Consider the following 222,450-nt stretch of genomic DNA (forward strand, 5'->3'; position numbering starts at 1 on the left):
TTGCGTCTGCTCAATATTTGGGAAACACGCTCAATTTCCTTTTCTCTACCCACTACGGGGTCCAATTTGTTTTCCTCGGCCAAACGTGTAAGGTCCCGTCCAAAGTTGTCCAAAACAGGGGTCTTGGACTTTTTGCTTCCTTTTTGTGAAGCACCGGAGCCGAAGGAACTTTCTTTGCTATCTCCCATATCATCTGTATCCCCTGGGAAAGATTCCGCTTGGGGTGTATCTATATAATCATCATCGCTGGTAATCATGGATTTGAACTGTTCCTTGACATTGTCGTAATCCACTTTCAGTTTATGCAACAGCTTGGTTGTTGGATCGTTCTCGTTCCTAAGGATACAGAGCAACAAATGCGCTGTATTAATGGAAGAACTTTGGAAAAGCTTCGCTTCCAAAAAGGTGGTCTTCAATGCCCGTTCCGCTTGGCGGGTCAGGTGAAGATTCTTTTTGTCCTTCTGCATCGTTCCTGTATTAGGATTGGCAGGACTCAGTATTTCCACCTTTCTGCGCAGGTGGTCCAAGTCCACATCGAGTGCGTCCAATATATTTATGGCTTTGCCATTTCCGTCTCTTAAAAGACCAAGCATCAGGTGTTCTGTGCCAATAAAATCATGGCCCAGTCTGAGAGCTTCCTCTTTGCTGTATGCTATAACGTCCTTTACGCGGGGGGAAAAATTATCGTCCATACGTTTCTCTTTCAGCAATTAAAATTAATAAAAGTATTGTTATGGTGGTCAAATACCATACCCTTATTCGATAAAGTAATGGTAAATGTCGGAATAATTAATGTTTTTTGGCGATTTAACAAACCTTTATTATGGCATTGTCCACAATAGCCCAACTGTTGATAATTTTTTTAATAAAGTATTCGCAAAGGGTTATAAAGGCTGCTATTTTCTGTATATTGCCATGATAATTTAACCACAAAATAACAATACAAAATAAGGATGGCGGAAGGAGAAAAGTTAATTCCTATCAACATTGAGGATGAGATGAAATCTGCCTACATTGATTATTCAATGTCGGTCATTGTGTCACGTGCCCTGCCAGATGTTCGTGATGGTTTAAAGCCGGTCCACCGAAGAGTGCTCTACGGAATGCACGACCTAGGGGTGAGGGCCAATAGTTCGCACAAAAAATCGGCCCGTATCGTGGGTGAGGTTTTAGGTAAGTATCACCCACACGGTGATTCTTCCGTTTATGATACCATGGTCCGTATGGCCCAGGAATGGAGCCTTAGGTACATGTTGGTCGATGGTCAAGGTAACTTTGGGTCTGTGGACGGTGACAGTCCTGCGGCCATGCGTTACACCGAGGCCAAAATGCGTAAGATCGCTGAGGAGATGTTGGCCGATATCGATAAGGATACCGTAGACCATCAGCTCAATTTTGATGATACCATCGAGGAGCCAACCGTATTGCCTACCCGTATCCCAAACCTTTTGGTGAACGGGGCATCGGGTATTGCCGTAGGTATGGCCACCAACATGCCTCCACACAATTTGTCGGAAGTGGTGGATGGTACCATTGCCTATATAGACAATAATGATATAGAAATCGATGAGCTAATTACGCACATCAAAGCACCGGATTTTCCAACAGGGGGAATCATTTACGGATATGATGGCGTAAAAGAGGCGTTCCATACAGGTCGAGGCCGTGTAGTAATGCGCGCCAAGGCTACTATTGAAGAAGTGCAAGGGAAGGAATGTATCGTTGTTACCGAAATTCCATATCAGGTCAACAAGGCGGACATGATCAAAAAGACCGCCGACTTGGTCAATGAAAAGAAAATAGAAGGTATATCCAATATTCGTGATGAGTCCGATAGAAACGGAATGCGCATCGTTTATATTCTTAAGCGTGATGCCATTCCGAATATTGTTCTCAATATGCTGTATAAGTATACGGCGCTTCAATCTTCGTTCAGTGTCAATAATATCGCGCTTGTAAAAGGTAGGCCGGAATTGTTGAACCTGAAGGACATCATCTACCATTTTGTAGAGCACAGGCATGAAGTTGTAGTGCGTCGTACTAGGTTTGAGCTGAAAAAGGCAGAGGACCGGGCACATATCTTGGAAGGTCTTATTATTGCCTCCGATAATATCGATGAGGTGATTGCCATTATCCGAGGGTCGGCCAATGTTGAAGAAGCCCGAAACAGTCTGATGGAACGCTTCAAATTGACCGAGGTCCAAGCCAAGGCCATCGTTGAAATGCGTTTGCGCCAATTGACAGGTCTGGAACAGGACAAGTTGCGTGAAGAGCATGCCGAACTGTTAAAAACTATCGAAGACCTTAAGGACATTCTGGAGAAAAAGGAACGCAGAATGCAGATCATCAAAGATGAACTTCTGGAGATCAAGGAGAAATACGGTGATGATAGAAGATCTGAAATCAATTATGCCGGTGGGGATTTGAGCATTGAGGATATGATTCCCGATGAACAAGTGGTCATTACCATTTCCCATGCAGGTTACATCAAAAGAACTCCGCTTTCCGAATACAAGACCCAAAATAGGGGAGGAGTCGGTCAAAAGGCCTCTTCTACCCGTAACGAGGATTTCTTGGAGCACCTCTTTGTGGGAACCAACCACCAGTATATGCTGTTCTTTACCCAAAAAGGGAAATGCTTCTGGATGCGTGTGTTCGAAATTCCGGAAGGAAGCAGGACTTCCAAGGGTAGGGCTATCCAAAACTTGATAAACATTGAGCAGGATGACAAGGTGAAAGCCTTTATCTGTACTCAAGACCTTAAGGATGAGGAATATGTGAACAGTCATTTTGTGATTATGGCCACCAAGAAGGGTACGGTTAAAAAGACTTCTTTGGAGCAATATTCCAGACCGCGACAAAATGGTATCAACGCCATTACCATTCGCGAGGATGATGAGCTTTTAGAAGCCAAACTCACCACGGGTACCAGCCAGATATTCCTGGGACTTAAGTCTGGAAAAGCCATACGTTTTGAGGAATCCAAGACAAGGCCTATGGGAAGAAACGCTTCGGGAGTTAGGGGTATTACCTTGGCCGATGACAAAGATGAGGTCGTAGGAATGGTTTCCGTACATAATTTTGAGGATGATATCTTGGTAGTCTCCGAAAGGGGCTACGGAAAGCGTTCCAACATTGAGGATTACCGTATCACCAACCGTGGCGGAAAAGGAGTGAAGACCATCTCCATTACCGAGAAAACAGGCGGTTTGGTCGCGATCAAGAACGTAACCGATACGGATGACCTCATGATCATCAATAAGTCGGGCATTGCCATACGAATGGGGGTCGAAGATTTAAGAGTGATGGGTAGAGCTACACAAGGGGTACGCTTGATCAATCTTAGAGACAATGATTCCATTGCAGCAGTGGCCAAGGTCGTTAAAGAAGACGATGATGTCGATGAGGTGGACATCCGTGATATCGAGGTTAAAGGAGAAGATGGCACGGCTATTGATGAAAATAGGGACGAATAACAATAATTTGTATATTAAGGAATAATCAGTAAACACTAAATAATTTCAATTTTAAACATGAAAACAAGATTATTAATACTAACAGCCATAGGAGTATCCGCAATGGGTTTTGCCCAAAAGGATGAGATGAAGACGGCGGAAAAGGCTTTAAAGGACGGTGATGCCGCAGCAGCAAAGGCTGCTTTGGTAAGTGCCGCGTCTACCATTGATTCGGCCAAGGAAAAAGATCAGGCCGAGTATTATGCACTTTTGGGAAACGCCAACTACGAATTGGCCAAAAAAGGTGATGTAGCCTCTTTTCAATCCGCTTTGGATGCTTATAACAAGGTAATTGCCGTGGAAGAAGCCAGTGGAAAGGAAAAATATACTTCCGTTGCCAGAGAAAAAATGGGGCAAATGACAGCTGATTTGGTGAATGCCGCAGTAGAGGACAACAACAACCAAAAGTTCGCTGAAGCCGCTGAGAAACTTTACATGGGCTATAAATTAAGCCCACGGGACACAGTTTACTTGTATTATGCTGCGAGTAGTGCCGTAAATGGCCAAAATTATGATGAGGCCCTAAAGTATTACAAAGAGCTTAAGGATCTAGGTTATAATGGTGAATCTGTAACCTACACAGCTGTGAATGTGGAAACTGGAGAAACAGAGACCATGGACAAGGCTACCCGCGACCTTTACGTAAAAGCAGGAACGCACAAAGATCCACAAGAGGAAGTAAGTCCGTCCAAAAAGCCGGAAATCGTTAAGAACATTGCGTTGATATACCAGCAAATGGGTGAGAACGAAAAGGCGATTGCCGCGTATGCCGATGCTAGGGCAGAAAACCCAGACGATGTTAACTTGGTATTGGGTGAGGCCAACCTTCACTACACTATGGGCGATAAGGAAAAGTTCAAGGAGTTGATGGGACAGGCATCTGCCATGGCCCCTGATAATCCAGATTTGCTTTACAACATTGGTGTAATCAATATGGAGCAGGGCAATTTGGAAGATGCAAGGGATGCCTATAAAAAAGCATTGGCCATTGATCCTGGATACATCAATGCTCTTTTGAACCTTTCCACAACCTACGTAAACGAAGGTAATGGTCTTATCGATGAAATGAACGCATTGGGTACTTCAAAAGCTGAAATCGCAAAGTACGATGAGCTTAAGGATAAGAAAGACAGTCTATTTAGGGAAGGTGCTACCGTTTTGGAAGATGCACTACAATCCAATCCAGATAATGAGAGTATCCTTACTCAATTGAAGAATATCTATGGCGCTTTGGGCGACAACGAAAACTTCATGAGAATTAAAAAGCTATTGGGAGAGTAATCAACCATCCCGCGATTCAAAAAAAGAAAGCCCCATATTTTGGGGCTTTTTTTTATATCACTTTTTTAATGACCCGGAGTTGATGGGTGTATAATTTTTCCTCCGTATTGAATATGCCAGTATGGTCTATTCTGTCGATGCGGACATGACCATTCACGTGGATGATGTGGTTGTCCTGCAAAATGATGCCCACATGGTCTATAATACCTTCATTGTCATCAAAAAACGCCAAGTCCCCGGGTTCGCTCTCTTCTATAAAACTCAAGGCTTCGCCTTGCTTGGACTGTTCCATGGCCGTTCTGGCCAATACATATCCATTTATTTTATAGACCATTTGCGTGAAACCAGAGCAATCTATGCCAAAAGGCGTCTTGCCTCCCGCCAAAAATGGCGCTTTGAGGTATAAAATGGCCGTGTTGATCAGACTCTCTTTAGGTTTATGTCCGTGGCAGACGTTTCCTTCGAAGGAATGTTCCAACAAAGCAGGCGCATTGACCATGGAGCCCATCAGAATGGGCAGTAACATACCGTCATGGGTGCAGATATGGGAAATAAGGTCAGCGCATATTTTTTGCGTCTCCAAGGTCTCCAATTCATGATAGATCGGCTCGGAAATGAACGTAAGCTGATTGTTGGCTATCCAACCTTCAAATTTGTCATAAGCAGTTCGTATCCTGCTCCATTTTTTTCTGCTTTCCAAGACTTTGAAATGTTCCCCATACAATAATTGGGATGACATTTCGGCACAATCGTCCGGATTTGTTCTAATGGGAACAATACTCAGAGGACAAATTCCATATTGCATTTACGGTACGGATTGAATCACTAATTTCTTTCCAGAACAATGGACGATGCCCCACCGCCACCATTGCAAATGGCTGCGGCACCCAATTTGGCATTGTTCTGTTCCAATATATTCAACAAGGTAATGGTAATACGGGCGCCAGAGCATCCAAGTGGGTGACCGAGGGATACCGCACCACCGTTTACATTGACATTGGAATCGTTGAGGCCAAGAATTTTCATATTGGCCAATCCCACTACCGAGAAAGCTTCGTTGAACTCAAAATAATCAATATCCTCAATGGAAACTCCCGCACGGTCCAGCGCTTTTGGCAATGCCTTTGCAGGGGCCGTGGTAAACCATTCCGGTTCGTGTGCCGCATCGGCATAACCCTTTATGGTGGCCAATGGGGTAAGTCCCAGCTCCTTGGCTTTATCTTCGCTCATCAGCACCACTGCCGCTGCTCCATCGTTGATGGTGGACGCATTTGCTGCAGTAACGGTCCCATCCTTGGTAAAGGCAGGCCTTAATGCCGGTACTTTTTCCAACTTGATATTTTTGAACTCCTCATCCTCACTGACCACTATGGGCTCTCCTCTGCGTTGGGGCACCTCAACGGGTACTACTTCATTGTTGAACTTTCCAGCTTTCCAAGCTTCAGCAGACCTTTTGTAGGATTGGATGGCATAGGCATCCTGGTCTTCCCTGCTGAATTTATATGTTGTAGCGCAGGCATCGGCGCAGACCCCCATGGCGTTTTGGTCGTAGGCGTCCACAAGGCCGTCTTTTTGCATCCCGTCCACCAAAGTGGTAGGTCCAAATTTGGTTCCGGTCCTCATATAGGCATAGTGCGGTATCAAGCTCATATTTTCCATCCCGCCGGCCACAACAATGGAATTTTCACCCAAAGCAATGGATTGCGCGCCTTGCATGATCGATTTCATTCCTGAGGAACACACCTTGTTCACTGTAGTACAGGGAACTGTGTTGGGAATACCGGCAAAAATAGCGGCCTGTCGCGCAGGTGCCTGTCCAGTGCCGGCCTGTACTACGTTCCCCATCAATACTTCTTCAACCAGTTCTGGATTAAGGCCTATTTTATCCAAAGCCCCTTTTATGGCCACAGCACCCAATTTGGGAGCGGGAACGGTAGACAATGCTCCCATAAAGCTTCCGATTGGGGTTCGTGCGGCGGATACGATTACTACTTTTTTCATATGTGCATTTTTACTCCTGCGAAAATACTAAATTTAAATGCAAACCGTAAGGAGGCATGGCGACCTACTTGTAACATATATTTTCTATTTTTGAAATCAACAGCATAAGGAATGGGAAAAACATTGGATAACGTCTATAAGCACCAATCACTGGTCTACAAGTATTTCCTATATGTGGTTTCGGTGGCTCTGATCGTGTTCTTTTTCCCAAAGGGCGGAAAGTTCAAATACGATTTTCAAAGAGGAAAGCCTTGGCAATATGAAAATTTGTATGCCCCTATCGACTTTTCTATTCAAAAGACCCCCGAAGAAATAGAGGCAGAGAAGTCTGCCATCCGAAAGAACAAAACGGATTACTTTACATATAACACGGCAACCGTATCCGATGTGCAAAGGGAGGTGGCCCAAGAATTGAATGTACTTTTTCAATCGGAATCGTTCAGTTCATCGCAGCGCCAAGCACTCAGAAATCTTGCTGAGGAACTCATCGATGAAATTTACGTCAACGGTGTATTTCAAAACTTACCCGAATCCGAACTTGCCGTAGTGGTGAAGAATAATGAGGCCCAGCCCATGTCGCCAAGTGATTACCTCAATGTGGAAGAGGCCAAAAAGGAGATTTCCCAACGCTTGGTAGATGCGAATATTTCAGGAGCAGCCTCACTACAGGCAATCATAAAGAACAATCTTAGGGCCAATCTGTTCTACGACGAAGTGCTTACCGATAGCGCATTAAACGATGAACTTTCCAAGGTTTCCTATACCAGAGGAGAAGTAGATCAGGGAAAATTGATCATTGCCAAAGGCGAAATCGTGGAACCAGAGGATTTCAAAGTATTGAACTCTCTCAAAAGTGAGTACGAGTCCGAACTTTGGTTGGGAAGCAACTACTATTTCATTTTATTGGGCTATACTATTTTGGTTGCCCTGGTACTGATCATGTTATTTCTTTTCTTGAAAAGATATCGGAACGACATATTTGAAAATAATAACAAGGTAACCTTTATTTTCTTCAACATTCTGTTGATGGTGCTGGCCACGACCCTAATGGTGAAGCATTATGAGAACTATATATACATGGTTCCGCTCTGTATTCTGCCATTGGTCCTCAAAAACTTTTTTGATGCCAGGTTGGGGCTGTTCGTTCATGTATTGACGGTGCTTATTCTTGGTTTTGTGGTCCCGAATAGTTTTGAATACATCTTTTTGCAGATTATTGCGGGAATTGTAACCATTTTGACAGCTTCAGAACTCTATAAAAGAGCCAACCTGTTCATTTCCGTAGGACAGATTACACTGATTTATATCATCGGATACTTTGCATTCCACGCCATCCATGAAGGGAATTTGGAGAACATTGAATGGATACTGTTCGGGGTGTTTGTCCTGAACGGACTGTTGACCCTATTTGCACAGCCCTTGATTTATATGTTCGAAAAGCTCTTCGGACTGGTTTCCGATGTATCCCTTTTGGAACTGTCCGATACCAATTCCAAGCTGCTCAAGGAGTTGTCGGACAAGGCACCCGGTACATTTCACCATTCCTTACAGGTGGCCAATCTAGCCGAGGCAGCAGCCAACGAAATAGGGGCCAATGCGATGTTGGTTAGGGTAGGTGCCCTTTACCACGATATCGGTAAGATGGAGCAGCCTACGTACTTTACGGAAAACCAAATTACCAATGTTAACCCGCATGATGACCTGCCCCCCAAAGAGAGCGCAAAGATTATTATAGATCACGTAATCAATGGAATTGAGATAGCCAGAAAAAATAACCTCCCCGACCGAATTATAGATTTTATCCGTACCCACCATGGGACCACGGTGGTCTATTATTTTTATAAGAAACAGCAAGAATTGGAAAAAGAGGTGGATATGGAGAGTTTTCAATATCCCGGACCCATCCCATTTTCCAAGGAGACGGCCATTTTGATGATGTCTGACGCTGTGGAGGCAGCATCGAAGAGCCTTAAGAACCCCACCTTTGCCATCATCGATGAGTTTGTAGAAAAAATTGTGAAAGGGCAGATGCAGGCCGACCAATACTTGAACGCCAATATTACACTAAAGGAAATCGAGATGGTAAAGAAAGTTCTGAAGCAAAAGCTTACGAATATCTATCATTTGCGGGTGGAATATCCTGAATAGCAGGGCAGTTGTAAAAGTTCCGTCAAAAAAATGGAAAAATAGTTGCGATCTTGTAACTGAAAAGGTACATTTGCATCCGCATTTTCAGAATGCACGTTCATAATAATACAAAGGAGAGGTGCCGGAGTGGTAACGGAGCAGATTGCTAATCTGTCAGCGCGTAAGTGCTGCCTGGGTTCGAGTCCCAGTCTCTCCGCTTTTTCCAAAATACTTCGGGGTGTAGCGTAGCCCGGTTATCGCGCCTGCTTTGGGAGCAGGAGGTCGCAGGTTCGAATCCTGCCACCCCGACAGACATGGTTTTTTTAACAACAAACTAAACCATAAATAATTGAAAACCAGAAAATTAATTTTTTCTGGTTTTTTTTGTTTTGGTCTGAAATCAAGGGTGAGGATGTCCTATATGATGTCCTATTTTTGTCGGGGGAAATTCCTTATCTTGTATTTCCCGATTTGATATTTCGTGTGATTTGACTTTCGCTCAACGGATTGTTCCACTTAAGGCGAAAACACATGAATAGCTCTAATTCATTCAGTATCAGCTTTTGGCTAAAAAAAACGGCCAAAAAAAAAGATGGCCGGATTCCCATTTATGCCCGTATAAGATTTGAGGGCCGCTATTCCGACCTCAGTGTCCATAGATCAACTTTTGAAGAACGATGGTGTCCTATTTTGGGCAAAATCGATCATCGTGCCAATGAAGCGAACAGCATCAACCGATATCTAGACGATGTTCACGCCAAACTCTTGGAGTGCCATCGGCAGTTAATAGGGGAGGGAGCGGTGATCAACGCAAAGATCATCAAATTGCGCTACCTTGGAAAGGACAAGGTGGTCAGGACATTAAAGGATATCATCGAATTCCATCGCACCCATGAAATGCCAAAATTGGCAAAGGGCACGATCAAGAACTACTCGGCCACGGAAACCTACCTAAAACGGTTCGTAAAGAAAAAGTTCAACTCACAGGACATAAGATTGTCCTTTATAGATTATGCCTTTTTGGTCGAATTCGAGAGCTTCCTTAGAAATTGCCCTCCGATCAATAAGGCCCAGCCATTGACCAATAATGGCATCATGAAGCACATGGAGCGGTTCAAGAAATTGGTGGGCATAGCCTTCAAGTTCAGGTGCATCCCCCAAAACCCCTTCAACCAGTACAACATGAAGTTCGAGGATTACGACAGTGATTTTTTGGAAGAGGCCGAAATACAACGCTTGATTTCCACTAAAATCAAGGATAGCGGCAAGGCCATTGTAAAGGATATATTTCTTTTTGCCTGTTATACAGGCCTAAGCTATATTGAGGTCAAGCTCTTAAAGAGAAGTGATATTGTAACAGGAATAGATGGAGAAGAGTGGATCAATGTCAAACGGAAAAAGACCAAGACACCTGTAAGGATTCCCCTGCTGTATCATGCCAAGGCCATATTGGACAAGTATTCCGGTCATGCCAATGTCGATAATGACCATACGTTATTGCCTGTATATTCCAATCAAAAAGTAAACAAATACCTAAAGGTGATTGCCACCAAGGCACAAATCGATAAGCACCTGACCTTTCATGTGGCCAGGCACACTTTTGCGACCACTATTACCCTAATGAACAATGTTCCCTTGGAAACGGTATCCAAGCTATTGGGGCACACCAAACTATCGACCACCCAAAAATATGCAAGGGTGGTGGAGAAAAAGATCAGCAAGGATATGGCCCAGTTGAAAGCGGTTCTCGAAAAAAGTCCCGAAAAGGAAGTAGTGAATGGCCAGAAACCTGGGGCCAACCTGCGGATCATAAGATAAAATTTAATAGCTTAACCAATATCATCGAAAGCTAAGCCCGCAAAAGTTTGTCGGACAAGGGACGGCATAAAGCCGCTCCTTTGTCCCTTTTTATTCCGTTTCCTTGCCGCTCCAAAATTTTGTCTACCACTTGTTACATGCTCAAATATTGTTTAATTAAAAATTCATTTAACATGGAAACAAAAACAAAAGAGACCGGAACCAAGAAAACGGTAACAAGACAAAAAGCATCCAACAAGGATGTCAAAGACCAACTGACCAAGGAGGCTACTGGTAACGCCAATGGTACTGAAAAGACCAAAGAAGCCAAGGCACCGGTGGTGGTTCCCAAAATCAGCATCGACAGCCGGATCCAGAAGTTTGAAAAGTTGAGAGGCTTGGCGACCAACAGGGAACGCCTGAACCAGACCCTTGGAGAACTCACCAAGTTCAACTACAACCAGGACGGTTCCAGTTCATTTTACATCAGGGATTCCCATGGATTGGAATTCAAGACAACCAACAGCAATCTCATCAATTTGGTGACCACACAATTGCAGAATACCTTGGAGGAACGAAAGTCGGAGTTTGAGCAGGAGATTCTTGCATTCGAACTATAATAGATCAAAAAATCTCAAAACCCATTCGATAATTCGGATGGGTTATTTTTTTGTCAATCCAAAACTGCAAATGCAATTTTATTGACAAATAAAAATCGTCCAATAAATAGCCCGACAAAAGGGAGGGTTACACATATAACAACAGCTTTTGTTTTTCAAGGTTTTTTTGCGACATAAAACATTCCCTTATAAAACTTTTCATCGATTGATTGCCTTAAACTTAACTTAAAGTAATGCGGTTAATTCCAAAATTTTGTAATTTTGCAACGATGAAAGAGGTTTTCCATAAAATATTATCTATTTCGATGGCTTTTGTAGTGATGTTCTCTACAATGTCATTTACTGTGGATATGCATTATTGTGGGGACAATTTGGTCGATTTTAGTTTATTCTCAAAAGCTGAAGGTTGTGGAATGGAAAAAGCACAACCAGTTAAAAGTTGTGAGAATCCTAAAATGACTGAGAAATCTTGTTGTTCTGACGAGCAAATTGTAAAGGAAGGCAAAGACGACCTTAAAATATCTTTTGACACGCTTTCTTTTGAGCAGCAAACGTTCATCGCTGCTTTTACATACTCTTATATAAACCTATTTGAAGGAACCGAATCTGAAGAAGTTCCTTTTGAAGATTACCCGCGACCCTTTGTCAAACGGGATGTGCAAGTGCTGCACCAGACTTTCTTAATTTGATTTGTTAGATTTTTTGAATGAAGCCCAATAGCTATGCTGTAGTGGGCTAAAACTCGTGTTTGCCATATTCTGCAACACGTAATTCCAATTATCTAATAATCAAATGCTATGCTGAATAAGAGCATTAAATTTCTCATAGAAAACAAACTTGTTGCCGTTCTACTACTTGCCCTATTCGTGGGTTGGGGCGTGGTCAACGCACCCTTTAATTGGGAAACGGGCTTTTTACCTACAGACCCAGTTGCCGTTGATGCCATACCTGATATTGGCGAGAACCAGCAAATTGTTTTTACCAAGTGGCAAGGGCGCTCGCCACAGGACATTGAAGACCAAATCACATATCCTCTTACCACTTCGCTTCTCGGTATTCCAGGCGTGAAAACCATCCGTAGTTCTTCTATGTTTGGATTTTCAAGCATCTATATCATTTTTGAAGAAGACATCGAGTTCTACTGGTCACGCAGTCGCATACTTGAAAAACTGAACTCACTTCCTGCAAACCTATTACCTGATGGTGTCAATCCATCATTAGGGCCAGATGCCACAGGTCTTGGACAGATATTTTGGTACACGCTGGAAGGTCGTGATAAAGATGGCAACGTTACTGGCGGTTGGGATTTACAGGAATTGCGTAGTATTCAGGATTACTATGTGAAATATGGGTTATCATCTGCAAGCGGTGTTTCTGAAGTGGCTTCCATAGGTGGGTATGTTCAGGAATACCAAGTGGATATTGACCCAGAAAAAATGCGCCAGTACAATGTAAGTATGGGCGATGTGGTCAAGGCTGTAAAGCAGAGCAATCAGGACATAGGCGCACAAACCCTCGAAATCAATCAAGCTGAATATCTCGTGCGCGGATTGGGTTATGTAAAATCTATCGCAGATATCGAAAATGCCGTGGTTGATTCAGAAAACTTTACTTCTATTCGTATCAAGGACGTGGCAAATGTTCATTTGGGACCTGCTACCAGACGTGGAATTCTCGACAAGGAAGGTGCCGAAGTCGTAGGTGGTGTCGTAGTTGCTCGCTACGGTGCAAATCCGCTGGAAGTCATTAACAATGTTAAGGCACAAATTGCTGAAATAAGCGCTGGACTTCCCACAAAAACATTGAAAGATGGTCGCACTTCACAAGTAACCATCGTACCGTTTTATGACCGTACCGAACTCATACAAGAAACGTTGGGCACGCTCAACGAAGCCTTGACTTTGGAAATCTTGATTACCATTTTGGTCATTATCATAATGGTGTTCAACCTACGTGCATCCATCCTTATTTCAGGATTGTTGCCCGTAGCCGTCTTGATGGTTTTTATCACGATGAAGCTCTTTAATGTAGATGCAAACATCGTCGCCCTTTCGGGTATTGCCATTGCCATCGGTACAATGGTGGACGTAGGCGTGATACTCGCCGAAAATATGATTCGGCACTTGGAAGATAAAAAGTTACGCCTTAATGAAAACGGTAACGAGTACACAACGAACGAAATCATCTACAACGCAACGGCTGAAGTTTCTGGTGCTATTCTAACAGCTGTTTTAACGACTATTATTAGTTTCCTGCCTGTATTCACGATGATTGGTGCCGAAGGAAAACTGTTCCGCCCGCTTGCATTTACTAAAACAATGGCACTCACGGCATCCCTTATCATTGCGCTGTTTATAATTCCACCCATTGCGGCATTCCTTTTCCGTAAGACGAATGTGCGTGAACGGACACAGCATGCCATCAATGGCTTACTTGTTTTATTGGGAATTCTCGCCATCGTTTACGGCTTTTGGTTGGGGCTAATTCTTATCGCTTTTGCTGCAACATCATTTTTAAAAATGCGCGATACGCTTTCGCGAAAGCGTAAAAACCTTCTGTACATCATCATTTCATCGGTCGCCATCGTATTCCTACTCGCTACCTATTGGCGACCATTAGGCTTTGACCGAAGTATTGTGATGAACTTGATATTTGTGTCCATTATCTGTTTTGGACTACTTGGTGTGTTCTCGATTTTCAGGATATACTATGAGCGTATTTTGCGATGGGCACTTCAAAACCGATATCTATTCTTAATCGTTCCGGCTACGGTGCTCACGTTGGGTATCATTATTATGCGAAACACAGGCAAAGAGTTTATGCCAGCGCTGAATGAAGGTTCATTCTTGCTGATGCCTACATCCTTACCACACGCAGGCGTTGAAGAAAACAAACGTGTTCTACAACAACTTGATATGGCTGTGGCGAGCATCCCTGAAATCGAAACCGTAGTAGGAAAAGCGGGAAGAACGGAAAGCGCACTCGACCCAGCACCGCTCTCGATGTATGAGAATGTCATTCAGTATAAATCGGAATATATGCGGAATAGTTATGGCGAGCGACAACGCTACAAGGTCAATGACGATGGATTATTTGTACTGAAGAATAACAAATTCATTATCAACCCAAACAATGAGATAGATGAAGGCGTCAACTATGCCGAAACATCGCTAAAAACGACTGCTACACGCGAAGACTTGATTGAAGATGACGATGGCGAGTACTACCGAAACTGGCGACCGGACATTGAAAGTCCAGATGATATTTGGAACGAGATAGTTCGAGTAACCAAATTACCAGGCGTTACATCGGCACCCAAGCTGCAACCTATCGAAACACGACTGGTAATGCTACAAACAGGTATGCGCGCACCTATGGGCATCAAGGTAAAAGGTCCCGATTTAAAGTCTATTGAAAGTTTTGGACTGGAATTGGAAGATATCCTAAAACAAGCCGAAGGCGTTAAGGAACAAGCTGTTTTTGCAGACCGAATCGTGGGCAAACCCTACTTGCTCATAGATATTAAGCGAGACCAATTGGCTCGATATGGTGTGTCCATAATGGAAGTTCAGGAAATCCTTCAAGTGGCCGTGGGCGGAATGCCACTCACGCAAACTGTTGAAGGTCGTGAGCGTTATGCGGTGCGTGTGCGTTATCCACGAGAGTTACGGGCAGACCCAGACGACCTTAAAAATATCTATGTTCCAGTGGAAAAAGGTAGCCCTGTACCGTTGGGCGAATTGGTAGATATACGCTACGAACAAGGTCCACAAGTCATTAAAAGTGAAGACACTTTTCTAATTGGCTACGTGCTGTTTGATAAACTCGACGGCTTTGCCGAAGTGGATGTGGTAGAAAATGCCCAAGCGCTGATTCAACAAAATATTGATAAGGGTTCGCTGGTCGTACCACAGGGCGTGAGCTATCGTTTTACGGGAACATATGAAAATCAGTTACGGGCAGAAAAAACGCTATCGGTTGTCGTACCGCTTTGTTTGCTCGTCATTTTCTTGATTTTGTATTTCCAGTTCAGGTCCGTCTCTACGTCTCTTATGGTGTTTACTGCAATCGCCGTGGCCTTTGCAGGTGGCTTTATAATGATATGGCTGTACGGGCAAGATTGGTTTTTCAACTTCGGCTTTTTTGGCGAAAATCTGCGGGACTTGTTCAATATGAAAACCATCAATTTAAGTGTGGCCGTTTGGGTAGGTTTTATTGCCCTCTTCGGTATTGCTACGGATGATGGTGTGGTAATGGCCACCTATTTAGACCAATCTTTCAAAAGCAACGAACCAGACAATAAAAAGGGCATTCGTCTCGCCACTTTGGAAGCCGCAGGTAAACGCATTCGTCCATGTTTAATGACTACTGTAACTACGGTGTTGGCACTACTTCCCGTACTCACATCCACAGGAAAGGGAAGCGATATAATGATACCGATGGCAATTCCCATTTTTGGCGGAATGATAATCGATGTCACGTCCTATTTCCTATTGCCAGTCCTGTACAGCTGGAAAAAGGAATACCAACTTAAAAAAGCAAACAGATGAAAAAATTAAAATATATACTGGTGTTCTTGTTTGTTACTGCTTTCGCGAAAGCGCAACAATTACAATCCTACATTCAGGAAGCTGAAGCCAACAATCCAGAAATTCAAGCCTTTGAATTGCGATACAACATCGCCGAAGAAAAGGTAAACGAAGCCAACTGGATTCCAAATACCGAAGTAAGTGCCGGCTACTTTGTGAGCGAGCCTGAAACAAGAGTGGGTGCGCAACGTGCACGAATAGGCGTAAAACAGATGTTGCCGTGGTTCGGTACTATTACAGCTCGTGAAAATTATGCCACCGCAATGGCAGATGCCGAATATGTGGACATTACGATTGCAAAGCGTAAGCTGGCACTTTCGGTCGCACAATCCTATTATCGTCTATTTGCCATAAGAGCCAAGCAAGCCGTACTGGATGAAAATATACAGCTACTGGAAACCTACGAACGACTTGCACTCACATCTGTAGAAGTGGGCAAAGCGAGTGCCGTAGATGTGTTGCGACTTCAGATTAGACAAAATGAATTACAACAACAAAAGGAAGTGCTGGAAGAAGAATTTACAGCAGAACAAACGACTTTTAACAATTTGCTCAACCGTGATGCAATGATGACGGTTGACGTTGTTCCAGAAATGGAAATTCCACAGGAAGACCCATTTTATACTAATGAAGCGCTATCACTCAATCCCGAACTGCTCAAATATGACAAACTCTATGAATCGGTAGCACAATCTGAACTGCTCAACCAGCGCGAGAGTTTGCCTATGATTGGTTTTGGTTTAGACTACCTGCCCGTAACGGAACGCAGCGATGTCAATTTCAGCGATAATGGGAAAGATGTATTGATGCCGATGGTGTCGGTTTCCATCCCCATTTTCAACAATCGCTACAAATCCATTTCAAGGCAAAATGAACTGCGACAGCAAGAAATAGAAACCCAACGGGAACAGCGATTGAATGTGCTGGAATCCGCTTTCGCGAAAGCGCAATCACAACGTAACCAAGCACGCATAGCATACAACACACAAGCTCGTAACCTGAAACAAGCCAAAGATGCCGAAGAAATTCTGGTAAAGAACTATGAGACCGTCACTATCGATTTTAATGATGTGCTGGACATTCAGGAATTGCAATTAAAGTTTCAAATAAACCAAATAGAATCTGTGAAGACCTACTATGTGCAAAGTACAATCATTAATTATTTAATTAAGTAAACAATGAAAACACTTAACACAATACTTCTCTTATTCTTAACTTCAATTACATTCGCCCAAGTTGGGACAAATGGTGAAGATAGAAAAGAAGAAGGTCGAAACATAAAAGAATATAACCTTACTATCGAAGAAAATGAAATAACCCTTGCAGGTGTAACCGCAAACGGAATGACAATTAATGGTGGCATTCCAGGTCCTACATTAGAATTTAATGAAGGTGACCTTGCCATTATTAACGTAACCAATAAAATGGATGAAGAAACCTCTGTACATTGGCACGGTTTAATACTTCCTAATTTTTATGATGGTGTGCCTTATTTAACTACGCCACCTATAAAACCAAATACTACATTTCAATATAGAATACCTATAAACCAATCTGGTACATATTGGTATCATTCCCATACGATGTTACAAGAGCAAAAAGGAGTTTATGGCTCAATCGTCATTCATCCTAAAGAAAAGACTTTGGACTACGACAAAGATTTGGTTGTAGTGTTATCTGACTGGACCAACGAAAAACCAATGAATGTGTTGCGAAACCTTAAACGAGGAAACGAATGGTATCAGGTTAAAAAAGGGACAGCAGTACCATTAAGTAGAGTGATTAAAGAAGGTGCACTGGGAGCACAATTTAATTTTTGGCGTGATAGAATGGAAGGTGCAGATATTGCAGACATCTACTATCCTGCGTTCTTGTCCAATGGTAAAAAACTTGCAGAATATCCAGAGTTTAAAACAGGTGAAAAAGTACGACTACGTTTTATCAATGCATCTGCTTCATCTTATTATTGGGTGGATTTTGGTGGTGGTAACCCGATGATAGTTGCGAGTGATGGTGTGGATGTAACACCAGAATATAAAAACCGATTTCTTTTTGCAATTGCCGAAACCTATGATGTCATTGTAACCATTCCAGAAGGCACTTTAGAAATTACTGCCACAGCGCAAGATGGTTCTGGTAGTACATCCATTCACTTGGGTAGCGGAAAATTGTATCCAGCAACTGTAATAGACAGACCAGATAAAGTGGCTATGATGAAGCAAATGGCAAAAATGGATATGAAGATGGGTGCACCTGCTTTAGTGGGAAATAAAAATAGAAATACACCCGAAGCCCTAATGCAGAAATATGGAATGAAGATGAATATGGATATGAAAGACGGACAGATGAAGATGGAGAATGAAATGAATATGGAAATGAAAAAGGATGCGACGCCAATGAATCATAAGATGTCTACGATGCAAAAGGACACCGCTTCATTTAATTATGATACACGTAAAACTTATTTCAATTATGATTTTTTAAAGGCAAAGGAAAACACCACTTTTAAGACTGATGTGCCAGTAAATGAAATTTTACTGAATCTAACAGGTAATATGCAGCGCTATGTTTGGAGTATGAATGGCGTACCACTTTCGGAAACAGACAAAATTAAAATTAAAAGTGATGAGGTTACAAGGATTACCTTAAATAATCTGACAATGATGCACCACCCAATGCACTTGCACGGTCATTATTTTAGGGTGATTAATGAAAATGGAGAGCGTTCACCATTAAAGCACACGGTTAACGTACCACCAATGCAAAAAGTGGTCATCGAATTTTATAACGAAGAATATGGTGATTGGTTCTTTCATTGTCACGTACTATATCATATGATGGGTGGTATGGCAAGAGTATTTAGCTATGATACACCACGAGATGAAAGGATGAAACCTTATCCAGTACAAAACCTAATTGACGAGACAGACCATTACTATTCGTGGGGAATGCTTCGTGGAGGTTCAAACTTTAATGAACTTTTATTGATGTCGAGCAACATCCGCAACGAATTTGGACTACGTGCCGAGTTTGATTATAACCAAAATGCCGAGATAGAAGTGAATTATAATAGATATCTCAATGATTGGGTACGCGTGTACGCAGGCGTAAATACTGAAACTTCAACACCAGATTCTTATGATACATTCAATACTGTGGGATTGGTTGGAGTTAAATATTTCACGCCTTATAGGTTTAATGTGGATGTGAGTATTGACCATCAACTTCGCCCAAGAATACGTCTGGACAGGGAGTTGTTGATTTTTCCAAGAATTTTCTTGGAAGGTGAATATGAGTACAGAGCAGATTTTGGATGGGTCAATGAGTTAGAAAATAACAAATCTTATGAAGGTGAAACTCAATGGTTAATTGGAGCTTCATATATCTTATCCCGCAACTTTTCAATACAAGGAAATTATAATAACAGATATGGCTGGGGTGGCGGTCTTTTAGCCCGATTTTAAAAAAAACGATTAATAACTTTTAAACAAACAAAAAATGAGCAAATTAAAATTAGTATTAGGAGTGGTTGCAATAGCATTTGTAACCTTAACAGTAGTGTCTTGTAAAGATGCTAAAACAGAAAGCAGTACCAATTCTGAAACGAGTACTGAGGAAGACCATTCAAAAATGAACCACGATAATTCCGATGGGCATCATGATAGCGAGAAAAAGGAAATGGCAATGAACGGAGATGGGAATGCACAAGCGGTTCTTAATGACTATTTCAGTCTTAAAGATGCCCTCGTAGGCGATGATAATGATAAAGCAAAGGAAATGGGAGGCACATTGGTTAAATCTCTTAAATCTTTTGATGCATCAAAATATTCTGAAAGTGAAAAATCAGAATTGAATGACATTATCGAAGATGCTACGGAACACGCAGAGCATATTTCAGAAAGTGACATCAAACATCAGCGTGAGCATTTCAAAGTATTGAGTAAAGATGTTACAGATATGGTTGCCATTACGGGAACAGGGATGAAGCTTTATGAGCAATTCTGCCCAATGTATGATAACAATAAAGGTGGTGCTTGGCTTAGTATGAACGAAGAAATTAGAAACCCCTATTTCGGTGATAAAATGTTGAAATGCGGTAAAGTACAGCGAGAAATCAACTAATTGAAGTTTTTAAAAATCATAGCGTGGCTTGCCCTTGTGGCATTGGTAGTGATTCAGTTCTTTCCAATAATCCTGAACGAGAGCGATTATGTACCGCAAAGTGATTTTATGGTCGAAAATCAAGTGCCTGCAACGATAAAAAATCGGTTGCAGGTTTCTTGCTACGATTGCCACAGTAATAATACAGATTATCCGTGGTATAGTAAGATACAGCCTGCGGCTTGGTTTCTGGAAGATCACATACAAGAAGGTAAGGACGAACTTAATTTTAATGAATGGGCAACATATTCAGACCGGCGAAAGAATAGTAAACTTCGGTCTATCATAAGCCAAATCGAAGAAGATAAAATGCCCTTGGATTCTTATACACTCATTCATAAAGATGCAATTCTTTCAGATGAAGATAAGAGGATGATAATAGATTATATGACAGCGTTAAAAGACAGTTTGGAATAAAGTCCTGATATGGGAAGGGAAAGTTGATGGTTGGTTAGTTAGTAGCCCTTCCCTTGTCAGGCACAATAAAAAATATTAGAAAGATGAATAATGATATAAATGAATTTGAGTAAAAATTCTTAAAAATAAACAGGATGAATGCACTTAGAAAAACTACAATATTCGCATTAATTATAATAGCAACAAGCCAAGTGTTCGGACAAGATACAAACACAGAAAAGCAAGCCGTGCTTAAAGTAATGAAAACCTACAAAGATGCGCTACAAAACTTGACAACCGAAGGTACTTTTGACTTATTTACAGAAGATTCCGAGGTTTTTGAATCTGGTGGTGTTGAAGGCACCTATGCCCACTATATAGAACATCATTTGGGTCCAGAATTGGGGCATTTCAAGAAGTTTGAATTTTCAGATTATGAAATTGATGCAGAAGTAGATTTGCCCTATGCGTTTACTACCGAAACTTATGTCTACACCATAGTTCTCAATCCCGATGATAAAGCCAATACTCGAACCATAAAGAAAAAAGGGGTGGCGACTTCTATCCTTAAGAAGATAGATGAAAAATGGCAGATAGTAAAAACACATTCATCATCAAGAAATGTTAAATAATTTTTAGCCAATCATAAAATGAAACACACCTACCACATACACGGAATGACCTGCAATGGTTGTCGAAGTCACGTAGAGGAAACGCTGTCTAAAGTGGATGGTGTTTCAAAAGTAACAGTTGATTTAGAAAAAGCCGAAGCGACCATAGAAATGGAATCCCATATTCCAATAGAGAAATTTCAAGAGGCGCTTAAAGCCGATGGTGGGCAATACAGTATCCATCAAAATGGCGAACATCAGCATACCCACGATAAGAAGAAAGTTGAGAAACCCAAAGGTCAAGGAACGGGAACATTTTACTGTCCGATGCATTGCGAGGGCGACAAGACTTACGACAAACCAGGCGACTGTCCTGTTTGCGGAATGGATTTGGTTGAAGAAGTTAACCTAACGGCTACTTCCGACACCCAATATACCTGTCCGATGCATCCCGAAATTATTAAGGATGAACCGGGAAGCTGTCCAATTTGTGGGATGGATTTAGTGCCTATGGAACCCGATTTATCCGCAGAGGAAAAGACCTATAAAAAACTTCTTAAAAAGTTCTGGATAGCGGTCGCTTTCACATTGCCCATTTTTATCATTGCAATGTCCGAAATGCTGCCCAACAACCCCTTATATGATGTTTTAGAATTAAAATATTGGAACTGGATTCAATTTGCGCTTTCTATTCCTGTGGTATTCTACGCTACTTGGATGTTCTTTGAACGTGCCTACCGCAGTATAAAGACTTGGAACTTAAATATGTTTACGCTTATCGGTATCGGTGCTGGCGTTGCTTGGCTCTTCAGCGTGTTCGGGATGCTCGTACCCGATTTTTTCCCTGACCAATTCAAGACCGAAGCCGGTACGGTTCACGTCTATTTTGAGGCTGCTACGGTGATTCTAACTTTGGTTCTACTTGGTCAAGTCCTCGAAGCTCGTGCGCATAGCAAGACCAATTCCGCAGTCAAGGAACTTTTAAAATTGGCACCTAACAAGGCTATAAAGGTAGTTGATGGGGAAGAACAGGAAGTGGCCATCGATGAAATTGAATTGGGCGATATCCTACGTGTGAAGCCGGGCGATAAGATTCCTGTGGATGGCGTTATTACCGAAGGCGAAACTTCCATCGATGAATCGATGATTACAGGCGAACCCATTCCTGTAAACAAATCAGTAGATGATAAAGTAAGTAGCGGAACTATCAACGGCAATCAGTCCTTCTTGATGAAAGCTGAAAAGGTTGGGTCTGACACCCTGTTATCACAGATTATACAGATGGTCAATGATGCCAGTCGAAGCCGTGCACCCATCCAAAAGTTGGCCGATACCGTTTCGGGATATTTCGTGCCAATCGTGGTCATCATCGCTGCTGTGACATTCGGCGTTTGGGCGATTTGGGGCCCAGAGCCAGCCTATGTTTATGCTTTGGTCAATGCGATTGCCGTATTAATTATCGCCTGTCCGTGTGCTTTGGGGCTTGCGACACCTATGTCCGTAATGGTCGGTGTTGGTAAAGGCGCACAAAATGGGGTGCTTATCAAGAATGCTGAAGCCCTTGAGAAAATGGATAAGGTAGATACTCTCATTGTCGATAAGACCGGAACGATAACCGAAGGAAAACCTACAGTTGAGAAAGTGGGTTCTTTTGAGAAGGGTTTTACCGAAACCGAAGTACTACAATACATTGTTTCCTTGAACAGCCAAAGTGAACATCCGCTGGCGGAAGCCACCGTAAAATATGGAAAAGAACAAAACGCAGAGTTTTTAAAAGCAGATGGATTTAACGCAGTTACTGGAAAAGGCGTTGAAGGTAAAGTGAACAATAAAAAAGTAGCCTTGGGTAATGCTAAAATGATGGAACAGGGCAATGCCACACTTACCGAAGCTATGGAAAACGAGGCACAATCCTACCAAAAACAAGGGAAAACGGTTTCCTATCTCGCTGTAGAAGGTCAAGTTGTAGGCTACGTGGTCATAGGTGATAAAATCAAGGAAACGAGTGCAAAAGCTATCAAGGATTTGCAGAATAAGGGAATTGCGGTCATTATGCTTACTGGTGATAATCACGATACAGCCAAAGCTGTCGCAGATGAACTTAACCTTGCCGATTTTCAAGCAAGTATGCTACCGGAAAACAAATTACAAGAAGTCGAGAAATTACAAGGACAGGGTAAAGTGGTTGCAATGGCAGGCGACGGAATAAACGATGCACCTGCACTCGCTAAAAGTGATGTAGGTATCGCAATGGGAACAGGAACGGACGTTGCCATTGAAAGTGCAGCCATTTCCTTGGTGAAAGGCGATTTACACGGTATCGTAAAGGCAAGAAACCTAAGTGATGCAGTAATGCGCAATATCAAACAAAACCTCTTTTTTGCAATGATTTATAACACGCTGGGTATCCCTATTGCAGCAGGACTACTGTACCCGTTTTTCGGAATACTCTTATCGCCAATGATTGCGGCCTTGGCAATGAGCTTTAGTTCGGTTTCGGTAATTGCCAACTCATTACGTCTAAAAAGTAAAAACATATAATCCAACTAATTGAATACTTATGAAATATAAAATTTTGATAATCCTATTGGTAGTTGTTGTCATCGGTTGTAAAAACGAAGAAAAGAACAATCCCAAAATAGAGACAGAACACGATCATACCCAGAGTGAACCTAAATCTGAGAACAAAAAAACCCTAAGTCCACATACATCGGCAATGGCGATGATAGGTGATGCTCATATCCATATAGATTATTCGTCGCCAGGCGTAAGGGATAGAATTATTTTCGGTGGACTGTTGGCGTACGACCAAGTCTGGCAGGCTGGTGCCCATATGGCTACTTGGTTGGAAACAAATAAGGATTTAGAAATTGACGGCAAGGTATTGAAAGCCGGGAAATATGGATTTTTTGTAATTCCGAATGAAGAAGAATGGACTGTCATTTTCAACAGGAATTGGAACCAACACGGTAAGGACGACTATACTGAAAATGATGATGTATTACGATTTAAAGTAACACCTAAAATTTCCGAAAAAATCAAGGAACATTTAGAGTATAAAGTAAACAAAACAACAGAGACTTCAGGAAAAATCTCAATGGGTTGGGAAAAAGTCACGATTGGATTTCCTTTTGAAATAAAGTAAAATGGTGAACAGAAAAACAGCGAAATGGATTAGAAAAGCACACCGCTATTTGGGTGTTTTTTTAGGTGTTCAGTTTTTGATGTGGACAATTAGCGGGATGTATTTCAGCTGGACGGACATTGACGAGATACACGGCGACCATTTTAAGAAAGCGGCACCTGTGCAGACCTCTTTTGATAATTTGCTCGGCACATCCCAACTGGCCATAAAAGAACCCGTCCAATCTTTGGAACTACTGGAAATAGCAAATGAACCTTACTATTGGATTAATGAAGCACGGCTTTATAATGCAAAAACGGGGCAAAGGAAAAATGGAATTTCTAAAAAAGAGGCACAACAAGTTGCAAGTAGGTATATGTTGAACGATTTGGAAATAGTACAAATTCAATTAGTCGATTCTGTAGGGCCACATCACGAATATCGCGGTCGCCCACTTCCAGCTTATGAAATCTCGTATGAGACACCACAAAATTTAAAAGCCTATGTGGCGGTTGAAAATGGCGCTTTTCAAACGGTGAGACACAGGGATTGGCGCTGGTTTGATTTTCTTTGGATGACCCATACAATGGATTATCAGGGAAGGGATAATTTCAACACATTGTTGTTAAGGGCATTTTCACTTTTGGGATTGATAACCGTCTTAAGCGGTTTCGTTTTATGGTATATCAGTTCCCCATCAATCAGAAAACTGAAAAAGAAAATTAAATAATTGGTAACAAATAAAACCAAAAATTATGGATGCAAACGAACACACAAATTCAGGAAAATCAAAAAATCATTACACACGTTTTGTAGCGATGCTCGCTTGCTCTTTTGTAGCAATGTATATTACAATGTATTTAAACACCTATGAATGGGACCATGTATGGTTCAGCCTTACGCGTTTCTATATGGTCTGTCTCGGTATCGCTGCCATGGCCATTATAATGTTTGTAGCAATGCGCGGTATGTATCAAAACAAAAAAAAGAATATTGCCATAGTCTTGGGAAGTATCGTTCTCTTTGTAGGTGCATTGGGACTGGTACGCGACCAAAAATCCACCGTGGGCGATGTACTTTGGATGAAAGCAATGATACCACACCATTCCATTGCAATTTTAACAAGTGAACGAGCAGATATTGAAGACCCTGAAGTCAAAAAATTGGCTGAAGAAATCATTAAAGCGCAACGTAGGGAAATTGCTGAAATGAAGGCGATGATTGAGCGTTTAGAAAACGAGTAAAACAAAGTGGATAAATCAATATTCAAAATAGTGAGAATGGATTGTCCTTCTGAGGAATCTATGATTCGGATGAAGTTGGATTCAGTTGGTCGAATTTCAAAATTGGATTTCGATATTCCCAACAGAAAACTTACGGTTTTCCATAATGGCAACTTGGAAGAAATTCAGGAAGCCATTGCAGACCTGAAGTTTAATGAAGAATTGATTTCCTCAGAACCAACCGATGAAGTAATTGCGGAAGAAGCAAGCAACCAGAGTAGGCTACTGTGGTCAGTTTTGATTATCAATTTTATGTTTTTTGTCATTGAAATGACTACAGGATTGATTTCAAAATCAATGGGGCTTGTTGCAGACAGTCTGGATATGCTGGCAGATTCATTTGTATATGGTTTAAGTCTTTTTGCAGTAGGCGGTTCCCAACTACTTAAAAAAAGAATAGCGACCACTGCCGGTTATTTTCAGATACTTCTTGCGGTTATAGGAATTGTAGAAATAGTGAGAAGGTTTATAAATCCAACCGAAGTTCCGGATTTTAAAACAATGATTATAGTCTCAATATTGGCGCTATTGGCCAACGGGCTATGTCTATTTCTTCTTCAAAAATCTAAAAGTAAGGAAGCCCATATGCAGGCCAGTATGATTTTCACATCAAATGATGTTATCATTAACTCCGGGGTTATTGTTGCTGGGGTTTTGGTACTATGGACTGGCTCACGATTGCCTGATTTGATTGTAGGCGCAATCGTTTTTATAGTAGTTGTCCGTGGCGCTCTTAATATTTTGAAATTAGGAAAATAAAATTATGAATATGAAAAAGAACATTTTATATATAGTAATAGCCGTTATCATAGGTTTGGGCGCAGGCTGGCTCATTTTTGGAAATAGCTCAGACAATGCAGCAAATAAGGATACGTCTGATATGTCCGACCACGACCACTCTGGCGAGAGCGCAGAACAGATGTGGACGTGCTCTATGCACCCACAGATTATGCAACCCGAAGCTGGTGATTGCCCAATATGTGGAATGGACTTAATCCCTGCTGAAGCTGGTGCAGATGGTCTCGCTGCAAACGAGATAAAAATGACTGAAAACGCAATGGCGTTAGCAAATATCCAGACTACTATTGTAGGAAATGCAAAAGCTGGCGATGATGATGGGATGATATCCCTTTCGGGAAAAATAGCGGCAAACGAAGAAAACAATACCGTACAATCCAGCTATTTCAAAGGTAGGATAGAACAACTCAACGTTAACTATGAAGGTCAGCAAGTAAACCGTGGTCAGCTATTGGCAACCATTTACGCACCAGACCTTGTAGCGGCACAGCAGGAACTGATTACCGCAGCATCACTTAAGGAATCGCAACCAGCTTTATACAAAGCTGTTCGCAGCAAGCTCAAAAACTGGAAACTATCAGATACGCAAATCAATGCCATAGAAGAAAGTGGAACGGTACGTGAGAATTTCCGGATTTATGCAACGGTTTCCGGAACGGTTTCAGAAGTAATGGCAGCACAGGGCGATTATGTAAATCAAGGACAGCCTATTTTAAAGTTGAGCAACCTCAATTCGGTTTGGGCAGAATTTGATGCCTATGAAAATCAAATAGCACAATTCAACGTTGGGCAAAAAATCAATATCACGACTAACGCCTTTCCAAACAAAGAATTTGAGGGAACAATTTCATTTATTGACCCAATTTTAAATAATGCGACACGAACGGTAACGGTGCGGGCAACGCTTCAAAATAGAGAAGACCTATTTAAGCCAGGAATGTTTGTTACAGGTAAGGTTGAAGGGGCAACACAAACTATGGAAAATACACTTTCTGTTCCTGCAAGTGCTGTACTATGGACGGGCGAGCGCTCATTGGTATATGTAAAAACCAATCCTAACGAGCCTGTATTTGAAATGCGCGAAGTAACCTTGGGCAATCGCTCTGGCGAAACTTACCAATTATCGGCTGGATTAGATAACGGCGATGAAATTGTTACCAATGGAACGTTTACGGTAGATGCAGCAGCACAATTACAGGGTAAAAAATCAATGATGAATCAGCAGATGATGCAGGATGAATCGGCTATGATGGGTGATATGGAAATGAGTTTCAGTAATGCGTTTAGTTCTGATTTCGACAAAGCATTACCATCATATCTCAAAATGAAAGATGCCCTTGTAGCAAGCGATGCAAGTCAAGTTTCCGCTTTCGCGAAAGCGACATCAGAAAAATTAAAAGCAATATCGACTGATGATTTAGGTACGATGGAAAAACAACATTTAACCAAAAGTATTGAGATGCTGGATGCCATTGCAAACAATGATAATCTGGAAAACCAGCGCGCTCACTTCGTCATTCTAAACGAGAATATCGTGCCTATTGCAATGAGCATAGAAAACTCGACAAATTATTACATTCAGAAATGCCCTATGGCAAATAACAATAAAGGTGCGGTATGGTTAAGTATGGAAGAAGAAATAAGAAATCCATACTATGGCGATGCAATGTTGACTTGCGGAAGTGTGATTGATTCGTTGTAAAAATCATTTGCAACACAGTTGCACCAAAATATTTTTATCTTTGCATTGTGAAAGTTGTAGCAATCGTAGCAATCATTTTATCGTTTTATTTCTTGGCACTCAATGTAGTGCCTTGTAGCGATGCGACAAATAGTGCCGATGATACCCAAGTTGTTACAGTAATTGATATTGATGGCGACCACGACCAAGACTGTGAGTTATGCTCGCCTTTCTGTCAATGTCATTGTTGTCACGTTCACACGATAAATTTTGGGCTTGTTGCATTTCAACCGCTACAGCCTGCTATTCCTCAAGAATTCTTTGCCCATTTCGATGACCTTGGCAAAGATATTCCCCATTCCCTTTTTCAGCCACCTCGGGCATAATTCAGTTTTCATAGGATAACTATATCCTTTTTTGAAGTTTTCCTAATGGGAATGCTCAACTATGTTTTTGCTACGCGAAAACGCAAACTCGTTTTTTAACTGAATTAATACATTAATCTATGATTAACAGAATCATTGATTTTTCAATCAATAACAAATTCATCATTGGTCTGTTCACGTTGACTCTTATAGGAGTTGGCATTTGGTCAATGGCAACAGTAAACCTTGGGTCTGTCCCAGATATTACCAATAATCAGGTGCAGGTCATCACGCAATCGCCCAATCTGGGAACGGAAGATATTGAACAGTTCGTAACCTATCCCGTAGAACTATCTATGGGTAATTTACCAGGCGTTACAGAAATAAGATCTATCTCACGCTTTGGCCTTTCCGTAGTTACTATCGTTTTTGAAGACGATATGGGAACCTATCTTCCTCGACAGCTGGTACAGGAAAAACTAAACGAACTGGGCGAATCTATCCCTGAAAAATTTGGAAGTCCATCTATGGGTCCCATCTCTACTGGTTTAGGTCAAATCTATGAATACACTATAAAGCCAGAGGAGGGTTTTGAAAACAAGTATTCGCCTATGGAACTGCGCACCGTGCAAGATTGGGTTATCAAACGACAACTCACATTACTGGAAGGCGTGGTAGAGGTCAACTCTTATGGAGGCAGTATTAAACAGTACGAGGTCGCTGTCAACCCAGATAAGTTGAATAGTTTGGGTATTAGTATTTCACAAGTGTATGAGGCTCTCGCTCGGAACAATGTGAATACAGGCGGTGCTTACATAGAAAAAAATAAAATGTCAAATTTCATAAGAGGTGAAGGTCTTATTCGCTCTTTGGAAGACATTAAAGATATTTCGATTATTAACGAGGGCAACATTCCCGTAACTATTGGAGATGTTGCAACACGCGTCCATTTTGGGAATCAGGTACGTTATGGTGCTTTTACGCAAGACGGTAAGGAAGCCGTGGGAGGAATAATAATGATGCTAAAAGGTTCAAACCCTAATGCGGTTATTCAAAATGTTAAGAATCGTATGGCAGAAATTGAAAAATCCCTGCCAGAAGGTCTCACTATCGCCCCTATCATTGATCGTAGTGAGCTAATTGCCAGAACGACCGATACCGTTAAAACCAATTTACTGGAAGGCGCCCTAATCGTGATATTTGCCCTTGTTTTATTGTTGGGTAGTTTAAGAGGTGGCATCATAACGGCCACGACCATACCGTTGTCCTTGCTTTTTGCCTTTATATTAATGAAGCAATTTAATGTATGGGCAAACTTAATGAGCTTGGGAGCTATAGACTTTGGGATTATTATAGATGGTGCCGTGATTATTATAGAAGGAACGGTGTATGAGATCCAAAAACGGATTAGGTCTGGAAAGCTAAAATTCAATCAAGGCGTAATGGATAAAGTAGCCTATGATGCCGGAACCACGATGATGGGTTCTGCTTTTTTCGGGCAGATCATTATCCTTATAGTTTTTACACCTATACTTTTCCTTACAGGTGTAGAAGGTAAAATGTTCAAACCGATGGCATACACCTTTGGTTTTGCTATGATAGGTGCAATTATTCTGTGTCTTACCTATGTCCCAATGATGTCTGCGCTTTTTATGAAACCAGTTCAAAACACCAAAAGCTGGTTTGGCAAATTTGAGCGTTGGCTTGAAAAGATAAGTGATAAAATTATTGGTGCTATACATAGTGCTTATAAGCCATTATTAAAAGGTGCACTGCGGCTTAAGCTTATCGTGTTATCATCTTCTGCTGTTCTACTTATTATTGCTGGTTTTATATTTTCTAATATGGGTGGAGAATTTGTGCCGCAGCTCGATGAAGGAGATATAGCAATGCAGGCGTTTATAAGACCAGGAAGCTCGCTCACAGAATCCATTGAAGTTTCAAAGAAAATAGAAACTATCCTATTAGAAAATTTTCCTGAAATTAAAACGGTAACAGCACGTATAGGTGTGGCAGATATACCTACAGATCCTATGCCTATGGATATTGCAGATATGTACATCATTCTCAATAAGGATATGGACGAGTGGACAACTGCTTCTACTAAAGAAGGTTTGATTGAAGCCATAAGGGATAAACTGGATGATGAACTCGTCGGGGTTAATTTATCATTTACCCAACCGGTCGAATTAAGATTTAATGAGCTTTTAGAAGGCGTAAGAGAGGATATTGCAGTAAAGCTATATGGCGAAGATTTAGAGGTGTTATCAGACAAGGTTCAGGAAATGGCAGCTATTATAAAGACCGTTCCTGGCGCGGGCGATGTGAGTGCAGAACGTACAGCTGGACTACCACAAATGACCGTAAAGTTCAGACGAGATAAAATGGCGCAATATGGACTGGATATTCAAAAAGTAAATGATTACATAAGTACTGCTTTTGCAGGTGGTACCGCTGGCGTCATTTTTGAAGGCGAGAAACGATTTGATCTGGTGGTACGATTTGATGAAAGCCATAGAAAAAGTATTGATGACCTGCGCACGATGTACATCGATCTTAAGGATGGAAGCCAGGTACCCATTATTGAAATAGCAGAGATTGAATACGTGCCTGGACCTATGCAAATCTCACGTGACAATACGTATAGAAGAACCTATGTAGGTGTAAATGCACGAGGCAGAGATGTGGAGTCTGTTGTAAAAGATATACAACAAAAGTTAGATGAAGAACTGGACTTGCCATCAGGATATTATATTACCTATGGTGGAGAGTTTGAAAACCTACAAAGCGCTAAGGATCGTTTAACAATTGTTGTGCCCATCGCCCTGTTCTTGATATTTGTACTGTTATACTTTGCCTTAAAATCCTTTTCACAATCGCTAATGATTTACATCGCGATACCCTTGGCGGCCATTGGTGGTGTGTTTGCTTTATGGCTTCGAGATATGCCATTTAGTATTTCGGCAGGTGTAGGATTTATTGTGCTATTTGGTGTCGCAGTTCTTAACGGGCTGGTACTTATTAACCGATTTAATTCTTTAAAGGAAGAAGGTGTTACAAGCATAAAGGATAGAATATTTCAAGGGACTAAAGAACGTATTCGCCCCATTATGCTCACGGCTACCACAGATATTTTTGGGTTTTTACCTATGGCATTTTCCACATCAGCCGGTGCAGAGGTGCAACAACCGCTCGCTACGGTAGTTATTGGTGGGATGCTTACGGCCACCCTACTCACGTTGATAGTACTTCCTGTACTCTATATCTTTATAGAAAAGCGACGTGAGCGCAAAGACCAGAACAAGATTGGTTCGTTTAATCCGCAAGCATTGACCACGATTTTAATACTTGGTTTTATGTTAGGTGGTACCGCTTTGGCGAAAGCGCAACAAACACAAGCACCTGTGCCAGACCTCATTGTTCAGGATAGCATTACACCCATTACCTTATCTCGGGCTGTAGAAATTGCCAAAGAGAATTATCCAGCACTCAAGACGAGCCAACTCGAAATAGAAAGACAGAGCGCACTCACGGGCAATGCCTATGACTTCGGTAATACTAAAGTATTTACAGGTGGCGAAGAAGTGGCAGATGGTCAGGGCATTTATACCTTGATAGGTATCGGTCAACAAAATATTGATCTATTGGGAATAGGTGCCAAAAAACGCTTGCAACAACAACGCATCCAGTTAGCCGAAACAGCTTTTGACCTATCTGAAATCCAGATAGAACTGGAAGTCAAAAAAGCCTGGTCAGAAGCTTTTCAGGCAAAGAAGAAATTTGTTCTTTATCGAGAACTGGACAGCATTTATGGTCAATTTGCACAATCTGTAGAACTCAATTTTGAAGTCGAAGCCATTTCGAGACTGGAATATGCTGCTGCGCGCAATCAAGCGTTACAGATAACCAACAGGTTTCAGCAGGCAGAAACAGATTATTTAATCGCATTACAAAAACTCAATCTTTGGTTGACACCAGATACGATGTACACCGTAGCTGATGAATTTGAAGCTACCGAAATTTCGGTGTTAGAGACTGATGATACATTGGATGAACATCCCGAGTTATCGCTTTCGCGAAAGCGTATAGACGAAGCACAAGCAAGCTATGATGCAGCAAGGGCAAGCTTACTGCCCCAGTTTAATCTGCAAGGTGGCCTGCAACGTGTAAATGGCGATAGTGGTTTCTACACCTATCAGGCAGGGATTTCCATACCGCTGTTTTCTGGCCCAGACCGCAGCCGCGCAAAAGCTGCTAAACTGGATGCACAGATTGCAGAAACCAATGCCGCATTCAAACAACGCGAGCTGCAATCCCAATATACACAAGCACAGCAAAATTATACACGATGGCGAGATACTTGGTTTTTCTATAAAACCGAAGCTCTGCCACTTGCCATAGACCAGCGCAAAGGCGCATTGCTCGCCTACAAAGAAGGTGCGCTTGATTATGCAGCATTCACGCAAATTATACGTGATGCCATACAGACCGAAATGGATGCACTGGACGCACTCGATAATTATTTAGAAGCCTTGTTTAAACTACAATATTTCCAAAACTAAAAAAAGATGAAAAAATTAAAATATATACCGATTACCACAATGCTTATGGCATTGACATTATTCAGCTGTGGCGAGTCAAAAACTGAAGATGGCCACGATGAAGCCACCCATTCTGAAACAGAAGAAAATCACTCTGAAGGGGAAGATGAAGAAGATAATATGGAAGGCGAAGCTAAGGAAGTAATGCTCACGGCACAGCAGTTTGAAGCCTTACAGATGGAAATTGACACGCTCTCACAACGTTATATGAGCGGTTATGTAGAAACAAATGGCACGCTGGAAGTACCACCCCAAAACGAAGCATCCATTACCGCCATAACAGGAGCAAATGTGGCATCCATAGAAGTAATAGAAGGTGATGAAGTGAAAAAAAATCAAGCGGTTGCCTATCTCTCACATCCCAGCATCATACAGATACAGAGCGATTACTTAAATGCACACAGCAACAGTCGGTTTTTAAAACAAGAATACGAACGTCAAAAAAGGCTTTATGAAGCTGGTGTGGCATCTGGTATGAATTTCCAAAAGGCAACGGCAGACTATCAGTCATCTACCGCAATGGTAAACGGGCTGGAAGCACAATTGCGACAGTACAACATCAATGTGAATGGCGTGCGCAATGGCACTATCTACCAGCGTGTTGCATTGCGCAGTCCCATTGCAGGGGTTGTAGAAAAAGTTTTTATAAAAACTGGACAATATGTGGAGCCACAGACCAACCTAATGGAAATAGTAGATACAGACCACGTACACGCAGATTTAATGGTTTTCGAAAAAGATGTTGATAGGGTAAAAAAAGGTCAACAAGTACGATTTAGCGTTCAATCAAGACCAGGAACGGAACTCGTTGCCGAAATTTATTCAGTAGGAAAAACCTTCGAGCAAGATCCTAAAGCGGTGCACGTACACGCAGAAATTGAGAACAAAGGTGGTGGTCTTATCTCAGGAATGTACATTAAAGGTAGGATTGAAGTTGATAACGATGAAACCGCTGAAACCGCATTACCAGAAAGTGCCATTATTACAGAAGGTGGTAGGGATTATGTGTTTAAAGCGCAAAGGGAAGGCAACACTTGGAGTTTTATACCAGTAGAAGTCACTACGGGCGAGAAGGATGGTGACTGGATAGCCATACGTTTTTTTGAAACCCCAGACCCAAATACTCATTTTGCCTTTAATAATGCCTATTACCTTATGGGAGAGATGAAAAAAGGGGAACTTGGTGACGATGATTAAAATGGAATGAAAGAAAAAAGAAAGAAAAACTTAAAAGTAGCAAGAACCTTACAGATTTGGAACGTCATCTACGATGTTATTGAAGTTGCGGTCTCGCTTATTGCTGGATTTACGGCAAATAGTTCGGCTCTGATAGGTTGGGGATTGGACAGCACGATTGAAGTGGTTAGTGCGGGAACATTAGGCTGGCGACTACACGGCGAGATTAAAGGTATCGATGAAGAAAAAGTAAAACGAAGACAAAAAATCACGTTAAACGTAATTGCAGTTTCCTTTACGCTCATCTGTATTTTCATTTCCTACGATTCCATTACAAAGCTTATAAATAAAGAAACCGCAAACTGGAGCACGATGGGACTGATTATATTATTGGTTTCCCTGGTTGTAAATCCTATCCTGATCTATTTCAAAAGAAAGTATGGAAAGAAATTAGACAGTCCAGCCTTGCTGGCTGATGCTAAAGACACCTTTATTTGCTTATACCAAACCGTGGTCGTACTTATAGGATTGCTATTGGTCAACTGGTTAGGCTGGTGGTGGGCAGATCCTGTGGCGGCATTACTTATCGTTCCGTACGCTGCAAAAGAAGGCTATGAAGCCTACAATAAAGCTAAAAATATCAATTATAACACCGCACAAAATGACTGAAATTGAAAAAACATTAAATGACCATAACGTGCGTCCCACCGCAATGCGCATCTTGATTTATAAGTATATGGCCGATAGGGATGCCGCCATCGCCCTGACTGATATTGAGAATGCTTTCGCAAAAGCGGATAGAACCACATTGTACCGAACCCTAAAAACGTTTGAAGAAAAAAACGTGGTGCATCACATAGATGACGGAACTGGAATCTCTAAATACGCACTTTGTGAAGAAGGCTGTAATTGTGAAATAGAACAGGATTTGCATTTACATTTTCATTGCACTAACTGTGACGAAACAGTTTGTTTAACGGAACAAAAAATCCCGCATATCAATTTGCCAGATGGATATTTGGCAGAGGATGTTAATCTCGTGGTTACGGGAATATGCGAAAAATGCAGCAGTAATTTACTTTAATAAACAAACGAACAAATTAGATTGATTTTGAAAAAAAGCACTTTTATAATAACTAAAATGGACTGCCCTTCAGAAGAGCAGATGATTCGGATGAAGTTAGAGTCTTATGCTCAAGTAAAACACTTGGATTTTGATATTCCAAACAGAAAATTGGAAGTATATCACGTGGACGACGTCAAGGCGATAAAAACGTCTATAGCCAGCTTAAAACTTGGGGATTCCTTAGAAGGAACCACAGAAGCCGAACCACCCGTAATGGAAGACCAATCCAAACAAAAAAGAATCCTATGGTGGGTCTTGGGCATCAACTTTGGCTTTTTCGTTATCGAAATGACCACCGGTTGGATTTCTTCTTCGATGGGTCTTGTGGCAGACTCATTAGATATGCTGGCAGATTCCATCGTATATGCATTAAGCCTATTTGCGGTAGGCGGTGCCATTTCAAGAAAAAAGAAGGTTGCGAAATACAGCGGATACTTTCAGATGGCATTGGCAACACTTGGGTTTGCAGAGGTCTTGAGAAGGTTTTTTAGCAATACCGAAACACCCTTGTTTCAATGGATGATTATCGTTTCAATTTTCGCATTGGCAGGTAATTTGATATCGCTCTGGCTCATCAACAAGGCAAAGAGTCAAGAGGCTCATATGAAGGCAAGTGCCATTTTTACATCCAATGATATTATTGTTAATGGTGGTGTTATAGTAGCTGGGGTGCTGGTTTATTTTCTGAATAGTAAATGGCCCGATTTAGTGATTGGCGGCATCGTTTTCACTTTTGTAATGCGCGGTGCATTGAGAATATTGAAATTATCGAAGTAGTTTTTAAAATGATATCAAACTTGATTAGAACATATGAAAAAGAAAAAAATAAACTTACGTGACTTAGAACCAAAAAAACAACAAGGCGAGCACAGTCACGACGATGGCCATAACCATAGCAGCCCTGAAGAAATTTCAAATTTTAGAACCTATCTACCGGCTATTTTCAGCTTTGTGATGTTGATAGCCGGAATCGCTATTGATTACTTTGATGCGTTTCCTTTCTTCAAAGGATGGATTCGCATAGTATGGTACACGGTAGCCTATATCCCTGTTGGTTTTCCGGTGATAAGAGAAGGCTGGAAAAGTATTAAAAATGGTGATTTCTTTACCGAATTTTTCTTGATGTCCATAGCCACTTTAGGGGCGTTCGCTATCGGCGAATATCCAGAAGGCGTAGCCGTAATGTTATTTTATGCTGTGGGCGAACTGTTCCAGAATGCGGCCGTTAACCGTGCGAAGGGAAATATAAAAGCCTTACTCGATGTAAGACCAAATGAGGCTTTGGTTTATCGTGATGGTGATTTTGTTTCAGTAAATCCCGAGACTGTTGAAATCGGTGAAAAGATACAGGTACGTGTAGGCGAAAAAGTTCCTCTTGATGGCATTATACTTTCTGAAAAGGGTTCTTTTAATACTGCTGCCTTGACAGGCGAAAGCAAACCTGATACAATTGCTAAAGGCGATACCGTTTTTGCTGGAAGCATCAACCTTGATGGTGTAATCGAAATCGAGACGACCAAGGAATTCAAGGATAGTTCCATTGCACGAATTCTGGATATGGTACAGAATGCAACTGCCAGAAAATCAAAGACCGAACTGTTCATCAGAAAATTTGCTCGGATTTATACGCCAATCGTTGTATTCCTTGCCATCGGACTGACGTTTCTACCTTACTTTTTTGTAGATGATTATGTTTTTAGGGATTGGCTCTATCGAGCATTAATATTCCTTGTGATATCCTGTCCTTGTGCTTTAGTCATCTCTATACCGCTGGGCTATTTTGGCGGTTTGGGTGCGGCATCCCGCAACGGTATTCTTTTTAAAGGTGCATCCTTTTTAGATGCAATGACCCAAGTAAACACGGTCGTAATGGACAAAACAGGAACCGTTACCAAAGGGGTTTTTAAAATCAAAGAAATCAATTCCATCACATTTGAGGAAGCCGAATTTATGAAGTACTTGATGGCAATGGAAGAGCAATCTACCCATCCTATTGCAAAAGCGATTCTCGAATATAAAGCAGACGGTTCGGATTACGAGGCGACCGATGTTTCAGAAGTTGCAGGAAAAGGTTTAAAAGGAACGGTCAATGGGAAAACGGTATTGGTAGGTAATAAAGCTTTGATGACCTCAAATGGCATAGAAGTCCCTTCGGAAACAGATGGTATTGTAGAATCCATCGTTATGGTGTCCATAGATGGAACATTCGCAGGTTATGTAACCATTGCAGATGAACTGAAGGATGATGCGCACCAAGCCATTAAACAAATTCGAGATTCGGGAATTTCAAAGATTATAATGCTATCAGGCGACAAAGACTCAATTACACAACAGGTTGCAAAAGAGTTAAATATCGATTGGGCAAAAGGTGGTTTGTTACCTGAAGATAAACTCAATGAGGTTGAAGAGCTCAAAAAGCAACCCGAAACCAAAGTAGCCTTTATCGGTGATGGTATTAATGATGCACCCGTTTTAGCAGCAAGTGATGTAGGTATTGCGATGGGTGGTTTAGGAAGTGATGTCGCCATCGAAACAGCCGATGTTATCATTCAGACCGATCAACCGAGTAAGATTGCAAGAGCAATAAAAATTGGTCGTTCAACGCGAAGAATCGTATGGCAGAATATTGGGCTTGCATTTGGGGTCAAGGTCATTGTCCTCATTCTCGGTGCTGGTGGCTTGGCCACGATGTGGGAAGCCGTATTTGCTGATGTAGGTGTTGCGCTGCTTGCTATCCTCAATGCCGTTAGATTGCAGAAAATGAAGTGGCAATAGGTCTTTTAATAAAGGGACTTATAGAAATACAGCCCCATAAATTAAACATTTTATGAAACGCAACGAATCCAGAAAAGAGATACTTAAAAAGACCAAATAAACAGAATGTTTGCGAACACCTACAATTTTAAGTGGTTGGATTTTGTATGCGATGTTTGTGCTCATTATTTTTTAAGTTTTCTTTACAAATATAGACCGTGGAGTATAGTCAACGGTCAAGCGAAATGTAGACTTTATTTTTAAGGTATATGCAAATGGGCCAGTTGTCCAAGAAAACAAGGTTTTCCGGTGATACCATATGCTTTTATAAAAGAAGGGTTTGATGCCGATGTCTCAAAGGAAGATGAATGCAACAGTTATAGGAATTACTCCGATGGAACTTTGGAAAAACTTCTTGTCAATGATGAAATGAAAGGCTTTGGGGTTACCTTAAATGAGATTTCAGATTTTTTGGGGCTATTGGAATTCAATACAGCTGCGTGTGAGAATGTATCACAAAAAATGCTTGAAAAGGTAAGGTTGATCGATAAGAAAATAAAAGAGTTGAAAGAAATGAAGAGCCTGATTATTGGAAGCTTGGATTCCTGAGCGTCCCAAGAAAGCAAATCGGAAAATTGCCCCTTGATTTCAGTAAATTTTTAGTTGAACGCTCAATTTTTCAGAGTAGCACATAACTTCTAACGGAACTCCATTCGGTATATATCCTCTATTTGGTGGTGCAAGATTTGATAATCCTTTAGCCTATCAAACCGATTAAAGGTGCCCTGCAATAATATTTTTTAGAAAGAATAGACCAAATATTTTCATAAAAAGATGCTATTGTTACGTAAAGTATTTTTTTAAGGAACCAGTGATACATTACTATCTTAAAGACCAGATTAAAATTGAGTTTTCCTTAAAATTTGTGATGTAAAGTTTGTTCCTGTCGAACAGAACATCAGTTGGATATACGATGTTTTCTGTCAATATCTGAAGCAGTTGGCCCTGATGGTCAAAAATTAATACCCGACTATTTTCTTGGTCGGTGATGGCCAATTCATTGACGTTTAAAGCAATTCCTGAAGCCACGTTTATTTTCTCATTTTGTCCGATGGTGGCAATATGGTTGCCTTCAAAATCAAAAATCTGGATCCTGTGGTTATAGGCATCAGCCACGTAAACCTTGCCGTTTTTCATCTTTACATCTATAGGATAGTATAGTTTCCCATCCTTATGTCCCTGTTTACCGATGGTAAAACTTTTATTAGGGGTCTCCACAATAATACGATGGTTATAAAAATCAGCGACCAAAATGGTGTCCCCATATACGGAAACACCTGCCGGTGCCTGTGGAGTCTTATTTATTTTCATGGGGCTTAACCTGCTATTTTTATATTTCCAAATGGAATCGGTCAAAAACTCTGGAATATAAAGTGTACCCTTTTCAAAATGGATGTTCATCGGTCGTTGGATGCCCGTGATGGAATCCAATACTTTTCCGTTCAGGTCTATTTTATACAGCCGGAAATAATCGGGGTCCGTAAACCAGATGACATCCCTATCCTTTGCCAACGCCAAGGGACGGGATTCTTCGGGAAGCGTAATCTTTCGTTCAAGCTGCCACTGTTTTTTGTGCCTCTCACAACCGGATATGAAAAGAACCAAGAAAACAATTGAGAGGACACTAACTAGTTTAGAATTCATATAAGTAGTTTAAGACGATAAAAATCAGGACCAGCGAGGTAACCGTCCATAAAGACCATGAATTGATACTGCATTTGCCAACGGTATTTTCGCACGGTTTCCCTTTGTTGCACTTTCTTGAACCTTTGAAATTTTTGTAGTGGGCGATCCCAAGAACAACTACCGAAAAGGTGCTCAGATAGGATTGTGCGGGATGCAGCCATTCAAAGTTTCCGGCCAAAACTCCCAATCCTGCCCCGAACGATAAAAATGCGGGCACAAGACAGCACATCAGGGGTAGAAAAGAGGTAAGCAAGCTTGTGCTCAACATCAATTTTAAAGTGGTCCTCATTGAATCCGTTCCATTTTTGATATCGTAAGTATCCATTGGCTTGGAAGATTGTCATCTTCCACATCGTCCACCGTGCCACTCACCGTGACGTTGCCCTCCGTCATTTTTTCAAGATATTCTGTAGAAGTGGCCTGCGACACCAAAAATTGTTCCCGGGGGGTGGCTACCAACCATTGGCCATTTTCTTTACTTAGTTTGCCCGAAACGGTCACCGCTGCTTTTTTAGCGGAAAACCCGTTCTTTTTCACTTCCTCTTGAATGGCCCCCAAAGTGAGTTCGTTCTCAGCGGCCAGGTCAAGATAGGCCCTTCCATCATTGAGACTGACACGGACCTTCTGAAGACCGTCCATCTTTTTCAGTCCCCGTTCCAGGCCATAGGCACAAGGGGCACAATCCATCCCGTACACTTCCTGGTCCACGTAGGTTATCTGGGCGTTTAGAGTGCCCACAACCAACAAGACCATTATTATCACCAATACACTATTTTTCATCATACTCAACTTTTTAAAAATTTATCGCTATCTATAACCAATAGCTCAGATTTATCGCTACTCGGTATTTTTCCCTTACAGCTCCTGGAGTCAGGTTCTGTACCGCCGGGAACATAGCGCCAAAGGATATGCCCCATGCACCGTACAGTCCCAAAAAAGATGGGCCGACCAGAACCTTCGTGCTTCTCGTGCCAGAATCGTTCAGGTTTCCCTCATAGATGGCCTCACCGGGAAACTCGGCCAACGATTCAATGAAAATGCGCCAATCGGGTTTTGGATAATCACCCATAAAAATATTGGGGCGATACCCCACAACGGCAGAGGCATAGGGCAAATCCCCCAATTGTTCGCCGTTTTTCCCGAAATAATAGTGGTATCCTCCCCCGAGCCATCCATACCAGGTCCGTGAAGCATAGCCAGTTGAAATGGCGGCGTGTACGGATTGGCCGACGTTGACCTGTCCGCGTACATCATCGGTAGGTGTGGAAACACCAAAAACAGCGGTTGACTCAAAGCGCTTGCCCACACCAAAGGCATTGGAAAAAAAACGGTACCAAAGAGAAGCCTCGATATCTCCGTTTGCGGGCATATTGCTGTTGCCCCGGGTCCTCGGTGCGTTATCCAAACGCCCGATCATTGTCGGTGTGGTCAAATTGACCTGCAAATCTTCGGTAATTCCATAGGAAAATAGATAACGCAACATATACAAGGTTTCATCTTCCGTGCTTAGGGTCATACCAGCCACATTCAGATCCACTCCGCCCTTGGCAAGGGTCGGGGTCTGTAGACCATACAAGGGGCCGTGGCCTTGAGCCACCGCTACCCCCGTGAAAGCCAATTGGAATATCAATACCAGATAGTTGATTCTTGCCGGTAACTTCGTGATTTTTTTGACAATCATTTTTAGCTGGTTTTTATGAGATCTGTCCAATGCCCGCCTCCGTCAACCTTTCTTTGGTAATGGACGAGTCCTTACAACAATCCAACAATTTTCCGTTGACCGCAACCGCCGGTATTTTATGTACTCCGTATTCATTCATCTTAGCGAGACAGGTCTTATCGCTGAATTGCTCAACCAAATCGTATGTGGTTACTTCACATTCATCACAAGCCAGTTCCCGAACCATTTCGACGACAGGGTCACAGATCGGACAATTGGCGGTAAAAACTTCTACTTGACGTTTCATCTTTCTGTTTTTGAATTGTTTATTTCTTCTTTCCATTGTCATCGGATCCAAACAACGAATCAAATGTAGGAAGGAGGGTAGGGTGGTCTCCAAACAATATTAAAAAAAAATGTCCCTTTTTTTTGGGCCATTGATCGTATTGCTTTTTGGTAAAGTTTATTTGTCCCTATAGTCTTCCAGTTTGGCCTTAAGGGAGGCTATTTCCTTCATTTTGTCCGTAAGACTGTCCAATTCCAGATTAGGGAACTGCTTCCTGATAAATTCAATACGGTCTTCATTGCCACAATTCCCAGGGCAGGCTTCCACGGTTTCTGAAATCTTGATGGCAAGTGCCTTTCGATAGGTTTCGTCAAGCAACAGGAAGTAGGCCTTCTCCAGTCCCTTCTGGGCTGCCTTGAACTGTATCAGTATCTTCTCCGGGTCCGTATCCTCATCCAGCATTTTAACGAGACCGCTTATTTGCCCATTGATACTTTGCAACCTCGTTTTTATGTCCTTGCTTAAATCTCGTGGTATCATTGATTTTGAATTTTGTGACAAAGTAATGAGGCTCCCAGGGTGGTCCCCAAATAATTTTTCAAATTTACTCGCAACATAGAGAGCCTTCCTGAACGGATGGACAGGCAACGGTGCCATACGAGCAAAAGACACAGCAATCGCCCGCTTTTGGCCTTAAAACCTCCTTGCAATTTTCACAATCGTAAAAGAATTGGCAAGCCGTGGTCGGCATCAGTTCTTTCTTGCGGTGTCCGCATTTGGGACACGTAATGGTGGATTCTAACACAGTTTTCATTATTCGATGATCTTATATCCGGTTTTTTTAATGGCAGATGCTATATCATTGGCACTTACCTTACTGTTATCAAACTTTACGACAGTCAGGGATGTCCCATAATTTGCATCTACTTCCAAAATGCCCTCTAGTTTGTTGACCTCGTTTTCAATATGGGCCTCGCAACCTGCACATGTCATTCCCTCTATGGAATAAGTCAATTCACTTACGTTACTTTCAGATACAAATACGACTTGCTTTTCAACATTGGAGTTGGAATAATACATATGTGAATAGTAAGGGAATGCCAACATTATACCTGCAAAAATGGTAATCAAAAACAGGAAAGTCTTGGATTGTATGAACTTAGGTCTATCATCTTCACAGGCGCAATCAATATCCTGTGGACGTGGTTTTAATTTTTGATACCACGCAAATCCAAGAATCAAAACGGTCACACCCATTAAAATAGGTCTGTACGGCTCTATCCAAGAAAATGTGGAAGCAATTCCAGTAGTGCCGGAAAGCAGAGCCAAGACAGGGGTGATACAGCACAGTGAGGCCACGAAAGCTGAAAATAATCCAGTAAATGCCATTCGGTTGGATGTCATCGTTTTTTTCATGTTATGCAATTTTCCTTTCAGAGACCACATTGCTCAAAATAGCAGCCAAGAACGCTTGGTTTTCCTTTGAAATACTATAAAAGATAGTTTGACCTTCTCTACGGGTGGAAATGACATTTACATCCCTCATCTTACGTAAGTGCTGGGAAATAGCGGGAACGCTCATTTCCAGAATATCCGCAAAGTCGCAAGGACATAATTCAGTTTCCCGCTGTAACAAAAACAATATCTTAAACCTAACTTCATTGCCGGCCAGTGCCATAATTTTACTTATGGCTTCAATGGAAGTTGATACAGCGTTCAAATCTTCTTTACAGCGAAGAATTTGAACATGGTCGGCTTCTGCCCTGATACAACTGGTTTCAAATTTCATATGTATTCTTTCCGACAAAGTTACATGTATATAATAATTTAAGCAAATACTTAAATATGTAATTTCTATCCACGACCGTTTTTCTTAAGGATGGAATCCAAACGAATGATCTTCTATTGGAGTTTTTGTTCTTTTCCTTAGTATTCTGGTTGGATAAGCTTTTTTGGATTATCAATGATCCTTGATTTTAAAGCCTAAGATATATATGCTCAACCCACCACTTGATTCACTTTGCTGGGATAAATCGAAAACATCGGAACAAACTTTTATACTCGGGTCTTTACCCAAGTGGTTCAGATCATATGGTTTTCCACTTTGAATGACACCATGGCCCAACACCCCGACCAATCCTTTGCACCAAGGTAAACGTCGCATCCTGTCACCGGACAAGGGACGGCATAAAGCCGCCAATCGCTTTTTATTCCGTTTCCTTGCCGCTCCACAGCCTGCCTCCCGTTTGGATTTCCATGCAAATATTGTTTAACCTTAAATCCAATGATTATGTATTTAGACAGATTGCAACAGGACGAGGTCTTCGTACCGACCCAGGTAAGACCGTTAAATGAACTGACCCCAATGCCCTCCCGTAAAGGGCTGGAACGCGCCATTGTCAGCAATGGCAAGATTGTCAATATTGTGTCCAAGAGCTATGGGCACATCGCCAACGAGCTTTTCTTCAAAAAAGCGGAACAGATGCTCATCGATGCGGGTCTTGACTACCACCGCCAGACCATCAACCGCTCGGACCGTACCTTCTGCATGGACTTTATCCTTTCCGACAGCTCCCAGTTCTCGGTGGGCAATGGAGAGGATACCATTCTGCCGATGCTGCGGTTTACCAACTCCTACGATGGGAGCGAGCGCACCTCGGGACATTTTGGGTTCTACCGCCAAGTATGCTCCAATGGCCTGCACGTGGCACAGGCAGAGATTGCCTTTTCCATCAAGCACAGCACCAACGGCGCCCACTTGATCATGCCCGAGATGGAGGGGCTGTTCAAAAAGTTCATGGACAACGAGTTCTATACCATCTCCGACAGGTTCAGCCAAATGATGGCCGTCGAACTGGTGGACACCAAGACCTTCGTAAGGGAAGTGCTGGAACGTACCAAACTGTTCCGTTATGAGTGCAGCGACAAGAACGCAAACCCGTCCAAAAAGGCCCGTGAGGTCATCGACATATTGGACAATGAGGCCGTATTGTTGGGCACTGCCCCAAACCTCTGGTTGGGCTACAATGCCTTCAATGCCGTATTGCACGGTACCCTGAAACGAAGCTTTTCACGTCAAGAGCGTCTGGACAAACAACTCTTCCAGACCGTCCTTGACATGGCCTAAGTGTCCCGGTCGGTCATCAAGAGGGCACAACCCATGAAGGGATCGCCATTGCCAATACATCGACTCCCGGTACCTGAAGTATCGGGAGTTTTTTTGTTCGGTCATCAAAGCATTTAAATACTATCAGGAATCGGTCAAACAAGGAAGCCCAACGTCCAGTGCTTTTTCACGTCATCCCCGGCAAACCCTTCTTGGGGCTTTGCTCGTGGATTCCTAAAGCCCTGTCGTTGGTCTGGTGATTTTAAGGGGTTCATAATAAAAGAAGCCTTTGGTTGTTTTTCGGGGCATCGAAAAACAGGGCAGTGCCCAAGGACTTCCAATCAGGACGCCATCCCCTTAGCTCGCTTAACTTTCCGTACGCTCGCACGGGTCTGGGTCGGAAGGAATTCCTAGGGCCCTTATGGAACCCGTCAAGGCCAAGCGGGTTTTGCTCACAAATAGGGTTTCCACTTCCTAGTTTTTAGCCCTTCGGTAAAAACCACGTCGCAGAGCCTCCCGATTTCCTCCCAAAAGCCTTGACTGAACCCCCTTCTTTTATTGTGCTGCGCACCCAAGAAGCAAACAAACACCCCTTAAAATCCGCACACAATTGCATGGAGATACGGGGAAATCAGTAACCCGTCTGCCAAGAGGGCAGGCATTTAAAACCTTTTATTATGAGCAGTTTAAGAAACAAAGTACAGTTGATCGGTAACGTGGGGCAAGACCCAGTGATCACCAACTTGGAAAATGACAAAAAAGTTGCCCGTTTGTCCTTGGCGACCAATGAGCATTACAGGAACAAAAAGGGCGAAAAGGTCACCAATACCGAATGGCACAACGTGACCGCCTGGGGCAAGACCGCCGACATCATCGAAAAGTTTGTAATCAAGGGAAAGGAACTTGCCATTGAGGGAAAACTGACCTCCCGATCCTATGAGGACAAAGAGGGCAACAAGCGCCATGTGACCGAAGTGGTAGCGAGTGAGATTTTACTGTTGGGTGGAACCACCAGCGAGGAATAGAGGTTACGGGTGCCCTGTCTTTCTTTGGATTGGGCGCCCCATTCCTTTTTTAACCTGTAACAAGAAAAAGATGGAACTCAAAGTCAACGAAATACAGATCAGTTATCGGGAAAAGCTCTCTACCCTCAAATCCCTGTCGGTGACCAACTCCAAGGAGGTGGCGGAACTGTTGTTCCAAAATTGGGACAATCAGACCATAGGCCTGTACGAAACTTTTAAGATCGTATTGCTGAACCAGTCCAACAAGGTCAAGGGCATTTATCCGCTCTCCCATGGGGGCATCACGGGAACCTTGGTGGATGTGCGCATCCTGTTTGCCCTAGTACTGAAAACCCTTTCCGTGGGGGTCATCCTGGCACACAACCATCCCTCTGGGCAGCTCAAGGCAAGTTACCAGGACAAACAATTGACCCAAAAAATCAAAGAGGCCGCACAGCTTTTTGATGTCAAGGTATTGGACCATATCATTCTGGCACCCGATGGACGGTATTACAGTTTCGCAGATAACGGAATCCTATAAATGTTGTAGAAATGGACGAAAAGACAACAACATCCGAGCCTGAAAATGCAGAAGCATATCAACATGACCCAAGGGACTATCCCGATGGGTTCGATCCGAGCCTTTATGATTTGTAAACAATGAATTTTTAAACATTGAAACATGGTCTATTTGAATTTTACAAACCTCGATAGCGAAACCCAGGAACGTTTGCTTTCCAGTTCCAAGGAAGATGTGGAATATCGTTCCGGGACCGAATTGCGCCAATTTGCAGAAATCCATGATAAGGACTATGAAGCCCTCTTGGGCCTGCCCTGAGCGGAGTCGAAGGGAAGCGATGCGAAATCTATACAATTATGATTTTGTATTTAATATGTGAACCCTAAACACACTATCCAAGCCCATCCATTATGATGGGCTTTTTTTATGGGTTCATGGTTTGTTTTTAGGTGGGTCGAACACCCAAAAACCAATTAGGGAAATTCTTGTTTGTAAAGTACTGGGCAACCTCAAAGAATACCTATCCCTTATTTGACCGCAAGTTCGCCCTTCAAAAATGTTCCCATCAAAAGACTACGGCATAAACCGTTCGTACCTCACTATTTATTCCGTTTCCTTTTGAGCCGAAATTTTTGGGAAGTGCGGGGATGCCATCAAATAATTGATAACTTAAAATCATGTATTATGAAAGCAATTGTAAAAAAGTCGTTGGAGATCCCGGCAAAGAAACACCCAAAGAAAAGCGTTGTCAAAAAGACAGCTGATGCCACGGTGGACAAAACCTACTCCCTGGTGGTCAATCTCTGGATATTCCGGTATGAATATTACAGGGAACAGACCGACACCGTCCCATCGGAGGACTGACTGGAACAAGGCCCTTGAAAAAGGGTCTTTTTTTTTGGCGTTCCGGGGGAACACCTGACGTTGTGGAAACCCAGAAATGCCCGTTCCATATATTCCGTGGGCAAATGATGCCATTTGCCCACAGAACGCATTTTTGTACCCCGGGGAATGTGGGTATATTTAAGATGCTGCACCGCAGCACAGTTTGCACGGCATCCCAACCTGATTTGACTTTCCCAAAGTCCGTGCTCCATAAGGTATAATATGATAAGGGACGGCGGTCTTTTCAAGACGGCTTGTGCGATGCTTTTTTGGGCCGCTGCACAAAAAGGAGGAGCAAGAGGGTAGCACGCTCGCGCGTCCTTCCGATCATAGTTGCTGCGCAAGACCCCTGTTTATGGGGGTTTGTGATATTTTAAAAAATAGGGTCCTTGGCGTTTTTAGCGTAAAAATCCGCTGGGGCCAATAAAACCAAGGAATTTTTAAGCTAAAAATGGATAGAGGATACGAAAAGGAAGCGTTTCGGACCGTGTGCATCAAAATATCGGTGCTCGCCAAATTCAAGGGCTTTTCCAAGCGGCAAGGGAAATCCCATTCCATGACGCTATTGGCCATGGTGGAGTTTTTTGAGCACAACGGGATCTCCCCGGACGAACGGATGCACGAGACGATCGCCAGCCTCAAATACCTGATCAAACGCCGCTTCAATGCCATGGTCGCCATTATGCGCAGCATTGAAAAGGAACAGACCCTGCCCACCGTTAGCATGATCCAGGCCCTCTTTGAACAGGAGCTGGCATCCGATGATGAGGAATGGGACAGCGATTTTGATTTTATCGAACAGCAATTGACCGAGGCCAAGCCATCCAAGGAGATGGAATCTTTTGATGTGGAGGTCACCGTGCCCAAGATCCGTTATGACCGTTTGGAAGAACAAATGGAGGAGCTCAAGGAGGATTTTACCTATGTGCTGGACCATGTGAGCGTATACCACAACCGCTTTGGGAAGGACCACCTCAAATTGGACCTCAATCCCGAGGCCATTGAAAAATACCGTACAAAACTTAAAAAGAAGTAATTATGTACATCGCCATCACACGCCAACAACTGGGGGACAATTTTAAGGGGAGTGCCCGGGATTTTGTCAACTATCTGGAAAAGGAGAACGAAGGGAGGGAACCGGAACTACAGGAAGGGTATTTCAATCAGGAAGAGAACAACATCGATGCGGAGCGGGTCATTGCCGAGATCGACGCCAATACGGCCAAGCTCAAGAAACGGGAGCCCAAATTCTATTCCCTGGTGGTGAGCCCTTCCCAAAGGGAACTCCAGCATATCGGAAACGACCCCGAGAAACTGAGGCAATATACCCGGCAGGTTATGAATACCTATGCGGCCTCCTTTTATCGGGACCGTGAAGTGACCGTCAAGGACATCCTCTATTTTGCCAAACTGGAACGGGAACGCACCTATTCCGAAAAGGATCGCGAGGTCAAGGAAAACCAGGCCCATGCCAGCAAGATATTGGAACTGCAACACCGGGTCAGGGCCATTAAGGAAGGGCGGGAGCAAGGGGAAATTGCCAAGCTCCGGGAAAAGATAAATGTACTGGAAGGAGAGGCCCCACACCAATTGAACGGGAAGCGCATCGTACCCGGTATGGCCAAGGAAGGCTACCAGAGCCATATCCATATCATCGTGAGCCGAATGGATAGGACCAATACCCATAGCCTTTCCCCGGGGTCCAAGTTCCGAACTTCCGAGACCACGCTCCATGGGCAGACCGTCAAACAGGGCTTTGATCGGGACAAGTTCTATCGGGCAGCGGAAAAGACCTTTGACCAACAATTCAATTACCGAAGGAACTTTGTGGAGACCTACCATGCCCGTAACCTCTTGGACAAGGATCCCGAACGCTTCTTTTCCGCATTATTGGGATTGCCGACGAATGAACGGCAGGCGGCCAAGCAATTGTTGTTCAAGGCGGGCATCAAGGTGCCGACCATCCCTACCAACAAGGCGCAATTGGCCTATAAGGCGATGATGCAGCTCAAAAAAGGGATTGGAAAGGCCTTGGAATCGGGATCGATTGGAATTTAAATATATGGGTTATGGATAGTTTAGGATGGATTGAAATTGGAATTGGTTTGTTGATTGGGGGCTTAATCTCTTTTGTGGCCAATCGTTACCTCAAGTATGGCTTTCTGTATTATCTCGGTATCCTGCTTATGGTGGCAATTGCCATTGGAGGGATATTCGGCTGGGACCTACTTTTGAAGCAGTCGATGGGCCTATGGCTCCCCTTGTTTTTTCTGCATACCGTCATCTATGGGCTGGTGGATTATCATAAGGATACGAGTAAACCTTCAAAGGTGTTCGAGGTCAAATTAAAGGTCAAGGGCAGGTCCCTGGTCCTAGGGAACATCCGCAGGGGGGTATCCGTGATGGCCTCCGCAGGGAGCGGGAAGACCGAAAGTGTCATCTATGGCTTCTTGGAGCATTTTAAGCAGCAGCGGTTTTCCGGGGTCATCCACGATTACAAGGATTTTGAGATCACGGAAATGGCCTGTCCCCTTTGGAAAGATCAAAAGGTACCCTTCCATATCGTGTCCTTTGGGCCGATCTACCATCGGGTGAATCCCATTGCACCCCGTTACCTGCCCGATGAGGAGAGTGTCCACGAGGTGTCCCGGGTATTGTTGGAAAACCTGATGGAACATCGAGATTCGGATGAGAACAGTACCTCCCGTTTTTTTAAGGATGCTGCTGAGGGCTTGATCAGCGGACTGATCTGGCGGCTCAAGACCGATTATCCCGATTTTTGTACCCTGCCCCATGTGATGGCCCTCTACCAGCAGTTGGGCACCAAGAGCCTGATCAAGTTTCTGAAGGGGAACCTTACCTCACGTGCCATGGCCGATGCCTTTATCAGTGGGGTGGGGTCGGAACGGCAGACCGCTGGGGTGATGAGTACCTTGGCCAATGCCATCAAAAAGATCAGTACCCGAAAGGTTTTTATGGTATTGTCCGCCGATGAGATTCCGCTGGACATCAATAATGCCGAAAACCCCTCGGTTATTGCCTTGGTAAACAATCCCCAGAAAGATGCTTCCCTGTCCCCGGTGATCGCCACCATTATGCATACCATTTCCAAACAGATGAGCCAACGCAACCGAAAGCCCTCCTTTATGCTGTTGGAAGAGGCCTCCACCTTACGCTTGTTGAATATGCACCGCATCCCGGCCACGCTGCGGAGCTACGATATTGTGAGCGTATATGTGCTACAGGATAAGGTTCAGAACGATATGATGTACGGGGAAAAGGCCAGTAAGGCCATTTTGTCCAATCTGTCCTATCAGTTCTTTGGGAAGGTGAACGATCCGGATACGGCCCGCTATTATGAGCGGTTCTTTGAACTGGTCAAGATGCCGACACGGAGTGTGAGCAAGAGTTCAGGCTTGAGTTTGGAGCGACGGATTACGGAAGGGGAAAAAGAAGTATCCAAACGCAGGGCAGAGGTGTTTTTTCGGTTGAAGCAGGGGGAGTTTGTGGTGTTTGCGGATGGGAAGGATCGAAAGGTGCAGTTCCACAGGCCTGAAATTCCAAAAGGCTTGCCCAAGCCCCTTGAAATCAAGGAGGGGGATTTGGAGCGGCATTATTTAAAAGTCCATCGGGAGGTCAGGTCGATATTTGAACCCGATAAGTAATGGTCAGGAAACAGAATGCTATCTGATGGTGAGAGTAGGTGTTATATTAGCGGGTTCATTGCCACACCACGCTGTCTTTATCAGCCGTCTGTGCCCCCACCACCCGCAAGGTGCTGGCCCATTCTTGACCGCGGTGTGGCAACTATATGGTAAATTTACAAAAAAGGGTTGGGGGCAACTTTATTATAGGCGATAATAAAGGACTTTCTTACTCTGAACTGTCTATCCCATCCCATCAATAAAAGTTTCCACAAAGTCTTTTACCTTACCTAATATTCTGTCAGATGAAGTAGCTCTATCTCTTAGGCTGGGTCTTTCGTTCATAACGGCAATAATCGAATCCCGTAAGGGTTCTTTTTCCGTGAACAGGTAATTGCTGACCAAATCAACCAACTTCTGGTAATCCAAGTTTTCTTCTTTGGCCAATCGAAGTATGGCTTTTTTCTTCTCCACCGTCCAAAAGGATTCAAATTCATTGGCCACCAGTTCGGAGTCGGTTATCAACGGTAGATTTTCTGCTATAAACTTCTCAATCAATTCTTTTTTGCTTCTTAATTGAGATTCTGAGGACAATATATCTGAAATCGCTTTGCGCTGTTCTTCTTGCTCCTTTGGTTCTGAATCGTGAAGTTTGGCCAGTAAGGTTAATATATAGGTAACATTTATTTCATCCCTTCGGATCAGTTCCAATTCAAAATCTATATCGTTTAGAATAGATACTTTCTCCTTCTGGGTTTCCGATTTTATGGTGTCATATAAATCCAAGTACTTGCTCTTGTAGTTCTCAAAGGTTTGTTCGTCAATTCCCAAATCCTCAAAACTAAATTCGGTGAATGTTCCAAGTACATTTTTTACGCGCATCAATTCCCTAAAGGCCTTTACAAATTCCAGTTCTTCTGCTTCAGAAGCCAAATCGTTCACACTATCAAAGGTTGGTGCAATGGCCTTTACACGCTCAACGGCTTCATCAAACTTTTCAATGTAATCATCATAGGGTTGCACTATGATCTCTTCAATGGCTTCTTTATTGGAAAACAGGGTTATGGCCTCGTCAGTGGGTTCTTTAAGGTTTCTAAAGGCCACAACATTTCCCTGGGATTTCACCTCATCCAATATTCTATTGGTACGGGAATAGGCCTGTATCAAGCCATGGTACTTTAGGTTTTTGTCCACATAGATTGTGTTTAGCAACTTACTATCAAAACCTGTCAAGAACATATTGACCACCAACAAAACATCTACTTGTCTGTTCTTAACTCGTTTTCCAATATCCTTGTAATAGGAATAAAATTCATTGGTGGAATAATTGGTTTTGAACATCCCGTTATAGTCAGCCATAAACGCTTCCAATTTATCCCTTGTATGTTTTGTATCGTACCTTGATGGGGGCTCGGCCGCAAAATCATCATAATCCTCATCGGGGATAAAACCCTGTGCATCCTCATCCAATTGGTTGGCTTTGTAGGAGAAGATGGTGGCTACTTTTAAATCGTGTTCGCCTGCTTCTTTTTTGGTTTGAAACAATTCATAATACTTTATCAACGTCTTTACATTCTGAACGCAAAAAATGGCCGTGTAACGTCGATTATGGGTTTTACGGTTGTGATTGTTGATTATAAAATCAACATTGTTCTCCAATCGCTCAGGAGCCTCCAAAACCTCTGCGGTATTGATGTCCTCCACTTTTATATCAACAACATCATCTTTAGGTTTTACAGTGTTCATATATTCGATAGAGAACTTTAAAACGTTCCTGTCCCGTATGGCATCGGTGATGACGTATTTATGCAGACACTCTTCAAACAAATCCTTGGTGGTTCTTCTACCCAGCTTGTTTTTTACTGAATTATCGGCGAAAATGGGAGTGCCCGTAAAACCGAACATTTGGGCATTGCCAAAGTAGTTTTTAATGGCATTATGGGTATCGCCAAACTGGCTACGGTGGCATTCATCGAAAATAAATACGATGCGCTCGTTTTTTAGCTTATCCACTTTGGCCATGTGTTTTGGTTTGGAAATGGCCGTATTCAATTTTTGGATGGTGGTAACAATGAGCTTGGTGTCATCGGAGAGCTGTTTCACCAAAGTACTTGTATTGTTCGTGGCATCAATGCTACCTTCGCTAAAGCTATTGAACTCTTTGATAGTTTGGTAGTCCAAATCCTTTCGGTCTACCACAAAGACCACTTTGAGCACATCCTCTAAATTAGTGAGGATTTGTGCCGCTTTAAATGATGTCAATGTTTTGCCCGAACCCGTGGTATGCCATATATAACCAAACTTTTTGCTGTTTTTAACACGCTCCACGATGGCTTCTGTGGCATAATACTGGTATGGGCGTAATACCATTAAGGTATTAGCCGTGTTCAGCACGATGTATTTGGTGATCATTTTGGAGAGATGGCATGGCTCCAAAAATGCTTTGGCAAACTCACTTAATTGGGTAATGATGTTGTTCTCCCTATCCGCCCAAAAGAAGGTTTGTTTAAAGGAACGTGCTTTTACAGGGTTGTTGGCAAAATACTTTGTGTTGACCCCATTACTGATGACAAAGAGCTGCACGTATTGGAACAAACCACTTCCTGAACCAAACGAATGCCGCTCATAACGGTTGATTTGATTGAAGGCCTCTTTCATTTCCAAGCCCCGTTTTTTCAGCTCTATTTGCACCAAGGGCAGACCGTTGATGAGTATGGTAACATCATAACGGTTTTTGTAAGAACCCTCCATGGTGATTTGGTGGGTGACCTGATACTGGTTTTTGCACCAATGCACTTGGTTGATCAACTCCACATAGCCCGTTTCCCCATTGTCCTTGGCATAGGTAATACGGTCACGGAGGGTTTTGGCCTTTTCATAAATGTTGCCCTTGGAGAGCTGATTCAATATTTGCTTAAACTCTGCATCCGAAAAGGAGGTCCGGTTATGTTTTTCCATCTGCCTTTTTAAGTTGGCAACCAACTCAGTCTCATCTTTTATGTTGACTTTTGAATAGCCTAAGTTCTGTAGCTGTTCTACGAGGTTCTCTTCTAAAATGTATTCCGGTTGGGTGGTCATTATCTAAATTTTCTAAAGGCTTGTATGGTTTGATAAATCCCATAGCCAGTTACAATTCTACCAAATAGGTCAAAAAAATAAAACCAATTATTGAATGAATATTTATCTCCAAACTCTTCGCCAAGAAAATCAAACCTATGCGTAGGTAATAAGTAAGAACTATAAGTTGGAATATTTTCATAAAAAATGTTCCAATCGAAGTTCATGGCCATTTCGTATTTTGAGGTACTGAGTATTGTGAAATAGTAGAACAAGCCCCCAAAAATTAGCGTAAAAAAGGCCGCTTGGAAATATGACACTCCAAATCTACTGGAGAGCCAATTTAATGATAGGACAAACAAATTGGATACACAGGAAACAATTGATTCCCCTCTGAGTAATTTGGAAATGTTTTCTTTTAAATAGGTTTCATTCTCAAGGGTTTTATACTCTATGCTGTGTACCACATTATTTTGGGAAATATGCTCTTGTTTTAAAATTCTGAATGTTTCCCTTTTGTTTTTGATTGGTATTTCAGCATTTTGAGCGATTGCCCTTTCATAGGCTTCTTCATCAAGTTTTTTGTTTAAAGATTTGAAATCCTGAACATGAAAATCAAAGATGCCCATTTCGCCTGAGCGGATAGCCGTGGATATGTCAAAACCCTTTTCAATTTTTGTTCCCCTAAAAAGAATGAGTTTGTCTATGAGGCTATAGGTGAAAAGAACATTTTCTTTAAAAGTTGTAGCACTGAAAACTGTGGTCCCTATAAATTCGGTTTTGAAGAAAATTGTTGGTGGATAAAAAATACTTCTCCAAAAATCAGCCAATTCATAAAATGTTGTATTTCTAAAATTAACCCAGTTATAAAAATGACATTCCCTAAATCGTATTTTACCACTCAAATGTTTGTTTTCCGCATCAACACCATTAAATTGACAGTTATCAAAGTGAAGATTGCTTTCAGAATCTTTGAACTCGAGCAAAAGGTCAAATTTGCAATTAGAAAATGCAAAATGTTGCTTGGAATTATTAATTGAAAATCCAACCTGCCTTTCTTCAATAGCTGATTTGGGTATTATTCTTTCTTCACTTATAGGTAGGGTCAATGGGAAGTTTATTGCTAAGTTTTTTACACCAAAATAGAAATCCTCATCAGCTTTAAAATAGTTTTGTTTGAATAATTCCTCAAGTTCTTTCTCGCTATTTACTGGTATTAATTCTTCCATTTCTACACAAACATCTGCTGCAACAGGCCTTTTTTAAATTGCTGGGTATGTTCTATTTGAGTTTGAACTACGGCTATTTTTTTATCGATGGCACTTAAAAAGTTGGCGATTTGAGTTTGTTCAGCTATCGATGGCAACATAATCTTCATTTTTTGAAACATAGGTAATCTTAAGGACTTAACCGTAGAACCTACAGCTTGCGAATAAAAATAATGTCGATTTTTATGAATTAGATAATACAAAAACTTGCCATTTGACTTTTTAAAATCCATGATAGCATAAGTTCTTTGATGTAAATCAAACTTGCCAACAAAATATTTGGGAATAAATTCTTGACCCTCTCCTGCAACAATTATTGCTTCACCATCGAAGAGATAAATACTACTTGTTCTAATATCTTGAGATCTATCAAAAAAGGTGTATTTACCATCTAAACTGGAATCAACCCTATTGGAGTTTCCAGTCGTTATCTTAGTAATCTCCCCCAACCGTTTCTCCTCCCAATCAGTATAAGCACTCCCATCTTCTCGAGTAAACCGCAATTGTGGAACTTGCCCTGAGCCTGCCGAAGGGAACATTTGCTGCATCACACCCTTTTTGTACTGCTCTAAAAGGGTTTTCTTTTGTTGTAATTGCGCTATTTTTTTATCAACCGATGAAAGGAAAGAGGCTATTTTTTGTTGTTCTCTAATACTTGGAAGTATTAAAGTTGTTTCTTTTATGGTCTTTAACGATAGGTTTTTTATAGTACTTCCTGTCAATTCTGAGTTGAAATAGTTTTTAACCCTAGAGGTTTGAAGAGACAAATAAAAAAAGTACTTCGGATATTTACTTTTTATGTTAATATAACATGCGCTTTTTCCAAGAACAATATCTTCATTGTTATAAAATGCCAAATTACCAATAGTTCCATTGATGGAAATTAGTATGGTATCTTCATTGAGTTCTCTTTTATGTTTAAGATATTCATTCTCTGTTAGGCGTTTTGTATTTTCATTTATAAAAATGTTGCCATCAACTAGATTATTCCCATTAACAAAATAGTAATTTCCTTCATCATTATATTTTGGAGTCGAATGTATTCCATCACTAATTTTATCACACACTTTAGAAAATTGTATTTTCTCCCATTCCCCCGAAAACTCAGCAAACCGCAATTTCGGCACCCGTTTTTGTTCCTTCATAATCAAAACGGTGTTTTAAGGTTCAGTTGTTGGCAGAAGTCGGCAATGAGGGTATCCGTTTCGGCCATGTCCTTCTCCAAGTCTTTTAAATCAGTGGCCACTTGGTCCAAGTCCACAGGCTCCTCTTCCTCAAAGGTGTCCACGTAGCGGGGTATGTTGAGGTTGTAATCATTTTCCGCTACCTCTTCCAAACTCGCTACGTAACTAAATTTGTCCTTGGTGCTACGGGTGCGGTAGGTGTCTATAATGGCATCGATATGTTCCTCGGTCAGCCTGTTCTTATTGCCATCTTTTTCAAAACCCTGTGAGGCATCAATAAACAAAATGTCATCGTTGTGTACCCTGCATTTGCTCAGCACCAAAATACAGGTGGGGATGCTTGTGCCGTAAAATACATTGGCGGGCAGGCCTATCACCGCATCCAAATAATTTAGTTCCTTTATCAGGTATTCCCTAATGGTGCCTTCGGCACTCCCTCGAAACAACACGCCATGGGGCAACACGCAGGCCATGGTGCCGTTTTCCGCCAATTGGTACAGCATGTGCTGCACAAAGGCAAAATCGGCTTTACTGGTGGGTGCCAAACGCCCGTATTGGCTAAAACGCTCGTCGTTTTCGTTTAATGGGTTGTTCTTCCCTTTCCATTTGGCGGAAAATGGCGGGTTGGCCACAATGGCCTCAAAACGTATATCCAAATGTTGGGGTTGTTCCAAAGTGTCCTCCTGCCTAATATCGAAATGCCTAAAATGAACATCGTGCAAGATCATGTTCATCCGTGCCAAATTGTAGGTGGTCCGGTTCAGTTCCTGCCCAAAAAAATCATCCACGGGCACTTCCCTGCTCACACGCAACAGCAAGGAGCCAGAGCCACAAGTGGGATCGTACACGCTTTTCAGGCGTTTTTTGCCCGTGGTCACTATTTTGGCCAATATTTTGGAGACTTGTTGTGGGGTGTAAAACTCTCCTGCTTTTTTACCTGCACCGCTGGCAAATTGGGAAATAAGATACTCGTAAGCATCGCCCAGCACATCCGCTTCGGCATCCTCCAAGGCAAAATCTATTTTGTCCAAATGAAACAGCACTTTGGAGATGAGGCTGTTTCGGGCATCGGTGCTCCTGCCCAGTTTGGTGCTGTTGAGGTCCAGATCCTCAAAAAGCTTGTTGAAATCGTCCTCGCTTTCCGTACCCATGGTACTTTGCTCAATACTGTTGAGAATGCTTTCCAGATCGGCCAGGATAAAGTTACTCTCGTTCTCGGTATTGGCATTGCCCTTTTTGGCGATGGAGCTAAAGAGTTCATCAGGTTTTAGGTAGTACCCCAATTTTAATAGGGATTCCTCTTTAATGGCTTTCAAATCGTCTGCATTCGTAACCAAAAGGTAATCCTTAATTTCCTCGGTTTCCAATAATTTATTGGCGTACAGGTATTGCTTTTCGGAAAGGTATTTGTAGAAAATAAAGCCTAGAATATAATCTCTAAACTCATCGGCATCCATTTTGCCTCTTAACTCATTGGCAATGTTCCATAATTGCGTTTCGAGCAGTTTCTTTTGTTCTTCGGACATGAAGTGTATTTAATTTTGGGTAGGGGAAATCTTATTCTTCCCAAATATATGGAAACATTCGGTTTTAAGGGTAGCTTACAGAGGGGCGCGGTGGTATGAGGGGTACACTCCGTCATTTAATGGCGGAGCCGTCCACTTGATTGTGAGCAGTGTTTTTATTCTTCATCTTGAATTTCTATTCCGATACTCGATAATAAGGCTTCATATTGTTCATTATCTTTTTCTTTTATTTTATCTAGAATAAACTCTGCAGTTTTTTTCATTTCAGGTATGTCTATCGGTGTCATACTTCTTTCAAACAACCCCTCTAAATGTGAAAATTCGTTGTTAATTCTATCAGTCATTATCGAGGCTTGTCTATTATTCCCAAAGAACTTTGTTAGTTTATCAACTTGTTTGATAGTATTTGGGTATTTGTAGTATAGAAAAGCCTCTAGGAATTTCCGTGTATTATTTCCGAAATTATAGTATAAATTATGTTGATTTTCATCATCTGTCTCAGCAATCGAGCACTGATAAATTTGGTGGAAAAGGAAATTAAACTCTGTTACATAATCTTTTAAATACCTTGGCATTAATGTGATTTTACTTATTTCATTTTCTCTTGAAATCAAAAAATAGTTACAATGATTTTTGTTTAAAGCACTTGGCAATCTTTTTAAGTATTTTAAGAAGTCTAAATTATGAGTGGAAATAAATATCTGTTCATACTCTTGACTTGTGAAAATTTCTGCATTGATAAGACTATAAACGAAAAAAATATGATTACTATCTAAACTCGAAATTGGATCGTCAATCCAAATTATTGGCTTACTTCCCTTTGTTTCGACATCTTCAAGCTTTGCCATAAAATAACAAAACGCAATTAGACTGCTTTCACCTTCACTTAAATGATGTGCCTTGTTTCCGTTCCTTACAATTTCAAATTTTATTTTCTTCCCTCCAAACTCATCAGTATCCTCTAATGCTTGTAGTGTCAAAAAAGCGTGACCAAAAAAATTATTTAAATATTCATTTACTTTAATTGCCCCTTTTTCTTCATCATTCATCAACCGCTCTTTAGCTTCGATTTGAGCAATTTGTCGCTTGATTTTTTCCTCCACATCATTCTTGGATTGAGTTTCAGTATCTGAAGTGTCTTTTAAAGATTGCACTCTTGCTTTTACAGTTGAAAATTGAATGTCAGTAGTAAAATCGCTTACCTCTCTCAATCTCAAAAGCTTCTTTGCTTTTGTCTGTTCGGTTTCCAAGGAACTACTGTATTCGTTCGCTTCTGTCCTAAAAGTTTCATATTTTTTCCAACAATCCTCTAGTAATTTACTGTTATCAGTTACATCATTGTACGATTTAGAATTGAGTAGGTCATCTTTGCGTTCAACAAGCTTTTCTTTTATAGTATTTAAATCTGATTTTAATACATCAATCGCTTGTTCTCTTTCTTCTATTAAAGTGTCCAAGTCTGAATGAAACTTTGAGTAAAACAAATTTTTGTCAATTACTAGTATGGTCTCAATCTTCCGAATTGAATTTTCCGTTTCAGAAATTAAAGAATCAATTTCCTTTTCTAGTTTTTCCGATTCTTCATCAAAATGACTTTCTAATGCATTCCAACGTTCTTGTGAAATATCATTACCACAAAAAGAGCATTTTTCAAGCTTGTCCTTGTGTAATTGGCGACCTTCTTTTACCCAACGATTTAAAATTGCGTCTTTTAAAAGCTGCTCAATTTTATTGGAATTGCTAATTGATTTAGTTACGAGTTCTTTTGCCTTTCTATTTAGTGTATTTAAATCAAAAGTTGGTTTTTCAATTTCTGGAATGTTTGCGTTTGTACTTTCATTGAGCAAATTCAATTTCGCTGTTACTTCTTGATCAGTTAATGGCTGAAAAGAGGTGTCCGAAACGGTTTTTACGTCACTTAGTAGTTTGGTGATATTATAGTTTTGGTCTCCAAACTTATCGGATTTGTATTTTATACCATTCGGATTGTTTGTTGCTTTATACCTTAATTGGTCATTTAAGCTATTGTTTGCGGTTTGATATGCTTGTAATGCAGTTGTTGCTCTCAATGAAGCATTTTTTAATTCAAGATAAAATCCTGTAGCATCAATTTCTTCTTCAGGATTTTCTTTCACACCCAGTTCATTTTTTAAAGTTTGAATTTCAGCTTCAATTGTAGCATTCCCACCAATTATGGCAAAAGGTGCTATGCTTTCATCAGGATTTACGATGAAACGAAGATTAGCCTTTACAAAGTCCTCATTGAAAACTCTGATTTTTTTTCCGTGTGCAGTTAAATTATTTGGTGTACTATCAGCAACGTCAGTTATGCTAACTTCAAATTCAGGGTTTTCATATTTGTCGGATAAATTGCCTGTTTCTAAAGCTCTTACAATACGCGACAAAGTAGTTTTTCCCGAATAATTCCGACCATAAAAAATATTGATTAGTTTAAATAGAACAACATTATTTCCGCTATCACGCATAGTTGAATCCCAATCAAAATTTTGAAATACAGCAAGATTATTTATTGATTTAAACTTTTTAATCATCTATTCGTATTGTTCTGGTTACATTGTTCACAACGGTCCGCAGCTAAGAAACGTGGAGCTTTCGAAACTCTTACTTGTCCGTCCGTGACAAATTTAGCCACGAAGAGCGAAACCACTAACTGCCCCTTGTTTTCTTAGGTACTGTTGTTTTTAGTTTTCTGTTATTCCAATTGCATCTGCTAATTCTTTTAATCTACCAATTAAAAGTCCTGCTTTATTCCCCCAATACTTTATTTTCGAAATTTTATCTTTTAACCACTCAAGTTTAGGGTTCTTCTCTTTTAGAACTGTTTCGATCAAATCTTCAATAATCTCTTTGTCTGAGCCTTCTACATCTTTAGACTGTAACTCTTCTTTTAATTTTTTAAGTTCATCATCTAAATCAGGTTTAACCCATTTGACTAAATTCTCGTTTGAAATGGAAATGTTTCCTGTTTTGGCGGTATTTTGATTCAAGTTATTAATTGTAATTCTTCCTATACCTTCAATCTTCTGCGCTAAATCTTTAATATCTGATTCTATTCTAGAATACTGTTGAGAAAGAATTGTCATTTGTGATTTTAAGTCGACATACATTGATATGTCCAATCCAGGTTGACCATAATTATTGCTTTCAATATTATTATCCCCTTTCTTTTCTTCCTTTCCTTCTTTAGGCTTAATATTAATCATACTCAATGTTGAAGAAAGCATACTCTTTTGTTTGCCAAGATTCCGCAAGAGATTATTTTCGAACTTGCTCTTATCTTGACTCCAAATCTGTTCTTTCAGTTCAATAATGTCTTTATTCTTTTCATACAAATCGACCAAATCAGGTTTTCGAGAAGGCATAATATTCGAAATAATTTGGCTGGTTTGGGAATACCAATCTTCATATTTGTCAATCAATTCCAATTGGGTATTTAAAGTGTCCCCGGAAGGCTCAACCCAAGAATAGTCAGAGAATCCAATTACTACTACGCTCCCACCTCCTGTGGGAGAGTATTTAACCTGTACTTTTTGAAAGAATGCTTTAGCTAGCTCTTCTATTTCGGGAACCTTTTTCAGTAGGTCTTCTATTTGTTTCTTATTCATCTGTCTATTTTAATTAAGCACAACTTATTTATATACCCAGTTCTTCAGTATACACCGCCAAAATAGTTGGCCATGCCTAAGCCACGCCTCATAATGGTAGGCACAGCTTTTTTATCGTTCAACAAAGTTTTGGGGGAGTACAGGAACTAAATGTAAGAATTTTCTAGAAAAGGAAAATGCGAATTTCTGTAAGGAATTTAAAAAAGAGAAAGGGAATTAGTTCGAGGAAATTAGAATTATTGATTCTTAAATGAGTCTGAAGCAAAAAATTCTTTTAGGCTTATATTAACCATTTTGCAAAATTTACTGATTGTGTGTATTGAAACTCCTCGGTTGTCATTAACACTTTCCCACCTGTTTAAAGTTTGCCTTTCCAAATCATTGTTTTCTGCAAACCTTTTTTGATTAGGGTCAGCCTTTATTCGCAATTCCTTGATTCTATGCGCAATTTTATTGTTCAATGCAATATCCTCTGGTTTTAGCTTACCCATATTGCAATTTTCATTTAATTGTAAAAAAACATGTAAGCCATTTGGATTACATTTTTATATTTCGTTATATTTGGAACTGAATACATACATTTGCGATTCTTCGTATAGACAATATTTGAAGCTTTCGCTTAGAGTCCTTAAATAGAAAACTGGTAATTTTTGCAACAGGACAATAAGCAGATGGCTCACGACCCGGGCGTGGGCTCTCTTATCGTTGCACGGTATCACCAGTACCTCTATTTAGATAAGTTGAGTCCCGCGCCTTTTTTAGGTGTATTGGTTCATTGCAACTTTCTTCTTAGCGTTTGGTTTCTTTGGTCCTTTCGGGGTTTCGCCCAACCAACGGGTTATGGGAAACATTTGGCAATTTTTTTTTGTAGGGTTCACACCGTGTTATTGTCCTGTTTTTGGGGCATCGCACTCGGTGTTCGATATCCTGTTTAAAAAGAAGCCCAAGAACCCCGTATAATCCCAAGGCCACGGTTGTGGGATACACGTTACACACTTTTCCGGTTCACGATATCCTTTTGTCCCACTACCAACGACTACACTTTTAGGGCAACCGGCCCAATCACGAAACCATGGTCTTTTTTGGTTTAGGAATCCTATTTCTGGGTAAGTTTTCACCCGGGCAGGATGGCCTATGTCCGAACCTTGATGTCCTAAGGTAAGTTACGACTTTGTCGGGACTTCGTGGGCAGTGTGGAGAATAACTAACGCTTTAATTAAAAGAACTCAATTTATGCAACTCATAACAATACGCATGCGCAGGGCATCCCTGTTCGTGCTCCTATATGCTTTATTAATGCCCTTTTGTACTTTTTATATGCAGGCGGGCACTTTCTTGGAACCACCACAGGCCACCGTTTCCGGCACCGTCACCGATAGCGCGGGAGAGCCCTTGGCCGGGGTGAACCTTGTGGTGGAATCCAAGGATATCGGGACCATGTCCGGTCTGGATGGTTCCTTTTCCATTACTGCCGGTCCTTCCGATGTTCTGGTCTTTTCCATGGTGGGTTTCAAGACCCTTACCGTGCCTATTGCGGGTAGGGAAGAGGTTTCGGTCATTATGGAAGAGGATGTGACGGTATTGGGCGAAGTGGTGCTCAATGCGGGTTACTATACCGTTTCCGAGCGGGAACGTACCGGGAACATTGCCACAATCAAGGCTGAAATGATGGAAAAGCAGCCTGTGGGCAATCCCTTGGCGGCCATGCAAGGGCAACTATCCGGGGTGAACATTGTTCAAAACACGGGCGTGCCCGGTGGGGGCTTTACCATTGATATCCGTGGCAGGAACTTTATCAATGGGGCTTCCGACCCCCTTTTTATCGTGGACGGGGTGCCCATCAGTTCACAGTCCTTGGGGTCCAACGATGTTTCCGGGCAGATATTGGGCGGGAACACCAGTCCGCTGAATGCCATTAATCCCAACGACATTGAGAGCATAGAGGTGCTCAAGGATGCCGATGCCACCGCCATTTATGGTTCCCGTGGGGCCAATGGGGTGGTACTGATCACCACCAAGAAGGGTAGGGTCGGGGAGACCCGGTTCAATGCCCAAATGAGCTCTTCGTTGGGAAGGGTCACCAATTTTCTGGAGTTGTTGAATACCCAACAATACCTGGAGCTCCGCCGTGAAGGGGTGGTCAATGATGGGTTTGGGGACTTTTTGGAGAATCCCGCCTTTGATTTTGCATGGCCGGATATCAAGACTTGGGACAATGATCGGTATACCGATTGGCAGGAAGAACTGATTGGGGGTACCGCCTATCGGAACAATCTGCAATTGTCCGTTTCCGGAGGCAGTGAACGCACCCAGTTCCTGATCAGTGGGTCCTACCTAAAGGAGACCACGGTTTTTCCTGGAGATGCGAATTATAAAAAGGCCAATGTGAACAGCAATCTGTCGCATCGATCCGATAATGGGCGGTTCAAGATCAATCTGTCCACCCTCTATACCCGAGAGGACAACTTGATGCCACGCTCCGATCTGACGAGCGTTGCCTACACCTTGGAGCCCAATGCCCCTGAGATCTATGATGATGAGGGCAACCTCAATTGGGAGGACAATACCTTTGACAATCCTTTTGCTGCCTTGGAGGAGCGGTTCGGACAGGCAAGCCAGACCCTTATTTCCAATGCGTTGTTGTCCTATGCGCTATGGCCCGATCTTGAGGTTCGGACCAGTTTGGGATATAATAGGTACCAATTGGATTCCTATCGTACCTTGCCCAGTTCCGCAGTGAACCCCGGACGTGGATTGACGCCACAGACCTATTCTTCCTTGACGCTGAATACGGCCGATCGTGAATCTTGGATCGTGGAGCCCCAGATCAGTTGGAATCCCACATGGAACACCTTCGATGTAGAAGTGTTGTTGGGTACTACCTTTCAAAAGGAAACCGCCCAGCAGTTTGTGCAAAGGGGGACGGGCTATCCCAATGACCTGTTGATCCAAAACCTTGCCGCGGCCAGTACCGTGGAGGTATTGGGGGACACTGATAGCGAATATGCCTATACCGCGGTATTCGGTAGGGTCAACGTCAATTTCCTGGACCGCTATATCCTGAACCTGACGGGTAGGCGTGACGGTTCTTCCCGATTTGGACCGGGCAGGCAGTTCGGCAATTTTGGGGCCGTTGGATTGGCCTGGTTGTTTTCCGAGGAAAAGCCTTTTGCCAATAGCAGCTGGTTGAGCTTTGGGAAGCTTCGTGGCAGCTATGGGACCACGGGCAGTGACAATATCGGGGATTACCGCTTTTTGGACACCTATGATGTGACGGGTTTTGATTACAACGGTATCAGCATTTTGGAGCCCACGGGCATTTTCAATCCCTTGTTTGGATGGGAATCGAATACGAAATTGGAAGTGGGCCTGGAACTGGGGTTCTTTCGTGATAGGTTGCGATTGGAGACCTCCTTTTTTCGGAACCGCTCCAGCAACCAGTTGATCGGTATCCCCTTGGCAGCGACCACTGGTTTTTCGGAACTGACCGGGAATTTTGATGCCACGGTGGAGAATACCGGGGTGGAAGTAGATCTCAATGCCATGATGTTCCAAGGGAAGGATTTTGGATGGTCCACCCGCTTTACCTTGACGGTCCCCGAAAATAAACTAATTGCCTTTGATGGTCTGGAAGATTCCACCTTTGCCGATCGCTACATCATCGGGGAGCCCTTGACCATCGTTCGATTGTACGAGTCCCTTGGGGTGGACCCTGAAACGGGCATCTATCAATTCGAGGACTTCAACGGGGACGGGGAGATCACCAGTCTAGGCGACCGGGAGTGGTTGGAGGACCTAGCCCCGGAATTCTACGGGGGTTTTGGGCAAAATATCCGATGGGGCAATTTGGGGCTGGATTTCTTTTTCCAGTTCAAGAAACAAAAGGCCTATAATGAGCTCCGGGCCTTTTCGGTGCCGGGCGCGCGCAGGAACCTGCCCATCCGTTTGTTGGATAGATGGCAAGAGCCCGGTGATGAGGCCACCGTTCAATTGGCCTCTGCCGGACTTGCTCCCGGGGAGGACACGGGAGCACTTCAGTCCAGGAGCAATGCGGCGGTATCGGACGCCTCCTTCATCCGGCTTAGGAACATCACCCTCAATTATAGGGTCCCGAACCTTGGGGATCGTCTGGACATCAATGTTTACCTACAGGGACAGAACCTTTGGACGATCACCGACTATACCGGGCCCGATCCGGAGCAGCCCTCCACCGTGCGTTTACCGCAGTTACGGCAGTTGACCTTGGGACTACAGTTGGGATTTTAACCTTATACAAATGAATTATGAGACAGATATTTTATAGCAAAAAACAATTTTTGATGGGCCTGATGTGGAAGGCTTGTCCATGGATAGTACTGTTGGGCACCCTTGGCTGCTCGGATTTTGTGGAGGTGGACCCTCCCAAGAATACCTTGGTCGCCCAAAGGGTGTTCGATGACCCCTCCACGGTGGAATCGGCCCTGGCCAATCTCTATTTCTCCCTAAGGGAAGATGGGATGGTGTCCGGGAATTCGGGATTTACGACCCTATTGGGTATCTATGCCGACGAGCTGGATTATTACGCTTTCAACGGTGATTTTGTCCAATTGTACCGTCATACGGTGACACCACAGAATGCGGTGCTCTTGGGATGGTGGACACAGGGCTATCAGGTCATTTATGCCGCCAATGACATCATTGCGGGATTGGAAGCGTCGGAGGGACTGAGCGCGATGGAAGTGGAACGCTACAAGGGACAGGCGCTGTTTGTCCGGGCCTATGTGCACAGTTTACTGGTGGGTGTTTTTGGGGATGTTCCCTATATCACCACCACGGATTATGTGGTGAACACCAACACTTCACGGTTGGAGACAGCGCTGGTGTATGAAGCCATTGTTGCGGACCTTGAGCAAGCGGTCGCTTTGATGGACGGTGCGGATATTCCCGTGGGGGATAGGGTGGTGCCCGATGCCGATGTGGCCCGTGCCCTGTTGGCCCGAATGGCCCTGTATACACAGCAGTGGGAGTTGGCCGCTGCCACTGCTGGGGAACTGATCGCTGCCTTTCCCTTGGAACCCGATTTGGACCGGGTATTTCTTAAGGAATCGGGGGAGACCATTTGGCAGTTCAAACCTGGCAATGACCTTAGCAATACCCAAGAGGCCAATCAATTGGTGATCCAGTTCATTCCCGGGCAGCGCTTTGCGCTTACGCCCTCCCTGTTGGATGCTTTTGAAGTGGGGGATGGCCGTTTGGAGCGTTGGACCGATGAAATATCGGATGCCGATGGTACCCTTACGCTGTCCTATGCCCATAAGTACAAGGCGTTGTTCAATGAAACGGCATCCTTGGAGCATTCCATTGTGTTCCGATTGGCGGAGCAATACCTGATCCGGGCGGAGGCCAGGGCACAGTTGGGGAATCTGGACGGGGCCCGACAGGACCTCAATGCGGTACGCAATCGTGCCGGTCTGGGGGATGTGAATTTGGTCGGGCAAACGGAACTGCTGGAGGCCATATACCAAGAAAGACGCGTGGAACTCTTTGCGGAGCAGGGATTGCGCTGGATGGACCTGAAACGTACCGGACGGGCAACAGAGGTGATGGCACCCTTAAAGGCCAATTGGGAGGATACCCATGTACTGTTGCCCATTCCCGAGAGTGAATTGGAGATCAATCCCAATCTCTTGCCACAAAACCCTGGATATTAATGTTTGACAAAAGAATTCATAGGATGAAAAAGTTGGTTTATATATTGGTATGGATGATACCCTTATGGGCGGTGAATGGCTACTCGCAAATGGTGAAGGATTTAGATGGTATAGCATCCGATGTAACAACTCCTTTTCTTACGGCACAAGTAGTGGAGGGCAAATTATGGGTCGATGTTCCCTCGTCCCTTTTGGAAAAGACCCTATTATGGACAAGTACCGGGGATAGTGAATTTTATGATTCCAAGCATGTGCAGTTCCGTAAGGAAGGGGAACGGCTGTATTTGGAGCAACCTCGTGTATGGTCGGAGATGGGAATCTGGTTGCCCTTGAATGGGGATATTTCCCTGGAAAGGATCTTTCTTGGGGAATTTCCGATCATGGCATATGATGGGAATGCCTATCGGATCGATATGACGTCAGTGGTATTGGATGGATCGATTCCTTGGCAGCATATGTCCTCCTTGCCCCGTTTGGGCCATCTCTCCGAGGTGGTCGGGGTAAAGCACAAGGATGGTGAACTGATGGTGCAAACCCGGATAGGGTTTTCCAAGGAGGGGGTCTCGTTTTTGGAATCTGTGTTTTTCAGCTTTCTGGTATTGCCCGAACCCATGGAGCCGAGGCCCTATGATTACCGTATGGCCTATTGGGTCGAGGACCAGGATAGGACCGGGGACCAAACGGAAAATAAGGTTGGTAGCATAGGGCGATGGCGATTGGCCAAAAAGTTTAAGGACCGTGAACGGAGTGTGCCCCAAAAGTCCATTACATTTTTGATATCACCTGATATTCCCGAGAAATGGAGGCCCTATGTCAAGGCCGGTGTTCTGGAATGGCTCCCTGCGTTTGAGGCGGCAGGATTTACAAATGCCATTATCGTAAAGGAGATGGATAGTTTGGATGCGTGGGAAAACCGTAGTTTGGGGAACTCCGTCCTCCGATGGGGAAGGTACCACAACGTCAGGGGCCGAGAAGCGTTAGGTGGAGGAGGGACGGTCACTTTGGTCGTTGACCATCGTTCTGGGGAAATCATAAAGTCGGATATTCTGTTGGGGACTTCACTACAGCGGTTACAGGACGAATATTTTGTGCGCTGTGCTGCTTTAGATCCAAGGGCGCGGTATCCCTTTCCCGATGCTCTTACAGGGGAGCTGATCCAATTTTTGACGGCGCATGAGACCGGGCATGCCCTCGGTATCAAGGATAACCACTTTGGGGAGTTCCAATACCCTTTGGAGCGTATGGGCGATGCGCAGTGGCTCAAGGATATGGGACATACGCCCAGTGTGATGTCCTATGCCAGGCACAATAATATGGCACAGCCCAAAGATAGTGTTCCGCCGCATTTGTTGATCCAAAAGGTAGGTCCCACAGACCACTACTATATCCAATGGGCGTATACGGAGTTCCCCTCGGGATGGGGCAAAAAGCAGAAATCGGAGCGATTGGAAGAAATGATCCGATGGCAGGATTCCGTACCGTGGTATAGGTATAACGATAGTAATTATGAGATCATTGGCCCGGGAAACACCAATGAAGTGGTAGAGACCAATGATCCCGTGGGAGGGGCAAAACGTGCCTTGGCCAATTTGGAGCGGGCATTGGCCCTCTTGCCCGATACCAACCAAGGGAGAACGGATATGGCGCGGAGCAAACGCATATATGCCCAGGGATTGGAACTTTGGTACCATACCATGCAAAATGTGCTTTCCATGGTCGGAGGTTATGAGGTGTTTTACAAATCCATGAACCAAGAGGGAAACATGTACACCCCTGTTGATTTTACAAGGCAGCAGGAGGCCATGGATTATTTCATGGAACAGGCCTTTGACCCTCCCCAATGGTTGACCCGTCCCGATCTGGGCATGGACATTCGGTATTCGAGCCATCCCGATCTTGTGCTAAACTATCAAAAACTGCTCTTGATGGAACTGATGAGACCACAACGGATGAAACGCTTGGAGCATCTGGAAACCTTAGAGGGCTTTGAAGGGGCATTGGACTGGTATGTCGAGGAGCTGCAGCAGCGGCTTTTTAAGGAGTTGTTGGAGGGTACCGGGATGGTACCTGCCCGGAAGCAGGCCATTCAAGCGCTGTACTTGGAAAAATGGAACCAAAACTTTCAAAAGGAGCGGTTCCAATTTGGGGTGGATGAGATGGCCTTTGTGCATTCCGATCATTCATTAGGTGTCGTCATGGAACAACTGCTGGACCTGCAACGCCTGTTGCGGAAATCCTTAAAGCGCCATAAGAATTTGGAATCCAGCGGGCATTGGGCCTGGTGCTTGGCCAAGTTGGAGGAGTTGACCGGTGGTTAAAGGATGAAGCAAATTTGTTGTATTGTAGCAGAAGTTTTGGAAAGGACTGCGAGGCTTGAAGTTTCGTTGTGTTTTGAGTTAGTGATAAAGGTGTCCCTAGGGACACCTTTAGTTTTGAAAGGATTATCTATTCGAACCTTTCGTACAATGGAATGGTGAGTGCAGGGTCCTTAAAGACCTGCCACTGTCCTTCCATACAGAGCACTTGTCCGGTTTCAGGGCAATCCGTCGGGATGGCCTGAACCCCCAAGATGGGATGGTTGTAATAGCCCGTTTGGGTGCTATTGGCCTCTTCCGTGGCAAATGCCATGCCGACCGCCATGATGATGGCAAAGGCCGGTAACAACAATTTGAAAAATTTAGCTTTCATAATGTTATGTATTAATAATGAATGCCTACTCTAGGTGAGGTTTTCGGCTTCCCCTCAGCTGCGCAGTTTTTTTGTTTTTGACGGTCATTTGGTCTGTCTCCTGGACTGCAGGATGGCCCCAAGGGCCATAAGCATAAAGGCCCCATTGAACAGTATGTGTTCCCGCCAACCCAATGTGGAGATGATACCCCCACAGGAACAGGGCGTGGGATGATCGGACGCCAGGACGGCGATGATGTATATCGAGAAGAGGCCAAGTAGGGCGAAGCTGGCATACAGCCCAAGGATGCGGAACTTGGGGGATAATAACAGGCCTGTTATGGTGAGTTCCGAAAAGGGAACTCCCCATTGGAGGAGATCGGCATGGGTAGAGAGGTGGGGCATTTGTGCCAACCGCCATTCGAAGGTGTCCAGGTCCAATAGTTTGCTGGTGGCCGTGTATACGAACAACAGGACCAATAGGAAACTGGCCGTGGGGACAAGGGTTCGATATATTTTTTTGGACACCATATCTTTTGATTTGATATGACAAAGTTCGGGAGTCCAATTTATTTGAAACGGAGCATTCCTTGACCCAAAGGGAGTAATTTACGCATTTTGAAGGGGTTACCTCCTTAAATCGGTTGGGGTCTTACCGTATTTGTCCCGAAAGGCCCTGGAGAAATGGGCGGCGCTCTTGAAACCGTTCATGTGGGCGATTTCCTTTAGGGAAAGGTTGCTGTGCTGGATAAGGGTCTTTGACTTTCTAAGACGTTCCTGGGTCAGGAAACGGAAGATGGTGGTGCCATAGATCTGTTTGAAACCATATTTCAGTTTGTACTCGTTGGTCCCCATATGGAGGGCGAGGTCCTTGAGCGAGGGAAGATCCTTGTCCAAATTGTTGAGGATCGTGTCATGGACCTCCCGGATCATTTGGATGTCCTCCGGGGTCAAGGTGACCTTATGCTCCTTGATGCCCTTGGTCACTTTAAGCTTGTTTTTGGGCAGCCCCGTTTCAAAGGGTTCCCCTTTGGAAAAGAAAACGGAGTTCAACACGATTTTCTGACCGCTGCCATCCAAGGCCTGGTAGACCGATATTTGACAATCCTTGGCCAGGAAAAGACCATCGTTCGTAATGAATTCCAGGAACAGTACCGTTTCCGATCGGTCCCGTTTCAAATGTTTGGTCATCTTTTTTGACCAAGTCCTTTGGGAGTTTTCGGTCATGAGTTCGGTGATAGGCTTTCCGATAAGGTCTTTTGGCATACAGGACAACAGGGAGCAGGTTCCGTTGGTGACCAATTCAATTTGACCTTTGGCGTCCAAGATCAGGGACAGTTGGATGATACATTGCGGAGTGTTGTGCGCATTGGCAAAACCTTGGTGGATAAAGGCTGCCGCTATTTCCTCATTGACCATGTTCAGCATGACCACCAAAGAGGCGATATTGTCATTTTTATCGGAAGGCTCAAGGGAATAGAAGAAGTTGCCCTTGGCCATTTCCAAAAGCATCTTTTGGATGCGTTTTACCCTAAAATCATCGGTGTTCGGCATGGTTGTCGGTTTTTAAACAGTGGGACGTTTGGATGGTCGGTGATTTCATATTTAGCCATGTTTTTTTAAAAAGGCCAGGGCCTCGGATTTTTTGGTAAAGGACCGGGTGGGGATCGTTAGCGCATGGGTGCCCAAGTATATGCTGCTGATCACATCCGTCACAGGGGGATCGATCAAAAATGCCAAGGCGGTTATCCATTGTGACCCTTCCAAGGCCAAATAGTCCCGTGCCGGCTTATTGACCCTCCGTACCTCACGGATGTCGCAGAGCACGGGCATTTCCCTTGCGTTTTGTAGCATCATCCGATCTTGGACAATGAGTTGGGCGGCCCTGAGGTCGATACATAGGTCTTTTTTATAAATGATGTGCATCAACGCTTCGGTCATCAGGTAAACAGCGTATTTGTTTTCATGTGATCTTCTCATGTGGCGAAAACTGGTAAAAACCCTGAATTTACAAAAATACTTTTTTCGGTATCGTAACATGGGGAACACTGTCCCAAATTAAAGGTATTTGACTTGACTGAAACGGAATAATACTTGATTGAAACGGAGTAAATGATTTGAGCATACCATTTAATCTGACAATTGCCATTACTTTTTAGGACAATTTAAACCAAACGATATGGCTAAGATCAAACACCACAATTTTTTGAACACCGTGCATGAAGTGTTCACCGATGCAAAACAGGCCGGGGTGCTGCACCTCTATGCCGGGGGAGAATCCTTTTCGGGCCGTACCATCCGGGTGGGCGGTAAGGATATGTTCCATTTTGGGACCACAGGCTATTTGGGGCTGGAACAGGATGTCCGATTAAAAGAGGCCGCCAAGGAGGCCATTGATAAATACGGGACCCAGTTTCCACTTTCCAAGTCCTATATCTCCAATCCGCTGTACGAAGCGCTGGAATCATCCATTGGGGAAATGTACGGACATCCCATTATCATTACCAAGAACAGCACCTTGGGCCATTTGGGGGTGATTCCCAGTGCCGTGGAAGATAGTGATGTCATTATTTTGGACCATCAGGTGCATTGGAGCGTCCAGAACGCGTCCAAGATGCTCAAGACACGGAGCGTGCCCATCGAAATGATACGGCACAACAATTTGGAGATGCTGGAGGACAAGATCAAGAAGTACCGGGATTCCAAGCGGCACATCTGGTATATGGCGGATGGGATCTACTCCATGTACGGGGACTATGCCCCGGTAAAGGAGCTGATGGACCTGTCCGAAAAATATCCCCAATTGCATTTTTATTTTGATGATGTGCACGGGATGAGTTGGGTGGGGGAGAAGGGTACAGGTTATGTCTTGGACCAATTGGGGGAGTTGCCCGAGAATGTGCTCCTGTTCGGTACGCTGAGCAAGACCTTTGGGGCCAGCGGGGCCGTGTTGGCCTGTTCCAATACCGGGATGTATGACAAGATCAAAACCTTTGGGGGACCCTTGACCTTTTCGGCACAGTTGGAACCCGCTTCCGTGGCCGCTGCCATCGCTTCCGCCAAGATTCATCTGTCTGAGGAAATCTATGAGCTGCAAGGGGAACTTCGGGAGCGTATCGATTATTTCAATGCTTGTTTGGGAGCTACGGAGCTTCCCTTGATAGACCGGAACGAATCCCCGGTATTTTACATAGGGACGGGAATGCCCAAAACGGGCTATAATTTTGTCAACCGCCTGATGGGGGAGGGTTTTTATGTAAATCTGGGCATCTTTCCAGCGGTTCCGGTCAAGAACACCGGGGTTAGGATCACCATCTCAAGACACAATGAAAAGGCCGAGATCAAAGGGCTGGCCGATGCCATGGCATACCATTTTCCCTTAGCCTTGGAAGAGACGGGGACGAACCCGGAAAGGGTGTTCCATGCCTTTACATTGGAACCCAAGACACGGGAGGAACGCAGACCATTGGGTGACCTTACTTTGGAGGCCAAGGAATCCATAAACCAGGTAGATGGGGAAGCATGGAACCGTTGTTTGGGCGGACAGGGTGTATATGATTGGACTGGAATGAAATTCCTGGAGTCCGTGTTCCAGGGCAATTCAAAAAAAGAACATAATTGGTTGTTCCGTTATGTGATCATAAGGGATGTCAATGGAAATCCGGTATTGATGACCTTTTTGACCTTTTCCCTATGGAAGGACGATATGTTGGCCCCTTCCGAGCTGTCCCGATCCATTGAGGAGGAACGAAGGTCGGACCCCTATCATCTTTCGTCCATGATACTTTCCATGGGCAGTTTGTTCACCGAAGGAGACCATGTGTATTGGGACAGCGCGCATCCATTGGGCGAACGGGCGATGAACAATTTTTTGGAGTTTATGGAACAAGAGGAACGGAAGTTAGGGGCGAAAATGACCGTGCTTCGGGATTTTCCCAAGGAAAGCAATTGGAACAGTCATCTTTACGGACATGGCTTTCTCCGGGTGCAAATGCCCGATTCCTGTACCGTGGATCTAGAGGAAACACCTTCCATAGAACAGTATATCGAAGCACTATCGTCCAGAAACAGGAGGCATTTCAGGAAGGATATACAGCCCTATCTTGGCTTGGTCCGATGCACGGCAGTCCAAAAACTAACTGCTGTGCAATTGGTCCAGGCCAGAAAACTGTTCGGGGAAGTGCAGTCCAACAACTTGGGGCTCAATACCTATTCCTTCCCCGATGCGCTTTTTGATCGGATGAACGAGAACCCTTTATGGGAATTCATTGTGCTGTGCCCCACTGATGAACCGGATAGGGTAGTGGGCGTTATGTTCTGTTACACCAATACAAATCAGGTGTACGTCCCCGCCTTTGTGGGGATGGATTATGGTGCCTTGGCGCAATACGCCATTTATCGTCAATTACTTTATCGTACCATTGAACGGGCCATAGCCCTTGGTATGCCAAAAGTTGATTTTGGAATGACCGCTGCCTTTGAAAAGCGGAAACTCGGTGCCATCATACAGGAAAAATATGCTTATATCCAAACCCGTGATAACTTTATCTTGGAACTCTTGGGGGTCATGGAGGGACAGCAATAATGGAGCGGTGCCATGAAATACCAAAAGCTGCTATCGGAATTTGAGGGCCAGTTGGAGGCCTTGGAAAGCGGGAACGGTGATATCCTTTACAAAGCGGAGAAGGGCATCGTACTGGTGGAGAAGTGCATCCATAAACTGCAAAAGCAGATTGTGGGCAAGGACTTTGAGACACAGGCGGATGAGATCTATTTCTTCAAGCATGTCAAGCCACAGATCTTTAGCAAGCTCATCTATTACATCCGCCTCTTCAGTATAGAGAGCAAACGCCCGCGGGGAAAGGATGTGGCCCAGGTCAAATATCTGCAGCAACAGATCGATAAGCTGCAGACCTTCTTCAACGACAACCTGGAATTCTATAACTATTACCGGCGTGGGGCCATGTCCATGGACGAGCAGTATTTTGTCCGGGGCAACCGGGACCTGCGCATGCCCCTGGAATCCTTCCACTTTTTGATCGATGACCAGTTCTCCACCTGTCAGGACGGCACGGTGGCCACCATTATGGCCTATGACATGCTCATCGTGTACCTGAGAAAGGAAGTGGACGATCTGAACAACAATATGGAACCTACAAAGAACACACCTATGGAAAAACCATCAAAATTATTTTGGACCGGCAGCAAGACGGACCTGATCGAGCTCCTCTATGCCCTTCACACCAGTAAATACATCAATGGTGGGACCGTTGACATCAAGGAACTGGCCTCCCATTTCGAATACTTTTACAATGTGGATCTGGGCAATTACTACCACACCTTTATCGATATCCGTTCCCGCAAGAGCAGTAGGACACGGTTCTTGGAACGGCTCATCGAGATGCTCAACCAGCGGATGGAATCCCTGGAAGAATAGCTCCCGAACTTTTCCCAAGTTGGTACCAACTTGGGAATTTTGGTTTTCGGGGGGGTTGGCACCCCTTTTTTCCAATTTTCAGGCTTTTTTGGACGTCCCAAAAATCCAAATGGCCCTAAAACGATGCAAATTATAGGATAAAAAAATCGTTCCCAAGTTGGTACCAACTTGGGAAGTTTTTCCAAAAATCTTCTTCAGTTTTGCCCTGAAAGTCAAATCAACGGAAGGGCCATCAAATGAAATGAGAGTAATGCGGTGGTCCTTCTTTTTAAAACTCAGAAATTATGGGAGCGACCATTATTACCTCGGAAGACCTGATGGAGTTCAAAGTGGAACTTTTGGAGGACATCAAGGAACTATTGCAAAACCACAATGGCACTACGGCCAAGAAATGGCTCAAATCTAATGAAGTGCGGGAACTTCTGGGTATTTCCCCGGGAACCCTACAGAATTTGCGTATCAATGGCACATTGCCTTATACCAAAATAGGAGGGGTGCTCTATTACGATCAGCGGGAGATCATGGAAGTGTTGGAGCGGAACAAGGTCAACAAGAACTTCTAGGGGTTTGGAGGACATCAACTATATCAAACACCTGAACGGTGTCTTTGACCAATTTGCAAAGGACAACCGTTTGAACCCGACCCATATCAGTCTGTACGTAGCCCTTTTTCAGCTTTGGAACCATAATTTTTTTAGGGAGGAATTCCATATCAACAGGGAAGAGGTCATGGACTTTTCAAAAATAGGTTCCAAGTCCACTTACCATAAATGCATCAAGCAGTTGAGCCATTGGAACTATTTGCTATATATCCCTTCCCATAACCCTTTTAAGGGAAGCCGTATCAAGATGTTCGATTTTGGGACAAGTGATGGACAAGCTGTGTACCGAAGCCGTACCAAAATCGGGACAAGCAGTGGACAAGCACTGGTACCTATAATAAAACATATACAAACTAGGACAAATCATAAAAACAATAACAAACCGGAAAATTTAAAAAAAATGATTCCGTTGGATTTTGAAAACGACAACAAACCTAACGGGCTTGGCCAAAATCGGGACAACCTAAAAACCACCTCGGACAAGGATTACGGGGAACCACTATGAAACTGGACCATCCACATATCATCACGGAGGGCAACCTGACCTACCGCTTGGGAGAACTGAGCGGCAACAGCATCCTTTATGATTTTGACAAGATGCTCATCTATCTGGAGGCCAAGGGCAAGCTGATGTTCGGGGAGCGGTTCAGGATCTACAAGGAAGACCGCGGGATATTGCTGAAACTCTGCAACTATATCATCAAGGACTATGACAGCTGCAAAAAGGACGGCATCGACCCCAACAAGGGCCTGTTGCTGTCCGGGCCCGTGGGCTGTGGCAAGACCAGTCTGATGCGGCTATTGAAATTCCTGGTGCCTTACCAAAAACCGTATTCTGTCATTCCCAGCCGAAATATCGTGTTCGGCTTCAACCACATTGGTTTCAAGGTTATTGAGGACTACGGCAATGGGCAGTACTTTTGTTTTGATGACCTTGGGGTGGAACCTACGGGAAGGCATTATGGAAAGGATTGCAATGTAATGGGGGAGATCCTGTTGTCGCGCTACGAGCTTTTTGTCAACCGGCAGATCAAGACCCATTGCACCACCAATCTCAATGCCCGGGAACTGGAGGAACGTTATGGCAAGCGGGTAAGGAGCCGCATGCGGCAGATGTTCAATTTGGTGGCCTTTGAAAAGAACAGCAAGGACAAGCGCAAATAACTTCATTGTCGTTTGAGCACCATTCCCAATAGTTTTCCGATGATCTTGATGATTTCCATTAAAAATGCTTTCATAGTTCCAGGTTTTTAAAATTGTCAATGCCCAATAGGATGGCCAAGGCGATGGCTTTGATGTTCTTGCCCTTTAATAGATAGCCTGATTCATCCTGGTGGGACAGAAAGGCCATTTCAGCCAAAACAGACGCGCAAGTGGTAACTTCCCGCAGCACTTGAAAGTTGGCAGATTCAATGCTCCGTTGTTCGATGCCAAGGTTCCGTACCACTTCATCCAGGATCAATGATCCCAATAGAATACTTTCCCTAGAATATTGTCCGGACCTATTATGGACAAAAACCTCCATACCATTTGCTTCCGAGTTTTCCGCATGGTTGCAATGCAGCGACACAAACATATCGGCATGCAAGGCTTTTGCCAATCTGGAGCGATTTCCAAGGGATATCAAGGTATCGGTGTACCGTGTGAGATAGATATCGTATTTGCCATCCAAAAAGGTATGGTTCCATCGAACGATTTCCCTGGCCACGCTTAAGGCCACATCCTTTTCCCTAACTCCATATATCCCAATGGTGCCGGAATCCACCCCACCATGTCCGGGGTCAATGACCAGAATTTCTTTACGGGGCATTTGCTGACCAAAAAGCGGATAGAAATTGCACATCAAAAGGACAAAAACTTGAACTGAGCGAAGTCGAAGTTTGACGTTTTTGAAGCATTTGCAGACCCAGGGTTTTAAGGTTATCAACATAGCATTCCGCTTTTTACATAGATTTTGATGCCAATCCGCAGCAATAAAAACCAAATCATAACAATGAATATGTTATTCACAAATATCTGGTATACAACTATTTATGTGTCAATATACAGTAATTTTCGAATATCAAAACCAAACGAATTTTTAAACACTTTTTGATATGAAAAAAGCACTGTACTTCACTCTGTTATCACTATTAATTTCCAATACAGTTTTTGCCCAGATTGGTGGCATCGAGGATTCGGTCAACGATATTTCCGATACCATTCGGGCGATATTCCCCATTATCCTCGGAGTCATCTTTTTGGTGGGCTTTTTGTTCAATGCCGGTCATTTCTTTGGGGAGAACTCCGATTTGAAAAAAGGGATTACCCGGGTACTGGTCTTTGTGCTGATCGCTGGGGCCGTGGTGGGCATCTTCACCTATCTCATCGGAATAGTGGTCTAGGATGAAAAAGTACGAGGTCTATAGAAATATCCGCAAGCAGGCCATGATCATGGGCTTGCCCATTTCCTTGTTTGCCCTGATGATGGTATCGGTCATCGGTTCCCTGCTGATCATCATCTTTTCCTTCAGTCTTGGTGTCATCGTAGCCCTGCTGTTGTTCAATGCCCTGTTGTTCGGGGCATTGGCGCAGTTGGCCAAAAACCCAAATGTATTTGCTATCCAAAAGGTCTTCCCCCAAACCATCAGCAATAAAAAACTAAGTCCGCTTTCCTATGGATAAGATCAACCTAAATTTATATCATCCCATTCTTGATATCCAGGGGCATACCGTGTTTGCCTCCAACGGCAATGTAGTACTTTGTTACAAAGTGGATTTTCCCGAAGTGTATTCCCTTTCCGAGCCCGATTTTGAGGAACTACACAGTATGTGGTTCCAGGCTTTCAAATCCCTGCCCACTGGTACGGTCATCCATAAAAAGGACATATATCAAAAAGTGGGCTATGATGCTGGGCAATTACCCGATCGTACTTTTTTGGAAAAGGCCACCCATGATTATTTTAAGGGCAGGGAATACCTGAGCCATCAAAGCCATCTGTTCTTTGTGCTGCCCTTGGACAAGGCCCTGAACGCTTCCAAGTATGTGAATCCCTTTCGGAAAACGGAAAAAGGCTATTATCGAAAATTGGATGCGCAGGTAGCGGAATTCATCACCGCGGTGAACGATGCCGTTTCCTATATCAACAACTGCCAAAGAGTGTCATTGGTGCCCATGCTACCCGCTGACATACTCACCCATACGAACGATTATTACAATGGTTTCAACCAAGATTTCGATACAGACATTTTATTGGGCAAAAAACATATCGAGATCGGCGACCATTATTTTGATGCCATAGCCGTCAACAATGAAGGGTGTTTTGCCGGAACGGTCCAGAGCAGCAAGATCAATGAAAAATTCACCTCGGATGACTTTAGCTTTCACCAAGGGTTTATCGATGGCCTGGGACTGGACCTTAACGAGAACCACATCATCAACCACATCCTCTATCTGGATGACAAACACAAGTGGTGTAAGCTACTGGACAAAAAAGTGGAGGAGCTCAGCAAAAGTTCCAATTTCGGTTCCCGGAACAAAGTGGTCCTCAAAAAGGTACAGCAAATCCTGGACCAGATCAATACCGATGACTCATCCCGTATTATCCGTGGCCATCTCAATATCATTTTTTGGCATCCGGAAACCGAACATGTAAAACGGATAGGCTCCAAAATCAAGGGGGAGTTCAAGGAATTGGACATGGTGCCCTATCATCCCAATGGCGAGGAACGCAAGCACTACTTTTTGAACTCGCATCCCTGCCATGCCACCAACTTCTCCAACGAAGATCTGTATGTCACGGATCTCAAACATGCGCTGTGCCTGTACATCAACAACACGAGTTACAGATCCGATGATTCGGGGATCCTATTCAATGACCGCCAACACAACATCCCCGTCTTGAAGGATGTCTGGGACGAACGGAAAAAACGTATCAAGGCACGGAACTTTGCCATTTTCGCCCCAACGGGCGAGGGCAAATCCTTTCTTGCCAACAATATCCTTCGTCAATTCTTTGAGCAGGGCGTGCGTCTGGTCATTATCGATCTGGGGGGCTCTTATGCCAAATTTGCCAAGCTGTACGCGGATGACCACATCATCCTACGGTACGAGCAGGGCAAGAACCTGGGCATCAACCCTTTTTATGTTTCAGGGGAGGGCGACCTGACCCCTGAAAGGCTGGAGGACCTGGCCGTATTCCTGTTGGAACTCTTGGCAGAGGGCAATACAGTGTCCAAGGGCAGGGAAGTGGCCATGAAAAAGGTGCTTCTCCATTACTACAAAACTGTGCGGGAACACCATTCCTTGGCGTCATTGTACCAGTTTGTGGACCATCATAAGGACAATCTAATCAAGGATCTCCATATCAGGGAGGAGGATTTCAGTGTCTATGGGTTTCTGCATATCCTATCGGAGTATGTGGCGGGTGGCCTGTACAGCTTCCTGTTCCATGTCGGCGAGGACCAGACCTATACCATCGAGGACAAGCGGATGATCGTCTTTGAACTGGACGAGGTGCGGGACAACAAGGAAATCCTGTCGGTAATGCTCAAGCTCATCAAGTCGGCCATCCAACGCACGATATGGCGTAACCGTTCCGAACGGGGCATCATCCTGTTCGATGAGTTTGCCAAGCAGCTGAAATTTGCGAACGTGCTGGAAAGTGTGGAGTTCTATTATCAGGCCATTAGAAAGCAGAACGGGGCCATTGGCATCATCCTACAGTCCATCAACCAATTGCCCAACAATTCCACTTCCGCGAGCATTTTGGAGAACACCCAGGTCATTTACAGTCTCCGTAACGAAAAGGGCTATGACGAACTGAAAAATAGGCTTAACCTGTCGTCCCATGACCTGAACCAGCTGCGATCCATCCGAAACAATCTGAGCGGGGATCGAAAGTATACCGAAATGTTCATCAAGATCGGGAAGGAGAGCAACATTTTCCGATTGGAAGTACCACCAGAGGTCTTTGCGGCCTATCTGACGGATGGGACAGAGAGTACCCAGATACTGGAACTTTTCGAAAAGACGAACGATATGGAACAAGCCATCACCACATTCATTAACCATAAAGACAAAGCGACATGAAAACAATTAGGAAACCAACATTTAGGAAAAAGATCCTTACACTGGGATTTGCCTTAACCTTCACCTTATTACTGCCGGCAGGCGCTGCCTGCCAGGGGATGCCGGTGTATGACAATACGAACTTCATCAGCATGACCAAATCGCTGGTGGAGTCGGCCAAACAGACCTCGGAACTGTTGAAGACGGTGCAATTTCTAAAAGAGCAAAAGGATAATGTCGTCAAGGTCAGCAATACAATCAAACAATTGAAGGCCCTACAGGAGCTGACCAAGAACAATGAGATTTTGTTCAGGACCGTACAGCAAGATGTAAGGGATATTTTGAATTCTCCCTATATCAAAGCGGGGGAAGTAGAGCAGGTATCCCGCTCATTTGAACAGATCATGGACACGGCCATAGACGACCTGGATTTTGTGAACCAGATCCTGTCCAGTGATTTTTTGAAAATGACCGATGCGGAACGCACGGCCATTTTGATGGAAAAGAAAGTCCAGTCCCACGAAATGGTCGCCGAACTGGAGGTAAAGACCAGACGCTATAGGGAAATCATTTCCTTCAGGAAGATGCAGGACAGGATCAATAATCGCGAAACACAATATTAGGGAATTATGTTCTTGGGAATAGGATTGGAATATGTGGATACAGTCTACCGGACCATCATGGACAGTGATTTTGCCCAGTATACCATTACGGGCATGAAGGCACTGGCCGTGCTGTTCTTTTTGGTCAACATTCTGAAGAAATACAACGAAGGCATCGCAGCTACCGATGGGCATACCTGGGGGCTGACACCCACGGAACTGGCCAAGAACTTTGCCGTCGTGATCTTGGTCATCTTCTCCACACAGGTGTTGGATGTCTTTGATGCTATTTTGGTGTCCATTGAGACCCAATACCGAGATACGGCCCCAGCGCTCCTCCCGTTACAGCTACAGGATGTGGATCTGGAACGGGATGTGGGCGCACTGGAGGCTGCCAAAAAGGCGTTGGCGCTGTTGTACGAGGCCTTGGTGACCCCTTTGTACGGGTTGAAGGTGCTGGCCTTTGTTATCGGGATTTTCCTATGGATGATGGACCTGTTCATCTATCCGCTGTTCCTGGCGGAACGCTTTTTCCTGTTGGGCATTATGCGGGCCTTCTTTCCCTTGGTGATCAGCTTGGCCGTGTTTGAAAAGTTCAGGGGACTGGCCTATAACTTCTTTAAGCTCTATACCGGGGTATATATGTTGGTACCGGCCTTCTTTTTGGTCAATGTCTTTGTCAATGCCCTGTACACGGAGATCAATACAAGCTTTTGGAACAACCTGTTCGGGACGGACTGGGGCAGTGAATTTTTTGCACCACTGATCGAACTGGCTTCCATTGGGTTTATCGTGCTGTTGAAGTTCAAACTGTACCGCAAAGCCACCTCCTTTACCTTCAAGCTCTTTGGTGGCTAAGACACATTTATAAATGTCCAATGCACATTAAAAAATTTAATAAAGAATGAAAGCACCCTTTAAAAACATATACAATATCCTAAAGCTCAACCGCTTTATCGTGCTGGTCACGGTCATCGGGGCCGTACTGACCTGTATGGTCTCGGTGCTGATGGTCATAGGGCTCCACAGGGAAAGTATGGACAATGCCTTTGTGGTCAACGGGGATGGAAGCGTAATCCCATTAAAAATGGTCTCCCAATTGGAAAACCTCGAAGTGGAGGCCAAGGCGCATCTGGAACTGTTCCACCGCTATTTCTATGGAATCGATGCCAGTAACTATGAGAGCAACTTAGAGAAAGCCCTTTGGTTGGGCAATTCTTCGGTGGACGCCCTCTACCGGCAGAAAAAAGCGGAAGGGGTCTATAACCGTTTGCTGCAATATTCCCTGGTACAGAAAGTACGGAGCATTGCATCCAAGATGGACCTGCAATCGGAACCCTATAGGTTTGAGACCGTCACCGTATTTGAGATCAACCGGGGGTCGGTCACCGATACCTATGAGCTGACCACCACGGGGAACCTGATCCATGTGGACCGGAACTTTCCGAACAATACCCATGGTCTGTTGATCACCAACTTTTTTGAAAACACTTTAAAAAGAATTGAAAATTATGAAAGTAGAGAAAAATAAAATCGTTTTCGTGGCAGTCATTCTTTGCGTGGTCCTGTTGATTGTGGGCTATGCGATGATGGCACTGGGTGAAGGGGAAGACCCTGTAATTGACAACAACCAGATTCCCGTACCGGAACTGGGGGAGGAGCAGGAGCAGTACAAAACCAAACTGGAGGCCTTGGATGCCATCAAGGAAGAACGGCAGACCAACGCCCCGAGCATTTATGACGAGAGCCTGTTGGATTCCACAGGGGTCTATGACCCGGACCTGATGGAAAAGAAAAGGATACGGATTATTGACAGTATCTACAACGAAGGGCGCATTGATTATGCGGAAGGGACATACCGGAAACCCAAGACTGGGAAAGTGGCATTGGGCAATACCAAATCGGATTCCATCACCACCACAAAAGAAATTGAGACCAAAGATCCATCCATAGAGGTCAAGGAATTGGGGTTGGAACACCAATTGTTCTTCGCCTCAAATCCCATGGAACGGCCCATGGAGGTGACCAGAACCACGGATTCCCAGATCTTGGTCAGGGTGGATGGCACCCAAACGGTAAGGCAGTATTTCCGGTTACGGATGCGGCTCTTGGCAGATGCTGTCATCAATGGCACTGTAATTCCAAGAAATACGGCCATTTACGGATTTGTGAGCTTTAAGCCCAACAGGGTGCTGATCGCCATTGACCATATTGGCCACAGTCCCGTTACCTTGGCCGCTTATGATTTTGAAGATGGAGGTGAGGGAATTTATGTGGTGAACAGTTTTCGGGCGGAGGCCGGAAGGGAAGTGGTGGGGGATGCCATTGATGGTATCAATATCGGTGGGGTACCACAGGTCAGGGGCATCAAGGCACTCTTCCAAAGGGACAACCGTCTGGTCAAGGTGACCATAATGGATAATTATCGACTCATTTTAAAAGTCCCAAAGGGACAGTAAAACCTATCTTATGAAAATACGTATTCTTATACCGTTATTGGCATTGGCCAATCTATTGAACGCACAGGAAGTGTTGGACACCATCTACGCCAACGGGCATAAAAACGTGGCCCTGTTCTTTTCGGAACCCATCCGTCAGGGCATTGTGGGAGCGCCAAATTTTGTGTTTAGCTATAACCGGGAAAAGGAGCAGCACTTTGGTTTGGTACAGGCCAAGCCGGGCGAGGAAAGCAACCTATTGGTGTTGACCAAGGATGGACGGGTATATTCCTATATCCTCAAATACCGGAAACAACTCAGCAGGTTGAACCATTTTGTTACCGGTTCTGAGAGTATTGGCACTGAAAGACCGATTACAATTCGCAAAGAAGAACAAGAGGACGAAGAACTGGACAGTATTGCCAAGCGAAGGGAATACTTTGAGCGCTTTTGTAATTATCTTTTAAAGGCCAAGAACGAAAGGTTGGCCACCAAGAGAAAAGGGCGCATTAAACTTCAGTTACAGAAAATGGCCTACAATGGAAATGAGACGTACTTGGTCATGCAAGTGTCCAATAATTCGAACATTGATTTTGAGGTGGACTATCTAAAAGTCTATAGCGTTACCGGGAACAAAAAGAAGAAGGCATCCCACCAAAGACTGGAAAGGTTGCCAATACACCGATACCAAATGCCCTCTTTGGTCAAGAAGGGTGAATCCAAAAGGTTCGTGTACGTATTGCCCAAGTTCGTATTGGCCAAGGGAGAGTATTCAGAAATGGAACTACATGAAGGGAAAGGGAGCAGAAAAGTTTTGCTCAGGGATCCGTAATGCCCCCCATTCTTGACATCGCTCCGGTTATTTATGACATTTGGGCAATCACGGCCTTGAATCCACACCATTGGGAATTTTTATAATTCACAAAACCATGAACTAAACCTTGGGATAATGAGAACCACTAAAAACGGTAAAATAAAACCAATCCAATATTTTACTGTAGAGGACCGGGGTCAGTGTCTTATTGGTGTTCTTTGCTATGCTCATTTTTTCTGTCGAAGATTACAGATGACACCGTTTTTTGCACGTTAAAATCAAGCATATTGGATGTGGATTTCTGTTTTAATTGGCTCCCCCTGTATTTTTAACATAAAAACATAATATTTATACGTCATAAATATATAATTTTAGCACATCACAAATATATAATAACAAAACAGCATAGAAATATAATGTTTGCCCAATAAGATTGGTACAGAAAAATGGCAACACCTCAAGAAAAATTGGCCAAGGCCCTTGAAGCTTTAAAAACATTGCAAGATCAAGGTATCACCGCAATCAAAACTTCTGAACTCAGTCGTGTCCATCGGGAACGGTTGAGCGGGAATGGCTTTATTCGACAGATCATACAAGGTTGGTACATTATCGTACCTCCCGATGAACAACAGGGGGACAGTACCTCATGGTATGCCAATTATTGGAGTTTCTGTGCCCGGTACCTGGCCGAACGATATGGGGATTCCTATTGTATTTCAGCGGAACAATCCCTATTGCTTCATGCCGGCAACCAAACTGTTCCCAAACAATTGATCATCCGTGCGATCAATGGCACGAATTCCAACACGGAACTGCTGCATGGCACCTCAATGTTCACCATGAAATCCACATTGCCGGCAAAAGCGGAGATTATGGTATGGGAAGGTATCAGAATGTTGACTTTGGCCTCGGCCCTGGTAAATTGTTCACCGGGGATGTTTAAAGGAAACACCACGGATGTGCGCACCATATTGGCCATGGTACCGGATGCCTCGGAAATACTTGGTTTATTGTTGGACGGGGGACATTCCACCATTGCCGGGAGATTGGCAGGAGCTTTTAGAAATATTGGACGTGATGCATTAGCGGATGAAATCGTCAAGACAATGCATAAGGCCGGTTACGATGTTCGAGAAAACGATCCATTTGGGGATAAACCCCCGGTTGCCCTCTCCATAAGGGATAAATCGCCCTATGTGAACAGGATTCGTTTACTGTGGCACAAAATGCGCAATGGGGTGATTTCACATTTTCCGGATGCCCCTGGCATTCCACAAGATCATGATAAATATATGAAGGAAGTTGAGGATATGTACGTAACCGATGCATATCATTCCTTATCCATAGAACGCTATAGGGTTACCGTGGAACTGATTGAACGGGTAAGGAGCGGCGAATGGGACCCCAAAGATAATGAGGCGGACAAAAGGCAACGCGATGCCATGGCGGCCCGTGGATATTGGTTGGCTTCCCAGCGCGTGCGTGAAAGTATCAAAAGTATTCTACAAGGGGAGAATTCTGGAAAAGTGGTGGACAATGACCATGGAGATTGGTACCGGGAACTTTTTGCGCCCAGCGTGACCTCGGGTATCCTAAAAGCCTCCGACCTGGCAGGATATCGAAATGATCAGGTATATATAGGAGGGTCGATGCACGTTCCTTTGAACAAGGATGCAATACGGGATGCCATGCCCGAATTGTTCGAACTGTTGCAGAAAGAAGAAAATGCAGCGGTAAGGGCCGTATTGGGGCACTTTATATTTGTGTTCATTCACCCATATATGGACGGCAATGGACGAATGGGGCGATTTCTGATGAATGTAATGTTGGCCTCAGGCGGCTACCCTTGGACCGTAATACCGGTGGAAGAACGTCAAACATATATGAAAGCTTTGGAATCGGCCAGTGTGAAAGAGGATATCGGACCATTTGCAAAGTTCATGGGATGGCTGGTCGATGAAGGCTTGAAAGGTACACCTGTAGCAAAAGTCTGATGGTTGTGACCTGGAGTTGCTACCTTTAATTCGGAACTATAATATCGTTTTTTCATGTTTCTAAAATATTTATTTGGTAACACAGTCTTAAACTTTCTGTCCGAATAAAGGTAGCAACTCCAAAGATTCTTGAGTATAGTTTTATGAACAATCAGAAACGGATCTATAGCTACCTAGGGTATTCAGCCTTGGAAAAAATAAAGCTTCTTATGAAGATGCATCCAGATTTTTTACTTCGCGTTTCCAATAAATTGGTCGCATCCTACTTGGGAATATCACCATATACCCTCTGCAGGTTGAAGTCAAGGCTCTGAAATGTTGCCATGGAGCATTGTTTTCCACTAAATTTAAGTCGTTCTTTATCCTTATGTAAAAGGGATGGGATTTTCAACGGAAACCATCCATCTATAGATCAAGTAGAATAGCTTATCAAAACCTTAACCAAATATGGAAATGAAAAAGATCGGTTTATTTTTACTGGGCAGTTTGTTGCTTACGGCCTGTGAGAACGATTCAAAAATGCAGTTCGACATTCTGATTAAGAATGCGAACATTGTGGATACCGGCTCGGGCAATATTATAGAAGGGCAGCACATTGGCATAAAAAAGGATACCATTGCCCGGATTGCACCATACGATGCCGCAGAAAACTGGATGGGGACACAGACCGTGGATGCCAAGGACAAGTATGTGATTCCCGGCCTATGGGACATGCACGTACACTTTGGGGGAGGCGATACACTGATTACGGAAAATAAAAACCTTTTACCACTATATATTGCCAACGGGGTAACCACCGTTAGGGATTGTGCAGCAGACATAAGCCCAGAAGTATTAAAGTGGAAGGAACAGGTTGGGATGGGCACTTTATTGGGACCATCCATATTGACGGCAGGGCCAAAGTTGGAGGGAAAGAATTCCATTTGGCCCGGCGACCTCGAAATTGAAGATGAGCCGGAACTGTTACGGGCGCTGGACTCCTTGGACAAACTTCAAGTGGATTTCGTAAAGATCACGGACAATGCCCTTGATCCCCAATTGTTCCTGAAAAGTATCAAGGAGGCCACTAAAAGGGGCTATAAGACCTCGGGCCACATCCCGTTTGAACTGACCATCAACGAAGCTTCGGAAGCAGGACAGCGCACCGTGGAACATATGGGCTATATGCTAAAGGCTGGATCCTCACAGGAGGCCGAGATCATTGATAGGTTCAAGAAAGGTGGGATTGACCGGGAAACTGCACAAATACAACTGGACCAAACCTTTGATAGGGACGCGGCCATTGCAAAGTACCGGAAATTGGCCGATAATGGCACGGCAGTGGTTCCAACATTTATTGGGAGCAAAATTATTTCATACCTGGAACAGGATGACCATCTTTCTGACCCAGAACTGAAATATTTGGGGCCAGGTCTCATAAAAACCTATGATTGGAGGATAGAACGGGCAAACAAGGCCACTCAAGAAGAGATAGAGGCCAGACATGATAGGTATCGGAAAACAGTCGATTTGTTACCATTGGTACGGGAATCGGGAATGGACATCATTGCAGGAACCGACGCAGGCTTTTTGAACTCCTACATTTATCCGGGGTTTGCCCTTCACGATGAACTTCAAATCTTTGTTGATGGAGGACTTACACCTTTGCAGGCATTGCAGACATCGGTGATAAATGGCCCAAAGTACTTTGATCTTTTGGACTACTATGGAAGTGTCGAAGAGGGCAAGGTGGCCGATTTATTGATTTTGGAAAGGAATCCCATAAAAGATATTGGAGCCACTAAAACCATACATACACTGATCAAGAAAACAAAAGTGTACAACAAGGGCCAATTGAATCAACTTCTGGAAGAAATGGCCCAAATGTACCGCTAGTCCATTGAAGAAGTCTTGCCCTGCCCTTTTGGAAGCATGTCTGAAAAGAAGTCTCTCTTATACATTAAAGCCAAAAAATAGGGTTTAGGTTCTTATATCGTACCATGAACATCAAAACCTATTCTTTTCAAAAAAAATGGAATCTATTCCTTAGTTAAACTACTATCGCCTAAAGGTGAAAGATTTGGAACCGACTGTAAGTCGGCTTATGATTCACCGATTCTGAAATCACCATCTTCTCGCTCCATGTCCTGGTTCTTGATGTATTCCATTATCACCTCATCCGTCACCATTATAGTAGCCTTCCTTGAACATTCCATTCCAGTTAATATCATACTTAAAATTGGACCGGTTGGGACTGGACAGTAAGTTTTGATTTTATTTATACGAACTTGGTTTAGTTTAAATTGAATCCTTTAAATTTGATGCTAGAAAGTACCAAGTTCCACACGAAGATGTCCTATTGGATGTCCTATTTTGGATAATAAGACATAAATATCTGGTTTACATGGGGTCAAGGTGCAGGGTTCAGGTTCTGCCACCCCGACATAAAACCTGACAATCGACCGATTGTCAGGTTTTTTTGTTTTTATTTCCCCTGAATGACAATTGACCCAAGCCGTTAGAAGAGTACCTCCTACACAGACGTACACAATAGCAGTATTTAAGCGAAAATTGTAAACCCCTATCTCTTTTTTAGATTGAACAAATCCGTTCGTCTGTCCTTAAGGTTCCGTACGCTACCGAATTGATGGAGCTCCCTCAATAAATCAATGTCAAGGTCCGCAATCAAGATCATTTCCGTGTTGGGAGTTGCTTCTGCTTTAATGCCATTGGTGGGGAAAGCAAAATCACAGGGCGTAAAAACCATGGATTGTGCATATTGGATGTCCATATTGTGCACATTGGGTAGGTTGCCCACGCTTCCTGCAATCGCCACATAGCATTCATTTTCTATGGCCCTGGCCTGTGAACAGTTCCTTACCCTTGAATATCCATTTTGCGTATCGGTAAGGAACGGTACAAACAGAATGTCCATACCTTGATCTGCCAACAATCTGCTCAATTCTGGAAACTCGGAGTCATAGCAGATGAGTATCCCTATTTTTCCACAATCCGTATCAAAAACTTTGAGTTGTTCGCCACCTTGCATTCCCCATACTTTGGCTTCGTCCGGGGTAACGTGCAATTTCTCATACCGCTCTGTGGTCCCGTCCCTTTTACACAGATAGCCCACATTGTACAATTTGTCATTTCTGATTTCGGGCATACTTCCTGCCACGATATTGATGTTGTATGAAATGGCAAAATTGGAAAACCGTTGTACAATTTCCGCGGTGTGCGAAGCCAACTTTCTAATGGCCTCCGATTCGCTCAAGTGATTGTCCTTGGCCATCAATGGCGCATTGAAAAATTCAGGGAACAGGGCAAAATCCGACCTGTATCCAGCTACGGCGTCAATAAAGTATTCCGCTTGCTGTAACAAGGCCTCAATGTCGCGGTACGGCCTCATTTGCCATTGAATAAGTCCCAACCGTACCACTTTTTTCTTTATGGCAGCCTTTTTTGCAGGTTTCTCATAATAAATATTGTCCCATTCCAATAACACGGCAAACTCTTCGGACAATACATCCCCTTCCAAATAGCCTTTTAAAATACGTGCTGGATGAAAATCGTTGGACATCTGAAAGTTGAGCACAGGATCATGAATCTCCTTTCGCCTCACCTTTTCGATGTACTCCTTCGGAGTCAATGTATCGGAATATTTATGATAGTTCGGGATCCTTCCCCCGAAGAGAATCCCTTTAAGGTTCAATTTCTCACACAGTTCCTTTCTGTAATCATACAAACGTCTACCCAGCCTAAGACCCCTGAACTCAGGTTTGATGAACACATCGATACCATACAGCATATCACCATCATTGTCATGGGAGTCGAAAGTATAGTTGGCCGTTATTTCTTTGTAGGAGTGGTTATCATCAAATTTGTTGTAATCCACGATGATGGACAAGGCGCAACCTGCTATTTGACCATTCACCTTTATCACGACTTGCCCTTCGGGAAACTTGGTCAACAGGCTGCCAATATGAGCTTCTCTCCAATAGGCATCGGGCATTGAGGTGTAAGCTGTTTGCATAACATCCTTTATCTCCAAGTAGTCCTCGATTTGAAGATAAACCAGTTCAACCTTGTCTATGTCGCTTAGTTTCATTTTGTATGGGGTATATCGGAACGGCCAAAACCCATGTGCCAATGGTGTCTTTATGGGTTACTGATAGGTGCCGTATGTGTTTTTAAAATCATTACTGGTTCTGAAAAAAAGAACTGTTGTTCACAGCAGTAATTATGGTTTATGGCTGATTTAAATCGTATTTTTTTAAAAATAGATCCATCGCTGCTTCCAAGTCGTTTTTGTTTTCCATAAAAGGAATATGTCCCGATGAACTTTTCCACAATACCATATTGGGGAATAAAACTCCTTTATAATGTTCAGGCCCGATGGTCCAATCATTCTCACCATAAAAAAACAACACGGGAGTTTCAATTACTGAAGTGAACGTCTTAAAATTAATCAAATAATCTTTGTGAACCATCCCAACAGCGCTGAAATCATGGCTCCAATTGGGTATTTCCCGATAGGTTGCATTCATTTTGGTTTCGTTCTCTTTGTGGGTATTGACTGGTTTTCAGAGCTTTAAGTATTCAACTTTGAGGGGTGCGTTACTTTAATTTGGAAATCAGTCAAACATCAGTGTGCCCCTAGGGTCTATAGCATATGATGCACAGTGGTCCCTTAAAATAACTGAAATCAGTCTTATTTTGGTAAAAACCCTCTAAAGGGAATGAACTGGATTATTGGAGGTCTTTGTTTGTGATGTTGGATTGTCGCTATTTGCTGGAAAGCGTAAAATAAAATTGGTGCCCTTGCCGATTTCGCTTTCGCAAATGAGTTGGCCCCCGTTCATTTCTACAAAATCCTTGGAAATTACGAGGCCAAAGCCGGTACCTTTTTCGCCTTTGGTGCCTTTCCTGATTTCAGGGCGCTTGTCGTTTTGAAGCCGTTGGTACCAATCTTTTTCCATGCCCATGCCAAAATCCCTTACGCCCAACTCAATATGCTCCCCATTCATTTGAGACCATAAAACGACCTTTTGTCCTTTGTCACTGAATTTGATCGCGTTTGAGGTCAGATTTCGCAACACCACCTGCAACATAGTGCAATCAACCACAAGAGTAGGTTGGGAGGCTGCCACTTCAATAGTAATATTTTTATCCTCGGCCATTCTTAAAAATTCATCTTTGATGGATTCCAATACGTTGTTTAGGTCGCATTCCTCTTTATCCAGTCCGACCCCATCCAACTGCTGGTAGGACCATTTCAACAAATCGTTGACCATGGAGACCTTATCGGAGAGTTCGTTCTTCAGGTTTTCTGTTATTGGTTTGAGTTCGCTGTCTTCAATATCTTGTTGGATCAATTCGATAATGGTAACAACATTGTTCAAAGGGGCCCGGACGTCATGTGATAGCAGCGAGAAGAGCTTGTTCTTGAGTTGGTTGATTTTTTCGAGCTCCTCATTTTGGTCCTCTAATACCTTTTTCGCCACCTGAAGGTCCGCTGTCTGCTTGGCAACTTCCGCTTCCAACCTCTTGTTGGCATTTATCTGCATTTGCATATGTTGTTCCTCAATGGCCTTATACTTAAACCCGATGATCAATGAGAAAAGAATCAACTGAAAGGTCACTAAAATCGAGGTGGTAAGGAGAATGGGATTGACATCGAATTCATAATATCGTTTCGCAAACCAAGTTCCGATGTACAATAAGGCGGCCATCAGAATGGGGGCATAGGAATATAAATAGTAGCGGTTCAGTTCGTGGGAACGAAACAATCGGACACCCGAAAAAATGTTCAGCAGTATGGATGACATGGCCATAAAAGCAGCCATTAACACCAAAAATTCGTTCAACCAGACAATTTTTGCGGTCAGGTGGTTTGTGATTTGCAATACGGGTAGAGCGACTACAATTTGTAGGGTTACTTTATAAATTTTTGATAAAAGGGGATGTTTTTCCGCCGATATGTTGAGATAACTTTTGGTAAACAGCAATAGGCCTAGGGTGGTAATCATGGCCGTGGTCAAGGATGCCTTGTCGGCAAGTGCTGCAAACTCCCCTCCAAACGCTCCGTTTAAAAAAAAGTATAGGCTCCAATGAAGGGTCAGCCCCAAAATCAGAATAAAATAGTAGAGCAATAGCCTATGTTTTAAAACAAGGAACGAGAGTAGATGGTATATTCCAAAAACACTGAAAATCGATGTAAAAACAATGGTTGTCAAGTACCTAAAATCAAGGGTGTCCATCAGCTAAACGAAGTTGGTTAAGTACTTATTTCATAAATGGTTTAAAAAAGGCTCCAATGGGGTAACTAAAATAACCAATTTTACGATAGAAAGGCCGCGTTGCTTCAATTTGGGGTCAATCCATCGGCTGCATCACCTTATCGGGTCTAAAACTGTACAGGTAAGGTGCCTTGTGTGCATTTCCAGAGAACCTCTTTTCATGCCTAACCAAGGTGTTTGAACTCAACATCTTTCGTTGGAAACCACTTCGGTTAAGGGGAGCGCCATAAATGGCCTCATAGACCTCCTGTAGTTCTTTCATGGTGAACTTTTCGGGAAGCAAGTTGGTTCCCAATAATTTCCTTTCCAGATTCTCCCGAAGCGTCTCCAGGGCTTTCTCAATAATGGTCTGGTGGTCCATCATCAAGGGTGGAAGCTCATCCAAGGCGTACCAATCGATTCCATCGGATAAATGGTCGGGTTTGGGGACTACTTTTTCAAAGTTGATCAAGGCATAATAAGCCACTGAAATGAAGCGCTCCAAGAGCCATTGATGGGATGCCAGGTCCAGCCCGTTCATCTCCAAAATCTGTTTCATCGGTTCTGGGTCTGCACGGTTCGCTTCGCCAAAAGTCTGGAACTGCTCCAAATAAATATCCGTGAGGCCAGTTCGCTCCATGACCCCGTTTTTTACAGCTTCATCCAAGTTTTCATCACGGCGGACAAAACCTCCGGGTAGCGCAAAAAGTCCAGTATTTCGGTACTCCAGAATCAATATCTTGAGTTTTTTGCCATTAAAGCCAAAAATAACGGAGTCGAAGGCCAGGTGTGGAATAAAATCTTCTTTATGGAGTAGTTGTTTTTTAGCGGTCAAATCAAATTTTTGCTAAATAAAGTACATTTTTTCATAAAAACAAAGTATTATTGTAACACTTTGTAACAATAGAAAATCAACTGCAATGAAAACGCGACTATTTGCCATAATGGTAGTTCTTTTCGGAATATCGGAACTTGCTGCACAACAGAAAAATGCATTTCCCGTTCAGGTCACCCTTGAAAAAGGGGTTATTGAGGGTCTGTACGATACACATACCGGAATCCAAAAATATTTTGGAATTCCCTTTGCCAAACCGCCAGTAGGGGAGCTACGTTGGAAGGCGCCACAACCTCTGGATGCTTGGGAAGGCGTAAAAGAAACCAAGGCTTTTGGACCACGACCCATGCAGACCATGGTGTTTGGCGATATGAAGTCGCGTTCCAATGGTGTAAGTGAGGATTGTCTCTACCTCAATGTATGGACACCGGCCAAGCGCAATGATAAGGACCTTCCGGTGCTGGTATACTTTTATGGAGGCGGGAATGTGGCCGGAGATGCCTCCGAATATAGATATGATGGGGAAAGCATGGCGAAAAAGGGCATTGTGGTGGTCACTACCAACTATCGTTTAAATATTTTTGGAAACCTCGCCCATCCAGAACTTTCTGCTGAGGCGCCCTATAAGGCTTCAGGAAACTACGGTCAATTAGATCAAAATATGGCACTTAAATGGGTGCGGGACAATATCGCCGCCTTCGGAGGAAACCCGAACCAGGTGACCATAGCCGGAGAGTCAGCCGGTTCCATTGGGGTAAGTGTTCAGATGGCCTCACCACTTTCCAAAGATTTGATCAACGGAGCGATAGGGGAGAGCGGCGCTGCCATTCCTCCAACCATGGCTCCAGTTCCGCTGGCCGAGGCTGAAAAACAAGGAGCACAGTTTTTGGAAAGCGTCGGCATTCAAAGTATTTCCGAACTGCGGAAGATGAGTACCCGTGACATCTATGAAATCTATACTGAATCCCAGAGGTTTGGATTCCCCATGGTCATAGATGGATATTTGCTTCCCAAGCCACTGACGGACATCTTTGCCTCAAAGGAACAGGCCCAAGTACCTTTATTGGTTGGATGGAATTCGGCCGAAATTCCAGGAATGGCGTTTACCCAAGGTCCCATTACCGAAGAAGGGTTTGTGGCCAAGGTGAAGGAGGCTTACCCGGATGACTATCAAAAGGTATTGGACCTGTACCCACATGGAACTGCTGATGAGCTTCAATGGGCTGCTACCAACTTGGCATCCGATCGTTTTATCGCTTACAGCACCTGGAAATGGTTCGATTTGCACCGCAATAACAGCGAACAAGCTGTCTATCGGTATCTGTACAGTAAAATACGCCCACCACTCAGGGACAAAAATTTGATGTCTGGATTGGCAGGGGGAACCGTAGAGCGAAATTCCGATGCGCCACAAATGCCCAAAGCCATTGGAGCGCCTCACGCAGCCGAAATCGAATATGCCATGGGGAATTTGCCCCTTGTGGATGATTATGCCTGGACCGGCGAGGATTACAAGGCTTCCAAGACCATGCAGGAATTCTTCGCCAATTTCATCAAAAATGGAAACCCTAATGGTGAGGATGTTCCCCAATGGGATGCCGCGGGAAAAAACGATAATACCCCTCCCGTGATGGTCATAGATACGGAAAGCAAACTCATCGAGGTTACCGATGATGCCCGATATGAGTTCTTGGACAAGAGCTACAACAACTAATATTGCTAGGATGTTTGACTCCCCCAATACTAGGGTCCCGTTTTGCTCGGGATCCTACGATGGGGTTTTCAGTAGATTGATTCCCAATAAATAACAAGCTTTCGAAAGGTGATTGTCGTCCGTATCATGTCTTTCGACAACCACTGATTTTTTTGCAAAAATTTCTCTTGTTACCCAACACAACCTATGCTTTTTTTTACGTCCTTTGGTTCGTAATTTAAGTGTCTCGCCTTGGGCGAAGGACCATGATTGCGAATACAGTATCGGGGATTTTGGCGTACCTGGAGTCCATGTCCAAAATCATCTACGGTGTAGGTTCCCGACAAATTATGCCGACTCTTTGGAATAACAGAACAGAGGCTTCCTTTCTCTTGGTTTACCCGTATTCATTTGATGTTTTGCCCTTCCCGAACAGGGAAGTTATGTGCCCTATTCTTAAAGGGTGCAATCCCATTTATCTTTCAATTGACTAAATTCTTATTGTGATGAAAAACATGATTGTATTACTGACACTTTTGTTGTCCCTATCGCCCATGGTGCAAGAGCAAACCATAACAGCCACCTACAATGGTTTTGAAGATGATACGTATTATTTTTCGGGTGAGGATGGAAACCCATACGAATTCCAAGATGTAGATGATTCCGTATGGGAAAGTTTCGACCTATTGGATGAGTCCACGGTAGACCGTTTATATAAGGTGAGCTATACCATAGACGAGGAGTTGGATGACGAAACTGGCGACACTTACGAAAGTTATCGTATCACAAAATTGGTTTTGATTAAATAACCATAGCTATTTGAGCAGAGTTGCACAGGATGCAAGCATACATAAATGATAGAAAAAGAAAGTAAAGAAGACCCCTCGGCGAAACGCCGAAAAAAAAAGTGCCCAAATCGGTAACAAAATGTTGTTCGTTTCTCGTTGGGGAGAAATATTGGACATAGCCCTTGCCGTCAAAAATGAAGGCTATCAGGTCAAAATGTTTATTGAGGATAGGGCATCGCGTGAAATTGGCAATGGTTTTGTGGCCAAGGCCACGGATTGGAGAAAGCACGTAGAGTGGGCAGATTGTATCGTATTCGACTACACGGGATATGGTAAAATATGTGATGAACTGAGGGCTGCCGGCAAATTGGTCTTTGGGGGAACCCCGTATACCGACCGATTGGAGCTTGATCGTAATTTTGGACAATCCGAACTTCGGAGGCACAAAATAAAAACCTTGGCTTCCAAGGATTTTGACTCCTTTTCTGAGGCCATAGCCCACATCCAAGCACATCCCAATGCCTATGTGTTAAAACCTTCGGGCGAGACACAGGAATTAAAACAGCTTTTGTTCGTGGGCAACGATGACCGTGGTCTGGACGTCATCCGAATGTTGTACGCCTATGAAAAATCGTGGGGCGATCGTTTTGGCACCTTTCAGTTGCAGCACAAGGTCAAAGGTATCGAAGTAGCCATCGGAGCCTACTTTAATGGAACCCGTTTTTTGACTCCTGTGAACATCACGTTTGAGCATAAAAAATTGTTTCCAAAAGAATTAGGTGTGTCAACTGGGGAAATGGGAACCAGTATGTTCTGGACAACGGATTCTCCTTTATTTCAAAAAACATTAAAACCTTTTGAACGTACCCTTGCCGAGCAAGGTTTTCGTGGCCATATTGATGTGAACTGTATCGTCAACGGAGTTGGTATTTATCCGTTGGAATTTACCTCACGTTTTGGATATCCGCAGGTGTTCATTCAACGGTCGGGTATTTTGGAACCTTTCGGAGGAATGCTCCAAGGGGTTGCGGCGGGTACCCAAAACCAGATACAGGTTAAAAAGGGATTTCAGGTAGGGGCCTACATTGTAGTTCCACCTTTCCCTTATGATGATAAAAAGACCTTTGAGCTATTTTCAAAAGATGCGGTAGTGGTATTCAAAAAGGACCAAATGGATGGTGTTCACCCCATGCACGTTAAAAAAGTAAATGACCAATGGCTCATCACCGGAAATACGGGGATTGCCGTTTTGGTGACGGGCTCGGGCATCACCATGCGCGATGCACAACGCAGTATGTACAACCGTATTCAAAACGTTATCGTCAACAATGGGTATTATCGTACCGATATTGGCGATCGTTGGCTGGAGGATTCAGATAAATTATGGTCATGGGGTCTGCTGTAGGTTCTGGGCAACATCAAAAACAGTTCTTAAAGTGGGAGGGACCACTGGATAGCTTTACGAAAGCCATGCCAGAGGATTGGCCTCCCTATTTTCAGCATTGCTTCGAGGAATCCCAAAACAACATCGAACTGTTCGTGCTTACCGAAAAAGACCGTATCGTTGCTGGAGGAATGGTGTTTGAAGGTCTCCCTAGCGAGATGCAAGTATTTGCGGATGATCTAAGGGCCTATATTACAAAAGGGTATCTCTACATAGGGTACCTCTTTGTGGACAAAGCGTATAGAGGGCAACGGTTGGGAAGCCTTTGGTTGACCTGTATCAAGGGGCTTTATGGCAACAAAGGGTTCTGGCTCACCGTGGAAGACCCCGTACTTAGGGATTTTTATGAAAAGAATGATTTTAAGTGGGAGAAAACACTGGTCTATGATGGTAATTCCGAAGAGCTGTTGATCAGGAATCCCCTTTGATTTTCCATCCTTTAGATGGATTTCAAGACGATTTAAAAGTGATGGTAAATGTTGTCCCTCGGTCAACTTCACTGTCTACTTCAATACTCGCACCATGGTCCGTTATCATTTGATGCACTAGGTAAAGTCCAACTCCTTTGCTGTCTTTCTCGTTATGGAACCGTTCATTGAGCTTAAAAATCAGATGACCTACCTTTTCCATGTCGATCCCTCTGCCGTTATCCGTAAAACTGAGCGTCTTTTTTCCATTCTTGATGGCAGTTTTGATGGATATCTGGGGTGGAACCTCTGGCTTGGCATACTTTATCGAGTTGGTGATCAAATTCAAAAAAAGGCTTTCCAAACAGGTTTTGTTGAAGCTTATGGTGTCAAATGTGGAAAAATCAACATTAAAACTGGCACCACTATGGGCTATCAAACGGCTAATGGAACGTTGGACCTGCTTTAGCACTTCACCAATGTGGAGGCTTTGAGAAATGGTCATTCCAACATCGTTGCTTTTAAAGGTGTCCAAATAGTCATTTAGCGTATCGTTTAGACCTGTGGCAGATAGTTTGATCAGTCCTAGGATTTCTTTGGTCTCGGCATGATCAATTTTGTTCATATCGATGATGTTTACCAAGGCCATTAGGTTGTTCAGGGGAGATCTTAGGTCATGCGAAGTGGAGTATGTAAGTTGTCGCAACTGCTTGTTGGTTTTGGACAGTTGGGTCATATGGGTCTTACGTTCTTGCTGTAACTTTTTGGTATAGGTAACATCCTTGGCGATGGCATAGACCAAGCTTTTCTCAGGTAATGGTATGGAAGTCCAATGTAACCAAACCAATTCGCCGGATTTACACACATACCTGTTCTCAAAATGAACCAAAGGAACATTGTTCAATAACTTTTTCCGGTTTGTCGCTGTCTCCTCCCTGTCCTCGTCAAAGATAAATTCCGAAATTGGCCTGGATTTAAGTTCCTCTTCGCTGTAGCCCAATAATTGTTGGAATGCGGGATTGATCTCTACGAAGTAACCTGTATAATCTGCAATGCACAAACAGTCAATCGATTGGTTGAAAAAAGGTTCAAGGGCTTGGTTCATGTGCAAGGTTAAGTTGGTTGAATGGTAGCCAAAAAAATAGGTATTTAGTTTGATGTTGGGCCGACCATTTATCAAGTTTAAGTATGTTGTTGTATGAATGCAATCTTTAATTGGAACATTTCCGCCATTTTTGAGGCCCTGAATTTAGCTTCTTCTTCCTTTTCTCCATCAAAAAGCCCATCCAAAGTTGTAAAAAAGAGCAGTTTCCAGCGTTCAAAATGCACGGCTTGCAAAGGGAGGCGGGCATGTGGGGCGAACGGACTTCCCTTATAGGTATGCTCCTGTAACAGCACTGTTTGCCAAAAGCGGTACATCTTTTCCAAATGTTCGGGCCAGCGGTCTTGGATAACCTGGTTGAATATGGGCCCCAACAAGGCATCCTTGCGAACTTCTTCATAGAAGGTATCCACCATCAAACGCACATCTTCGACCGTTGCTATCTTTTTCTTATTCATCTCATTCATTTTTTCAGATTAGGTGCCCCAAGATGATGAATGTGTTGAATACTAGACTAAGTATCAGTAGATTGAAGGAGCTCATGGGCTTTAGTTGTGCCAAAACAGCCCCATTGTATGCCATGCAAAAATTGTGACAAGAAAAAGTAAAATCATTTTTAGAACCATCTCCAAGCCACCCATGAGCAGGACCATGGCCGCCGCAGAACCCAAACAGCTCTGTCCAATAATGGCGATGGCGGCGTAGCGCATTTGTCCTCTTTTGTATTCCCGAAAAAGTTTGGAATATATATTTTTCGGTACAACCGTACGATTATTCATAATATGCCTATTGCATTAATCGAGCTTCCAATATCTCCGCCTTGGGAAATAGTATGTTGTTTTCCAAGTAGATGTGGCGGTGCAAGTCGTCCTCAAATTCCTTCAACAGTGAAAAGGCAACCCTGTAGGTGTTGCAAGCATCGGAAGGCGGGGTATAGTCTTGGCTCAGTTCCGCTATCTTTCGGAAACGCTCTCCTTCGTTATCGTGCTCTTCCATCATTACTTTGATGGGGGTACGCACGGTCTGCTGCGGGGTGTTGCCCTGGGTTCGTGTATCAGCAAATCCATGCAGCATTTTGCGTATCCAAGGAAATAACACCAGTTCCTCCTTCTTCATGTGCATGGCCAATTCGCCGGCCGAGGCATGGAAGTGTTCCGAAATTTGATGTAGTTCGGGATGCTGTGTGCCATGGACCTTACAGAGTTTGATCAGATATTGTTTTAGGATGGGAATTTGCTGCTCCACATAGCTATGGTGTTTTTTCGCGATATAATCGATAAGCAAGTCCAACGGCCATGATTTAAAGTCTGGCTGATCTGTTTTTTCGGAGTTTTGCACAGCCTGAAGCTCTTCCAGAAGGTTTTCCAATGCTATTCCCTGTTTGGTTACTATCTCGAGCAGGGTGCGGTTTCCCTTGCAGCAAAAATCAATTTTATGGTTTTTGAATACTTGTGCGGTACGGTAATCTTCGGCTACCAATTCTCCAACGGTTTTTTCAATGGTATTGTTCATATCACTAGGGGTTTTTATAATTCGGATAAAACGGTCCTTTATTAGTTTAAATTTTTTTACCTTTTTAAATAGGTCAAGCCCTCTTCCAGTCCAACTGCCAGTTCATATAGACTGGTGTTTCTTAGCATGGTGCTGAGGTTGTTTCGGATATCCAAGAACCTATCATGAAGGGGGCAGGGCTTATGTTCGTTACATTCTTTGAGACCAAGACCGCAGCCCATATAAATTTTATCGCCATCAATGGCCTTTACGATCATGTTGAGTTTAACGGCGTCCATGTCTTCCCGTTCGATTTCAAAACCGCCATGGGGCCCCTTTACCGAACGTACGATGTTGTTCCTGGTGAGCTGCTGCAAAACCTTGGCCGTAAAAGCAACGGGAGAATCTATCTCCTCTGCAATTTCGGTAACGCTTACACGTCTGCCTTCCAAGGATTGCAGGGCAATGTAGACTGCGGAGCGAATACCATATTCACAGGCTTTTGAAAACATCATAGGGAACTTTTGTCAATACAAAGATATATTAAAAAATTAAATCGGATTAAAATATCTTTTAATCTTTGATTTATATTCAAAACGATGCTTTCCAATTCTTCAAAATATGCCATAAAGGGAGTGCTATACTTGGCGCTCAACTCCGATGAAGACCATAAGATCATGGTGAGGGATATTTTTGAGGCGGTGCATGTCCCTGAGGCTTATTTGGCCAAACTGCTACAGGAACTTTCCAAAAAAGGGGTCATTTCGTCCACACGGGGACCCAAGGGAGGTTTTTATCTTAGTGCGCAGGACCGCAAAGGCACCTTGATGGATATCGTTCGCGTCATCGATGGTGAGAAGAGGGTACATTCCTGTATTATGGGCAGTCGCAGCTGTGATATGGACAATCCCTGCGTACTCCATAAACATGTGGGAAACACAACATCCAATTTTATCAGGGTGCTGGAACAGACCACTATCCTCGACCTTATCGAAGGAAAGCTCGATGTTGAAGAATTTTTCCCATCTTGATCAAAGTGGTGTGAAAACCATTGAAGCCTATATTTTTCTTTGGATTCTGTCTATTCGAACAACAATTATTGCGGGGGGTTGGGTTGGCCTTTTTACCAAGAAACAAAACTGATGTAGGTCATTGGGTGCTAACCAAGAGATTTGGATTTTTATTAACGTGATTTTGGTTAAAATCTTAGTATTTTGACAAACTTAAAATTTAACCTACGGGTGACTCCAGCGACAATTCCATTGCTTAATTTTGCACCCTAAATCTTTGAATATATGATTGTATGGATTCTGTTCCTTTTGGGGATCCTCATTTTTTTAGCGTTAGATCTTGGTGTATTCAATAAGAAGGCTCACGTCATCAGCGTTAAGGAAGCGTCTTTTTGGACAGCTGTGTGGGTGACGTTATCGCTTTTGTTCACAGGGGTTATTTACTGGCTTTATGGAACGGGAAAAGTGGACAATGTCGATAGGCTTGCTCCAATGGATGCCAGTCTGAAATATCTCACGGGTTACCTCATTGAGTTATCACTGAGTATAGATAATATTTTTGTGATAGCGGTCATCTTTACATCGTTTCAAATCCCCCAAAAATATCAGCATAGGGTCCTGTTTTGGGGTATCCTTGGGGCTATTGTCTTTAGGGCATTGATGATTTTCTTCGGTGTGGCCCTTATTAAGAAATTCAGCTTTACCACCTATATTTTCGGGGCATTTTTAATTTTGACGGCCCTACGGATGTTGTTTTCCAAAGAAAAGCCATTCAATCCAAAACAGTCTTTTGTGTACAGGAACCTGCGCAAGATCATGCCTATCACTTCGCAGATGCAAGGTCAAAAGTTTTTCATCAAATTAAGGCATATTACTGCGGCAACACCCTTGTTCATTGCTTTGGTGGTCATAGAGTTTACCGATATCCTGTTTGCTTTGGATAGTGTTCCAGCAATTTTGGCCATTACCTCAGACCCTTTTTTGGTCTTTAGTTCCAATATATTTGCCATTTTGGGCCTACGATCCATGTACTTTTTCTTGGCCCATATGATCGATAGATTCTACTATCTCAAATATAGTTTGGTGGCCATACTTAGTTTTGTTGGGATAAAATTGATATTGGCGCACCACTACACTTTTCCCGAATGGTTTTCTTTGGGCTTTATCGCTGTAGCTTTATTGACGGGTATTCTTGCATCCAAAAAGGAAGAAAAAACGACCCTTTGATTGATTCAAGGATTGCAATAATCGCAATATTGGGGATTTTCGTATGTCCTTTGGTTTGAACGCGTTTCCGTAAAGCCGCATTTTTGACAAGAATGTACATGGGCTTTCACGGATTTGGTAGGCATGCCACAATGTTCACAGGGCAACCCCCGCTGCACTCCTTGAATTGAAAAACCTGGAGCTTTGCATTTTGGACAGCACAATTTGATGTTTTTGACCAAATCCAAGGTGGCTTGCTCAATGGCCTTCATACGTGTAGGATTGTTCATGGCCCGCATATCGGTTTCTGCCATTAAGACCCTCTCTTTTTTGAGTAGATGCTCCACCATGTTGGAGGTATCTTCGAATGAGGTAAAATCCTTCCAAACCTTTTGCGGCCCGTGTATGGTTTTGAGAATAATACCATGCTCTGGAGCCCCAATTTGTTTGGCAAAGGATTCAAATTCCCGCAAATCTTTGATTTCCCGCTTTTGATAATTCGTTTTTTCGGTCAAATGGCGGCCAACAATTTCGAGCTTATGTACGGTATCCGTTAACATCACCATTTCCTCGTTTCCCGGAATGAAAAAATAGGAAGGGTGGGGGCCAAATGATCCTTCACTGGCCACCACCAAACTTCCCTTGACCAACTCAATTGCTTTTCTGGTTTTCGCCCGTAGTGCTTCAATGGGAGTACCTTTTCGCTGAATCTCTCCTGAAAAGCTTCCAAAGGCATCCGTGTTCAAACCTTCAACTACCTTACAGTGAACGTGTAGCTCTTTTTCCAGTAAGGGTGCCAAAACCCGCTCTTTGCCATGCATGGTGGCTATGGTCACGGTTCTCCCTGCAAAAAGATCATTTGCCTGGGCAGGTGCTTTCATTCGTTATGCTATGGTCAATTCTTCCTTTAGGTTTTTCTTTAAGAAACCATTGATAAATTGTTCCTCCTCTTTAATTTCCAATACTTGTTGGTCTAGCCAATTGATGCTCTTACCTTTTTCTGGGTCCATGATAATGAGATAAATCCATTCATTTGCGACCAAGGAACGCAGCCCTTCGTGCTTCGAAAGTATGGCATTTACCCGCTCCTTGGGAGCCTGAATCACCACGGTAAGCCTCAAAGGAGAATGATAAGGCTGGTTATCGGCATTGTAGAGGGACTCCCATGGCAGTCCTGTCTGCAAATCACCTCCATTACCTTGCACTACGCCGAACTTGCCCGTAATATTGTGGGTGGTTTTGGTGCCCGCGCCAAACTTTTCGTTATCCACGGTAGAAAAGTAATAATGATTATTGATCCATTGGGTCACTACCATTGGGCCTTGCATGATGGCCTCCAATGCAGTACCGTCCGTATCACTCTTCCAGTCATAGGAGTGTAAGAAACACCTACCGTCCAAATCAATATGTTGGGTAGTTTTTCTTGGTGCGATTACAAAACTTGCGTTTTTGGCCAATCCCCATTCTGGACGCGTTTCACCCCAATTGCTCGCATTTACCTGTGCCATCGAAACACTATTTCCCAAGGCTCCCAACCGTTCTTGGGTCGCCGTAATTTGAGCCTTTTCAAGATTTGACTTTAGGTTGTCCAATAACTTTTGATGGGATGATGGGATATGTTTGTCAAACAGTTCGATTTCATCCGTAGTGGTATTGTGCTCCGCACCCAAGAATACTGTAGCCTCCGGAATTTTGATATCAAATTGAGTGGCCAAGAGCTTTCTCACCTCGGTATTGTTTGCCATAGTGGCCAACATTCTAGCATTGTGTCGTCCAGGGCTGGCCGCACAAGCTCCGCAATCCAAACTTGAGCCAAACGGATTGTTCGCCGAATGGCTTCCGTGGCCTACAAACACAACCAAGGGAGCAAAATTTTGCCATCCCATCAAGTCAAATCCAGATTTAACAATGGCCGCTTGCTCTGCTATGGATACATTGAGATCATTTGTGTTTTGTGCACTTTGAAGTTGTGGGTCGCAAACTGACTCATGGGACGTTTTTTTGTTACTGGAAAAGCGATACAGCGATGCAGGACTTATGGTACGCGCCATAAGATGAAGTCCATAATAGAAGCCTGAGCCTTCCACAAAACCAAAGGTCGAGGGCAACATGTTTTTCATTCGTTTCAGGAAGTAGTTCCAAAATTGGGAAACTTCATTTTTCCTATCCAATTTTTGCTTTTCTACCTCCTTGTTTGCCTGGGCAACCTCTTTTACAGTGTAGCTAGAATCCAAAATAGGGGGGCAGGATTTTTGTGTGATACCGTTTTGGGCGTTTTCATAATCCATAGCAATACCAAAAAAGCCTGCATAGCCAAAGGTTTCATAAAATCCCTTGGACTCCACGTGCCTGCGGATCAATTCCGAACGTGTATCGATACAAAATACCAGTTGCGCATCCGGAGCAGTGGTTTTTTTCTCCTTCAGTTCAATTTCTTTGGGCGTGTTACCAAGGGTATGAACCAATTCCAGCTGCCAGCTTTTTTCCCAAGCCTTGAGCCAAAGATATTGCAGCTCTGCCATCTCAGGGTCAGGCTGAGTTTTGTTCCCTTGGGAGATCAATTCCAACCCAAGTTGCTTGGCCGTCCATAATCGTACCGCTAGGTATTGTTGCAAGTCAATGGGGTATTGTTTTTGCCAAGCCGTTTTGTTTTGGTTCCTTAGTTTGATATAACCTACCCAACCCGGTAGTGCGGCCAAGTGTTGGGTAAAGATTTCTAGAATTTGTTTTTCTGATAAACCATTGCTCAATAGGGTCAATGCTTCCTGACTGGTTTTTGGAATATCGTTCGTTTCGATTTTCCCCAAAAGCTCATCATAAGGCACCAGCTTTCGCCATGCGGAATAGAATCCGGATGATTTGAATGGCATTTCCCACTCCGCCAAGCCTTCGTCCATAAATGCGGATAACCACTTTACCATCGTCCTGTCCAAATCGGAATGCTGATTTACATCTTCTACCGTTTGCTGGGATTCCATCAAGGTCAAGTAGTGCTCAGGAAGTTTTTTGTATCCGTGTTTGTGCAACAAATTTTGAAGCACAGCAGCGTTGATATCCCCATTTTCAAGCGCTTTTTTGTATATCGAGGCCTTTGGGTATACCGAGGTTCCCAAAACTTCCTTGGCTCGTTGTACCGCTTCTGGGAAAGGTGATTTTTCGTAACCGCTCAACGGATTGGAGGTCACAAAGGAATATAGTGGCCAAGTGCTGCCGATGTGGTCAGCGGCTTTTTCTACGAGTATGTTGATGTTGGTCGGGTTCATTGAGTTTTGGTTTTATACGTTAAAATGGTCTTTTTAAACGGTTGGGACATATTCATCAATTTTACGTACAGCCATGGTATCTGGCGGTACACCCCTAGTTTCATCAAAAAGAAGCCAGCTAAAAACACTACACCGAAAGTTATCTGTAAAGGAGTTACCGGAGACGGAACGGATACGATTTCCATTCCTGTCATAAAAACGGATACTCCATTGTAAAAGAGCGCATAGGCACCAATACCCGCTACAAAAAGAAAAGGGGGAACCAAAAGTTTTTGTAATCCGGTGAATGTTTTCTGCTTTACGATATTATAGGTGGCCTGTCCCACCGTTATGGATGCGATAAGGGTGAGAAAGATTCCGCTGTCCCACTCCATACCTTTTCCGGTAAGTCTGGCAAAAATAAACGCCCCTAGCAAACTGAAGAGCAGTACAATCAATGCTTCGAGCCATTTGATTTTAATGATCGGGGGCTGTTTTGGATTCAAGCGCTCGATTTCCTCCCCCGAGGACAGGAATAAATACGCTTTGTAGAACCCGTGCAGAATCAGGTGTGCAATTGCCGCATTGAAAAATCCAAGTCCACATTGCATGATCATAAAGCCCATTTGTGCAATGGTGGAACAGGCCAAGCGCTGTTTTACATTGGTTTGTATAAGTTTAGTGAACTGCGCCAAAATAGCTGTGAGCCCACCGATGATAAAAAGCACATCCATGGTGTGGGAAGCCACAATTACGGTCGCTAACATCGTCAGTATGATACCAGAACCGTTTACGAACCCTGCGTGCATCAAGGCCGAGGCGGGCGTTGGAGCGGTCATTGAGGACAGCAACCATTTATGAAAAGGGAAGATGGCTGATTGAATCAATGCTGCAATGATGATACACAAGGCCGAAATCACAACAATATGGTCTGGGGTTTTACCGATGCCGTTGATTACTCCGCTCAAGGTGATGGTATGGTTATAGGAGGCTAGCAGGATTAGACCTATGGTCAAAAAAACGCTGCCGATCACAAAATACTGACGGGCAAAACGTTTCGCCTCCCTAGCTTCGCCCCATCGGGAGTCCAAGCCTATCAAATTGGACATCACAGCGCCCATCAAAAGCCAGCTGAACATGAGCAAAACGATGTGTTCGGACACTAAAAAGAGCATTACGGCAACCGTGAATCCCAAACATAGGAGCATGAACTTGGAACGTTGTCCAGAGTCCTTAAAGTAGGAACTCGCGTAGGTGGTAATCACACCGCCAAAAAACGAAACCGTGGTCCATAGTAAGGCGGAGAAACCATTGAATTTAAATAAATCACCCCATTTCCATTCGGGCATATTGGGGAAATGAAAAAGAGAAAAGATCAGGTTACCGATAAAAACCAGCCAAAATAAAACCGGGATAGCCCCGGTCAAAACTGATTTTTCTGAGGATTTCCTTATGATGGTTGTGAGTTGAGTCATTTTCGCGTTCTTTTTTAGGCGATTGCTATTTATCTTTTTCTTCTGGGATTACACGTTCAACACCACTGCGTACTTTGGCCAACAGCACCACACCGATGATAAAGCTGCAAAGCAGGATACGGTCTAAGAATATCGATTGATTGTAGTAGGACATCCCAATCATAATGACCATGATGAGCAGACCTAATAGCACAGGAACTAAATGTTTTGATTTTTGCATGTTGTTTTGATTTAGCATTTGTTGATGGATTAGGAATGGATGTACTATCAATCCACGAATTTGAATTCCAAAACCCCGTTGATCTGAACATTACGACCTTCGGACCGTGCCTGATTGATAATCATGCGGGCCATTCTTCTTTCTTCCTCCAATTCCACAATACGACTGTCCAAAAGATTGGTCTTACAGTGGTGATTGCCTTCGTAAATTTTAAGTCGTTGGATTTTGTGGAAATTGATTTTTTCATCGATCAAAGCGGAAATAACGTCGTTGGCTTCGCTCGGTGTGAATGTCCCGTCTACCAACTGAATCGTTTTTTGCTCAGTGGTCACTTTTGATAGTTGCTTTGTTTCCATGGATGTGGGTTTAGATTTATTCATTGCTGCAAAGGTTAGGGAAATATGTCATTAAATTTTATTTATATTTATAATAACAAACATTAGTATATTTTATGAACTACACTTTGCACCAACTGCAGATTTTCTTGAAAATAACTGAATTACAGAGTATTACGAAGGCTTCAGAAGAGTTGCACCTAACGCAGCCAGCAGTGTCCATACAGTTGAAAAATTTTCAAGATCAGTTCCCGATACCACTTACGGAAGTGGTGGGCAGACGACTTTTTATCACTGATTTCGGAAAGGAAATCGCCCAAGCGGCCGAAAGAATTTTAAATCAGGTACAAGAGATCAACTATCGGACGATGGCTTATCAGGGAAAATTGTCGGGCCGGCTCAAAATATCGGTAGTGTCTACAGGAAAGTATGTGATGCCCTATTTTATGTCCGACTTTATGGCGGAACATACAGGGGTGGACCTTATTATGGATGTGACCAATAAAACAAAGGTGGTACGCAGTTTAGAGTTGAATGAGGTCGATTTTGCGCTGGTTTCGGTACTACCCGATAAATTGAAAGTAGACGGCGTGGAACTGATGCCCAACAAGTTGTTTTATTTGAGCAACTACGATCGGGAGTTGCCCAAGTCGCCATCCAAAAAACATCTTTTTGAACGTACGCCTTTAATCTACAGGGAACCGGGCTCTGCTACCCGCAACGCCATGGAAGGCTTTATCGAGAAGAATAATTTTAAGGTCAACAAGACCATGGAGCTTACCTCCAACGAAGCTGTGAAACAAGCGGTCATTGCGGGATTGGGCTGTTCCATTATGCCCTTGATCGGGAATAAGAATGCTTTGCGGAACAAAGACCTCAAAATTATACCAGTAAAGGGATTGCCCATAATCACCAATTGGAATTTAATTTGGCTACAATCCAAAAACCTTTCTCCTGCGGCCGTGGCCTTTTTGGAGTATTTAAGGGAGCGAAAGGAATCCATCATAAAGGAGAAGTTTGATTGGATTTCCGATTTTGGTTAAACCATAAAAAAAGCGCGATACAACTTGTAAAGCGCTTTTTTAATTCATCATACAATTGAATTATAATGATGTGTTGCGAAAAGATTTAGACTATACCAATTTCATATTTCTGGGATCCCAGTGCATTATTTTTTTATCAAAATAGCTCGTGTTGCACGCTAGGGCAGGAGCGGCCGCCCTAAAACCAAACTCTGCATCTTCCACAACGGGTTTACCATCGCGAATAGCATCAAAGAAGTTGGTGAAATGATCCAGATGCGAGCTATAGCCTTCAGGTGCTTTGTAGATAATATCGCCCTTTGGATGTCTTTTTTGCTGTGCCTCCGTCCATTTGGCGTTGTAATCGGCGGTCATTCGCTCTTGCATTTCTTCTGGGAAGGTAAAAACGGAATCATATCCTCCAAAGCCTGGGGCTTCGGGCATCTTGCTGTACCCCACCGTAATATCATCCCCATTGATGGTAATGGTGCCTTCCGAACCGATAAGTTGAATGATTTCCTGACCTCCCGTACCGCTAATAAAGTTTACCCGTAAGTTCAATTGGAAAGCTGGGTGTTCTTCGCTATCGGGATATTGCATTACGCCGGACATTACATCGGGCATATTCCTGCCATCCTTCCAATAACTGAATTGTCCTGTACTATAAATATCTTCGGGACCCTTGGAGTTGGTCATAAAATGGGTACCGCTCAATAAATGGATGTACAAATCACCAGCGACACCTGTACCAAATTCTTTAAAGGCCCTCCACCAAAAGAACTTTTTGGCATCAAAGGGCATTTTATCGGTGATTTCGATAAAGGTTTCCCAATCCGTGGTTTCTGCGCTGGCATCGTCCGGAATGGTGTATTCCCATGCGCCAATGGAACTTTGGCGGTCCCAAGCCGCAGATACCATATTCAAGTCGCCAATTTCTCCAGCGGCCAAGAGCTCCTTGGCTTTTGCGTAACCCACACTACTTACCCGTTGGCTACCTATTTGGACCACCTTGCCCGATTTTTTCGCGGCTTTCAAAATGGGGTAGCCCTCTTCAATTTTGTGTACCATCGGTTTTTCCAAATAAACGTGCTTTCCTTTGGCAAGTGCATCCAAGGTCATCTGCGCGTGCCAAACATCTGTGGTGCAGATGAGTACAGCGTCGATATCATCACGGTCCAATAAATCCTTATAGCTTCGGGTAACAAACAACTCTTTTCCGAATTCTTCTTGGGCGCGAATCAATCTACCCTCATAAAGGTCACAGATGCCCGCAAGCTCCACCCCGGGAACCCGAAGGGCGGTGGAAAGATCAAAATGCCCCTGAACACCATATCCTATGACTCCAATGCGCACCGTATCGTTATTGGTGAATCCTTTTTCATAGCGAAGGATGCGTTCCTCGGCCCTCTCTTGTGCTGCAAATGAAATGAACGGTGTACTTGCCGAGGCCAAGGTAGTGGCTCCAATTTGACGTAAAAACTTTCTTCTTTTGTTCGAATTGTTGCTTTTCATGTATTTTTTGGTTTCTTATTTTAGTTGATGGAATAGCTCACAAATGCCACTTTTTTGCTATCGGGACTCCACGAAGGCACATTGATGGTACCTTGGCCACCGAAGAATACGGGCGTAATGTCTTTGATTTCTCTTGATTCCAAATTCATCAATCTTAATTTTACTTGTTTGCCAAATAAGTGATCTTGTTTTTGGTCAGAAGTATAGGCGATATATACAATCCATTTACCATCTGGGCTAGGGTGTGGGAACCAATTTGAATTTTCATCAAAGGTCAATTGCTCCTGATTTTTTCCGTCGGTGTCCATTCTCCAGAGGTGCATATGCCCTGATTTATAGGAATTGTAATAGATGTATTTGCCATCTGGGGAATATTCTGGGCCATCATCCAGCCCTTCCGCACTGGTCAATCGTTTTTCTTTCCCTCCTTCAACGGCTATAGTGTAGATGTCATAGTTTCCATTTCGCTCGGCACAATAGGCCAGTCGTTTACCGTCTGGAGACCAACCATGCCAATAGGAAGGAACTTTGGTCGTTACTTTTCGAGGAGTACCGCCCCCTATGGGCAGGACGTATATGGCAGATTTGTAGGATTTTGTGGAAGGGTCCGTTCTATCGTTATGGCTAATGGCGAGCCATTTGTTATCGGGTGAAATGCCATGGTCATTGTTGCACTCATCAGCAAAACCAGTATCCAGTGGTTTAAGTTGTTTGCTCTTGATATCCAAAGTATACAACCTTCCTTTACTGTTCAGTATCAAATAATTATCCGGATGCCAATTTGGAGCTTCAAAATGGTCGTTGATGGTCAATACCGTTTCTATGCTTCCGGTTTCAATGTCTACGGTCTGTATGTAGCTTGTTGTATCCATTTTTTCATCTGTATTGTGACTGTAGGAATGAATGGATTGTCCCACCAATTTCCAAGTATTGTTCCATCTTTCCAAAAGTCGTATTTCGTGGGACAAGGAAGTTTTTCCATAGATGTCCACGGAAACTTCGTCATGGTTCACCCATGCCATATCGCCGTCAATTTTCATACGGTAATTGGAGTGAAAAGCAAACCCACCATTTCCCATCATACCGGGAGGTGGACTTATCATGGTTTTTGATGGTAAATTAAAGGTGTTCCCATCTGCCGTTGAAACCATAATACGTCCATAAGGCCTTTCCAACCAACAGTCTGCATGTCCCCCTTTGTCGCCCATGCGCCAGGTTTGTCCTTCTTTTTCCAATAATTTGATGATTTCCAAGGAATCTTTGGCCTCTTGCGCTGCTAGGGGCGGACTGGTCAAAATGGTTAACAAAAGCGAACAGGACCCTAAAAATATCCACTGATATTTACCCACAAAGCGCCTTTGAAGATGCAGAAAAATCTTCATGTTTGGTTGTTTAGTTTTGGTGTGCGGTCTAAATATACGGCTTTGCTCATTGACAGGCCAAGGGTTTTTGTGGGTAGCCCTTAATGGTTTGTCTTCAAAGCATGGGCTTCAGCACTTTCCACACGTTTTCCGCAACCAGTTTTTGCCCTTTTTCGGTTGGATGTATGCCATCGGCCTGATTAAGCTCGGGAATACCGGCAACATCTTCCAATAAAAAGGGGATAAGTGCTATTTGTTCACGCTCTGCCAACTTTGGGAAAATATTCTCAAACTCTGCTGTGTATTCCGGGCCCATGTTGGGCGGAATCTTCATACCGGCCAAAACAATCTTGGCATTGGGCAGCTCTTTCTGTACTTGGTCCACCATGGCCTGAAGATTGGAAGCTGTTTCCGTGAGTGGAATACCTCTCAACCCGTCGTTGGCGCCCAATTCAATAATCACGATATCCATATCATCCTCCAAGACCCAATCCAATCGATTTTTACCGCTTGCAGTGGTCTCCCCACTAAGTCCCGCATTGATCACGGTGTAGTTCAAGCCTAGGGAATCAATTTTTTGTTGAATTACGGATGGGAAAGCTTCACCCATCTCAAGGCCGTAACCTGCTGTTAAGCTATCGCCGAAAAAGAGAATTTTTTTATCTGCATCCGTTGCTTGGGTAACCGCGGTTTCTTCATCCGGAGTCGATTCCTGTTTTTCTTTTTGCGAGGTCTTTTCGCCACAGCCCAAAAGGAGCAGTATCAAAAAATAACAAAACATTAACGGGTTACAGAAGCTTTGGATTTTCTTGGTCATGGGCAATTTTAGTATTTTGAGAGTTTTAACCAAAAACATGGTATGTCAAAGATATTAAAAGTTCAAAACCTCTCTAAAACCTATCGGAGCGGCGATCATGACCTAAATGTACTCAATAATGTTTCTTTTGAAGTGGATGAGGGTCAAAGTTTTGCCATCGTGGGCCCCTCGGGAAGCGGTAAAACCACCTTATTGGGACTTTGTGCAGGACTCGATACCACCGACCAAGGTGAAGTTTGGCTCTGTGGTTCAAATTTGTTCGATTTGGATGAAGACGGAAGGGCGCTGTTAAGAAACCAAAACGTAGGATTTGTTTTTCAGGACTTTCAATTGTTGCCCACTTTGACGGCCTTGGAGAATGTTGTTGTCCCTTTGGAACTACGTGGCGTTAAAAAGGCGTATGAACAAGGCAAGGAACTTTTGGCAAAGGTTGGACTAGCGGATAGGGAATCGCATTATCCGTCCCAATTATCTGGAGGGGAACAACAACGGGTTGCCCTTGCCCGTGCTTTCGCCAACCGCCCCTCGATTCTATTCGCCGATGAACCTACCGGAAATCTTGATGATGATACCGGGACCCGTATAGAGGACCTTCTTTTCGAGCTTAACAAGGAGCAAGGTACGGCACTGGTCATTGTGACGCATGATTTGGAACTGGCCCAAAAAACAGATAAAAGTATTCGCCTAAGATCGGGCAAAATCGAGGAAACCGTAGGTTAATATGGGAAAGAACAACGCTGGATTTTCTTGGTTGCTCAAAATGGCATGGCGTGATGGCAAAGCTAGTTATGGCAAGTTATTATTGTTCGTTTTCTCTATTACCCTGGGCGTGGCCGCAGTGGTAAGTGTCCATTCTTTCAGCCAAGTCCTAAAGGAAAATATTGCACTCCAATCCAAATCCCTTTTAGGGGCCGATTATGTTATAGAAAGCGATAAGCCCGTTAACGATAGGGTAATGGGTATTATGGATTCCTTGGGAGGTGCCGATGCAAAGGAAATCAACTTTCTGTCCATGGCTGCTTTTCCCGGCAGCAACGGCACCAAACTTATGGAGGTGAGGGGTTTGGAGGGCGGTTTTCCCTTTTACGGTGAGTTGGAGACCAACCCGTCCACCGCAAATGAAAATTTTAAAAATGGAGGGGCGCTTGTAGATGCCACTACCATGCTTCAGCTCAATCTTCAACAAGGAGATAGCATCAAACTAGGGGCCGTGATCCTGCCTATTGCGGGTACATTGGAAAGTGTACCGGGCAGCACCTCGGTTTTTGGTGCGATTGCTCCGCCGGTCCTTATTCCTTTCCGGTATATCGAAAAGACCGGTTTAGTGCAGACCGGAAGCCGAATCGAATACAAGTATTATTTTCAAGCGGATGAAGCTCAAGATATGGAACTTTTGAGCGAGAAGGTCGAACCTGTTTTGGATTTGGAAGAAGCGGATTTGGATACGCACCTGTCCGAAGCGAGACGGCTCGGTAGACGCTATGAAAATTTCGCAAAATTCCTGAACCTTGTAGGGTTCATTGCGCTTTTGTTGGGATGTGTGGGCATCGCTAGTGGAATGGGCATTTATGTTCGGATGAAAATAAGGTCCATTGCCGTACTCAAGTGTTTGGGCGCATCAAAACGGCAGAGCTATTTGATATTTTTTGTCCAAATTGCTTGCATGGGCATTGTTGGAGGGTTGTTAGGAACTACATTGGGCTACTTGCTCCAACAACTGTTCCCATCGTTAGTGGGGGACTTGTTGCCCGTGGATGTTACGATTACCTTTTCCCTCCAAAGTGTATTATTGGGACTTTCCCTTGGTTTGGCCATGTCAATATTGTTTGCTCTTTATCCCTTAATGCAAACTCTTTATGTCTCGCCCTTACAAGCTCTTCGGGTGGTAAAGGAACCAAAGTCCCGCAGCAAAAGAGCAACGGCTGCAGTAGGAATGGGTATTCTACTGTTTATCAGTGGTTTTTCTTATTGGTTGCTGGGTGATTTAGTACGGTCCCTACTCTTTGTAGCAGGCCTTCTGACCGTTTTCTTAATTTTGACCGCCGTGGCACGTTTATTTATGTCGCTGTTAAAGAAATTCTTTCCGTATTCGTGGAGTTTTATTGCGCGTCAAAGCCTAAAAAATCTGTTTCGTCCACAAAATCAAACCTTAGTGCTTGTCTTGTCGATTGGAATTGGAACATTTTTGATCAGCACCTTATACTTTACCAAGGATATGCTGCTCGAAAAGGCCGCCATTGAGGACAGTGCCAATAGTGCCAATATGATACTCATGGATATCCAGAAGCAACAGGTCGAGGCAATTTCCCAAACCGTGGAATCCGCAGGTATGCCCGTAATTGACAAGATTCCCATTGTTACCATGCGGGTGGAGACATTGAATGGGCGCCATGTTGAGGATATTCGAAAGGATTCGACCTCGCAAGTAAGCCGATGGATATTGAACCATGAGTTTAGGGTAACTTATCGGGATAGTCTTATTGGTTCCGAAAGGCTCTTGGAAGGAAAATGGGTCCATAGGACAGAAACCAACTCGGACATTCCTATCTCAGTAAGCAGCGATTTTGCCAATATGGCAAAGGTATCCATTGGTGACCCGGTCGCTTTCAATGTGCAAGGTAGGATTATGGAGACCAAGGTGACAAGCATACGTGAGGTGGACTGGAGTCGTTTACAGCCCAATTTTTCCATTGTATTTCCAGCAGGCGTACTCGAAAATGCGCCACAATTTGGAGTAATGACACTGCGGACTCCCGATGATGCGAGTTCGGCAAGACTCCAACAAGAATTGGTGCAGAATTTTCCCAATGTCTCCATTTTGGACCTCAAACGCATTCTTTCCCTTTTGGAAGATATTTTAGGGAAGATTGGATGGATCATCAATTTCATGGCCTTTTTTAGCATTTTTGTCGGGGTGGCAGTGCTCATGGGAGCTATTTATAGTAGCAAACATCAACGGGTGAAGCAAGGAGCCTTATTAAGGACCTTGGGTGCAAAAAGTGCACAAATTCTCAAAATGATTGCTATCGAGTATACCATTTTGGGTTTCTTAGGAGCTTTCATGGGGGTGGTACTGGCAGTTTTGGGCAGCACACTGCTGGCTTGGCTGCTATTTGATACCGCTTTTGCACCTTCGGCGGTGCCGTTCATCATAATTTTACCTGCGATAACACTCTTGGTATTCACCCTTGGCGTTGCAAATAGTATGGGCATTGTACGTAATTCGCCATTATCGGTTTTGAAAAAGGAGAAAGAATAAAAGGCTTCATCAAGGAACAGCCCTGTTTTATTCAGAAAGTACGGTCCTAAAACCCAAATGCTCCATACCCAAATCTGGACTAGTGGCCATTCTGGCTGAAATCCGGTAACTGGCACAATAGGAAGCGCCGCAAAGAAGGCGACCCGATCTATAAATCGATACATGAAGCAGGGTTACGTAGGTTCAGACCCATCATCTTGACCACGATGACTACTTTTGGAGGGCTAGCGCCAATAATTTTGGAAACCTCCAGCCAGGCCTTTTATCTCATTCCGATGGCCATTTCATTAGGATTTGGAATTGTTTTTGCCACCGCCATCATCTTGGTTATTGTACCATGCCTCTATTTGATTTTGGAAGATGCCCGTTTGGCAATCCAAAAAGGGAAGACTGTTGAAAAAGGGGATGTTTCGGAAACTGCGGTCTCCTGATTCTCCATTTTCATCAAATCCCTGATCTATGATCAAAAGGTTGCGTATTTTAGTAGAATGGCGACCAAGCAGTTTCATATCACCAAATCAACCGGGGAGAAGGTGGACTTTTCCATGGAGAAGCTAAAGAAATCATTGCAATTCAGTGGTGCTTCCAATGAAATGGTGGAAGAAATTGTGCGTCAAGTACAGGATGAACTCTATCATGGTATCACCACAAAGGAAATTTACAACCGTGCTTTTGCTCTTTTAAAGAAGAAAGAGTCGGTTTATGCCTCCAAATACAAATTAAAAAAGGCCATTTATGAATTAGGCCCAACGGGTTTCCCCTTTGAAAAATTCATCAGCGGTATTCTGCACTATTCCGGTTTTGACACTAAGGTTGGGGAAATCGTTCAGGGTAGTTGTGTATCCCACGAAATCGATATTTTGGCAACTAAGAATGGCACGTTGCATGTTATTGAGTGCAAATTTCACAGTGATGATGGGCTCAAGTGCAATGTAAAGGTCCCACTCTACATCAACTCCAGATATACTGATGTAAAGCTGCCCTTGGAAAGCAAAAAGAACAAGACATTTACCACAACCAAGGGTTGGGTGGTCACCAACACACGGTTCAGCCAAGATGCCTTGGAGTATGGCAAGTGTGCCGGACTGTATCTATTGAGCTGGGACTATCCGCATGGAGATGGCCTAAAGGAACGGATAGACCGTTTACGTTTGTATCCCATCACAGTATCCACGTTGCTTTCCAATCGAGAGAAACACTTTTTATTGGGGAGGGATGTTGTCCTTTGCCGTGAATTGGTCAAAAATGGATTCTTACTGGATCACTTGGGTGTTTCCAATGGACGAAAGCAACGGATTTTAAAGGAAATGAAATCATTGTGTAATCTCTAACCAATCGATGAAAACAGTACAAGTACATTTTTTAGGTGCATCGGGAACGGTTACCGGCTCCAAGTTTTATTTAGATTCTGAGGATATCAAGGTTTTGGTGGATTGCGGTCTGTTCCAAGGAGTAAAGGAGTTGCGCCAACAGAATTGGCAACCCTTGTCCGTGGATCCCTCACAAATGGATTATGTGTTGCTTACCCACGGACATTTGGACCATTGCGGCTATTTGCCCCTTTTGGTCCGCCAAGGATTTCGGGGAAAGATACTGGGAACCGCACCCACTTTGGAAATTGCACGCATCATATTGGAGGACAGTGCCAAGATTCAAGAGGAGGAGGCCAAAAAAGCAAACGAAGAAGCCTACAGCAAACACAACCCTGCTCTTCCCTTGTATACCAAAACGGATGTTGGCCTTACCCTGAAACTTTTTGAGCAGGTGGATGAAGGGGATACTATCACGCTGTCAGACCACTGTTCTGTTACCTTTTTATACAACGGACATATTATTGGCTCTTGCTATTTGGAATTGAATTTGTATGGAAAGCTGTTTGTGTTCTCTGGGGATGTGGGACGACAACAGGACCTCTTGCTCAACCCGCCCAAAAAACCGGAATGGGCGGATTATTTGTTTGTGGAAAGCACCTATGGGGATAGATTGCACCCTGAAGAGGATGTAGAGGGCATACTCACAGATTTGATTTCGGAGACACTGCAAAAAAAGGGAACCCTCATTATACCCTCCTTTGCTGTGGAACGCCTTCAATCCTTAATGTACCAGTTATGGACATTGTACCGGAAAAACCGGATTCCCAATATTCCCATTTTTGTGGACAGTCCCATGGGAAACAATGTGTTGGAGGTGTTTAGACAATTTCCGGAGTGGCATAAACTTACCCCTTCGGAGTATCGAAATATGTACCATCATATAAATGTGGTGAGCTCTTACGCCGAAACTTGGGAAACTATTGACGACCCAAGACCCAAAATAGTGATTGCGGGTAGCGGAATGGTCACTGGAGGTAGGGTGCTTACCTACCTCAAACAATTGGCAGATAAGGAGTCCACCACCATTTTGTTGGTAGGTTTCCAAGCTGAGGAAACTCGCGGGAGGAAATTGTTGGAAGGTGCAACCGAGTTAAAAATCTACGGAAAACATATTCCTATTAACGCAAAGGTTTGCCATTTGGAAAGTCTCTCGGCCCATGCGGACCAATCGGAACTATTAGCGTGGATGGGTTCCATAAAAAACGTCCCCGAAAAGGTGTTTTTAGTCCACGGGGAAGCTTCGGCCATGACCATTTATAAGGATAAGATTCACCAAGAATACGGCTGGGACCCCCATATCCCTGCTCTCCACGAAATGGTTGAGATTATGCTTTAAAAGTAACCTTACAGTTTCATCCCGTAGCTGAGGTCACCTGCATCACCAAGGCCTGGAACAATGTAGCCTTTACTGGTCAATCCCTCATCGACCGCAGCAATCCAGAGGTGGGTATCCTCAGGGAAAACGTCCTGTATTTTGGTCAAACCTTGTTGGGAACCTATTACAGATATGATGTGTATTTGTTTGGGCGTTCCATGGCTTTTCAGCGCATCGAGTACATTTTCCAAGGTTTTTCCAGTGGCCAACATGGGATCTGTGAGCACCAATACTTTTCCCTCCAATGAGGGTGCAGCAAAATATTTTACAATCACTTCAAAAGCATCATCATTGTTGGGATGATGTCGATATGCCGAGATAAATGCGTTTTCGGCCCCATCAAAATAACTTAAAATACCATGGTGCAGGGGCAGCCCGGCACGCAAAACGGAACAGAGCACCAATTGGTCCGAACACAGAAAGGATGGTTTGGTGCCAAGAGGAGTGGTCACTTCCTTTGCAGCATAATCCAGTGTTTTGCTCAGTTCGTAGGCAAGAATTTCGCCAATACGCTCAATATTGCGGCGAAACCGCATGGGATCTTTTTGGATGGTAATATCCCTGATTTCGGCGATAAAGGTATTGAGAATGGAATGGGCTTGGTCGAATTGGTGAACGATCATAGGGTAACAATTGAGTCTATCTAAAGGTAAACCTTGTCCGTAACATATAAAAATGAGCAGTGTTGAACGAAAGAAATGGTCATGGTACTGATAAAGATCATTGGGAGGGAAGTGGAATTTTCGCGAAATTTGAAGGTATGACCTAGAGCATCAAAATGCTTGAACCTAAGAGTAGACTATGGACTTTATCGATTATTATAAGGTTTTGGGAGTAGATAAAAAGGCATCTACAGAGGAAATCAAAAAAGCGTACCGCAAACTTGCCCGAAAGTACCATCCGGACTTAAACCCCAATGATGTGGAGGCTGAAAAGAACTTTAAACGGGTCAACGAAGCCAATGAAGTTTTGTCAGACCCTGAAAAGCGTAAAAAATATGACGAATACGGTAAGGACTGGCAACATGCGGAGGAGTTTGAAAAAGCAAAACGAGCCAGATCTCAGCAGTCTGGCCAAGGAGATTTTGGCGGATATACCTACAGTTCGGGCGGTTCAGCACAGGATTTTTCCGACTTTTTTGAATCGATGTTCGGCGGTAGGTCGGCTGGTTTTGGTGGCAGGGGCCAACGCGTGCGATTTAGGGGGCAAGACTATAATGCAGAATTGAAATTGTCCCTCATGGACGTGTATACGACCCAAAAGCAGACCCTCACCGTAAACGGTAAGAACATACGGTTGACCATCCCAGCGGGGATTGAGGACGGACAGACCATCAAAATATCGGGTCATGGAGGTCCGGGTGTCGAGGGAGGTCCTGCTGGTGACCTCTACATTACTTTTTCCATTGTCAACAATACCAGTTTTAGGCGCGATGGGCCGAATTTGTATAAAACAGTGGAGGTACCGTTGGTCAAGGCTGTCTTGGGAGGCGAAATCCAAGTAGAGACCCTAACGGGCAAGGTGAAATTGAAAGTGGCGCCAGGAACAGACAATGGTGCCCAGGTCAAGTTGAAAGGAAAGGGTTTTCCCAAGTATAAAAAGGAAGGACAATTCGGCGACCTGTATTTGACCTATCAGGTAAAAGTCCCCAAAAATTTGACCACAGAGCAAAAAGAACTCTTTGAGGCCCTGGAAAAAACCAACCTTAAATAAAGCAGACATGAAAAAAGAAAACTATATATCCATAGAGACCTTTTGTAAGCGCCACGGTGTAGGGGAGTCCTTTGTGTACTCCATGTATGAGTATGAGATTTTGCAGGTAGAAAACAAACCTGATAAAAGAATGTTGCATGTGGAAGAACTTCCCCTATTGGAAAAAATGGTACGCTTGCACAACGAGCTCGATATCAATCCTGAAGGGATACAGGCCATACATCACCTCTTGGGACAGGTGGAAAATCTGCAAGAAGAGGTCGCTGCCCTCAAACGTAAATTGGATGTATTAAAATGATGTGGATGTTCGTATGACCATCGTCATAGGAATCTGAAAATACGCAGATTACCTTTAAGGGAAGACAAAAAATGAAATGTAAACCACATAACTTTTGAAGAAGTTAATGTGTTTCCAAAAGGTGATGAGATGAAAAAAATATTGGTACCCGTCGATTTTTCAGATTTTTCCAAATATGCCCTTGAAGTTGCCGCTAAATTGGCAAAGCAGCATGGGGCTGCCATTGTATTGCTACATATGATTGGTATGTCCGATTCGGTATTGGCCAATTCCGAACTTGCGGAGGAGGCGGAAGCAAAGTATTTTTTGAAGTTGGCCAAAGATAAAATCAAGGAGTTGACCGAACAAAGGCACCTCAAGGGCATTCCCGTGAACGCCGTTATTCAAAATTATAAGGATTTTGAGGAGGTGAACCATGTAGCCCAAGAACAAAATTGCGATTTGATAGTCATGGGTTCACATGGCGCAAGCGGCATACGGGAACTTTTTGTGGGCTCCAATACCGAAAAGGTGGTACGTTCTTCTGACCTACCTGTTATGGTCATCAAGTCCAGCCCCGTTGACTTTAATATTCAACGAATGGTCATGGCCTGCGATCTAGACGTGGAGAACATCCCTGTTTATAAAAAAGCAGAGCAGTTCGCCAAGCTCAACCGAGCTTCTTTGGAAATGGTATATGTGCTCAGTGCAGGCGCCAATTTCATGGGGCGCGACGATGTGACCCAAAGGCTAGAGGCCTTTAAACAAGGATTGGGGACGGAGATCGATATTCATTTTTACGACCATAATTCGGTGGGGAAGGGCATACTTCAGTATTGTTTTGAAAAAAATGCCGATTTATTGGTGATTCCAACCCACGGTAGAAAAGGATTGGCTCGATTTATTGTGGGTAGCCTAGCCGAAAGCGTATCCAACCATGCAAAAATTCCCGTGATGACGATTAAGATATGATTAATTGTCAAAAAGCAATTGGAGTCGTCCCAAAAGGATAAGCTCCGATTTATTGCTTCCGGCAAAGGCTGCGGCAATCGCCCGTGAAGTGGACATGGCCAAATTCTGGATTTCTTTTGTGAACAAGGTTTTGTGCTCCGTGTAAAAGGCTTCGAACTCTTCGTATATTTCCTCGCTATCCTTGGTATATTCCAATAGCCAATCAAAAACGGATATAATCTGGAAGGCAGCATCCGTTCCGTACTCATCTTCCACATCGTCCACCTCAAGCCAATAGTCCTTTACCAACTCATTGAGCTTTTCCATCTCTTTCATATGAACACTATGATCGGCCATGGCAATGGCATAAAATAGTTTTCCTAAATTCTGGTATAGTTCGTTTTGTAGATTTTTATCAGTTTCCAACATTTTCTTAAATTTTGGCTCAGGTTTAAATATACCGATCTATTTGGTATGTAAGCATGACCAAAATCAGTATTTTTAATCTTAAATTTTGGAAAAGTTCGAAGAAAGTAACGTATTAGGGATGTTTTCGGAGGTAATCTCCGAGGGCATCCTTATTGTCAATGCCCAGCAGCAGATAACGGCAAGTAACAAGGCAGCCAACAAAATGTTCGCCTATCAAGAAGGTGAGCTTTTGGGCCAGCCTTTGGATATTCTGATTCCCAAGCGCATCAAGCATAAACACAGTGATCTGGCCGATAGATTTATGGACGAGGGCAGGGCAAGACAGATGGGAAAGGGGCTGGACTTGGTTGGAATCCGCAAAGATGGTGAAGAATTTCCGTTGGAGATAAGTCTTAACCCTTTTAAGATGAAGGAACAGCAATATGTGCTGGCCTTGATCATGGATATCACCGAGAAAAAGAAAGCGGAACAGACCATTGATTATTGGTTTCAGATTTTCGACGAGTCGCTGAACGAAATTTACGTTTTTGATGCTGAATCTTTTGTTTTTATCAATGTAAACCAAGGAGCACAGCGCAATTTGGGCTATTCCATCCAAGAGCTTACCAACATGTCCGTAATGGATATCAAACCGGAAGTATCCGCAGAAGTAATGCAGCGGTTACTGTCTCCACTTATCGCAAAACGAAGGGAGAAGGTCATTTTTGAGTCCGTTCATCAGCGACAAGATGGGACCCACTATCCTGTAGAGGTGCACTTGCAATTGTCTTATATTGAAAAGCGAAGGGTGGGTGTGGCCATTGTGCTGGACATCACCGAACGTAAAAATTATACCCAACAATTGGAAAACACGGTCGAGGAGCGTACCGAGCAATTGCTGGAAGCATTGAAGGCGGAAAAAAAGCTCAATGAGCTAAAAACAAAGTTCCTCTCCCTCGTCTCCCACGAATTCAAGACGCCCTTGTCCAGCATCCTTACCTCAACCTCTTTGTTGACCAAATATACCACGACGGAACAACAGGACAAACGCGACAAGCATATTGCCACCATCAAATCCAAGGTGCGGTACCTCGATAATATTTTGACCGATTTCTTGTCCATTGAGCGGTTGGATCTCGGTAAAGTGAATTACGCAATGACTTCATTTCCGTTGAGCAAATTGATCAACGAGGTAGTATACGATGCCAATACCCTATTAAAGGAGGGTCAGCGCATACAATATCCCCAAAATATCGATGGTATAGTTATTGAATTTGATGAAAAAATCATGGGGTTGGCACTTTCCAATCTGGTTCATAATGCCATAAAGTATTCTCCAGAGGACAGCGATATCGAGCTAAAGGTGCACCAAGAAGGGGAACAATTAAAAATTGATGTGGTGGACCACGGTCTTGGGGTTCCAGAGGAGGACCAACCATTTATATTTGACAGATATTTTAGGGCCACCAATGTGCTTACGGTACAGGGCACTGGTATCGGACTTAACACTGTCCGTCAACATATGCACAACCTTAATGCTAACGTAACTTTTAAGAGTGAATTTGGCATAGGCTCAACATTCACTCTCCACATACCAATAAATAACAAGGAAAATGAAAAAGATATTACTGGTTGAGGATGACACCTCGCTGCGTGAAAATGTGGCCGAACTGTTAGAATTGTCCGGTTTTGAAGTTTGTACGGCATCCAATGGACTAATCGCTGTTGATATGGCAAAAAAGGTGCTTCCCGATTTGGTACTCTGCGATATTATGATGCCAGAACTGGACGGATACGGGGTTTTGGAGGAGTTGTCCAGCCATGACAGCACTCGACAAATTCCCTTTATTTTTGTTTCTGCCAAAACAGAAAAGCAGGATGTCCGCCGAGGAATGAACCTTGGCGCGGACGATTATCTGACCAAACCCTTTGAGGAAGAGGAACTCTTGTCCGCCATCGAATGCCGATTGGAGAAGGCCAAACAGATGAATTCCGTACTTCAAGAATATCCCAAACAGGCCAAGGAAGATGAAATCCGCTCCTTGAACGAGCTAAAGAATTTTTTTGATGACCACGGTGAATTGTTGTCCTTTAAAAAAGATGAGACCATCTACAACAAAGGCGACCACTCCAATATGGTATACCTCATTCTTAAGGGAGTGGTTAAAAGTTGCGGTCTCGATGAGGACGGCAAGGAATTGATTACCTCGATTTATTCGGCGGATGATTTTTTGGGCTTTACCTCATTGACCGATCACCTGCCCTACCAAGAATATACCATAGCCATGGAAGATGTGGAGCTGGCCGGAATTTCCAAAGAAAAGGTAAAGGCGATTCTCGAAGATAACAAAGCCGTGACCTTGGAACTGATGGATGTGATCGCGGGAAACCTTACGGACATCAAAAAGCAGTTATTGCAGATGGCCTACAGTTCGGTGCGCAAAAAGACAGCCCAGACGCTTTTGCTATTTTCCAAGGCCATTAACCGGGAAAAGGACGGTGCCCTTAAAATAGCCCGTAGCGACCTTGCCGGTGTTGCAGGAATAGCCACCGAGAGCCTTATCCGTACTTTGTCCGACTTTAAGAATGAAGGCCTAATCGCGATTGAAAACAGGACTATTTCAGTTCTTGACAGGGAGGCTTTGGCGCGTGTCAACTAAAAAAATCGGTCATAAATGGCGTAAGTGATATTTATCATTCCATTTTTTTTTGTGAATGTCCATATTGCGCCATCAATTTATGACTGATGAAGAATATTCTGGTCCCAACCGATTTTTCGGAGAACTCTATCCGTGCACTAAAGTATGCTCAAGTGCTCTTCGGCTCCGAAGAATGTAACTTTTATATTTTGTTCGTGGGCACCCTTTTGGATACCAAGAACGATGCTGAAACCATGCAGTACGCCAATGGGGATTCCGATAATACCAAAAGAAAACTTGCCGATTTGGTAAAAGAGACCCGACAACATAGCCCAGAGGCAAACCACTTCTTTTTTCCGTTGCATGAATACGGCTTTTTTATCCCTACGATCAAAAAACATTTGAGCGAACAAAACATTGATCTTATCGTTATGGGTACCAAAGGAGCTTCTGGTATCAAGGAAAAAGTTGTCGGTACCAATACCGGGGATGTTATCACCAAGGTGCAGTGCAATACCCTTGTGGTCCCTACACAGGTCGAACTTTCCAAACCCCGCGAAATTGCATTTCCTACAGATTTGAACATTTTCTACTCCTTAAAAATGCTACGTCCCATGATCGAAATGGTAAATCGGGGCAAGTCGCAGTTTCGGATTATGCATGCACTGCAAGCGGGAGACCTACTAACCGAAGAACAAAAAAACAACAAGGAGTATCTGTTGGACTTTATGAAGGAGACCTTTCCAGATAGCTATAGCTTTCACACCATCACCAATAAAAAGGTAAAGTCGGCCATTCAATGTTTTGTGGAGAGCCGGGAAATCGATATGATGTTCATGGTGGCCAAAAACCTGAATTTTATTCAACAGATCTTGTTCGATTCCATTGTGGAGCAGATAAGTTTTCACACCAAAATCCCATTCTACGTGATCCATGAATAGGAGGTTGGAAAAATTTCGTCCAATCTGATCTAAATCATAGATAATCACGGATGGAACGGGTAGCTTTGATACTATAGGAACTCAAAATCGAGAACCATGATCAAAGTACTTTTACCCACTGATTTTTCGGAAAATGCTTTTCATGCCATTACTCATGCAGTAAAGCTATTGGAACACTCCACTTGTACCTTCTATTTGGTACATGCCTATACACCTCCCGTTTATAGAGTGGATTATACTTTGGGAAGTCCCGGTCAATTGGGATTGCCCGATGACGAAAGGAACAAGGCCGAGGAAGCCTTGGAACGTACCGAGAATAAAATAAGATCATTAGTTCCAGTATCCAGGCATAGCTTTGTCACCCATGCCGCATTCAATTCGTTGGTGGATGAGCTGGACGCGGTTTCCCAAAACGAGGATATCGATTTTATAGTGATGGGAACCCAGGGGGCCACAGGGGCAAAAGAAATCCTTTTTGGCTCCAATACGGTACAAGTGATTCAAAAATCCAAGGTTCCCGTGCTGGCCGTTCCGTCTGAATTCGAGTACCGCCCAACACAGCATGTGTTGTTTCCCACAGATTATGAAGCGGATTATAAAAAAGCCAACATGGACTTTATGCTCAAACTTTCCAAGTTGTCGCGTGCCAAATTGCATATTCTGCATGTTAGCTCGCCAGAAGGTCTTGATGATAACCAAACCGAGAACAAAGGCTATTTGGAAGGCCGCCTTCTGGAATACAACCATCAATTTTATGATTTGCCCGACCAAGATTTGATTGAAGCCATCAATACCTTTCAAGAAAAGGCGGCGGTGGATATGTTGGCCATGGTCAGGAACAAACATTCATTTTTGGAACGTCTTTTTATAGAACCTATCATCAAAAATATAGGCCTGCACAGCAAAGTGCCGTTTTTGGTATTACCGTTAAACCCTTAAACCAAAGCCATGTTACACATTTTAGCACCCACCGATTTTTCCAACAATTCCTATAATGCGATTTTTTACGCAGCACGCCTGTTTTCCGAAATTTCAATCGAGTTTCATCTGGTACACGTTTGTGGTGATGATGGAAGTTCCGATATGGAAAGGGTAAAATTGGAGTCTGCCAAAAACTTGGATGCCCTACAGCATCGACTGGTTCGTGATGTGGGGAAAAACAATAAGCATTCCTGGAAAAAGGTTTCCTTATGCTCCGATATGGCCAAAGGTATAGCTGATTATGCGAAGGAAAACAACATGGACCTCACTGTAATTGGCAACAAAGCCAAGGATGAGGTAAGAGATATTCTTTTTGGGAACAACGCCATGCAATTGGTACGCGAGATTACCCAATGCCCGATATTGATCATACCCTTGGAAATCGATTTTAAACAAGTGGGCAAGATAGCCTTTACATCAAATTATGCCCATCCGATTGCTGGTCAAAATGTCAAGGCACTTCAATTTTTCAGTGGTTTGATGGAAAGTACCATAGTACCCATGAGTATTGAAGACAAAAATGGGAAAGCTGGCACCAAACAGAATAGGGCCGATTTTTTGGAAGCAATTTCAGAAAGTGCCTCGAAAGAGGTCAAACTCCCCGTGTTTGAGGGCAAGGTCAATACCATATTGGAATTTGTGGACCTATGGAGCATAGATATGCTCTGTATGGTGTACTACCCCCATCATTTCTTTTTGGAATTTATAGGAAAAGGAATCATAAAGGAGCTCAATGCAAAATTAAAGATTCCCTTTTTGATACTGCCCAATAGTCCCGACTGACGAAAATCATGGCATCGCTTATTGGGTTTCCTTATTTTTTTGATATGAAAAAGATGGCTAGCTAAGGTGCCATCTGAAAGAAAATGACAATTGAAAATGGATGATATTATGAAGCAAATAGGAATTTGGCTGGACAAGCAAGAAGCTAAAGTTATCGTATTGAACAAAGGGAAGGAAAAAACATTTGACGTTCCCTCGGAACTGGATTTCTTCAATCCCAAAGGAGGAGCAAGATCAAAGACCAAATGGGGCCCACAGGACGTGGTGCAGGACAGTAAATATTTGGAGAGGGAAAAGCATCAGCTAAAGCGGTATTTTGATACACTTGCCAAAAAAGTTTCCGATGCCGATGAGCTGGCCATATTTGGACCCGCCGAAACGCCCGATAAGTTCACGGATGCCTTAAAGACGAGACACTCTGCTCTGGCGAGCAAAATCAAACTCACGGAAACTGTAGACAGTATGACCGATAATCAGTTCAAGGCGCTGGTAAAACGCACTTTCGGCATAGATGATCGCTATCCAGAAGGCGATTAAAATATCCAGCCAATATGATTTAGATCATTTTACCGTCGGATTCTTTGAGCTACATTCAATCCAAATTTCATGTAAATGTCTAAGCCATGAAAAGGGAGCGACAAATAGCGGTAATGCACGGGGAGCTACAGACTTGGAAATCCTATCTTCAGTTTATAGCGGATGAAATGGCCTTTATCCAAAGGCTGCTGGATTCCTATGTTTTCGAACCGAAGACTCCCAAATTGTTCGAACGTTTGGAAAAGTTCAAACGGCATTTCGATAGCTCCAAAGTGGAGCGATGTTCGCTATCGGAGTTCATCAAAAACCATGAAAATGGCCTTGGCGGCATTTTTGAATGCACACAAGAAGAATGCGACGGCCACTACTACGAAAAGCACTTGAACCTCAAAAACAGTGTGGAACGGTATATTGAGACCTACATCAATCTAAAAAAAGAGGTGTACGATTATGCCGGGGCCATACTGAAGAAAAAGAAGCCCTTGTACTGATGTGGCGCTGGCCATATCGGAGAGTTAAGCACTTATTTAATCTGTAAAATCAACTAGTTATGTCATTGGTAAAATTGGACGGAAAGCGATTTCCATGGAACGAAAGACTGATTGATTTCTTCAGTCGGGATGCCTTTGTGGATGATGATTTTTTCAATTTGGAGAAAACCCATCCATCCATGAACATCAAGGAACACAAAGATGATTTTGAAATTGAGTTTGCCGCACCGGGATTTGAAAAGAAGGATTTCAAAATCACCATGAAAGATGATGTATTGGAAGTATCGGCCCAAAAGCGTAAAGAGAAGACCGAAGAGGAAGAAAACTTTACCCGAAGGGAATTCAACTACAATGCATTTACCAGAAGTTTACAATTGCCACCCACCGTAGATCGCTCCAAGGATATTAAGGCCGTTTACCAAAATGGTATCCTTACCCTTAACATCCATAAAATGGAAGCATCGAAGAACAATCAAAAAAAGGTGATTGAAGTGGCATAGCCAAAAACCAGCGGCAGATGGTATCCATCTGCCGCAAAATCCAATTCAGTGATGGAAACAAAGTCAAACAAACGTAGATACCGGGAATGGTTCAGTGCAGATGAGCTGCACGAGGAGACCAGACAATGGTGTTCCGAGTTGAAATTTGCCCGGGACGAACAAAAATTCTTGAACAATATGGTGAAGGATTATACCTTGGACATTATCGATTCCGATATGTTCAAGGCCATACAACCTGTTGTGGATGCCTTGAACAAATGCGAAAAAGATTTGGTGGAACTGTTCAAAAAGGTGCAGCTTCACGAAAACCAGCTCCAAATAATGGTGGATGAGGTAAACCAAGAGAAAATGGAAGCCGCTTATCTTGACACACATAACGATCTTGCCAAGGAGATATCGGATTATTTTGTACGGTACCGCGATGCGAAAAACAAGATGTTCGACATTGTGTCCAAAGTGATGAAACGTAGAAGGCAAAAAAGATTGTTGAATTAACACATAGCCCATAAACAATGAAAGTACTGGTGTATAGTGCCAAGGATTTTGAAGTAAAAAACTTGGAGAAAGCAAATAATGGAAAGCATAAAATAAAGTTTGTCCCGGAAGCCTTGGACTCCACAACGGCGGTTATGGCTGCGGGGCACGATGCTGTTTGTATCTTCTCCAACGACGATGCAAGCTTGGTAGTGCTGGAAATTCTCCAAGACCTTGGTGTCAAGTACATCACTTTGCGATCTACGGGATACAACAACGTTAGCGTTAAATCGGCCAAACGTATTGGGCTGAAGGTAGCCTATGCACCAGAGTACTCACCCCATGCCATTGCCGAGCATGCCGTGGGACTTTTGCTGGCCCTGGACCGTAAGTTGGTTCTGGCCCATAATCAGGTAAAAAACTATAATTTTTCCTTGGACAATCTAGTAGGTTCAGATTTAAATGGAAAGACCGTTGGAATATTCGGAACGGGTCGAATCGGTTCCATTTTGGTTGGGATATTTCATGCCTTTGGATGCAACATAGTAGCCCATGACCTTGAGCGCAATCCCTACCTGGAAAATCATTACGGGGTGCAATACCTTCCTTTGGAAGAACTCTGTAGGAAGTCGGATATCGTGAGCATTAATACACCGCTAAATTACAATACCCATCATATTTTTAATAAAACGCTTCTCATGGCCATGAAACCGGGTGCCATACTGATCAATACAGCTCGCGGAGGAATCGTTAAAACAGAGGATGTGCTGGACGCCCTCAAAAATGGGAAGCTTGGCGGCTATGCTACCGATGTATACGAGCACGAAAGGGGAATTTTCTTCAAGGACCATAGCAAAAATGGCATCACCGATGAGCTGCTCAAGGAACTGATTGCATTACCCAACGTGCTGCTGACCCCGCACCAAGCATTTGCCACCAAAGAGGCCTTGGTCCGCATCGCCGAGACTACCATCCATAACTTGGATTGTTGGGAAGAGGGGAAAACAAACACAAACGAGTTGGGTTTTGAAACCGTAATGTTATAACAGTGGGCTCAAGAGTTTGGCAAAGCCCTCTATCAATTTTTTGATCCACGGTCTATTTTTATGTGCTTCGTAGTCATCTAAGAGTAAGGACCGTTCACAATCCTGTAAAAAGTCCGACTTCATTTGTTGGCAAAGTGGTGAATCGTACACAAATACCTGTGCTTCATAATTTTGTTGCAGGCTCCTGTTGTCTAAATTGGCCGTCCCAATACTTGCAATCTCATCATCACATAGCATCACCTTGCTGTGCAGAAAGCCATCCGCATAAAGATAAATTTTGATTCCAGCTTTTAAATACGATTCAAAATAGGCCCTTACGCACCAGTCCACCAATTTGATATCGGTACTGGTCGACATCAATATCCGAACATCCACACCACTGAGGGCAGCTGTCATTAAGGCCTGTAGGATAGCATGGTTGGGAATGATGTATGTGTTAACGATGTAAAGATACTTCTCCGCACTGTTGATGATGGAAAAGTATACCTGTTCCATTACATCAAAATCATCATCCGGACCGCTGGGCACGATCTGAAGGGAGGTATCTCGCTCCAAGGTTTTATGAATTTTGAATGTGGAGACGTCCACTTTTTTCTCGCTGGCAAGGAACCAGTCGGTCACAAACAATCGATTTAAAAAATCGACCGCCTCGCCCTCAATTTTCAAATGGGTATCGTGCCATTTGCCCAAGGCGGGGTCGCCCTTTAGGTATTTATCGGAAATGTTGATACCTCCTGTAAAGCCGATTTGGTTATCAATAATGATAATTTTTCGATGGTTCCGATAATTCAGGGAAGCCAAGAACCTACCGAATTTAAACGGGAGGAACTGGGCTGTTTCCACGCCGATTTCCTTTAATTTTTTCAGGTATTTTTTGCTCAACGAATAACTCCCGATACCATCGTACAGTAAACGAACCGTAACGTTTTCGGCCACTTTACGTTCAAATACGTCCAAAAGCCTGTCTGCCAGTAGTCCGTCCTCAAAAATGTAGTACTGTAAATGGATGTGATCTTGAGCTTCTTCAAGGGCATGAAAAATACGTTCAAACGTATGCTGTCCATCCTTTAAAAGCTCCAATTCGTTATGGCAGGTAACGGGGCATTTGGCCGTTTTTGTGATCAAAGAAATGATTTTTTGCTTGTTGATGGACAGTTTTGGCTCACATTGGATTCCTTCTGGCTGCCTTAGGGGACCAAACTCATTTTTTAGGGAGAACATTTTGCTTTTTCTTCTGTTTCGACCAAACAGAATGTAGAGAAGTACCCCTGCCACTGGAATGGTAAAGATGGCAAGTAACCAAGCTAAGGTCTTACTGGGTCTGACCCCGTTCAACAGTAAGCTTACCACCATGACCAAGGCAATCAATATATAAAGGCCAATAAGAATGGGAATAAGCATCCGATGGTATTGAGCAGTTTGAAATATAATGACAAGTTAGTAAAAGTATTTTGCCATTAAAATAGTTCTGGCAAATACGAATACTGTTAAAATACCCTAGATTCATCAGTGTTGTTCCCAAAATTCAGGAAGGAAGTGTAACAAATCTCAAAAAAAGGATACCAAAAAATGTAGTCCAGCAACTCACGGGAGTTAAAAAGGGTACTGCCTTTTGGATTTTAGGTTAAAATTAACATAAAGCTACAAAAGCACTCCTTAATTTTAAGACCCACGTATTTGAATGAATTATATTACATACATACCTACCTTTTATCAACTCAGAGTAAATCAAATAACTAACATATGAAACGAAGAGATTTTGTACAGTACGCTGGTATGGGTGCAGGGGCCATGATGATGCCCTCGCTTCTTATGGGAAACAATATTCCCGCGGAAGCACTGCTCGAACCAGGGATGGATACCGTACTCAAAAAGAAAATGGCCGATGTTGCGCTCAATACGGCAAAGTCCATGGGAGCCACCTATGCCGATGCAAGGATTGGAAGATACCTGAACCAATACGTCTTCACTAGGGAGGACAAAGTACAGAACGTGGTGAATACCGAATCCTTCGGAATTGGAATCCGTGTGATTGCCAATGGTACTTGGGGTTTTTCCTCTACCAATGATGTGACAGAGGACGGCATTAAAAATGCGACCCAACAGGCTGTAGCGATTGCCAAGGCCAATTCAAAAATCCAAAAGGAACCTGTTGTTTTGGCACCAGTGCAAGGACATGGCGAAGTGTCTTGGAAAACGCCTATCCAAAAAGACTTTAAAGAAGTGCCGATTTCCGAAAAAGTGGATTTGTTGCTAAGTGCCAACGCCGCTGCGATGGAAAATGGCGCCAACTTTGTGAATTCAGCCCTCTTTATGGTGAACGAGCAAAAATATTTTGCCTCCACCGATGGATCCTATATTGACCAGGACGTACACCGTATCTGGCCAACCTTTAACGTAACGGCTATTGACCGACAGGCTGGTAAATTCAAGAGCCGACAGGCCTTGAGTGCCCCTATGGGAATGGGATATGAATATATGGATGGTCTGGAATCCGAAAAATTGTCCGGTCCAGAAGGCATCAAACTTTACAACAGAAGCTACGATATCGTAGAAGATGCTACCATGGCTGCACAACAGGCCAAGCAAAAACTTTCCGCAAAATCGGTGGAAGCTGGTAAATACGATTTGGTGTTGGAACCTAATCACCTTGGTTTGACCATTCACGAATCAGTAGGTCACCCATTGGAACTCGACCGTGTGCTTGGATACGAAGCGAATTATGCGGGCACCAGTTTTGCCACCTTGGACAAATGGGAATCCAAAGACTTTAAATATGGTAGTGATATCGTAAACATCGTGGCCGATAAGACCCAAGTAGGATCTTTGGGTGCCGTAGGTTATGATGACGAAGGCGTGAAGACCAGAAAATGGGATTTGATTCGTAATGGTACGTTGGTGAACTACCAAGCCATCCGTGACCAAGTCCACATGATCGACCAAAACGAATCACATGGTTGCTGCTACGCCCAAAGTTGGGAAGATGTGCAGTTCCAGCGTATGCCCAATGTTTCCTTGGAACCCGGTACCGAAAAGTACTCCCTACAGGACATGATCAAGGATGTAGACAAAGGAATTTACATCTTGGGCCGTGGATCGTACTCCATTGATCAGCAGCGGTATAACTTCCAGTTTGGAGGAACCTTGTTTTACGAAATCAAAAATGGAGAGATAGCCGGAATGTTGGAAGATGTGGCCTACCAATCCAATACCCAGGAGTTTTGGAATTCCTGTGCAAAAATCTGTGATAAGGACGACTATAGAATGTTTGGTTCCTTCTTCGACGGTAAGGGGCAACCCTCCCAGGTAAGTGCCGTATCCCACGGTAGTTCCACTTCAAGGTTCAACGGAATCAATGTAATCAACACAGGTAGGACCATTTAAGGTTTATTCAAATTTAATACTAAGACAATGGCTATATATACAAGAGAAGAAGCAAGAAAGATTTTGGAAAAGGCGTTGAGCTTTTCCAAGGCCGATGCCTGCGAAATAAACCTGAGTGGAAGGAATAGCGGTAATATCCGTTATGCGCGTAATACCGTATCCACGGCAGGATATCAATCCAATCAAAGCTTGGTGGTGCAATCCAGCTTTGGCAAAAAGGTAGGAACAGCGACCATCGATGAATTTGATGATGCATCCTTGGAAAAGGTGGTTAGAAGAGCAGAGGAACTAGCGCAACTATCGCCCGAGAACCCTGAATTTATGCCACCATTGGGACCCCAAACATACGATGAGGCCATCACGTACAAGGAATCGACGGCCAACATCACTCCCGAGTACCGAGCTGAGGTGGCCAGTAGTAGTATAGTTCCCGCCGCTGCAAAAGACGTAACGGCTGCGGGCTTCTTGGATGATTCGGCCCAATTTTCGGCTATGATCAATTCCAATGGACTGTTTGCCTACAATCAATCCACCAATGTGGATTTCACTGTTACCATGCGTACCAACGATGGAACAGGTTCTGGTTGGGTAACACGCGACTATAACGATATTGATAAGTTTGACGCTTCCGAAGCATCAAAAATAGCAATAGACAAAGCAGTGATGTCCAGAGAGGCCCGTGCCATAGAGCCCGGTAAGTATACCGTAATCTTGGAACCGGCGGCATCAGCAGATCTCTTACGCAATATGTTCGGTTCGTTCAATGCAAGGTCGGCCGATGAAGGAAGAAGCTTTATGTCCGCCAAGGATGGTGGTAATAAATTGGGACAGAAGATAGTGGACGAAAGAGTGAATCTTTGGTCCGATCCCTTACATCCCGATGTGCCTACCTCCACTTGGAACGGAGCAGGACAGCCCCTGAAGAAAACCAGTTGGATTGAAAACGGCGTGGTCAAAAACTTGGCCTATGATCGTTACTGGGCAGAGCAAAAGGGTGTTGAGCCCGTGCCCTTCCCAAGCAATGCGATTATGGAAGGCGGCGACGAAAGTTTGGAAGACATGATTAAAGGAACCAAAAAAGGTATCTTGGTGACGCGCTTTTGGTATATCCGAAGTGTGGATCCACAAACCTTGCTCTACACCGGTTTGACTAGGGATGGAACGTTCTACATTGAAAATGGACAGATCAAGTTCCCTGTGAAAAACTTCAGGTTCAACGAGAGTCCGATCATTATGTTGAACAATTTGGAATCGCTCGGACAGCAGGTCCGTGTCAACGGAAACTTAATACCTTATATGAAGATTCGTGACTTTACGTTCACCAGTCTTTCCGACGCGGTATAAGCATAACAAGCACAATAAACTGGTGGTCGGCCTAGTATCGACCGCCAGTTTTTATTTTGGCAAAAATTTTAGCCTACGGCCCAAATGGCATTGGATAACGAATTCTTCTTTACACGATTGCAGTACGAATCAGGGGATTGGGATGTTGACCAACGTATGCCCTCCAATTTGCTGAATTCCTTGGTAGAATACACCACACTTAAGGTGGATACGCAGGAAAAAATCATCCCGTTGGCCAGTGAAGATATCTTTAAAAGCCCATTTTGTTATATCTCTGGCCATAAACTGGTACAGTTTACCAAAAAAGAACGGGAAAATTTTGAAAAGTATGTCCGTAATGGCGGTTTTGTCTTTGCTGATGATTGCAACCACGATATTGATGGTCTTTTCGCTAAATCCTTTGAACGCCAGATGGAAGAGATCTTTGGGCCGGGTGAATTGAAAAAGATTCCCAACGACCATGAAATCTACACGATTTTCTTTCCTTTTGAGAATGGTCCTCCAACCACCTCCCAAGAACTCAATGGGTGGGGAGATGATTTGGTACACGAATATCTCAAGGCCATCATCATCAACGGACGTATTGGTGTGCTCTACAGCAACAAAGATTATGGATGTGAATGGGATTACGATTTTAGAAACAAGCGATGGTACAAAATCGACAACACCCGTTTTGGGGTGAACATCGTGATGTACGCATTAACCTCTTAACACTATTGATTTGGATAAAGAACTACAACAAATTGCAAGCGAAGTGGAAGGGCTTTCCGAAAAATTATTGGCCCTGAAGCAGGAGATAGGCAAGGTAATCATTGGTCATGAAGAGACCGTTTCGCAACTGCTGATTACATTTTTGGCAGGTGGCCATGCCCTGCTCGAAGGTGTTCCTGGATTGGCAAAAACCTTGATGATACGGACCCTGTCGGATGCGATTGACCTTAAATTCAAACGGATTCAGTTCACCCCCGACCTGATGCCGTCCGATATCATTGGGACCGAGATACTCGAAGAAGACCATAGTACGGGCAAGAAATTCTTCAAGTTTAACAAGGGGCCTATTTTTTCCAACATCATTTTGGCGGATGAGATCAACCGAACACCTCCCAAGACACAGGCAGCCCTATTGGAGGCCATGCAGGAGTTCGAAGTGACCTATGGAGACAAAACCTATAAATTGGATAGACCTTTTTTCATTTTGGCTACCCAAAACCCCATAGAACAATCAGGAACCTTTGTATTGCCAGAGGCCCAACAGGATAGGTTTCTACTGTACATCAAGATTGGATACCCTACCGATGAGGAAGAAACTGAGATTTTAAAAGCAACGACCGGGACCAAAAAGGCGCAGTTGAACAAGGTGTTGTCTGGAGAAGACATTATCCGACTGCAACAATTGGTGCGTGAAGTGTCCATTAGCGATGGCCTTATCCAATACGTAAGTGGTGTGATACGGGCCACAAGGCCAGATACCACATCAGTCGACTACGTAAAAAAATGGGTCGACTGGGGCGCAGGTCCACGGGCAGGTCAGGCCATGATCTTGACCGCTAAGGCAAATGCACTCCTAAACGGCAAATTGGCCGTCACTCTGGATGACCTACAAACGGTTGCTTTGCCCGTATTACGACACCGGGTATTGGTCAATTTTAGGGCAGAAGCAGAAGGCATCACCTCAGACACGGTGACCCAGGAAATACTCAAGACCATCCAAGTAAAGGATAACTAATGGCAACAAGGGACTACCACGACCTTTTGAAACCGGATGTCATCAATACGGTATCGGGCCTAAGCTTGATTTCGCGTATTGTGGTGGAAGGCTTTACCTCTGGTTTGCACCGCAGCAAGAGTGTGGGTCCCGGGATGGAGTTCAGTCAATATCGGGGTTACGAACCTGGTGATGATTTACGGTTGCTTGACTGGAAAATGTTGGCGCGGTCGGGTCGGTACTACATCAAACAATCCGAAGTGGATAGCCATGTAACGGTGAAGTTTATCGTGGATGCAAGTGATTCCATGGCACACGAGGAAAACGGCATTTCCAAACTGGAATTTGCGCGCGTCATGATTGCCTGTCTTTCACATTTGGCACAAAAGCAAGGTGATTCCGTGGGACTTTTTGCCCTTAACGAAGATGATTTTATAAGCATTTATCCTAAGGCAGACAGGAAACACTTTAACAGATTATTGTTGGAACTGTTGAAGATTTCAACCAAAGGAAAATGGCCGCAATTTTCGATTGCCTCAAGAAAAATCCATAATCGGGGCGAAAAAGAACTTGTTTTCTTCCTGACTGATATGTATGAGGATGTTTCCGAGCTCTCTGATTTTGTCAAAAACCTTAAAACAGCACATAACGAGGTTGTGGTGATTCAGATTATGACGGGTAGTGAAATGGATTTCGATTACAAAAAATCCGTCACTTTCGAGGATTTGGAAACCGGAACCAAGGTCAAGGTAGATGTCAAAAAAGCCAAAATGGGATATTTGAAAGCCCTGGAAAACAAAATAGGGCAAACCAAGGAGCAATTGCTTTCACAGGGAGTCCATTATCACCTGTTTCGGATGGATAATGATTTGGCCGATGCCCTGCAATTATTTTTAAAGGAACGAATTCGATTGGTGTAAATGGTTTTTGCGAATCCAACATATCTCTGGGCACTTTTGGGACTTTTGGTTCCCTTGGCCATTCATTTGTGGAGCAAAAAAGAAGCAAATACCGTCAAAATTGGGAGCATACAGCTTTTGGACGAATCCGATTCAAGACAATCCAGCAGCGTTCAATTGAACGAATGGTTGCTCATGCTGTTACGAATGCTGATTTTGGCTCTTATCGTGCTATTGATGGCAGGTCCACAATGGCGCACCAAAGGCAATCAAAAGGAAATCACCTATTTGGTGGAACCTTCGCTGGCCAATGAGCCCATTTTGACCGCCATTTTGGATAGTTTGCAGGAAGATGCCTCTGTCCGGTTGTTCAAGAAAGGGTTTCCAGAATGGGATTTGGACACGGATTATCGCTCGGAACAGGAGACTCCCGCCTATTGGCAATTGGCACAACGATTGGATTCGTTGCAATCGGATAGTATAGTCATATTCACAAAGGCATTGGTAAAGGGCATCAAATCCAAACGACCAAACACGCAAAAGAAAATCCATTGGGTGGTGACCGAAGGCGAAGAAACCCAAGAGCGACCTGTAATGGCCTTCAAAAATGCAGATGCAGTTCAACTTGTTACTGTTTCCAGTCATGGTGGAGGAACCCAAATCAAAAGGGAAATCATTGAGGACGGATACCAAATTACCACGGCAAGGGACAGTTTGATGCTCGGTGAAGAATCGACCACAACCGTACCCTTACGAACAAACGACACCCTTCAAATCAATTTGTACTTTGATGAGGGCTTTGAAAGGGAAGGTCAGTACGTGGAAGCCTCTTTTCGTGCATTGTCCGTCTATTTGCGACAGCCTATCCAAGTTCAAGTTAAGGAGGAACGCCCCAATGAACGTGCCGATTTACAGATATGGTTCAGCGAGGAGCCCTTCAAACCTAGCGATGGAAAATGGTTGCTCATGAAACCAAACGTGCTGGCCAAACAATTGATTGAGCCCGGTCCTACACCAAACATCTTCCATTTGACCTCCCGTTTAAATCCAAAGAATACGGTGGAACAAAGGTTCACCGAACAATTGTTGGGTATCTTGGATGTGGATAAAGAAACCAAAACCTTGGTGAAAGATATGGATAGGCGACAAATTGATGAGGCTACTCTAAAACCCAATTATGTGGCACCCAAACGAAAAAGGGAACGCGCTACTTTAGTAGATGTTTCACTTTGGGTATTTGGTCTGGTAGCCGGATTGATGCTTGTGGAACGATTGATATCAAAGTATAGAAAACAGTGAACGGAGCAAAGCCCATAAAACAGTTTCAGAAGCGTTGGCAACAATTTTTGTATGTTGAAGCAGCCTTATATGCCGTTGGCTTTGGCGGTTTGATATACCTCTTGACCCACAATATTGGATATGGTATTCTTGGGTTCTTTGGAGCTTTGGGCATATCTGTTTGGATGACACGACCTTGGAGGGTGAGCGAAACAAGGGCAGTCAATTATATTGATGCCCATTTGCCACAGGCTGGATATAGCAGTGGACTTTTATTGGTGCCTGCCCACGAGCTTTCCAATCTCTCCAAATTGCAGCAATACAGAGTTGCAACCCAGTTGGAACCTATTTTGCCCAAGACACGGCCACCTCAAAAAATGTTCAGGGCGGCATTGGTGATGTTTGGATTGATATTTATCGGACTGATGGCGAATTATATGTTGACTTCCTTAAACCCATTTCCGAGTGATGGTTCGGCCAATAAGGACGCAATTATTTTCGCTCCGAAGGATAGTTTGTCATCCACCATCAAAATCCCTGAGCTCACCGATACGAAAGTGACCGTTCAATACCCATCCTATACCCAAAAACCAACCTTGCAGACTTCGTTGCCCAACATCAAAGCAGTACAAGGCTCCAGAATTACTTGGCATCTCGCGTTTGATGGTGAAGTCCAAAAGGTTCAAATGGAGTTGATGGGCGAGCATTTTGATTTTGTAAAGGTTCAAGACCAATACCGATTGACCAAGGATTTGGAAACTTCGGGCTTCTATAGTTTTACGTTTACCGATGGCGAAGGCAACGAGTATGTCAGTGATTTGTATTCCATGGAAATGGTCAACGACGAGCCGCCTTTGGTTCAATTGGAGGGCTTGGATAATTACAGTTATTTTGAGTTTGGGGAAGCTAAACAATTGAGCTTCAATGCCACTATTTCGGATGACTTTGGTATTGAGGATGCCTACATCATCGCAACGGTAAGCAAGGGTTCCGGAGAGTCTGTAAAATTCAGGGAGGAGTCGGTTCGCTTTGATAAAAGCATCTCCAAGGGAAGCAAGCGTTTGGAATTGCAACAACAACTGGATTTGGACGCTCTTAAAATGGACCCTGGGGATGAGCTTTATTTTTATGTGGAGGCGCTCGACCAAAAAACACCAACGCCCAATGTGGCCCGAAGTGAAACCTATTTCGCCGTGATTCGGGACACGGTTACCGATATGTTTGCGGTAGAGGGCAATTTGGGAGTGGACCTGATGCCCGATTACTTCAGAAGTCAGCGGCAACTGATTATTGATACTGAAAAACTGATTGCCGAACGTGGGACCATTTCCGAAAAAGATTTCAAGTTCAGGAGCAACGAACTCGGTTTTGATCAAAAACAACTACGTCTCAAGTACGGACAGTTTATGGGCGATGAGACCGAAATGCAATCCGCTCCCGGACAAGTATCGCCCGAAGCTGGTGAGGCTGACCATGATCATGATCACGATCACGAGGGTGGGGAAGAAGACTTGCTGGATGAATACAGTCATAAACATGATAGCGATAACGAGCACAACTTGGTAGTTGAAGACGATCACGACCATGGTACAGAGGAAGAGAAGGAGGATCCTTTGCATGAATACGTACACGATCATGGTGACCCGGAAGCGTCTACACTTTTTGCAAAATCCCTGAAAGCAAAACTTCGGGATGCTTTGACCATAATGTGGGATGCGGAGCTTTATCTCAGATTGTACGAGCCGGAAAAATCCTTGCCGTACCAATACGATGCCTTAGAAATTATCCAGGATATAAAGAACAGTGCCCGAATTTATGTGCACCGAATCGGTTTTGACCCTCCACCTATCAAAGAGGAGAACCGACTAAGTGGTGATATTGAGGAAATCACCAACGTGAATAAAGAGGAAGAGTTCGATTACCAAATGTCCTTCGCTTCCAGCCGTGAAGCTATTTACCGTTTGGAACTTCTGATTCAAGGAGAAAAACAATTTGACGACGCCGATAGCGCACTCTTTGAGGATGCCGGAAATGAGTTGGCCCAGAAAGCCATTGCCGAGCCCCTTAAATTTGTTAAAGTGCTGCAGGGGCTTCGGGATTTGCAGAAAGCTTCGGACAGAACCAAGGAAGCTTATATTGAAGTGCAGCGAAATCTATTGTCCGTGTTGCCCAAAGTGGAGGATAACCCGGTCAAAAGAACAACATATCAGGATGAAATCAATCAACTGTACCTAAAGGAATTGGAAGCTTATGATTGATGGAGTGCAATTGTTGAACCAAAATCTCTTATGGCCAGAGGTGCTGGTCGCGCTATTGTTGTTGACAGTATTCGTTTGGAAAGAATGGGAACAACGAAGGGAGAAACGCTTTTGGATTAAATCGGTGTTGGCACTATTGGCCATAGTCTCCCTCACAATGATTGTATTGCAACCTGCACGTTTTCAAGAAGAAACCAAAGGCAAAGCCATTATATTGACCGAAGGTTATCGAAAGACCCAACTGGACAGTTTAAAATTTATGTACAAACGTATTCCAGTGGAAAACTACACTAAGGGAAAAACTTTATCCCTGTTGGAGCAAGCAGATTCTTTGTTTTTGTTGGGACAGGGATTGGAGACCTACGACCTTTGGCAGCTTGATGATGCCTCCGTTGCTTTTTTGGGAGCAGAACCCATAGCAGGATGGACCAAAATCTCTCATACGACGAACGTTTCCCTTGGTGAAAGCCTTCAATTGATTGCCCAATATGCCCAACCAACCCAAGGACATTGGGCCATTTTGGCCGATAATACGGGCAACCCGTTGGATTCTATTGTTTTTGGAGACGAAGAGGAGCAAGTGGTACAATTAACGGCCACTCCAAAGGCGAGAGGAACGTTTGTATATCAACTTTTGGAAAAAGATAGCACCGGCACGATACTTTTAGAGGAACCTGTGCCTGTAAAAATTGAAAAAGGAGAGTACTTAAAAATTTTGATGGTCAATACCTTTCCAACTTTCGAAACAAAGTATCTCAAAAACTTTTTGGCGGAAAACGGTCACGAGCTACAGGTCAGAACCCAACTCACCAAGGGCAAATACAAGTTTGAATATTTTAACGGAGCATCAGGAGCGGTTTATGGATTTTCGTTGGAAAAGCTCGAGAAATACGACCTTTTAATCATGGACACGGATACCTACACAGGTCTTTCCAGCACATCCAAAGGAATTATCGAAGCAGCCTCACGGTTGAATGGGCTTGGCATTTTTGTCCAGCCCAATGAAAGTCTGTTCCGTTTGTCTAAGAACCGTTTTCCAATGGCATTGGAACGTGATGGACAGACAGAAATCTCCTTGGGACAAGCTGTTGAAACACTGGTTACGTATCCGTATAAATTTGAAGTTGATGTCAGGCAACAGCCCATCAGCGTTGATTCTACCGTAATTGCGGCCTACGTTCCTATGGAAAAAGGGAAAATGGGGACCACAGTGCTACAAAACACGTATCAAATGGTGTTGGATGGTAAGGATGAGGTATACGCCAATATATGGACCCAAATACTTAATGGAATTGCCAAATCGGATGCAACGAAGATGGCTTTTGAAGCTCTGACCGCCATTCCAAGGGTAGACGAACCTTATGAATTTGAATGGCGTTCCCTTGAAGAAAACCCCCAATTGGTGAATGAGAGTAGTGCCCCCATCCCATTACTGCAAAACCTGACAGTTCCCACGAAGTGGCATGGCTCCCAATATCCCCAAAAGTCGGGTTGGAACCAGTTTAAGGTGGCAAATGATAGTACGGTTGCCTTTTCTTATTATGTGTTGGATAAACATCAATGGAAAACCGTTTCCATGGCTCACACCTTGGAAGCCAACCAACGTGAATTTGGCCGGGGCAAAGGTTTTAGTGATACATCAACCTCCACCAATAGGAGTTTGAAACCCATATCCCTTTTATGGTTCTATATTGTGCTCCTCTTATGTTTGGGGTGGTTATGGTTGGAGCCTAAATTATTCCCATAGTCATTTTAACGATACCTCCAACTGGTTAAATCGGCTCCCTTGGGTGCACTTTCGGCAATGCGTTTCATGATTTTGGGCACGTACATGGAATTGTAGCGTAAACGGCTGATGGCGTTGGGCAGTTCCGGGTCCCCGTTCCAGCAATGTTCGGCACGATCGCCATACAATACTTCACCATCGTAGTACGGCTCTGTAGTGCTTTCCAAAAAGTCTTCCATCAAATACACGGCATTGTTCAGATAGTAGTTGTCCATATCCCCGCAGTATATATGGATTTTGCCCCTTAACTTTGGGCCCAATTTGTCCCAATCCCGTTCCAGAATATGGCGCAGATCATAGTTTTCTTTCCAGTATTCGGCCACCTCGTGGTCAATGTCGCCCGTCATTTTGTCCCAAATACGCACTGGGTAACCATCATCGCCCTGTGGGGAATAGGTCGCTTCCCAAATATCCCATTGTTGGCCTGATCTGGATTTATCGCCCAGAACCAATTCCAGATGGTTTCCTTGCCGTAAGGTAGACTGGATATCGCCCAAATAATCTCTGTGGGAGGGAACTTCCAATTGCTTGTGTTCCGAATCGTAATAATAGGCATTGTCGTCCTCATAGATATTGGTCAGGCAATAGGCCCTAAAATCGATGGGGTCGGGACAGGCGGCAAAGCAGCCATTGTACTCATCAGGATATTTTACCTGAACGGCCAAGGCTTCCCAACCACCGGTGGAGCCTCCATAGAGAAAACGAGACCAACCCTCGCCCATGCCCTGAAACTCTTTTTCGATATAAGGGATGAGTTCGTAAGTGATTGCATCGCCATAGGGGCCTTGGCTGGCCGAATTAACGGCATACGAATCGTCGTAATAGGGGGTAGGGTGCTGAATTTCTATGATGAGGAATCGTGGAAAATCCGGTTCGTTCCATCTTTTGTAAAAATCATAGGCTTCTTGTTGCTGAATGATGTTGTAACCCTCCAAATCAAACCGTTCTGAATATTCAGGTTCCAAATTGGGGTCGGGAGGGGTAGTCCGGAAACCTCCAAAATCACTGGGAAAGTGTCCGTGAAAGACCATCAACGGATACTTGGCTTCGGGATGCTCTTCAAACCCTTTTGGCAGCAATACGTGGGCTCCCAAATACATGTCCCTCCCATAGAATTCGGACAGTTTTTCCGATTTGATTTTTATATGCTTGATCCATTCGGTATCCTCTGGTTCTGGAATCGGAGGTATGATTTGATCCATCACAACGGATACCTTATCGATTCCGTTTTCACCCACTGTTATTTTGAACTGTTTACTGTACAAATTGCCGGGAGAGGTGTTCCAATGTTGCCCTTCGCCATTGTCCATAGGTAGCTTGACCGTATGGCCTGTGGACAGATTGAAAGTTTCATACACATGGAGCAAAGCCTGAACGTTGTATTCGCCCGGCGGAACCTCCTTTAAACTTGGGTAAGGATATCCGAAAATGGATTCATCAAAAGAAATGGATGCTCCCGGGGCCATATTGTCGACATCCATTCCAAAAATGAGCTGGGTGTTCAATCCATCATTGATTTGAAATCGGGGTTCCTTGCTATCATCGGTTGACAGCATGAGCAATAGTCGCCCATCTTTGTTTTTTGGACTGACGGTTTCGTTGAATGTGACGGAGATGTCAAATTTCGAGGTCTCTGTCTGGTTACAGGACAACATCAATAAGACAAAACAGCAAAAAAATGAGGTGAACTTGGTCATAACGGTTGGATTTTAAATAGTTAAGATAGTCCATTCCTACCGTAAACAAAAAATCCCCGACATTTAAAATTTTAAACATCGGGGATCAAAACAAAATGGTTGGTTAATGCGCTTACGATAGGGCCGCTTGTGCCGCAGCTACCCGGGCAATGGGAACCCTGAACGGGGAACAGCTCACATAGTTCATGCCCACTTTTTGACAGAACGCAACCGAACTTGGTTCGCCACCATGTTCGCCGCAGATGCCTACTTTAAGATTGGATTTGGTCTTACGTCCCAACTGGGTTCCCATTTCCACTAATTGTCCGACTCCTTCTTGGTCCAAAACCTCAAAAGGGTCATGTTTTAAAATCCCTTTTTCAAGATAGATAGGGAGGAATTTTCCGGAATCGTCCCTTGAATATCCAAAGGTCATCTGGGTAAGATCGTTTGTTCCAAAAGAGAAGAAATCCGCATCTTCGGCAATCTTATCGGCAATTAAAGTAGCCCTTGGGGTCTCCATCATGGTCCCCACGGAATATTCCACAGAATCCTTACGTTTTTTAAAGAGCTCTTCGGCGGTAGCATCAATTATGGCTTTTTGCTGCTTGAATTCTTCCACCGTGCCTACCAATGGCACCATAATCTCGGGTTTTACGATGATACCATCTTTTTTCACCTTAAGTGCCGCTTCCAAGATGGCTTGGGTCTGCATCTCGGTGATTTCGGGATATGAGGTACCGAGCCTACAACCGCGGTGTCCCATCATGGGGTTGAATTCCTCCAACTCGGCCACCTTGCTTTTTACCGCTGATAGCGAAATATGTAAATCTTCGGCCAGCTCTTTTTGGGTAGCCAATTGATGGGGTACAAACTCGTGCAAGGGCGGATCTAATAATCGAACGGTTACAGGATAGCCTTCCATGGCCCTAAAGATACCTTCAAAATCGCTGCGTTGCATGGGAAGCAGTTCTTTCAAGGCTTGTTTACGCCCTTTAACGGTGTCTGCCAAAATCATTTCACGCATGGCCTTGATGCGGTCTACCTCAAAGAACATATGCTCGGTGCGGGTCAAACCAATGCCTTTGGCGCCAAAGTTCCTGGCAACCAATGCATCTTTAGGGGTATCGGCATTGGTCCTTACCTCCAAGGTAGCATAGACATCGGAGAGGTTCATTAAGTCGGCGAACTCTCCACTAAGTTCTGGCTCCTTGGTGGCTACCTTTCCTTCCAAAATATTACCGGTGGAACCATTGATGGAAATCCAGTCCCCTTCATGATATTCGTGGTCGCCCACTTTTAGGGTTCTATTCTTATAATTGATTTTTAGGGCACCCGCTCCCGAAACGCAACATTTACCCATTCCGCGTGCCACGACAGCGGCGTGTGAGGTCATGCCCCCGCGAGCGGTAACGATACCTTTGGCGATATGCATCCCTTCCACATCTTCGGGAGAGGTTTCCACACGCACAAGAATACTGTTTTTGAACTTGTTTGCTTCGTCTGCAAAGAATACGATTTGACCAGTGGCTGCTCCAGGTGAAGCAGGAAGGCCTTGTGCGATCACATCGGCCTCTTCTAGTGCCTCTGGATCAAAAACAGGGTGCAGCAGTTCATTGAGCTTGTTGGGTTCTATGCGCATAAGCGCTGTTTTTTCATCGATCAATCCCTCTTTGAGCAGATCCATGGCAATCTTTACCATGGCTGCCCCGGTTCGTTTACCCTTACGGGTCTGCAAGATCCATAGTTTCCCCTGTTGGATGGTAAATTCCATATCCTGCATGTCTTGGTAATGTGTTTCCAGTTTATTTTGATATTCAAAGAGTTCCTTATAGATGTCTGGCATCAATTCTTCCAAGGAGGGATATTTTTCCTTGCGTTCCTCTTCCTCAACTTGGGCAAGTCTGGCCCAACGTTGGGAACCAAGTAAGGTGATTTGCTGTGGTGTACGGACACCGGCCACTACATCTTCGCCTTGCGCATTGATGAGGTACTCTCCGTTGAACATGTTCTCCCCAGTGCCGGCATCTCTGGTGAAGCAGACCCCTGTTCCGGAATCTTCGCCCATGTTACCGAATACCATGGCCTGCACATTTACTGCGGTACCCCAATCTTCGGGATAACCGTTCATTTTACGATAATATATCGCACGGTCCCCGTTCCAGCTATCGAAAACTGCCAAAATGGCTCCCCACAATTGGTCCCAAGGATTGCTAGGGAAGGGTTTGCCGGTTCTTTTTTTAACAATGTCCTTAAAGTCGTACACCAAATCCTGAAGATCTTGTACGGTGAATTGGGTATCCTGTTCAATCCTTCTTTTATCTTTTAGATGGTCTATGATTTCTTCAAAAGGGTCTAAATCATCTTTGGATTCTGGTTTGAGGCCCATGACCACGCTGCTGTACATTTGAATGAATCGACGATAGGAGTCCCAAGCAAAGCGTTCGTTGCCCGTCATCTTAATGACACCTTTGATGGATTCATCATTTAGGCCGAGGTTAAGCACGGTATCCATCATTCCGGGCATGGAGACCCTAGCGCCGGAACGTACGGAAATCAGCAAAGGATTCTCGTCATCGCCAAAAGTTGCGCCCATGGTTTGCTCAATGTTTGTTATGGCTTCCCTTACCTCGGGTTCTATACGTTTGATCACCGCTTCTTTTCCTTCCTCATTATATTGGGTACATACCTCTGTGGTTATGGTAAAGCCTGGTGGAACGGGTATTCCTATTCGGCTCATTTCGGCCAGGTTGGCTCCCTTGCCTCCGAGCAGGTTCTTCATATCGCATCCGCCATCGGCTTTTTTGTTGCCGAAGGAATACACGCTCAGTTGATTTGCTGTAAGTGTTTCCATCTTTTTATCTATTAAGAGATTGATACATGCTATTAGTTCCTGTAAAATTACTGGCTAACCTATCCGCAGAATATGATATAAATCAGGATTTTGACCAAGAAGGGTTTGAAAATGTGGTCTTTAAGGGCCCAAATAAAAAATGCGGCAAATTTCCGTAGAAATTTTATCCAAATCTGGTAGAAATACCATCAAAAATTATTGTGAAACCAAAAAAATAAAAAAATATTCCCTGTTTATCCCTTTGAAATCAATTGTTTAGGAAATAACTGACATATGTCATCTTTTAGAAATGTTTCGCAATAGATCTTTGTCCCATCAAAAAACCAAAAACTATGCAATATCATATTACACATCGACCTTCGCTTTTAAAAGCGGTTATTTTTTGGCTATCGTTTGCCCTTGTACCAGCAACACTTGCTGCCCAAGATTTCACCCTCAATAATTCGGAGGGGGAGGTGCTGGTCACAGGAACGTCTACGCTGCATGACTGGGAGGAAGTGGCTGAACAGAAGTCAGGTTCCATTAATCTGGACAAAACCGGTGAGCTTCCCCAAATCAAAACCTTAAGGTTTGTTGTGGAAGCGGAAAGCCTTAAAAGTGGCAAAGGGGCCATGGACAAAAATACCTACAAGGCCTTGGATACCAAAACGCACAAACAAATTGTGTTTGACATGAAAAGCGTGAAAAGCATTTCGCCCGTTACGGCAACATCCAATAAATACAAGGTAGTAGCGACAGGTGACCTGACCATTTCGGGAAGTACCAAGACCATTGATCTACCATTTAATCTTACCATTAATGGAGATAAGGTGATGCTTGAAGGTAAAAAGGCCCTGAAAATGACCGATTACAACATTGAACCTCCCAAAGCTCTTTTGGGAACGATTACCACTGGAGATGAAATCGAGGTTCACTTCAATACCGTTTGGAAATAATTTAATCTTAAAACTCAACTAATAAATCTACAAACATGAAAAAATACACAAAATTTGGACTATTGGCAGCTGCTTTCCTAGTTAGCCTATCGGGATTTTCCCAAAATCGTCAACTCGACAACTTCCGTTCCCCGGACAAAACAGGTATCAATGTATTTGAGGCCCCTAAGGATTCTGTTTCCACTTTTGATGGAATTAAAGTACGTGTTGGAGGATCTTCCACATTGCAATTTCAAGCGATCAACCATGAAAACTCCGGTGCCGTTGCGCTAATCGAGATCGGGGACAACTTTAACTTGGCGACTGCCAACCTGGATTTGGACGTGGCCTTGGCCAAAGGTGTACGTATGCACCTAAGAACCTATTTATCTTCGCGTCACCACCCCGAACCTTATGTAAAGGGAGGGTATTTGCAAGTGGATAATTTGGATTTCATCAGCCCCGGATTCTTGGAGAATACCATGAAGTACGTTACCGTTAAAGTGGGACACATGGAAAATAACTATGGTGATGCCCATTTTAGAAGGACAGATAATGCGCAGGCCATGCACAACCCATTTGTTGGAAACTTGATCATGGATGCGTTTACCACAGAAGTTGGTGGGGAAGTTTACTTTAGAAAGAATGGATTCATTGGGATGTTCGGACTTTCCAACGGGAAATTGAACCAAGCTGTTACCAACCCAGATGCTACTGGAGCTTCTATTCTCGCCAAATTGGGTTACGATGGACAAATCAATGAAGACTTGCGATTGAGACTAACTGGTTCTATGTACAGCACCAACAAATCTGGAAGGGTTTATCTATATAGTGCAGACCGTGCAGGATCAAGATACTACTTGGTGATGGAGGATACAGAGGCATCTGCCACCAGCAACTTCAGATCAGGTAGGTACAACCCAGGATTCAACAATGAGATTACTGCCTTTATGATCAACCCATTTGTGAAATACAAAGGATTGGAATTCTTTGGAACCATTGAAACTGCTTCAGGAAGAAGCAATGGGGAAACCGAGGATAGAAAAGCCACTCAATTGGCTGGAGAGTTGATCTACAGATTCGGAAACAACGAGAACTACTATTTGGGTGCCCGTTACAATACCGTAACCTCTGACGACCCATCTGGATCAGAAGTTACCATTGACAGATTCCAATTAGGTGGTGGCGTATTCTTGACCAAGAACATTTTGGCCAAAATAGAGTACGTGAACCAACAGTACGATGGATTTGATACTACAAGCATCTTCAACGAAGGTCAGTTTAAAGGACTTTTATTGGAAGCGGTAATCAGCTTCTAAGAAGCTTAGAAAATAGTCAAAAGACCTGGGACAATAAATGTCCTAGGTCTTGGATATTAAAATTGTTATATTTAGGTATCATGACAACCTCTATACCACATATTACAAAAACCACAGTGCTGGCCCTTTTAGTCTTATCATGGTTCTCTTTTAGTGACCCTGAACGGGAAACCAAGGTTAGGGTACAACCACAAAGTGAGGTAGTGATTGCTGGGACCACGAATATCAATAATTTCACCTGCAAATACAATCTACAAGAGTTGGAGGTGCCCATTCGTTTGATGTACGATGAAAAATCCGAGCATATTGTTTTCAAAAACGCTGAACTAAAGCTGGTCAACGATTGTTTTGATTGCGGCGGAAAGGCCATCAATAGGGATTTTAAGGAGTTGCTCAAGACGGAAAAGCATCCTCAGGTTGCGCTGAGGCTATTGTATGTGGAGCCTGCACCCTCTAATCAAAATACCCTAGGGGTTGGATTGGAAATCAAAATAGCAGGAGTATCCCGAACCTATCAAACCCAATTGCATTGTAAGCAGAACAAAGATATTTGTGTTACGGGCACATTGGACCTAAAGCTTAGCGATTTTGAGTTGGAAGCTCCCAAAAAAATGTTGGGTATGGTTAAGGTGGACGACGAAATCAAGGTACACGTGACCCTCCAAATGAGCGAAATCTAGATACAATTCCCCCTTTTAAGTTGAACAAATCCGTTTTGATATAGTTATCTAACGGATTTTTTATTTGGGCATACATTTCATCAAAACAAGATTCAGTATCTTGTGTGCTACATACATAACTAAAGCTAAACAAACACTTCAAAATGAAACGAACTCTATTTACAAAGGGGATATTTGCATTGGCCTTTGCACTGCTCACAACCACCTTTTACGCACAAGATAAATTTGGCGGACTTGCCCTCTATACGGTAAGGGACAACATGGGAAAAGATGCCAAAGGCACGCTTCAAAAGGTGGCCGATGCAGGTTACGCCTATATAGAGGCGGCCGGTTACGATAATGGAAAATTTTATGGAATGGACCCTGTGGAGTTCAAGTCATATTTAAAAAGTATAGGACTGACTCCTGTTAGCACCCATATGGGCGGGGTGACCTTGGAAAATGCAGACCAACAAATTGCCGATACCAAAGCAGCAGGTTTTACTTATTTTACTGTTCCGGTACCTCCTATGGGCATGTTTACCTTTGATCGTGAAAGCAGAACCATGGGTATGAAAGGTACCATGGAGGATTTTGCCAACATACTTACCACTCTGGGTAAAAAATGTGAGGCGGCAGGATTGAAATTGTTGTATCACAATCATGATTTCGAATACAAAAACAATGAAGATGGGATTAAGCCCATTGTTTATTTACTCGAAAATACAGATCCAAAATATGTCAATTTTCAGATGGATCTGTATTGGGTGACCAAGGCCGGTGCCGACCCAATAGCCTATTTTGAGAAATATCCCGGTAGGTTTAAACTTTGGCATGTTAAGGACATGGACGAAGAGGGAAAATTTGCTCCTGTAGGGGAGGGAACCATTGATTTTGGAAGAATTTTGAAGGAGAAGGAAGCTTCGGGCATGAAAATGTATTTTGTAGAACAGGATATGACTTGGGGCAACGAACCATTGGAAGTCATCAAAATCAGCCATAAAGGATTGAAACAGATAGGTTTTCAATAGAAAATGCTCCGTTGCATTTTGCAGACTTGCCATAAAAAGAGCAAGAATTCAAAAAAATATTTTTTACAACGGCTTACATTAGTATCTTTGCACCCGCAAAGTTTGGTCGCGTAGCTCAGCTGGATAGAGCATCTGCCTTCTAAGCAGACGGTCGAAGGTTCGAATCCTTCCGCGATCACTAGAAAAATTAAGCCTTCACAGACGTGAGGGCTTTTTTTATTCCATTTGCCTGCAACATACCTGCAACATTTTTCGTTTTTTTGAATTATGAATAGGGATGATAATAATCTTTATCTTTTTCCATTTAGGAAATTAAGTGTTTTTCTGCATCAACAACTCGATGTAGAGCTTAAGGTTTATTATAATGGTTATTTAAATGAACAGTTTGGTCATCGAATAAACAAAATAGATAGACATAACCATCAAATTTCTATTTTGAAGGATGAGTACTCTAATGGTGAGGATGAATACTTCATTATTACCTTTGAAAAAAAGATTCGCCCTCAAATACTTGAAATCATAAGGGATTCTATTCTGACCATTGAGAATGGTATTGATTATTGTCATGTCTCAAATCAGTCATTAGCTACATATTTGAACAGAATAAGGAAGGAATATTCGAAGCTGTATGATAATGCGCCCTTTGATAGGTATCCTTTTCTTCAATCTTATTTGGAAATATTGATGAATGAAATTGATTCATTTGATCCAAAAAACGACGAAACTTCAATATTAAGTATTTCCAATAGTTCTCTTTTTGAAGTGAAGGAAGGAGTTAAAATATCGATTTTTAAAGACCTTTATAGTGTTGCCATGGAACATGAAATATTTGTTGATGACTGCACTGAAAATAATTTTATAGAAGTCCTTACTCAAGAGACTACAAATACACTACAGTTCAATTGTGACAGCTCCCTGGCAATAACATTCCTCGAGGGAATTAAGGTCTTATATGAAAATTTCACTTCGGAATCAATTGAAAAATCAAGAAATTTTTTGACAAAGACAGGAAAAATCTTATCGGCAACTAACTATTCAACTTCAAAAAATAGATTGAAGCCCAATTCAAAAACAATGGATTTGTCGGATGAAATTTCTATTCTCTTATCTCATATTGATTGACCTCGCACTATCACACTCTCACTCACACTCTCACACTTTTACATTTTTTTCCATCTAATCTTGCATCATTAATCCGATGTCCAAATTGAATGCTAGCAGGACATCATAAAATTTAATGTTATGCAAAAACCGAACACAAAAACAAGTCTCGACCGGTTGCAATTGATGGCCCAAAAGGAGATTTTGAGTTTTAGAGAGGCACTGCAATACATGGACGTATCGCAATCTTTTTTATACAAGTTGACTTCAAAAAAAGCAATTGAATTTACCAAGCCCAATGGCGGTAAAATATACTTCAGGAAGTCGGACTTGGATAATTGGATGCTACAGAACGAATCCGGTAGTGCCAGAGTTTTACAAACGGAGGTAATTAATCATTTAAAGAAAAACAAAAGATGAGAGAATCAAATATATCATGGACGGATTATACGTGGAATCCATGGATTGGTTGTAGGAAGGTATCTGCAGCATGTAAATTCTGCTATATGTACAGAACATTGGAAAGAAATGGAAGTAGCCCAGCACATGTCTTTAAAAACGTATCTCAATTCAATAAACCTTTATTCTTAAAATAGTTATGAAAATATTCACAGGTTCAATGACAGACTTTTTTATAGAAGAAGCTGATGAATGGAGGGATGATGCTTGGAGGATTATTAAAAGCTGTCCACAGCATGATTTTCAGATATTAACAAAGAGACCTGAACGTATACAACAATGCTTGCCCAAAGATTGGGGTAAAGAAAATTATTCAAATGTATGGTTAGGTGTTACTGTAGAAAGTCAAGATGAAGTGTTTAGAATTCATGAATTGGCAAAGGTTAAATGTGAACTTAGGTGGGTTTCATTTGAACCATTATTAGGACCCATTTACTTATCAAATGATGAGCTAAATTCATTTCAATGGGCAGTTGTTGGTGGAGAATCAGGGAATCTTACAGGAAAATATCAATTTAGAAAAACGGAATTGGAATGGTATTTATCATTGATGTATCAAATCAGGGAGTCGGGTACAGCATTGTTTTTTAAGCAGTTGGGTTCATGGTATCATCATAATCAATTGAATTTGAAGGATTGGAAAGGCGAGAAATGGTGTCGAAATTTCCCCGATGTTTTTAAGGTTAGACAATTCCCTAGAAAATTGGAAGGAGGTGGTTATGGAATATAGTGGGATTAAGAATGAACTAATCCAACAGGAGGTATACGACAGTTTACCTCCTGTTTTAAAGGCCGTAACGGAGCCTTTTACTGGCAGGGAGAAAGACATTGTTTTACTGTCATCTCTTGGTGTATTGAGTGCATGTTTACCAAATGTTCATGGTCATTACGATGGAGATGTCGTATATCCAAACTTTTATGTTCTCATCATTGCTCCTCCTGCTTCTGGCAAGGGAGTAATGAATTATTCGAGAGATTTGATAGAACCTATTCATCAGAAGATACTTATGGATAGTAAAGCTCAAATCGCTGCTATAGAAGCGGAAAATAAGAAGAATGGAAGAAGTAAGGAGGGAGAGGTACAAGAAGTACCTGCATTGGAAGTTAAGATTGTTCCTGCCAACATCAGTACTGCTGAATTATACTCATTTCTTGGCTCTTCGAAGCATGGCATATTGATTATCGAGAGTGAAGCTGACACCATGGGCAATATGCTTAAAAATGACTGGAGCAACTATTCTGATGTTATGAGAAAGGGATTTCATCATGAATCTATTTCATTAAGTAGGAAGATGGATCAGACATTTATAGATGTGAAAGAACCAAGACTGTCGATGGTTATGAGTGGGACACCCGACCAATTGCAGCCAGTTGTTCAATCCAAGGGAAATGGCTTGTTCTCTAGGTTTCTTCTATACACATTTGATGAGCTACAAGGATTTAAAAATGTCTTTGATAGTAATTCTCGCGGTTATAAAGAAGCATTTAAGCAATCATCAAGATTTGTGATAGAGAGATATAGAAGGCTATTTGAATTGGAAAACTCGGTTGAGGTGGAATTAACGCGGGAACAGCAAGAAAGGATGTTGGAGAAGTTCTCTATTATTCACAAGGATATTATTGAGAATCATCCCAATTCTTTTTTGCCCAATCTTAATCGACATGGACTTATTCTTTTCCGTCTATGTATGATCTTGACGTCTCTGAGGGAGCAAGATTTCAGTTCAGACTCATGGGTTTGCTCTGAAGAAGATTTCGATTGTGCATTGAAGATTATCACTAAGGTACTTCAACATGCTTTGATTGTTCACAACACAATTGATGAAGGGGGATTGTCCAAGGCGGATGACGACTTCTTATTTGGACTGGGAATCCAGTTTACTAGACAGAAAGCCATAGAGTATGGCGAAAAGTTAGGTGTCCCCCAAAGAACGGTTGATGACAAGCTAGTTCAATGGAGAAAAAAGAAGGTTGTGAAGAAAATAAGTCATGGGCTTTATAAGCGAACAACCAATTGAAATGTAAGTATGTAATTTCTGCAGTTTCTGCAGTTTCAATTCAAACTGCCCCATATTTCTGTGGGGCAGTTATTCAAAAACTTTTAAAACATGATTAAGGCTACAGTTAAAATAATACTTGACGGGAAACCTATGTCTGATGGAAGGCATGCGGTATGCCTAAGAATAATTAAAAATCGAAAGAAGAAGATAATCAGCCTTGGATTAAAATGCGAGAGACATCATTTTTTTAACGAGCGGTTCACAAAACAACATCCAGACTTTCAAGTGGAGAATGAAGTTCTATTGAATATGAAGTCGAGAGCGTTAAGAATAATCAGGGAGTATCAAATTGAAGGAGAGGACTTTTCTCTTCGCGATTTTGAGCAGCGTTTTAGGCCAGAACAAGATAGTTCTGATATTACAGTTCATTCGTTCTGGACTGAGAAAATAAAGGATCTTGAAATAGCTGGTTCTGCAGGAAATGCGAGGGCATATCGTGATGTCAAGAATTCCTTCTTTAAGTTTGAGACGAACACTCTACTTCGTTTTAAAGAACTTACCCCGGCTTTATTGGACAAGTATGAAACGTATCTACGCTCAAAGAATAACGCTAACGGTGGTATATCCTTGAAAATGCGAACGATAAGAGCGCTGTTCAACAGTGCAATTGCAAAGGATGTGATTTCTATTGAGTACTACCCATTTAAAGCGTACAAAATATCTAGATTGAAAAGCGAGCCTGAGAAACGTGCATTGAACTTGAAGGAACTTTCACTTTTCAAAGAATTGGATACCAACGAGAATCCTCATCTTATTGATGCGAAAAACTATTTCCTTTTCAGCTTTTACACAAGAGGTATGAACTATATGGATATGCTGAAACTAAGATGGGACGATATTCGGAACGATCGGATAGTATATACAAGGTCCAAAACAGGTAAGCGTTTTGTGATTAAAGTTCTGCAACCTGTACAGGAGATTTTAGATTATTATAAAACCCTCCCTAATAACACTGGCTACGTGTTTCCTCTATTGCTAAAAGAGAACATGACAGCAATGCAGATAGAACACAGAAAAGATAAAACGTTAAAGAAGTACAACCGTGACTTGAAAGAAATAGCAAATACTCAAGGAATCAATACAAAAATAACAAGCTATGTTGCAAGACATTCGTATGCAACATTCCTGAAAGAAAAAAATGTTTCTACAGACAAGATATCTGAGTCAATGGGACATGCAAATTTGCAAGTTACCATGAACTATTTGAAGAGTTTTAGTAATGACGATATCGATGATGCAAACGATAAACTTTTAGAACTATGAAAAACAACATATTTGGCAGTAACCTTAATCCTGAAGACATGATAGGTAACATGAAGTACTATAATTTCTCTGAAGCTGCAAGTAAGCTCAACGTTGAGGGGGTTGGAAGGAACACTTTATTAAAAATTATGCGTGAAAAAGGAATCTTCGACAGATTTAATGTGCCGACACCCGAATGGGAGCACCACCCATTTTTTAAGAATGTTGAGAATAAACATTTGACTCCATTAATTTCAGAGCATGGTATTAATTATATCAGGAGAAATTTCTTCTAAATTTTAGTGACGGAGAGCGTTTAAGGCCAACTCAGCGATGAGTTGGCCTTTTTTTATGACCAACAATTAATAAACAATAGTAAATCAAATATTATGCAATTAAAACAAAGTAAAAGAGAGAACGTAAAACTACGTTTGGGAATTTCCGGGCCAAGTGGGTTCGGAAAGACATATAGTGCCTTACAGCTTGCGTATGGACTTACTGGGGACTGGACCAAGATTGGTGTCATAGATACCGAAAACTCGTCTGTATCGCTTTATTCACACCTCGGTACATTCAATGTCCTTGACCTTTACCATCCTTATTCACCTGAGCGTTACATAGAAGCTATCGGCGTTTGTGAGGAAGCTGGAATGGAGGTCGTAATAATTGATTCCATTACTCATGAATGGAACGGAACAGGAGGATGCTTGCAGATACACGAACAGTTGGGTGGCAGGTTTCAAGATTGGGCCAAGGTCACACCAAGGCACCAAGCTTTCATTGATAAGATTCTTTCTTCCAAATGCCACGTTCTAACAACAACTAGGCGGAAGGTTGATTATTCCTTGGATATGGCGGGGAACGGCAGGGCAAAAGTAGTGAAGCATGGTACCAAGGAAATTACCCGAGAAGGGTTTGAGTACGAGTTGACCGTCAATTTTGAATTGGTAAATGATCAACATCTTGCGAAAGTATCAAAAGACCGTACTGGACTGTTCAATGGCAAACCAGAATTTGTGATTAATTCCGCAACAGGAAAAAAACTACTGCAATGGTGTCGTATCGAACCTTTACCATCAAAGAGTATAAATACAAGAATCAAGGAGTGCCTTTCTGTTTCGGAGTTAATGGATTTGTATAAAAAACATCCCAACCACCAGAAGTCTCATCAAGCACAGTTCAGTCAAAGGAAGTCTGAGCTGGAGCAATTGTCCAACCCAAATAACTTTAGCCAAAATGGAACTAGTGTCAACCAATAGACGAACCCGAACCGAGTCATCCGATAATTCCAACGAATCAGTTGAGTTAATAGGTGTAGAGGTACAGGGCGATAGCCTGCAATATCAGCAGAAGCCATTCATTGAGGCCAATACACAGGAAGTCTCCATGTTGGAATTGAAGAACGATTGCATCATACCAGTATTTTCTAAGGACAATGAACGTACAATCTCTCACCAAGAGTTTATCGAAGCGGCACAGGACAGTATTTGTTCAGTGTATTCGCAGCACAGTATCCATGCTCCTGAAATCAGGGTAAGTCATCAGATAAAGGGTAGAACTCCTGATGCCATCCATAAACCAGCCAAGGAATTGCTTGACCATGAGAGAACGCAGTATTTTGAACGAATGGCGTTCATCATACGGATTCCTTCCATTGTAGAGACAGTGAACGGAAATCAGTTATCATTGATAGTTGGGGGAGTGCGTGCCTATAACCATGAGAACCTATATTCCAAAAAGAGCATGGAACGGTTTAAGTTCTTCATAGGGTTTCAGAACATGGTTTGCTGTAACCTTTGTGTATCAACAGATGGTTTTAAATCGGAGGTTAGGGTAGGTAGTTATGCTGAACTAAAGAGCAGTATGGTGGAACTTATCCAATCCTATCAAATGGAGCAACACTTATTGGCAATGCAGGAGTTTCCGAATTATGGTCTCTCTGAGTCACAATTTGCCCAACTGATAGGGAAATGCAGGCTTTATAATTATTTGCCTAAAGGTACTCGACAAGGACTTCCAGATTTGTTGCTCAATGATGGTCAAATAAGTTCAATGGCCAAGGACTATTATCTCGACGAGTCTTTTTGTAGGGGAGAGGATGGGAATATCAACCTTTGGAATGTATTTAATCTATTCACATCAGCAAATAAGTCATCTTACATAGATACGTTTCTTGATAGGAATACCAATGCATTCAATTTTACACTCGGCTTAAAAGAAGCCATAAGTGGTAATTCAAACTACTCTTGGTTTTTGAGTTGATGATTGGGCCACCTGAAACATGGTGGCCTTTCATCTTTTTTTTTGACATTTATAGGTGCAATAATATCTTGATTTCTCGGTTGTTCTATAACCATTTAACTTCAATCACATGACAATACAGTTTTCTGCCGTACACAATACTTTTTATAAAGATTTTGAAGTTTGGCGCAAGGATAGCGAAAAAGATGGATTGCCCATAAGTGGGGTTTATAAACTGGTGGCTGATAAACCCATTGGCAGATTACTTGGGGACGATAACGATGGGGTCTTATACATAGGCAAAGGTGTTATACTTTCTACTGCCAGTAGGGTTGGAAAGTTCATTAATGCTCTAAATAATACCGAGTCTAGACATAATGGCGGGGTTAGATTGAACGCACCAAATATTTTGAATAAATTTCCAATTGAGAATTTAAAAGTTGAAATAACGTTAACTGAAAGCCCTGAAGAATTGGAAAGTAATTTACTGCATCAGTACAATGAAGAGTTTGGGGAAATGCCTCCATTTAATAGGAGGATGGAATTCGTAAAGAAGGCCACATCTTTATAATGTTCAAGGAAAGATAACTTTGTCATTAAATTCCACCTTAAAATTTATGTTTAATATGTGTCTGGCGTTATAGCCTGCATATAATACCGTACATAAAAGTACAACCGTTAGTATCTTTAAAAATGCATTTTTGGCATACCTGAAAAACTGGATGCACGTGGCTATTAGATAGATGGCAAGTACCCAGAACAAGTTATTGACCAAAATTATCAAAAGGGTCAGGAGTAACCCTAAAAGGGCTAGAGCAATTGGAATTCCAATGAAAATAAACAGATAGGTCTCAATCCTACCTTCCTCTGATTTTGGAAGGTCAAAAAAGAAGATTTCTTTAAATACAGAATTTTTTGATTTGGGTTTAAAGTCAAGTGATTTGATGGCAACAAAACCAAAATATGCAATTAAGACTCCGATGAACAAGAGAAAAAAGTTATTTTGCTCCGTGTTGTATTTTACCTCATTGGAGAAACCCCAAGTGAACAAAGCAACAATGGCGATAACAAAAATTGAAGCAACTATATAGTCTTTTAAAGAAGCTTTATTACTGGTCTTGGTAATTGATTTTCCATCACTAGTATCTTCTGATTCCAAGGTGTCATCCTTCTTGTTGTCATCAAAAATTGTACTCATTGAATCTATAACTTCTAGAGCAACTTTTTTCAACTTTTCTTCTTTTTCAGACTCTTCCATGTATGTTGTCATTTTGAATATTGCAAAGGGCTAGTGACTATAGCTCAAACCCACCTTCCAGTATAAACTTCTGTAGCAAGTTGTCCACTCGAATATTTACTTTGAATTGGGGCAATGGCTTTCCTTCCAAATTTTCAAAATAAGCTTTTGCTTTTTCCTTGTCTACCGTATCTTTTAGTTCAGAGAATTTGCCGTATTCATTTATATTTTTTGCGGTAAGACCTGCATCCATCATGGCTCTAAGGCGTGATTCATCGAGGCCCAATGTAGACGATATCTTGTATATCTGGTCGTTTTTGGCGTTGAACTGGTAAAGAGTAATGTAATCTTTTAAGGTTTTTCCGGGTTCCAGCTTGGCACTACCACGTTGTACATCATGTAGAAATAGGTTGGCATACTTTTGTTGCTCTTGTGTTAATGAAGCAAACGATTTGTGTAGTTCATCCAGAGTTAGTTGAGTGTCTTCTTTACTAACATTTTCATCATGTAGTTTTTTGAGATACTTTTCAAAACGAGAATTCATGTAATCTGCATCTATCTTTCCAGTATCTATTTCGGTAATATGACCTTCTACATCATAAGGTATGTTTAAAGAACCTGAACCACCACTGTCGCTAAAAAGTTCTTTGTAACGAAGTACAAGCGTCAAATAAATGTTTTCATCCAGTAATAAGGAAACATCTTTTTTATCCTTGCCAATGCCGAAAGTGTACACCAATTTTCCCCAATTAAAACCTTGTACTCTTGCAGCTTCAAGAAATGTATTGAATTGGTTGAATAGTGTTGCAAACCTTCCACGCTCTGCTAGATTCTCTGGTAACTTCTCGAAGTTTTTAACTTTGGCCAATGTGAAAAGTTGGGTTATCTCTTCGTAAGTATGGTTCATTCGAGAGAGGTTGAAATCCAAATGTTCTACAAACAGTCCGATAGGTTTGTCTCCAGAATATAGCTCGATGGCAGCTTCTATATTTCGCTCCATGGTATGTGGATAACGGTAGTATCGTATAGTCCCATGCGGTTTGTCTGGACCAAAAAGTCGGTTGGTACGCGAGAATGCTTGTATGATGTTTTCAAACTGCATTTTCTTGTCCATATACAGAGTATTCACCCACTTACTGTCAAAGCCAGTTAACATTTGGTCAACAACAATTAGTAGATCGAGCTGTTTTTCTGGTTCCCTCTCTATTCGTAAATAGGGTGTTTTATGAGCTAGTCTTGCGGCAATATCTTTTTTCATCTTGGCGTAGTTGGCCAGCCTAAAGTCTTGGTCATATTGAGCATTGTAGTCTTCTATAATTTCAACTAGTGCATCTTCCTTATATTCAGAATTGCCATTGTTGTCAATGGTTGGGTCAAATAGCCCAGTTATTTTTAGTTGAGGATTCGCTTTCTTGAAAGCTCGGTAGTATCTAACCGCCATGGGAATACTACTCGTAGCAAATATGGCATGGAATTTACCTCCTTGGCTTAGTACCATCCAATTATCGAGAATGTCAGCTATAACACTTGAAATATGCTGCTCACGGTCGTATTGAGCTGAGGAAATATGGTCCTCTATTCCTGTAATATATCTGCCAGATTGATCTTTTTTCCCAGCCATGGGTACATCGTTCATGTATTTAAGGAAAATCTGTTTCTTTTTCCCATCATCCAAGGCTTCTTGAACGGTATCTGCCTTTGCTTTTTCTAAAGCAACTGCCTCTCTGAGATCCCTGTCTTTATATGTCAATACTTTGTAGGGATCAAAACCAAGAACATTTTTGTCCCGAATACCATCTGCGATGCTGTATCTACCTAGTTCATCCCCAAAAACAGTAGCAGTGGTATTTAGTTTCTTTTTATTTTCATCGTGTATGGGAGTTCCTGTAAAACCGAAAAAAATCGCCCATGGAAAAGTACTCTTGATAGTTATGAGCATATCCCCAAAGGTGCTCCGATGGGCTTCATCTACAATAAAAACAATACGTTTACTGTTCATTATTTTGATATCGGCATCCTTTAGACCTTCTTCCTCTTTATTGATGAGACTCATTTTTTGGATAGAGGTAACTATCAAAGTATTGGCAGGGTCATCGCTTTTAAGTTTTGTTACCAACACTCCTGTGTTTTCAGTGGCTTGTACTTCTTCGTTATCATCTGAGAAGCCACGGTATTCCTTTAAAGATTGAGTGCCAAGTTCTATTCTATCCATTAGAAAAACAACCTTGTCTGCATCTTTGGAGTTGGCAATAAGTTGGGCACTTTTAAAACTCGTCATGGTTTTACCGGAGCCAGTGGTATGCCACACATAGCCTCCTAGAGCTTGCCTACTTTTCCAATCAGTTTTGGCTACTTTGTCACTAATGGCATTGGCAGCATAGTACTGGTAGCTTCGCATTACCTTTAGTATGCCATCCGTGGTATCAGGTACAGTATAGAAGCCAATGAGTTGGTGTGCCATGGGTATAGAGAGGAGGGAAGTGGCAATATCGCTCCAGAGGTTAATAGGCTCATTATTGAAGTCTGCCCACTGAAAGTAAAAGTCCTTATTGAACTTGCCATCTGGACCAGGGTTTGCAAAGTATCGGGTTTGTTCAGGCTCCATGGCCACAAATACCTGTACAAGGGAAAACAAACCCGTGAAGATACCAGCACGGGCGTACTTTTCTATTTGATGATAGGCTTGGCTAACGGATACACCACTGCGTTTAAGTTCAATATGTATTAGTGGCATGCCGTTGATTAACAACATTAAATCGCCACGTCCATCTCCTAATATTTTAGATTTGCTCTTGAACTTTGGTTGTTGGGCAATTTGATACCTACTTTGCCCTGCTGCTATTTCATGGCGGTCGTATATCTTTAAACTAATCTCTTTTCCAAAATGCAGTTCATCCTTTGGATTATCCCTCGTAATCGCTACCGTTTTGCCATTTATAAATCCGTTCAGTTTAAGTGGTGTGCGTAGCGTGTTGATTTGTTCCAGTATTTGCTGTATTTCACCATCCGTAAGTGGCTGGTCATTAAGGCGATCAATACCACGGTTGTTTTCAAACAATATATTCGCCCAGTTTTGCAAAAGGTCTTGCTCTGTAGGGTATTTAATAACTTCCTTCTCCCATCCTTTGTGGGATAGAGCCTCTACAAGAGCAGCCTCAAAAGCATCTTCATTGGTAAATATCATAGTTTGATAAAGTTGGTTGGGTTAGTTGACAAAAAGCTTATCTAAAAGTGCTTTTTTAATGTTTTGTAGTTTATTAAGTTGTTCTTTTTGATTGGAAATAAGTGAATCTAAATTCTTAAAATATTCGCCTATTTTAATTTGTTCATCTTCTTTTGGGATATTAATCAAATATTCCTCGAGGCTATTCCCTTTTAAATTACCAATAGCACCATTGCCACCTGCGATATTTTGTTTTAGAAATCGTGAATACCAAGTTGAACTCATCGACGCATTCAAAAAATAAGGCACATTTGTTTCTGCTATTAACATAAAACCACCGTGGACAGCTTTGTTTTTTAAAACTTCAACTATTGCGTGCTTACCAACCAGACGACTTGAACCATTAGCCGCAGTTATCAAAATATCTCCCTCTTTAATGAAGTCGATATTAATTGCTTCTTTTTTTACATAAACATCATCATCCTGTTCTAAAAACGTATCGTTATCAATATTAGAAGACCGCAACACCTTAATCCCTTTATTCCTTGTGTCACTAGGACTGTATGTTAGACCTCTTCTACACTTAGCTAGAGTTTTAAATGGAAATAATTCCCACTCCCCAGAAAACCCCTTAAAACGGATCTCTGGTACTTTAGCACCTTCTTGTGGAAACATCTTAACAAGCATGGCACTTTTGAGATTTTTAAGCTTGGTGAGTTGGGTTTGGTGCTTTGTTATAAGTTTGTCTAATCCTAAAAAAAGGTTAGCAATTTTTTCTTGCTCTGAAATATGAGGATAAGGCAAGAATGTTTCTTGCAAATCGTTATTTCTAATGTGAACGACAGATTTACCTTGAGCTTTTTTTACTAATTCGTTATATACTCCTCCATTTGAAATTGATAATGCGACAAATTGCGAATTCAAGGCTTCATACGGCCGTATAACATTCAAATCACCACCTATAATGATATGCTTGTTCTTAATAACGGATGCCACAATGATGTCTTCGGCAGATTCGCCAGATGACGGGATTATAACTTCACCTCCTTCACTATATACGGAGCCATCTTTTGGTTCCACAAAAGTGTCAATGTCTTCAATCAGAAGATTATAATTTGTATATAGTCGGCCATAAAGTATTATAGGATGACCACTTTTTTTCAGGTCGTTTTTGGAGTAACCATTGCCTTTCAAAAAGTCTCCCAGATGTAAAAGCTGTTCATTTTTCCATTTATCTGAAAAACCATCAAACCGAACTTCTGGGCTTTTCTTGTTTAATGCCATACTATCCTTCGGTTTTTAATATGTTCTTAAATTCGGTCAGCGCTTTAACATCCTGTTCGTTACCTGTGAGCTCGCCCAATAAATTTGCCAAGGCATTTTCCGCCTCATTGATGTCTTTAGCAACTTCTGAGTAGGTTGTAGCATACTTTTCAACCAAGTGTTGCAACTTTCTGGTTAAGGTATCCACGGTATTTGTTGGTAGTTTATACAAAGCGTGTACCACAGGTTTCACCCATTTGTGTTTCAGAACCGTATTTACTTGTTCAACGGTCAGGTTTTCAATGGTCTCCTTGGTTCGCATGTGTAGTGCTGCCTTTTCTTCCTTTACTTGAACTTTAAGTTCTTTCTGTTCTGCTAATAATTGACTGGCTTTTACAATTTGGTACTCAAAAGAATCCTCGTCAAACTTAAATGTACTTTGTAATTGTAACAAGTATTTGTTTACTGCCGTTTTGCCATAAGTTCCATCTTTGTTGGCATCCATTGCCTTCCAATTTACTTGCTTATGTTTCGTTATAAACTGTTCCTTTTCAGGTTTTCTTGCTTTGTTTTCCAGCAACTCTTGGTATGTCTTTAGGGTATTGATTTCAGGGGTTTCTACATCGACATAGGCTTCCTTAACCGCTTCGTTCAACTCCTTTGCCACAAAAGCCTCGTTTTTATCATTCAATAGATTACCTTCTTTTTCTTCCTCCGGTAATTGTTCAATCAATTCTTCTATTTCGGCTCCGATGGCAGTAAGACGTTTTTCGTTTTCAGTTAAGGTATTCAATTGTTCCGCTAGGTACAGTTCTTCCACTAACTCAAAGGGAAGGATACGCCCTTTCCAACCTTCTTGTTCCTCTACATCTTTTCCGTTCTTTTTCTTGGTAACCATATTAGGCTCAACTACTCGGGTTGCTTTAAAGCCTTCCGTCTGTATAATCTCAAGATCTACCTTGGTCGTCTGCCATTCATCATCAAAAAGCTGGTAGGCTTCATATTTATCTATAAGCGGTATATTTTGCAAGCGTTCAAAAATAGCTGAACTAATTACGCCTTTTTCTTTGGTTACCTTTACCCGTTCTACTGAATCCAACAATCGGTTATTGAGATACTGTTCAAAATCATCGAAAGCAGTGTTGAATTTTTTTACAAATGATTTAACGCTACTATCAGCCTCAATACTTTCTTTTATATCATCTACCTTCAAATTGGCATTAACTGCTGTGATATTCTCGAACAAGGCTTCTCGTAGGCTTGGTAATGCCTCCCAGTATTCACTAAGGTCATCAATTTCATTCACGGGTATACCACCAAACATGGAAGCATAAATATCCCATTTTTCTGCTGGTTCAGAGGAATCTACGTATCTAGGAATATTTAAATTGTACTCATTTTTACGAATTACATCTCTTTCTACGACTCTTGAGAATTTTGGTTCAGGTTTTCTTTCACGAACGACATCAGCAATACGCTTTATATCCGAAGCACGTAGTTTATTGTTTTTACCTTCTTTGATATATCCTTTGGAAGCATCAACAATCAATACATCCGTATTGCTACGTCTTTGTTTAAGTACTAAGATGATTGTTGGGATGCCCGTACCAAAGAATACACCTGCAGGTAGCCCTATAATGGCATCAATATGGTTACTTTCTATAAGTTGCTTGCGTATGGTTCCCTCTTCGCCACCACGGAAAAGAACGCCGTGGGGCAATACTATATTCATGATGCCGTCTGGCTTTACATGGTAAAGGTCGTGCAATAGAAATGCGAAGTCGGCCTTGGTCTTTGGTGCTAGTCCAAAACGGGAATATCGAGGGTCAGCTTCCTTGTTAGCAGGTGTCCATTTCTGGGAATAGGGGGGGTTGGAAACAACGGCATCTACATACAAAGTATTGTAGGTGTGTATGGGGTCGTTTTCATCAAAGTATGGCCAATCTTCTTCTAGTGTATCTCCGTTTCTTGTTTGGATGTTGGATGGTAAAATACCGCGCATGACCAAGTTCATACGGGTAAGGTTGTAGGTGTTTTGTTTTAGTTCTTGTGCGTAGTACTTAATGTTATCCTTGTCGTCCATGTACTTGGCCACACTACTTCCAATATTAATCAGCAGTGATCCAGAACCACTGCAGGAATCATATATCTGTATTTCTTTACGGTCTTTTAGATGGTCGGAAACAATTTCAGACATTAAGACAGAAACCTCATGTGGCGTGTAGAACTCTCCAGCTTTTTTGCCAGCATTTGCCGCAAACTTTTCGATGAGATACTCATAGATAAAACCAAGTACATCATAGTCCTGCTTTCCATCCATTGGTATATCCTTGATAAGATGAAGCAAATCGTTGATTGCCTTGGTCTGCTTTGGTGCTGAGTCCCCAAGTTTACTTAATCCTGTATGTAAGGTATTAAAAATGCCGTCAAACAGTTTCTTATGCTTCGGGCTAATCAAACGGTCAAATGCAGACAACGCATCTCGTACATCCGACACATCAAAGTCTTTTCCTTTATCAATCCATGTACTGAACAAATATTTATACGAAATAAAGTAACCGATATTCTTTTTTATAAAGTCTATAGTTTCTGTTTCTGTGTCATCCTCAGAGAGTGCTTTTATATCATCTTCCGTAAAGTCTTCCTTACGGGCAAATTGTATTTGCTTTTCGGATAGGTATTTGTAAAAGATGAAGCCTAAGATGTAGTCTTTATATTCGTTTGCTTCAATTTTTGAACGCATCTGGTTTGCAGATTCCCAAATTTTAGCAGCTAGTTGTTGTTTGTTCATTATCGTTGTATGTTATTCTTCTTTATTCGAAATTAATAGCTCCTTTACGTCAACATTTAAAATCCGTGCAACGGCATAAAGTACTTCCAAGCTAGGTTGATTACGGTTCTGTACATATCCGTTGACCGTATTGAAACTCTTACCTAACTTCTCAGCTAGCCAGACTTGCTTTATGCCTTTTTCCTCTAGGACTTCTTTAATTCTATTCATTGGAAATAATGATATGAGGGAGATAATAAAAGTAGGTTTTTTACTATAAATACCAAGCAGAGCATTATATTTTTATATAAAAATTTTTTTGACCCCCATTTGTTTTTACGCAAAGTACCTCTTGCAATACCCCCACCTAATGCTCGCTGGGGAAATACCCCGCCCATCTTTAGATTAATAGCTTTTTTACTGTCTGGTAAATAAAATCAAGGTGATAGCTGATTGTTTTACTAGCAAAAGGTGGCTTGGTCTAGAATGGAAATATTCAACTTCAAAAATCAAAAGAAATGGTTAGAATTATCGGTTACAGAGAACGGGAGAATGAAGAAGGAGAATCATTCTTCCTCTTGGAACTTCAAGGCGGCATAGAGATGGTATTAAGCCAAACTACCAACAGATATTATGCTACGGCCAAGAGAGCGTTTATCTCCTCCACATTTGACGAGAATACCTGTGAAGCATTGATAGGGACAGAAATGCCGGGGAAGATTGTCAAGGAAGAATGCGAGCCATACCAGTACATTATCAAAGAGACTGGCGAGGAAATTACCTTGTCCCACAGATGGGTATATCTTCCAGAAGGTGCTCCTGAACCCAAGAGAGAACCAAAGACTCCTGTAGAGGCCATAGAGGCCGATGTAAGTACCTTTAGTACAAATGGAGTACATGAACTTGTCTAATAAACAAAGGCATTGCCGTAGGGTAGTGCCTTTAATATTTTTATATAAATATGGAATTAGCAGAGATAATGATTTCCTATAAACCTAGGAAGTCCAGCTTAGTGAGCCTTAACAATAGTCAACAAATTTATGAACTGATATTAGGGCATTGGAACAAAGATACTTTGGAACTTCAGGAAGAAATGAAAGTAATACTATTGAACCGTTCCAACCAACTCTTGGGAATCTATGATTTGTCCAAAGGTGGAATATCTGGAACGTTTGTAGATGTGAAGCTCTTGTTGAGTGTAGCATTGAAGTGTATCGCTTCGCATATCATTGTAGTGCACAATCATCCAAGTGGCAACTTAAAGCCCAGTAAAGCGGACATCGATATTACCAATAAGTTGAAAAAAGCGACAAGGCAAGTTGATTTGCTCCTGTTGGATCATTTGATTGTTACCAAGGAGGGATATTACAGTTTTGCAGATCACGGACAACTTTAAAACTTTTCATTTTGTTCTTAAACGTGAACGTACTCTAAAGTTGGATATTTAGCCATACATCAACGAATGAAAAATTGTTCAGATTAGTATTAATAGCGGAAACTAAAGTAGGTCAATGACCAATGCTTCCAGAGGTAAGTTCAGATTATCGGCAATTTTCTTTAGCGTATAAAGTGTCGGATTTGTCTTGCCCGCTTCCAAACGTGCCATATTGGACTTTTCAAAATCACAGGCAGCAGCAAGGTCTTGTTGAGGAATATTGCGTTCCTCTCTGAGTTGCCTTATCCGTTGCCCTATGGCTATTTGTAAATTTTTCTTGTCGAGAGTCAACCTTGGATTATCATTTATGATAAAACAAAAGTGGACTTCAACCGTTCTTAGTTGGTAATCATTAATGATAATCGAAAATATTAACTAACACTAAACATAAATTATGAAACATATTTTTTTAGGATTAATAGCATTATTGACATTCATGAGTTGCTCAAAGGACGAGCAAGATGAGCCCAACCTATCAGACATGGAAATGAGATTGGTTGGAGATTGGTACCCAACAACTGACTATGAAGATATATGGTATAGTTATTATCCAGATGGCACGTCCAAGTATTATAATCTTTATTTTACTGCTGATGGTGTTTGGGAAATTGTTGATGGAAATGTATTGATTGAATTCTATCCGGATTCAGATGAAAGCTATGAGAATTGGCAGGAGAACCCGACACTCAAAAGTTATATCGAGTTCACTGATGATTATACTCTTCAGACGGTTGATTTTTATGATAGTTCAAGTACAAGTACCAAGTATAAAGAATGTGACCCATGTCCACCAAGAGCCCAAGAATATACCATAAATTTTAGTGGCTTTGGGAGTCCAGATGAGCAATACCCCTTGGAGATCACATATTATTTTGATGACGAAAATGGAGATTTGGTCTCAGCTACAGTGAACTCCAATACCAATACGGACATCGTGGAATCCAATACTTTGATTACTTATGATAAAATTGGATTCAAATATCAAACAAGCTCGGAAAGTCAAGCTGAAATTAATATGGTAGAGGTACGTGACAAGAATGATGAAGTTATTTTTTCAAGTAGTGATTTGTCCGTTGATATTGGTCAGACTTTCATGTTTGATATATCTGATGACAGTTATTCAATCAATTGATAAATGGATGAAGTAATTATGGAAGTTTGCATATGATTATATAAATAAAAATGAAAAAACATGAAGAAGTTTTTTAATAACCTCGGAAATGGAGTTCTAATAACTATATTTGGACTAATAGTTATCATTTTCCCAATCACTGCGTTGATAACACACATCTGGACAGTAGTTATTGCTTTCAAAGAAGGGGGATTTATTAGTGGAGCAATATCCTTTTTCTTCCCTGTCATTTCGGAAATTTATTGGATGTTCAAGATGTTTGGAGTAAATAACCTATATGCATACATCGCATTGGCCCATCTTATACTCGCACTTCCATATTCACTCTTCTCTAATCGAAGCTAGTGTATTGGTGGTCAAGATTGATAACATTGCAGAATGGTTAGCTGCCAGAACAACGGAAATAAATCGACTTGTTGAAATAACACCTTGCTTTAAATGGAGGAGATGGAACTCGGATAAATCTATTCATGTCTTTCCATGTGTTTGCCCTCAACGAGAGAATTCATGTGCCAGTATTGAGTTGTATCATCGTGTGTGGTCTGTTGAGAGAATGCTTAATAATGAGCAGAGCTGCATAAATGCGGTTTTAGACTATGATAAGGCAAAGAAGAGTAAAGTTACGGTAGAGCATTGGTTAAAGCGTTACAGCGCCCTATTTGGGGATGTAGTAGTGTTAGAAGAAACGTTCTCGGTTACTCAGACACAATATCCTGAGAGGACTATTGAGGTAATATTGCCCAAGGATGAGATTAAACATCTGATATACTTCAAAGAACTTTATATTGATACAATGTAATGATGTTCGAATTTGAAAACTGCAGAAACTGCAGAAACTGCAATATTACATATTATTGATTTGTTTGATGTTTTTGACTGCAACATTCCTGCAACAAATTGGCAGAACATTGAAAATCGATGAAATAAGAAGAAAAGCCTAAAAATTGTAAATGTTTAAAAATCAAAACAATGAAAAAGAATGTAACAGATTGATAATCAATTAGTAGGGTCTTCTAAGCAGACGGTCATAGGTTCGAATCCTATCGCGATCACTAGTATTCATAAGGCCTCAGAGAGTTTCTCTTTCTGAGGTTTGTTTTTTTGCAAACAATTTGCAAACACTACGTTTTTTAACAATATTTAACTCTAATTTACCTTATTTGTTAATTTTTGGATTAGTTTACATTCCCATTATAGGTTTATCCTATTTAGGACATCGCTATATTCATAAAAATCATCATTTTACTGCTTATATGACTCGAGTATTGAGTCAATAATTGTTATTCTATTTTCTGACCCCTTTTTTTGCTGATTGGAAATCTAAAACAGTGAGCATGTTGTCGCCAACCTCGAATCAGAGACAAACTAATATACTAGGCGAGGCTAAAGGTCAATTTGGAAGCTTCACATCCCCATACAATTCTTTCATGACTTCACAGGGGTCTACATCAATGGCCAATGATATAAGATAGAGTTCCTCCGCTCGTAGTTTCGTGGTAGGGTTGGAACTCAATTGACTTATCCTTGATTTACTGATACCTGTCCTTCTTGCCACTTCCGCTTTGTTAATGGACTTTTTGGCCAAATATAATCCTAGATCTGTCATTTTGGTGATGTAAAATTTTGATACATAAAGATAAATTTTAGGCACACCTATATAAAATTTTATTGAATCTGTATAGAAAATGAGTATTTATTTTATACATTAGTATAGAATATCTATACAATTGGATTGAAATTCACCTTAAAACTTCAAAATATGAACTCCCTAAAGCAAAAAAAGAAACAGCTCGACCCTCGGATTCAAAGGCTTTTATCAGATCTCATTAATGTAATTCCAAGTGTCGTACAGGTCTATCTGAACAAGGGCCACGAAAAAAAGAACACCTTTAAATTCAGGTGGAACATCATCATTGACGCACCCAAAAGTGACATCAGCAACAAGTTTCTTCCCATTGTCCAAGGTCTGTTTCACGATCGTCAAGATGACTTTCATAATGTCTTTTCCCTTGTTCATGCCAAAACGGAATTGGCAAATGGCAACCTATATTTCATCAACCATTGTCGGCCCGAACATCTCATCTTTGGAGATCGGGATATTGGCTTTCCTTGGAACCATAATGAAGGTCTAACAAACGAAAAATTCCTGACAAACATGGAAGCGGACTTTCGGACATCCTTGAAAGGTAGCTTGGCATTTCAAAAAGGATTCACATACTTCATGTCGGACAACAACCTTTCCCAAGCTGCCTTTATGGCCCATCAAGGTTTTGAACTTGGGTATAGGGCATTGGAAGGCTTTCTCTGCGGAAAAGTCAAAATATGCCATAAGATAGAGTCCCATCAAAAGTTCTTGGAAAGGAGCATACGTCGAACAAGGGGAATGTTCAAGCTTGAGGACAATACAGAAATGGAATTGTTGGAACTATTAGATAGGGCCTATTCCAGTTCAAGGTATGATAACTCCTTTCTTATGGAACGGGATCAATTGGACATTTTGGAACAAAAACTTGAATGTTTCTTGGATGATATCAGGCAATTGTTCGACGAGGAACTTGATCTCTTAAAGACGCTTATTACAAGTGGAACAAAGACTTCCCCTAAAACCCAAAACAGAAAAGAGCCCAACTTATTGGACACGGTAAGACAATTGAGCGAGGATAACTTTGCAATGATGAGACCTGCAAATCGGTGGACCAAAAAAGGGTATTACCTCAACCATGTATATATGCACAGTCACTTTAGCTTGTTCTGCACCTTACGGTCGACCCTTAATGTATGTATCCTGGCCTTGGATGAGCATTGTGATATGACCTTGGACATCAAAAACGTGAAAGAGGATGTAAAGACCGTATTGGAATTCTCGAAGAATCTTGTTCCCCTGGAAGAAGGCATTTATTTGGATGAAATGCGAAAGCTCATGCTTTCCGATAAAATAACCACAACTTAACAGTGCAGCCATGAAAAAGAACGAAGAAGGCCAAAGCAACGATAAGGAACTATTGGACAAGGTAATCGGTTTGTTGAAACCCAGAAAACGAAGATATCATGGGAAGGATAAACCTCAGGCCCAAGAAGTAGTGTTCAAAGTGGAAAACAATTCAGAGCTTCGTTATGTCATCTCATGCCTATTAAGGCTGTGCATGTCCACCATTGACAATGAAAACGAACTGGACTCCCCAAGACTTCTCTTTCTATCCAAGGATGATGCAGTGATCACCATACTAGAGTTGGTCATTGATATTCTCCCGGATGACCAATTGGACAGCTATGATCGAATAGAAAAGCTCCTTTTGAAGGAATAAGCATGATTGTCAACCCAAATACGTCAACAATGAAACAGAAAAAGAAGCAACTCAAAACCTTAAAGGAAATCCAAGACCTTAGAAAAAATCTAATCGGGCTGTTGGGTAACCAAAATTCCGTTGATCCCAAAGGAAACCATGTGTGCTTCGAGGTCAGGGACAACGACCACCTTTTGATGCAGATTAGAAGCCTATTGCAGCTCTGTGTATTCGCCCTTGATGGTGATGGGATGATGTTGGCCACTAAAAACCAAAATGCATCAAAGGAGGACAGTATTAACCAAGTATTGGAACTGGTGCTGAGCATCCTTCCTGATAGCCAAATGTACTACTTGGACAAACTGGATGAAATGCTATCGAAACTTGAAAACGGATAATCATATATAACAATTCAAATACATCGTATCATGAACCCGAACGAAGAAAAGCTCCTAAAGAATTTGAGGCTCCATTCCAATGACCATTCCCCTACTTTGGTCCCACATCCCTGGTTCAAGGAAAAGTTCCAACCCACCTTCTTTTACCTTGACGGTCATGCCGATCTATTATTGACCGTTCGCGCACTGTTATACCTTTCCATGAGGGCAATAAATCCCAATCTTGGTTCGGACGATCTAATGGACAGGAACGAAGAGGAATTCATCCATCAAGCAATTACCATTGCTAACCGCCTGATGCCGCTCGGGGAAGAGGCATTGATGGACCAATTGAACCTATTTTATCGGGAGGAAAAGAAAGCTAATAAAGAGGAATGATTTAGAAATGACAAAAGTATTTTCGCCCTAAATAAGCAACTGATTTTTGATTTTTACGCTAAAAATTCCTTAATTTCATTGGGCTGAACGTATTTTTCTGTTAAAAATGGTATCAATATAGAAAGTTCAGTCAGTCAAAGAATAGATTCACAATAATATTTGTTAAAGCCTTAGACAATCATTTTTTCATCAAAAATTCCTTGATTTTATTGGGCTGAGAGCATTTTTTCATCAAAAATGAAAATCAATCTACAAAATTAATCATTCAAATAATTGTCTACTTTTTCACTTCAACTAGACTTCAAAAAATCGTTTTTTAGTCAAAAATCTATTGATTTTACTGAGCTGGAAGCCTTTTTTAGTCAAAAATGATGTAAACAACAATAACCAATATTTTTAAAAAATACCCTAAAACTGGGCTTTTCCGAAGGAAAATGATTCAATAGCATCGCGCCAGCGTGCTATCCTCTTGCTTCACATTTTCGTCCCGCAAGCAGGACAAAATGAAAGCCTTGATTTCAGGATAAACTTTTCCATTGATTTTTTTTGTTTCAGTGGTTTTTGGAGTAGTGTACCATTTTGTGAATATGAGCTCTAATTTTTAGTAGGACTTAACCTAGCGAATTTTGAGATTTGCCGCAAATCCGTGCCTGTTTATAGGGGTTTCGGGGGCATTTGCCGCAAATCGGGGCCTCCAAAGCCTTTGCTTAAAGACCTTTTTGATAATAAACAGCTGTAAAACAGCGGTTTATTTAAAAATCAATGCATGCAACACCGGCTGGCCGTGTTGCCCTCTTGCTATTCTTTTCTGTGCGCAGCACAAAATTCATCGCCCATTCAAGGTATTGCGCATGGGCTGTTGAACGAAAAAGGGATAAAATTTTAAGAAGGTGAAAGACGTGGAATTATGGAGTTTGCAGTAAATGGTGGAATGGGGTGGATTTTCATTAAAATGGAAGGGATGGTTTAGGTAGGTATACCGTCTCACCGAAGCATCATCACCATTGGAAAAACCGATAAAAAAAATGCTAAAAAATGATTTGCATTTAAACGCCAAGGGCCTTAATTCAAGGACCCAAAAAAACCATCCCGATGGGATGGCTCGCTTTCTACTATGTATCATATGATTGTTGTATAATGGACAACTTAAAGAAGTCCATTATCCGCGAAACTGAAGTGGTCTCCGTTGGGTACGATAATGACGTGATCGAGCACTTTGATATCAAATAGTTGGGCAGCCCGTTTTATCTTTTGGGTCAGCTGTTTATCGGGCTGGCTGGGTTTGAGGTTCCCCGAGGGGTGGTTATGGGCAAGACAAATTCCAGTAGAAGTAGTCTTGAGCACCACGGCAAAGAGGATGCGCAGATCCACCACGGTACCCGTGATGCCCCCATCGGACACCTGATAGATGCCCTTGACCCGATTGGAGTTATTGAGCAATAGGATTTTAAAGGATTCTTTGAGGGCCAGGGTATCGGCATCCCAATTGTGGTGCAACAGTTCGGCCACATCCCGTGAAGAGCTCAATTGTGGAGCTTCCGATATTCGGGTATGCTCGCGGTAACTGATTTTAATTTCGTTAACTTTAGCTGTCATTTTTCTGAAAATTGGATTAATGAGTAAGGGAAAATGAAAGAGGGGATGTTCCAAAGGATTGTTTGGGCATCCCCTCGACCATTTTAATATTCGGAGGGCAATAGGAGGGTATTGTCCACAAAAAATAGTCGGATCTGCTCCAAGGGAAAATCCGTGAAATGATACTGTTGTCGAGCAAGGACGGTTCCGTTGCCATCGGTATAGGTGATGACGGCATCATGGCCATGGGTCTCCACTTCCGATGGGGTATAGCGTTTAAAGTCGATGGTGATAAAAGGGCTTTTGTCCCTAAGGCTCTTGCCCATCACGGAGGCATCTGTCAATAGCCAAAAGGCATTGGCGGACTGTGCAAGGAATTGGATGCCCTCGGTGTACCGTGTTCGGCAGAGGGGAAGGGTAAAAACCTGTTGTGAGCCACAAAACTGGCTTAGCTGTTCTTTAAGGTGTTGGATGTTTGTTTCCATGGGAATTGAATTTGAATTGAACAAAAAAGAAAAGAAGGGATGCCCTAGGGGCACCCCTTGGGTGCTAGGCATCCTTTTTGGTGGATGTCCTTTTGGAACTCTTTGATTTCTTTGGTTCACTAGTCTCTTGGGCAGCTTTGGAGCCCAATAGAAGGACTTCATCGGCCACGATTTCGGTCACATAGCGCTGGTTACCGTCCTCGGTGGTATAGGAACGGGTCTTGATCTTCCCTTGCACACCGATCTCGCTGCCCTTGGCGGTGTACTTTTCGAGGATATCGGCGGTCTTGCCCCAGGCCACGACCTGGTGCCAGTCGGTGTTCTGGATTTTTTCTCCTTGGTTGTTGGTGTAGTACTCATTGGTGGCCATGGGAAAACGGGCCACTTTACGTCCTCCATCGAGGAGGGTGATCTTGGGGTCTTCCCCCACATTTCCGATTAACTGTACATGATTTCTGAAATTGCTCATGATTGAAAGGATTTATGCCCAAATCGGGCGGTTAGAAAATAATTGAACTCTAGATTGACAGACCTAACCATATTCCCAGCAACAGCAATAGAAAAGCCGCAGGCAACTGATTTACTTATGGTATCTGGAGCGTCTTCCTTTTTTTGATGGTTTTGTGCTGCTTCCGATAAATGGGATGTGTACGATTTCATGGTTTGTGGTATTTGATTTACTTCCAGTAGCGCCATCGCTGTCACCTTTTTTTGATGCTAACTGGTGTACAGCATCCCTTGCTGTGCGAGCCGTATAAAAAAGAAACCCCTCCGAGGGGAGGGGTCTGGCTTTATGCCGGCTACAGGAAGGGATGTTGTTGTTTTGCCACCCAAAAAAGGAGGGACGGCGGGCTTAACAGGGAATATCAATTGCGAAACATGAGAAGTTCATAGCTCCATGGAAGCAGCACAAAAAATGAGATAACAGGGAGGTAACTAAAGTTAATGTATGAACTTGTTAAATACCTTTCTAAGGAATAAAACTTAGCTAAAGTATGAAGGAATTTATTGTAGGGCAGTGAGATAGGGGACCATCAAGCTAAGTTTTGTATCGATTGATTGAACCGTTTTAGACTTTGCAATATAATATCAGCGTTAAGTTGTATTGGAGTTTTTTAGCATAAATCGAATATCTTGTCCTACTAATGAAAATTTTGCTGATGAAACCTCCTAACTAGATAAACCAATTTTCCAAGCTTGTTTAGATACCAAACGAACTTAATTTTTCTCGGTAGTTTTTTTTCAACATGTCCACAAAAGCTGATTTGTCTTGACGAAGTAATTTCATCGTCTCTCCACTCACCATAGAAGAATGGATATCTCTTAGATGGTGATCACTCCAATGGGCCAGTTCTACTATTATTGGCGTCAAAGCCAAGCCTTTATCGGTGAGAAGATAGATGTTGGTTTTTTTATTATCTGGAAGTTTATTTTTGGTAATTATTGCTGCTTCCTCAAGCAGCTTTAACTTTGCTGATAGGATATTCGTAGCAATGGCTTCGTCGCTTTCCGTAAAGTGTTTAAAAGTTTCTTTGCCTTCAATCAGCATTTGCTTCACGATAACCAGCATCCATTTGTCACCTAAAACATCTAAGGCTGAGGTAATAGGGCAATCACATCTAAAATCTTGTCGCATCTGTTAAGATAATATTATTTTTACTTGCAAAATGCAATTTATATTTAAAATAACTTGCATGTTGAAAGTGATGTTGTAGTTTTACTGGCGGAACAAAAGTAATAATTCAATTATCAAAATGAAACCGATGAGTAAAATATTAGCAGTATTAGCACTATCAGCACTATCAGGTATTCTCGCTTCCTGTGGTGTTAATCAAACGAAATCAACAAGCGAGCAAAATCAATCAAAAACATTAAAAATGACAAACAAAGAAATCGTAGGCACTTTTTTAGGTGCTGTAATGAAACAAGACACCGCAACTATGCGACAGGTGGCTAACGCCGATTACATTCAGCATAATCCTTTTGTGCCAACTGGTTTAGAACCTTTTATTGGTTTATTACCTGTTCTAAAAGAACACGGAACCTATGCCGAAAACGTGCGGATGTTTCAAGATGGCGATTTTGTGTTTATGCACAATATCTGGAAAAACGCCAAACCTTTTGGTGCGGATGAAATGGTGGCATTTGATATTATTCGTGTCGATGAAAACGGAAAAGTAGCCGAGCATTGGGACGCCATGACCGTTTTAGTGAAAGAAACTGCGAGCGGAAGGACACAAACCGATGGACCAACAACTGTTGAGGACTTGGACAAAACTGAGGTAAACAAAGCCCTGGCAGTTTCTCTTGTTGAAGACGTTTTAATGGGTAAAAACCCAAGTAAGATTGGCGACTACATCAGTTCAGAAGAGTACCACCAGCACAATCCTCAAATTAAAGACGGATTAACAGGCATAGTAGAAGCAGTAGAATATCTTACTTCTCAAAACAATATGTTTAAATACACCAAAATTCATAAAGTGTTGGGTGAAGGAAATTTTGTGTTGACGGTAAGCGAAGGTGAATGGAATGGTGGCAAGAAATACGTCTTTTACGACTTGTTCAGAATGAAAGACGGTAAAATCGTAGCACATTGGGACGTAATTCAAGAAATACCTACCGAAGGATTGGCTCATAATAACGGAATGTTTGGATTTTAAAAATTAATATTTATCAAAATGAAAAACATAATCATCACAGGAAGCAGCAACGGATTTGGTCTAAAAGCTGCAAAAGATTTTGCCGATAAAGGCTATAAGGTTTTTGCTACAATGCGTAATCCAAGCGGTAAAAATGCCAATGCAAAAGCAGAATTAGAGAGCCATTCTACACATATTAAAGTTGTAGATATGGATGTTACCAACGATGCTTCGGTAAAAGAAGCTATTTCAACTATTCTTACAGAAGCAGGAAACATTGATATTCTTATCAACAATGCAGGGATTATGTATTTGGGAATTACCGAAGCATTCAGCGTTGCACAAGCAAAATTTCAAATGGAAACCAATTATTTTGGTGCTATTAGAGTAATGCAAGCTGTTTTACCGAGTATGCGTAAAGCGGGTTCTGGTTTAATTATCAATACTTCTTCGTTGGTCGGTCGTATGTCACCACCATTTTTTGGTACTTACACCGCAACCAAACACGCTTTGGAGGGATATTCACAAGCATTAAGATACGAAGTTTCACCTTTTGGTGTTGATATAGTCTTGGTAGAACCTGGTCCATTTGGCACAGGATTATTGGCATCAGGTCAAGCTCCTGCACATAGTGAAGTTTTAGCAACTTATGGCGAATTGGCAGGTGTTCCATCAGCAATGGGTGAAAATTTTGCTCAAATGTTACAGAGCAAAGATGCTCCCGACCCACAATGGGTAGTAGATGCATATTTGAAATTAGCGGATTTGCCTTTTGGAAGTCGTCCTACAAGAACAGTTGTCGGTATCACTTGGGGTACTGACGAAATCAATAACCTAACACAACCTATTCAAGATAGAATTTTGAAAGAAATGCAGTTGGAGGAAGTGTTGGGAGGCGTGTCTGCCTAAATTGCAATGCATAAATAAGCCCTACTGAAGCTAAACTTTCGCTAGGGCTTTATTTTTTGTCATATAGAAATTAATTTGATTAATCATATATATCATGATGCAAACGCAAATAATCATTGACAGTTGGAACACAACCGTTCAGCATACTTCTGACCTATTGACTAAACTTGGTGAGGAAAAAATGATGAAAGCCGTGGCACCCAATCGAAATAGAGGGATTTATTTAGTAGGTCATCTTACTGCTGCGCATGACGCAATGTTACCCTTACTTGGTTTTAGAGAAGTAATGTTTCCGGAATTAAAAGATAGTTTTTTAAGAAATCCTGATAATTTGGAGCCATTGCCTTTTACTGCAACAGACTTGATTCAAAAATGGACAGCAGTGAATGACGAACTAAAAAAGCACTTTAATCATTTATCAACTGAAGATTGGCTGCAAAAACACAATACCGTCTCAGAAGAGGACTTTGCAAAAGAACCTCACAGAAACAAACTTAATGTGGTATTGAGCAGAACCATACACCTAAGTTATCATCAAGGACAATTGGCGTTATTGAAATAATAATTTTGAAATACATGTAGTTAGAAGATGTTTTAGGCGGGATTTAGATTTAGTATAACAAATTGCTGATTATAACATAATCACAAGGGTTTCGGCTCTTGTGGTTTTTTATGTCCTGATGATGTCCGGAAACAGTTTAGCGATTTGCTGTTAGGGATTGAAAACCGAGAAAAAGGAATTATTTCCATTCTATTATTATCGTATCGTTAATAATTCGTTAATATTTTTTAGATTTGATGAATTCAACCCTGGTAAATTGAAAAATAGTTATAGTCAAAAGTTGTTGGATGGCGTGGCTCTCGATAATAAGGAAGCTTTTGAGGAAATCTATAACCATTATTCAAAGGAGCTATTTTTTTATGCATTCAGAATTTTGAATAAAAGCGATGTCTGTGAAGATGTTGTGCAGAACGTATTTCTTGACTTATGGGTTAAACGGAAGACGTTGCGCATCGAAAACCTTAAAGCGTATTTATTCAGATGCGTGAAGAACCAGGTTTTAAATAAAATCAGGGATAGAAGGATTTCCGATGAGGAGCTTACCAGAATCAATATTATCGATTTGGGCATGGATAGTTCGGGTCATATCGAGTTTAAAGATTTGGAAAATATTCTCGACGAGCAAGTATCGGCATTACCTACGAGATGTAGAGAGATATTTATATTGAGTCGATTTGAGCAAATGTCCAATAAGGAAATTGCCGAAAAATTGGGTATATCCGTTCAAGGAGTCAAAAACCAAATATCCAAAGCCCTCATGCGAATCCGGCAGCAATTAATGGACGAAGAAATTATAGTATCCCTCATTTTCACCCTTCACATGTGCTTCTTCTAGTATTCGCTGTTTTCATACTTTACTGTCAACTTGACGCGATTCCCTTTTATTTTCCATAGAGTATCTCTTCAATTAAAATGAACGATTGAAAACTAGCATGGGAACATACGCAAAATATCATGTAAAAATTTATGAATTTAACACATTCAAGACAGGATATTTAAACAATTCTAAAAAAAAGTTGATTCGGTAGGTGTACCGACAGCCACTTTTTGGTACATATCTATAGAGGAGACCAAAAATTCTCCTTTGATTAAATGGACAGAAAGCAGGTAAAACAACTTTTGGACAGATATGCCAATGGTGAATGTACAAAGCGGGAGATAGAACTTCTTCACGCCTATCTGGATTCGTTTCAAGACAAGGACACCTTAATGAAAGAGCTTGATTTTGATGGGGAAATCAAGGGGAAATTATGGGCCAAAATCAATGCAGGTATTGAAAAAAGAAAGCAAACTAAGGTGCTTTATTTGAAACCTTATTTCAAATATGCGGCCATTTTTATTGCACTTCTTGGCTGTAGCCTATGGTATCTTTTACAAAGGGGGCCAGTGCAAGAGCAGTTACCCATCGTTGATGACAAGGCTGTTGTTCTCAAAACTTCCAATGCCGAAACTATGGAAATTGACCTGGATGGTGAGGACTTCGTATTGGATAGTAATGGAGAGAAGCTTGGCACGTACAGCAAAGGAATGATTACCTACCGGGGTAACGATGCCGTGCAATCCCTCATTTATAATGAGATTATTGTACCCGACGGAAAGACGTTTCGATTGACATTGTCCGATGGGAGTATGGTGCATTTGAATGCGGGGTCTACCTTTAAATTTCCAGTAAATTTTCTATCCGGTCATGACAGACAGGTTTTTTTGAAAGGAGAAGCCTATTTTGAAGTTGCGCGAGATGAAACGAGCCCTTTTCTGGTTTCTGCTGCTGGAATTGGGGTAAAGGTATTGGGAACATCCTTTAATGTTAATTCCTATGAAAGCTTAACATCCTATGCTGTATTGGCCGAGGGAAAAGTTGAAGTCTATCGAGAAAACGGAGTGAACAGTGATGTCGTTATCATAGAGCCAGGAGAAAAAGCCTCTTTGGAAGGAGAACGTCTTACCATCGACGAGGTGGATCTAGAGGATTATTTAGGATGGCGCAATGGTACGTTATCCTTTAACAATGAACCTTTTGAAGCCATATTACAAAAAATAGAGAGGCACTATGGTGTTTCCATCGATAACGATTATCAAGAACTGGGAGCAATCCGATTTAGAGGAACCTTTAAGGATGAAACAATCACCGAATTATTGGACACTTTCAAGGAAAGTGCAGGCTTTGAATATAGTGTGAACAACAATAAAATAACAATTGAAGCAATGGAGTGACCTTAACCAAAAAAGTCGGGCAACGCGGCCACGTTTCCCGACTGACTTTCGATTTTAACCGTCATACAAATTAACTAATCAAAATCTTTCAAATCTATGAAAAATTACAAGAATTTTTCCAGATATCTGGGAAATTTACTACGTAAAAACCTTGCCATGAAACTTTCCTTTTTGTTTTTTCTGGTGGTTTTGTTCAATTCACATGCGAGTTCCTACGCACAGAACAAAAAATTAACGCTAGCGGTAACGGATACCCCGGTGGAACACATCCTTGAAAAAATCGAGGATAAAAGTGAGTTTCGTTTTTTCTATAAAACCGAGGAAATCGACATCAAAAGAATAGTTAGTCTCGATGTAAAAAACATGAGGATAAAAGATATCCTGAATATTATTTTTAATGGACAGGATGTAGCATATTCATTGGTGAATAAACAGATTGTTTTAACTAAGGTTAAAGGCCTTCAGAAGGTATCGATTCCAGAAAATACAACTAGTGATCAATCCACTCGGCCACAACAGCTGGTCACAGGAACGGTTGTCGACGAGCAGGGTGTCCCACTTCCTGGGGCCAATGTTTTGGAAAAGGGCACCACAAATGGAACGCAGACCGATTTTGACGGCATGTTTAGTTTGGAACTGACAGGTCAAGGTGTTTCCACTTTGGTTTTCTCCTACATCGGATATGTGACCCAGGAGGTCGAAATCGATGGCATTACTAGCCTGGATGTTACTTTAAAGGAGGATGCCCAATCATTGGACGAAGTAGTCATCATTGGATATGGTTCCGTAAAGAAAAGAGATTTGACCGGTTCTGTTGCTTCAGTGAAGGGCGAAGCGGTTGCTGAGACTCCAACACCAAGGATTGATGATGCGCTAAGAGGAAAGGTTTCCGGTCTTCAGATCACTCCGACCTCTTCCGCTCCAGGAGCCGCGGCAACGGTAAGAATAAGGGGAAGCAATTCGCTTTCCGCGAATAACGAGCCTTTATATGTTATTGACGGTTTTATTGGTGGATTTAACTTAAATGATATCAACCCACAGGATGTGGAGTCCATACAGGTGCTGAAAGATGCATCGGCAACGGCAATATATGGGTCGCGAGGTTCCAACGGCGTCATATTGATTACCACCAAAAGGGGGAAGGTAGGGAAGCTGAAGGTCACCTTTGATACATATACTGGTTTTCAGTCCCCTAGACGGTTTTTGGATGTTCTTAATGCCAGTGATTATGCAGCCTGGATTAATGAAGTCAACGGCTCCGAGGTGTATCCGAATCCTTCATCTTTTGGAGAAGGCACGAATTGGCAGCGCGAAATATTCAAAAATGGCGCCTTGATGCAGAACTACACGCTATCGTTAGCGGGCGGAAATGAAAAAAGCAGGTTCTTTCTTTCCTTGAATGCCTTTGATCAGGATGGAATATCAATGAACAGTTCATTGAAGCGATACCAGCTTAAATTGAATTCGGACCATCAGATAAGCGATAGATTTAAGATAGGTCAATCTTTATTGATTAGCCGTAATAGGACCACCCCGGGATATAACTTGAACGACTTTGTTGGGGACCGTGATATCTCATTACAGATAGCAGGTTGGCTTCCTACCCTACCGGTACGGGATTCCAATGGACAATTTACGTTTCAAACGGAAAGTTCCCTTTTAACGGCTGACAATCCCGTTGCCAGGGCTGAACTTCTTGAAAACATAAATACCCAGACCAGGGTCATTGGAACTGTTTTTGGAGAGTATGAGCTATTTGACGGATTAAAGTACAAACTCCTGGCAGGGGTTAATATTCTAGGTGAACTGGGGCAAAATTACAGCCCATCCTCTTTGTTTCAGGAAAATACCACATCAGGAACAGCAAGGGTGTCCAATGTAAATCGGGATGATATATTATTGGAAAACACATTAAACTTTAATAAAGAGTACGGCAACCATAGTGTTTCGGGACTCTTGGGGTATACCCGACAAACCATTTCGACATTTTCCAATGGAGCAGAGGTGAGAGGGTTTGTTACCGACGCTTTTTCGTTCAATAACCTAGGAGCGGGTACCGAACGTATTTCAAATACGTCCCAGGAGTTGGAGGAAGGATTGGAATCTTATTTGTTCAGGGCCAATTACGGATATAAAGGAAAATATCTGTTTACGGCATCGGCAAGATTGGATGGATCTTCCGTTTTTTCCAAAAACAATAAATGGGGCCTCTTTCCTTCGGCAGCCTTTGCTTGGAACCTATACGAAGAAGATTTTATTAAAAATTTAAATCTGTTCGATGAGTTAAAGTTCAGGACAAGTTTGGGTCAACTTGGAAATCCTGGTGTGGCTCCATTCTCATCGTTAAGCCAACTGAGTCTACAGGGAAACAACTATGTTTTTGGTTCTGGTCAGACGCTTGTACCAGGAATTGCGCCTAACACTTTGGGCAATGATAATTTGAAATGGGAGACCACTACGCAATATGATATCGGGTTGGATGCCAGTTTTTTTGACAACCGAGTTGGATTGACCTTGGACTATTACAACAAGGTGACCAAAGACCTTCTGGTTCAAGTGCCTCTTTTGCAATTGACAAGTTTTGATACTGCTTTAAGTAATTTTGGCAAAGTTCGGAACCGTGGTTTTGAACTATCATTGAATTCTTTAAATGTTCGAACCGATAATTTTGAATGGAATACAAGCTTTAATATTTCCACAAATAGAAACGAAATAATGGAGATCGATGCTCCAGAAGGCTTTATACTCAATAATCCCATTGGGGGTGATTTTGTTGGGGTTCCTTCCGGAATTTTAAGAGAAGGTATTCCTTTGGGAAGCTTTTATGGACTTGTATCCGAAGGAATTTGGAATAATCAAGAAGAGATAGATAGTTCCGGATTGACCGGCGAAACCGTGTTTTTGGGAGGTCGACGGTATAAGGACGTTGATGGGGATGGTGAAATAGACGTCACAAAGGATAGGCAGGTCATTGGCGATGCCAATCCTGATTTCTTCGGAGGATTCGGCAACACTTTCAAATACAAAAATTTTGAAATGTATATGTACTTCACCTTTGTGTTCGGCAATGATATTTTCAACGAAACCTTGTCAAAGTTGGGGGTTGCATTCGATAACAACGTTCCAGGTCATTATGTGGATAGGTGGACACCATCCAACACGGATAGCAATGTTCTTTCGGCCAACGCCGCACAACGTTCATTAGTCACATCCAATTCTGATATGATTGAGGACGGCTCTTTTGTCCGATTAAGAAATCTCAATTTCTCCTACAGGATTCCAACCGACAACATTCCGTGGATTTCCACGGCAAAGGTCTATATCCAAGGAACCAACCTGATTTTGTTCGATAACTATTCGGGCTATGACCCTGAAATCAATAGGGGGACCGGTAATTTAAGAAGAGGGTACGACAATGCCCAAGATCCAGCAGCCGAGACCTACACTTTAGGATTAACCTTGACCTTTTAATTTTAATTAGATATGAAAAATATAGCTAAAATACTTGTTTTATATGTTCTCGTGCTTTGCTCTTGCAGTGGTGATATTTTGACCGAGGATCCAAAAAGTTTTTTGACTCCGGAGTCGTTTCCCAACAATGAAAAAGATGCGGTTGCTGCCACCAATGCGGCATATTCCAGATTACATTCAAATAACCGTGATCTTTATTATGGTTTTGTGGGTACGGATGAAGCCTTTCAGGGGTTTCATAACCAACGCCCTATTACTTGGTTCATCAACCTAAACGAGTTTGATGACGACGCTGTTGGTTTTTGGAGAACGGATTATCAAGGTGTTGCCCGGTGCAATGCCGTAATTGATTTGGTGCCCAACGTGGATATGGATGAGGCACTTAAGAATCGATTAATTGCCGAAGCCAAGTTTCTAAGGGCCTACTATTACTTTTCGTTGGTAAGAAAATACGGTGGAGTGCCCATCATAGACGGTATACTTTCTGGTCCTGATGAGCTGGTTGGGGTAACCAGAAACACAGAGCAAGAGGTCTATCAATTGATCAAACAGGATTTGGGCGATGCTGTCCAATCACTACCTGAAAGTTACGGTTCCGGGGAATTGGGGCGTGCCACAAAATGGGCTGCGATAGGAATGCTTGCCAAAGTACATATGACCTTAGGGGAGTTTGATCAGGCCAATACTTTTTTGGATCAGATTATCAACTCCAATCAATTCGGCCTGTTTTCAGACTACAACAGAATTTTCAGGGAGGTCAACGAAAACCAAATGTTCCCTGATAAAAACGGAAACTTGGTGAATGAAATCATCTGGGAAGTACAATTTGTAAAAAATGAGCGTGGCTCGACCATCACCCAGCAGACTGGTTCCAGAGATCCGCAAGTGGGTGGCGTGAACGCACTATGGGGAGGATTTGAGAATATGCTGCCGACTCCTGAATTGAGGGCAATGTTTGAACCAGGCGATTTGCGATTGGATATCAGTTACGTGGAAACGGTCCAAATCAATGGTCAGACGGAGGTATTGGAGTCCAACAGAACCCCTGAAGCTGGACCTATTAGTGGTAAATATCATAATCCTGATAACAGTGAACCCCCAATAAGAGATGAATCGGGCAACAATATTATTATTTTACGCTTTGCGGATATATTATTATTAAAAGCTGAAGCGCTCAATGAATTGGGTAATCCAGAAGCGGCCTTGCCCTATATCAACTTGGTTAGGGAGCGTGCGGGTATCACCATGTTGTCGGGAATGGATCAAAATGGCCTGAGGCAAGCCATAATTAAAGAGCGCGCCACCGAATTGAGTTTCGAGGGGCATCGTAGATATGACTTGATCAGATGGGGAATTTATATTGAGACCATGCGAAATACTACCTCACCATTTTTACAGTCACCAAGGGAAAACATCCAAGAATTCCACGTTCGATTGCCCATTCCACAGAACGAGATTGGGGTCTCCAACGGTTCCCTTACCCAGAATCCAGGTTATTAGCATTTAAGAAAACAAGTTTTGTTGATGTTTAGTTTTATTAAAAGGGTGGTTCAGTACAACACCACCCTTTTTCAAGGACTAATGGCGCATCTCCGCGATTTCATATAAAACACTCCTAGGAATAAGCTATTTAAGAATATTCTTTTTAATGCTTTTTCAATATAATGAACACATGAAAGAAAGAACAATCTGCATTTGCTCCATTTTTTTTATCATTCTGATAGTTTCAGGATGTAAGAGGGAGACCAAAGTTGAGGGGAAACCAGAAAAAGTGCTTCCAAATATTGTCATTTTTTTGGCAGATGATATGACATGGCGTGATTGTGAGCCCTATGGGAACCCTGACGTGGTGACCCCGCATATCCAAAAATTGGCTCAAGAAGGCATTTCCTTTGACAATATGTTCACTTCAACAGCAATGTGTGCCCCAACCCGCCAGCAATTAATGACAGGGCTTTTTCCTGTGCGAAGCGGGGCATTTCCCAATCACTCCCAAGTATATGATGGGGTAAGAAGTTTTGCGCACTATTTTGTGGAACTTGGTTATAGGGTTGCATTAATCGGGAAACAGCACTATGGTCCTGATAGTTCATTTCCAATGGAATATCTAGGGGGTCGACAACATGACGATGGCAAAAATGGCCCCGATATCCATTTGGAAAAAGTCCTTCCAGTGATCAATGATGAAAGGCCATTTTTCCTAATCGTTGCACAAAACCAGCCGCATGGACCATGGAACAGGGGAAATCCTGAAAAGTACCGTCCTGAAGCGCTGGAAATTCCGGAATACATGGTGGATGTACCTGAAACTCGGAAAAGCCTAACGAAGTATTATGCTGAGATTACCTATATGGACAGTTTATTGGGCAAGACCTTAAAATTAATTGACCAGGTAGGTAAGACCAATAATACGATATCCATTTTTACCAGTGAACAGGGTTATTATTATCCATTTGGAAAATGGACCTGCTATGACCTTGGTCTAAAAACCGCATTTATTGCCAAGTGGCCCGGTAAAATCGAACCCAATACGCGTAATAAGGCAATATCCCAGTATGTTGACGTAGTACCTACGCTATTGGAAGCTGTTGGTGTCAACCCCGAAGATATCGATACGGGAATATCCGATGCTAACGGGTACCGAGGTTTTGATGGCAAAAGCTTTTTGCCAGCACTTTTAGGGCATACCCAAGAACACAGAAAGTGGACTTACGGTGTTCAAACTACACGTGGAATTTTTTATGGTCCCGAATCATACCCCGTTCGCTCCGTACGGTCGGAAAGATACCGCTACATACAAAATTTGTCATATGATACGGTATTCACCAATATGATTACGGATAAGCATACCATTTATCAGAATTGGTTGGCGCAAACCAAAGGACAGGAACAGGAATGGGTAAAAAAGTATCAGAACCGACCTTATGGGGAATTATATGATTTGGAAAAAGATCCGTTCGAAAAGAAGAATTTGGCAATGAATCCGGAAATGATGACTATCAAAAAGGAAATGGAACAGGAACTACAGCGCTGGATGCGGCAACAGGGGGACAAAGGGCTGGAGACAGAATTGGAAGCATTGGAACGACAACACCTCGATAAAAAGGAACACCCCGCACTGAAGAAATCTTCGCAATGAATGTAGTAATGCAAAGTATTCAAATGGTAAGAAATATAAAAATAGTATGATTTTAAGTAAAAAATATCTCGTAGTTATTTTGTTGTTTTTGATTTTCTCCTCTTGTAAAAAGAAAGTAGCGAGCAAGGAAGTTGTGACAAGCGAGCGTCCGAACATTATACTGATCATGTCCGATGATATGGGGTATTCGGATCTCCAACCTTATGGAGGTGAAATAAGCACCCCAAATCTTAACGAGCTAGCTTCGGGAGGTTTAAAATTCACACAATTTTACAATACCGCAAGGTGTTGTCCCAGCAGAGCTTCCCTAATGACAGGTTGCTACCCTCAACAAGCAGGAATTGGTCATATGACCAATACACCAAACAATAGGAACGAACATAATTATGGGGTTCCGGAATATCAAGGCAAACTGAGCTCAAATACCATCACCATTGCTGAGGTACTGAGAGATTCTGGCTATTCAACTCTGATGTCTGGAAAATGGCACTTAAGCTTTCATGACAAAACCCAGTGGCCTATGCAGCGTGGTTTTGATAAATTCTATGGGTTCATTGCAGGTGCTGGAAATTATTTTAAACCTGAAGCTCCAAGAAACATATATGAAGGTAATGAAATAATTACTATCGAAGATAAAAACTATTATACAACGGATGTTTTTACAGATAAGGCTATTGAATATATAAATACAACCAAAAGTGAAAATCAAGATAAGCCTTTCTTTTTATACTTAGCTTATAATGCGCCGCACTGGCCGTTACAGGCCCCTAAGGAAGATATTGATAAATACAGGGGTAAATATATGGGAGGTTGGGAAAACCTACGTTTGCAGCGTTATGAAAGCATGAAAGATATGGGGATAATAGATTCATCGTGGAATTTAAGCCATGATGCTATTGTCTCATGGAATTCTCTTGATGAAAAAAAGAAACAAGAAATGGATTTGCGAATGGCCATTTATGCTGCTATGGTAGATAGAATGGATCAAAATATTGGTCGTTTAGTAGCAGATTTGAAAGCCAAAAACCTATACGATAACACCATTATTATATTTCTAAATGATAATGGGGCCTGCGCTGAGTTTGATGAATTGGGCAGTGGTCCCAAGGAACAATTGGAAACCAAGGAAGGGTATGCACTTACCTATGGGAAAGCTTGGGCTAATGTTTCCAATACACCATTTAGGAAATACAAGCATTGGGTTCACGAGGGAGGGATAGCCACGCCGCTCATTGTTCATTGGCCCGAAGGTATTGCTCAGGAGCTCAGGGGTAACATGATTCAAGATTATGGCTTTTTGCCCGATATCATGGCGACTTGTTTGGATTTGGCGGGTACGGAGCTTCCAACGGAATACAACGGTAATTCCATAAAACAGCATTCAGGAAAGAGTTTAGTTCCAATTTTTTCCGGGGCAAAGGAAAGGCTACATACCGGGCCTATTTTTTGGGAACATGAAGGAAATAAAGCGGTCCGACTTGGAAAATTCAAACTAGTGCAAGAATGGAAGAAGGATGACCAATCCTGGGAACTATACGATATGGAGAAGGATAGGTCCGAAACGAACAACATTATCGAATTATACCCTGAAAAGGCCAATGAAATGATAGCACAATACGATGAGTGGGCCCAAGAGGTAGGTGTTTTACCGTGGGAAGAAGTGTTGAAAATCAGGGCTGATAGAAAGTCCGGGGACAAATAGGTCTAATAATTTCCCGCATATTTTGATTGAAAATAGATTTACATGCTTTGTTGGCGTTTTCATTTTAGATTGATAAAGGAGATTCTTATGGTATTTGAGATCAAAAATAATTTACAAATTTTGAGGACAGTCTTGAACTTTATTTGGGTAGTCGTCCCTATTGCTCTCCTATTTTCCTGCAGTAGTGTTGCTCGCCATGGCCAAAGTGATATTTTATTGGCAGATCCAACGATCCTTTCAGATCACGGTAAATACTATCTGTATGGATCCACATCCGGAGGAAAAGACAGTACCGGTCGAGGGTTTTTGGTGTATGAATCAAACGATTTACTGGAGTGGAAGGGGAAAGGGTACGCCCTTAGGAAAGGTGATGCTTATGGGGATACGGGTTTTTGGGCCCCACATGTAGTTAAGCGGAACGGTAGCTATTATATGATCTATACGGCCAATGAGCAACTGGCCTTGGCGCAATCCAGATCCCCACTTGGCCCATTTGTGAATCAAGACAAGCATCATTTCAAATTGGATGTAAGGTTGATAGACCCCTATATTTTTTTTGATGATGGCAAGACATATTTGTTCCATGTAAGACGTATCGGGGATAACAATGAAATTTTCGTAGTCGAACTGGAGGAAGACTTAAGAACAATGAAAGAAGGCACATTGATCAAATGTTTATCGGTATCGTTGGATTGGGAGGATCGTGATGAATTCAGTAATACAAGTGTACAAGGACCTAGTGTTGTTAAGCTAGACGGTAAATATTATCTGTTTTACTCTGCCAACAATTTCAGAAGCCCCTATTATGCCGTGGGGTATGCCACAAGTACCAGTCCTGTTGGACCATGGATTAAACCCAGTAATACTGCCTTAATAGACAGAGGTAGGATTAATGAAAATGGACCAGGACATGGGGATGTTTTTTTTAAAGATGGCAAGAACAAACTGGCTTATGTATTTCATACCCACCATTCCAAAGAAAAACTTAGACCAAGAAAGACTGGTATTCTTGAATTTAATAGGGATACGGTTATGCAAATGCTATCTATAAAGCACGGATCTTTTAGATTGTTAAAAACTGCGAATCACAAATAATGTGGATACGATACGCTACTACAGATAAAGCCAATTGAACATCGAAGAGGTTAAGTATGAAAACAAAACAAAATATTACTGTATCGAAATATCTTCCTATATGGACATTTATAATTTTCATGAGCTGTAAGGACATGAACCCTTTAAAAACTGAAAAGAATATCGAGCTAAAAACAATCTTGAAACCAGAAAATTTTAAAAGTAATTCAGATGGCCATGACACTCAATTTTATGTCTTGCAGAACAAGCATGGACTTGAGGCCATTTTTTCCAATTACGGTCAGCGGCTTCTTTCCCTTATGGTTCCAGATCGGGAGGGAAAGTTCAAGGACATTGTGCTGGGTTTCGAGAATCTACAAAGGTACCGGGAGGCAAGGGAACGTTATTTTGGGGCCTTTGTGGGGCGCTATGCCAATAGAATATCACAGGGTAGATTTTCCATTGCAGGAAAGGAGTACACTTTGGCAACCAACAATGGGGCCAACCATTTGCACGGGGGATATATTGGCTTTAGTGATGTATTTTGGGAAGGTCGCCAGTTGTCACATAACGAGCTTGAATTCGCGGGGACCTCACCGCATATGGACGAAGGGTATCCAGGGAATTTAGAGGTGAGGGTCAACTATCTGCTCACCGACCAAAATGAACTGGTCATCCGTTATCGGGCTACCACCGATAGGGCTACTATTGTGAACCTGACACACCACTCCTTCTTTAATCTGGCAGGGGAGGGAAGCGGCAGTATCGAAGGGCATTTGCTCAAGATCAATGCAGGTAGTTATACGCCTATTGACGGAAACATGATTCCCACGGGCGAACTGAGGTCGGTGGAAGGCACTCCTTTTGACTTTCGTACTGAAAAACCAATAGGACGGGACTTGGGTGCCGACCACCATCAGCTTCAAACCGGAAAGGGTTACGACCATAATTTTGTTCTAAATAGGGAAGTCAGGGGAGGGGATGGCCTTACCTTGGCGGCACGGGTATTGGAACCCACCAGCGGTAGGGTCATGGAAGTCCTTACGGACGAACCGGGACTGCAATTTTACAGTGGCAACTTTTTGGACGGTGGCACCATCGGAAAATCCGGTAAGCCCTATGGGCACCGAGGTGCCTTTTGCCTGGAAACACAACATTTTCCCGACTCCCCGAACCAGGAGGGTTTTCCAACCACGTTGCTGGAACCCGGACAGGAGTACCGGTCCACCTGTGTCTACAGGTTCACGACAGATCAAGGGGATTTACAAACCAACTAATCGCAATACCATGATGAAAAACATATTGCTTATGGCGGCCGTACTTTTTTTAGGGGCCTGCAAGAACGGAGAAAAAAAGAAAGAGATCCCGGAGGGCGACAAAAAGGAAGAGCTTCCCAATATCGTGATCATCTATCTCGATGATCTGGGGTATGGTGATGTGGGTGCATACGGTGCAACTGAACTGTCAACGCCCCATATGGATAAGTTGGCACAGGGGGGAGTACGCTTTACCGATGGCTATGCGACATCGGCCACTTGTACGCCAAGCAGGTACGGGCTGTTGACCGGGGTCTACCCCTGGAAGAACGAAGAAGCCAAGATTTTGCCCGGTACGGCCCCTTTGATCATCGACACCGCGCAGGTCACGATTCCAAAGATGTTAAAACAAAAAGGCTATTACACTGGTATAGTGGGTAAATGGCACCTTGGACTGGGCAGGGGCGAAGTGGACTGGAATAAGGAAATAAAGCCAGGCCCCAATGAGGTGGGCTTTGATTATTCCTTCATTATGGCGGCGACACAGGACAGGGTGCCCACGGTCTATATAGAGGATGGCAAGGTGGTAAATCTGGATACTGAAGATCCCATTGAGGTGGATTATGAGAGGAATTTCGATGGGGAGCCCACGGGAAAGGACAATCCAGAACTGTTGCGAATGGAGTGGCACCATGGACACAATAACAGCATCGTCAATGGGATTCCAAGAATCGGCTTTATGAAGGGAGGCGAATCCGCGAAATGGATTGACGAGGAAATGACGGACACCTTTTTGGAGCAGGCCCAGGCCTTTGTCTCCGACCATAAAGAGGGGCCGTTTTTTCTCTACTATGCCATGCAGCAGCCCCATGTGCCCAGAACCCCTCACCCGAGGTTTGCACGGGCATCCGGGTTGGGCCCCAGGGGAGATGTTATCGTGGAGGCCGACTGGGCTATCGGGGAGTTTGTGGAAACCCTGAGGAGTGAGGGCTTATTGGATAACACCTTGATCATTCTTTCCAGTGACAATGGACCTGTACTGAACGATGGTTACTATGATAGGGCCGTAGAGCAATTGAACGGCCACGACCCCAATGGCGGGCTTAGAGGGGGTAAGTACAGTCTGTTCGAGGCAGGTACGCGTGTCCCGTTGATCACCTATTGGGAGGGCAAGGTGGAACCAGGCGTGTCGGATGCCCTGGTCTCACAATTGGACGTTCTTAAGTCTTTGGCAAGCCTTACAGGTATTGAGGTTGAAGGGACGGACAGTAAGAACCTGTTGGAAACCTTTCTTGGGAGGTCCGATAAGGGCCGGGCCAATGTGGTACTGGAGGCCACGACAAGGACAGCTTACAGGGAGGGGGATTGGGTAATGATACCTCCTTATGAGGGTCCTTCCGTTGAGCAAAAGGTCAATATAGAACTGGGAAATTCCGATGGGTACTTGCTCTTTAATTTGGAAATAGACCCTGGCCAACAAACCAATCTGGCCCAAAAAGAGCCTGAGAAGTTACGGGAGATGATCGAGAATTTCGAGTCCATTAGGGGCAAGGGGTACAGCGATATCCAGTCTCTTGAATTAAAATAAGGACCACTATGACATGGGATGTATCGATTGCTTCACCAGGCAGAATCAATTTGATTGGTGAGCATACGGATTATAATGATGGTTTTGTCCTACCGGCGGCCATTGACAGACATATTTTTTTGAAACTTAGAAGTAACGGGACAAAAAGCAGGTGTACTATTAAGAGCGATGGGTTCGAAAACACCTTTGTGGCCGATCTGTATGACCTGAAGCCCGGGACCGAAGGTTGGCACGACTATGTGCTGGGGGTCCTTAGGGAGCTGCAGCTGCTCACCCAAGGAGTAAAGGGCTTCGACTGCTCGATCACCACGGACGTACCGGTAGGTTCAGGGGTGAGTTCCTCAGCGGCCCTGGAGTGCGGCCTCGCCTACGGGCTGAACGAACTTTTTGATTTAGGATTGGATAAACGCCGGCTCATCCATCTGTGCCAAAGAGCGGAGCATAACTTTGTGGGCACCCAATGTGGGATAATGGACCAGTTTGCCTCCATGATGGGAAAGGAGGGGCATTCGATACTTTTGGATTGTAAAAGTCTTGAACATGAATATATCCCCACACACCTAGATTCCTATGTCATTTTAATGTTGAACACCAATGTTTCGCACAACTTGGCTACAAGTGCCTATAATACAAGGAGGGAGGAAAGTGCTTCGGCGCTGAGAGTGGTGGCAGAACATTTTGGAGTGGACCCTTCGTATCGGTCCATTACCAGGGGAATGGTGGATGCATGCGCCGGAAAGCTTGGCGAAGTATTGTACAAAAGGTGTTCCTATATATTGGAGGAGAACCAACGGGTCTTGGATGCGGCCGATGCCTTAAGAAGGGGTGACATTGTCGCTTTGGGCGAGTTGTTGTACAAATCGCACTTGGGACAACGGATCAAATACGAGGTCAGTTGTCCGGAACTGGATTTTTTGGTAGACATGGCTAAAGAGGAGAAGAGCGTACTTGGAGCTCGAATGGTCGGTGGCGGCTTTGGTGGCTGTACGCTCAACATCATCCATAAAGATGAGGTCGAGGGATATCTTAAAAAAGTCTCTGGAGCCTATTATGCAAAGTTCGAAATAGCGCTCTCACATTTTATCACCCGTCCCAGTCAAGGAACCCGATTAATTTAAAAACGATGGCACTAAATTTAAACGAACACGCGCACAGAAGGTACAATATATTGACCGGTGAATGGATATTGGTATCGCCCCATCGGACCCAAAGGCCCTGGCAGGGAAAACGGGAAACCAAGGTCACTAAGGAAAGGAAAGCCCACGATTCAGACTGTTACCTATGCCCGGGGAACACTCGGGCCAGTGGAGCGACCAACCCAAATTACGAGGCGGTGTATTCCTTTACCAATGATTATTCCGCTTTGTTGGAAAACACCCCTACAGAAACTATGGAAGACGGACTATTGAGATCGATGGGGGAAAGCGGTATTTGCAAGGTGATATGTTTTTCACCAGACCATTCCCTGACCCTTCCCTTAATGGAAAGGGTGGACATCGAAAAGGTCGTGGTTCTGTGGCAAAGGGAATATCTGGACTTGGGCGGACGGGAAGGTATCAACCATGTCCAGATTTTTGAAAACAAAGGTGATATGATGGGCTGTAGCAACCCACATCCCCATGGACAGATATGGGCACAAAATTCCATACCCTTGGAAGTGGAAAAGAAGACGGTGCAACAGTTTAATTATTGGAAAGAAAACGGTGGCAGCCTATTGCAGGATTACCTAATTCATGAAATAGAGGCCAATGAACGGATCATCGCACAAAATGAGGACTTTATTGCCTTGGTCCCCTTTTGGGCGGTATGGCCCTTTGAGGTAATGATCGCTCCCAAAAAGCACTACCAACACATTGCGCAACTCACCCATAGGGAACGGACAAGCTTTGCAAAGATCATCCAAGAGGTCACTATTAGATATGACAATTTGTTCGAGACATCATTTCCCTATTCCTCGGGAATCCATCAAGCGCCTACGGACGGAAAGAAGCACGAGGAATGGCATTTCCACATGTCCTTTTACCCTCCCTTGTTGCGATCGGCAACGGTCAAGAAGTTCATGGTCGGTTATGAGATGTTCGCCAATCCCCAGCGGGATATTACGGCGGAACAGGCGGCTCGAATGCTGAGTTCGCTTTCAGAAATACATTACAGTAAAAAAATTAGTTGATTTCATGGCAGGTATGACCAATATAAAAGATTTGGCAGCAATCCTTAAGGTTTCCCCTTCAACGGTGTCTAAGGCCCTGGCGGACAGTCCCGAGATTAGCATGGAAACTAAGAGGCGGGTCAAGGAAATGGCAGATTGTCTTGGGTATGTGCCCAACCACTATGCCAGGAGCCTAAAATCAAAATATACGAAGACCATAGGGGTTGTCGTCCCCAATGTTGTCGACGACTTCTTCGGCAAGGTTTTGCACGGTATCGAAAAAGAAGCTTCAAAGCATGGCTTTACGGTACTGATTACATTTTCGAGCGACAAAAAAAAGCAAGAGGTAAGGAATCTGGCAAGTTTGGTCAATCATTGTGTGGACGGGATATTGATTTCTTTCTCAAAGGAGGCCCAAAAAACCGAAGATTATACCTCTATCCAACGAATTATGAACCATAGCCTACCTATCGTTATGTTCGATCGAGTGTTCAATGACCTTGCATTGGACTCGGTAAGCATGAATGATTATCAAGGCGCTTCCATGGCAACCGAACATTTGTTGGCTACTGGTTGCAAAAAAATAGGGTTCTTATCGTCCATTTCGGATACCAGCGTTGGACAATCCAGAAAGCAGGGTTATTTAAATGCATGGAAGGAGCAATGGGGTTCCACCAATAAGCCTACTTTTATCGAGTTCAGTAATTATAATAATTTCAAACAGGTACTTTCTACCGCTCTGAACAGGCATGGATTGGATGGTATCCTCGCTGCGGACGAGCTATCCGCCATATACACATTGAATACCGCCCGAGAATTGGGGTTCCAGGTGCCTAGCGACCTAGCCATTATAGGCTTTACCGATGGCCCCATGGCCCGGTCGGCTTTTCCGGCCTTGAGTGTAGTGTCCCAACAAGCGGAAAAAATGGGTTCAAAGGCTTTTGCATTATTGAGAAATCGGATGACGAGTTCCAATAGCAAAAAGAAAAAAACGATCATAACCCCAGAACTATTGCTCAGGGGAACAACAAAGTCATTGATTGTAAAGGATGTCGAAAGAGAAATAAAACACTAATTCATGATACGAAAGAAAAATACCATGGTAATTTGCCATTTCGCAGTATGTATCCTGCTATTGCTGATAGGATGCGATGGTAAAAAGGGAAATGCCCACGGGGAAAGTAAGGGACTTGCCAACGATGGTAATGAAGTCATCAAAAGACAACCGGAAAATGTAAAGGCACCAGATGGAATGGTCTGGGTGCCCGGAGGAAAATTTTATCAGGGGGGCGTTTCGACGGACAAGATGGCCATGGCCCATGAAAAACCGAGACATGCGGTCGAGTTGGACGGTTTTTTTATGGATATCCATGAGGTGACCAATGCACAGTTTGCCCGATTTGTGTCCGAAACGGGCTATGTTACGGTGGCCGAACGGGAAATCAAATGGGAGGAAATGAAAAAGCAGCTGCCTCAGGGCACTCAAAAACCCCATGATTCTATACTGCAGCCGGGTTCATTGGTATTCAAAAAGACAAAGTCCAGTGTTTCCAACCTCTATGATTATTCGCAATGGTGGGAATGGAAGATTGGTGCCAACTGGAAGCAACCCTATGGCCCAAGAAGTAATATTCAAGGGAAGGATGATCATCCCGTGGTCCATATCGCCTATGAGGATGCGTTGGCCTATTCCGATTGGGCAGGACGAAGATTGCCCACGGAAGCCGAGTGGGAGTATGCTGCCCGTGCAGGAAAGGACGATAGTATATTCTTTTGGGGCGATGATGTCTCCCAGCTGGCCTTTCACGCCAATACTTGGGAAGGGGAGTTTCCGGTCAGAAACACCCAAAAGGACGGCTTCGAGCGAACTGCTCCAGTGATGTCTTATCCAAAAAATGATTTTGGCCTTTATGATATGGCAGGTAATGTTTGGGAATGGACCAGTGATTGGTACAACACCAATTATTATCAAGAAATGTTATCCAATACGGCAGCACCCAAAAATCCCAGGGGCGCAGAAGTACCTTTCAATGGTAACAACCCCTATGTAAGGGAACGGGTGATAAAGGGAGGTTCATTTCTTTGCAGTGCCTCCTACTGTGCCAGCTATAGGATTTCGGCACGGATGGCCACCAGTCCCGATTCCGGTATGGAACATCTGGGCTTTAGGACGGTGCTCGCTGCAAATGAAGTAATGGATAACAATAAAAAATAGGAGATTATGATACTTGTTACAGGCGGACTCGGATATATTGGGTCTCATACGGTGGTCGAGCTTTGTAATAAAGGCCATGAGGTAATCATTGTCGATGATTTATCAAATTCGCAGCTTAGCGTGTTGGATGGGATAGAAAAATTATGTGGTCATCGCCCAATATTTGAAAGGGTAGATCTCAAGGATAAAGTAGAGGTGATGGATTTCTTCAAAAAGTATCAGGAAATTACCGGTGTTATACATTTTGCAGCTTTAAAGGCTGTTGGTCAGAGTGTAGATCAGCCCCTTTTATACTATGAGAACAACCTTGTTGTTTTGATTTACCTTCTTCAAGAGTTAAAGAAAATGGGAGGGACCAACTTCATCTTTAGTAGTTCCTGTACTGTATATGGTGAGGCAGACAAATTGCCTATTACCGAGGCAGCTACTGTTAAGCCTGCAACATCGCCATATGGCAATACCAAACAGGTGGGAGAGGAGATTATCAGGGATACCTGTAAGGTGAATCCAAAGCTCAAAGCCATAGCACTGCGCTATTTTAACCCGATAGGGGCCCATTCATCAGGAGAAATAGGGGAATTGCCCATAGGAGTGCCACAAAATTTGGTTCCCTTTATTACACAAACAGCTATTGGCCTTCGTGAAGAGTTGTCCGTTTTCGGTGATGACTATCCGACGGAGGATGGTACCTGTATCAGGGATTATGTCCATGTAGTGGATTTGGCTAAGGCCCATGTTGCGGCCTTAGATCGTCTGATGCAAGGAAGGAATGATTTGAATTACGAAGTGTTCAATCTGGGAACGGGGAAGGGGAGCTCTGTTCTGGAAGTCATCCAGAGCTTCGAGCGTGTATCGGGACAGTCGTTGAACTATAAAATTGTGGATAGAAGGCCTGGTGATGTGATCCAAGCCTATGCTGATACAAAAAAAGCAAATGAAGTTCTGGAATGGCAAGTAAAATACAACCTTGGTGATGCCATAAAATCTGCATGGGATTGGGAGCAAAGAATAAAAAAAACAACTACAAAGGGTTAATCAAAAAATATGGAAAACAGTTTTGAATTTTGGGACTATCCGGTATTCGTACTATATGCACTTGTGGTATTGTCGGTAGGGCTTTGGGTTTTCCGGACGAAGAAAGGGACAACGAAGAGTGCATAAGACTATTTTTTAGCTGGAAAATTCCTGCCATGGTGGGCGATTGGAGCCTCATTGATAGCGAGCGGCCAACATTTCGGCGGAACAATTTATTGGCATGTCTGGGTCAGGTTTTGCCTTGGGACTGGGCATTGCCTCCTATGAATGGATGGGGGCTTTGACCTTGCTGATCGTGGGAAAGTATTTTATTCCCATTTTTATTGAGAAAGACCTATATACAATCCCGGAGTTTATTGAAAAACGATTCTCAACCAACTTAAAATCCATTTTGGCCGTGTTCTGGGTCTGCTTGTTCATTTTTGGGAACCTTACCTCGGTGCTGTATTTGGGAGGAGGTCATAATGATAATTTTATGAATTTAGCGATGTCCTAAAAGGGGTAAGGCTACAGAACCTTTCTTTTTACGTGAAATAGTAGTTGTTGAAACCTCTGATATCATAGAGAATGCGACTAATACACTTCCTGAGAAATGCGCAAAGATTATTAGGTTAAGCGCCAAGGGTTTAACAAACGCCAATATAGCTGAGTGACTTGGATTGTTAGTTAATACAGTCAAAACCCAAAAAAAAAATTGCTTTCAAAAGATTGAAGCCAATCTTGAAAGAGCATATTTTCCTTATTACATTCTTTTTTGGTAACTAATAAGGGTTTCAAATGTTAATTTTTTGCTGAATCTCTTTTCTTTTACACTTATTTTCACCCTCACATTATTTTTTCCCGTCTAATATTATACAATCCTAATCTGAACAGGTTTGTAATCTTAATTTTTTATGTCATTTTAATGTTGAACGCCTGTGTGTCCCACAACCTGGCTACAAGTGCCCATTATACAAGGAGTGAGGAAAGTGCTTCGGCGCTGAGTTTAGGGTCCGGACATTATGGGGTTAACCTTTCATATAAGTCGATTACCCGGGAAATGGTGGATGCATGCGCAGGAAAGCTTGGCGAAGTATTGTACAATAGGTGTTCCTATATATTGGAGGAGAACCAACGGGTCTTGGATGCCGCCGAAGCCTTACAAAAAGAGGACATTGTCGCTTTGGGCAACTTGCTGAACAAATCACAGTTGGGACAACGCAAAAAATACGAGGTCAGTTGTCCGAAACTGGATTTTTTGGTCGAAATGTCGCGTGCGGAGCAGGTCATTCTAGGAGCTCGAATGGCCGGTGTTGGCTTTGGTGGCTGCAAGCTTAATATCTTCCATGAAGATGAGGTCTAGAGATATATTGAAAAAGTCTCAGGAGTTTATTAGGCAAAGTTTGGAATAGATCTCTCTCATTTTATCACAAGGCCCAGTCAAGGACCCCGATTAATTGAAAAACGTTGGCAGTGAATTTTAGAGGAACAAGCGCACAAAAGGTACAATATACTGACAGGTGAAAGAATATTGTTATCGCCTTTTTTAAAAGTCTAGGAAGCTATTGTCATATCACATGTAAAATGTCTAATCATTTTTTGAATCATGATTTATGGGATTGTTTAAAAAAGATCCATTCGGACATATACTTTTTATAAAAAAATGGCTCATTTGTATTATGGGATTTATCACTCACAGGCGTTTTCATGGGTTTAATAAATTACAAATAGAAGGTTCTAAGATTATTAAATCCTTACCAGATACCAATGTGCTTTTCATCTCAAATCATCAAACTTATTTTGCTGATATTATGGCTATGTTTCATGTGTTTAATGCCAGTCTAAGTGGGCGGGATGATTCGATAAAAAATGTGAATTACGCCTGGAATCCGAAATTAAATATTTATTTCGTAGCCGCCAAAGAAACTGTTAAAGCTGGTTTATTGCCAAAAATATTGGCTTATGGTGGGGCTATTACTGTTGAACGGACTTGGCGTTCTGGGGGGCAAAATGTAAACCGCCAAATAAAAATGAGCGATATTTATAATATTGGTAAAGCTTTAGATGATGGTTGGGTAATAACATTTCCCCAAGGTACAACTACTCCCTTTAAACCCATCAGAAAAGGAACGGCTCATATTATCAAACGTTACAAACCAATAGTGGTGCCTATTGTTATTGATGGGTTTAGACGTTCTTTTGATAAAAAGGGATTGTTAATTAAAAAGAAAAACATTTTTCAATCTTTTAAAATAAAGGAACCTCTCGATATAGATTACAATAACGAAACAATCGAGGCAATTGTAAAAAGAATTGAATATGCAATCGAGCAACACCCTTCGTACCTTAAAGTGATTCCCCAAAGCGAACGTGGAGATATATAAGAAATAAAAACAGAAAGTGGGAAGTTAATTTTTGGGGTTAATTAGGGGCGAGTTTTACATTTTAATCTTTCTTTAGTAGAACTTTTTTCAGTATTTCACCGTGTGTTTTCTAACCATTTTTAAAATCAGTCTATAAACAAATTTATGATGAAGTAAAAAAGGTATTTCCATTGCAATTCAGTAAGCAAAATTATCGAACAAAAGAACTTATTACACCGAAATAATTATTTAAAGAGCACCAGTATTATTAGTTTGTTTTTCATTATCACAAGGTTTTATTGCTATATACAGCATTTAGTGATTTTACTAAACATATTTATTGATAATTACAAGTATCTCATAGTGTATGACGGCTAAATTATTCCTTGATTTAGATTATTTTTTTTGGGAACCAAATATTTTTATTTCCAAGTGGAATAATTTTGAATTAAGATGGTATGCTGTACTTTTTGTATTAGCTGCTTTCGCAGGAAGATTTGTTGTTGTCTATATTTATAAAAAAGAGGGGAAATATGATAAGTTGGCTGACCTACAACTAGTTTATATGATTTTAGGCAATGTTTTAGGAGCAAGAATAGGTCACATTATATTTTACAACCCTGAGATACTTTCAATTAATTTTTTTGAATTATTTAAATTCTGGAAATCAGGTTTAGCAAGCCATGGAGCTGCTATTGGAGTTCTTGTAGCTATGAGTATTTATTCTTATGAGTTTAAAATTGAAAAGTTTAAGATTAAAGTAAAAGACCGATTAAAACAAGGTAATAATTATCTTCAGATAATGGATAGAATTGTTATTGGAGTTGCCTTAGGTGCTTGTCTTGTAAGGGTTGGTAATTTTGTGAATTCCGAAATCATCGGTAAGCCTACTGGGTCCGATTATGGCATAATTATGACAAACCCATATTCTGATAGATTGGAAACGACCCTGCCATTTGTTGAAAATGTTAATTACAAAAAGGGCCATGGCTCCATTTCTTCTGGATACCCTTATGTGGATATAACCATTGAGTTCAAAAATCAAAAGTATTTTGAGGAACGAATACGAGCTGGCGTGGATCGATTATTGCTAAAAACAATGCCAGTCAATAGAGGGCCTTACGATCATATTATAAATCCAAAAGGTAAAAATTTGGCATACACGTTTATCAGAACCAATGATTCTTTTAAGGTTAATTTTGAAGCTGTTGGAGTGAACAGACACCCCACTCAGTTGTACGAATCGCTAACGTATTTTATACTATTTCTATTGTTGTTTTTGATCTGGGTCCGGAATAGGGAAAAGCTTCGCCCTGGTCTACTTTTAGGTTTGTTCATGGTTTTACTTTTTTCATTGAGGATTTTGCATGAATTTTTTAAGGAAAATCAAGTGTCGTTCGAGAATGAAATGATTTTGAATATGGGCCAGATTCTAAGCATACCTTTCGTTGTTCTAGGCTTTTTGGTTTTATTTTTCAAAAATCTTCATACCTTGGTTCATGAAAAATGTGCATAAAAAGTCAGATACACTGTTCATTGCCATGTTGAGGATATGAACTGTACTATTTTTTGTACTGCTTTATTTGCCCATTTATTAGTAATCAACAATTGATCATTGCAACCAAGTAAAGGGCATAAATTAAAATTAAATGAGTTCAATAGGATCTACGAGAAGACCTATACTCCCTTGTGCCTTTTTGCCAACCATTTCTTAGAAGATTTGGAAACTTCTAAAGACGTGGTGCAAGAAGTATTCGTTAAAATATGGGAAGATAAGATTGAGTTCATAAATGAGAATACTATCAAATCTTATTTATATACTTCGGTAAGGAATAGGTCTTTAGATTATCTAAGAAGTAATTCGTATAGAAAAACGTTTCCATTAACGACGAAAAAATTGAAAGAATTGGAAACCGAACCGTTCTTTTTACGTGAAATAGTAGTTGTTGAAACCTCTGATATCATAGAGAATGCCATTAACACACTTCCGGAGAAATGCGCAAAGATTATTCGGTTAAGCGCCAAAGGTTTAACAAATGCCAATATAGCTGAGAAACTTGGATTGTCGGTTAATACAGTCAAAACCCAAAAAAAAATTGCTTTCAAAAGATTGAAGCCAATCTTGAAAGAGCATTTTTTCCTTATCACATTCTTTTTTGGCAATTAACGAGGGGTTCAAATGTTAATTTTTTGCTGAATCTCTTTTTTTTCACACTTATTTTCACCCTAACATTATTTTTTCCCGTCTAATATTATACAATCCTAATTTGAACAGGTTTGTAATCTCAATATTTTATGTCATTATTTTCTAAAGTTATAGACTTATCAAAGCAACTAGCCACTGCCTTACTCAGGGAGGAAAAACCATCTGCTTTTGAAAATTCCGAAATCTTTGACCAAAAGGACAAAGATTACATTTTGAGTAAATTGACAAACAAAGCTGAGATTAAGGCGAGAATAAAATTATCTAAGCAAATCGACAAGAAAAAAGATTTTAAAAAGATAAAAGGTAAACTCAATCTGCCTGGTGAAAACTTGTATTGGCGCTATGCAGTAGCAGCTTCTGTGGCTTTATGTATAGGTTCTGCAATGTATTTCTTTACGGAATATATGCCCGAGAATCCTAATGTAAATACCATTCCCGTTAATATGAATGCCAAAACTATTGAGCCTGGTTCAAGTAAAGCAATTTTATTGTTGGAAGATGGTTCTGTTGTTGCTCTGGAAAAGGGCAAGTATTATGAGAATAACAACATTAAAAGTAATGGGGAAGAGATAGTGGTCATACCGAAAAATAATGCGTATCCTGAAATAGCCTATAATTATCTAACAATACCCAGGGGAGGGCAGTTTCAAATTAAATTATCAGATGGTACGCAGGTATGGCTAAATTCTGAATCGCAATTAAAATTTCCGGAAACCTTTGTGGATGGAGAAACACGTACTGTCGAGTTGGTATATGGAGAAGCTTATTTCGATGTATCATCAAGTGTCGAGCACAAAGGTTCAAAATTCGTAGTACTAAACCAGAATCAAGAAGTTGAAGTCTTAGGTACTGAATTCAACATAAGGGCCTACAAAGATGAATCACATGTATATACCACATTGGTTGAAGGCAAAGTACAAGTAGGGAATGGTATTTCAATTCAAAAATTGACGCCTAATGAACAATCACAACTTGATTTAAAAAATAATAGCTTCACGGTATCCTTAGTCGATGTTAATTCAGAAGTTTCATGGAAACAGGGCGTGTTTAGTTTCAAAGGAAAACCGCTCAAGGAAATTATGAGAGTAATATCTAGGTGGTATGATGTTGATGTGGTTTTTGAGGATAGTAAACTGGAAGATATTCGGTTTAGAGGAGTTTTGGGTAAGGACCAAGATATACAAGAATTACTATCAACCATTAAAAGTTTAAGTATAATCAAAAATTATGAAATAAATGACAGGCAAATTATTATAAAATAAAAAAAGGCAATAAGGTTTAGACCGTCCAAAGTACAAAACCCTATTACCTAAAATCGTGTTAATCATCAAATGATAACTAACAAACTACAAACTTATGAAAAATTTAGGTGACTGCATATCCTTCTATTTGCGGAGGAGGTTACTGCTTGCAATTATGAAATCCATTATCCTACTTTTCTGCACAACGATTTTTGGATTTACAACCAATGATGTTCTATCTCAGAACTTTAAAATCAAATTTGATTCAAACAAGATTCTTTCTCTTGACCAAGTTTTTGATATTATCGAGGAACAGACTGATTATAAGTTCATTTACCAAGAAGGAATATTTGATAAATATCCAAAAGTTAAAGTAAAAAAAGGATTTATTACAGCTAATGAACTACTTGAACAAAGTTTCTCAAGTGGTAATCTTGAAGTTACGGTTGGAGTCAATAATACCATTATTGTGAAGGAAGGAACTATCAAGGCCAATAAACCCATTTCTAATATACAATATAGAATTACAGGTCTAGTTACTGATGAAACGGGTACACCACTTGCTGGGGCATCCGTAATTGAAAAAGGAACAACCAATGGTACCCAGACTGATTTTGATGGTAATTTTTCTCTTGATGTTACTGATGAAAATAGCATTTTGCTTATTTCGTATATTGGTTTTGGGACCAAAGAAGTTTCTGTTAGGAACCAATTAGATTTAACAATACAGTTAGTAGCTGAAGCATCAACCTTAGATGAGGTTGTAATTACAGGTTACGGTTCTCAAATCAGAAAGACTCTTTCCAGTTCTATTTCAAAAGTGGATGGCGAGGATATTGAAAGAACGCCTTTACCTTCTTTTGAAGCGGCACTTCAGGGAAGAGCAGCCGGTATTCAAGTATCGACAGGTGGTGCAATGTCTGGTGCACCTGTAAAGATTCGTATTCGAGGAACAAATTCTGCTCTTGCCAGTTCAGACCCTTTATATGTTATTGATGGTATAGTTGTTCAATCGGGCACTCAATCCAATCCCAATGCTCCAGGTGGCTTTTTTCTAGATTTTGGAACCAATGTTCTGGCTAATTTAAATCCTAATGATATAGAATCTATTGAAGTCTTGAAGGATGCTGCTGCAACATCAATATATGGTTCACGGGGTTCAAATGGTGTCATTTTGGTTACAACTAAAAAAGGCTACAAAGGTAAAACTAAGCTTAATCTTAGCTTAGATACAGGTTTGTCTGAAACAACCAATCGTCTTGAATATGTTGATGCTAAAGAGTATATATTTTTAGCACAAGAGGCATGGTATAATTCTGGTAATGACCCAGCTGATTTTTGGAATAGTAGCGGTGTTCTTGTTGATGGGTTAACCAAAGAGGAAGCACTCAACACAAATACGGATTGGCAAGACCAAGCTCTTAGAACAGGTTTTTCCACTAATTTAAATTTATCAATATCCGGTGGAAATGATAAAACCCGATTTTATATTTCTGGGGGGCTTTTAGATGAAAATTCGATTTTTAGAGGTAATGAATACCTCAGGTTAACCACTCGCACAAATCTTGATCACACCATAAATGATCGTTTGAAGGTTGGAACATCCATGACCTATACATTTGTTGACAATAATCCGATTCCAGTTCAGGAAGCACTGGGCAAGTCCACAAATTCCTTACCTATATGGCCAGTAAAAAATGAGGATGGAACCTTTTTTAGACCCATTGGCAATGTAAGGGCGGCCATCGAATCGTGGGATGTGAATATAAAAAGTAAAAACTTTCTTGCTAGTTGGTATCTTAATTATAGAATTACAGATAAGCTTGTATTTAGGTCTGAATACGGTTTAAACTCGCTCAACACTATTGATCAACAATTTAGAGATGGATCTATTAATTCCGATGGACAGGCGACTGCGTTTATTGCCCTAGGGGATAGAAATTCTTGGAATTTTAAAAATTTAGTTAACTATTCCAATAAAATCGGGCATCATAATCTTGATATTTTAGTTGGGATCGAAAGTCAAAAGACCACTCAAAAGTCATCGGTAATTTCTGGGAGAGAATTTATAAACCCTGCATTAAAGACCCCACAAGATGCAGGCCAAATACAAGCAAATTATGATGAAGGAGCCTTTACATTTATGTCTTATATATCTAGACTGAATTACGATTATAAAGGCAAATATCTGTTATCGTTAACTGCTCGAAGAGACGGTTCTTCTCGTTTTGGCATTAACAATAAATGGGGAATATTTCCCGCAGCATCTGTTGGCTATATCCTAAGTGAAGAAGCCTATTTTAGCCCTTTAAAAAAAGTAGTTAATTTTTTGAAAATTAGGGGAAGTTATGGATTGTCCGGCAACGCAGAGATAGGTAACTATGTTTATGCGACAACCTACGCCGAAAGCAATTATGACGGTAATAATGGAATTACCCTGGCGAACATTGGGGATGACCAATTGGGTTGGGAGACAACAGAACAGCTGGATTTGGGCGTTTCAATGGAACTTTTTGATGGAAAGATCAGAGCTGAAATTGATTATTATGACAAATTGACTTATGATCTCTTATTGCCTGTTCCTGTGTCTATTGTTACAGGTACAAGTCAGGTAACGACAAACTTAGGAGATATCAGTAATAAAGGCTTTGAAATTATGTTAGGTACAACTAACATAGAAAATAAAAACTTTTCCTGGAACTCTGAATTTACTTTTGCACGTAATGTAAATGAGGTTATAAATTTAGGGGATAATAATGATGGAATTATTATTCCTGGTTTATTCGGAAGCACCGCTATTTTTAAGGGTTTACCTATTGGCGTTCAAGCTGCACCAGTTTGGTTAGGAGTTGACCCAGCGACGGGTCAGGACATTTATCAAGATACTGCTGGCAATGCACTTCGTTTAGATCAGGCCATTGATGAATATGGGTCAATAAATAATTTCATGAATGCCAATCAAGTGCCTTTTGGCAACCCCTTTCCAGATTTTACAGGAGGATTGAGCAATCAGTTTAAATGGAAAAATTGGTATGCTAATGTCTTGTTTACTTTTGAATATGGAGCAGATTACATAGCATCGGGAGAGGCTATTAATTCCAAATTTGCTTTTTCAAGTTTTTCCGCCACGCCACTGCGCAATGTGTTAAATAGATGGAGACAACCAGGCGATATAACTCCGATTGCACAGGTAACGACAGCTCCGACCAATTTTACTCAAACAACTGAATTCGTATCCGATGTTGATTTTATAAGGATGCGAGATTTTACTTTGGGCTATATTCTACAACCAAAAAATGTCAACGCATTTGAGAGTTTGAATATTTACTTGAGACTTACAAATTACTTGACCTTCACAAATGCAAAACCTTGGGTTTATGATCCAGAGAATTACCGAAACGGTGGTAACCTCAATTTACTTGGTAGATGGAAATCCTCACCTCAAGCCAAAACTCTTACCCTAGGTATAAATTTCAATTTCTAGTAAAAGACACATAAATTTTTTTTAAAATGAAAAGAATATTTTACAGTTTATTTTTATTAGTGTCCCTAATTTCTTGTGAAAAATTTTTGGACGAATCGCCACCAATAGGACTGTCTTCGGATAAACTTACGGACATTGCTTCAATGAATGCATTGATCAATGGGACTTATGCCAATTTACGATCTTTCACTGCATACACATCCATGATTACTTCCACCATAGTTCATGATGTTAATATTAGAAGAGACCCTAATTGGATTCCATTCACAAGGTGGAGTGAGACAGGATTACCGCCAGTGTTCACAACAAATTTATACGGTGATGGTTTTGCGGCACTTAATAAGATTAACACGGTCGCGAATGCCAATGTTCCTGAAATGATCGCAACCCAAACCGAAAAGAACAGTGTTTTGGGAGATATGCATTTTCTAAGGGCGTTGGTATATTTTGACATGAACAATTATTTTACCTTGAATTCATCTGGAAATTCAGTTCCATTGGTTTTGGATGTCTTGGGTGTTAATGATAGAGTAAGTGTGGCGAAATCGTCGGAAATAAGAACTCAAATTGAGGAAGATATTGAATTGGCCCGCTTATATTTTGAAAATTCGGCAGGGGTTTCCAACTATGAAATTGCCACGGCTTTGGCCGCAAGGATATATTTTTTTCATGAAAAATATGATTTAGCCTACCAAAGGGCTAATGAAGTTGTTGAATCTTCAAAGTATTCTCTCGAATCTGAGGTCACGGCTCCCTTCGTTACTGGAAATGGTTCTCCAGAAGTGATTTTTTCGATTTTGTTCAATGCGGCAGAGGGTTGGCCTGGTGCAGCCCGGGTAAATTTTGAAAGTTATCAGGATGATAAAGAACGTGGAATAGCATCTTTGAATCCGTCGAGTTTACTTGCACAATTAAGGAACGCAGACCCTAATGATAAAAGGCATTCTGATCTATATACAGAAGCTGGTGGCTTGGTTTATGCAAATGGGAAATTTCCATCCAATCAAACAGATTATATCTACTTGAGGTACTCTGAAATCCTATTGACTCGTGCCGAGGCCAATATAATGAGAAACAATGGTGCGATAAATGTTCAAGATATTGAAGATGTTAATGCAGTTAAGAATAGGGCAGGGGCCACTGATACAATAACTGGAAGTCCAGATTCCTCCTTTATGTTAGAGGCTATCTATCAAGAAAGATCCAAGGAATTGGCTTTTGAGCATGGAGACCGTTTTCTGAACATTCGAAGACTTCAAAAAGGGATATACAACGAGGATGGAACTGAGGAAATTCCTTTTTCTGAATATGTAAACCAGTTGGTCTTTCCATTTCCACTATTTGAAGTTGAATTACATGATTTACAACGGTAATTAATTTAAATGTTTTATTGAGAAACCATCATACTAACAACTTAAACATATAAAAGAAGATACATTATGAAAAAAATAATCTTAGCAGCAAGATTTATATTTATTGGTCTGTTCCTCATGGGATGCGAAGAGGAACTAACAGTTCGTCAAGACGCATTGACGGCTTATGCTGTAGATATAAATGGTACATGGCAACTTTTCAGCATTAGCAGAAATGGGGAGGATTTATCAGGCAAAATTAGCTTTACTGATTACACTTTGGATTTAAATAATGACGGTACATTCAATCTAAGTTCGTCAAAAGTACCTTTCCCCACGCTGAGAACTTCTGGTGCTAGTTTTATAAGTGGGAATTGGGCTTTTAATGATGATTTTCAACCAACCGAAATTCAATTCTCCAACGGACCTTCAATAGTTCCTACGAGATTGGACCAACCGTTATTTGGTTCAAACAATACCACTTTGTCAATTACATTTAGTTTGGGATGTGCCACTAATACCTATTTATATCAATTTAAAAAGATCTAAAAATGAAAAAATCTTATAAATTATTAAAAACCATTGCTGCCTTGTCAGTAGCACTACCACTTATATTTCTTTTCGTTACATCCTGCTTTCTAATAACTGAAGTAGATCAACCAAGTTCTGTAAGTGCAGGAGAAACGATGACAGTTACTGTTAATGTAGCATTTGATTCTGAAAACAATGGTGCCAGTGATAAAATTTTATTATTTGGGATGTTGGTACCTAAAAGTTGGGATGCAGCTAACAATGCTACGGTGCGTTATGATTCAGATCATAACGCCAATCCAGACCAACCAGGTAGCGGTACAATGACCTTTGACGATGGAGACCTTACTTTTTTTAAAAGCCAATCAAGAGGAGCTGATGGCAATATAACTGGAAATACTTGGTCACAGGATATGGAAGAAATATTAGGTACTGGAGAGAATTATGGTGAAATGGAATGGGTAGCTTTTTATTCAGATAATTTTATAGATGCTTCAAATGCTGCATTTGATGGAACCGTAACAGTTCAAATTAAAGTAGGTGACCAACACACAGGAACTCAATTAGCTTATTTTATTGGTAATATTGGAGATGGCCTTAAATTTGAAGAAGGAGGATCAACCCCAGAAGCATCTTCAAAATGGTACGACGTTGATTTCACAGATTGTCTATCAATTACTGGTGCTGCAGCAAGTGCCACTGATTTATGTGGACCACCGCCTTCTTTGACAGCTACTATTTTACCAGAGAATTATTTGTTTGATGATATCATTTCGATACGATTTGACGCAAAAGAAGGTATAGAAGGTGCAAATACCGAACTTTTTAATGCTGGCGAAGTTTTTGTATGTGCAACAGCCATGTTATCAGATGGTACCAGTATTGTTAAGTGTGATAGAGATGATGCTTCAAAAATGACCCTGATTGGCGATAATATTTGGGAACTTTCTTTATGGTCACCAGATTATTTTGATATTCCTGAAGGCAAACTAATGACAGAAATTCATTTGAATTTTCAGAACGCAGATGGCAGTATCGTTGTTAAAAATCCAGGTTTTGATGAGGATATAATTTATAGTCAAGTCTGCAATTAAGTTTTATTTACGCAAGAAGTGAATATATAAATTGAGTTAGTTTAGTTTTAGTTAATTCTTAAAGGGCTGGCATTACGGTCGGCCCTTTTCTTATTGAGATTCAAGTAAAAAATGATACCTAAAAAGAGTAAAACAATACCTCACAGAGTTGTATTAAGTTTTTTTTTGCTAGGTCCGTTATTATATATATATGGTCAAATAGAACGGGTTGAACCTCCTTTTTGGTGGGGAGGTATGGAGAATACTGAGCTACAACTGATGATTTATGGGAAGGACATAAAAAAGTTAAGTCCTAAACTGGAATATGCTGGTGTGACCATTAAAAGAACGGTGGCAGCAGAGAATCCAAATTATCTATTCATATATCTTGAAATAGATCCCGAAACCCTACCAGGGAAAATTGAAATTTCTCTTACAAATGAAAAAGGCAAGATTCAGGAAAAATTGACGTATGATCTTTTAAAGCGTGAAGAAAATTCTTCTCAACGCATGGGGTATAACAGTTCGGATGTAATGTGCCTTATTACTCCAGATCGTTTTGCGAATGGAAATCCTGACAATGATACAGTTGAGGGTCTGTTCGAGCCTTTGGGGCGTGAAGATAAGTGGGGTAGACATGGGGGAGACATAAAAGGTATCGAGGATCATTTGGATTATTTGTCTGAAATGGGTTTCACGGCTGTATGGATTAACCCCATTTTGGAGAACAATCAAAAAAAATATTCCTATCATGGATATTCGACCACCGATTTTTATAAAGTAGACCTTCGTTTTGGAACCAATAAGGAGTATGAGGAACTCTCGAAAAAAGCAAAATCAAAGGGTATTAAACTGATAATGGATATGATTATGAACCATTGTGGATCTGGTCATTGGTGGATGACAGATTTACCTTCGTCAGATTGGATTAATAACCCCGAGCATTATACTGAGACAAACCATAGGCGTACTACATTACGAGACCCTTACACATCAGACTATGATAAGGAGATTTTTACTGATGGTTGGTTCGTTCCAACAATGCCAGATTTAAATCAACGAAATCCTCAGCTAGCAGAATATTTGATTCAAAATACTATTTGGTGGATCGAATATGCTGGCCTTAGTGGGATTCGGATGGACACCTATCCGTATTCCGACAAAGACTTTATGACCGATTGGACCTGCTCAATAATGCGGGAATACCCCAATTTTAGTATATGTGGGGAAGAGTGGAGTTTAAACCCAGCAGTATTGGCCTACTGGCAACAAGGGAAGCAGAACCCAGATGGGTATACATCCTGTCTTCCTGGATTACTCGATTTTCCAATCCAAAATGCGCTTGTCACCTCGCTTACGGAGAAGGAAAATTGGGACAATGGAATGATCAACCTCTATACCATGCTCTCCAATGATTTTTTATACGCAGATCCCTATAAACATGTCATTTTTCCTGATAATCATGATATGAGCCGTATTTATTCTCAGCTTGGCGAGGATTATGATTTGTTCAAATTGGCCATGGTCTATTTCACCACCATGCGGGGAACACCACAATTTTACTATGGGACAGAAATATTAATGTCCAACACAGGAGATAATAGCCACGGCAACATACGAAGTGACTTCCCTGGGGGGTGGCAGGGAGACAAAATGAATGCATTTACTGGAAAAGGATTGACCAAGAGGCAATTGGAAGCCCAAACTTTTGTTAAAAGACTGCTCAATTGGAGAAAGAAGACAAAGGTTATACATCATGGAAAGTTGATGCATTTTGTTCCTGTAAATGGGGTTTATGTTTATTTCAGATATGATGAAAGCGAAAAAGTAATGATCGTTTTGAATAAATCCAGAGAAAAAAGGGAACTGGACTTAAAACCGCTAGCGGAGATGCTCAATGGCATTGATTCGGGGCTAAATATTCTCACGTCAAAAACAATCCCTCTTCATAAGTCTATCAATGTTGAGGCTAGGCAACCCATGATTATCGAGTTAGATTAACATTAAGATATTCATTTATAAACTACAATTGACGGGAATGTCATAAACAAACATTCTCGAAAATAAATTAACCTATACATTAATTATGAAATTCTTTAAATTTTTAACTATACTATTAGTTTCCACTAATTTATATTCACAAACTGCGGGTTATTTAAACCCAATAATCCCTGGAGGACATCCCGATCCTTCTATTTGTAGGGTGGGTGATGATTTTTATATTGTTAATTCCACCTTCGAATATTTTCCTGGCCTACCCATCCATCATAGCAAGGATTTAGTGAACTGGGAATTAATTGGCTATGGCCTTCATCGTGAAAATCAGGCTACTGGTGAAGTAAATCTAGTAGATGTACAGCAAAACGGGGGTATACATGCCCCAACCATACGCTACAACAACGGTGTATTTTATATTATTGTAACCAATGTATATTCACCACCTTCTGGGGGATCTGGACAAATGGTAAATTTCATTATCACTGCCACAAACCCAGAGGGTCCTTGGTCTCAACCACATATAATTGAAGGGGCCCCAGGTATTGATCCAGACCTTTTGTTTGACGATAATGGAAAAGTCTATTTTGTTGGTACGCATGCTGTAGGTAAACCTAGTGAAAATGGAATTGGTGAAATCTGGGTTCAGGAACTAAATATTAAAAAATGGAAATTGGAAGGTGAACGCTATTCAGTATGGAAAGGGGCTTGTGGAGGTTGCTGTGTAGAAGGGCCGCACATGTATAAAGTAAACGGTAAATATTACCTAATGGTAGCAGAAGGAGGAACAAGCCATAACCATTCTGTAATGATAGCTGCAAGCGATAAAATATCTGGACCGTTTAAATCAAACCCACGAAACCCCATTTTGACTTCCCGTCATTTGTCTTTAAACAATTGGGTACATAGTACGGGACATGCCGACCTCGTTGAATTGAAAGATGGCCGCTGGTATATGGTAGCCTTGGGAATAAGGAATGACAAAAATGGAACCTCGAATATGGGGCGAGAAACATACCTTATGCCTCTTGAATGGGAACCTGTTACCGTTGGTTGGGAAGAGGTTTCCATTGGTAATTGGCAACCGGTAAAATACGATTTTCCAGTAGTAGCACCGGAAAGTGGAAAAGTGGAGAGATATACGTCACTTCCTTTTGAAGACAAAGCACAATATTACAACGATGCTTTTACCGACAATTTTGACGCTCTGGAACTGGAACATCAATGGAACTTTAGAAGGGTACCCCTGCCTAAAACATACTCATTGGAAGCAAGAGAAGGTTTTTTACGGTTATATCTAGGACCGCAAACTTTTAAATTAAGAGGCCAATATAGCTTGATGGGTATTCGCCAAAAAGAGAGCGATTTTGAGTATAGTGCTAAAATGAACTTTACGCCAAAAAAAGAGAGGGCGGAAGCCGGTATCAGTATTTTCCAACAAGACGATAATTATGTGAATTTTACAGTTGAGAAGAAAAATGGCGACGTCAATTTAAAGTTGACCACCAAAGGTTTGGATAAGGATTTGGCAATTGCAAAACAAGAAACACTTGAAATGTACAAGGGCGAAGTTGTTCTTAAACTGATTTCCAAGAACGATACCTATCAATACCTTTATTCTCTTGACGGAGGAAACAGTTTTAAACATTTTGCTGACACCGAAAGTGACATAGTAATATGTAAGGGATATATTGGATCTTACTTAGGAATATATGCTACAAGTAATGGTAAACCAACAAAAGAGTATGCCGATTTTGACTGGGTCAGCTATAAAGGATTTCCACGTTTTTAGATAATTAAACAATGATGAAGCAAATATTAAGTGTAGTTGGTTCAACCTTTGTTAGAGTTTTTCTTTTTATAATGGTCTCCTGCACCCCAAAAGAATCTAACATAAAATTATCGGACATGTTCACCGATAATATGGTCTTACAACAAAAGAGTAATATATCTATATGGGGCTGGGCCACATCTGGGAGTAAAATAAAAATTGAAACCAGTTGGGGAGCAAATATTTCTTCAATAACTGGTCAAGATGGAAAGTGGTTAATGAAAATTAAAACCCCTTCTACAGATGGAAAAGCTCAATCGCTAACGATTTCTTCCGCAGATACCACTATTGTATTAAACAATGTATTGTTGGGCGAAGTCTGGCTTTGTTCAGGGCAATCTAATATGGAAATGCCTGTAAGCGGTTGGTTGCCCAATGATCCGCTTGAGAATTCAGAGGTGGAAATTAATACAGCTAATTATCCGTCTATCCGCATGTTTACTGTAAAACGAAATAAATCGTTTACTCCCCTAGAAACTTGTCAAGGCACGTGGAAGGTTTGTAATCCTGAAAATGTCCCTGGATTTTCAGCAACCGCTTATTTCTTTGGACTGAAATTACATAAAGAATTGAATGTGCCCGTTGGACTAATTCATTCAAGTTGGAGTGGTTCACCAGCCCAAAGTTGGGTGGAAGCAGACTTTGTGGAGAATGTTGTTGGATATGAAGATATCAAAGGAAAGATTGCGATGACTATTGATTCATCCTCAACTTACAATAAATGGCTGACTTCTATGAAGCGAAAGGCTCAGGATAAATTTATTCAAAATAAGGAATTTAATTTGTCAGATATTGGTTTTGAAGGGATAATGAATGCGGATTATGATGATACAGCTTGGGATACTGTGCAAACTGCTACAATGGATAAGGTGTTTCAACGCGATAATTTTAACGGAATGGCCTGGTTTCGTCAGGAATTTACCTTTGGAGGCAACCCAAATTCGGATGACTATTGCATATTTCTAGGAAGGGTTGATGATCTTAACACAGTTTTTATAAATGGTTCTTTGGTCGGGCGTAAAGAGCACTGGGGCAACAATGAAGACGAACAGTCTTATGCTATCCCTTCAGGAGTTTTAAAAAAAGGAAAAAACATTCTGGCAGTAAGGGTAATTGATGTCTGGGAAAAAGGAGGGCTCTTACAACAACCATCAATTCAGAACAATGAAGGAAAGGTAATACAACCTTTAAGTATTAACTGGAAATACCTACCTGTTGCCATACTCTTGAATGAGGATTTTTATATTTTAAAGAACGGGTTTGATGACAGGGTAAATCCAAATCCAAATGTTTTACCCTTAAACTCACATACACCTACAGTACTATACAATGCAATGATTGCCCCTTTAATACCGTACAATCTTAAAGGTGCAATTTGGTACCAAGGGGAGTCCAATATCGGTGAACCAGACCAGTACCGAAGGTTATTCCCGGCAGTGTTCAATAGTTGGCGAAGCAACTGGGGCATTGGAGATTTTCCATTTTATTATGCTCAGTTAGCCTCGTTTGATTATGGAAGTGACAAAGTAGCTGAACTACGTGAAGTACAATTGGAAACACTACAAGAAGAGAATGTGGGAATGGCCGTAACTATGGATATTGGAAGCCTAACTACCATACATCCACCTAATAAACAAGATGTAGGAAAAAGATTGGCCCTTTGGGCATTGGCCAAGGATTATGCACAAGACTTTGTTTATTCTGGTCCTCTATACAAAAGTGCGGAATTCAGTAATGGTAAAGCCATTGTTTCTTTCGATCATGTTGGCAGCGGTTTGTATTGTCCAGATAAAAAGGTGAGTGATTTTGAAATAGCCGGTGAGGACTTGGTTTTCTATAAAGCTGAAGCTGTTATCCAAGGAAACCATGTGATAGTGCAATCAACAGAAGTTACACAACCAAAAATCGTCCGATTTGCATGGAATGACACGGCCATGCCGAATCTATTTAATAAGGAGGGACTGCCCGCTTCACCGTTTAGATCATCCAAAAGTATTAATGAAACTCCTTAATCTACGTCAAAATTAACAAATAGAAATTTTGAATAAATCCAAAGCCCTCTTAATGATTAAAAATATGAAATACAATATACTACCTATTGCATGTCTATTATTTTTCTCAAATTTAATATTAGCTCAGCAATACAAATGCATTTCCGAGATGGATCTTAAGGATAAAATAAAAGGATATTGGCTTGGTCAATTAGTAGGGAATTATATGGGCTGGCCTTTTGAATTCATGTATAATGATGGACAACCAATTCCCATCCTAGTAGATAGATATTATACGTCAAGAGACAACCCTATGAATTTGAGAATTCACACTGATCGCAGGGGTCATATTGACGTGCTTGCAAACACCTTTAATGGTGCTTGGAGCGATGATGACTCTGATATAGAATTTGTTTACCTACATGCAGTTGAAGAGTATGGATTGGATATTACAAATGAAGAAATTGCCAAAGTATGGAAAGCACATATCAATCGGTTTATTTGGGGAAGTAACCGTCAGGCCCGTCAATTAATGGATCAGGGGTTAATTCCACCTGAAACGGGAAAAGAAGGCAATAATCTTTATTGGTGGCATATTGACCCCCAACTTGTTAATGAAATATGGAGTGTATTTTATCCGGGAATGTTAGATATGGCGATTGAAAAGGCTACTTTGGGTGCTCATGTAATGAACGATAGTTGGGGAACACATCCAACTTTATTTTATGCGGTATTGTATAGTGGTGCATTTATAGAATCGGATATTATGAAACTTTATCAAATGGGAATGGATGCATTACCAAAAGATAGCCCCATGCTTTCGGCCCTTGAGAATTTAAGAAAATGGCATAAGAATAATAAAAATTGGAAGGACACCCACAAATTAATTTATGACAATTATTATAAATATCCAGTAGATACGGGTGAATATAGTAACCATAATAATAATGTAAATGCAATTATAAACGGGCTTTATGGCGCAATGGCTATTCTTTATGGGGAAGGCGACTTTCAGAAGACTGTGGGAATTGCAGTGAGCTCAGGTTTAGACTGTGATAATCAGGCTGCTACTTGTGGTGGATTTATAGGGGTCTTGAAGGGAAGTAATAGTATCCCTGATCATTTAACTAAAGACCTCGGTAGTGGCGAGGAATGGGATAGACCTTTTAATAACCAGTATATAAATTATTCTCGTGACGGACTGCCTAATATGACCCTTATAACAGATATTGTTGAACGGATTTATTTCATAGCCGAAACCGCCATTTTAGCAAATGGAGGCGAGAGGTTCGAAAAAGATGGAAAAGTATATCTGACGATTCCTTAAAATCTGTAATGGATGTTTGAATTAGGCATCTTTAGAAATATTCTGGATTTTATAAAACGCTAAAAAATGAGTTTTATGATTAAAAAATTATTCTTTAATGTGTATGTATTATAGAATTACATGGAATATTCTATTCTTAACCTACTTTGAGATTTTTCCTAAAAAAAGGTTTGGCAACTTTTATTATGGATTCTATAAAACTATCAGCAACAAAATCTTCCTAGGTGTTCTCTAGCCTCCTAACGAAGTAGCACTTAATAATAAAGTATGTATTGGATAGGTTTCGATATTGGTAGCTCCTCCATAAAGGTCGCTTTGATCAGTGCCGATGATGGGGCTCCCATCGATATGGCTCAGTACCCCGAAAAAGAAATGTCCATCAACTCCATAAGACCTGAATGGGCAGAGCAAGACCCCCAGGTCTGGTGGCAGAACCTTTGCATCGCCACCAAAAACCTGATCTCCAAGAACAGCATTTACAAAAACCATATCAAGGGCATCGGCATCTCCTACCAGATGCACGGGTTGGTGATCGTGGACGAAAAGCTCGAACCCATACGCCCCTCCATCATCTGGTGCGATAGCCGTGCCGTGGCGACCGGGGAAAAGCTGTTCCAAACAGTGGGAAAGGAAAAATGCATCCACCGCCTGTTGAACTCCCCTGGTAACTTTACCCTGTCCAAACTCAAATGGGTGAAGGACAACGAGCCCGAAAACTATCAAAAGGTGCACAGGTTCATGCTGCCCGGGGATTTCATTGCGCTTCGCCTATCGGGAGAGTGCACCACCACACCCTCCGGGCTTTCCGAGGGGATCATGTGGGATTTCAAAGAAAACAGGGTGGCCGATTGGCTGCTGGAAGAAGCAGGAATCGACCCGTCACTCGTCCCCGGGATACGCCCGTCCTTTTCAGAACAGTGCAGGGTCGGCAAAAAGGGCGCCGAGGAATCAGGACTGCCCGAGGGCATCCCCATAATGTACCGTGCCGGGGACCAGCCCAACAATGCCCTGGCCCTCAACGTTATGGAGCCCGGCCAGATCGCAGCCACAGGAGGGACCTCCGGAGTGGTCTATGCAATCTCCGAAGAGCAAGGGACCCGGGAGCATACGCGAATCAACAGCTTTGCGCATGTCAACCACACTAGCGACACCATCAGAATTGGCAAACTGCTGTGCATCAACGGTACCGGCATTCAGTATAGCTGGATCAAGAATGAACTGACTCAAGGGCTTTCTTACAACGAAATGAACCAACAGGCCGAAAAGGTCGCCATCGGGTCCGATGGTCTTTCCATCCTTCCCTTCGGCAACGGTGCGGAGCGCATGTTGGAAAACCGTGGAAAAGACTCACGCATCCTAAACCTCAATTTCAACATCCACAAAAGACCCCATCTGTTCCGGGCAGCCCTGGAGGGCATCGCCTTTGCCTTTGTGTACGGCATGGAAATCTTGCGGAATGACGGGGCGGACATCCGATCTATCAAAGTGGGCAACGACAACCTTTTTAGGGCTGGCATATTCTCCAAGACCTTGGCAGCCCTGTCCCAAAGCAAGATCGATATAGTGGAGACCACTGGTGCAATGGGAGCGGCAAGGGCAGCAGCCTATGCCCATGGCGACTTTGCCAGCATTGGCGAAGCGACCGCCACCGATACCGTACAGTTGACCTATGAACCTGAAAACAATGCAAACGAGTACCAAGAGGCCTACCAAAACTGGAAAAAGGCCCTGGACGAATATATTGATTAACTGAACACACACATTATGATCACAACGGGAGACAACGAATTTTTCAAGGGAATCGGAAAGGTACAGTTCGAGGGAAAATCCTCTGACAATCCCTTTGCCTTCAAATATTATGACGAGGACAGAAAAGTGGGCACAAAGACCATGAAAGAGCATTTCAGGTTCGCCATTGCCTACTGGCACACCTTCACGGGCGTTGGGGCGGATCCTTTCGGGGCCCCCACCATGGACTTTCCCTGGCTGAAAAGCACCGATCCCGTCCAACAGGCCAAGGACAAAATGGACGCCGCCTTTGAGTTCTTCACCAAGATCGGTGCACCCTACTTCTGTTTCCATGATTTTGACCTGATAGATGAAGGGAACAGCTTGGCAGAATCGGAAAAAAGGCTGGAAATCATCACGGACTATGCCCAGGAGAAAATGAGGGTATCCGATGTAAAATTGCTCTGGGGCACGGCAAATTGTTTCAGTAATCCACGCTATATGAACGGAGCTGCTACCAACCCCGATTTCGACGTGGTAGCGGCCGCCGGTGCACAGGTGAAAAATGCCCTCGATGCCACCATTAAACTGGGGGGTGAAAACTATGTATTCTGGGGAGGCAGGGAAGGCTACATGTCCCTGTTGAACACCGATATGGGCCGGGAACAGGACCACATGGCTCGCTTTCTCCACATGGCTAAGGACTATGCCCGCAAACAGGGCTTCAAGGGTACCTTCTTCATCGAACCAAAGCCCATGGAGCCCACCAAGCACCAATACGACTTTGATGTGGCGACCGTAATCGGTTTTCTTACCAAATATGACCTTTTGGACGATTTCAAACTCAACATCGAGGTCAACCATGCCACCTTGGCCCAGCATACCTTTGAGCACGAGCTGCAAGTGGCCGCGGACAACAATATGCTGGGCAGTATCGATGCCAACAGAGGGGATTACCAGAACGGTTGGGACACCGACCAGTTCCCCGTGGACGTTTACGAACTGGCTCAGGCCATGTTGGTCATCCTCCAGGCCGGCGGATTCCAAGGTGGGGGCATAAACTTTGACGCGAAAATACGGAGGAACTCCACCGACCTCGAGGACATCTTCCATGCGCACATCGGGGGAATGGACGCCTTTGCAAGGGCCTTATTGGCCGCAAACGATATTTTGGAAAACTCCAAGTATCTTAGCCTACGTAAGAATCGCTATGCTTCCTTTGATGCTGGTTCGGGAAAGGCATTTGAGGAAGGCCAGCTTTCACTGGAAGACCTTTACGCCCATGCCAC

196 protein-coding genes and 3 tRNA genes (1 of these 199 cut by a window edge) are annotated in these 222,450 nt (G+C 42.4%); 142 read left to right on the forward strand and 57 right to left on the reverse strand.

The features are described from left to right. On the reverse strand, positions 1-692 hold the 5' end (the start) of the coding sequence (locus EO130_RS01805) for an ATP-dependent Clp protease ATP-binding subunit (protein WP_127139820.1). The gene continues 1,864 nt to the left of window position 1, outside the view; only the first 692 of its 2,556 coding nucleotides appear in the window; it begins with the start codon at positions 690-692; the stop codon falls past the left edge of the window. Positions 693-953: 261 nt separating this feature from the next. On the opposite strand from EO130_RS01805, the gene gyrA reads away from it, so the two are divergent. Then, complete coding sequence (gene gyrA, locus EO130_RS01810) at positions 954-3,476, forward strand: DNA gyrase subunit A (protein WP_127139821.1); 2,523 nt, start codon at positions 954-956, stop codon at positions 3,474-3,476. A gap of 57 nt (positions 3,477-3,533) precedes the next feature. Beyond that, complete coding sequence (locus EO130_RS01815) at positions 3,534-4,796, forward strand: tetratricopeptide repeat protein (protein ID WP_127139822.1); 1,263 nt, start codon at positions 3,534-3,536, stop codon at positions 4,794-4,796. Between the two features lie 52 nt (positions 4,797-4,848). Here EO130_RS01815 and EO130_RS01820 read toward each other — a convergent pair whose 3' ends face one another. Together EO130_RS01820 and EO130_RS01825 are read right to left on the reverse strand one after the other, a co-directional pair. Further along, complete coding sequence (locus EO130_RS01820; protein ID WP_127139823.1) at positions 4,849-5,601, reverse strand: C40 family peptidase; 753 nt, start codon at positions 5,599-5,601, stop codon at positions 4,849-4,851. Positions 5,602-5,621: 20 nt separating this feature from the next. Then, entirely contained in the window at positions 5,622-6,797 is a 1,176-nt protein-coding gene (locus tag EO130_RS01825) for an acetyl-CoA C-acyltransferase (protein WP_127139824.1), read from the reverse strand. A 111-nt stretch (positions 6,798-6,908) separates the two neighbouring features. Between EO130_RS01825 and EO130_RS01830 the strand changes: the two genes are divergently transcribed. The 26 genes from EO130_RS01830 to EO130_RS01955 all read left to right on the forward strand — a co-directional run bounded on the left by EO130_RS01830 (position 6,909) and on the right by EO130_RS01955 (position 38,615). After that, positions 6,909-8,945, forward strand: a complete 2,037-nt coding sequence (locus tag EO130_RS01830; RefSeq protein ID WP_127139825.1) for an HD family phosphohydrolase — start codon at positions 6,909-6,911, stop codon at positions 8,943-8,945. 112 nt (positions 8,946-9,057) lie between these two features. Next, positions 9,058-9,141: transfer RNA gene (locus tag EO130_RS01835), tRNA-Ser, on the forward strand. A 17-nt stretch (positions 9,142-9,158) separates the two neighbouring features. Beyond that, a tRNA-Pro gene (locus EO130_RS01840) sits at positions 9,159-9,233 on the forward strand. 222 nt (positions 9,234-9,455) lie between these two features. Beyond that, positions 9,456-10,742 carry a site-specific integrase gene (locus EO130_RS01845; RefSeq protein ID WP_127139826.1) on the forward strand — a complete coding sequence of 429 codons (1,287 nt, stop codon included), beginning with the start codon at positions 9,456-9,458 and terminating at the stop codon, positions 10,740-10,742. A 173-nt stretch (positions 10,743-10,915) separates the two neighbouring features. Then, positions 10,916-11,341, forward strand: a complete 426-nt coding sequence (locus EO130_RS01850; protein ID WP_127139827.1) for a hypothetical protein — start codon at positions 10,916-10,918, stop codon at positions 11,339-11,341. Between the two features lie 269 nt (positions 11,342-11,610). Further along, positions 11,611-12,030: an HYC_CC_PP family protein gene (locus tag EO130_RS01855; protein WP_127139828.1), complete on the forward strand. Its 420-nt coding sequence runs from the start codon at positions 11,611-11,613 to the stop codon at positions 12,028-12,030. Between the two features lie 108 nt (positions 12,031-12,138). Beyond that, on the forward strand, positions 12,139-15,891 hold the full coding sequence (locus EO130_RS01860; RefSeq protein ID WP_127139829.1) for an efflux RND transporter permease subunit: 3,753 nt from the start codon (positions 12,139-12,141) through the stop codon (positions 15,889-15,891). Further along, on the forward strand, positions 15,888-17,105 hold the full coding sequence (locus EO130_RS01865; RefSeq protein WP_127139830.1) for a TolC family protein: 1,218 nt from the start codon (positions 15,888-15,890) through the stop codon (positions 17,103-17,105). Before EO130_RS01860 ends, EO130_RS01865 begins: the two co-directional genes overlap by 4 nt. A gap of 3 nt (positions 17,106-17,108) precedes the next feature. Continuing rightward, entirely contained in the window at positions 17,109-19,394 is a 2,286-nt protein-coding gene (locus tag EO130_RS01870; RefSeq protein WP_127139831.1) for a multicopper oxidase domain-containing protein, read from the forward strand. A 34-nt stretch (positions 19,395-19,428) separates the two neighbouring features. Further along, positions 19,429-20,052, forward strand: a complete 624-nt coding sequence (locus EO130_RS01875) for a DUF3347 domain-containing protein (RefSeq protein WP_127139832.1) — start codon at positions 19,429-19,431, stop codon at positions 20,050-20,052. Further along, the gene (locus EO130_RS01880) at positions 20,053-20,508 is read left to right on the forward strand and encodes a heme-binding domain-containing protein (RefSeq protein WP_127139833.1); all 456 of its coding nucleotides are present in this window, start codon (positions 20,053-20,055) and stop codon (positions 20,506-20,508) included. A 134-nt stretch (positions 20,509-20,642) separates the two neighbouring features. Further along, on the forward strand, positions 20,643-21,119 hold the full coding sequence (locus tag EO130_RS01885) for a YybH family protein (protein ID WP_127139834.1): 477 nt from the start codon (positions 20,643-20,645) through the stop codon (positions 21,117-21,119). A gap of 18 nt (positions 21,120-21,137) precedes the next feature. Continuing rightward, positions 21,138-23,639, forward strand: coding sequence for a heavy metal translocating P-type ATPase (locus tag EO130_RS01890; protein WP_127139835.1), 2,502 nt, complete (start codon positions 21,138-21,140; stop codon positions 23,637-23,639). Between the two features lie 19 nt (positions 23,640-23,658). Beyond that, complete coding sequence (locus tag EO130_RS01895; protein WP_127139836.1) at positions 23,659-24,243, forward strand: DUF2911 domain-containing protein; 585 nt, start codon at positions 23,659-23,661, stop codon at positions 24,241-24,243. Position 24,244: 1 nt separating this feature from the next. Then, positions 24,245-24,952 (forward strand): PepSY domain-containing protein, encoded by a 708-nt coding sequence (locus EO130_RS01900; protein ID WP_127139837.1) that lies wholly within the window; start codon positions 24,245-24,247, stop codon positions 24,950-24,952. A gap of 25 nt (positions 24,953-24,977) precedes the next feature. Further along, a complete protein-coding gene (locus tag EO130_RS01905) occupies positions 24,978-25,466 on the forward strand; it encodes a DUF305 domain-containing protein (protein ID WP_127139838.1) in 489 nt (162 codons plus the stop codon). Positions 25,467-25,472: 6 nt separating this feature from the next. Beyond that, a complete protein-coding gene (locus EO130_RS01910; RefSeq protein WP_206513104.1) occupies positions 25,473-26,264 on the forward strand; it encodes a cation diffusion facilitator family transporter in 792 nt (263 codons plus the stop codon). Positions 26,265-26,274: 10 nt separating this feature from the next. Further along, entirely contained in the window at positions 26,275-28,005 is a 1,731-nt protein-coding gene (locus EO130_RS01915) for an efflux RND transporter periplasmic adaptor subunit (protein ID WP_127139840.1), read from the forward strand. 47 nt (positions 28,006-28,052) lie between these two features. After that, positions 28,053-28,370, forward strand: a complete 318-nt coding sequence (locus EO130_RS15660) for a DUF6660 family protein (protein WP_127139841.1) — start codon at positions 28,053-28,055, stop codon at positions 28,368-28,370. A 119-nt stretch (positions 28,371-28,489) separates the two neighbouring features. Next, positions 28,490-32,911: a CusA/CzcA family heavy metal efflux RND transporter gene (locus EO130_RS01925; RefSeq protein WP_127139842.1), complete on the forward strand. Its 4,422-nt coding sequence runs from the start codon at positions 28,490-28,492 to the stop codon at positions 32,909-32,911. Between the two features lie 6 nt (positions 32,912-32,917). Beyond that, a complete protein-coding gene (locus EO130_RS01930) occupies positions 32,918-34,147 on the forward strand; it encodes an efflux RND transporter periplasmic adaptor subunit (RefSeq protein WP_127139843.1) in 1,230 nt (409 codons plus the stop codon). Between the two features lie 6 nt (positions 34,148-34,153). Then, a complete protein-coding gene (locus EO130_RS01935; RefSeq protein ID WP_116216549.1) occupies positions 34,154-34,795 on the forward strand; it encodes a cation diffusion facilitator family transporter in 642 nt (213 codons plus the stop codon). Further along, the gene (locus EO130_RS01940; protein ID WP_015361364.1) at positions 34,788-35,210 is read left to right on the forward strand and encodes a Fur family transcriptional regulator; all 423 of its coding nucleotides are present in this window, start codon (positions 34,788-34,790) and stop codon (positions 35,208-35,210) included. The genes EO130_RS01935 and EO130_RS01940 overlap by 8 nt, the downstream gene beginning before the upstream one ends. Before the next feature lie 27 nt (positions 35,211-35,237). Next, a complete protein-coding gene (locus EO130_RS01945) occupies positions 35,238-36,029 on the forward strand; it encodes a cation efflux transmembrane domain-containing protein (RefSeq protein ID WP_206513105.1) in 792 nt (263 codons plus the stop codon). 33 nt (positions 36,030-36,062) lie between these two features. Further along, a complete protein-coding gene (locus tag EO130_RS01950) occupies positions 36,063-38,027 on the forward strand; it encodes a heavy metal translocating P-type ATPase (protein ID WP_127139845.1) in 1,965 nt (654 codons plus the stop codon). A gap of 288 nt (positions 38,028-38,315) precedes the next feature. Continuing rightward, positions 38,316-38,615, forward strand: a complete 300-nt coding sequence (locus EO130_RS01955) for a MerR family DNA-binding protein (RefSeq protein ID WP_127139846.1) — start codon at positions 38,316-38,318, stop codon at positions 38,613-38,615. Between the two features lie 273 nt (positions 38,616-38,888). On the opposite strand, the gene EO130_RS01960 is transcribed toward EO130_RS01955, so the two are convergent. The 8 genes from EO130_RS01960 to EO130_RS01995 form a co-directional block, all read right to left on the reverse strand. Further along, entirely contained in the window at positions 38,889-39,710 is an 822-nt protein-coding gene (locus EO130_RS01960) for an NHL repeat-containing protein (protein ID WP_127139847.1), read from the reverse strand. A gap of 327 nt (positions 39,711-40,037) precedes the next feature. Then, the gene (locus EO130_RS01965; protein WP_239057499.1) at positions 40,038-40,535 is read right to left on the reverse strand and encodes a heavy-metal-associated domain-containing protein; all 498 of its coding nucleotides are present in this window, start codon (positions 40,533-40,535) and stop codon (positions 40,038-40,040) included. A 28-nt stretch (positions 40,536-40,563) separates the two neighbouring features. Next, complete coding sequence (locus tag EO130_RS01970) at positions 40,564-41,433, reverse strand: hypothetical protein (protein WP_239057500.1); 870 nt, start codon at positions 41,431-41,433, stop codon at positions 40,564-40,566. A gap of 13 nt (positions 41,434-41,446) precedes the next feature. Beyond that, complete coding sequence (locus EO130_RS01975; RefSeq protein WP_127139848.1) at positions 41,447-41,719, reverse strand: thioredoxin family protein; 273 nt, start codon at positions 41,717-41,719, stop codon at positions 41,447-41,449. A 156-nt stretch (positions 41,720-41,875) separates the two neighbouring features. Beyond that, positions 41,876-42,238, reverse strand: a complete 363-nt coding sequence (locus tag EO130_RS01980; protein ID WP_127139849.1) for a metal-sensitive transcriptional regulator — start codon at positions 42,236-42,238, stop codon at positions 41,876-41,878. A 64-nt stretch (positions 42,239-42,302) separates the two neighbouring features. Beyond that, a complete protein-coding gene (locus EO130_RS15575; protein ID WP_127139850.1) occupies positions 42,303-42,512 on the reverse strand; it encodes a GDCCVxC domain-containing (seleno)protein in 210 nt (69 codons plus the stop codon). Next, positions 42,512-43,114, reverse strand: a complete 603-nt coding sequence (merTP, locus tag EO130_RS01990) for a mercuric transport protein MerTP (RefSeq protein ID WP_127139851.1) — start codon at positions 43,112-43,114, stop codon at positions 42,512-42,514. Before merTP ends, EO130_RS15575 begins: the two co-directional genes overlap by 1 nt. Before the next feature lies 1 nt (position 43,115). Next, positions 43,116-43,487, reverse strand: a complete 372-nt coding sequence (locus EO130_RS01995) for an ArsR/SmtB family transcription factor (protein ID WP_127139852.1) — start codon at positions 43,485-43,487, stop codon at positions 43,116-43,118. Between the two features lie 501 nt (positions 43,488-43,988). Here EO130_RS01995 and EO130_RS02000 point away from each other — a divergent pair. The 8 genes from EO130_RS02000 (at position 43,989) to EO130_RS02035 (ending at position 50,878) form a co-directional block, all read left to right on the forward strand. Then, positions 43,989-44,825 carry a DUF932 domain-containing protein gene (locus tag EO130_RS02000; RefSeq protein ID WP_127139853.1) on the forward strand — a complete coding sequence of 279 codons (837 nt, stop codon included), beginning with the start codon at positions 43,989-43,991 and terminating at the stop codon, positions 44,823-44,825. A gap of 656 nt (positions 44,826-45,481) precedes the next feature. After that, on the forward strand, positions 45,482-45,829 hold the full coding sequence (locus tag EO130_RS02005) for a single-stranded DNA-binding protein (protein ID WP_127139854.1): 348 nt from the start codon (positions 45,482-45,484) through the stop codon (positions 45,827-45,829). 70 nt (positions 45,830-45,899) lie between these two features. Continuing rightward, positions 45,900-46,349: a JAB domain-containing protein gene (locus tag EO130_RS02010; RefSeq protein ID WP_127139855.1), complete on the forward strand. Its 450-nt coding sequence runs from the start codon at positions 45,900-45,902 to the stop codon at positions 46,347-46,349. 141 nt (positions 46,350-46,490) lie between these two features. Beyond that, positions 46,491-46,646, forward strand: a complete 156-nt coding sequence (locus EO130_RS02015; RefSeq protein WP_239057501.1) for a hypothetical protein — start codon at positions 46,491-46,493, stop codon at positions 46,644-46,646. Positions 46,647-47,012: 366 nt separating this feature from the next. Further along, positions 47,013-47,192: a hypothetical protein gene (locus EO130_RS02020; RefSeq protein ID WP_127139856.1), complete on the forward strand. Its 180-nt coding sequence runs from the start codon at positions 47,013-47,015 to the stop codon at positions 47,190-47,192. Between the two features lie 472 nt (positions 47,193-47,664). Then, a complete protein-coding gene (locus EO130_RS02025; protein WP_127139857.1) occupies positions 47,665-48,249 on the forward strand; it encodes a BfmA/BtgA family mobilization protein in 585 nt (194 codons plus the stop codon). A gap of 2 nt (positions 48,250-48,251) precedes the next feature. After that, on the forward strand, positions 48,252-49,271 hold the full coding sequence (gene mobB, locus EO130_RS02030; RefSeq protein ID WP_127139858.1) for a MobB family relaxase: 1,020 nt from the start codon (positions 48,252-48,254) through the stop codon (positions 49,269-49,271). A gap of 11 nt (positions 49,272-49,282) precedes the next feature. Beyond that, on the forward strand, positions 49,283-50,878 hold the full coding sequence (locus EO130_RS02035; protein ID WP_206513106.1) for a type IV secretory system conjugative DNA transfer family protein: 1,596 nt from the start codon (positions 49,283-49,285) through the stop codon (positions 50,876-50,878). Between the two features lie 222 nt (positions 50,879-51,100). On the opposite strand, the gene EO130_RS02040 is transcribed toward EO130_RS02035, so the two are convergent. From EO130_RS02040 to EO130_RS02070, 7 genes are all read right to left on the reverse strand, one after another. Then, positions 51,101-53,935 (reverse strand): type I restriction endonuclease subunit R, encoded by a 2,835-nt coding sequence (locus EO130_RS02040; protein ID WP_127139859.1) that lies wholly within the window; start codon positions 53,933-53,935, stop codon positions 51,101-51,103. Continuing rightward, on the reverse strand, positions 53,935-55,143 hold the full coding sequence (locus EO130_RS02045; RefSeq protein WP_127139860.1) for a pentapeptide repeat-containing protein: 1,209 nt from the start codon (positions 55,141-55,143) through the stop codon (positions 53,935-53,937). Before EO130_RS02045 ends, EO130_RS02040 begins: the two co-directional genes overlap by 1 nt. A gap of 2 nt (positions 55,144-55,145) precedes the next feature. Beyond that, on the reverse strand, positions 55,146-56,327 hold the full coding sequence (locus EO130_RS02050; protein ID WP_127139861.1) for a restriction endonuclease subunit S: 1,182 nt from the start codon (positions 56,325-56,327) through the stop codon (positions 55,146-55,148). Positions 56,328-56,329: 2 nt separating this feature from the next. Then, positions 56,330-57,892, reverse strand: coding sequence for a type I restriction-modification system subunit M (locus tag EO130_RS02055; RefSeq protein ID WP_127139862.1), 1,563 nt, complete (start codon positions 57,890-57,892; stop codon positions 56,330-56,332). 155 nt (positions 57,893-58,047) lie between these two features. Then, entirely contained in the window at positions 58,048-60,444 is a 2,397-nt protein-coding gene (locus EO130_RS02060; protein WP_127139863.1) for an AAA family ATPase, read from the reverse strand. 150 nt (positions 60,445-60,594) lie between these two features. Continuing rightward, complete coding sequence (locus tag EO130_RS02065) at positions 60,595-61,518, reverse strand: hypothetical protein (protein WP_127139864.1); 924 nt, start codon at positions 61,516-61,518, stop codon at positions 60,595-60,597. Positions 61,519-61,754: 236 nt separating this feature from the next. Next, positions 61,755-62,009: a helix-turn-helix transcriptional regulator gene (locus EO130_RS02070; RefSeq protein ID WP_127139865.1), complete on the reverse strand. Its 255-nt coding sequence runs from the start codon at positions 62,007-62,009 to the stop codon at positions 61,755-61,757. A 742-nt stretch (positions 62,010-62,751) separates the two neighbouring features. Between EO130_RS02070 and EO130_RS02075 the strand changes: the two genes are divergently transcribed. Genes EO130_RS02075 through EO130_RS02085 form a run of 3 tightly spaced genes read left to right on the forward strand, consistent with a single transcriptional unit; the run spans position 62,752 to position 69,526 of the window. After that, positions 62,752-65,784 (forward strand): SusC/RagA family TonB-linked outer membrane protein, encoded by a 3,033-nt coding sequence (locus EO130_RS02075; protein ID WP_127139866.1) that lies wholly within the window; start codon positions 62,752-62,754, stop codon positions 65,782-65,784. Positions 65,785-65,801: 17 nt separating this feature from the next. Beyond that, positions 65,802-67,208, forward strand: coding sequence for a RagB/SusD family nutrient uptake outer membrane protein (locus EO130_RS02080; RefSeq protein ID WP_127139867.1), 1,407 nt, complete (start codon positions 65,802-65,804; stop codon positions 67,206-67,208). A 23-nt stretch (positions 67,209-67,231) separates the two neighbouring features. Next, positions 67,232-69,526, forward strand: coding sequence for a zinc-dependent metalloprotease (locus EO130_RS02085; protein WP_164732854.1), 2,295 nt, complete (start codon positions 67,232-67,234; stop codon positions 69,524-69,526). A gap of 127 nt (positions 69,527-69,653) precedes the next feature. Here the strand turns inward: EO130_RS02085 and EO130_RS02090 are convergent, their stop codons facing one another. The 4 genes from EO130_RS02090 to EO130_RS02105 form a co-directional block, all read right to left on the reverse strand. Further along, positions 69,654-69,896 (reverse strand): DUF6520 family protein, encoded by a 243-nt coding sequence (locus EO130_RS02090; RefSeq protein ID WP_127139869.1) that lies wholly within the window; start codon positions 69,894-69,896, stop codon positions 69,654-69,656. A gap of 84 nt (positions 69,897-69,980) precedes the next feature. After that, positions 69,981-70,406 carry a MauE/DoxX family redox-associated membrane protein gene (locus EO130_RS02095; RefSeq protein WP_127139870.1) on the reverse strand — a complete coding sequence of 142 codons (426 nt, stop codon included), beginning with the start codon at positions 70,404-70,406 and terminating at the stop codon, positions 69,981-69,983. A gap of 96 nt (positions 70,407-70,502) precedes the next feature. After that, positions 70,503-71,429: an AraC family transcriptional regulator gene (locus tag EO130_RS02100; RefSeq protein WP_127139871.1), complete on the reverse strand. Its 927-nt coding sequence runs from the start codon at positions 71,427-71,429 to the stop codon at positions 70,503-70,505. 51 nt (positions 71,430-71,480) lie between these two features. Beyond that, entirely contained in the window at positions 71,481-71,855 is a 375-nt protein-coding gene (locus EO130_RS02105) for a DUF7793 family protein (protein WP_127139872.1), read from the reverse strand. A 199-nt stretch (positions 71,856-72,054) separates the two neighbouring features. Here EO130_RS02105 and EO130_RS02110 point away from each other — a divergent pair, with 199 nt between their 5' ends. The 5 genes from EO130_RS02110 (at position 72,055) to EO130_RS02130 (ending at position 77,078) form a co-directional block, all read left to right on the forward strand. Then, positions 72,055-74,460 carry a bifunctional aminotransferase class I/II-fold pyridoxal phosphate-dependent enzyme/GNAT family N-acetyltransferase gene (locus tag EO130_RS02110; protein WP_127139873.1) on the forward strand — a complete coding sequence of 802 codons (2,406 nt, stop codon included), beginning with the start codon at positions 72,055-72,057 and terminating at the stop codon, positions 74,458-74,460. Between the two features lie 12 nt (positions 74,461-74,472). Continuing rightward, positions 74,473-75,312 (forward strand): RteC domain-containing protein, encoded by an 840-nt coding sequence (locus EO130_RS02115; protein ID WP_127139874.1) that lies wholly within the window; start codon positions 74,473-74,475, stop codon positions 75,310-75,312. A 284-nt stretch (positions 75,313-75,596) separates the two neighbouring features. Continuing rightward, positions 75,597-75,875, forward strand: coding sequence for a helix-turn-helix domain-containing protein (locus EO130_RS02120; RefSeq protein WP_127139875.1), 279 nt, complete (start codon positions 75,597-75,599; stop codon positions 75,873-75,875). Positions 75,876-75,879: 4 nt separating this feature from the next. Further along, the gene (locus EO130_RS02125) at positions 75,880-76,419 is read left to right on the forward strand and encodes a hypothetical protein (RefSeq protein ID WP_127139876.1); all 540 of its coding nucleotides are present in this window, start codon (positions 75,880-75,882) and stop codon (positions 76,417-76,419) included. Next, positions 76,416-77,078, forward strand: a complete 663-nt coding sequence (locus EO130_RS02130; RefSeq protein ID WP_206513107.1) for a P-loop NTPase family protein — start codon at positions 76,416-76,418, stop codon at positions 77,076-77,078. Before EO130_RS02125 ends, EO130_RS02130 begins: the two co-directional genes overlap by 4 nt. A 70-nt stretch (positions 77,079-77,148) precedes the next feature. On the opposite strand, the gene EO130_RS02135 is transcribed toward EO130_RS02130, so the two are convergent. Next, positions 77,149-77,724, reverse strand: a complete 576-nt coding sequence (locus EO130_RS02135) for an N-acetylmuramoyl-L-alanine amidase family protein (protein ID WP_241244281.1) — start codon at positions 77,722-77,724, stop codon at positions 77,149-77,151. Positions 77,725-78,010: 286 nt separating this feature from the next. Here EO130_RS02135 and EO130_RS02140 point away from each other — a divergent pair, with 286 nt between their 5' ends. From EO130_RS02140 to EO130_RS02185, 10 genes are all read left to right on the forward strand, one after another. After that, positions 78,011-78,298, forward strand: coding sequence for a hypothetical protein (locus EO130_RS02140; protein WP_127139878.1), 288 nt, complete (start codon positions 78,011-78,013; stop codon positions 78,296-78,298). A 1-nt stretch (position 78,299) separates the two neighbouring features. Continuing rightward, on the forward strand, positions 78,300-78,578 hold the full coding sequence (locus EO130_RS02145; RefSeq protein ID WP_127139879.1) for a hypothetical protein: 279 nt from the start codon (positions 78,300-78,302) through the stop codon (positions 78,576-78,578). Next, entirely contained in the window at positions 78,571-80,985 is a 2,415-nt protein-coding gene (locus EO130_RS02150; RefSeq protein ID WP_127139880.1) for a TraG family conjugative transposon ATPase, read from the forward strand. The genes EO130_RS02145 and EO130_RS02150 overlap by 8 nt, the downstream gene beginning before the upstream one ends. Further along, on the forward strand, positions 80,982-81,587 hold the full coding sequence (locus tag EO130_RS02155) for a conjugal transfer protein (RefSeq protein WP_206513108.1): 606 nt from the start codon (positions 80,982-80,984) through the stop codon (positions 81,585-81,587). Before EO130_RS02150 ends, EO130_RS02155 begins: the two co-directional genes overlap by 4 nt. Before the next feature lie 6 nt (positions 81,588-81,593). Further along, positions 81,594-82,424, forward strand: coding sequence for a hypothetical protein (locus EO130_RS02160; RefSeq protein WP_127139881.1), 831 nt, complete (start codon positions 81,594-81,596; stop codon positions 82,422-82,424). A gap of 46 nt (positions 82,425-82,470) precedes the next feature. Continuing rightward, positions 82,471-83,097, forward strand: a complete 627-nt coding sequence (locus EO130_RS02165; protein WP_127139882.1) for a conjugal transfer protein TraK — start codon at positions 82,471-82,473, stop codon at positions 83,095-83,097. Further along, complete coding sequence (gene traM, locus EO130_RS02170) at positions 83,078-84,025, forward strand: conjugative transposon protein TraM (protein ID WP_127139883.1); 948 nt, start codon at positions 83,078-83,080, stop codon at positions 84,023-84,025. The genes EO130_RS02165 and traM overlap by 20 nt, the downstream gene beginning before the upstream one ends. Positions 84,026-84,035: 10 nt before the next feature. Continuing rightward, complete coding sequence (locus EO130_RS02175; protein WP_127139884.1) at positions 84,036-84,836, forward strand: DUF4138 domain-containing protein; 801 nt, start codon at positions 84,036-84,038, stop codon at positions 84,834-84,836. Positions 84,837-85,264: 428 nt separating this feature from the next. Then, positions 85,265-86,812, forward strand: coding sequence for a Fic family protein (locus tag EO130_RS02180; protein WP_127139885.1), 1,548 nt, complete (start codon positions 85,265-85,267; stop codon positions 86,810-86,812). A 447-nt stretch (positions 86,813-87,259) separates the two neighbouring features. Continuing rightward, the gene (locus tag EO130_RS02185; RefSeq protein WP_206513109.1) at positions 87,260-88,687 is read left to right on the forward strand and encodes an amidohydrolase family protein; all 1,428 of its coding nucleotides are present in this window, start codon (positions 87,260-87,262) and stop codon (positions 88,685-88,687) included. A 685-nt stretch (positions 88,688-89,372) separates the two neighbouring features. Here EO130_RS02185 and EO130_RS02190 read toward each other — a convergent pair. The 4 genes from EO130_RS02190 to EO130_RS02205 all read right to left on the reverse strand — a co-directional run bounded on the left by EO130_RS02190 (position 89,373) and on the right by EO130_RS02205 (position 93,904). Next, on the reverse strand, positions 89,373-90,899 hold the full coding sequence (locus tag EO130_RS02190; RefSeq protein ID WP_127139886.1) for a carbon-nitrogen hydrolase family protein: 1,527 nt from the start codon (positions 90,897-90,899) through the stop codon (positions 89,373-89,375). A gap of 139 nt (positions 90,900-91,038) precedes the next feature. Beyond that, positions 91,039-91,338, reverse strand: a complete 300-nt coding sequence (locus EO130_RS02195; RefSeq protein ID WP_127139887.1) for an alpha/beta fold hydrolase — start codon at positions 91,336-91,338, stop codon at positions 91,039-91,041. 183 nt (positions 91,339-91,521) lie between these two features. Beyond that, positions 91,522-93,051, reverse strand: a complete 1,530-nt coding sequence (locus tag EO130_RS02200; RefSeq protein ID WP_127139888.1) for a sensor histidine kinase — start codon at positions 93,049-93,051, stop codon at positions 91,522-91,524. Positions 93,052-93,166: 115 nt separating this feature from the next. After that, the gene (locus tag EO130_RS02205; protein WP_127139889.1) at positions 93,167-93,904 is read right to left on the reverse strand and encodes an NUDIX hydrolase; all 738 of its coding nucleotides are present in this window, start codon (positions 93,902-93,904) and stop codon (positions 93,167-93,169) included. Positions 93,905-93,989: 85 nt separating this feature from the next. Between EO130_RS02205 and EO130_RS02210 the strand changes: the two genes are divergently transcribed. The 4 genes from EO130_RS02210 to EO130_RS02225 all read left to right on the forward strand — a co-directional run bounded on the left by EO130_RS02210 (position 93,990) and on the right by EO130_RS02225 (position 98,257). After that, entirely contained in the window at positions 93,990-95,618 is a 1,629-nt protein-coding gene (locus EO130_RS02210; protein WP_127139890.1) for a carboxylesterase/lipase family protein, read from the forward strand. Positions 95,619-96,103: 485 nt separating this feature from the next. Next, on the forward strand, positions 96,104-96,406 hold the full coding sequence (locus tag EO130_RS02215; RefSeq protein ID WP_127139891.1) for a hypothetical protein: 303 nt from the start codon (positions 96,104-96,106) through the stop codon (positions 96,404-96,406). A 118-nt stretch (positions 96,407-96,524) separates the two neighbouring features. Continuing rightward, positions 96,525-97,790, forward strand: coding sequence for a phosphoribosylamine--glycine ligase (locus EO130_RS02220; RefSeq protein ID WP_127139892.1), 1,266 nt, complete (start codon positions 96,525-96,527; stop codon positions 97,788-97,790). Continuing rightward, a complete protein-coding gene (locus EO130_RS02225) occupies positions 97,775-98,257 on the forward strand; it encodes a GNAT family N-acetyltransferase (protein WP_164732855.1) in 483 nt (160 codons plus the stop codon). The genes EO130_RS02220 and EO130_RS02225 overlap by 16 nt, the downstream gene beginning before the upstream one ends. A 22-nt stretch (positions 98,258-98,279) precedes the next feature. Here EO130_RS02225 and EO130_RS02230 read toward each other — a convergent pair whose 3' ends face one another. From EO130_RS02230 to EO130_RS02250, 5 genes are all read right to left on the reverse strand, one after another. Continuing rightward, entirely contained in the window at positions 98,280-99,341 is a 1,062-nt protein-coding gene (locus EO130_RS02230) for a PAS domain-containing sensor histidine kinase (protein ID WP_127139894.1), read from the reverse strand. A 77-nt stretch (positions 99,342-99,418) separates the two neighbouring features. Further along, entirely contained in the window at positions 99,419-99,796 is a 378-nt protein-coding gene (locus EO130_RS02235; RefSeq protein ID WP_164732856.1) for a group III truncated hemoglobin, read from the reverse strand. 90 nt (positions 99,797-99,886) lie between these two features. Further along, a complete protein-coding gene (locus EO130_RS15580; RefSeq protein WP_241244282.1) occupies positions 99,887-100,048 on the reverse strand; it encodes a hypothetical protein in 162 nt (53 codons plus the stop codon). Between the two features lie 76 nt (positions 100,049-100,124). Then, the gene (gene ric / locus EO130_RS02245) at positions 100,125-100,850 is read right to left on the reverse strand and encodes an iron-sulfur cluster repair di-iron protein (RefSeq protein WP_127139896.1); all 726 of its coding nucleotides are present in this window, start codon (positions 100,848-100,850) and stop codon (positions 100,125-100,127) included. 56 nt (positions 100,851-100,906) lie between these two features. Further along, positions 100,907-101,341, reverse strand: coding sequence for an RrF2 family transcriptional regulator (locus EO130_RS02250; RefSeq protein ID WP_127140007.1), 435 nt, complete (start codon positions 101,339-101,341; stop codon positions 100,907-100,909). Positions 101,342-101,428: 87 nt separating this feature from the next. On the opposite strand from EO130_RS02250, the gene EO130_RS02255 reads away from it, so the two are divergent. Further along, entirely contained in the window at positions 101,429-101,860 is a 432-nt protein-coding gene (locus tag EO130_RS02255; RefSeq protein WP_127139897.1) for an RrF2 family transcriptional regulator, read from the forward strand. A 264-nt stretch (positions 101,861-102,124) separates the two neighbouring features. Then, the gene (locus tag EO130_RS02260) at positions 102,125-103,066 is read left to right on the forward strand and encodes a TerC family protein (RefSeq protein WP_127139898.1); all 942 of its coding nucleotides are present in this window, start codon (positions 102,125-102,127) and stop codon (positions 103,064-103,066) included. 5 nt (positions 103,067-103,071) lie between these two features. On the opposite strand, the gene EO130_RS02265 is transcribed toward EO130_RS02260, so the two are convergent. The 5 genes from EO130_RS02265 to EO130_RS02285 are packed head-to-tail and all read right to left on the reverse strand — an operon-like array spanning position 103,072 to position 108,338. Further along, entirely contained in the window at positions 103,072-103,926 is an 855-nt protein-coding gene (locus EO130_RS02265; RefSeq protein ID WP_127139899.1) for a DUF6671 family protein, read from the reverse strand. Between the two features lie 3 nt (positions 103,927-103,929). Then, a complete protein-coding gene (locus tag EO130_RS02270; RefSeq protein ID WP_127139900.1) occupies positions 103,930-106,308 on the reverse strand; it encodes a DUF2309 domain-containing protein in 2,379 nt (792 codons plus the stop codon). Further along, positions 106,305-107,762, reverse strand: a complete 1,458-nt coding sequence (locus EO130_RS02275) for a proton-conducting transporter transmembrane domain-containing protein (RefSeq protein WP_127139901.1) — start codon at positions 107,760-107,762, stop codon at positions 106,305-106,307. The genes EO130_RS02270 and EO130_RS02275 overlap by 4 nt, the downstream gene beginning before the upstream one ends. A 25-nt stretch (positions 107,763-107,787) precedes the next feature. After that, on the reverse strand, positions 107,788-107,982 hold the full coding sequence (locus EO130_RS02280; RefSeq protein WP_127139902.1) for a hypothetical protein: 195 nt from the start codon (positions 107,980-107,982) through the stop codon (positions 107,788-107,790). Between the two features lie 47 nt (positions 107,983-108,029). Then, the gene (locus EO130_RS02285) at positions 108,030-108,338 is read right to left on the reverse strand and encodes a hypothetical protein (protein WP_127139903.1); all 309 of its coding nucleotides are present in this window, start codon (positions 108,336-108,338) and stop codon (positions 108,030-108,032) included. 95 nt (positions 108,339-108,433) lie between these two features. Between EO130_RS02285 and EO130_RS02290 the strand changes: the two genes are divergently transcribed. Then, positions 108,434-109,360 (forward strand): LysR family transcriptional regulator, encoded by a 927-nt coding sequence (locus EO130_RS02290; protein ID WP_127139904.1) that lies wholly within the window; start codon positions 108,434-108,436, stop codon positions 109,358-109,360. Between the two features lie 90 nt (positions 109,361-109,450). Here the strand turns inward: EO130_RS02290 and EO130_RS02295 are convergent, their stop codons facing one another. The 3 genes from EO130_RS02295 to EO130_RS02305 form a co-directional block, all read right to left on the reverse strand. Beyond that, positions 109,451-110,851: a Gfo/Idh/MocA family protein gene (locus EO130_RS02295; protein WP_127139905.1), complete on the reverse strand. Its 1,401-nt coding sequence runs from the start codon at positions 110,849-110,851 to the stop codon at positions 109,451-109,453. Between the two features lie 20 nt (positions 110,852-110,871). Further along, the gene (locus tag EO130_RS02300) at positions 110,872-112,233 is read right to left on the reverse strand and encodes a TolB family protein (RefSeq protein ID WP_127139906.1); all 1,362 of its coding nucleotides are present in this window, start codon (positions 112,231-112,233) and stop codon (positions 110,872-110,874) included. A gap of 94 nt (positions 112,234-112,327) precedes the next feature. After that, the gene (locus tag EO130_RS02305) at positions 112,328-113,029 is read right to left on the reverse strand and encodes an arylesterase (RefSeq protein ID WP_127139907.1); all 702 of its coding nucleotides are present in this window, start codon (positions 113,027-113,029) and stop codon (positions 112,328-112,330) included. 42 nt (positions 113,030-113,071) lie between these two features. Here EO130_RS02305 and EO130_RS02310 point away from each other — a divergent pair, with 42 nt between their 5' ends. The 5 genes from EO130_RS02310 (at position 113,072) to EO130_RS02330 (ending at position 118,997) form a co-directional block, all read left to right on the forward strand. Then, positions 113,072-113,749 carry an ABC transporter ATP-binding protein gene (locus EO130_RS02310; RefSeq protein ID WP_127139908.1) on the forward strand — a complete coding sequence of 226 codons (678 nt, stop codon included), beginning with the start codon at positions 113,072-113,074 and terminating at the stop codon, positions 113,747-113,749. Between the two features lies 1 nt (position 113,750). Further along, a complete protein-coding gene (locus EO130_RS02315) occupies positions 113,751-116,288 on the forward strand; it encodes an ABC transporter permease (protein ID WP_206513110.1) in 2,538 nt (845 codons plus the stop codon). A 158-nt stretch (positions 116,289-116,446) separates the two neighbouring features. Further along, positions 116,447-116,719: an efflux RND transporter permease subunit gene (locus EO130_RS02320; RefSeq protein ID WP_241244284.1), complete on the forward strand. Its 273-nt coding sequence runs from the start codon at positions 116,447-116,449 to the stop codon at positions 116,717-116,719. A 57-nt stretch (positions 116,720-116,776) separates the two neighbouring features. Continuing rightward, positions 116,777-117,619 carry an ATP cone domain-containing protein gene (locus EO130_RS02325; RefSeq protein WP_127139909.1) on the forward strand — a complete coding sequence of 281 codons (843 nt, stop codon included), beginning with the start codon at positions 116,777-116,779 and terminating at the stop codon, positions 117,617-117,619. A gap of 7 nt (positions 117,620-117,626) precedes the next feature. Next, complete coding sequence (locus EO130_RS02330; RefSeq protein ID WP_127139910.1) at positions 117,627-118,997, forward strand: MBL fold metallo-hydrolase RNA specificity domain-containing protein; 1,371 nt, start codon at positions 117,627-117,629, stop codon at positions 118,995-118,997. An 8-nt stretch (positions 118,998-119,005) separates the two neighbouring features. Here EO130_RS02330 and upp read toward each other — a convergent pair whose 3' ends face one another. Then, on the reverse strand, positions 119,006-119,659 hold the full coding sequence (gene upp / locus EO130_RS02335) for a uracil phosphoribosyltransferase (protein ID WP_127139911.1): 654 nt from the start codon (positions 119,657-119,659) through the stop codon (positions 119,006-119,008). Positions 119,660-119,837: 178 nt separating this feature from the next. On the opposite strand from upp, the gene EO130_RS02340 reads away from it, so the two are divergent. The 3 genes from EO130_RS02340 (at position 119,838) to EO130_RS02350 (ending at position 121,998) form a co-directional block, all read left to right on the forward strand. Then, positions 119,838-120,749, forward strand: a complete 912-nt coding sequence (locus tag EO130_RS02340; protein WP_127139912.1) for a DnaJ C-terminal domain-containing protein — start codon at positions 119,838-119,840, stop codon at positions 120,747-120,749. A gap of 7 nt (positions 120,750-120,756) precedes the next feature. Beyond that, a complete protein-coding gene (locus tag EO130_RS02345) occupies positions 120,757-121,047 on the forward strand; it encodes a chaperone modulator CbpM (protein ID WP_127139913.1) in 291 nt (96 codons plus the stop codon). Positions 121,048-121,176: 129 nt separating this feature from the next. Then, the gene (locus EO130_RS02350) at positions 121,177-121,998 is read left to right on the forward strand and encodes a universal stress protein (RefSeq protein WP_127139914.1); all 822 of its coding nucleotides are present in this window, start codon (positions 121,177-121,179) and stop codon (positions 121,996-121,998) included. Here the strand turns inward: EO130_RS02350 and EO130_RS02355 are convergent, their stop codons facing one another. After that, positions 121,999-122,406: a hypothetical protein gene (locus EO130_RS02355; RefSeq protein WP_127139915.1), complete on the reverse strand. Its 408-nt coding sequence runs from the start codon at positions 122,404-122,406 to the stop codon at positions 121,999-122,001. It abuts the gene before it with no gap. An 85-nt stretch (positions 122,407-122,491) separates the two neighbouring features. On the opposite strand from EO130_RS02355, the gene EO130_RS02360 reads away from it, so the two are divergent. The 10 genes from EO130_RS02360 to EO130_RS02405 all read left to right on the forward strand — a co-directional run bounded on the left by EO130_RS02360 (position 122,492) and on the right by EO130_RS02405 (position 130,777). Further along, entirely contained in the window at positions 122,492-124,021 is a 1,530-nt protein-coding gene (locus EO130_RS02360) for a sensor histidine kinase (RefSeq protein ID WP_313781244.1), read from the forward strand. Continuing rightward, complete coding sequence (locus EO130_RS02365; RefSeq protein WP_127139916.1) at positions 123,999-125,045, forward strand: response regulator; 1,047 nt, start codon at positions 123,999-124,001, stop codon at positions 125,043-125,045. The genes EO130_RS02360 and EO130_RS02365 overlap by 23 nt, the downstream gene beginning before the upstream one ends. An 86-nt stretch (positions 125,046-125,131) precedes the next feature. Beyond that, a complete protein-coding gene (locus EO130_RS02370) occupies positions 125,132-125,965 on the forward strand; it encodes a universal stress protein (protein ID WP_127139917.1) in 834 nt (277 codons plus the stop codon). A gap of 96 nt (positions 125,966-126,061) precedes the next feature. Beyond that, positions 126,062-126,904 (forward strand): universal stress protein, encoded by an 843-nt coding sequence (locus tag EO130_RS02375; protein ID WP_127139918.1) that lies wholly within the window; start codon positions 126,062-126,064, stop codon positions 126,902-126,904. Between the two features lie 9 nt (positions 126,905-126,913). Beyond that, positions 126,914-127,729 carry a universal stress protein gene (locus tag EO130_RS02380; protein WP_127139919.1) on the forward strand — a complete coding sequence of 272 codons (816 nt, stop codon included), beginning with the start codon at positions 126,914-126,916 and terminating at the stop codon, positions 127,727-127,729. Positions 127,730-127,837: 108 nt separating this feature from the next. Further along, a complete protein-coding gene (locus EO130_RS02385) occupies positions 127,838-128,266 on the forward strand; it encodes a hypothetical protein (RefSeq protein WP_127139920.1) in 429 nt (142 codons plus the stop codon). A gap of 86 nt (positions 128,267-128,352) precedes the next feature. Further along, positions 128,353-128,757, forward strand: a complete 405-nt coding sequence (locus tag EO130_RS02390) for a hypothetical protein (protein ID WP_127139921.1) — start codon at positions 128,353-128,355, stop codon at positions 128,755-128,757. A gap of 59 nt (positions 128,758-128,816) precedes the next feature. After that, on the forward strand, positions 128,817-129,257 hold the full coding sequence (locus EO130_RS02395) for an Hsp20/alpha crystallin family protein (protein WP_127139922.1): 441 nt from the start codon (positions 128,817-128,819) through the stop codon (positions 129,255-129,257). 51 nt (positions 129,258-129,308) lie between these two features. Beyond that, positions 129,309-129,752: a hypothetical protein gene (locus tag EO130_RS02400; protein WP_127139923.1), complete on the forward strand. Its 444-nt coding sequence runs from the start codon at positions 129,309-129,311 to the stop codon at positions 129,750-129,752. A gap of 17 nt (positions 129,753-129,769) precedes the next feature. After that, positions 129,770-130,777 (forward strand): 2-hydroxyacid dehydrogenase, encoded by a 1,008-nt coding sequence (locus tag EO130_RS02405; RefSeq protein WP_127139924.1) that lies wholly within the window; start codon positions 129,770-129,772, stop codon positions 130,775-130,777. On the opposite strand, the gene cls is transcribed toward EO130_RS02405, so the two are convergent. Next, the gene (gene cls, locus EO130_RS02410) at positions 130,772-132,178 is read right to left on the reverse strand and encodes a cardiolipin synthase (RefSeq protein ID WP_127139925.1); all 1,407 of its coding nucleotides are present in this window, start codon (positions 132,176-132,178) and stop codon (positions 130,772-130,774) included. The two genes, EO130_RS02405 and cls, sit on opposite strands and share 6 nt — an antisense overlap. A gap of 342 nt (positions 132,179-132,520) precedes the next feature. Between cls and EO130_RS02415 the strand changes: the two genes are divergently transcribed. The 8 genes from EO130_RS02415 (at position 132,521) to EO130_RS02450 (ending at position 143,392) form a co-directional block, all read left to right on the forward strand. Continuing rightward, the gene (locus EO130_RS02415) at positions 132,521-134,161 is read left to right on the forward strand and encodes a TldD/PmbA family protein (protein ID WP_127139926.1); all 1,641 of its coding nucleotides are present in this window, start codon (positions 132,521-132,523) and stop codon (positions 134,159-134,161) included. Between the two features lie 27 nt (positions 134,162-134,188). Further along, positions 134,189-135,505 carry a TldD/PmbA family protein gene (locus tag EO130_RS02420; protein WP_127139927.1) on the forward strand — a complete coding sequence of 439 codons (1,317 nt, stop codon included), beginning with the start codon at positions 134,189-134,191 and terminating at the stop codon, positions 135,503-135,505. Positions 135,506-135,595: 90 nt separating this feature from the next. Continuing rightward, positions 135,596-136,216: a DUF4159 domain-containing protein gene (locus tag EO130_RS02425; protein WP_127140010.1), complete on the forward strand. Its 621-nt coding sequence runs from the start codon at positions 135,596-135,598 to the stop codon at positions 136,214-136,216. Between the two features lie 10 nt (positions 136,217-136,226). Continuing rightward, entirely contained in the window at positions 136,227-137,231 is a 1,005-nt protein-coding gene (locus EO130_RS02430; protein WP_127139928.1) for an AAA family ATPase, read from the forward strand. Beyond that, positions 137,231-138,130: a DUF58 domain-containing protein gene (locus EO130_RS02435; RefSeq protein WP_127139929.1), complete on the forward strand. Its 900-nt coding sequence runs from the start codon at positions 137,231-137,233 to the stop codon at positions 138,128-138,130. Before EO130_RS02430 ends, EO130_RS02435 begins: the two co-directional genes overlap by 1 nt. After that, complete coding sequence (locus EO130_RS02440) at positions 138,131-139,408, forward strand: BatA domain-containing protein (protein WP_127139930.1); 1,278 nt, start codon at positions 138,131-138,133, stop codon at positions 139,406-139,408. It begins immediately after the preceding gene. After that, positions 139,405-141,645: a tryptophan-rich sensory protein gene (locus EO130_RS02445; protein ID WP_127139931.1), complete on the forward strand. Its 2,241-nt coding sequence runs from the start codon at positions 139,405-139,407 to the stop codon at positions 141,643-141,645. Before EO130_RS02440 ends, EO130_RS02445 begins: the two co-directional genes overlap by 4 nt. After that, positions 141,638-143,392, forward strand: coding sequence for a hypothetical protein (locus tag EO130_RS02450; protein WP_127139932.1), 1,755 nt, complete (start codon positions 141,638-141,640; stop codon positions 143,390-143,392). The genes EO130_RS02445 and EO130_RS02450 overlap by 8 nt, the downstream gene beginning before the upstream one ends. A 5-nt stretch (positions 143,393-143,397) precedes the next feature. On the opposite strand, the gene EO130_RS02455 is transcribed toward EO130_RS02450, so the two are convergent. Both EO130_RS02455 and ppdK read right to left on the reverse strand, forming a co-directional pair. Continuing rightward, positions 143,398-145,128, reverse strand: coding sequence for an alpha/beta hydrolase-fold protein (locus EO130_RS02455; RefSeq protein ID WP_127139933.1), 1,731 nt, complete (start codon positions 145,126-145,128; stop codon positions 143,398-143,400). A gap of 112 nt (positions 145,129-145,240) precedes the next feature. Then, entirely contained in the window at positions 145,241-147,961 is a 2,721-nt protein-coding gene (ppdK, locus tag EO130_RS02460; protein WP_127139934.1) for a pyruvate, phosphate dikinase, read from the reverse strand. Between the two features lie 332 nt (positions 147,962-148,293). Between ppdK and EO130_RS02465 the strand changes: the two genes are divergently transcribed. The 15 genes from EO130_RS02465 to EO130_RS02535 all read left to right on the forward strand — a co-directional run bounded on the left by EO130_RS02465 (position 148,294) and on the right by EO130_RS02535 (position 159,558). Then, entirely contained in the window at positions 148,294-148,896 is a 603-nt protein-coding gene (locus tag EO130_RS02465; protein WP_127139935.1) for a YceI family protein, read from the forward strand. A 35-nt stretch (positions 148,897-148,931) separates the two neighbouring features. Beyond that, the gene (locus tag EO130_RS02470; protein WP_127139936.1) at positions 148,932-150,194 is read left to right on the forward strand and encodes a hypothetical protein; all 1,263 of its coding nucleotides are present in this window, start codon (positions 148,932-148,934) and stop codon (positions 150,192-150,194) included. Between the two features lie 80 nt (positions 150,195-150,274). Beyond that, positions 150,275-150,874: a YceI family protein gene (locus tag EO130_RS02475; RefSeq protein WP_127139937.1), complete on the forward strand. Its 600-nt coding sequence runs from the start codon at positions 150,275-150,277 to the stop codon at positions 150,872-150,874. A 143-nt stretch (positions 150,875-151,017) separates the two neighbouring features. Then, positions 151,018-151,884 (forward strand): sugar phosphate isomerase/epimerase family protein, encoded by an 867-nt coding sequence (locus EO130_RS02480; RefSeq protein WP_127139938.1) that lies wholly within the window; start codon positions 151,018-151,020, stop codon positions 151,882-151,884. A gap of 104 nt (positions 151,885-151,988) precedes the next feature. Then, positions 151,989-152,062, forward strand: a tRNA-Arg gene (locus EO130_RS02485). Positions 152,063-152,151: 89 nt separating this feature from the next. Then, positions 152,152-153,006, forward strand: coding sequence for a hypothetical protein (locus EO130_RS02490; protein ID WP_127139939.1), 855 nt, complete (start codon positions 152,152-152,154; stop codon positions 153,004-153,006). A gap of 120 nt (positions 153,007-153,126) precedes the next feature. Continuing rightward, entirely contained in the window at positions 153,127-153,405 is a 279-nt protein-coding gene (locus EO130_RS02495; protein WP_127139940.1) for a helix-turn-helix domain-containing protein, read from the forward strand. Continuing rightward, a complete protein-coding gene (locus tag EO130_RS15705; RefSeq protein WP_127139941.1) occupies positions 153,402-153,581 on the forward strand; it encodes a DUF5131 family protein in 180 nt (59 codons plus the stop codon). Before EO130_RS02495 ends, EO130_RS15705 begins: the two co-directional genes overlap by 4 nt. 2 nt (positions 153,582-153,583) lie before the next feature. Beyond that, positions 153,584-154,174: a DUF5131 family protein gene (locus EO130_RS02505; protein WP_127139942.1), complete on the forward strand. Its 591-nt coding sequence runs from the start codon at positions 153,584-153,586 to the stop codon at positions 154,172-154,174. Then, positions 154,164-155,462 (forward strand): DUF3987 domain-containing protein, encoded by a 1,299-nt coding sequence (locus EO130_RS02510; protein WP_164732857.1) that lies wholly within the window; start codon positions 154,164-154,166, stop codon positions 155,460-155,462. The genes EO130_RS02505 and EO130_RS02510 overlap by 11 nt, the downstream gene beginning before the upstream one ends. A gap of 90 nt (positions 155,463-155,552) precedes the next feature. Then, on the forward strand, positions 155,553-156,767 hold the full coding sequence (locus EO130_RS02515; RefSeq protein WP_127139944.1) for a tyrosine-type recombinase/integrase: 1,215 nt from the start codon (positions 155,553-155,555) through the stop codon (positions 156,765-156,767). After that, complete coding sequence (locus EO130_RS02520; protein ID WP_127139945.1) at positions 156,764-157,042, forward strand: hypothetical protein; 279 nt, start codon at positions 156,764-156,766, stop codon at positions 157,040-157,042. Before EO130_RS02515 ends, EO130_RS02520 begins: the two co-directional genes overlap by 4 nt. Before the next feature lie 93 nt (positions 157,043-157,135). Next, the gene (locus EO130_RS02525; RefSeq protein WP_127139946.1) at positions 157,136-158,005 is read left to right on the forward strand and encodes an AAA family ATPase; all 870 of its coding nucleotides are present in this window, start codon (positions 157,136-157,138) and stop codon (positions 158,003-158,005) included. Next, on the forward strand, positions 157,983-159,008 hold the full coding sequence (locus tag EO130_RS02530) for a DUF3871 family protein (RefSeq protein WP_127139947.1): 1,026 nt from the start codon (positions 157,983-157,985) through the stop codon (positions 159,006-159,008). The genes EO130_RS02525 and EO130_RS02530 overlap by 23 nt, the downstream gene beginning before the upstream one ends. A gap of 109 nt (positions 159,009-159,117) precedes the next feature. Continuing rightward, a complete protein-coding gene (locus EO130_RS02535) occupies positions 159,118-159,558 on the forward strand; it encodes a hypothetical protein (RefSeq protein WP_127139948.1) in 441 nt (146 codons plus the stop codon). 3 nt (positions 159,559-159,561) lie between these two features. Here EO130_RS02535 and EO130_RS02540 read toward each other — a convergent pair whose 3' ends face one another. Genes EO130_RS02540 through EO130_RS02560 form a run of 5 tightly spaced genes read right to left on the reverse strand, consistent with a single transcriptional unit; the run spans position 159,562 to position 167,651 of the window. Continuing rightward, positions 159,562-160,245: a hypothetical protein gene (locus EO130_RS02540; RefSeq protein ID WP_127139949.1), complete on the reverse strand. Its 684-nt coding sequence runs from the start codon at positions 160,243-160,245 to the stop codon at positions 159,562-159,564. Between the two features lie 37 nt (positions 160,246-160,282). Next, complete coding sequence (locus EO130_RS02545; RefSeq protein WP_127139950.1) at positions 160,283-163,408, reverse strand: type I restriction endonuclease subunit R; 3,126 nt, start codon at positions 163,406-163,408, stop codon at positions 160,283-160,285. 21 nt (positions 163,409-163,429) lie between these two features. After that, the gene (locus tag EO130_RS02550) at positions 163,430-164,671 is read right to left on the reverse strand and encodes a restriction endonuclease subunit S (protein ID WP_127139951.1); all 1,242 of its coding nucleotides are present in this window, start codon (positions 164,669-164,671) and stop codon (positions 163,430-163,432) included. 1 nt (position 164,672) lies between these two features. Continuing rightward, positions 164,673-167,441 carry a type I restriction-modification system subunit M gene (locus EO130_RS02555; protein ID WP_127139952.1) on the reverse strand — a complete coding sequence of 923 codons (2,769 nt, stop codon included), beginning with the start codon at positions 167,439-167,441 and terminating at the stop codon, positions 164,673-164,675. A 12-nt stretch (positions 167,442-167,453) separates the two neighbouring features. Next, complete coding sequence (locus EO130_RS02560) at positions 167,454-167,651, reverse strand: helix-turn-helix domain-containing protein (protein WP_127139953.1); 198 nt, start codon at positions 167,649-167,651, stop codon at positions 167,454-167,456. 287 nt (positions 167,652-167,938) lie between these two features. Between EO130_RS02560 and EO130_RS02565 the strand changes: the two genes are divergently transcribed. Together EO130_RS02565 and EO130_RS02570 are read left to right on the forward strand one after the other, a co-directional pair. Next, entirely contained in the window at positions 167,939-168,331 is a 393-nt protein-coding gene (locus EO130_RS02565; RefSeq protein WP_127139954.1) for a hypothetical protein, read from the forward strand. Between the two features lie 50 nt (positions 168,332-168,381). Further along, on the forward strand, positions 168,382-168,816 hold the full coding sequence (locus EO130_RS02570) for a JAB domain-containing protein (protein WP_127139955.1): 435 nt from the start codon (positions 168,382-168,384) through the stop codon (positions 168,814-168,816). Positions 168,817-168,918: 102 nt separating this feature from the next. Here EO130_RS02570 and EO130_RS02575 read toward each other — a convergent pair whose 3' ends face one another. Beyond that, a complete protein-coding gene (locus EO130_RS02575) occupies positions 168,919-169,146 on the reverse strand; it encodes a helix-turn-helix domain-containing protein (protein ID WP_127139956.1) in 228 nt (75 codons plus the stop codon). A gap of 103 nt (positions 169,147-169,249) precedes the next feature. Between EO130_RS02575 and EO130_RS02580 the strand changes: the two genes are divergently transcribed. Continuing rightward, positions 169,250-169,987, forward strand: a complete 738-nt coding sequence (locus EO130_RS02580) for a hypothetical protein (RefSeq protein WP_127139957.1) — start codon at positions 169,250-169,252, stop codon at positions 169,985-169,987. 1,390 nt (positions 169,988-171,377) lie between these two features. On the opposite strand, the gene EO130_RS02585 is transcribed toward EO130_RS02580, so the two are convergent. Beyond that, a complete protein-coding gene (locus EO130_RS02585) occupies positions 171,378-171,593 on the reverse strand; it encodes a helix-turn-helix domain-containing protein (RefSeq protein ID WP_127139958.1) in 216 nt (71 codons plus the stop codon). A gap of 153 nt (positions 171,594-171,746) precedes the next feature. Between EO130_RS02585 and EO130_RS02590 the strand changes: the two genes are divergently transcribed. From EO130_RS02590 to EO130_RS02605, 4 genes are read left to right on the forward strand one after another with little or no spacing between them, the layout of a single operon-like run. Next, entirely contained in the window at positions 171,747-172,937 is a 1,191-nt protein-coding gene (locus EO130_RS02590) for a HEPN domain-containing protein (RefSeq protein ID WP_127139959.1), read from the forward strand. A gap of 10 nt (positions 172,938-172,947) precedes the next feature. Then, positions 172,948-173,292: a hypothetical protein gene (locus EO130_RS02595; protein WP_127139960.1), complete on the forward strand. Its 345-nt coding sequence runs from the start codon at positions 172,948-172,950 to the stop codon at positions 173,290-173,292. 29 nt (positions 173,293-173,321) lie between these two features. Then, the gene (locus EO130_RS02600; protein ID WP_127139961.1) at positions 173,322-173,669 is read left to right on the forward strand and encodes a hypothetical protein; all 348 of its coding nucleotides are present in this window, start codon (positions 173,322-173,324) and stop codon (positions 173,667-173,669) included. A gap of 30 nt (positions 173,670-173,699) precedes the next feature. After that, positions 173,700-174,047: a hypothetical protein gene (locus EO130_RS02605; protein ID WP_127139962.1), complete on the forward strand. Its 348-nt coding sequence runs from the start codon at positions 173,700-173,702 to the stop codon at positions 174,045-174,047. Positions 174,048-175,193: 1,146 nt separating this feature from the next. Here EO130_RS02605 and EO130_RS02610 read toward each other — a convergent pair. The 5 genes from EO130_RS02610 to EO130_RS02630 all read right to left on the reverse strand — a co-directional run bounded on the left by EO130_RS02610 (position 175,194) and on the right by EO130_RS02630 (position 177,743). Next, positions 175,194-175,643, reverse strand: a complete 450-nt coding sequence (locus EO130_RS02610; protein WP_127139963.1) for a JAB domain-containing protein — start codon at positions 175,641-175,643, stop codon at positions 175,194-175,196. Between the two features lie 83 nt (positions 175,644-175,726). Then, positions 175,727-176,107, reverse strand: coding sequence for a DUF6876 family protein (locus EO130_RS02615; protein ID WP_127139964.1), 381 nt, complete (start codon positions 176,105-176,107; stop codon positions 175,727-175,729). Positions 176,108-176,171: 64 nt separating this feature from the next. Beyond that, positions 176,172-176,576: a single-stranded DNA-binding protein gene (locus EO130_RS02620; RefSeq protein ID WP_127139965.1), complete on the reverse strand. Its 405-nt coding sequence runs from the start codon at positions 176,574-176,576 to the stop codon at positions 176,172-176,174. Further along, positions 176,573-176,767, reverse strand: coding sequence for a hypothetical protein (locus EO130_RS02625; RefSeq protein WP_127139966.1), 195 nt, complete (start codon positions 176,765-176,767; stop codon positions 176,573-176,575). The genes EO130_RS02620 and EO130_RS02625 overlap by 4 nt, the downstream gene beginning before the upstream one ends. A 541-nt stretch (positions 176,768-177,308) precedes the next feature. Continuing rightward, positions 177,309-177,743 (reverse strand): winged helix-turn-helix transcriptional regulator, encoded by a 435-nt coding sequence (locus tag EO130_RS02630; protein WP_127139967.1) that lies wholly within the window; start codon positions 177,741-177,743, stop codon positions 177,309-177,311. 127 nt (positions 177,744-177,870) lie between these two features. On the opposite strand from EO130_RS02630, the gene EO130_RS02635 reads away from it, so the two are divergent. The 33 genes from EO130_RS02635 to xylA all read left to right on the forward strand — a co-directional run. Beyond that, a complete protein-coding gene (locus EO130_RS02635; RefSeq protein WP_127139968.1) occupies positions 177,871-178,767 on the forward strand; it encodes a nuclear transport factor 2 family protein in 897 nt (298 codons plus the stop codon). A gap of 18 nt (positions 178,768-178,785) precedes the next feature. Continuing rightward, positions 178,786-179,655: an SDR family oxidoreductase gene (locus tag EO130_RS02640; RefSeq protein ID WP_127139969.1), complete on the forward strand. Its 870-nt coding sequence runs from the start codon at positions 178,786-178,788 to the stop codon at positions 179,653-179,655. 94 nt (positions 179,656-179,749) lie between these two features. Beyond that, positions 179,750-180,217: a hypothetical protein gene (locus tag EO130_RS02645; RefSeq protein WP_206513111.1), complete on the forward strand. Its 468-nt coding sequence runs from the start codon at positions 179,750-179,752 to the stop codon at positions 180,215-180,217. Positions 180,218-180,473: 256 nt separating this feature from the next. Then, positions 180,474-181,052, forward strand: a complete 579-nt coding sequence (locus EO130_RS02650) for an RNA polymerase sigma-70 factor (protein WP_164732858.1) — start codon at positions 180,474-180,476, stop codon at positions 181,050-181,052. A gap of 257 nt (positions 181,053-181,309) precedes the next feature. Beyond that, positions 181,310-182,431, forward strand: coding sequence for a FecR family protein (locus EO130_RS02655; protein WP_127139971.1), 1,122 nt, complete (start codon positions 181,310-181,312; stop codon positions 182,429-182,431). A gap of 96 nt (positions 182,432-182,527) precedes the next feature. Next, positions 182,528-185,902, forward strand: coding sequence for a TonB-dependent receptor (locus tag EO130_RS02660; RefSeq protein WP_127139972.1), 3,375 nt, complete (start codon positions 182,528-182,530; stop codon positions 185,900-185,902). A 12-nt stretch (positions 185,903-185,914) separates the two neighbouring features. Further along, complete coding sequence (locus EO130_RS02665) at positions 185,915-187,402, forward strand: RagB/SusD family nutrient uptake outer membrane protein (protein WP_127139973.1); 1,488 nt, start codon at positions 185,915-185,917, stop codon at positions 187,400-187,402. Between the two features lie 172 nt (positions 187,403-187,574). Beyond that, on the forward strand, positions 187,575-189,041 hold the full coding sequence (locus tag EO130_RS02670; RefSeq protein ID WP_164732859.1) for a sulfatase family protein: 1,467 nt from the start codon (positions 187,575-187,577) through the stop codon (positions 189,039-189,041). A 46-nt stretch (positions 189,042-189,087) separates the two neighbouring features. Continuing rightward, a complete protein-coding gene (locus EO130_RS02675; protein ID WP_127139975.1) occupies positions 189,088-190,743 on the forward strand; it encodes an arylsulfatase in 1,656 nt (551 codons plus the stop codon). A gap of 216 nt (positions 190,744-190,959) precedes the next feature. Continuing rightward, positions 190,960-191,838: a glycoside hydrolase family 43 protein gene (locus EO130_RS02680; RefSeq protein WP_164732860.1), complete on the forward strand. Its 879-nt coding sequence runs from the start codon at positions 190,960-190,962 to the stop codon at positions 191,836-191,838. A gap of 119 nt (positions 191,839-191,957) precedes the next feature. Further along, on the forward strand, positions 191,958-193,094 hold the full coding sequence (locus EO130_RS02685; RefSeq protein ID WP_241244283.1) for an aldose epimerase family protein: 1,137 nt from the start codon (positions 191,958-191,960) through the stop codon (positions 193,092-193,094). Positions 193,095-193,107: 13 nt separating this feature from the next. Then, positions 193,108-194,661 (forward strand): sulfatase family protein, encoded by a 1,554-nt coding sequence (locus EO130_RS02690; RefSeq protein WP_127140012.1) that lies wholly within the window; start codon positions 193,108-193,110, stop codon positions 194,659-194,661. An 8-nt stretch (positions 194,662-194,669) separates the two neighbouring features. Next, the gene (gene galK, locus EO130_RS02695) at positions 194,670-195,779 is read left to right on the forward strand and encodes a galactokinase (RefSeq protein WP_127139978.1); all 1,110 of its coding nucleotides are present in this window, start codon (positions 194,670-194,672) and stop codon (positions 195,777-195,779) included. Between the two features lie 5 nt (positions 195,780-195,784). Further along, positions 195,785-196,831 carry a UDP-glucose--hexose-1-phosphate uridylyltransferase gene (locus EO130_RS02700; protein ID WP_127139979.1) on the forward strand — a complete coding sequence of 349 codons (1,047 nt, stop codon included), beginning with the start codon at positions 195,785-195,787 and terminating at the stop codon, positions 196,829-196,831. Positions 196,832-196,835: 4 nt separating this feature from the next. After that, positions 196,836-197,885 (forward strand): LacI family DNA-binding transcriptional regulator, encoded by a 1,050-nt coding sequence (locus EO130_RS02705; protein WP_127139980.1) that lies wholly within the window; start codon positions 196,836-196,838, stop codon positions 197,883-197,885. A 3-nt stretch (positions 197,886-197,888) separates the two neighbouring features. After that, entirely contained in the window at positions 197,889-199,025 is a 1,137-nt protein-coding gene (locus EO130_RS02710) for a formylglycine-generating enzyme family protein (RefSeq protein ID WP_206513113.1), read from the forward strand. 6 nt (positions 199,026-199,031) lie between these two features. Then, on the forward strand, positions 199,032-200,060 hold the full coding sequence (gene galE, locus EO130_RS02715; RefSeq protein WP_127139981.1) for a UDP-glucose 4-epimerase GalE: 1,029 nt from the start codon (positions 199,032-199,034) through the stop codon (positions 200,058-200,060). 220 nt (positions 200,061-200,280) lie between these two features. After that, entirely contained in the window at positions 200,281-200,556 is a 276-nt protein-coding gene (locus EO130_RS15665) for a sodium:solute symporter family transporter (protein WP_313781245.1), read from the forward strand. A 408-nt stretch (positions 200,557-200,964) separates the two neighbouring features. After that, on the forward strand, positions 200,965-201,402 hold the full coding sequence (locus EO130_RS02725) for a hypothetical protein (protein ID WP_127139982.1): 438 nt from the start codon (positions 200,965-200,967) through the stop codon (positions 201,400-201,402). Positions 201,403-201,652: 250 nt separating this feature from the next. Beyond that, a complete protein-coding gene (locus tag EO130_RS02730; RefSeq protein WP_127139983.1) occupies positions 201,653-202,423 on the forward strand; it encodes a lysophospholipid acyltransferase family protein in 771 nt (256 codons plus the stop codon). Positions 202,424-202,769: 346 nt separating this feature from the next. Next, complete coding sequence (locus EO130_RS02735) at positions 202,770-203,918, forward strand: prolipoprotein diacylglyceryl transferase (protein WP_127139984.1); 1,149 nt, start codon at positions 202,770-202,772, stop codon at positions 203,916-203,918. Positions 203,919-204,017: 99 nt separating this feature from the next. After that, the gene (locus EO130_RS02740) at positions 204,018-204,569 is read left to right on the forward strand and encodes an RNA polymerase sigma-70 factor (RefSeq protein ID WP_262707319.1); all 552 of its coding nucleotides are present in this window, start codon (positions 204,018-204,020) and stop codon (positions 204,567-204,569) included. A gap of 128 nt (positions 204,570-204,697) precedes the next feature. Beyond that, entirely contained in the window at positions 204,698-205,870 is a 1,173-nt protein-coding gene (locus EO130_RS02745; protein WP_127139985.1) for a FecR family protein, read from the forward strand. 94 nt (positions 205,871-205,964) lie between these two features. Next, positions 205,965-209,333 carry a SusC/RagA family TonB-linked outer membrane protein gene (locus tag EO130_RS02750; RefSeq protein WP_127139986.1) on the forward strand — a complete coding sequence of 1,123 codons (3,369 nt, stop codon included), beginning with the start codon at positions 205,965-205,967 and terminating at the stop codon, positions 209,331-209,333. A gap of 26 nt (positions 209,334-209,359) precedes the next feature. Beyond that, complete coding sequence (locus tag EO130_RS02755) at positions 209,360-210,706, forward strand: RagB/SusD family nutrient uptake outer membrane protein (protein WP_127139987.1); 1,347 nt, start codon at positions 209,360-209,362, stop codon at positions 210,704-210,706. A gap of 66 nt (positions 210,707-210,772) precedes the next feature. Beyond that, positions 210,773-211,234, forward strand: a complete 462-nt coding sequence (locus EO130_RS02760) for a DUF5004 domain-containing protein (RefSeq protein WP_127139988.1) — start codon at positions 210,773-210,775, stop codon at positions 211,232-211,234. Positions 211,235-211,236: 2 nt separating this feature from the next. Then, positions 211,237-212,310, forward strand: a complete 1,074-nt coding sequence (locus EO130_RS02765) for a DUF4961 domain-containing protein (RefSeq protein WP_127139989.1) — start codon at positions 211,237-211,239, stop codon at positions 212,308-212,310. Between the two features lie 111 nt (positions 212,311-212,421). Beyond that, positions 212,422-214,290 (forward strand): glycoside hydrolase family 13 protein, encoded by a 1,869-nt coding sequence (locus tag EO130_RS02770; RefSeq protein WP_127139990.1) that lies wholly within the window; start codon positions 212,422-212,424, stop codon positions 214,288-214,290. Between the two features lie 85 nt (positions 214,291-214,375). Then, positions 214,376-216,076 (forward strand): glycoside hydrolase family 43 protein, encoded by a 1,701-nt coding sequence (locus tag EO130_RS02775; protein ID WP_127139991.1) that lies wholly within the window; start codon positions 214,376-214,378, stop codon positions 216,074-216,076. An 11-nt stretch (positions 216,077-216,087) separates the two neighbouring features. Further along, a complete protein-coding gene (locus tag EO130_RS02780) occupies positions 216,088-218,127 on the forward strand; it encodes a sialate O-acetylesterase (protein WP_127139992.1) in 2,040 nt (679 codons plus the stop codon). Between the two features lie 64 nt (positions 218,128-218,191). Next, positions 218,192-219,433, forward strand: coding sequence for an ADP-ribosylglycohydrolase family protein (locus EO130_RS02785; RefSeq protein WP_127139993.1), 1,242 nt, complete (start codon positions 218,192-218,194; stop codon positions 219,431-219,433). Between the two features lie 267 nt (positions 219,434-219,700). After that, positions 219,701-221,182: a xylulokinase gene (locus tag EO130_RS02790; protein WP_127139994.1), complete on the forward strand. Its 1,482-nt coding sequence runs from the start codon at positions 219,701-219,703 to the stop codon at positions 221,180-221,182. Positions 221,183-221,197: 15 nt separating this feature from the next. Next, positions 221,198-222,450: xylose isomerase (gene xylA, locus EO130_RS02795; protein WP_127139995.1), on the forward strand; the 1,253-nt coding region annotated here is incomplete at its 3' end.

This window comes from Flagellimonas marinaquae (assembly GCF_003992675.1).
GTDB lineage: Bacteria > Bacteroidota > Bacteroidia > Flavobacteriales > Flavobacteriaceae > Flagellimonas > Flagellimonas marinaquae.

What these genes read in the sequence shown, in the direction of transcription:
- gyrA (WP_127139821.1), top strand. Translation starts at nt 954, where the DNA reads ATGGCGGAAGGAGAAAAGTTAATTCCTATCAACATTGAGGATGAGATG.
- EO130_RS01815 (WP_127139822.1), top strand. Translation starts at nt 3,534, where the DNA reads ATGAAAACAAGATTATTAATACTAACAGCCATAGGAGTATCCGCAATG.
- EO130_RS01820 (WP_127139823.1), bottom strand. Translation starts at nt 5,601, where the DNA reads ATGCAATATGGAATTTGTCCTCTGAGTATTGTTCCCATTAGAACAAAT.
- EO130_RS01825 (WP_127139824.1), bottom strand. Translation starts at nt 6,797, where the DNA reads ATGAAAAAAGTAGTAATCGTATCCGCCGCACGAACCCCAATCGGAAGC.
- EO130_RS01830 (WP_127139825.1), top strand. Translation starts at nt 6,909, where the DNA reads ATGGGAAAAACATTGGATAACGTCTATAAGCACCAATCACTGGTCTAC.
- EO130_RS01845 (WP_127139826.1), top strand. Translation starts at nt 9,456, where the DNA reads ATGAATAGCTCTAATTCATTCAGTATCAGCTTTTGGCTAAAAAAAACG.
- EO130_RS01850 (WP_127139827.1), top strand. Translation starts at nt 10,916, where the DNA reads ATGGAAACAAAAACAAAAGAGACCGGAACCAAGAAAACGGTAACAAGA.
- EO130_RS01855 (WP_127139828.1), top strand. Translation starts at nt 11,611, where the DNA reads ATGAAAGAGGTTTTCCATAAAATATTATCTATTTCGATGGCTTTTGTA.
- EO130_RS01860 (WP_127139829.1), top strand. Translation starts at nt 12,139, where the DNA reads ATGCTGAATAAGAGCATTAAATTTCTCATAGAAAACAAACTTGTTGCC.
- EO130_RS01865 (WP_127139830.1), top strand. Translation starts at nt 15,888, where the DNA reads ATGAAAAAATTAAAATATATACTGGTGTTCTTGTTTGTTACTGCTTTC.
- EO130_RS01870 (WP_127139831.1), top strand. Translation starts at nt 17,109, where the DNA reads ATGAAAACACTTAACACAATACTTCTCTTATTCTTAACTTCAATTACA.
- EO130_RS01875 (WP_127139832.1), top strand. Translation starts at nt 19,429, where the DNA reads ATGAGCAAATTAAAATTAGTATTAGGAGTGGTTGCAATAGCATTTGTA.
- EO130_RS01885 (WP_127139834.1), top strand. Translation starts at nt 20,643, where the DNA reads ATGAATGCACTTAGAAAAACTACAATATTCGCATTAATTATAATAGCA.
- EO130_RS01890 (WP_127139835.1), top strand. Translation starts at nt 21,138, where the DNA reads ATGAAACACACCTACCACATACACGGAATGACCTGCAATGGTTGTCGA.
- EO130_RS01895 (WP_127139836.1), top strand. Translation starts at nt 23,659, where the DNA reads ATGAAATATAAAATTTTGATAATCCTATTGGTAGTTGTTGTCATCGGT.
- EO130_RS01900 (WP_127139837.1), top strand. Translation starts at nt 24,245, where the DNA reads ATGGTGAACAGAAAAACAGCGAAATGGATTAGAAAAGCACACCGCTAT.
- EO130_RS01905 (WP_127139838.1), top strand. Translation starts at nt 24,978, where the DNA reads ATGGATGCAAACGAACACACAAATTCAGGAAAATCAAAAAATCATTAC.
- EO130_RS01915 (WP_127139840.1), top strand. Translation starts at nt 26,275, where the DNA reads ATGAAAAAGAACATTTTATATATAGTAATAGCCGTTATCATAGGTTTG.
- EO130_RS01925 (WP_127139842.1), top strand. Translation starts at nt 28,490, where the DNA reads ATGATTAACAGAATCATTGATTTTTCAATCAATAACAAATTCATCATT.
- EO130_RS01930 (WP_127139843.1), top strand. Translation starts at nt 32,918, where the DNA reads ATGAAAAAATTAAAATATATACCGATTACCACAATGCTTATGGCATTG.
- EO130_RS01935 (WP_116216549.1), top strand. Translation starts at nt 34,154, where the DNA reads ATGAAAGAAAAAAGAAAGAAAAACTTAAAAGTAGCAAGAACCTTACAG.
- EO130_RS01940 (WP_015361364.1), top strand. Translation starts at nt 34,788, where the DNA reads ATGACTGAAATTGAAAAAACATTAAATGACCATAACGTGCGTCCCACC.
- EO130_RS01950 (WP_127139845.1), top strand. Translation starts at nt 36,063, where the DNA reads ATGAAAAAGAAAAAAATAAACTTACGTGACTTAGAACCAAAAAAACAA.
- EO130_RS01960 (WP_127139847.1), bottom strand. Translation starts at nt 39,710, where the DNA reads ATGAATTCTAAACTAGTTAGTGTCCTCTCAATTGTTTTCTTGGTTCTT.
- EO130_RS01965 (WP_239057499.1), bottom strand. Translation starts at nt 40,535, where the DNA reads ATGATGAAAAATAGTGTATTGGTGATAATAATGGTCTTGTTGGTTGTG.
- EO130_RS01970 (WP_239057500.1), bottom strand. Translation starts at nt 41,433, where the DNA reads ATGATTGTCAAAAAAATCACGAAGTTACCGGCAAGAATCAACTATCTG.
- EO130_RS01975 (WP_127139848.1), bottom strand. Translation starts at nt 41,719, where the DNA reads ATGAAACGTCAAGTAGAAGTTTTTACCGCCAATTGTCCGATCTGTGAC.
- EO130_RS01980 (WP_127139849.1), bottom strand. Translation starts at nt 42,238, where the DNA reads ATGATACCACGAGATTTAAGCAAGGACATAAAAACGAGGTTGCAAAGT.
- EO130_RS15575 (WP_127139850.1), bottom strand. Translation starts at nt 42,512, where the DNA reads ATGAAAACTGTGTTAGAATCCACCATTACGTGTCCCAAATGCGGACAC.
- merTP (WP_127139851.1), bottom strand. Translation starts at nt 43,114, where the DNA reads ATGAAAAAAACGATGACATCCAACCGAATGGCATTTACTGGATTATTT.
- EO130_RS01995 (WP_127139852.1), bottom strand. Translation starts at nt 43,487, where the DNA reads ATGAAATTTGAAACCAGTTGTATCAGGGCAGAAGCCGACCATGTTCAA.
- EO130_RS02000 (WP_127139853.1), top strand. Translation starts at nt 43,989, where the DNA reads ATGTATTTAGACAGATTGCAACAGGACGAGGTCTTCGTACCGACCCAG.
- EO130_RS02005 (WP_127139854.1), top strand. Translation starts at nt 45,482, where the DNA reads ATGAGCAGTTTAAGAAACAAAGTACAGTTGATCGGTAACGTGGGGCAA.
- EO130_RS02010 (WP_127139855.1), top strand. Translation starts at nt 45,900, where the DNA reads ATGGAACTCAAAGTCAACGAAATACAGATCAGTTATCGGGAAAAGCTC.
- EO130_RS02015 (WP_239057501.1), top strand. Translation starts at nt 46,491, where the DNA reads ATGGTCTATTTGAATTTTACAAACCTCGATAGCGAAACCCAGGAACGT.
- EO130_RS02020 (WP_127139856.1), top strand. Translation starts at nt 47,013, where the DNA reads ATGAAAGCAATTGTAAAAAAGTCGTTGGAGATCCCGGCAAAGAAACAC.
- EO130_RS02025 (WP_127139857.1), top strand. Translation starts at nt 47,665, where the DNA reads ATGGATAGAGGATACGAAAAGGAAGCGTTTCGGACCGTGTGCATCAAA.
- mobB (WP_127139858.1), top strand. Translation starts at nt 48,252, where the DNA reads ATGTACATCGCCATCACACGCCAACAACTGGGGGACAATTTTAAGGGG.
- EO130_RS02035 (WP_206513106.1), top strand. Translation starts at nt 49,283, where the DNA reads ATGGATAGTTTAGGATGGATTGAAATTGGAATTGGTTTGTTGATTGGG.
- EO130_RS02040 (WP_127139859.1), bottom strand. Translation starts at nt 53,935, where the DNA reads ATGACCACCCAACCGGAATACATTTTAGAAGAGAACCTCGTAGAACAG.
- EO130_RS02045 (WP_127139860.1), bottom strand. Translation starts at nt 55,143, where the DNA reads ATGGAAGAATTAATACCAGTAAATAGCGAGAAAGAACTTGAGGAATTA.
- EO130_RS02050 (WP_127139861.1), bottom strand. Translation starts at nt 56,327, where the DNA reads ATGAAGGAACAAAAACGGGTGCCGAAATTGCGGTTTGCTGAGTTTTCG.
- EO130_RS02055 (WP_127139862.1), bottom strand. Translation starts at nt 57,892, where the DNA reads ATGTCCGAAGAACAAAAGAAACTGCTCGAAACGCAATTATGGAACATT.
- EO130_RS02060 (WP_127139863.1), bottom strand. Translation starts at nt 60,444, where the DNA reads ATGATTAAAAAGTTTAAATCAATAAATAATCTTGCTGTATTTCAAAAT.
- EO130_RS02065 (WP_127139864.1), bottom strand. Translation starts at nt 61,518, where the DNA reads ATGAATAAGAAACAAATAGAAGACCTACTGAAAAAGGTTCCCGAAATA.
- EO130_RS02070 (WP_127139865.1), bottom strand. Translation starts at nt 62,009, where the DNA reads ATGGGTAAGCTAAAACCAGAGGATATTGCATTGAACAATAAAATTGCG.
- EO130_RS02075 (WP_127139866.1), top strand. Translation starts at nt 62,752, where the DNA reads ATGCAACTCATAACAATACGCATGCGCAGGGCATCCCTGTTCGTGCTC.
- EO130_RS02080 (WP_127139867.1), top strand. Translation starts at nt 65,802, where the DNA reads ATGAGACAGATATTTTATAGCAAAAAACAATTTTTGATGGGCCTGATG.
- EO130_RS02085 (WP_164732854.1), top strand. Translation starts at nt 67,232, where the DNA reads ATGAAAAAGTTGGTTTATATATTGGTATGGATGATACCCTTATGGGCG.
- EO130_RS02090 (WP_127139869.1), bottom strand. Translation starts at nt 69,896, where the DNA reads ATGAAAGCTAAATTTTTCAAATTGTTGTTACCGGCCTTTGCCATCATC.
- EO130_RS02095 (WP_127139870.1), bottom strand. Translation starts at nt 70,406, where the DNA reads ATGGTGTCCAAAAAAATATATCGAACCCTTGTCCCCACGGCCAGTTTC.
- EO130_RS02100 (WP_127139871.1), bottom strand. Translation starts at nt 71,429, where the DNA reads ATGCCGAACACCGATGATTTTAGGGTAAAACGCATCCAAAAGATGCTT.
- EO130_RS02105 (WP_127139872.1), bottom strand. Translation starts at nt 71,855, where the DNA reads ATGAGAAGATCACATGAAAACAAATACGCTGTTTACCTGATGACCGAA.
- EO130_RS02110 (WP_127139873.1), top strand. Translation starts at nt 72,055, where the DNA reads ATGGCTAAGATCAAACACCACAATTTTTTGAACACCGTGCATGAAGTG.
- EO130_RS02115 (WP_127139874.1), top strand. Translation starts at nt 74,473, where the DNA reads ATGAAATACCAAAAGCTGCTATCGGAATTTGAGGGCCAGTTGGAGGCC.
- EO130_RS02120 (WP_127139875.1), top strand. Translation starts at nt 75,597, where the DNA reads ATGGGAGCGACCATTATTACCTCGGAAGACCTGATGGAGTTCAAAGTG.
- EO130_RS02130 (WP_206513107.1), top strand. Translation starts at nt 76,416, where the DNA reads ATGAAACTGGACCATCCACATATCATCACGGAGGGCAACCTGACCTAC.
- EO130_RS02135 (WP_241244281.1), bottom strand. Translation starts at nt 77,724, where the DNA reads ATGCCCCGTAAAGAAATTCTGGTCATTGACCCCGGACATGGTGGGGTG.
- EO130_RS02140 (WP_127139878.1), top strand. Translation starts at nt 78,011, where the DNA reads ATGAAAAAAGCACTGTACTTCACTCTGTTATCACTATTAATTTCCAAT.
- EO130_RS02145 (WP_127139879.1), top strand. Translation starts at nt 78,300, where the DNA reads ATGAAAAAGTACGAGGTCTATAGAAATATCCGCAAGCAGGCCATGATC.
- EO130_RS02150 (WP_127139880.1), top strand. Translation starts at nt 78,571, where the DNA reads ATGGATAAGATCAACCTAAATTTATATCATCCCATTCTTGATATCCAG.
- EO130_RS02155 (WP_206513108.1), top strand. Translation starts at nt 80,982, where the DNA reads ATGAAAACAATTAGGAAACCAACATTTAGGAAAAAGATCCTTACACTG.
- EO130_RS02160 (WP_127139881.1), top strand. Translation starts at nt 81,594, where the DNA reads ATGTTCTTGGGAATAGGATTGGAATATGTGGATACAGTCTACCGGACC.
- EO130_RS02165 (WP_127139882.1), top strand. Translation starts at nt 82,471, where the DNA reads ATGAAAGCACCCTTTAAAAACATATACAATATCCTAAAGCTCAACCGC.
- traM (WP_127139883.1), top strand. Translation starts at nt 83,078, where the DNA reads ATGAAAGTAGAGAAAAATAAAATCGTTTTCGTGGCAGTCATTCTTTGC.
- EO130_RS02175 (WP_127139884.1), top strand. Translation starts at nt 84,036, where the DNA reads ATGAAAATACGTATTCTTATACCGTTATTGGCATTGGCCAATCTATTG.
- EO130_RS02180 (WP_127139885.1), top strand. Translation starts at nt 85,265, where the DNA reads ATGGCAACACCTCAAGAAAAATTGGCCAAGGCCCTTGAAGCTTTAAAA.
- EO130_RS02185 (WP_206513109.1), top strand. Translation starts at nt 87,260, where the DNA reads ATGGAAATGAAAAAGATCGGTTTATTTTTACTGGGCAGTTTGTTGCTT.
- EO130_RS02190 (WP_127139886.1), bottom strand. Translation starts at nt 90,899, where the DNA reads ATGAAACTAAGCGACATAGACAAGGTTGAACTGGTTTATCTTCAAATC.
- EO130_RS02195 (WP_127139887.1), bottom strand. Translation starts at nt 91,338, where the DNA reads ATGAATGCAACCTATCGGGAAATACCCAATTGGAGCCATGATTTCAGC.
- EO130_RS02200 (WP_127139888.1), bottom strand. Translation starts at nt 93,051, where the DNA reads ATGGACACCCTTGATTTTAGGTACTTGACAACCATTGTTTTTACATCG.
- EO130_RS02210 (WP_127139890.1), top strand. Translation starts at nt 93,990, where the DNA reads ATGAAAACGCGACTATTTGCCATAATGGTAGTTCTTTTCGGAATATCG.
- EO130_RS02215 (WP_127139891.1), top strand. Translation starts at nt 96,104, where the DNA reads ATGAAAAACATGATTGTATTACTGACACTTTTGTTGTCCCTATCGCCC.
- EO130_RS02220 (WP_127139892.1), top strand. Translation starts at nt 96,525, where the DNA reads ATGTTGTTCGTTTCTCGTTGGGGAGAAATATTGGACATAGCCCTTGCC.
- EO130_RS02225 (WP_164732855.1), top strand. Translation starts at nt 97,775, where the DNA reads ATGGGGTCTGCTGTAGGTTCTGGGCAACATCAAAAACAGTTCTTAAAG.
- EO130_RS02230 (WP_127139894.1), bottom strand. Translation starts at nt 99,341, where the DNA reads ATGAACCAAGCCCTTGAACCTTTTTTCAACCAATCGATTGACTGTTTG.
- EO130_RS02235 (WP_164732856.1), bottom strand. Translation starts at nt 99,796, where the DNA reads ATGAATAAGAAAAAGATAGCAACGGTCGAAGATGTGCGTTTGATGGTG.
- EO130_RS15580 (WP_241244282.1), bottom strand. Translation starts at nt 100,048, where the DNA reads ATGCGCTACGCCGCCATCGCCATTATTGGACAGAGCTGTTTGGGTTCT.
- ric (WP_127139896.1), bottom strand. Translation starts at nt 100,850, where the DNA reads ATGAACAATACCATTGAAAAAACCGTTGGAGAATTGGTAGCCGAAGAT.
- EO130_RS02250 (WP_127140007.1), bottom strand. Translation starts at nt 101,341, where the DNA reads ATGTTTTCAAAAGCCTGTGAATATGGTATTCGCTCCGCAGTCTACATT.
- EO130_RS02255 (WP_127139897.1), top strand. Translation starts at nt 101,429, where the DNA reads ATGCTTTCCAATTCTTCAAAATATGCCATAAAGGGAGTGCTATACTTG.
- EO130_RS02260 (WP_127139898.1), top strand. Translation starts at nt 102,125, where the DNA reads ATGATTGTATGGATTCTGTTCCTTTTGGGGATCCTCATTTTTTTAGCG.
- EO130_RS02265 (WP_127139899.1), bottom strand. Translation starts at nt 103,926, where the DNA reads ATGAAAGCACCTGCCCAGGCAAATGATCTTTTTGCAGGGAGAACCGTG.
- EO130_RS02270 (WP_127139900.1), bottom strand. Translation starts at nt 106,308, where the DNA reads ATGAACCCGACCAACATCAACATACTCGTAGAAAAAGCCGCTGACCAC.
- EO130_RS02275 (WP_127139901.1), bottom strand. Translation starts at nt 107,762, where the DNA reads ATGACTCAACTCACAACCATCATAAGGAAATCCTCAGAAAAATCAGTT.
- EO130_RS02280 (WP_127139902.1), bottom strand. Translation starts at nt 107,982, where the DNA reads ATGCAAAAATCAAAACATTTAGTTCCTGTGCTATTAGGTCTGCTCATC.
- EO130_RS02285 (WP_127139903.1), bottom strand. Translation starts at nt 108,338, where the DNA reads ATGGAAACAAAGCAACTATCAAAAGTGACCACTGAGCAAAAAACGATT.
- EO130_RS02290 (WP_127139904.1), top strand. Translation starts at nt 108,434, where the DNA reads ATGAACTACACTTTGCACCAACTGCAGATTTTCTTGAAAATAACTGAA.
- EO130_RS02295 (WP_127139905.1), bottom strand. Translation starts at nt 110,851, where the DNA reads ATGAAAAGCAACAATTCGAACAAAAGAAGAAAGTTTTTACGTCAAATT.
- EO130_RS02300 (WP_127139906.1), bottom strand. Translation starts at nt 112,233, where the DNA reads ATGAAGATTTTTCTGCATCTTCAAAGGCGCTTTGTGGGTAAATATCAG.
- EO130_RS02305 (WP_127139907.1), bottom strand. Translation starts at nt 113,029, where the DNA reads ATGACCAAGAAAATCCAAAGCTTCTGTAACCCGTTAATGTTTTGTTAT.
- EO130_RS02310 (WP_127139908.1), top strand. Translation starts at nt 113,072, where the DNA reads ATGTCAAAGATATTAAAAGTTCAAAACCTCTCTAAAACCTATCGGAGC.
- EO130_RS02315 (WP_206513110.1), top strand. Translation starts at nt 113,751, where the DNA reads ATGGGAAAGAACAACGCTGGATTTTCTTGGTTGCTCAAAATGGCATGG.
- EO130_RS02325 (WP_127139909.1), top strand. Translation starts at nt 116,777, where the DNA reads ATGGCGACCAAGCAGTTTCATATCACCAAATCAACCGGGGAGAAGGTG.
- EO130_RS02330 (WP_127139910.1), top strand. Translation starts at nt 117,627, where the DNA reads ATGAAAACAGTACAAGTACATTTTTTAGGTGCATCGGGAACGGTTACC.
- upp (WP_127139911.1), bottom strand. Translation starts at nt 119,659, where the DNA reads ATGATCGTTCACCAATTCGACCAAGCCCATTCCATTCTCAATACCTTT.
- EO130_RS02340 (WP_127139912.1), top strand. Translation starts at nt 119,838, where the DNA reads ATGGACTTTATCGATTATTATAAGGTTTTGGGAGTAGATAAAAAGGCA.
- EO130_RS02345 (WP_127139913.1), top strand. Translation starts at nt 120,757, where the DNA reads ATGAAAAAAGAAAACTATATATCCATAGAGACCTTTTGTAAGCGCCAC.
- EO130_RS02350 (WP_127139914.1), top strand. Translation starts at nt 121,177, where the DNA reads ATGAAAAAAATATTGGTACCCGTCGATTTTTCAGATTTTTCCAAATAT.
- EO130_RS02355 (WP_127139915.1), bottom strand. Translation starts at nt 122,406, where the DNA reads ATGTTGGAAACTGATAAAAATCTACAAAACGAACTATACCAGAATTTA.
- EO130_RS02365 (WP_127139916.1), top strand. Translation starts at nt 123,999, where the DNA reads ATGAAAAAGATATTACTGGTTGAGGATGACACCTCGCTGCGTGAAAAT.
- EO130_RS02370 (WP_127139917.1), top strand. Translation starts at nt 125,132, where the DNA reads ATGAAGAATATTCTGGTCCCAACCGATTTTTCGGAGAACTCTATCCGT.
- EO130_RS02375 (WP_127139918.1), top strand. Translation starts at nt 126,062, where the DNA reads ATGATCAAAGTACTTTTACCCACTGATTTTTCGGAAAATGCTTTTCAT.
- EO130_RS02380 (WP_127139919.1), top strand. Translation starts at nt 126,914, where the DNA reads ATGTTACACATTTTAGCACCCACCGATTTTTCCAACAATTCCTATAAT.
- EO130_RS02385 (WP_127139920.1), top strand. Translation starts at nt 127,838, where the DNA reads ATGAAGCAAATAGGAATTTGGCTGGACAAGCAAGAAGCTAAAGTTATC.
- EO130_RS02390 (WP_127139921.1), top strand. Translation starts at nt 128,353, where the DNA reads ATGAAAAGGGAGCGACAAATAGCGGTAATGCACGGGGAGCTACAGACT.
- EO130_RS02395 (WP_127139922.1), top strand. Translation starts at nt 128,817, where the DNA reads ATGTCATTGGTAAAATTGGACGGAAAGCGATTTCCATGGAACGAAAGA.
- EO130_RS02400 (WP_127139923.1), top strand. Translation starts at nt 129,309, where the DNA reads ATGGAAACAAAGTCAAACAAACGTAGATACCGGGAATGGTTCAGTGCA.
- EO130_RS02405 (WP_127139924.1), top strand. Translation starts at nt 129,770, where the DNA reads ATGAAAGTACTGGTGTATAGTGCCAAGGATTTTGAAGTAAAAAACTTG.
- cls (WP_127139925.1), bottom strand. Translation starts at nt 132,178, where the DNA reads ATGCTTATTCCCATTCTTATTGGCCTTTATATATTGATTGCCTTGGTC.
- EO130_RS02415 (WP_127139926.1), top strand. Translation starts at nt 132,521, where the DNA reads ATGAAACGAAGAGATTTTGTACAGTACGCTGGTATGGGTGCAGGGGCC.
- EO130_RS02420 (WP_127139927.1), top strand. Translation starts at nt 134,189, where the DNA reads ATGGCTATATATACAAGAGAAGAAGCAAGAAAGATTTTGGAAAAGGCG.
- EO130_RS02435 (WP_127139929.1), top strand. Translation starts at nt 137,231, where the DNA reads ATGGCAACAAGGGACTACCACGACCTTTTGAAACCGGATGTCATCAAT.
- EO130_RS02440 (WP_127139930.1), top strand. Translation starts at nt 138,131, where the DNA reads ATGGTTTTTGCGAATCCAACATATCTCTGGGCACTTTTGGGACTTTTG.
- EO130_RS02450 (WP_127139932.1), top strand. Translation starts at nt 141,638, where the DNA reads ATGATTGATGGAGTGCAATTGTTGAACCAAAATCTCTTATGGCCAGAG.
- EO130_RS02455 (WP_127139933.1), bottom strand. Translation starts at nt 145,128, where the DNA reads ATGACCAAGTTCACCTCATTTTTTTGCTGTTTTGTCTTATTGATGTTG.
- ppdK (WP_127139934.1), bottom strand. Translation starts at nt 147,961, where the DNA reads ATGGAAACACTTACAGCAAATCAACTGAGCGTGTATTCCTTCGGCAAC.
- EO130_RS02465 (WP_127139935.1), top strand. Translation starts at nt 148,294, where the DNA reads ATGCAATATCATATTACACATCGACCTTCGCTTTTAAAAGCGGTTATT.
- EO130_RS02470 (WP_127139936.1), top strand. Translation starts at nt 148,932, where the DNA reads ATGAAAAAATACACAAAATTTGGACTATTGGCAGCTGCTTTCCTAGTT.
- EO130_RS02475 (WP_127139937.1), top strand. Translation starts at nt 150,275, where the DNA reads ATGACAACCTCTATACCACATATTACAAAAACCACAGTGCTGGCCCTT.
- EO130_RS02480 (WP_127139938.1), top strand. Translation starts at nt 151,018, where the DNA reads ATGAAACGAACTCTATTTACAAAGGGGATATTTGCATTGGCCTTTGCA.
- EO130_RS02490 (WP_127139939.1), top strand. Translation starts at nt 152,152, where the DNA reads ATGAATAGGGATGATAATAATCTTTATCTTTTTCCATTTAGGAAATTA.
- EO130_RS02495 (WP_127139940.1), top strand. Translation starts at nt 153,127, where the DNA reads ATGCAAAAACCGAACACAAAAACAAGTCTCGACCGGTTGCAATTGATG.
- EO130_RS15705 (WP_127139941.1), top strand. Translation starts at nt 153,402, where the DNA reads ATGAGAGAATCAAATATATCATGGACGGATTATACGTGGAATCCATGG.
- EO130_RS02505 (WP_127139942.1), top strand. Translation starts at nt 153,584, where the DNA reads ATGAAAATATTCACAGGTTCAATGACAGACTTTTTTATAGAAGAAGCT.
- EO130_RS02510 (WP_164732857.1), top strand. Translation starts at nt 154,164, where the DNA reads ATGGAATATAGTGGGATTAAGAATGAACTAATCCAACAGGAGGTATAC.
- EO130_RS02515 (WP_127139944.1), top strand. Translation starts at nt 155,553, where the DNA reads ATGATTAAGGCTACAGTTAAAATAATACTTGACGGGAAACCTATGTCT.
- EO130_RS02520 (WP_127139945.1), top strand. Translation starts at nt 156,764, where the DNA reads ATGAAAAACAACATATTTGGCAGTAACCTTAATCCTGAAGACATGATA.
- EO130_RS02525 (WP_127139946.1), top strand. Translation starts at nt 157,136, where the DNA reads ATGCAATTAAAACAAAGTAAAAGAGAGAACGTAAAACTACGTTTGGGA.
- EO130_RS02530 (WP_127139947.1), top strand. Translation starts at nt 157,983, where the DNA reads ATGGAACTAGTGTCAACCAATAGACGAACCCGAACCGAGTCATCCGAT.
- EO130_RS02535 (WP_127139948.1), top strand. Translation starts at nt 159,118, where the DNA reads ATGACAATACAGTTTTCTGCCGTACACAATACTTTTTATAAAGATTTT.
- EO130_RS02540 (WP_127139949.1), bottom strand. Translation starts at nt 160,245, where the DNA reads ATGGAAGAGTCTGAAAAAGAAGAAAAGTTGAAAAAAGTTGCTCTAGAA.
- EO130_RS02545 (WP_127139950.1), bottom strand. Translation starts at nt 163,408, where the DNA reads ATGATATTTACCAATGAAGATGCTTTTGAGGCTGCTCTTGTAGAGGCT.
- EO130_RS02550 (WP_127139951.1), bottom strand. Translation starts at nt 164,671, where the DNA reads ATGGCATTAAACAAGAAAAGCCCAGAAGTTCGGTTTGATGGTTTTTCA.
- EO130_RS02555 (WP_127139952.1), bottom strand. Translation starts at nt 167,441, where the DNA reads ATGAACAAACAACAACTAGCTGCTAAAATTTGGGAATCTGCAAACCAG.
- EO130_RS02560 (WP_127139953.1), bottom strand. Translation starts at nt 167,651, where the DNA reads ATGAATAGAATTAAAGAAGTCCTAGAGGAAAAAGGCATAAAGCAAGTC.
- EO130_RS02565 (WP_127139954.1), top strand. Translation starts at nt 167,939, where the DNA reads ATGGTTAGAATTATCGGTTACAGAGAACGGGAGAATGAAGAAGGAGAA.
- EO130_RS02570 (WP_127139955.1), top strand. Translation starts at nt 168,382, where the DNA reads ATGGAATTAGCAGAGATAATGATTTCCTATAAACCTAGGAAGTCCAGC.
- EO130_RS02580 (WP_127139957.1), top strand. Translation starts at nt 169,250, where the DNA reads ATGAAACATATTTTTTTAGGATTAATAGCATTATTGACATTCATGAGT.
- EO130_RS02585 (WP_127139958.1), bottom strand. Translation starts at nt 171,593, where the DNA reads ATGACAGATCTAGGATTATATTTGGCCAAAAAGTCCATTAACAAAGCG.
- EO130_RS02590 (WP_127139959.1), top strand. Translation starts at nt 171,747, where the DNA reads ATGAACTCCCTAAAGCAAAAAAAGAAACAGCTCGACCCTCGGATTCAA.
- EO130_RS02595 (WP_127139960.1), top strand. Translation starts at nt 172,948, where the DNA reads ATGAAAAAGAACGAAGAAGGCCAAAGCAACGATAAGGAACTATTGGAC.
- EO130_RS02600 (WP_127139961.1), top strand. Translation starts at nt 173,322, where the DNA reads ATGAAACAGAAAAAGAAGCAACTCAAAACCTTAAAGGAAATCCAAGAC.
- EO130_RS02605 (WP_127139962.1), top strand. Translation starts at nt 173,700, where the DNA reads ATGAACCCGAACGAAGAAAAGCTCCTAAAGAATTTGAGGCTCCATTCC.
- EO130_RS02610 (WP_127139963.1), bottom strand. Translation starts at nt 175,643, where the DNA reads ATGACAGCTAAAGTTAACGAAATTAAAATCAGTTACCGCGAGCATACC.
- EO130_RS02615 (WP_127139964.1), bottom strand. Translation starts at nt 176,107, where the DNA reads ATGGAAACAAACATCCAACACCTTAAAGAACAGCTAAGCCAGTTTTGT.
- EO130_RS02620 (WP_127139965.1), bottom strand. Translation starts at nt 176,576, where the DNA reads ATGAGCAATTTCAGAAATCATGTACAGTTAATCGGAAATGTGGGGGAA.
- EO130_RS02625 (WP_127139966.1), bottom strand. Translation starts at nt 176,767, where the DNA reads ATGAAATCGTACACATCCCATTTATCGGAAGCAGCACAAAACCATCAA.
- EO130_RS02630 (WP_127139967.1), bottom strand. Translation starts at nt 177,743, where the DNA reads ATGCGACAAGATTTTAGATGTGATTGCCCTATTACCTCAGCCTTAGAT.
- EO130_RS02635 (WP_127139968.1), top strand. Translation starts at nt 177,871, where the DNA reads ATGAGTAAAATATTAGCAGTATTAGCACTATCAGCACTATCAGGTATT.
- EO130_RS02640 (WP_127139969.1), top strand. Translation starts at nt 178,786, where the DNA reads ATGAAAAACATAATCATCACAGGAAGCAGCAACGGATTTGGTCTAAAA.
- EO130_RS02645 (WP_206513111.1), top strand. Translation starts at nt 179,750, where the DNA reads ATGATGCAAACGCAAATAATCATTGACAGTTGGAACACAACCGTTCAG.
- EO130_RS02655 (WP_127139971.1), top strand. Translation starts at nt 181,310, where the DNA reads ATGGACAGAAAGCAGGTAAAACAACTTTTGGACAGATATGCCAATGGT.
- EO130_RS02660 (WP_127139972.1), top strand. Translation starts at nt 182,528, where the DNA reads ATGAAAAATTACAAGAATTTTTCCAGATATCTGGGAAATTTACTACGT.
- EO130_RS02665 (WP_127139973.1), top strand. Translation starts at nt 185,915, where the DNA reads ATGAAAAATATAGCTAAAATACTTGTTTTATATGTTCTCGTGCTTTGC.
- EO130_RS02670 (WP_164732859.1), top strand. Translation starts at nt 187,575, where the DNA reads ATGAAAGAAAGAACAATCTGCATTTGCTCCATTTTTTTTATCATTCTG.
- EO130_RS02675 (WP_127139975.1), top strand. Translation starts at nt 189,088, where the DNA reads ATGATTTTAAGTAAAAAATATCTCGTAGTTATTTTGTTGTTTTTGATT.
- EO130_RS02685 (WP_241244283.1), top strand. Translation starts at nt 191,958, where the DNA reads ATGAGCTGTAAGGACATGAACCCTTTAAAAACTGAAAAGAATATCGAG.
- EO130_RS02690 (WP_127140012.1), top strand. Translation starts at nt 193,108, where the DNA reads ATGAAAAACATATTGCTTATGGCGGCCGTACTTTTTTTAGGGGCCTGC.
- galK (WP_127139978.1), top strand. Translation starts at nt 194,670, where the DNA reads ATGACATGGGATGTATCGATTGCTTCACCAGGCAGAATCAATTTGATT.
- EO130_RS02700 (WP_127139979.1), top strand. Translation starts at nt 195,785, where the DNA reads ATGGCACTAAATTTAAACGAACACGCGCACAGAAGGTACAATATATTG.
- EO130_RS02705 (WP_127139980.1), top strand. Translation starts at nt 196,836, where the DNA reads ATGGCAGGTATGACCAATATAAAAGATTTGGCAGCAATCCTTAAGGTT.
- EO130_RS02710 (WP_206513113.1), top strand. Translation starts at nt 197,889, where the DNA reads ATGATACGAAAGAAAAATACCATGGTAATTTGCCATTTCGCAGTATGT.
- galE (WP_127139981.1), top strand. Translation starts at nt 199,032, where the DNA reads ATGATACTTGTTACAGGCGGACTCGGATATATTGGGTCTCATACGGTG.
- EO130_RS15665 (WP_313781245.1), top strand. Translation starts at nt 200,281, where the DNA reads ATGTCTGGGTCAGGTTTTGCCTTGGGACTGGGCATTGCCTCCTATGAA.
- EO130_RS02725 (WP_127139982.1), top strand. Translation starts at nt 200,965, where the DNA reads ATGTTGAACGCCTGTGTGTCCCACAACCTGGCTACAAGTGCCCATTAT.
- EO130_RS02730 (WP_127139983.1), top strand. Translation starts at nt 201,653, where the DNA reads ATGGGATTGTTTAAAAAAGATCCATTCGGACATATACTTTTTATAAAA.
- EO130_RS02735 (WP_127139984.1), top strand. Translation starts at nt 202,770, where the DNA reads ATGACGGCTAAATTATTCCTTGATTTAGATTATTTTTTTTGGGAACCA.
- EO130_RS02745 (WP_127139985.1), top strand. Translation starts at nt 204,698, where the DNA reads ATGTCATTATTTTCTAAAGTTATAGACTTATCAAAGCAACTAGCCACT.
- EO130_RS02750 (WP_127139986.1), top strand. Translation starts at nt 205,965, where the DNA reads ATGAAAAATTTAGGTGACTGCATATCCTTCTATTTGCGGAGGAGGTTA.
- EO130_RS02755 (WP_127139987.1), top strand. Translation starts at nt 209,360, where the DNA reads ATGAAAAGAATATTTTACAGTTTATTTTTATTAGTGTCCCTAATTTCT.
- EO130_RS02760 (WP_127139988.1), top strand. Translation starts at nt 210,773, where the DNA reads ATGAAAAAAATAATCTTAGCAGCAAGATTTATATTTATTGGTCTGTTC.
- EO130_RS02765 (WP_127139989.1), top strand. Translation starts at nt 211,237, where the DNA reads ATGAAAAAATCTTATAAATTATTAAAAACCATTGCTGCCTTGTCAGTA.
- EO130_RS02770 (WP_127139990.1), top strand. Translation starts at nt 212,422, where the DNA reads ATGATACCTAAAAAGAGTAAAACAATACCTCACAGAGTTGTATTAAGT.
- EO130_RS02775 (WP_127139991.1), top strand. Translation starts at nt 214,376, where the DNA reads ATGAAATTCTTTAAATTTTTAACTATACTATTAGTTTCCACTAATTTA.
- EO130_RS02780 (WP_127139992.1), top strand. Translation starts at nt 216,088, where the DNA reads ATGATGAAGCAAATATTAAGTGTAGTTGGTTCAACCTTTGTTAGAGTT.
- EO130_RS02785 (WP_127139993.1), top strand. Translation starts at nt 218,192, where the DNA reads ATGAAATACAATATACTACCTATTGCATGTCTATTATTTTTCTCAAAT.
- EO130_RS02790 (WP_127139994.1), top strand. Translation starts at nt 219,701, where the DNA reads ATGTATTGGATAGGTTTCGATATTGGTAGCTCCTCCATAAAGGTCGCT.